This window comes from Pseudomonas sp. NPDC086566 (assembly GCF_050280885.1).
Taxonomy (GTDB): Bacteria; Pseudomonadota; Gammaproteobacteria; order Pseudomonadales; family Pseudomonadaceae; genus Aquipseudomonas; species Aquipseudomonas vlassakiae.
Genome location: NZ_JBNNWD010000003.1, coordinates 111,262 through 341,947, shown reverse-complemented (window position 1 = coordinate 341,947; position 230,686 = coordinate 111,262). Strand labels below are relative to the sequence as shown.

At 62.2% G+C, this 230,686-nt stretch carries 204 protein-coding genes, 2 tRNA genes, 3 pseudogenes and 1 riboswitch (1 of these 210 cut by a window edge); of the genes and pseudogenes, 94 read left to right on the top strand and 115 right to left on the bottom strand.

Annotation, left to right across the window (positions count from 1 at the left end; all coding sequences use genetic code 11):
* Window positions 1-167 precede the first annotated feature (167 nt).
* From ACQKPS_RS08795 to ACQKPS_RS08780, 4 genes are all read left to right on the top strand, one after another.
* On the top strand, window positions 168-977 hold the full coding sequence (locus ACQKPS_RS08795; RefSeq protein ID WP_427603668.1) for a helix-turn-helix domain-containing protein: 810 nt from the start codon (window positions 168-170) through the stop codon (window positions 975-977).
* Between the two features lie 64 nt (window positions 978-1,041).
* Window positions 1,042-2,448 carry an NAD(P)/FAD-dependent oxidoreductase gene (locus ACQKPS_RS08790; protein WP_427603666.1) on the top strand — a complete coding sequence of 469 codons (1,407 nt, stop codon included), beginning with the start codon at window positions 1,042-1,044 and terminating at the stop codon, window positions 2,446-2,448.
* Window positions 2,449-2,480: 32 nt separating this feature from the next.
* Window positions 2,481-2,822 carry a cupin domain-containing protein gene (locus ACQKPS_RS08785; protein ID WP_254483342.1) on the top strand — a complete coding sequence of 114 codons (342 nt, stop codon included), beginning with the start codon at window positions 2,481-2,483 and terminating at the stop codon, window positions 2,820-2,822.
* Window positions 2,823-2,873: 51 nt separating this feature from the next.
* Entirely contained in the window at window positions 2,874-3,953 is a 1,080-nt protein-coding gene (locus tag ACQKPS_RS08780) for a polyamine ABC transporter substrate-binding protein (protein WP_427603664.1), read from the top strand.
* Between the two features lie 32 nt (window positions 3,954-3,985).
* On the opposite strand, the gene ACQKPS_RS08775 is transcribed toward ACQKPS_RS08780, so the two are convergent.
* The 3 genes from ACQKPS_RS08775 to ACQKPS_RS08765 form a co-directional block, all read right to left on the bottom strand.
* Window positions 3,986-5,569 carry a peptide chain release factor 3 gene (locus tag ACQKPS_RS08775; RefSeq protein ID WP_427603662.1) on the bottom strand — a complete coding sequence of 528 codons (1,584 nt, stop codon included), beginning with the start codon at window positions 5,567-5,569 and terminating at the stop codon, window positions 3,986-3,988.
* A gap of 97 nt (window positions 5,570-5,666) precedes the next feature.
* Window positions 5,667-5,996, bottom strand: a complete 330-nt coding sequence (locus ACQKPS_RS08770) for a transcriptional regulator (RefSeq protein ID WP_427603660.1) — start codon at window positions 5,994-5,996, stop codon at window positions 5,667-5,669.
* Entirely contained in the window at window positions 5,997-6,311 is a 315-nt protein-coding gene (locus tag ACQKPS_RS08765) for a type II toxin-antitoxin system RelE/ParE family toxin (protein WP_427603658.1), read from the bottom strand. It abuts the gene before it with no gap.
* A gap of 431 nt (window positions 6,312-6,742) precedes the next feature.
* On the opposite strand from ACQKPS_RS08765, the gene ACQKPS_RS08760 reads away from it, so the two are divergent.
* Genes ACQKPS_RS08760 through ACQKPS_RS08745 form a run of 4 tightly spaced genes read left to right on the top strand, consistent with a single transcriptional unit; the run spans window position 6,743 to window position 10,188 of the window.
* Window positions 6,743-7,456, top strand: a complete 714-nt coding sequence (locus tag ACQKPS_RS08760; RefSeq protein ID WP_054887588.1) for an ABC transporter permease — start codon at window positions 6,743-6,745, stop codon at window positions 7,454-7,456.
* 13 nt (window positions 7,457-7,469) lie between these two features.
* Window positions 7,470-8,384 carry a glycine betaine ABC transporter substrate-binding protein gene (locus ACQKPS_RS08755; RefSeq protein WP_427603656.1) on the top strand — a complete coding sequence of 305 codons (915 nt, stop codon included), beginning with the start codon at window positions 7,470-7,472 and terminating at the stop codon, window positions 8,382-8,384.
* Complete coding sequence (locus tag ACQKPS_RS08750) at window positions 8,381-9,034, top strand: ABC transporter permease (RefSeq protein WP_054901077.1); 654 nt, start codon at window positions 8,381-8,383, stop codon at window positions 9,032-9,034. The genes ACQKPS_RS08755 and ACQKPS_RS08750 overlap by 4 nt, the downstream gene beginning before the upstream one ends.
* On the top strand, window positions 9,031-10,188 hold the full coding sequence (locus tag ACQKPS_RS08745; protein WP_254483335.1) for a betaine/proline/choline family ABC transporter ATP-binding protein: 1,158 nt from the start codon (window positions 9,031-9,033) through the stop codon (window positions 10,186-10,188). The genes ACQKPS_RS08750 and ACQKPS_RS08745 overlap by 4 nt, the downstream gene beginning before the upstream one ends.
* A 118-nt stretch (window positions 10,189-10,306) precedes the next feature.
* Here the strand turns inward: ACQKPS_RS08745 and ACQKPS_RS08740 are convergent, their stop codons facing one another.
* The 3 genes from ACQKPS_RS08740 to ACQKPS_RS08730 all read right to left on the bottom strand — a co-directional run bounded on the left by ACQKPS_RS08740 (window position 10,307) and on the right by ACQKPS_RS08730 (window position 14,303).
* The gene (locus ACQKPS_RS08740; RefSeq protein WP_427603653.1) at window positions 10,307-12,727 is read right to left on the bottom strand and encodes a TonB-dependent siderophore receptor; all 2,421 of its coding nucleotides are present in this window, start codon (window positions 12,725-12,727) and stop codon (window positions 10,307-10,309) included.
* A 107-nt stretch (window positions 12,728-12,834) separates the two neighbouring features.
* Window positions 12,835-13,797: a FecR family protein gene (locus ACQKPS_RS08735; RefSeq protein ID WP_427603651.1), complete on the bottom strand. Its 963-nt coding sequence runs from the start codon at window positions 13,795-13,797 to the stop codon at window positions 12,835-12,837.
* 17 nt (window positions 13,798-13,814) lie between these two features.
* Window positions 13,815-14,303, bottom strand: coding sequence for a sigma-70 family RNA polymerase sigma factor (locus ACQKPS_RS08730; RefSeq protein ID WP_254483332.1), 489 nt, complete (start codon window positions 14,301-14,303; stop codon window positions 13,815-13,817).
* Between the two features lie 506 nt (window positions 14,304-14,809).
* Here ACQKPS_RS08730 and ACQKPS_RS08725 point away from each other — a divergent pair.
* Window positions 14,810-15,973 (top strand): type III PLP-dependent enzyme, encoded by a 1,164-nt coding sequence (locus ACQKPS_RS08725; protein ID WP_054887581.1) that lies wholly within the window; start codon window positions 14,810-14,812, stop codon window positions 15,971-15,973.
* A gap of 53 nt (window positions 15,974-16,026) precedes the next feature.
* Here the strand turns inward: ACQKPS_RS08725 and ACQKPS_RS08720 are convergent, their stop codons facing one another.
* The 3 genes from ACQKPS_RS08720 to ACQKPS_RS08710 all read right to left on the bottom strand — a co-directional run bounded on the left by ACQKPS_RS08720 (window position 16,027) and on the right by ACQKPS_RS08710 (window position 18,102).
* Window positions 16,027-16,542 (bottom strand): hypothetical protein, encoded by a 516-nt coding sequence (locus tag ACQKPS_RS08720; protein WP_254483331.1) that lies wholly within the window; start codon window positions 16,540-16,542, stop codon window positions 16,027-16,029.
* Window positions 16,543-16,668: 126 nt separating this feature from the next.
* On the bottom strand, window positions 16,669-17,418 hold the full coding sequence (locus tag ACQKPS_RS08715; RefSeq protein ID WP_254483330.1) for a tetratricopeptide repeat protein: 750 nt from the start codon (window positions 17,416-17,418) through the stop codon (window positions 16,669-16,671).
* Between the two features lie 3 nt (window positions 17,419-17,421).
* The gene (locus tag ACQKPS_RS08710) at window positions 17,422-18,102 is read right to left on the bottom strand and encodes a Fe2+-dependent dioxygenase (protein WP_427603648.1); all 681 of its coding nucleotides are present in this window, start codon (window positions 18,100-18,102) and stop codon (window positions 17,422-17,424) included.
* A 219-nt stretch (window positions 18,103-18,321) separates the two neighbouring features.
* Between ACQKPS_RS08710 and ACQKPS_RS08705 the strand changes: the two genes are divergently transcribed.
* Both ACQKPS_RS08705 and ACQKPS_RS08700 read left to right on the top strand, forming a co-directional pair.
* Complete coding sequence (locus ACQKPS_RS08705) at window positions 18,322-20,631, top strand: TonB-dependent receptor (RefSeq protein ID WP_427603646.1); 2,310 nt, start codon at window positions 18,322-18,324, stop codon at window positions 20,629-20,631.
* 102 nt (window positions 20,632-20,733) lie between these two features.
* On the top strand, window positions 20,734-23,289 hold the full coding sequence (locus ACQKPS_RS08700; RefSeq protein ID WP_427603644.1) for a PepSY domain-containing protein: 2,556 nt from the start codon (window positions 20,734-20,736) through the stop codon (window positions 23,287-23,289).
* Between the two features lie 67 nt (window positions 23,290-23,356).
* Here the strand turns inward: ACQKPS_RS08700 and ACQKPS_RS08695 are convergent, their stop codons facing one another.
* The 21 genes from ACQKPS_RS08695 to trmJ all read right to left on the bottom strand — a co-directional run bounded on the left by ACQKPS_RS08695 (window position 23,357) and on the right by trmJ (window position 42,028).
* Window positions 23,357-24,148, bottom strand: a complete 792-nt coding sequence (locus ACQKPS_RS08695) for an amidohydrolase (protein WP_254483326.1) — start codon at window positions 24,146-24,148, stop codon at window positions 23,357-23,359.
* Window positions 24,136-25,284, bottom strand: coding sequence for a pyridoxal phosphate-dependent aminotransferase (locus ACQKPS_RS08690; protein WP_427603642.1), 1,149 nt, complete (start codon window positions 25,282-25,284; stop codon window positions 24,136-24,138). Before ACQKPS_RS08690 ends, ACQKPS_RS08695 begins: the two co-directional genes overlap by 13 nt.
* Window positions 25,285-25,434: 150 nt before the next feature.
* Window positions 25,435-26,898 (bottom strand): ribosome biogenesis GTPase Der, encoded by a 1,464-nt coding sequence (gene der, locus ACQKPS_RS08685; RefSeq protein ID WP_054887575.1) that lies wholly within the window; start codon window positions 26,896-26,898, stop codon window positions 25,435-25,437.
* Between the two features lie 117 nt (window positions 26,899-27,015).
* Entirely contained in the window at window positions 27,016-28,158 is a 1,143-nt protein-coding gene (gene bamB, locus ACQKPS_RS08680) for an outer membrane protein assembly factor BamB (protein WP_427603640.1), read from the bottom strand.
* Window positions 28,159-28,797, bottom strand: coding sequence for a tetratricopeptide repeat protein (locus tag ACQKPS_RS08675; RefSeq protein ID WP_085673696.1), 639 nt, complete (start codon window positions 28,795-28,797; stop codon window positions 28,159-28,161).
* A 39-nt stretch (window positions 28,798-28,836) separates the two neighbouring features.
* A complete protein-coding gene (gene hisS, locus ACQKPS_RS08670) occupies window positions 28,837-30,126 on the bottom strand; it encodes a histidine--tRNA ligase (RefSeq protein ID WP_085673698.1) in 1,290 nt (429 codons plus the stop codon).
* 24 nt (window positions 30,127-30,150) lie between these two features.
* On the bottom strand, window positions 30,151-31,260 hold the full coding sequence (ispG, locus tag ACQKPS_RS08665) for a flavodoxin-dependent (E)-4-hydroxy-3-methylbut-2-enyl-diphosphate synthase (RefSeq protein WP_027920273.1): 1,110 nt from the start codon (window positions 31,258-31,260) through the stop codon (window positions 30,151-30,153).
* 3 nt (window positions 31,261-31,263) lie between these two features.
* The gene (locus ACQKPS_RS08660; protein ID WP_427603638.1) at window positions 31,264-32,289 is read right to left on the bottom strand and encodes a RodZ domain-containing protein; all 1,026 of its coding nucleotides are present in this window, start codon (window positions 32,287-32,289) and stop codon (window positions 31,264-31,266) included.
* On the bottom strand, window positions 32,286-33,047 hold the full coding sequence (gene pilW / locus ACQKPS_RS08655) for a type IV pilus biogenesis/stability protein PilW (protein WP_427603637.1): 762 nt from the start codon (window positions 33,045-33,047) through the stop codon (window positions 32,286-32,288). The genes ACQKPS_RS08660 and pilW overlap by 4 nt, the downstream gene beginning before the upstream one ends.
* A 13-nt stretch (window positions 33,048-33,060) precedes the next feature.
* Window positions 33,061-34,206 carry a 23S rRNA (adenine(2503)-C(2))-methyltransferase RlmN gene (gene rlmN / locus ACQKPS_RS08650; protein ID WP_054887568.1) on the bottom strand — a complete coding sequence of 382 codons (1,146 nt, stop codon included), beginning with the start codon at window positions 34,204-34,206 and terminating at the stop codon, window positions 33,061-33,063.
* Between the two features lie 28 nt (window positions 34,207-34,234).
* Window positions 34,235-34,660 (bottom strand): nucleoside-diphosphate kinase, encoded by a 426-nt coding sequence (gene ndk, locus ACQKPS_RS08645; RefSeq protein WP_054887567.1) that lies wholly within the window; start codon window positions 34,658-34,660, stop codon window positions 34,235-34,237.
* Between the two features lie 90 nt (window positions 34,661-34,750).
* Window positions 34,751-34,951, bottom strand: coding sequence for a Fe-S cluster assembly protein IscX (gene iscX, locus ACQKPS_RS08640; RefSeq protein WP_023382209.1), 201 nt, complete (start codon window positions 34,949-34,951; stop codon window positions 34,751-34,753).
* A gap of 10 nt (window positions 34,952-34,961) precedes the next feature.
* Window positions 34,962-35,303 (bottom strand): ISC system 2Fe-2S type ferredoxin, encoded by a 342-nt coding sequence (gene fdx, locus ACQKPS_RS08635; RefSeq protein ID WP_054887566.1) that lies wholly within the window; start codon window positions 35,301-35,303, stop codon window positions 34,962-34,964.
* A gap of 3 nt (window positions 35,304-35,306) precedes the next feature.
* Complete coding sequence (gene hscA / locus ACQKPS_RS08630) at window positions 35,307-37,169, bottom strand: Fe-S protein assembly chaperone HscA (RefSeq protein ID WP_427603634.1); 1,863 nt, start codon at window positions 37,167-37,169, stop codon at window positions 35,307-35,309.
* Window positions 37,170-37,211: 42 nt separating this feature from the next.
* Entirely contained in the window at window positions 37,212-37,733 is a 522-nt protein-coding gene (gene hscB / locus ACQKPS_RS08625) for a co-chaperone HscB (protein WP_176510063.1), read from the bottom strand.
* A gap of 8 nt (window positions 37,734-37,741) precedes the next feature.
* Complete coding sequence (iscA, locus tag ACQKPS_RS08620) at window positions 37,742-38,065, bottom strand: iron-sulfur cluster assembly protein IscA (RefSeq protein ID WP_023630636.1); 324 nt, start codon at window positions 38,063-38,065, stop codon at window positions 37,742-37,744.
* 35 nt (window positions 38,066-38,100) lie between these two features.
* Window positions 38,101-38,487, bottom strand: a complete 387-nt coding sequence (iscU, locus tag ACQKPS_RS08615; RefSeq protein WP_007929523.1) for a Fe-S cluster assembly scaffold IscU — start codon at window positions 38,485-38,487, stop codon at window positions 38,101-38,103.
* 46 nt (window positions 38,488-38,533) lie between these two features.
* A complete protein-coding gene (locus tag ACQKPS_RS08610) occupies window positions 38,534-39,748 on the bottom strand; it encodes an IscS subfamily cysteine desulfurase (protein ID WP_027920282.1) in 1,215 nt (404 codons plus the stop codon).
* Window positions 39,749-39,794: 46 nt separating this feature from the next.
* Window positions 39,795-40,286, bottom strand: coding sequence for a Fe-S cluster assembly transcriptional regulator IscR (gene iscR / locus ACQKPS_RS08605; protein ID WP_008092572.1), 492 nt, complete (start codon window positions 40,284-40,286; stop codon window positions 39,795-39,797).
* A gap of 179 nt (window positions 40,287-40,465) precedes the next feature.
* A complete protein-coding gene (cysE, locus tag ACQKPS_RS08600; protein WP_427603631.1) occupies window positions 40,466-41,254 on the bottom strand; it encodes a serine O-acetyltransferase in 789 nt (262 codons plus the stop codon).
* A 3-nt stretch (window positions 41,255-41,257) separates the two neighbouring features.
* Window positions 41,258-42,028, bottom strand: a complete 771-nt coding sequence (gene trmJ, locus ACQKPS_RS08595) for a tRNA (cytosine(32)/uridine(32)-2'-O)-methyltransferase TrmJ (protein ID WP_176510064.1) — start codon at window positions 42,026-42,028, stop codon at window positions 41,258-41,260.
* 151 nt (window positions 42,029-42,179) lie between these two features.
* Here trmJ and suhB point away from each other — a divergent pair, with 151 nt between their 5' ends.
* The gene (gene suhB, locus ACQKPS_RS08590) at window positions 42,180-42,998 is read left to right on the top strand and encodes an inositol-phosphate phosphatase (protein WP_016393981.1); all 819 of its coding nucleotides are present in this window, start codon (window positions 42,180-42,182) and stop codon (window positions 42,996-42,998) included.
* Between the two features lie 58 nt (window positions 42,999-43,056).
* Here suhB and ACQKPS_RS08585 read toward each other — a convergent pair whose 3' ends face one another.
* From ACQKPS_RS08585 to queA, 6 genes are all read right to left on the bottom strand, one after another.
* Complete coding sequence (locus ACQKPS_RS08585; RefSeq protein ID WP_313203118.1) at window positions 43,057-43,599, bottom strand: glycine zipper 2TM domain-containing protein; 543 nt, start codon at window positions 43,597-43,599, stop codon at window positions 43,057-43,059.
* Between the two features lie 120 nt (window positions 43,600-43,719).
* Window positions 43,720-44,628 carry a protein translocase subunit SecF gene (gene secF / locus ACQKPS_RS08580; protein ID WP_054887557.1) on the bottom strand — a complete coding sequence of 303 codons (909 nt, stop codon included), beginning with the start codon at window positions 44,626-44,628 and terminating at the stop codon, window positions 43,720-43,722.
* Between the two features lie 10 nt (window positions 44,629-44,638).
* On the bottom strand, window positions 44,639-46,501 hold the full coding sequence (secD, locus tag ACQKPS_RS08575; RefSeq protein ID WP_254483313.1) for a protein translocase subunit SecD: 1,863 nt from the start codon (window positions 46,499-46,501) through the stop codon (window positions 44,639-44,641).
* 64 nt (window positions 46,502-46,565) lie between these two features.
* Complete coding sequence (gene yajC / locus ACQKPS_RS08570) at window positions 46,566-46,901, bottom strand: preprotein translocase subunit YajC (protein ID WP_008092587.1); 336 nt, start codon at window positions 46,899-46,901, stop codon at window positions 46,566-46,568.
* 42 nt (window positions 46,902-46,943) lie between these two features.
* A complete protein-coding gene (gene tgt, locus ACQKPS_RS08565; protein WP_176510082.1) occupies window positions 46,944-48,059 on the bottom strand; it encodes a tRNA guanosine(34) transglycosylase Tgt in 1,116 nt (371 codons plus the stop codon).
* A gap of 14 nt (window positions 48,060-48,073) precedes the next feature.
* The gene (gene queA, locus ACQKPS_RS08560) at window positions 48,074-49,123 is read right to left on the bottom strand and encodes a tRNA preQ1(34) S-adenosylmethionine ribosyltransferase-isomerase QueA (protein ID WP_313203119.1); all 1,050 of its coding nucleotides are present in this window, start codon (window positions 49,121-49,123) and stop codon (window positions 48,074-48,076) included.
* A 108-nt stretch (window positions 49,124-49,231) separates the two neighbouring features.
* Between queA and ACQKPS_RS08555 the strand changes: the two genes are divergently transcribed.
* From ACQKPS_RS08555 to ACQKPS_RS08540, 4 genes are all read left to right on the top strand, one after another.
* Window positions 49,232-49,316, top strand: a tRNA-Leu gene (locus ACQKPS_RS08555).
* Window positions 49,317-49,690: 374 nt separating this feature from the next.
* Window positions 49,691-50,338 (top strand): trypsin-like peptidase domain-containing protein, encoded by a 648-nt coding sequence (locus tag ACQKPS_RS08550; protein ID WP_254485524.1) that lies wholly within the window; start codon window positions 49,691-49,693, stop codon window positions 50,336-50,338.
* A gap of 79 nt (window positions 50,339-50,417) precedes the next feature.
* Window positions 50,418-50,897, top strand: a complete 480-nt coding sequence (locus tag ACQKPS_RS08545; RefSeq protein WP_427603626.1) for an N-acetyltransferase family protein — start codon at window positions 50,418-50,420, stop codon at window positions 50,895-50,897.
* 254 nt (window positions 50,898-51,151) lie between these two features.
* Complete coding sequence (locus tag ACQKPS_RS08540; protein ID WP_427603624.1) at window positions 51,152-52,042, top strand: bestrophin family protein; 891 nt, start codon at window positions 51,152-51,154, stop codon at window positions 52,040-52,042.
* 30 nt (window positions 52,043-52,072) lie between these two features.
* On the opposite strand, the gene phnE is transcribed toward ACQKPS_RS08540, so the two are convergent.
* From phnE to ACQKPS_RS08520, 4 genes are read right to left on the bottom strand one after another with little or no spacing between them, the layout of a single operon-like run.
* A complete protein-coding gene (gene phnE, locus ACQKPS_RS08535; protein WP_427603622.1) occupies window positions 52,073-52,840 on the bottom strand; it encodes a phosphonate ABC transporter, permease protein PhnE in 768 nt (255 codons plus the stop codon).
* Complete coding sequence (locus tag ACQKPS_RS08530) at window positions 52,837-53,664, bottom strand: PhnE/PtxC family ABC transporter permease (RefSeq protein ID WP_254483284.1); 828 nt, start codon at window positions 53,662-53,664, stop codon at window positions 52,837-52,839. The genes phnE and ACQKPS_RS08530 overlap by 4 nt, the downstream gene beginning before the upstream one ends.
* Window positions 53,658-54,455, bottom strand: a complete 798-nt coding sequence (locus ACQKPS_RS08525) for a phosphonate ABC transporter ATP-binding protein (protein WP_427603619.1) — start codon at window positions 54,453-54,455, stop codon at window positions 53,658-53,660. The genes ACQKPS_RS08530 and ACQKPS_RS08525 overlap by 7 nt, the downstream gene beginning before the upstream one ends.
* Window positions 54,452-55,306: a putative selenate ABC transporter substrate-binding protein gene (locus tag ACQKPS_RS08520; RefSeq protein WP_186604289.1), complete on the bottom strand. Its 855-nt coding sequence runs from the start codon at window positions 55,304-55,306 to the stop codon at window positions 54,452-54,454. The genes ACQKPS_RS08525 and ACQKPS_RS08520 overlap by 4 nt, the downstream gene beginning before the upstream one ends.
* Window positions 55,307-55,432: 126 nt before the next feature.
* Between ACQKPS_RS08520 and selD the strand changes: the two genes are divergently transcribed.
* Both selD and mnmH read left to right on the top strand, forming a co-directional pair.
* On the top strand, window positions 55,433-56,467 hold the full coding sequence (gene selD, locus ACQKPS_RS08515) for a selenide, water dikinase SelD (RefSeq protein WP_427603617.1): 1,035 nt from the start codon (window positions 55,433-55,435) through the stop codon (window positions 56,465-56,467).
* Window positions 56,467-57,579 (top strand): tRNA 2-selenouridine(34) synthase MnmH, encoded by a 1,113-nt coding sequence (gene mnmH, locus ACQKPS_RS08510; RefSeq protein ID WP_427603615.1) that lies wholly within the window; start codon window positions 56,467-56,469, stop codon window positions 57,577-57,579. Before selD ends, mnmH begins: the two co-directional genes overlap by 1 nt.
* 52 nt (window positions 57,580-57,631) lie before the next feature.
* Here the strand turns inward: mnmH and ACQKPS_RS08505 are convergent, their stop codons facing one another.
* The 14 genes from ACQKPS_RS08505 to hmpA all read right to left on the bottom strand — a co-directional run bounded on the left by ACQKPS_RS08505 (window position 57,632) and on the right by hmpA (window position 69,620).
* On the bottom strand, window positions 57,632-58,012 hold the full coding sequence (locus ACQKPS_RS08505; RefSeq protein WP_254483279.1) for a lysozyme inhibitor LprI family protein: 381 nt from the start codon (window positions 58,010-58,012) through the stop codon (window positions 57,632-57,634).
* An 11-nt stretch (window positions 58,013-58,023) separates the two neighbouring features.
* The gene (locus tag ACQKPS_RS08500; RefSeq protein WP_254483277.1) at window positions 58,024-58,581 is read right to left on the bottom strand and encodes a hypothetical protein; all 558 of its coding nucleotides are present in this window, start codon (window positions 58,579-58,581) and stop codon (window positions 58,024-58,026) included.
* Window positions 58,578-59,141 (bottom strand): GNAT family N-acetyltransferase, encoded by a 564-nt coding sequence (locus ACQKPS_RS08495; RefSeq protein WP_254483275.1) that lies wholly within the window; start codon window positions 59,139-59,141, stop codon window positions 58,578-58,580. The genes ACQKPS_RS08500 and ACQKPS_RS08495 overlap by 4 nt, the downstream gene beginning before the upstream one ends.
* A 155-nt stretch (window positions 59,142-59,296) precedes the next feature.
* A complete protein-coding gene (locus tag ACQKPS_RS08490) occupies window positions 59,297-59,548 on the bottom strand; it encodes a DUF3077 domain-containing protein (protein WP_254483274.1) in 252 nt (83 codons plus the stop codon).
* Window positions 59,541-59,795, bottom strand: coding sequence for a hypothetical protein (locus ACQKPS_RS08485; protein WP_427603611.1), 255 nt, complete (start codon window positions 59,793-59,795; stop codon window positions 59,541-59,543). Before ACQKPS_RS08485 ends, ACQKPS_RS08490 begins: the two co-directional genes overlap by 8 nt.
* 322 nt (window positions 59,796-60,117) lie before the next feature.
* A complete protein-coding gene (locus ACQKPS_RS08480) occupies window positions 60,118-60,501 on the bottom strand; it encodes a YkgJ family cysteine cluster protein (RefSeq protein WP_254483272.1) in 384 nt (127 codons plus the stop codon).
* Window positions 60,502-60,652: 151 nt separating this feature from the next.
* Window positions 60,653-61,861, bottom strand: coding sequence for an alanine transaminase (alaC, locus tag ACQKPS_RS08475; RefSeq protein ID WP_054887540.1), 1,209 nt, complete (start codon window positions 61,859-61,861; stop codon window positions 60,653-60,655).
* A gap of 333 nt (window positions 61,862-62,194) precedes the next feature.
* Window positions 62,195-63,082: a heme o synthase gene (cyoE, locus tag ACQKPS_RS08470; protein ID WP_313203132.1), complete on the bottom strand. Its 888-nt coding sequence runs from the start codon at window positions 63,080-63,082 to the stop codon at window positions 62,195-62,197.
* A gap of 11 nt (window positions 63,083-63,093) precedes the next feature.
* Window positions 63,094-63,426, bottom strand: a complete 333-nt coding sequence (gene cyoD, locus ACQKPS_RS08465; RefSeq protein WP_054887538.1) for a cytochrome o ubiquinol oxidase subunit IV — start codon at window positions 63,424-63,426, stop codon at window positions 63,094-63,096.
* Complete coding sequence (gene cyoC, locus ACQKPS_RS08460) at window positions 63,426-64,049, bottom strand: cytochrome o ubiquinol oxidase subunit III (protein ID WP_027920308.1); 624 nt, start codon at window positions 64,047-64,049, stop codon at window positions 63,426-63,428. Before cyoC ends, cyoD begins: the two co-directional genes overlap by 1 nt.
* A gap of 3 nt (window positions 64,050-64,052) precedes the next feature.
* Window positions 64,053-66,071, bottom strand: a complete 2,019-nt coding sequence (cyoB, locus tag ACQKPS_RS08455) for a cytochrome o ubiquinol oxidase subunit I (protein ID WP_054887537.1) — start codon at window positions 66,069-66,071, stop codon at window positions 64,053-64,055.
* Between the two features lie 3 nt (window positions 66,072-66,074).
* The gene (gene cyoA / locus ACQKPS_RS08450) at window positions 66,075-67,019 is read right to left on the bottom strand and encodes a ubiquinol oxidase subunit II (RefSeq protein WP_054887536.1); all 945 of its coding nucleotides are present in this window, start codon (window positions 67,017-67,019) and stop codon (window positions 66,075-66,077) included.
* A gap of 558 nt (window positions 67,020-67,577) precedes the next feature.
* Window positions 67,578-68,084 (bottom strand): disulfide bond formation protein B, encoded by a 507-nt coding sequence (locus ACQKPS_RS08445; RefSeq protein ID WP_254483270.1) that lies wholly within the window; start codon window positions 68,082-68,084, stop codon window positions 67,578-67,580.
* A gap of 357 nt (window positions 68,085-68,441) precedes the next feature.
* Window positions 68,442-69,620: an NO-inducible flavohemoprotein gene (gene hmpA, locus ACQKPS_RS08440; RefSeq protein WP_427603607.1), complete on the bottom strand. Its 1,179-nt coding sequence runs from the start codon at window positions 69,618-69,620 to the stop codon at window positions 68,442-68,444.
* A gap of 154 nt (window positions 69,621-69,774) precedes the next feature.
* On the opposite strand from hmpA, the gene norR reads away from it, so the two are divergent.
* The 15 genes from norR to ACQKPS_RS08365 all read left to right on the top strand — a co-directional run bounded on the left by norR (window position 69,775) and on the right by ACQKPS_RS08365 (window position 101,946).
* Window positions 69,775-71,328: a nitric oxide reductase transcriptional regulator NorR gene (gene norR / locus ACQKPS_RS08435; protein ID WP_427603605.1), complete on the top strand. Its 1,554-nt coding sequence runs from the start codon at window positions 69,775-69,777 to the stop codon at window positions 71,326-71,328.
* A gap of 162 nt (window positions 71,329-71,490) precedes the next feature.
* Entirely contained in the window at window positions 71,491-84,552 is a 13,062-nt protein-coding gene (locus ACQKPS_RS08430) for a BapA/Bap/LapF family large adhesin (protein WP_427603603.1), read from the top strand.
* Window positions 84,553-84,615: 63 nt separating this feature from the next.
* On the top strand, window positions 84,616-86,049 hold the full coding sequence (locus tag ACQKPS_RS08425; protein WP_427603600.1) for a TolC family outer membrane protein: 1,434 nt from the start codon (window positions 84,616-84,618) through the stop codon (window positions 86,047-86,049).
* Entirely contained in the window at window positions 86,046-88,214 is a 2,169-nt protein-coding gene (locus ACQKPS_RS08420; RefSeq protein WP_283723991.1) for a type I secretion system permease/ATPase, read from the top strand. Before ACQKPS_RS08425 ends, ACQKPS_RS08420 begins: the two co-directional genes overlap by 4 nt.
* Window positions 88,211-89,395, top strand: a complete 1,185-nt coding sequence (locus tag ACQKPS_RS08415; protein ID WP_176509541.1) for an HlyD family type I secretion periplasmic adaptor subunit — start codon at window positions 88,211-88,213, stop codon at window positions 89,393-89,395. Before ACQKPS_RS08420 ends, ACQKPS_RS08415 begins: the two co-directional genes overlap by 4 nt.
* A 129-nt stretch (window positions 89,396-89,524) precedes the next feature.
* Window positions 89,525-90,424, top strand: a complete 900-nt coding sequence (locus ACQKPS_RS08410) for a chemotaxis protein (protein WP_313203137.1) — start codon at window positions 89,525-89,527, stop codon at window positions 90,422-90,424.
* Window positions 90,425-90,523: 99 nt separating this feature from the next.
* Window positions 90,524-90,835 carry a hypothetical protein gene (locus ACQKPS_RS08405; protein ID WP_283723989.1) on the top strand — a complete coding sequence of 104 codons (312 nt, stop codon included), beginning with the start codon at window positions 90,524-90,526 and terminating at the stop codon, window positions 90,833-90,835.
* Window positions 90,832-91,566 carry a YkgJ family cysteine cluster protein gene (locus tag ACQKPS_RS08400; protein ID WP_427603597.1) on the top strand — a complete coding sequence of 245 codons (735 nt, stop codon included), beginning with the start codon at window positions 90,832-90,834 and terminating at the stop codon, window positions 91,564-91,566. The genes ACQKPS_RS08405 and ACQKPS_RS08400 overlap by 4 nt, the downstream gene beginning before the upstream one ends.
* A 455-nt stretch (window positions 91,567-92,021) precedes the next feature.
* Window positions 92,022-93,185, top strand: coding sequence for an efflux RND transporter periplasmic adaptor subunit (locus tag ACQKPS_RS08395; RefSeq protein WP_427603595.1), 1,164 nt, complete (start codon window positions 92,022-92,024; stop codon window positions 93,183-93,185).
* Window positions 93,182-96,274, top strand: a complete 3,093-nt coding sequence (locus tag ACQKPS_RS08390) for a multidrug efflux RND transporter permease subunit (RefSeq protein WP_427603593.1) — start codon at window positions 93,182-93,184, stop codon at window positions 96,272-96,274. Before ACQKPS_RS08395 ends, ACQKPS_RS08390 begins: the two co-directional genes overlap by 4 nt.
* Before the next feature lie 9 nt (window positions 96,275-96,283).
* Window positions 96,284-96,958 carry a heavy metal response regulator transcription factor gene (locus ACQKPS_RS08385; RefSeq protein ID WP_099814267.1) on the top strand — a complete coding sequence of 225 codons (675 nt, stop codon included), beginning with the start codon at window positions 96,284-96,286 and terminating at the stop codon, window positions 96,956-96,958.
* Entirely contained in the window at window positions 96,933-98,345 is a 1,413-nt protein-coding gene (locus ACQKPS_RS08380; protein WP_427603591.1) for a heavy metal sensor histidine kinase, read from the top strand. The genes ACQKPS_RS08385 and ACQKPS_RS08380 overlap by 26 nt, the downstream gene beginning before the upstream one ends.
* 131 nt (window positions 98,346-98,476) lie before the next feature.
* A complete protein-coding gene (locus tag ACQKPS_RS08375; RefSeq protein WP_254483254.1) occupies window positions 98,477-98,698 on the top strand; it encodes a hypothetical protein in 222 nt (73 codons plus the stop codon).
* 205 nt (window positions 98,699-98,903) lie between these two features.
* Window positions 98,904-100,238, top strand: coding sequence for an OprD family porin (locus ACQKPS_RS08370; RefSeq protein WP_283723984.1), 1,335 nt, complete (start codon window positions 98,904-98,906; stop codon window positions 100,236-100,238).
* Between the two features lie 211 nt (window positions 100,239-100,449).
* A complete protein-coding gene (locus ACQKPS_RS08365; protein WP_283723983.1) occupies window positions 100,450-101,946 on the top strand; it encodes a GGDEF domain-containing protein in 1,497 nt (498 codons plus the stop codon).
* Here the strand turns inward: ACQKPS_RS08365 and ACQKPS_RS08360 are convergent.
* Entirely contained in the window at window positions 101,943-102,419 is a 477-nt protein-coding gene (locus ACQKPS_RS08360; protein ID WP_176506826.1) for a ferritin-like domain-containing protein, read from the bottom strand. The two genes, ACQKPS_RS08365 and ACQKPS_RS08360, sit on opposite strands and share 4 nt — an antisense overlap.
* A 201-nt stretch (window positions 102,420-102,620) precedes the next feature.
* Here ACQKPS_RS08360 and ACQKPS_RS08355 point away from each other — a divergent pair, with 201 nt between their 5' ends.
* Window positions 102,621-102,842 carry a DUF3820 family protein gene (locus tag ACQKPS_RS08355; RefSeq protein WP_132846455.1) on the top strand — a complete coding sequence of 74 codons (222 nt, stop codon included), beginning with the start codon at window positions 102,621-102,623 and terminating at the stop codon, window positions 102,840-102,842.
* A gap of 104 nt (window positions 102,843-102,946) precedes the next feature.
* Here ACQKPS_RS08355 and ACQKPS_RS08350 read toward each other — a convergent pair whose 3' ends face one another.
* Genes ACQKPS_RS08350 through ptsP form a run of 3 tightly spaced genes read right to left on the bottom strand, consistent with a single transcriptional unit; the run spans window position 102,947 to window position 108,473 of the window.
* Window positions 102,947-104,677 (bottom strand): PTS fructose-like transporter subunit IIB, encoded by a 1,731-nt coding sequence (locus tag ACQKPS_RS08350; protein ID WP_427603587.1) that lies wholly within the window; start codon window positions 104,675-104,677, stop codon window positions 102,947-102,949.
* A complete protein-coding gene (gene pfkB, locus ACQKPS_RS08345) occupies window positions 104,674-105,621 on the bottom strand; it encodes a 1-phosphofructokinase (protein ID WP_427603585.1) in 948 nt (315 codons plus the stop codon). Before pfkB ends, ACQKPS_RS08350 begins: the two co-directional genes overlap by 4 nt.
* Window positions 105,621-108,473, bottom strand: a complete 2,853-nt coding sequence (gene ptsP, locus ACQKPS_RS08340) for a phosphoenolpyruvate--protein phosphotransferase (RefSeq protein WP_427603584.1) — start codon at window positions 108,471-108,473, stop codon at window positions 105,621-105,623. The genes pfkB and ptsP overlap by 1 nt, the downstream gene beginning before the upstream one ends.
* 296 nt (window positions 108,474-108,769) lie before the next feature.
* Here ptsP and cra point away from each other — a divergent pair, with 296 nt between their 5' ends.
* Together cra and ACQKPS_RS08330 are read left to right on the top strand one after the other, a co-directional pair.
* Window positions 108,770-109,765 (top strand): catabolite repressor/activator, encoded by a 996-nt coding sequence (cra, locus tag ACQKPS_RS08335; protein WP_254483246.1) that lies wholly within the window; start codon window positions 108,770-108,772, stop codon window positions 109,763-109,765.
* Between the two features lie 2 nt (window positions 109,766-109,767).
* On the top strand, window positions 109,768-110,544 hold the full coding sequence (locus tag ACQKPS_RS08330) for a TatD family hydrolase (protein ID WP_427603583.1): 777 nt from the start codon (window positions 109,768-109,770) through the stop codon (window positions 110,542-110,544).
* 40 nt (window positions 110,545-110,584) lie between these two features.
* Here the strand turns inward: ACQKPS_RS08330 and ACQKPS_RS08325 are convergent, their stop codons facing one another.
* From ACQKPS_RS08325 to ACQKPS_RS08310, 4 genes are all read right to left on the bottom strand, one after another.
* Complete coding sequence (locus ACQKPS_RS08325) at window positions 110,585-111,289, bottom strand: methyl-accepting chemotaxis protein (RefSeq protein ID WP_427603843.1); 705 nt, start codon at window positions 111,287-111,289, stop codon at window positions 110,585-110,587.
* Window positions 111,290-112,710: 1,421 nt separating this feature from the next.
* Complete coding sequence (gene ampE, locus ACQKPS_RS08320; RefSeq protein WP_254483243.1) at window positions 112,711-113,553, bottom strand: regulatory signaling modulator protein AmpE; 843 nt, start codon at window positions 113,551-113,553, stop codon at window positions 112,711-112,713.
* Window positions 113,550-114,122, bottom strand: a complete 573-nt coding sequence (ampD, locus tag ACQKPS_RS08315; protein WP_254483241.1) for a 1,6-anhydro-N-acetylmuramyl-L-alanine amidase AmpD — start codon at window positions 114,120-114,122, stop codon at window positions 113,550-113,552. Before ampD ends, ampE begins: the two co-directional genes overlap by 4 nt.
* An 89-nt stretch (window positions 114,123-114,211) precedes the next feature.
* Window positions 114,212-116,356 carry a DUF1631 domain-containing protein gene (locus ACQKPS_RS08310; RefSeq protein WP_427603581.1) on the bottom strand — a complete coding sequence of 715 codons (2,145 nt, stop codon included), beginning with the start codon at window positions 116,354-116,356 and terminating at the stop codon, window positions 114,212-114,214.
* Window positions 116,357-116,600: 244 nt separating this feature from the next.
* Here ACQKPS_RS08310 and nadC point away from each other — a divergent pair, with 244 nt between their 5' ends.
* Window positions 116,601-117,449 carry a carboxylating nicotinate-nucleotide diphosphorylase gene (nadC, locus tag ACQKPS_RS08305; protein ID WP_427603579.1) on the top strand — a complete coding sequence of 283 codons (849 nt, stop codon included), beginning with the start codon at window positions 116,601-116,603 and terminating at the stop codon, window positions 117,447-117,449.
* Between the two features lie 54 nt (window positions 117,450-117,503).
* Here nadC and trxB read toward each other — a convergent pair whose 3' ends face one another.
* Window positions 117,504-118,466 carry a thioredoxin-disulfide reductase gene (trxB, locus tag ACQKPS_RS08300; RefSeq protein WP_054887507.1) on the bottom strand — a complete coding sequence of 321 codons (963 nt, stop codon included), beginning with the start codon at window positions 118,464-118,466 and terminating at the stop codon, window positions 117,504-117,506.
* 311 nt (window positions 118,467-118,777) lie between these two features.
* Between trxB and cysZ the strand changes: the two genes are divergently transcribed.
* A complete protein-coding gene (cysZ, locus tag ACQKPS_RS08295) occupies window positions 118,778-119,506 on the top strand; it encodes a sulfate transporter CysZ (protein ID WP_254483238.1) in 729 nt (242 codons plus the stop codon).
* 49 nt (window positions 119,507-119,555) lie between these two features.
* Here the strand turns inward: cysZ and ACQKPS_RS08290 are convergent.
* Together ACQKPS_RS08290 and ACQKPS_RS08285 are read right to left on the bottom strand one after the other, a co-directional pair.
* A pseudogene (locus ACQKPS_RS08290) lies at window positions 119,556-119,984 on the bottom strand (methyl-accepting chemotaxis protein); the annotation flags it as partial.
* 165 nt (window positions 119,985-120,149) lie between these two features.
* Window positions 120,150-120,782: pseudogene (locus ACQKPS_RS08285) on the bottom strand (PAS domain-containing protein); the annotation flags it as partial.
* A gap of 269 nt (window positions 120,783-121,051) precedes the next feature.
* Here ACQKPS_RS08285 and ACQKPS_RS08280 point away from each other — a divergent pair.
* Window positions 121,052-122,266: a glycosyltransferase family 4 protein gene (locus tag ACQKPS_RS08280; RefSeq protein ID WP_254483236.1), complete on the top strand. Its 1,215-nt coding sequence runs from the start codon at window positions 121,052-121,054 to the stop codon at window positions 122,264-122,266.
* Here the strand turns inward: ACQKPS_RS08280 and ACQKPS_RS08275 are convergent.
* From ACQKPS_RS08275 to ACQKPS_RS08265, 3 genes are all read right to left on the bottom strand, one after another.
* Window positions 122,235-123,338: an NADH:flavin oxidoreductase gene (locus ACQKPS_RS08275; protein ID WP_283723969.1), complete on the bottom strand. Its 1,104-nt coding sequence runs from the start codon at window positions 123,336-123,338 to the stop codon at window positions 122,235-122,237. The two genes, ACQKPS_RS08280 and ACQKPS_RS08275, sit on opposite strands and share 32 nt — an antisense overlap.
* A gap of 169 nt (window positions 123,339-123,507) precedes the next feature.
* Window positions 123,508-123,990, bottom strand: coding sequence for a glutathione peroxidase (locus tag ACQKPS_RS08270; RefSeq protein WP_254483234.1), 483 nt, complete (start codon window positions 123,988-123,990; stop codon window positions 123,508-123,510).
* A gap of 144 nt (window positions 123,991-124,134) precedes the next feature.
* Window positions 124,135-124,620, bottom strand: coding sequence for an FKBP-type peptidyl-prolyl cis-trans isomerase (locus tag ACQKPS_RS08265; RefSeq protein ID WP_054887500.1), 486 nt, complete (start codon window positions 124,618-124,620; stop codon window positions 124,135-124,137).
* On the opposite strand from ACQKPS_RS08265, the gene ACQKPS_RS08260 reads away from it, so the two are divergent.
* A complete protein-coding gene (locus ACQKPS_RS08260; protein ID WP_427603575.1) occupies window positions 124,619-124,921 on the top strand; it encodes a DUF3565 domain-containing protein in 303 nt (100 codons plus the stop codon). The two genes, ACQKPS_RS08265 and ACQKPS_RS08260, sit on opposite strands and share 2 nt — an antisense overlap.
* Before the next feature lie 31 nt (window positions 124,922-124,952).
* Window positions 124,953-127,040 carry a phosphate acetyltransferase gene (gene pta, locus ACQKPS_RS08255; RefSeq protein ID WP_254483230.1) on the top strand — a complete coding sequence of 696 codons (2,088 nt, stop codon included), beginning with the start codon at window positions 124,953-124,955 and terminating at the stop codon, window positions 127,038-127,040.
* A gap of 59 nt (window positions 127,041-127,099) precedes the next feature.
* On the opposite strand, the gene ACQKPS_RS08250 is transcribed toward pta, so the two are convergent.
* Window positions 127,100-127,825 carry an OmpA family protein gene (locus tag ACQKPS_RS08250; protein ID WP_254483229.1) on the bottom strand — a complete coding sequence of 242 codons (726 nt, stop codon included), beginning with the start codon at window positions 127,823-127,825 and terminating at the stop codon, window positions 127,100-127,102.
* 115 nt (window positions 127,826-127,940) lie between these two features.
* Complete coding sequence (locus ACQKPS_RS08245) at window positions 127,941-128,519, bottom strand: MBL fold metallo-hydrolase (protein WP_427603841.1); 579 nt, start codon at window positions 128,517-128,519, stop codon at window positions 127,941-127,943.
* 140 nt (window positions 128,520-128,659) lie between these two features.
* Between ACQKPS_RS08245 and ACQKPS_RS08240 the strand changes: the two genes are divergently transcribed.
* The 8 genes from ACQKPS_RS08240 to ACQKPS_RS08205 all read left to right on the top strand — a co-directional run bounded on the left by ACQKPS_RS08240 (window position 128,660) and on the right by ACQKPS_RS08205 (window position 138,946).
* Complete coding sequence (locus ACQKPS_RS08240; RefSeq protein WP_427603572.1) at window positions 128,660-130,051, top strand: tyrosine-type recombinase/integrase; 1,392 nt, start codon at window positions 128,660-128,662, stop codon at window positions 130,049-130,051.
* A complete protein-coding gene (locus ACQKPS_RS08235) occupies window positions 130,048-132,018 on the top strand; it encodes a hypothetical protein (protein WP_427603570.1) in 1,971 nt (656 codons plus the stop codon). The genes ACQKPS_RS08240 and ACQKPS_RS08235 overlap by 4 nt, the downstream gene beginning before the upstream one ends.
* Window positions 132,015-134,036, top strand: coding sequence for a hypothetical protein (locus ACQKPS_RS08230; RefSeq protein WP_427603568.1), 2,022 nt, complete (start codon window positions 132,015-132,017; stop codon window positions 134,034-134,036). Before ACQKPS_RS08235 ends, ACQKPS_RS08230 begins: the two co-directional genes overlap by 4 nt.
* Window positions 134,033-134,464, top strand: coding sequence for a hypothetical protein (locus tag ACQKPS_RS08225; protein WP_427603566.1), 432 nt, complete (start codon window positions 134,033-134,035; stop codon window positions 134,462-134,464). The genes ACQKPS_RS08230 and ACQKPS_RS08225 overlap by 4 nt, the downstream gene beginning before the upstream one ends.
* Before the next feature lie 1,755 nt (window positions 134,465-136,219).
* Window positions 136,220-136,540 (top strand): IS66-like element accessory protein TnpA, encoded by a 321-nt coding sequence (gene tnpA, locus ACQKPS_RS08220; protein ID WP_427603564.1) that lies wholly within the window; start codon window positions 136,220-136,222, stop codon window positions 136,538-136,540.
* Window positions 136,537-136,872 carry an IS66 family insertion sequence element accessory protein TnpB gene (gene tnpB / locus ACQKPS_RS08215; protein WP_427603562.1) on the top strand — a complete coding sequence of 112 codons (336 nt, stop codon included), beginning with the start codon at window positions 136,537-136,539 and terminating at the stop codon, window positions 136,870-136,872. Before tnpA ends, tnpB begins: the two co-directional genes overlap by 4 nt.
* Before the next feature lie 63 nt (window positions 136,873-136,935).
* Window positions 136,936-138,489 (top strand): IS66 family transposase, encoded by a 1,554-nt coding sequence (gene tnpC / locus ACQKPS_RS08210; protein ID WP_427603560.1) that lies wholly within the window; start codon window positions 136,936-136,938, stop codon window positions 138,487-138,489.
* Window positions 138,490-138,499: 10 nt separating this feature from the next.
* On the top strand, window positions 138,500-138,946 hold the full coding sequence (locus ACQKPS_RS08205; RefSeq protein WP_427603558.1) for a GNAT family N-acetyltransferase: 447 nt from the start codon (window positions 138,500-138,502) through the stop codon (window positions 138,944-138,946).
* Window positions 138,947-139,351: 405 nt separating this feature from the next.
* Here the strand turns inward: ACQKPS_RS08205 and ACQKPS_RS08200 are convergent, their stop codons facing one another.
* The 8 genes from ACQKPS_RS08200 to ACQKPS_RS08165 form a co-directional block, all read right to left on the bottom strand.
* The gene (locus ACQKPS_RS08200) at window positions 139,352-139,717 is read right to left on the bottom strand and encodes a winged helix-turn-helix domain-containing protein (RefSeq protein WP_427603839.1); all 366 of its coding nucleotides are present in this window, start codon (window positions 139,715-139,717) and stop codon (window positions 139,352-139,354) included.
* Window positions 139,718-139,922: 205 nt separating this feature from the next.
* A complete protein-coding gene (grxB, locus tag ACQKPS_RS08195) occupies window positions 139,923-140,552 on the bottom strand; it encodes a glutaredoxin 2 (RefSeq protein ID WP_427603557.1) in 630 nt (209 codons plus the stop codon).
* A gap of 39 nt (window positions 140,553-140,591) precedes the next feature.
* Complete coding sequence (locus ACQKPS_RS08190; protein WP_427603555.1) at window positions 140,592-141,344, bottom strand: SDR family NAD(P)-dependent oxidoreductase; 753 nt, start codon at window positions 141,342-141,344, stop codon at window positions 140,592-140,594.
* A gap of 58 nt (window positions 141,345-141,402) precedes the next feature.
* Window positions 141,403-143,433, bottom strand: a complete 2,031-nt coding sequence (locus tag ACQKPS_RS08185; RefSeq protein ID WP_427603554.1) for a pyrroloquinoline quinone-dependent dehydrogenase — start codon at window positions 143,431-143,433, stop codon at window positions 141,403-141,405.
* 11 nt (window positions 143,434-143,444) lie between these two features.
* Entirely contained in the window at window positions 143,445-143,843 is a 399-nt protein-coding gene (locus tag ACQKPS_RS08180; protein ID WP_427603552.1) for a glucose dehydrogenase, read from the bottom strand.
* A 30-nt stretch (window positions 143,844-143,873) separates the two neighbouring features.
* Window positions 143,874-145,154 carry an MFS transporter gene (locus ACQKPS_RS08175; RefSeq protein WP_427603550.1) on the bottom strand — a complete coding sequence of 427 codons (1,281 nt, stop codon included), beginning with the start codon at window positions 145,152-145,154 and terminating at the stop codon, window positions 143,874-143,876.
* A gap of 149 nt (window positions 145,155-145,303) precedes the next feature.
* Complete coding sequence (locus ACQKPS_RS08170) at window positions 145,304-146,305, bottom strand: transketolase family protein (RefSeq protein ID WP_427603548.1); 1,002 nt, start codon at window positions 146,303-146,305, stop codon at window positions 145,304-145,306.
* On the bottom strand, window positions 146,302-147,159 hold the full coding sequence (locus tag ACQKPS_RS08165) for a transketolase (protein ID WP_427603837.1): 858 nt from the start codon (window positions 147,157-147,159) through the stop codon (window positions 146,302-146,304). The genes ACQKPS_RS08170 and ACQKPS_RS08165 overlap by 4 nt, the downstream gene beginning before the upstream one ends.
* Before the next feature lie 149 nt (window positions 147,160-147,308).
* On the opposite strand from ACQKPS_RS08165, the gene ACQKPS_RS08160 reads away from it, so the two are divergent.
* Complete coding sequence (locus ACQKPS_RS08160) at window positions 147,309-148,193, top strand: LysR substrate-binding domain-containing protein (protein WP_427603546.1); 885 nt, start codon at window positions 147,309-147,311, stop codon at window positions 148,191-148,193.
* A gap of 126 nt (window positions 148,194-148,319) precedes the next feature.
* On the opposite strand, the gene ACQKPS_RS08155 is transcribed toward ACQKPS_RS08160, so the two are convergent.
* From ACQKPS_RS08155 to ACQKPS_RS08145, 3 genes are all read right to left on the bottom strand, one after another.
* Window positions 148,320-149,756, bottom strand: a complete 1,437-nt coding sequence (locus ACQKPS_RS08155) for an alanine/glycine:cation symporter family protein (protein WP_427603544.1) — start codon at window positions 149,754-149,756, stop codon at window positions 148,320-148,322.
* A gap of 80 nt (window positions 149,757-149,836) precedes the next feature.
* The gene (locus ACQKPS_RS08150; protein WP_427603542.1) at window positions 149,837-150,646 is read right to left on the bottom strand and encodes an alpha/beta fold hydrolase; all 810 of its coding nucleotides are present in this window, start codon (window positions 150,644-150,646) and stop codon (window positions 149,837-149,839) included.
* An 89-nt stretch (window positions 150,647-150,735) separates the two neighbouring features.
* The gene (locus tag ACQKPS_RS08145; RefSeq protein ID WP_427603540.1) at window positions 150,736-151,635 is read right to left on the bottom strand and encodes a LysR family transcriptional regulator; all 900 of its coding nucleotides are present in this window, start codon (window positions 151,633-151,635) and stop codon (window positions 150,736-150,738) included.
* Between the two features lie 107 nt (window positions 151,636-151,742).
* Between ACQKPS_RS08145 and ACQKPS_RS08140 the strand changes: the two genes are divergently transcribed.
* The 4 genes from ACQKPS_RS08140 to ACQKPS_RS08125 are packed head-to-tail and all read left to right on the top strand — an operon-like array spanning window position 151,743 to window position 154,903.
* Entirely contained in the window at window positions 151,743-152,405 is a 663-nt protein-coding gene (locus tag ACQKPS_RS08140; RefSeq protein ID WP_427603538.1) for an RraA family protein, read from the top strand.
* 1 nt (window position 152,406) lies between these two features.
* Window positions 152,407-153,072, top strand: a complete 666-nt coding sequence (locus ACQKPS_RS08135) for an RraA family protein (RefSeq protein WP_427603536.1) — start codon at window positions 152,407-152,409, stop codon at window positions 153,070-153,072.
* Window positions 153,069-153,698: an RraA family protein gene (locus tag ACQKPS_RS08130; RefSeq protein WP_427603534.1), complete on the top strand. Its 630-nt coding sequence runs from the start codon at window positions 153,069-153,071 to the stop codon at window positions 153,696-153,698. Before ACQKPS_RS08135 ends, ACQKPS_RS08130 begins: the two co-directional genes overlap by 4 nt.
* Entirely contained in the window at window positions 153,695-154,903 is a 1,209-nt protein-coding gene (locus ACQKPS_RS08125) for a pyridoxal phosphate-dependent aminotransferase (protein ID WP_427603532.1), read from the top strand. Before ACQKPS_RS08130 ends, ACQKPS_RS08125 begins: the two co-directional genes overlap by 4 nt.
* A 245-nt stretch (window positions 154,904-155,148) precedes the next feature.
* Here the strand turns inward: ACQKPS_RS08125 and ACQKPS_RS08120 are convergent, their stop codons facing one another.
* Complete coding sequence (locus ACQKPS_RS08120) at window positions 155,149-156,714, bottom strand: IclR family transcriptional regulator domain-containing protein (RefSeq protein WP_045154599.1); 1,566 nt, start codon at window positions 156,712-156,714, stop codon at window positions 155,149-155,151.
* Window positions 156,715-156,887: 173 nt separating this feature from the next.
* Here ACQKPS_RS08120 and ACQKPS_RS08115 point away from each other — a divergent pair, with 173 nt between their 5' ends.
* From ACQKPS_RS08115 to ACQKPS_RS08070, 10 genes and pseudogenes are all read left to right on the top strand, one after another.
* Entirely contained in the window at window positions 156,888-157,694 is an 807-nt protein-coding gene (locus ACQKPS_RS08115; RefSeq protein WP_427603529.1) for a ribonuclease activity regulator RraA, read from the top strand.
* 3 nt (window positions 157,695-157,697) lie between these two features.
* The gene (locus tag ACQKPS_RS08110; RefSeq protein WP_045154601.1) at window positions 157,698-158,144 is read left to right on the top strand and encodes a nuclear transport factor 2 family protein; all 447 of its coding nucleotides are present in this window, start codon (window positions 157,698-157,700) and stop codon (window positions 158,142-158,144) included.
* A 54-nt stretch (window positions 158,145-158,198) separates the two neighbouring features.
* Window positions 158,199-159,611: pseudogene (locus ACQKPS_RS08105) on the top strand (aldehyde dehydrogenase (NADP(+))); the annotation flags it as partial.
* Between the two features lie 13 nt (window positions 159,612-159,624).
* A complete protein-coding gene (locus ACQKPS_RS08100) occupies window positions 159,625-159,918 on the top strand; it encodes a Dabb family protein (protein ID WP_427603527.1) in 294 nt (97 codons plus the stop codon).
* Window positions 159,919-160,002: 84 nt separating this feature from the next.
* Window positions 160,003-161,292: an MFS transporter gene (locus ACQKPS_RS08095; protein WP_427603525.1), complete on the top strand. Its 1,290-nt coding sequence runs from the start codon at window positions 160,003-160,005 to the stop codon at window positions 161,290-161,292.
* Between the two features lie 33 nt (window positions 161,293-161,325).
* Window positions 161,326-162,135 (top strand): NAD-dependent epimerase/dehydratase family protein, encoded by an 810-nt coding sequence (locus ACQKPS_RS08090; protein WP_427603523.1) that lies wholly within the window; start codon window positions 161,326-161,328, stop codon window positions 162,133-162,135.
* The gene (locus tag ACQKPS_RS08085) at window positions 162,132-163,220 is read left to right on the top strand and encodes a mandelate racemase/muconate lactonizing enzyme family protein (protein WP_427603521.1); all 1,089 of its coding nucleotides are present in this window, start codon (window positions 162,132-162,134) and stop codon (window positions 163,218-163,220) included. Before ACQKPS_RS08090 ends, ACQKPS_RS08085 begins: the two co-directional genes overlap by 4 nt.
* Window positions 163,221-163,301: 81 nt before the next feature.
* Window positions 163,302-164,171 (top strand): aldose 1-epimerase, encoded by an 870-nt coding sequence (locus ACQKPS_RS08080; protein WP_427603520.1) that lies wholly within the window; start codon window positions 163,302-163,304, stop codon window positions 164,169-164,171.
* An 87-nt stretch (window positions 164,172-164,258) separates the two neighbouring features.
* A complete protein-coding gene (locus tag ACQKPS_RS08075; protein ID WP_427603518.1) occupies window positions 164,259-165,491 on the top strand; it encodes an OprD family porin in 1,233 nt (410 codons plus the stop codon).
* Window positions 165,492-165,582: 91 nt separating this feature from the next.
* Window positions 165,583-166,509, top strand: coding sequence for an alpha/beta hydrolase (locus tag ACQKPS_RS08070; RefSeq protein ID WP_427603516.1), 927 nt, complete (start codon window positions 165,583-165,585; stop codon window positions 166,507-166,509).
* A 15-nt stretch (window positions 166,510-166,524) separates the two neighbouring features.
* Here the strand turns inward: ACQKPS_RS08070 and ACQKPS_RS08065 are convergent, their stop codons facing one another.
* A complete protein-coding gene (locus tag ACQKPS_RS08065) occupies window positions 166,525-167,553 on the bottom strand; it encodes a LacI family DNA-binding transcriptional regulator (RefSeq protein ID WP_427603514.1) in 1,029 nt (342 codons plus the stop codon).
* 282 nt (window positions 167,554-167,835) lie between these two features.
* Here ACQKPS_RS08065 and ACQKPS_RS08060 point away from each other — a divergent pair, with 282 nt between their 5' ends.
* The 4 genes from ACQKPS_RS08060 (at window position 167,836) to ACQKPS_RS08045 (ending at window position 173,428) form a co-directional block, all read left to right on the top strand.
* Window positions 167,836-169,221, top strand: coding sequence for an MFS transporter (locus ACQKPS_RS08060; RefSeq protein ID WP_427603512.1), 1,386 nt, complete (start codon window positions 167,836-167,838; stop codon window positions 169,219-169,221).
* 16 nt (window positions 169,222-169,237) lie between these two features.
* Window positions 169,238-170,425: an L-talarate/galactarate dehydratase gene (locus ACQKPS_RS08055; protein WP_427603510.1), complete on the top strand. Its 1,188-nt coding sequence runs from the start codon at window positions 169,238-169,240 to the stop codon at window positions 170,423-170,425.
* A 64-nt stretch (window positions 170,426-170,489) separates the two neighbouring features.
* Complete coding sequence (locus tag ACQKPS_RS08050) at window positions 170,490-172,022, top strand: UxaA family hydrolase (RefSeq protein WP_427603508.1); 1,533 nt, start codon at window positions 170,490-170,492, stop codon at window positions 172,020-172,022.
* Window positions 172,023-172,183: 161 nt separating this feature from the next.
* Window positions 172,184-173,428 (top strand): OprD family porin, encoded by a 1,245-nt coding sequence (locus ACQKPS_RS08045; RefSeq protein WP_427603506.1) that lies wholly within the window; start codon window positions 172,184-172,186, stop codon window positions 173,426-173,428.
* 214 nt (window positions 173,429-173,642) lie between these two features.
* On the opposite strand, the gene ACQKPS_RS08040 is transcribed toward ACQKPS_RS08045, so the two are convergent.
* Window positions 173,643-174,071, bottom strand: coding sequence for a hypothetical protein (locus tag ACQKPS_RS08040; protein ID WP_427603504.1), 429 nt, complete (start codon window positions 174,069-174,071; stop codon window positions 173,643-173,645).
* A gap of 83 nt (window positions 174,072-174,154) precedes the next feature.
* Between ACQKPS_RS08040 and ACQKPS_RS08035 the strand changes: the two genes are divergently transcribed.
* The 3 genes from ACQKPS_RS08035 to ACQKPS_RS08025 all read left to right on the top strand — a co-directional run bounded on the left by ACQKPS_RS08035 (window position 174,155) and on the right by ACQKPS_RS08025 (window position 178,292).
* Window positions 174,155-174,436 carry a helix-turn-helix domain-containing protein gene (locus ACQKPS_RS08035; protein WP_427603502.1) on the top strand — a complete coding sequence of 94 codons (282 nt, stop codon included), beginning with the start codon at window positions 174,155-174,157 and terminating at the stop codon, window positions 174,434-174,436.
* Between the two features lie 293 nt (window positions 174,437-174,729).
* The gene (locus ACQKPS_RS08030; protein WP_427603500.1) at window positions 174,730-175,752 is read left to right on the top strand and encodes an AAA family ATPase; all 1,023 of its coding nucleotides are present in this window, start codon (window positions 174,730-174,732) and stop codon (window positions 175,750-175,752) included.
* A 44-nt stretch (window positions 175,753-175,796) separates the two neighbouring features.
* Complete coding sequence (locus ACQKPS_RS08025; protein WP_427603498.1) at window positions 175,797-178,292, top strand: S8 family peptidase; 2,496 nt, start codon at window positions 175,797-175,799, stop codon at window positions 178,290-178,292.
* Window positions 178,293-178,766: 474 nt separating this feature from the next.
* Here the strand turns inward: ACQKPS_RS08025 and ACQKPS_RS08020 are convergent, their stop codons facing one another.
* The 8 genes from ACQKPS_RS08020 to ACQKPS_RS07985 form a co-directional block, all read right to left on the bottom strand.
* A complete protein-coding gene (locus ACQKPS_RS08020) occupies window positions 178,767-179,114 on the bottom strand; it encodes a type II toxin-antitoxin system ChpB family toxin (protein ID WP_427603496.1) in 348 nt (115 codons plus the stop codon).
* Window positions 179,111-179,389, bottom strand: coding sequence for an AbrB/MazE/SpoVT family DNA-binding domain-containing protein (locus ACQKPS_RS08015; RefSeq protein WP_254483226.1), 279 nt, complete (start codon window positions 179,387-179,389; stop codon window positions 179,111-179,113). The genes ACQKPS_RS08020 and ACQKPS_RS08015 overlap by 4 nt, the downstream gene beginning before the upstream one ends.
* Window positions 179,390-179,557: 168 nt before the next feature.
* Window positions 179,558-180,250 (bottom strand): sensor histidine kinase, encoded by a 693-nt coding sequence (locus tag ACQKPS_RS08010; RefSeq protein WP_254483225.1) that lies wholly within the window; start codon window positions 180,248-180,250, stop codon window positions 179,558-179,560.
* Window positions 180,247-181,854: a tetratricopeptide repeat-containing response regulator gene (locus ACQKPS_RS08005; RefSeq protein WP_254483224.1), complete on the bottom strand. Its 1,608-nt coding sequence runs from the start codon at window positions 181,852-181,854 to the stop codon at window positions 180,247-180,249. Before ACQKPS_RS08005 ends, ACQKPS_RS08010 begins: the two co-directional genes overlap by 4 nt.
* Window positions 181,855-182,030: 176 nt before the next feature.
* Complete coding sequence (locus ACQKPS_RS08000) at window positions 182,031-184,748, bottom strand: LuxR C-terminal-related transcriptional regulator (protein ID WP_427603493.1); 2,718 nt, start codon at window positions 184,746-184,748, stop codon at window positions 182,031-182,033.
* Window positions 184,749-184,993: 245 nt separating this feature from the next.
* Window positions 184,994-186,358: a DUF1329 domain-containing protein gene (locus ACQKPS_RS07995; protein WP_254483221.1), complete on the bottom strand. Its 1,365-nt coding sequence runs from the start codon at window positions 186,356-186,358 to the stop codon at window positions 184,994-184,996.
* Window positions 186,359-186,383: 25 nt separating this feature from the next.
* Window positions 186,384-188,270 (bottom strand): DUF1302 domain-containing protein, encoded by a 1,887-nt coding sequence (locus ACQKPS_RS07990; protein WP_283723962.1) that lies wholly within the window; start codon window positions 188,268-188,270, stop codon window positions 186,384-186,386.
* 328 nt (window positions 188,271-188,598) lie between these two features.
* Entirely contained in the window at window positions 188,599-190,281 is a 1,683-nt protein-coding gene (locus ACQKPS_RS07985; RefSeq protein WP_254483217.1) for a fatty acid--CoA ligase, read from the bottom strand.
* A gap of 163 nt (window positions 190,282-190,444) precedes the next feature.
* Here ACQKPS_RS07985 and ACQKPS_RS07980 point away from each other — a divergent pair, with 163 nt between their 5' ends.
* The 3 genes from ACQKPS_RS07980 to ACQKPS_RS07970 all read left to right on the top strand — a co-directional run bounded on the left by ACQKPS_RS07980 (window position 190,445) and on the right by ACQKPS_RS07970 (window position 193,305).
* Window positions 190,445-191,410, top strand: coding sequence for a 2-hydroxyacid dehydrogenase (locus ACQKPS_RS07980; protein WP_427603490.1), 966 nt, complete (start codon window positions 190,445-190,447; stop codon window positions 191,408-191,410).
* 63 nt (window positions 191,411-191,473) lie between these two features.
* A complete protein-coding gene (locus ACQKPS_RS07975) occupies window positions 191,474-192,472 on the top strand; it encodes a methyltransferase (protein WP_427603488.1) in 999 nt (332 codons plus the stop codon).
* Window positions 192,473-192,511: 39 nt separating this feature from the next.
* Window positions 192,512-192,701, top strand: a riboswitch (yybP-ykoY riboswitch).
* 22 nt (window positions 192,702-192,723) lie between these two features.
* A complete protein-coding gene (locus ACQKPS_RS07970) occupies window positions 192,724-193,305 on the top strand; it encodes a TMEM165/GDT1 family protein (RefSeq protein WP_254485522.1) in 582 nt (193 codons plus the stop codon).
* Between the two features lie 38 nt (window positions 193,306-193,343).
* Here ACQKPS_RS07970 and ACQKPS_RS07965 read toward each other — a convergent pair whose 3' ends face one another.
* The 4 genes from ACQKPS_RS07965 to ACQKPS_RS07950 form a co-directional block, all read right to left on the bottom strand.
* Window positions 193,344-194,159 carry a M48 family metallopeptidase gene (locus tag ACQKPS_RS07965; protein WP_254483212.1) on the bottom strand — a complete coding sequence of 272 codons (816 nt, stop codon included), beginning with the start codon at window positions 194,157-194,159 and terminating at the stop codon, window positions 193,344-193,346.
* Window positions 194,160-194,237: 78 nt separating this feature from the next.
* Window positions 194,238-194,858 carry an SOS response-associated peptidase gene (locus ACQKPS_RS07960; RefSeq protein ID WP_176506854.1) on the bottom strand — a complete coding sequence of 207 codons (621 nt, stop codon included), beginning with the start codon at window positions 194,856-194,858 and terminating at the stop codon, window positions 194,238-194,240.
* A gap of 15 nt (window positions 194,859-194,873) precedes the next feature.
* Window positions 194,874-195,134 carry a putative signal transducing protein gene (locus ACQKPS_RS07955; protein WP_283723958.1) on the bottom strand — a complete coding sequence of 87 codons (261 nt, stop codon included), beginning with the start codon at window positions 195,132-195,134 and terminating at the stop codon, window positions 194,874-194,876.
* Window positions 195,134-195,316: a CPXCG motif-containing cysteine-rich protein gene (locus tag ACQKPS_RS07950; RefSeq protein ID WP_008096588.1), complete on the bottom strand. Its 183-nt coding sequence runs from the start codon at window positions 195,314-195,316 to the stop codon at window positions 195,134-195,136. The genes ACQKPS_RS07955 and ACQKPS_RS07950 overlap by 1 nt, the downstream gene beginning before the upstream one ends.
* A gap of 124 nt (window positions 195,317-195,440) precedes the next feature.
* On the opposite strand from ACQKPS_RS07950, the gene ACQKPS_RS07945 reads away from it, so the two are divergent.
* The gene (locus ACQKPS_RS07945) at window positions 195,441-196,610 is read left to right on the top strand and encodes a 1-acyl-sn-glycerol-3-phosphate acyltransferase (protein ID WP_254483209.1); all 1,170 of its coding nucleotides are present in this window, start codon (window positions 195,441-195,443) and stop codon (window positions 196,608-196,610) included.
* A 33-nt stretch (window positions 196,611-196,643) separates the two neighbouring features.
* Here the strand turns inward: ACQKPS_RS07945 and ACQKPS_RS07940 are convergent, their stop codons facing one another.
* Window positions 196,644-196,904: a hypothetical protein gene (locus ACQKPS_RS07940; protein ID WP_254483207.1), complete on the bottom strand. Its 261-nt coding sequence runs from the start codon at window positions 196,902-196,904 to the stop codon at window positions 196,644-196,646.
* 161 nt (window positions 196,905-197,065) lie between these two features.
* Between ACQKPS_RS07940 and ACQKPS_RS07935 the strand changes: the two genes are divergently transcribed.
* A complete protein-coding gene (locus ACQKPS_RS07935; protein WP_254483206.1) occupies window positions 197,066-197,272 on the top strand; it encodes a hypothetical protein in 207 nt (68 codons plus the stop codon).
* A gap of 89 nt (window positions 197,273-197,361) precedes the next feature.
* Here the strand turns inward: ACQKPS_RS07935 and ACQKPS_RS07930 are convergent, their stop codons facing one another.
* Window positions 197,362-197,946, bottom strand: a complete 585-nt coding sequence (locus tag ACQKPS_RS07930) for a YajG family lipoprotein (RefSeq protein WP_054887481.1) — start codon at window positions 197,944-197,946, stop codon at window positions 197,362-197,364.
* Between the two features lie 145 nt (window positions 197,947-198,091).
* Between ACQKPS_RS07930 and ACQKPS_RS07925 the strand changes: the two genes are divergently transcribed.
* A complete protein-coding gene (locus ACQKPS_RS07925) occupies window positions 198,092-198,325 on the top strand; it encodes a hypothetical protein (protein WP_254483205.1) in 234 nt (77 codons plus the stop codon).
* Window positions 198,326-198,930: 605 nt separating this feature from the next.
* Window positions 198,931-200,436, top strand: a complete 1,506-nt coding sequence (gene mqo, locus ACQKPS_RS07920) for a malate dehydrogenase (quinone) (RefSeq protein WP_427603483.1) — start codon at window positions 198,931-198,933, stop codon at window positions 200,434-200,436.
* A gap of 57 nt (window positions 200,437-200,493) precedes the next feature.
* Here mqo and ACQKPS_RS07915 read toward each other — a convergent pair whose 3' ends face one another.
* From ACQKPS_RS07915 to ACQKPS_RS07900, 4 genes are all read right to left on the bottom strand, one after another.
* Window positions 200,494-200,784, bottom strand: a complete 291-nt coding sequence (locus ACQKPS_RS07915) for a PA4642 family protein (protein WP_427603481.1) — start codon at window positions 200,782-200,784, stop codon at window positions 200,494-200,496.
* 67 nt (window positions 200,785-200,851) lie between these two features.
* Window positions 200,852-201,322 (bottom strand): hypothetical protein, encoded by a 471-nt coding sequence (locus ACQKPS_RS07910; RefSeq protein ID WP_254483203.1) that lies wholly within the window; start codon window positions 201,320-201,322, stop codon window positions 200,852-200,854.
* Between the two features lie 52 nt (window positions 201,323-201,374).
* Window positions 201,375-201,848 (bottom strand): WbuC family cupin fold metalloprotein, encoded by a 474-nt coding sequence (locus ACQKPS_RS07905; RefSeq protein WP_254483201.1) that lies wholly within the window; start codon window positions 201,846-201,848, stop codon window positions 201,375-201,377.
* Window positions 201,849-201,850: 2 nt separating this feature from the next.
* Window positions 201,851-202,408 carry a hypoxanthine-guanine phosphoribosyltransferase gene (locus ACQKPS_RS07900; protein ID WP_254483200.1) on the bottom strand — a complete coding sequence of 186 codons (558 nt, stop codon included), beginning with the start codon at window positions 202,406-202,408 and terminating at the stop codon, window positions 201,851-201,853.
* Window positions 202,409-202,569: 161 nt separating this feature from the next.
* On the opposite strand from ACQKPS_RS07900, the gene upp reads away from it, so the two are divergent.
* Both upp and ACQKPS_RS07890 read left to right on the top strand, forming a co-directional pair.
* On the top strand, window positions 202,570-203,208 hold the full coding sequence (gene upp / locus ACQKPS_RS07895) for a uracil phosphoribosyltransferase (protein WP_176506862.1): 639 nt from the start codon (window positions 202,570-202,572) through the stop codon (window positions 203,206-203,208).
* Window positions 203,209-203,210: 2 nt separating this feature from the next.
* Window positions 203,211-204,485 (top strand): uracil-xanthine permease family protein, encoded by a 1,275-nt coding sequence (locus tag ACQKPS_RS07890; protein ID WP_254483198.1) that lies wholly within the window; start codon window positions 203,211-203,213, stop codon window positions 204,483-204,485.
* Between the two features lie 71 nt (window positions 204,486-204,556).
* On the opposite strand, the gene hemH is transcribed toward ACQKPS_RS07890, so the two are convergent.
* A complete protein-coding gene (gene hemH, locus ACQKPS_RS07885; RefSeq protein ID WP_427603477.1) occupies window positions 204,557-205,570 on the bottom strand; it encodes a ferrochelatase in 1,014 nt (337 codons plus the stop codon).
* Window positions 205,571-205,583: 13 nt separating this feature from the next.
* Entirely contained in the window at window positions 205,584-206,489 is a 906-nt protein-coding gene (locus ACQKPS_RS07880) for a TIGR01777 family oxidoreductase (RefSeq protein WP_313201999.1), read from the bottom strand.
* Window positions 206,490-206,676: 187 nt separating this feature from the next.
* Between ACQKPS_RS07880 and ACQKPS_RS07875 the strand changes: the two genes are divergently transcribed.
* The 5 genes from ACQKPS_RS07875 (at window position 206,677) to ACQKPS_RS07855 (ending at window position 211,756) form a co-directional block, all read left to right on the top strand.
* Window positions 206,677-207,663, top strand: coding sequence for an NAD(P)/FAD-dependent oxidoreductase (locus ACQKPS_RS07875; protein WP_254483192.1), 987 nt, complete (start codon window positions 206,677-206,679; stop codon window positions 207,661-207,663).
* A 107-nt stretch (window positions 207,664-207,770) separates the two neighbouring features.
* Window positions 207,771-208,739: a DUF523 and DUF1722 domain-containing protein gene (locus ACQKPS_RS07870; protein WP_283723951.1), complete on the top strand. Its 969-nt coding sequence runs from the start codon at window positions 207,771-207,773 to the stop codon at window positions 208,737-208,739.
* Window positions 208,729-209,628, top strand: a complete 900-nt coding sequence (locus ACQKPS_RS07865; RefSeq protein ID WP_283723950.1) for a MerR family transcriptional regulator — start codon at window positions 208,729-208,731, stop codon at window positions 209,626-209,628. The genes ACQKPS_RS07870 and ACQKPS_RS07865 overlap by 11 nt, the downstream gene beginning before the upstream one ends.
* On the top strand, window positions 209,619-211,061 hold the full coding sequence (phrB, locus tag ACQKPS_RS07860; RefSeq protein ID WP_427603474.1) for a deoxyribodipyrimidine photo-lyase: 1,443 nt from the start codon (window positions 209,619-209,621) through the stop codon (window positions 211,059-211,061). Before ACQKPS_RS07865 ends, phrB begins: the two co-directional genes overlap by 10 nt.
* On the top strand, window positions 211,058-211,756 hold the full coding sequence (locus tag ACQKPS_RS07855; protein ID WP_427603472.1) for an SDR family oxidoreductase: 699 nt from the start codon (window positions 211,058-211,060) through the stop codon (window positions 211,754-211,756). The genes phrB and ACQKPS_RS07855 overlap by 4 nt, the downstream gene beginning before the upstream one ends.
* Before the next feature lie 65 nt (window positions 211,757-211,821).
* On the opposite strand, the gene ACQKPS_RS07850 is transcribed toward ACQKPS_RS07855, so the two are convergent.
* The 6 genes from ACQKPS_RS07850 to hemA form a co-directional block, all read right to left on the bottom strand.
* Window positions 211,822-212,340, bottom strand: a complete 519-nt coding sequence (locus ACQKPS_RS07850) for an acyloxyacyl hydrolase (protein WP_254483185.1) — start codon at window positions 212,338-212,340, stop codon at window positions 211,822-211,824.
* Window positions 212,341-212,443: 103 nt separating this feature from the next.
* Window positions 212,444-213,241: a glutamate racemase gene (murI, locus tag ACQKPS_RS07845; RefSeq protein WP_427603470.1), complete on the bottom strand. Its 798-nt coding sequence runs from the start codon at window positions 213,239-213,241 to the stop codon at window positions 212,444-212,446.
* The gene (locus tag ACQKPS_RS07840) at window positions 213,234-213,989 is read right to left on the bottom strand and encodes a molybdopterin-synthase adenylyltransferase MoeB (RefSeq protein ID WP_254483181.1); all 756 of its coding nucleotides are present in this window, start codon (window positions 213,987-213,989) and stop codon (window positions 213,234-213,236) included. Before ACQKPS_RS07840 ends, murI begins: the two co-directional genes overlap by 8 nt.
* Window positions 213,983-214,813: a peptide chain release factor N(5)-glutamine methyltransferase gene (gene prmC, locus ACQKPS_RS07835; protein ID WP_254483180.1), complete on the bottom strand. Its 831-nt coding sequence runs from the start codon at window positions 214,811-214,813 to the stop codon at window positions 213,983-213,985. Before prmC ends, ACQKPS_RS07840 begins: the two co-directional genes overlap by 7 nt.
* Window positions 214,813-215,895, bottom strand: coding sequence for a peptide chain release factor 1 (gene prfA, locus ACQKPS_RS07830; protein ID WP_283723945.1), 1,083 nt, complete (start codon window positions 215,893-215,895; stop codon window positions 214,813-214,815). Before prfA ends, prmC begins: the two co-directional genes overlap by 1 nt.
* Entirely contained in the window at window positions 215,892-217,169 is a 1,278-nt protein-coding gene (hemA, locus tag ACQKPS_RS07825; RefSeq protein ID WP_054887461.1) for a glutamyl-tRNA reductase, read from the bottom strand. The genes prfA and hemA overlap by 4 nt, the downstream gene beginning before the upstream one ends.
* A 219-nt stretch (window positions 217,170-217,388) precedes the next feature.
* Here hemA and ACQKPS_RS07820 point away from each other — a divergent pair, with 219 nt between their 5' ends.
* From ACQKPS_RS07820 to ychF, 8 genes are all read left to right on the top strand, one after another.
* Window positions 217,389-219,101, top strand: a complete 1,713-nt coding sequence (locus ACQKPS_RS07820) for a tetratricopeptide repeat protein (protein ID WP_427603467.1) — start codon at window positions 217,389-217,391, stop codon at window positions 219,099-219,101.
* Window positions 219,102-219,105: 4 nt separating this feature from the next.
* A complete protein-coding gene (gene lolB, locus ACQKPS_RS07815; RefSeq protein ID WP_254483176.1) occupies window positions 219,106-219,723 on the top strand; it encodes a lipoprotein insertase outer membrane protein LolB in 618 nt (205 codons plus the stop codon).
* Window positions 219,724-219,726: 3 nt separating this feature from the next.
* Window positions 219,727-220,587, top strand: coding sequence for a 4-(cytidine 5'-diphospho)-2-C-methyl-D-erythritol kinase (gene ispE / locus ACQKPS_RS07810; RefSeq protein WP_254483175.1), 861 nt, complete (start codon window positions 219,727-219,729; stop codon window positions 220,585-220,587).
* Between the two features lie 20 nt (window positions 220,588-220,607).
* A tRNA-Gln gene (locus tag ACQKPS_RS07805) sits at window positions 220,608-220,682 on the top strand.
* A 48-nt stretch (window positions 220,683-220,730) separates the two neighbouring features.
* Window positions 220,731-221,672, top strand: coding sequence for a ribose-phosphate pyrophosphokinase (locus tag ACQKPS_RS07800; RefSeq protein WP_003247410.1), 942 nt, complete (start codon window positions 220,731-220,733; stop codon window positions 221,670-221,672).
* Window positions 221,673-221,791: 119 nt separating this feature from the next.
* Window positions 221,792-222,391 (top strand): 50S ribosomal protein L25/general stress protein Ctc, encoded by a 600-nt coding sequence (locus ACQKPS_RS07795; RefSeq protein WP_099815031.1) that lies wholly within the window; start codon window positions 221,792-221,794, stop codon window positions 222,389-222,391.
* 81 nt (window positions 222,392-222,472) lie between these two features.
* A complete protein-coding gene (pth, locus tag ACQKPS_RS07790; protein ID WP_254483174.1) occupies window positions 222,473-223,057 on the top strand; it encodes an aminoacyl-tRNA hydrolase in 585 nt (194 codons plus the stop codon).
* Between the two features lie 22 nt (window positions 223,058-223,079).
* Window positions 223,080-224,180, top strand: a complete 1,101-nt coding sequence (ychF, locus tag ACQKPS_RS07785) for a redox-regulated ATPase YchF (RefSeq protein WP_254483172.1) — start codon at window positions 223,080-223,082, stop codon at window positions 224,178-224,180.
* A gap of 59 nt (window positions 224,181-224,239) precedes the next feature.
* Here ychF and ACQKPS_RS07780 read toward each other — a convergent pair whose 3' ends face one another.
* Together ACQKPS_RS07780 and ACQKPS_RS07775 are read right to left on the bottom strand one after the other, a co-directional pair.
* Window positions 224,240-225,298, bottom strand: coding sequence for a PDDEXK nuclease domain-containing protein (locus ACQKPS_RS07780; RefSeq protein ID WP_254483170.1), 1,059 nt, complete (start codon window positions 225,296-225,298; stop codon window positions 224,240-224,242).
* Window positions 225,299-225,433: 135 nt separating this feature from the next.
* Window positions 225,434-225,700 (bottom strand): hypothetical protein, encoded by a 267-nt coding sequence (locus ACQKPS_RS07775; protein ID WP_254483168.1) that lies wholly within the window; start codon window positions 225,698-225,700, stop codon window positions 225,434-225,436.
* Window positions 225,701-226,128: 428 nt separating this feature from the next.
* Here ACQKPS_RS07775 and ACQKPS_RS07770 point away from each other — a divergent pair, with 428 nt between their 5' ends.
* On the top strand, window positions 226,129-227,850 hold the full coding sequence (locus tag ACQKPS_RS07770) for a SulP family inorganic anion transporter (protein ID WP_254483167.1): 1,722 nt from the start codon (window positions 226,129-226,131) through the stop codon (window positions 227,848-227,850).
* Window positions 227,851-227,886: 36 nt separating this feature from the next.
* Here ACQKPS_RS07770 and ACQKPS_RS07765 read toward each other — a convergent pair whose 3' ends face one another.
* The 3 genes in view from ACQKPS_RS07765 to ACQKPS_RS07755 are tightly spaced (each overlapping or abutting the next) and all read right to left on the bottom strand, a layout consistent with a single transcriptional unit that may run on beyond the window.
* Window positions 227,887-228,897 (bottom strand): DUF2955 domain-containing protein, encoded by a 1,011-nt coding sequence (locus ACQKPS_RS07765; protein ID WP_427603462.1) that lies wholly within the window; start codon window positions 228,895-228,897, stop codon window positions 227,887-227,889.
* Window positions 228,887-229,978 (bottom strand): HlyD family secretion protein, encoded by a 1,092-nt coding sequence (locus tag ACQKPS_RS07760; protein ID WP_254483163.1) that lies wholly within the window; start codon window positions 229,976-229,978, stop codon window positions 228,887-228,889. The genes ACQKPS_RS07765 and ACQKPS_RS07760 overlap by 11 nt, the downstream gene beginning before the upstream one ends.
* Window positions 229,975-230,686, bottom strand: the 3' portion of a protein-coding gene (locus ACQKPS_RS07755; RefSeq protein ID WP_254483160.1) for a TolC family protein. Its footprint extends 803 nt past the window's final position; only the last 712 of its 1,515 coding nucleotides appear in the window; the start codon falls outside the window, past its right edge — the gene reads right to left on this strand; it ends in the stop codon at window positions 229,975-229,977. Before ACQKPS_RS07755 ends, ACQKPS_RS07760 begins: the two co-directional genes overlap by 4 nt.

Here is a 230,686-nt window from a genome sequence, read left to right as displayed (position 1 = left end):
CTCCTTGTTCGAGGGTGAACAAGACCGTGCACCTGCCATGCCACTCGTATCAAAAAATTACTTCATTTAAAAACAATGAGTTACGTGCGTAGCCGCTTGACGAAACCGTGCAAATTGCCAGATGACTCCCCTTGCACGTGGGTGTTCTGCAATGCACTATCGAACCCATGACCGCCATCACCTTCCCCGACGGCCCCGAGCAGGCCCCGCTCACCGCCGACACCGTGCTGCGCTACCACTTGTGCTGGAAACACCGTGACCTCGACGGTGTGATCGCGCTCTACCACCCCGACATCCAGTATCACGACTTTTTCCAGAACCGCGTGCTCGGCCATGCCGAGCTGCGCGACTACGTGCGCGCCTGCCTGCCCCATGAAGCCGGCGAGGACATCGTCCACAGTGACCGCATCCGCGTCGACGGCTGCACCGCGTTCATCCAGTACCAGGTCACGGTGCAAGGGGGTGACGGCCTGGTGGCGTTCCAGTCCAGCGAAGCGATCACCGTCAAGGACGGCTTGATCTGGCGGGTCAACGAGTACGCCACCCTGGTCAGACAGAACAGCGTCGCCCGGGCCAGCAGCGGCCCACGTCCGGCCACCAGCCGCCTGGGCCTGTCACCTCGGCAGCTGTCGACCATGGCCCAGGACCTGGAACACTACTTCCAGCGCCAGCGCCCCTACCTTGACCCGGAGCTGGACCTGCAGCAGGTGGCCGACGCCAGCGGCTACAGCCGCAACCAGATTTCCTACCTGCTCAACCAGGTGCTCGGGCAAAGCTTCTACCGCTACGTCAACCAGGCGCGCCTGCAACACCTGATGGCCAGCCTTGACGACGACAGCGTCGAGGCCTCGATCGATGACCTGGCGTTCAACGCCGGTTTCAATTCGCTGTCGGCGTTCTACAAGTGCTTCCGCGAGTACACCGGCCTCACCCCCAAGGCTTATCTCAAGCAAATTTCCCTGCGTGCACGCACGTAAGACAGGCACTGGCCGACACCACTAGCATCGCCCGCAGACCTTGATGGATGTGGAGCAAAACCCGATGCAATCCCTGCGCTCGCTCAGCCTGTGGATGGACCAGCTCGACGAGCCGCTGTGCGCGCGCCCTGCCCTGCGCCAGGACCTTGAAGTCGATGTGTGCATCATCGGCGCCGGCTACACCGGGCTGTGGACCGCCTATTACCTCAAGCGCCAGGCGCCACAACTGAACATTGCGCTGATCGAGGCCAACATCGCCGGCTTCGGCGCCTCGGGGCGCAACGGTGGCTGGCTGATGGGCAACCTGCTCGGCGAAGACCGCCTGCTGGCCACCCTGTCGCCGCAACAGCGACGCGCCAGCATCGACCTGCTGCATGGCATCCCCGATGAAGTGCACAGCGTGCTGCAGCGCGAAGGCATCGATTGTGATTACCGCAAAGGCGGCGTGCTGTATTGCGCTGCGCGTTACCCCGAGCAGGAACGCAGCCTGCGCGCCTATCTCGACGACCTCTATCGCCAGGGCATGACCGAGGACGACTACCGCTGGCTGCGCCCCGAGCAGCTGGACGCGCAATTGCGGGTCAGCAATGCCTATGGCGCGATCTACAGCCCGCACACCGCGACCATCCACCCGGCCAAGCTGGCCCGTGGCCTGGCCCGGGCGGTGGAAGCGCTGGGCGTGACCATCTACGAGAACACCCCGGCCATCGACTGGCAGCCCGGCGAAGTGCGCTCGCCCCTGGCGCGCATCCGCTGCCAGTGGATGGTGCCCGCGGTTGAAGGCTACGCCGCCAGCCTGCCGCCGCTGGGCAAACACCAGTTGCCGGTGCAGAGCCTGCTGGTGGCCACCGAGCCGCTGCCAGAATCGATCTGGGAGCAGATCGGCCTCAGCCAGGGCCAGGCCTTCAGCGAGAGCAGCCGCCAGGTCACCTACGGCCAGCGCACCGCCGACAACCGCCTGGTGTTCGGCGCCCGCGGCGGCTACCGCTTCGGCGGCCGGCTGCGCGAAGACTTCAGCCTTGACCAGCACGAGATCGAACTGCGTCGCTATCTGTTCAGCGAACTATTCCCGCAGCTCAGGCACGCACGCATCACCCACACCTGGGGCGGCAACCTGGGCATGGCGCGGCGCTTCCGCCCGCACATGCTCTGCGACCGCCAGCGCGGCATCGCCCTGGCCGGCGGCTACGGTGGCGAAGGGGTCGGCGCCACCAACCTCGGCGGGCGCACCCTGGCAGCACTGATCCTCAACCAGCACAACGAACTGACTGCGCAACCCTGGGTGCTCGACGACCGCCCAGTGACGAGCCTGGCCAGCTGGCCGCCCGAACCCTGCCGCTGGCTCGGTTACAACGCCATCATCCAAAGCTTCGTCCACGAGGACCGGACCCTCGCCAACCCCGCCAGCGCGCCCTGGAGGCGGCGCCTGGCCAGCTCGTTAGCGGACTTCATGGAAGGCTTCATGCACTGACTTCCCTTTCCCCGACACAGGATCCACCGGTCATGAGCATCACCCACTTCAAACACACAGGCACCGCCGTGCTCGACTGCTCCAACCCGGTCGCGGTGCCGCTTGGCGAACCCGTTGCAGTGGCTTCGGTTACCTGCGTGGAGCGCAATGATGGCGTCGAAACCGGCATCTGGGAGTGCACCCCCGGGCGCTGGCGCCGGCAGATCGTGCAGCAGGAGTTCTGCCATTTCATCAAGGGCCGCTGCACCTTCACCCCCGACGGTGGCGAAACCTTGCTCATAGAAGCCGGAGACGCCCTGATGCTACCGGCCAACAGCACCGGCACCTGGGATATCCAGGAGACCGTGCGCAAGACCTACGTTCTGATTTTCTGATCCGCTGATCGCCTGCCTTCGATAACAACAGACAAAGCAAGGTATCCCGATATGCGCATGTTCCTGTTCGCACCCCTGATGCTGGCGGCCAGCGTGGCCAGCGCCGCTGAAACGGTGAAGATCTACAACTGGTCCAGCTATGTGGCACCCGACACGCTGAAAAACTTCCAGCAAGCCAGCGGCATCGTCCCGACCTACGACGTGTACGACAGCAACGAAACCCTCGACGGCAAGCTGATGACCGGCAACTCCGGCTACGACGTGGTATTCCCGTCCAACCACTTCATGGCCCGGCAGATCCAGGGCAAGGCCCTGAAGCCACTGGACAAGTCGCAGCTGCCCAACTGGCACAACCTCAACCCGGTGCTGATGAAGGCGCTGGAAGTCAACGACCCGGGCAACCAGTACGGCTTCCCGTACCTGTGGGGCAGCACCGGCATCGGCTACAACATCGACAAGGTCAAGGCAGTACTCGGCGACAATGCGCCGGTGGACTCCTGGGACCTGATCTTCAAGCCGGAGTACATGAGCAAGCTGAAGAGCTGCGGCGTCGCAGTGCTGGACAACGGCCCCGAACTGCTGCCGATCGCCCTGAACTACCTGGGCCTGCCGCATCACAGCCAGAACCCGGCCGACTACGACAAGGCCAAGGCGCTGCTGATGCAGGTGCGGCCTTACATCAGCTACTTCCACTCGTCGAAGTACACCGGCGACCTGGCCAATGGCGATATCTGCGTGGTGGTGGGCTTCTCAGGGGATGTGCTGCAGGCGAAGAACCGCGCCGAAGAGGCGAAGAACGGAGTGAAGGTGGGGTATTCGATCCCCAAGGAAGGTGCGCCGATGTGGTTCGACATGGTGGCCATGCCTGCCGATGCACCGGATGAAAAGGCCGGGTATGCCTACATGAACTACCTGCTGCAGCCGGAGGTGATGGCCAACATCAGCAACCACGTGCAGTACGCCAACGGCAACCTCAAGGCGGACGGGCTGGTGGAGCCGGCGATGAAGGGTAATACGATGATTTACCCGAGCGAGGAGGTGATGGGCAAGCTGTATGCGCTGGAGGCGATGCCGGCCAAGATCGACCGCATCAGGACCCGGATCTGGACCAGTATCAAGGCAGGCAACTGAAATGGGGCCGCTTTGCGGCCCCAATTCGGCGATCAGTGGTGCTCGCGGGTAGCGCGGAACTTGATGTCCGGCCAGCGCTCTTCCATCAGCGCCAGGTTGACCCGGGTCGGCGCCAGGTAGGTCAGGTGACCGCCACCGTCGATGGCCAGGTTTTCCATGGCCTTGTTCTGGAATTCCTCGAGCTTCTTCTTGTCGTCGCAGCCGATCCAGCGGGCCGACCACACGGTGATCGGCTCGTAGGCGCACTCGACCTTGTACTCTTCCTTCAGGCGGCTGGCGACCACGTCGAACTGCAGCACACCCACCGCACCGAGGATGATGTCGTTGCTGCGCTCCGGGAAGAACACCTGGGTCGCACCTTCCTCGGCCAGCTGTTGCAGGCCCTGACGCAGCTGCTTGGATTTCAGCGGGTCCTTCAGGCGCACGCGGCGGAACAGCTCCGGGGCGAAGTGCGGGATACCGGTGAAGCCCAGCGCCTCGCCTTCGGTGAAGGTGTCGCCGATCTGGATGGTGCCGTGGTTATGCAGGCCGATGATGTCGCCGGCATAGGCCTCTTCCAGCTGCTCACGCTCGGAGGAGAAGAATGTCAGCGCGTCGCCGATGCGCAGGTCCTTGTTGATCCGCACATGGCGCATCTTCATGCCCTTCTCGTACTTGCCCGAGCAGATGCGCATGAAGGCGATACGGTCGCGGTGTTTCGGGTCCATGTTCGCCTGGATCTTGAACACGAAGCCGGTGAATTTCTCCTCCACAGGCTCGACGGTGCGCTCGTTGGCCACACGGCCCAGCGGGCGCGGTGCCCAATCGACGACGGCGTCGAGCACGTGGTCGACACCGAAGTTGCCAAGCGCAGTACCGAAGAACACCGGAGTCAGCTGACCGTTGATGAACTCTTCCTGGTTGAACTCGTGGCAGGCGCCCTGCACCAGCTCCAGTTGTTCCACGAACGAGTCGTACTGGTCGCCCAGGTGCGCGCGGGCCTCGTCGGAGTCCAGCTTCTGGATGATCTTGGCTTCGGTGCGCTCGTGACCATGGCCCGGGGTGTAGACCACGATGTAGTCGCCGGTCAGGTGATACACGCCCTTGAAGTCACGGTAGCAACCGATCGGCCAGGTGATCGGCGCGGCCTTGATCTTAAGGACGGCTTCGATCTCGTCGAGCAGCTCGATCGGGTCACGGATGTCACGGTCGAGTTTGTTGATGAAGCTGACGATCGGCGTGTCACGCAGGCGGCACACGTCCATCAGGGCGATGGTCCGCGGCTCTACACCTTTACCGCCGTCCAGCACCATCAGCGCCGAGTCCACCGCGGTCAGGGTGCGGTAGGTGTCTTCCGAGAAATCTTCGTGGCCGGGGGTGTCGAGCAGGTTGATCATGTGCTCGCGGTACGGGAACTGCATCACCGAAGTGGTGATGGAGATGCCGCGCTGCTTCTCCATTTCCATCCAGTCGGAGGTGGCGTGGCGGTCGGACTTGCGCGACTTCACGGTACCGGCGACGGCAATGGCCTTGCCCATCAGCAGCAGCTTCTCGGTGATGGTGGTCTTACCGGCGTCGGGGTGGGAAATGATTGCGAAAGTGCGGCGCTTCGCGACTTCGGCGGCCTGGTTGGTCATGGGAAATCGCCTGACTGGGGGATTTGAAAGGGGCGATATCATACCTGAAGTTGGGCGGGGACCAAAATTTGATCCCCCAACCGGTCCATTACAGGAATTAAGCGCGTTGCTCCTGATCTTCAAGGAAACCGTCAAGCGTGACGGGTGGGCGCCCTGGAATATGCGCAACCAGCTCCAAAGTCCCGCCCAGAGCCTCCACATAGCTGCGCAAGGTGGAAATCAACATGTCACTCCGCTTCTCCACTTTCGAAACATTGCCCTGACGGATATCCAGACGCTCCGCCATCCCTTCCTGGGTGACTGCCAGTTGCCTGCGCAATGCTTGCAAGGTCATTTCTTCACGGATCAGTTCACGACCGCGGGCTTCAACCCTGGCTCTACGCTCAGGCGAAAGCTCGTTCATAACCTCATCGAGTGTTTTCATCATTCAATCTCTATACAGATGCCGTTCGAAACGCGCGTCAGCACGACCGATCAGGCTGCGGTAAAACCTACGCTCACTAATGCCTGCCTTATCGCCGGCTACCAACAGCAGCGCACAGCGTGATGGATCAAAGGCGAACGCTACCCGCCACACGCCATCGCCGACACTGAATCGCAACTCTTTCATGTTCGAATGCCTTGAGCCTTTCAAGGAATCCACACGGGGTCGCCCCAGAGCCGGGCCGCGGCAGGCAAGCAGATGGAGTTGAGCCAGCAGCTCATCCTGAACCTCCAGTGCCAACGCCTTGAATTCGATCATGAATTCCGGGCACATCCTTATAGACCACACCACAAAATACCCTCTGAGGAATATTCTCTCAAGTGAATATCGAGAGAATTTCAAAGCAGATATTGCTCGGCGGGACAAACGGCTGGATAGCAGGTAATTCAACGCCTTGATGTAGGAAAGGCGCTTATTTTTCGCGTGAAATTTCCAAGACGCCAGTGATTAACGCTGGCCAAATGCCGCCTCAGATGGGAACCTTTACGCCCACGGAGACGTCCATTCCCCTGCAACCCGCTTCGCTCGGGGACTGGTTTCATCAGCATTTTCGGGCCCGACGGGGTTCGGCTCATGGCCTGAGCGCAGCCTTCGGCTGCCTCACGCTGCTACTCGCGAACACACCACCCGCCGCCAGCACTGGCCGGCCACCAAGAAGTGTGCTCGCCGACAACACAAGGAGTCCGCCTGTGGCTACACGCTACGGAAAAGGGCTGTTGGGATGGGCCGCCGTGCTCGTCATCCTGGCCCTGCTGATCCACTGGATCGGCATCGACACGATCGCGCGTTATCGCGACGATCTTGGGTTCTACCTGCAAGCGCACCTGGTACTGGTGCTGGCTTCGATGGCGGCGGCGCTGGCCGTGGGCATCCCCGCTGGCATTGCGCTGAGTCGACCGCACCGGGTCGACAAAGCCGAGCGCTTCATGCAGTTCTTCAACGTTGGCAACACCATCCCCCCCCTGGCCGTTCTGGCCATCGCCCTGAGTATCCTGGGCATCGGCGCCGGGCCTGCGATCTTCGCGCTGTTCCTCGCCTCCCTCCTGCCCATCGTGCGCAACACCTACGAGGGCCTGAAAAACGTCCCCGCCTCGCTCAAGGAAGCCGCCACCGGCATCGGCATGACCCCACGCCAGCAACTCTGGCAGGTGGAACTGCCCAACGCCGTGCCGATCATCGTCGGTGGCGTGCGTGTGGCCTTGGCGCTGAACGTCGGCACGGCGCCACTGGCATTCCTGATCGGTGCCAACAGCCTGGGCAGCCTGATCTTCCCCGGCATCGCCCTGAACAACCAGCCACAACTGCTGCTCGGCGCCGCCTGCACCGCCCTGCTGGCGCTTGTGCTGGACGCTGCGGTGAGTTTCTCCAGCAAGCGCTGGCTGGAACGTGGCCTGGCTGGATAACACGAGGGAACCCATGAACAAGAGAATCGCCTTGCTGCTCGGCGCGGCCCTGCTGTTTGCAGGATTTGCCCAGGCAGCGGAAAAACCACTGATCCGCATCGGTGCGCGGGTGTTCACCGAACAGACCGTGCTTGCCGAAATCACCGCACAGTACCTGCGCGCCAACGGCTTCGATGTGCGTGTCACCTCTGGCCTGGGCAGCAGCATCGCACGCCAGGCCCAGGAAACCGGCCAGCTCGACCTGATGTGGGAATACACCGGTGTGTCGCTGGTCTCGTACAACCACATCGACGAGCGCATGCCCAGTGCCGAGGCCACCTACGCCAAGGTCAAGGAACTGGACGCGAAGAAAGACCTCATCTGGCTGACCCCATCGAAGTTCAGCAACACCTACGCCCTGGGCTTGCCCAAGCAGGTGGCCGAGGCTTATCCACAGGTCAACACGATCAGCGACCTCAACCAGGTGCTGCGTGACGAAAGCCAGCGCAAGCATCTGGTGGCACTGGACACCGAGTTCGCCAACCGTCCGGACGGGCTGGTCGGGCTCAAGGAGATGTACGACTTGCATGTGGGCCGCGCCAACATCCGCCAGATGGATGCCGGGCTGGTCTACACCGCCATGCACAACAACCAGGTGTTCGCGGGCCTTGTGTACACCACCGACGGCCGCCTGAGCGCGTTCAACCTCAAGCTGCTGGAAGACGACAAGCACTACTTCCCCGACTACACCGCCGCCCCGGTGGTGCGCAAACAGGTGCTCGACGCCAACCCGAAACTGGCCGGCCTGCTCAAGCCGCTGGCCGAGCAGCTGGATGACGAAACCATGCGCCAGCTCAATGCCAAAGTCGACGTCGAGCACCAGAGCCCGACCACGGTGGCCGCCGCCTTCCTGCGTGAGCACCCACTGCAAAGCGAGGTACAGCCATGAGCCTGCTCGACACATTCGCCCACCTCGATTGGGCTCAGGTGCTGCAGCTGACCTGGCAGCACATCATGCTGGTCGGCGTCGCCGTGGGCCTGGCGATCATCGTCGGCGTACCGCTGGGTATCCTGATGACGCGCTTCCCGGCCGTCGCCGGCCCGCTGCAAGCCAGTGCCACGGTGCTGCTGACCATCCCTTCGATCGCCCTGTTCGGCCTGCTGCTGCCGTTCTATTCCAAGTTCGGCCAAGGCCTCGGGCCGCTGCCGGCGATCACGGCGGTATTCCTCTATTCGCTGCTGCCGATCCTGCGCAACACCTACCTGGCGCTGACCAACGTCGAGCCCGGCATCCGTGAAGCCGCACGGGGCATCGGCATGACCTTCGGCCAGCGCCTGCGCATGGTCGAACTGCCGATTGCGGTGCCGGTAATCCTTGCCGGGGTGCGCACCGCCGTGGTGATGAACATCGGCGTCATGACCATCGCCGCGACCATCGGCGCTGGCGGCCTGGGCGTGCTCATCCTCACCTCCATCAGCCGCAGCGACATGTCGATGCTGCTGGTCGGCGCCGTTTTGGTCAGCCTGCTGGCGATCATCGCCGACCTGCTCCTGCAAACCCTGCAACGTGCCCTGACTCCAGAAGGACTGCGCTCATGATCGAACTCAAGAACCTCAGCAAAACCTTCAACGTCAACGGCAAGGACGTCAAAGCCGTCGACGCGGTCAGCCTTACCGTCAACGAAGGCGAAATCTGCGTTTTCCTCGGCCCTTCAGGCTGCGGCAAGAGCACCACGCTGAAGATGATCAACCGCCTGATCACGCCCACCTCCGGCCAGGTGTTCATCAATGGCGAAGACACCAGCGCGCTGGACGAAGTCACCCTGCGCCGGCACATCGGCTACGTGATCCAGCAGATCGGCCTGTTCCCCAACATGACCATCGAAGAGAACATCACCGTGGTCCCGCGCCTGCTCGGCTGGGACAAGCAGAAATGCCACGAGCGCGCCCGCGAGCTGATGCACATGATCAAGCTCGAACCCAAGCAGTACCTGCAGCGCTACCCCCGCGAGCTGTCCGGTGGCCAGCAGCAGCGTATCGGCGTGATCCGTGCGCTGGCGGCAGAAGCGCCGGTGCTGCTGATGGACGAGCCGTTCGGCGCGGTCGACCCGATCAACCGTGAGATGATCCAGAACGAGTTCTTCGAGATGCAGCGGGCGCTGAACAAGACCGTGATCATGGTCAGCCATGACATCGACGAGGCGATCAAGCTGGGTGACAAGATCGCCATCTTCCGCGCTGGCAAGCTGCTGCAGCTGGACCACCCGGATACCCTGCTGGCGCACCCGGTGGATGACTTCGTGAGCAACTTCGTCGGCCAGGACAGCACGCTCAAGCGCCTGTTGCTGGTACGTGCCGAGGATGCGGCGGACAACGCGCCCTCGGTAAGCCCGCAGACGCCGGTGAGCGATGCGCTGGAGCTGCTCGATGAGCACGACCGCCGCTACGTGGTGGTGACCGACGGGCAGAACAAGGCGCTGGGGTATGTGCGCCGGCGTGACATGCACCGCCAGCAAGGCACCTGTGGCGACTTCCTGCGGCCGTTCAATGCCACGGCGTCGCATGACGAGCACCTGCGCATCCTGTTGTCGCGGATGTACGAGTTCAACCGGGCCTGGTTGCCGGTGCTGGATGCCGAACAGGTGTTCCTGGGTGAGGTGACTCAGGAATCCATTGCGGCTTACCTGAGCTCGGGGCGCTCGCGGGGGGCGAAGACCAGCATTGTCTCGCCAGCTGAGGCGGTGGTCTCTTAATCGCTGAGGGCGCTTTGCGCCCCATCGCGACCTCTGGTCGCTCCTACGGGGGATCGCGTTTCCCTGTAGGAGCGACCAGAGGTCGCGATGGGCCGCAAAGCGGCCCCAGTATCTGGGATCAGAACCCTACACTGGCCTGCACATAGAAGGTCCGCGGCTCCCCCACATAGATGCCGGCATTGTTGTCGCTGGAGCGGGTGAAGTACTGCTTGTCGAACAGGTTCTTCACTCCCGCCGCCAGCTTCAGGTTGGACATGTCCGCCCCGAACTCATACCCGCCACGGGCATGCCAGGTCACATACCCTGGAATATCGCCATACTGCCCATCGGCACTCGGCTCGGTGATGTAGTCACCGTTGAAGCTGCCATCGGCATTGATCCCGGTCCCTGGCGCACGCTGCCTGGACTGGGCGTAGGCATCCAGATTCCAGGTCCAGCGGTTGATCGCATAGCGCACCCCGGCAGTGGCCACCTGACGCGAATAGAACGGCAGGTCACGCCCTTTGAAGCCGGGAATATCCCCTTCATAGGTCGCGCGGGTATAGGTGTAGCCACCGCTCACCGACAGCCCCTCCAGGCGTGAATCCAGCCCGGCCAGGTCATAACGTGCGGATGCCTCGATGCCCTGGTGCTTGGTCGCGCCGAGGTTGGTCCAGCCCACGTCGTTGCTGATGTACTGCAGCTCGTCATCGAAGTCGATGTAGAACGCCGTCAGCTCACCGGCGAAGCCACCGTTGTCATAACGGGTACCGAGCTCGTAGGTCTTGGCCTTTTCCGGCTCCAGACCGTTGGCCGTGCTGTTGCCGGTGCCGCCCTGGCCCAGCTGGAAGTACTGCAGGCTGCCGAACGAGGTCTCGTAGTTGGCGAACACTTTCCACGCATCGGAAATGTGGTACATCACGCTCAGCGCTGGCAATGGCTCGTTGCTGGTGATGCTGCGCTTCTTCTCCGGCACCGGCTGGCCGTTGGCGCCGAGCACCGGGCGGTCGCGCCAGTCGGTATTGATGTGTTCGAAGCGGATGCCCGGGGTGATGGTCCAGTTGCCGACATCGATCTTGTCATCGATATAGTAGGCACTGGCTTCGGTACCACCGCTGCGGTCCTGGAACACGTGGCCGTCGGAGGTCGGCGTGGGCGTCGGCACATTGTCGATCAGCGCCAGGCGGGTCGACTGCTCGCGCATGGCTTCTTTCAGGTAGCGATAACCGACACTGACTTCCTGAGTGGTAGGGCCGGCGAAGAAGATCCGCGACACCCGTGGCTCAATGGCGAAAGTGTGGTAGTTGCGCGGGTAAGACGACAGGGTCTTCATGTCACGGGCGGCGATGGCGCTGCCACGGAAGCTGTCGGTGTAGTAAGTCAGCACTTCGAACTGAGTGGCATCGTCGAGCTGGCGCTGCCACTTGAACGACACGTCCTTGCGCCGGCCGGCGAAGTAGTCGTAGTCGCGCAGCGACTGGTACGGGTTGCTGTCGTACTGAGCCTGGGTCAGGCCACCGGGCATGTCGGCACGGCCATCGTAGTAGTGGAAGTTGAGCCAGAACTCATCGACGTCGGTGGGCGCCCAGTGGGTCTTGAGGATGACGTCGTCGATGTCGTTGCCGTTGTTGCTTTCGCGATAGCCGTTGCCGTTCACACCGGTATAGAGCAAAGCCACACCCATGCCATTGTCGGCAGTGCCGCCAACGAATGCCGACTCGGTGTGCTTCCAGCCACCATGCCGGGAAGTTTCCAGCGTGGTGGACAGTTCAGCCGACGGCTTTTCGGGAATCGCCCGGGTCACGAAGTTGATCACCCCGCCGACGTTCTGCGGGCCATAACGAACAGAGCCCGCACCGCGTACCACGTCGATGCTGTCGAGGTTGCCCGAGGAGATCGGTGCCATCGACAGCTGCGGCTGGCCGTAGGGCGCAAAGGCTGCCGGAATGCCGTCGATCAGCACGGTCGAGCGCGGCGACAGGCGCGAGGTCAGGCCACGCACACCCACGTTCAGCGACAGGTCACTGCCACCGGTGCCGTTGCTGTCCTGCACCTGCACCCCCGGGATGCCGCGCAGCACGTCACGCACGTTCATCGCGCCCTTCTCTTCCATCGCCTCGCGGCGAACCACGGTACGCGCGCCAGGGTGGTTCTGCACCACGGCCTGGTCGGCATCACCCAGCCAGTCACCGACCACCTTCACATCGGTAGGCGCCAGTTCCAGGCTGCCGGTGGTAAGCGTGCCGGCAGCCTGGGCCGGTTTCACCACTACCGTGTCTTCGGTTTTCTCGTAGGTCAGGCCGCTACCCTGCAACAGTTGCTGCAGGGCTTGCTCCGGCGCCAGGTTGCCGGACACCGCCGGGGCCTGCTTGCCGGCCACCAGTTCGGGGCTGAAGAACAGCTGCAGGTCAGTCTGCTGGCCCAACTGGCTCAGCGCCGAGGCCAGCGGCTGCGCCTGGATCTGGATTGGGCTGTCGGCCTGGGCTTTCACGGTCACGGCACTGACCGCCAAGGCCAGCGCCAAAGCGCTCAGGCGTGGAAACGTCTTGTTGTTGTTCACGTCGTCGAAACATCCGGAAGAGGGAATAAACGCCAACCGCATGCAAATGGAAATGCTTGGCAGTTGCAGCTGACGGGGAAGACGAACGAGCGGAAAAAAACCTGAATCTATTTCGCGATTATTTCGCGGGAACCGTCTTCATGGGCCTTGATCGCCACCGGCAGGATGCTCGGCAAGGCGCGCAGCAGTGCGTCCGTGTCATCGGTGCTGAAGGTACTGGAGAGGCGCAGTTGGGCAACCTTGCCAGGCGCCACGCGCAAAGGCTGGGTGCGGTAGCGCGACACTTCGGCTACCACGTCGGCGAGGGTGGCGTTGTCGAATACCAGCTTGCCCTGGCGCCAGGCGGTCAGCTTGGCGGGGTCCACTGCATGGGGCGCGGCGACTCGCCCATGGGCATCGATAGAGGAACCCTGACCTGCACCCAGTTGCGCCAGCGAAGTGTCGCGGCCCTGCACGCGCACCGAGCCCTGTTCGACCGCCACCCGGGTAGCTGCGGGATCCAGGCGCACATCGAAACGGGTACCGGTGACGGTCACGCTGCCTTGGGCGGTGTCGACCACGAACGGGCGGCTGCGGTCAGGGGCGACGATGAACATCGCCTCACCTGCGTTCAGTTGAACATGACGACGACCTGGGCTGAAATCGACATGCAGCTCGGTTGCGCTGTTGAGTTCAAGGCGCGAACCATCCGGCAGCTCGACCTGCCGTCGCTCGCCAAAGGCGGTCTGCAGCTGATCCTGGTGATTGAGCTGTTGCTGCTGCCAGGCCGTCCAGCCCAGCCCCAGCGCCACCACCGCCACACTGGCCGCCAGTGCCTGGCGCAGCAGGCGCCGTTGCGGCAGCTGGGGGATCGGGTCCGGCTCGCACAGCGCTTCGAGGCGCTGGCGGGGGATCAGCTGCGCCGCGCTCCAGACCGTGGCCAGGGCATCGTATTCGGCACGATGGCTGGGGTCGGCGGCCAGCCAGGCACGCAGCTGCTTTTGCAGCGCGGCATCGCGCGGCGCGTCCTGTATGCGGACGAACCATGCGGCCGCCTGCTCACGGACCGTCTCGGAACCGTGCTGTTTCATGGGAATGGTCTCCTGACTCATCGTGCTGACACATCCAAGTGCTCACGCAGATGTCGGAGCGTGCGAATCATATACTTTTCGACCATGTTCCTGCTCAAACCCATGCGCTCGGCGATCTCGGCCTGGCTCAAGCCCTCGAGCTTCTGCCAGATGAACACCCGGCGGCAATTGAGCGGCAACTCGGCCAGCGCCCGCTCGACGCTGTCGGCCAGTTCCAGGGCATGGACGTAGGCTTCCGGATCGTCGCTGGTGGCCACGCCTTCATCGAAGGCCTCCAGCGCCAGGCTCTGGCGCCGGTCTTCGCGACGAAAGCCGTCCACGGCGATGTTGCGGGCGGTCTGATGCAGGTAGGCACGGGGCTGCTCGACCTGTTCGCGCGGGTTTTCCAGCACCCGGACGAAGGCATCGTGCGTGAGGTCCTCGGCCTGCTGACGACTGCGCAACTTGCGCGTCCAGGTGCCGATCAGCTCATGGTAGTGGTCGAGGAAGCCTTTGTGTACGGACACGTTCAGGGTCGTCAGGGAGGCGGATCAGGGTGCGAATAGTAATGTTTCTCATCCATAACGGCAAATCTGCCCGACGGTAACAAAAAATTTATGGCGTTTTTCATGCACGGCAGTGCCAGGGAAATGTGGCCATAAATATGAACACCACAGGCCCCTTCGCGGGTAAGCCCGCCCCCATACGAATTGCGAAAACCCTGTAGGAGCGGGTTTAGCCGCAAAGGGGTCAATGCGGTCTATTCCACAATTTTTTACGCCTGAAACACCCGCGGGAACATCAGCGGGTCACGTGTGTCGGCTATTCAACGGCCAGGGCGTCGATCCACGACGATCGGCCCCGGATTGCCTGTTGATTCTGCATTCTTCACGCCCTAAAGTGCGCGCCGAACGTCCATGCTGGAAACGATCCATCCGGCTCAAGTACTGAGTAGGCGAACCAAAGTGGGGATACGGAGGACGTTCAGTTTGCAGCCACTTAATCATTCAGTTTGCCCATGGAGTCCCTGAGCATGTCGATCCAGGTCGAAGACTATTTCGCGCGTGACACCTTTCAGAAAATGAAGGCGTTCGCCGACAAGCAGGAAACCCCGTTCGTACTCATCGACACCCAGATGATCAGCCAGGCCTATGACGACCTGCGCGCTGGTTTCGAATTCGCCAAGGTGTACTACGCGGTCAAGGCCAACCCGGCCGTCGAAATCATCGACCTGCTCAAGGAGAAAGGCTCGAGCTTCGACATCGCCTCGATCTACGAGCTGGACAAGGTCATGGGCCGTGGTGTCAGCGCCGACCGCATCAGCTACGGCAACACCATCAAGAAGTCCAAGGACATCCGCTACTTCTACGAGAAGGGCGTGCGCCTGTATGCCACCGACTCGGAAGCCGACCTGCGCAACATCGCCAAGGCCGCACCGGGTTCGAAGGTCTACGTGCGTATCCTCACCGAAGGCTCGACCACGGCCGACTGGCCACTGTCGCGCAAATTCGGCTGCCAGACCGACATGGCCATGGACCTGCTGATCCTCGCCCGTGACCTGGGCCTCGTGCCTTACGGCATCTCCTTCCATGTCGGTTCGCAACAGCGCGACATCAGCGTGTGGGATGCGGCCATCGCCAAGGTCAAGGTGATCTTCGAGCGCCTGAAGGAAGAAGACGGCATCGAGCTGAAGCTGATCAACATGGGTGGCGGCTTCCCGGCCAACTACATCACCCGTACCAACAGCCTCGAGACCTACGCCGAGGAGATCATCCGCTTCCTCAAGGAAGACTTCGGTGACGACCTGCCGGAAATCATCCTCGAGCCAGGCCGTTCGCTGATCGCCAACGCCGGTATCCTGGTCAGCGAAGTGGTGCTGGTCGCACGCAAGTCGCGCACCGCCGTCGAGCGCTGGATCTACACCGACGTGGGCAAGTTCTCCGGCCTGATCGAAACCATGGACGAAGCCATCAAGTTCCCGATCTGGACCGAAAAGAAAGGCGAAGCCGAAGAAGTGGTCATCGCCGGCCCGACCTGCGACAGCGCCGACATCATGTACGAAAACTACAAGTACGGCCTGCCGTTGAACCTGGCCATCGGTGATCGCCTGTACTGGCTGTCGACCGGTGCCTACACCACCAGCTACAGCGCAGTGGAATTCAACGGCTTCCCGCCGCTGAAGGCTTACTACCTGTAAGCATCTGTAGAGCATGTGCCATCGAGCGCCGCCCTGGCGGCGCTCGATTGGTGTCAGATCGGCTGATAGTCAGCCAAGGTAAACTGCTGGGCGTTCATCTTCGAATCCGATGCCGCCAGATAAGTCACCTTACCCTGAACCAAGCTGCTGTCCGTCAGTGAGCCAACTGCCCGCCCCCTGTGATCACTCAGGGTGAACACCGGCGCCCCGCCGCTCGCGGAACGGTCGACCACATCGATTTTCCAGAACACGTCACTCGCCACCGAACCGTAGAAGCCCAGGTAACCCTTGCTGCTGCAGTCCAGATGCCGCTTGAAATAATGCGAGTTCCTAGTCGCGCAACTGACCCGGTAATGGCCGCTGTCGCCATGCTGGCCAAGGAAGTCGAAGCGTAGCGTGGCTGGCAGGAAATTCAGCGAAAGGGTATCGTCAGGCGGCAGACAGAGCCATCCGGAACTGTCCACCTCGAGCAATTGCCGCTCGATCAGCAAGATCGGCACTCTCTGTTTACTGCCATCCTGCCCCTCCAGCCTCGCTGTAAATGATTGCTGCAGATTGATTGTCGTCATGGTGACCTCCCGGAGATGAATAGCAAGGCAATCGCAGCCGTTTGGCTTGCGCGGTGCCGTGCGACTCTGCTCCGTCGTCACCCCGGGGAGAACCTGGAACGGCTCCCATGAAGGCCAGGCCCCTGATTACTCCCCGCGCCGCTCGATCTCTTCGGCATATTGCTGCGCAAACGCCGTCATCACAGGCCCTGCTCCCTGCAAGGTCACCAAGGCAGTGCGCAAAAAGTTCAGGTTACCCTCAACCCGTGCGCGCTCCAGCCAAGCCCCGGCCTCTGCCATGTCTCCCCGCTCGGCCAGCACCATCGCCAGACTGAACATGCCGCGGAAATCCCCTGCTTCGGCCGAGCGCCGATACCAGCGCACCGCCCGCACCGGGCTCGGCGCGGTGGCAATGCCATGCTCCAGGTAGCGCCCGTACAGGTTCATCGACTTGGCATGGCCCATCTGCGCGGCCTTCTCGTAGCAGTGCAGCGCCTGGGCCTGGTTGGCTGGCAACCCACGCCCGGTGGCCAGCAGGTTACCAAGGTTGTACAGCCCCCAATCCAGCCCGGCATCGGCGGCACGGGCATAGTGGATGGCCGACTGCGGCAGGTTCACCTCGCCCCCCCAGCCATGCTCCAGGCAGCGACCGAGCATGTTGTGCGCCATGGCACTGCCGCCCTGGGCGGCAATGCCGAACCAGCGCCGGGCGACACCAGCATCCTGCGCGATACCACGGCCGTCGAGCAGAATCTGCCCGAGCAGCAACTGTGCCTCGACCATGCCCTCCCCCGCCGCCGCCAGGATCGCCTGGGCTGCCTTGCCGGGGCTGTGTTCGAGCATCGCCTGCAGGCCGGCAGCATCCACCACTTCTTCACGACGCAGCTGATAGGACACGGCTCAGACCTCGGCCCAGCGGCGCAGCAGGTTGTGGTAGGCGCCGGTCAGCTGCAGCAAGGACGGGTGGTCCGGCACATCGGCGGTCAGTTGCTGGATGGCATTGTCCATCTCGAACAGCAGCGCACGCTGGCTGTCCTCGCGCACCAGGCTCTGGGTCCAGAAGAACGCCGCGTAGCGCACCCCACGGGTTACCGGGTTGACCTTGTGCAGGCTGGTGCCCGGGTAGAGCACCAGGTCACCGGCCGCCAGCTTGACCTGCTGCTCACCGTAGGTGTCCTGAATCACCAGTTCGCCGCCGTCGTAACTGTCCGGTTCGCTGAGGAACAGGGTCGAGGACAGGTCGGTGCGCACCCTCTCCGGGCTGCCCTTGGGCTGGCGCAGGGCGTTGTCGATGTGGAACCCAAAGTTGCCGCCTTCTCGGTAGCAGTTGATCAGCGGCGGGAACACCTTGTGCGGCAAGGCCGCCGACATGAAACGCGGGGTCTGCCACAAGCGATCGATCAGGGCACTGCCGATTTCCTTGGCCAGCGGGTGCCCTTCCGGCAGTTGCAGGTTGTGCTTGGCTTTGGCGGACTGGTAGCCGGCCGTGACCTTGCCATCGGCCCAGTCGGTCTGCGCCAGCGCCTCGCGGATACGCGCCAGCTCATCGGCGTCGAACAACCCTGGGATATGAAGCAGCATGGCGGCGGCACCGTTAAGATCAGTAATGCGCCAATGATATTGATTCCCTTTTGCGATGCAAAGCCCTTGGCATGCCTTAGACGATTCAGCGTCCATAAACCGTAAAGAGAATATGTAAAGATTGTAAATTTATGGCGAATGGTAACGAGTCTCAATTGTTCCTTACAAATCCTTACATTAACATCCGCGGCCTTCACACCTTGGGGAAGGCCTACAACAATGCGTCACGTACCATCTGCAGTGAGCTCACCACGCCTGATCGTCACAGCCATCGGTGTCGCCTTCAGCGCTTCCGGCGCCTATGCCGCCGATCCAGCCGCCAGCAACGCCATCACCCTCGACGCCACCAGTGTCAATGGCAAGGCTGAGCAGGCCAGCACCGATTACAAGGTGGAAAAGGCCTCCTCGCAGAAGTACACCGCCCCGCTGGTAGACACCCCGCGCTCGGTCACCGTGATCCCACAGCAAGTGATCAAGGACACCAACGCCCTGACCCTGCAGGACGCGCTGCGCACCGTGCCCGGCATCACCTTCGGTGCCGGCGAAGGCGGCAACCCGCAAGGCGACCGCCCGTTCATCCGCGGCTTCGACGCCCAGGGTGACACCTACCTGGACGGCGTGCGTGACACGGGCGCCCAGACCCGCGAAATCTTTGCCATCGAATCGGTCGAAGTGGCCAAGGGCCCGAACTCGGCCATTGGCGGCCGCGGCGCCGCCGGCGGCACCATCAACCTGGTGAGCAAGCGCGCACACCTGGGCAACTCGCTCGACGGCGCCTGGACCTGGGGCAGCGACCAGACCCAGCGTTACACCTTCGATGGCAACTACCAGTTCAGCGATACCGTTGCCGGCCGCCTGAACCTGATGACCCACGAAAGCAACGTCGCCGGCCGTGACAAGGTTAATTACGACCGCTGGGGTATCGCCCCGTCGCTGGCCTTCGGCCTGGGCACCGCGACTCGCGTCAACCTCGATTACTACCACCTGGAAAGCGACGACCTGCCGGACTCGGGTATTCCGTACAGCATTCCGACCGCTGGCAGCGCCGCGCGTACTTCTGCTCACCCGAGCAAGCCGAACGATGGTGGCGACAGCGACAACTTCTATGGCCTGACCGATCGTGACTTCCGCAAGAGCCGTGTCGATATCGCCACCTTTGCCATCGAGCACGACCTGACCGATGCGCTGACCATCAAGAACACCTTCCGTCACGGCAACAGCATGCAGGATTACATCCTGACCCAACCCGACGACAGCAAGGGCAACGTCAACAATGGCAGCGTCTGGCGCCGCGCCAACACCCGTGTCGGCAACACCTCCACCACCACCAACCAGACCGACCTGTTTGGTGAGTTCTACCTGGGCGGCCTGAAGAACAGCTTCTCCACCGGTATCGAGCTGAGCCGTGAAGAAAGCGAGCGTGAAACCTACAACGTTGACACTGACACCGTCCCAGGTGGCGCCGCAAACACTAACTGCACCCCGGGCATGATCGGCGCTACCAGCGGCTACAACTGCACCTCGCTGGGCAACCCGAACCCGGGTGACCCGTGGAACGGTGCAATCTCGCGCAACTACGCCGGCACCAACACCAAGAGCAACACCCGGGCCATCTATGTGTTCGATACCCTCGAACTGTCGCCACAGTGGCTGCTGAACATGGGCCTGCGCTACGACCACTTCGACACCCAGTACCGTGGCTACAACGCCGACGGCAGTACTGTAGTGAACAGCAAGGGCATCGCCTCCAAGGGCAAGGACACCAGCGAGTTCGTCACCGGCCAGCTGGGCCTGGTGTGGAAGCCGGCCGACAACGGCAGTATCTACGTGTCCTACGCCACCTCCGCCACGCCACCCGGTGCGATGCTCGGCGAAGGCATGGAAGGCAACCCGCTGGGCAACACCACCGATCGCAGCGGCAACCTGCTGAGCAGCGACATGGAGCCGGAAGAAACCACCAACTACGAAATCGGCACCAAGTGGGACCTGCTCGACGAGCGCCTGTCCCTGGCCGCGGCACTGTTCCGCACCGAGAAAGAAAACGCGCGCGTGCAGGTCAACACCACCACCTACGAGAACGTCGGCGAAACCCGTGTGCAGGGTATCGAACTGTCGGCCAGCGGCAAGATCACCGACAAGTGGCAAGTATTCGCCGGCTACACCTACATGGAGGCACGCCAGATCGACGGCGGCCCGCTGGGCGCGGCCAACGACGGCAACCAGCTGCCGAACACGCCGAACAACAGCGCCAGCCTGTGGACAACCTACTCGATCACGCCGAAGCTGACCGTCGGTGGCGGCGCCTTCTATGTGGATGACGTGTACGGCAGCGTGGCCAACACCACCATGGTCGACAGCTATGTCCGCTACGACGCCATGGCCGCTTACAAGTTGACCAAGAACGTCGACCTGCAGTTGAACGTGCAGAACCTGACCAACGAGGTGTACTACGACAAGGCCTTCTCCACCCACTTCGCCAACCAGGCGGCCGGGCGGACTGCATTGTTGACCACCAGCGTCCACTTCTGACGAAACACCGCCGAGCCCCGTTCATACCTGTGAGCGGGGCTTTTGCGTATCAAGGCATAATGCTCGCCCTGCGGTCCGCGGCAGCAACACAAGGTGATGTATGTGGTGAAGAAGACGCTGTTCCAACTGCACTGGCTGTTTGGCATCACCGCCGGGCTGGTGCTGGCATTGATGGGCATTACCGGAGCGCTGTACTCGTTCCAGGAAGAGCTGTTGCGCGCCTTCAACGCCGATGTGCTCAAGGTCGAGGTACGCGCCGAGGGCGTGCTGCCGATGGGCGAACTGGTGCGCCGGGTCGAGGCCGAGCAAGGCGACAAGGTGTCGATGCTGTGGGTCGACGTGCGCGAAGGCAACGCCGCGCGGGTGTTTTTCACTCCGCCACCGGGCGAGCGCCGCGGCGCCCTGCGCTATGCCGACCCGTATACCGGCGAACTCAAGGGTGACGCGGCCGGGCAAGGCTTCTTCAACCTGATGCTGACCCTGCACCGCTTCCTCGCAATGGGCGACACTGGCCGGCAGATCACCGGGGCCTGTACCCTGATGCTGGTGTTCTTCTGCCTGTCCGGGCTGTACCTGCGCTGGCCGCGCAAGGCGCTGAACTGGCGCACCTGGCTTACCCTGGACTGGGCCAAGAAAGGCCGCGCCTTCAACTGGGACCTGCACGCCGTGGCCGGTACCTGGTGCCTGCTGTTCTACCTCCTGTTCGCGCTGACCGGGCTGTTCTGGTCCTACGAATGGTACCGCTCGGGCCTGAACAAACTGCTGGCTGACCAACCCGCTGCCGGGCAGCAACAAAAGCGTGGCGAAGGCCGTGGCCGCCATGGGCCGCCCAAGGTCGACAAGAACGCGCCGCCGCTGGTGGTCGACTACGACGCCATCTGGGCCAACCTGAAGGACGCCGCCGGCCCGGGCCTGGCCATGTACAACCTGCGCCTGCCGCCGGCCGGTGGCCAGCCGGCCAACCTGTTCTACCTGCTCGAAGGCGCCCCCCACCCGCGCGCCTTCAACACCTTGGTGCTCGACCCGGCCACTGGCCTGGTGAAAAGCCAGGACCGCTACAGCGACAAGTCCTTCAAGGCCCAGTTGCTGCAGAGCGTCTACGCCCTGCACGTTGGCGAATACTTCGGCCTGCCGGGTCGCGTCATCGTCACCCTGGTCAGCCTGACCATGCCGCTGTTCTTCGTCACCGGCTGGCTGCTGTACCTCGACCGCCGCCGCAAGAAGCGCCAGGTACGTGCCGCTCGCGGTACCGTAGACAGCAGCCAGGCCAGCGGCGACAGCTGGCTGATCGGCTTCGCCAGTCAGAGCGGCTTTGCCGAGCAACTGGCCTGGCAGAGCGCCGGGCAACTGCAGCACGCCGGCTTGCCGGTACAGGTGCGTGCCTTGGCCGATGTGGGTGAACACGACCTGCGTCAGGCCCGCCGCGCCCTGTTCGTGGTCAGCACCTTCGGTGACGGCGAAGCGCCCGACAGCGCCCGCGGCTTCGAACGCAAAGTCCTTGGCCAACCCTGGGCACTGAACCACCTCAACTATGCCTTGCTCGCCTTGGGCGACCGCCAGTATCCGCACTTCTGTGGCTTCGCCCGGCGCCTGCAGGCGTGGCTTGGCGAACGCGGCGCCAGCAGCGCATTCAGCCCGGTGGAAGTGGACAACGCCGACCGGGCCGCCTTGCAGCAGTGGCAACAGGAACTGGCGCAACTGACCGGTGCCCAGCCTGTCAGCGCCTGGCAGCCACCGAGTTTCGGCAACTGGACGCTGGTGCAACGCGCGCTGCTCAACCCTGACAGCCAAGGCCAACCGGTCTACCTGCTGGGGCTGCGCCCCGAACAACCCGCGAGCTGGGAAGCCGGTGACCTGGTGGAGATCCTGCCGCTCAATGGCCAGCCACGGATCGATGCGTTTCTCGACGGCATGGCACTGGATGCCGAGGCCATCGTGCACGTCAATGGCCTTCAGCAAACGTTGAAGCAGGCGCTGGCTGGCCGCCAGTTGCCCAGCCGTCGCGATCACCTGCTCGGTCTGCACCCACAGGCGCTGATCGATGCATTGGTACCGATCGGCAGCCGCGAGTACTCGATCGCCTCCATCGCCAGCGATGGCGTGCTGGAGCTGATCGTGCGCCAGGAGCGCCATGCCGACGGCAGCCTCGGCCTGGGTTCCGGCTGGCTGACCGAGTACTTGCCGCAGGGCGGCAGCTTGAGCCTGCGCCTGCGCCGCAACAGTGGTTTCCACCTGCCGGAAACGCCCGCACCGATGATCCTGATCGGCAACGGCACCGGCCTGGCCGGCTTGCGCAGCCTGATGCGGGCGCGGATCAATGCTGGCGAGCAACGCAACTGGCTGCTGTTCGGCGAGCGCAACCGCGCGCATGACCTGTTGTGTGGCGCAGAGCTGCAGGCCTGGCTCGACAACGGCGACCTGGCGCGGCTGGACCTGGCGTTCTCGCGGGATCAGGCAGAGAAGGTCTACGTGCAGGATGTACTGCTGCAGCACGCCGAGGAATTCAAGCGCTGGGTGGCTGACGGGGCTTGTGTGTATGTCTGCGGCAGCCTGCAAGGCATGGCTGCGGGGGTGGATGCAGCGCTCAACGGTATCCTCGGGGAAGAGGCGATACAGCAGCTGATCGAGGATGGGCGGTATCGCCGGGATGTTTACTGATTAGATATTGATGTAACCAGCACCGGCCTCTTCGCGGGTAAACCCGCGAAGAGGCCGGTACAGGCTATCAATGCAGTTCGAAGGTATCGGCATCGAGGTTGGCGGGGAACTTGGTCCGATACGCCGCTAGCTCAGCCGCGCTCAACACCGCAGTGAACACACCGTCCGCCTCCCCGGCACTGAGCAGGCTCTCACCCTGGAAGTCCAGCACCTGGCTGTCACCGGAATAGGCAAAGCCCTTGCCGTCCGTGCCCACCCGGTTCACCGCCGCCACGTAGCACAGGTTCTCGATGCCCCGCGCCGGCAGCAGGCGGTTCCAGTGCTGGCGCCGCGCTGCCGGCCAGTTGGCGGTATACAGCAGCAGGTCAGTGTCCTGGGCATCACAGCTCCACACCGGGAAGCGCAGGTCATAGCAGATAAGCGGGCGCACCCGCCAACCCTTGACCTCGAACTGCACCTGGCGCTCACCCGGCGTGTAGTGCTTGTGCTCGCCGGCCATGCGGAACAGGTGACGCTTGTCGTAATGCAGGATCTCGCCGTCCGGCCGCGCCCACAGCAAGCGGTTGCGGTGGCTGCCGTCGGCGGCCTGGATGATCACGCTGCCGGTGATCACCGCGTCGATGCGCTTGGCCTGGGCCTTGAGCCATTTGTAGGTCGGGCCGTTCTCAGGCTCGCACAGGGTTTGCGACTGCATGGAAAAACCCGTGGTGAACATCTCGGGCAGGACCACCAGGTCGCTGCCGTGGGCCTGGTCCAGCAGCACCTCGAAATGCGCATGGTTGGCCTCACGGTCATGCCAGGCCAGCGTGGTCTGGACCAAGGCGACTTTCAGGTTGGGCAGTGCACTCAGATCGCGCATAGTTTTTCCGCTGCCTGACGCAGCGTCTCCTCACGTTTGGCAAAGCACAGGCGCACCAGGCGTTGCTCGGGGATGGGTTGCTGGTAGAACACCGACACCGGGATCGTCGCCACGCCGTGCTCACGGGTGAGCCACAGGGCCATATCGACATCGTTCAGGTCCGGGCGGATCTGCGAATAGTCCACCAGCTGGAAATAGGTGCCCGCGGTGCGGGTAAAGCTGAAACGCGAGCCCTCTAGCAGGTCGCAGAACAGGTCGCGCTTGGCCTGGTAGAACGCCGGCAGCTCGTCTATGTGCTCAGGGTGCTCGGCCATGAAGTCGGCCAGTGCACATTGCAGCGGTGTCACGCCGCAGAAATTGACGTATTGATGCACCTTGCGCAGCTCGGCGCTCAAGGCCGGCGGCGCAATCACGTAGCCGGTCTTCCAACCGGTGACGTGGTAGGTCTTGCCAAACGAGCTGACGACGAACGCCCGTGGGTACAGCTGCTCATGAGCCAGTACGCTGGCATGGCGCACGCCATCGTAGACCAGGTGCTCGTAGACTTCGTCACTGACCAGGTAGATGTCGCGATCGGCGATCAGACTGGCCAGTTGGTCAAGGTCTTCGCGGCTGATCAGCGCGCCACTGGGGTTGTGCGGCGAATTGAGAATGACCATGCGCGTGCGCGGGCTCAGGGCATCGCTGAACTTCTGCCAGTCGATGCGAAAGTCGCCGTCGCTCAGTTGCACATGCACGCAGCGACCGCCCGCCAGTTCCACCGACGGCTCGTAGCTGTCGTAGCAAGGGTCGAAGACGATCACCTCGTCACCGGCGTGGATCACGGCCTGGATGGCGCAGAAAATTGCCTCGGTGGCGCCCGGGGTGATGGTCACCTCCTGATCGGCATCCACTTGCGTGCCATACAGCCGCGCGACCTTGGCCGCTACCTGCTGGCGCAGGGCCGGCAGGCCGGTCATCGGCGAATACTGGTTATGCCCCGCGGCGACATGGCGGCCGACGGCATCGAGCAGCGCCTGCGGGCCATTGAAGTCGGGGAAGCCTTGGGACAGGTTGAGCGCGCCGGTCTGCACGGCGAGCTGGGACATGGTGGTGAAGATGGTCGTGCCGACATTCGGCAGTTTGCTGCGGATCATGGAGCCCTCTTTCCTGGGGTGTATCCGGCACGGGGTGGAGTCCGAGCATAGCGGATCGAGCGGTCAGGAAAAAGGTTGAAACAATGAGGGTATTGCGCTGGATCAACGGGCCTCTTCGCGGCGGTTCGACGCGAAGAGGCAGACGCGGAATCAGCGCTTGTCGCGGCGCTTCTTCTCGGCCTTCTTGTGGTGCGACATCAGGCGGCGCTTCTTGTTGACCTGGCGATCGGTGAGGGTGTTCTTCTTGCCCTCGTAGGGGTTCTCACCGCCCTTGTACTCGATGCGGATCGGCGTACCGACCAGCTTCAGCACGCGGCGGTAGGTGTTTTCCAGGTAACGCGAGTACGACTTTGGAATCTTGTCGGTCTGGTTGCCGTGGATCACGATCAGCGGCGGGTTGGCACCACCGAGGTGGGCATAGCGCAGCTTGATGCGGCGGCCATTGACCAGCGGTGGCTGGTGCTCGCTCACGGCATCTTCGAGGATCTGCGTCAGGCGGCTGGTCGGCCAGCGGGTGACCGCTGACTTGAACGCGGCTTGTACCGACTTGTACAGGTGGCCGACGCCGGTGCCGTGCAGGGCCGAGATGAAGTGGATATCGGCGAAATCGACGAAGAACAGCCGGCGCTCCAGCTCGGTCTTCACGTAGTCGCGCTCGCCCGACTCCATGCCATCCCACTTGTTCAGGGCGATGACGATGGCGCGGCCGGCTTCCAGGGCGAAGCCCAGCAGGTTGAGATCATGGTCGACCACACCTTCGCGGGCGTCCATGACAAAGATCACCACGTTGGCGTCCTTGATCGCCTGCAGGGTCTTCACCACCGAGAACTTTTCGACTTCCTCGTGGATCTTGCCGCGCTTGCGCACGCCGGCGGTGTCGATGAAGGTGTACTTCTCGTCATCACGCTCGAACGGGATGTAGATACTGTCGCGGGTGGTGCCCGGCTGGTCGTAGACCACCACGCGCTCTTCGCCGAGCATGCGGTTGACCAGGGTCGACTTGCCCACGTTCGGGCGGCCGATGATGGCGATCTTGATGCCATCCTTCTCGCTCGGGCCTGGAATGCGGACTGCTTCCTCGCCTTCGGCGACCTCGGCGTCCAGCGCTTCCTCGACCTGGTCACGCGGGATGTGGCCGAGTACCGCCTCCATCAGCGCGTTGATGCCACGACCCTGGGAGCCGGCTACCGGAATGGCATTGCCCATGCCCAGCGGCGAGAACTCGGCGCGGGCGACGTCGGCGTCGATGTTGTCGATCTTGTTGGCGACCAGGATGGCCGACTTGTTGCGCTTGCGCAGGTGCTCGGCAATCATCTGGTCGGCGGCGGTCATGCCGGCGCGGGCGTCGACCAGGAACAGCACGTAGTCGGCTTCCTCGATGGCCATCAGCGACTGCTCGGCCATCTTCTCGTCCATGCCCACTTCGTCACCGGTGATACCGCCGGTGTCGATTAGGATGAAGGAACGACCCTGCCAGGTGGCATCACCGTACTGGCGATCACGGGTCAGGCCCGACAAGTCACCGACGATGGCATCGCGGGTCTTGGTCAGGCGGTTGAACATGGTGGATTTGCCGACGTTCGGGCGGCCCACCAGGGCGATTACGGGAACCATGCGGCTCTCCACTCTTGAATTCTTGAAAATGCAAAGGCCGCTGCAAGGCAGCGGCCGGAGTTCGGGCGGCGTTTCCTACGCCGCAGCCTGAAGCCCGCCAGGGCTTCAAGCATAGCTTCAGCGGATGGTCAGTGCCTCGAGCTTGCCACTGTTGCCGAAGACATAGATGGTGTCGCCGACCACAAGTGGGCGGGCGCGCAGGCCATCGCTGTCGATACGCTCACGGCCGACAAAGCGGCCATCGACCTGGCTCAGCAGGTGCAGGTAACCCTCGAAGTCCCCCACAGCCACATAGCTGGAGAACACTTCAGGTGCGGTCAACTGGCGGCGAGCCATGGAATCGTTGGTCCACAGCGCGCTGGAAGAACGCTCGTCGACACTTTCAACGGTACCGCTGGCTTCGCTGACATAGACGTTGCCGTACCCCTGGGCGACACCCACGTAGCTGGAGGCATCGCGCTGCCACAGCACACGGCCGCTTTCCAGGTCCAGGCCAGCAACGCGGCCCTGGTAGGTGCTGACGTACAGGGTACCACCGGACAGCAGCAGGCCGCCGTCGATATCGACCACGCGATCCAGCTCGGAACGGCCCTGCGGGATGGCCACACGGCTCTCCCAAACCGGCACGCCGTTGTTGATGTCCACCGCCACCACCTTGCCGGTGGACAGGCCGACGACGGCCAGACGGTTGGTGGCGATCGGCGCGCCGGTACCACGCAGGGTCAGTACGGCCGGTGTGTTCTCGTAGATCCAGCGGCGGTCGCCAGTAGCGGCATCCAGGCCAATCAGGCGGTCGTCCTGGGTCTGCACCACCACAACGTCGCCGTTGTTGGCAGGCGGGGCCAGCACTTCACTGGTGACACGGGAGCGCCAGCGCTCTTCACCGGTGCTGGAATCCAGGGCGATGACTTCACCCTTGAGGGTGCCGAGCATCACCAGGCCGTAGCCCACGCCGACAGCGCCGGAAACCGGCAGCTCGAGGTCCTTCTTCCACACCACGTCACCGGTGATGCGGTCGAGGGCGAAGACTTCGCCGTTGACGTCGGAGGCGTAGATGCGGTCGTTCTCGATCGCCGGAACCAGGGTATTGTAGGTTTCACCCTGGCCGTCACCGATCGAACGGCTCCACTGCTTCTTCAGCACCACTTCCTCGGTGAACTTGGTCAGCTCGGCCGGAGGCAGTTCCTTCTTGCTGTTGCTGCTGCAACCTGCGGCCAGCACGGCCAGGGTCAGCACTGCTGCTTGTTTCCAACCGATCACTTACGCGTCCCCTTTGGCCAGGTCATCCAGCTTCAGTTGCAGGCCACCGACTGCTGCTTCATCAGACAGCGCGGCCTTGGCTTTCTCGTAGGCACTGTGGGCATCGTCGCCACGACCCAACTGCACCAGCAGGTCACCTTTCAGTTCCTCGCGGCTGGCCAGGAATGCCTTGTCGGCATCACCGTCGAGCAGCTTGAGGGCTTCTTCGGCCTTGTTCTGGGCGGCAAGCACGCGAGCCAGGCGCTGGCGCGAGATTTCGCCCAGGGTGACATCGGCCGGCTTGTCCAGCACGCTTTTCAGCTCGGCAGCCGCGTCGTCGAGCTTGCCGCTTTCGACCGCGACCTTGGCCACGAACAGGCTGCCGTACTGGGCGTACGCGGTACCACCGAACTCGCTCTTGAGCTTGCCGGCCAGCTCCGCAACCTTGGTTGCGTCTGGCTGGCCATTCGGCGTCAGGCTGGTCTCAAGCAGGGCCTGATACAGCTGCGAGGCACCTTGCGACTGGTTGTTCTGGTACTTGTGCCAGGTATTCCAACCCAACACCACCACGCCAGCCAGCAGGGCACCGGTCAGCAGCGGCTTGCCGTTGCGGTTCCACCAGTCCTTGACCCCTGCCAGTTCATCATCGGTACTCGACACCCCAATACTCCTTTTCGCCTATTCGCTTGTTGAACCGCGTTACGCCTGAGCGATCGCGGTCTCCAGGTGCTCAGCCAGAGCATCCCAGGCAATGTTCTGTTGTTCGCCCTGCCCACGCAGGGGCTTCAAGCCGATTTCTTGCTTGGCCAATTCATCGTCGCCGAGGATCAGGGCGAACAGTGCGCCGCTCTTGTCGGCTTTCTTGAACTGGCTCTTGAAGCTGCCCCCGCCGGCGTTGACCGCCAGGCGCAGGCCCGGCAGGCGATCGCGCAGGCCTTCGGACAGGCGCAGGCCGGCCAGCTCCGCCTGCTCGCCGAAGGCGCACAGGTAGACGTCGATGGTGCGGTTGATCGACTCGGGGACCTTGCCAAGGGTTTCCAGCAGCAGGATCAGGCGCTCGATGCCCATGGCGAAACCAACGCCAGTGGTCGGCTTGCCGCCCATCTGCTCGACCAGGCCGTCGTAACGGCCACCGGCGCAGACGGTGCCCTGGGCGCCGAGCTTGTCGGTGACCCACTCGAACACGGTCTTGCTGTAGTAGTCCAGGCCACGGACCAGCTTGGTGTTGATCACGAACGGGATGCCAGCGGCGTCGAGGCGTGCCTTGAGGCCCTCGAAGTGCACGCGGGAATCTTCGTCCAGATAATCTTCCAGCTTCGGCGCGCCGACCAGCACTGCCTGAGTGCCCTGGTCCTTGCTGTCGAGGATGCGCAGCGGGTTGCTCTTGAGGCGACGCTGGCTGTCTTCGTCGAGCTGCTCCAGGCGCGCCGAGAGGAACTCGACCAGCGCGTCGCGGTAGCGGGCCCGGGCTTCGCTGGTGCCCAGGCTGTTGAGTTCGAGCTTGACCGCATCCTGGATGCCCAGCAGGCCCCACAGGCGCCAGGTCAGCATGATCAGTTCGGCGTCGATGTCCGGACCGTCCAGGTTGAACACTTCCACACCGATCTGGTGGAACTGCCGATAGCGGCCCTTCTGAGGACGCTCGTGACGGAACATCTGGCCGATGTACCAGAGCTTCTGCACCTGGCCGTTGCCGGTGATGCCATGCTCCAGCACAGCCCGCACGCAGGCGGCGGTGCCTTCAGGGCGCAGGGTGAGCGAATCGCCGTTGCGGTCCTCGAAGGTGTACATCTCTTTTTCGACGATGTCGGTGACTTCACCAATGGAGCGCTTGAACAGCTCGGTGAACTCGACGATCGGTGTGCGGATCTGGCTGTACCCATAGGTGTCCAGCAGGCCGGCGACGGTGCCTTCGAAGTAGCGCCAGAGTGGCGACTGCTCTGGCAGGATGTCGTTCATGCCACGGATGGCTTGCAGCGATTTGCTCACGAAAAGTCCTTACGAATCTGTGTGTCAGCTGCGGGCGATCAGCGCCGCGTCAGCCTCGACCTTTTCGGCCGCTTTCTGGCGGATGAGCTTTTCCAGCTCATCGACCAGGTTGTCATTGGTCAGCTTCTGCGCCGGCTTGCCGTCGATGTAGACCAGGTTCGGCGTACCACCTGTCAACCCCACGTGCGACTCCTTGGCTTCGCCAGGGCCGTTGACCACGCAACCGATCACCGCCACGTCCAGCGGCACGAGCAAGTCTTCCAGGCGCCCTTCGAGCTCGTTCATGGTCTTGACCACGTCGAAGTTCTGCCGCGAGCAGCTCGGGCAGGCGATGAAGTTGATGCCCCGCGAACGAAGGTGCAGCGACTTGAGGATGTCGTAGCCGACCTTCACTTCCTCGACCGGGTCGGCCGCCAGCGAGATACGGATGGTATCGCCAATGCCTTCGGCCAGCAGCATACCGAGGCCGACGGCAGATTTCACTGTCCCCGAGCGCAGGCCACCGGCTTCGGTGATCCCCAGGTGCAGCGGCTGGATGATCTGCTTGGCCAACAGACGATAGGCTTCGACGGCCATGAACACGTCGGAGGCCTTGACGCTGACCTTGAAATCCTGGAAATCCAGACGATCGAGGTGCTCGACGTGACGCAGGGCCGACTCGACCAGCGCGGCTGGGGTCGGCTCGCCGTACTTCTTCTGCAGGTCCTTTTCCAACGAACCGGCGTTGACGCCAATGCGGATCGGGATACCCCGGTCGCGAGCAGCGTCGACCACCGCGCGCACGCGGTCTTCACGGCCGATGTTGCCCGGGTTGATGCGCAGGCAATCGACGCCAAGCTCGGCCACGCGCAGGGCGATCTTGTAGTCGAAATGGATATCGGCAACCAGCGGCACACTGACCAGCTGTTTGATCTTGCCGAAGGCCTCGGCGGCGTCCATGTCGGGGACCGAGACGCGGACGATGTCGACGCCGGCATCGACCAGGCGCTGGATCTGCGCCACGGTGGCCATCACATCGTTGGTGTCGGTGTTGGTCATGCTCTGCACCGCGATGGGGGCATCACCACCCACCGGCACATTGCCGACCCAGATTTTGCGGGATTCGCGACGTTTGATCGGAGATTCGCCGTGCATGACTTACTGTCCCAACTTCAGGCGAGCGGTCTCGCCACTGGTGAATGGGGCCACATCGACGGCCTGGCCGTTGTAGCTGACCTGGGCGCCACGGGCAAAGCCCAGGCGGACCGCGAACGGCGGCTTGCCGGTCAGCTCGAGGTTATCCCCCTTGCGCTTGATCGCGCTGAACAGCACCTTGCCGTTGCCATCGGACACCTGGGTCCAGCAATCGGCGGTGAACTGGATTGCTACCTTGGCGCTGCCGGCGGCCACGGCCGCTGCGGGCTCAGCGGCGGTGGCCGGCACGCTGGCGACCGGGGCGGCCGGCGTTAACGGAGCCACAGGCGCCGCAGGGGCCGGGGTGGACGCGACAGCATGGGCCGGTGCCTGCTGCACCTGAGCAGGCGCAGGAGCTGGTGCTGGCGTTGTCGCGGCTGGGGCGGCCTCACTGGTGGCTTCGTCGGCCCCCTCGGCGGGTGCCTGTTCCAGCGCCAGCGGTGCGCTTTCCGGCTGCTGGACCGCAGTCACTGCCTGGTCTTCAGGTTCGTCCAGCGGGTGAATCTGGGTGGTGCCGTCGGCACTTTCGACTTCCACGTGCTCCAGCGCAATCTTGGCCAGGTCCTTGCCTTTCAAGCTGCCCTGATCCTGCCACCAGATGAAGCTGCCGCCGACCACTGCAACCAGCAGCAGCAAGGTGACGCCGCGCATGATGTTGTGCGACAGCCGCACTGGCTCTTCGATACGGCCCAGGGAGTGCACTTCACTGCCCTTGGCATGGGTACCGGTGTATTGGTCGAAGGCCTCGACCAGCGGCGCCTGGTCCAGGTCCATCAATTTGGCGTAGGCGCGAATGTAACCACGCGCAAACGTATGCCCTGGCAGCTTGTCGAAGGCGCCGGTTTCCACGTGGTTCAGCGAACTTACGGTGAGGTTGAGCTTGCGGGCCACCTCGGCTTGCGACCACTCCCGTTTCTCGCGGGCCTGGCGCAACAGCTCACCGGGGTTCTGGCCAGTCGCTGCTGCTACTTCGGGATGCGCGGCTTTCATCGTTGCTCCGACAGGTATTGCTGATATTCCGGCGTACCGGGATAAAGTCGTTGTAATTGCTGGCCCAGATCGGCCAGGGTGCCCTGCTCGCCAAATACCCGGGCAAGGCGGCTGCCCAGCAAGAGGCTACGGGCGTTGTGATCGCTCAATTGGCTGAAACGATCGTAGTAATCCCGGGCCGGCACATAATGCCTGTTTTCGAAGGACAACTCAGCCATTTCCAGCAACGCTCTGGGCTGGCGTCGGTTGAGTTGCAGGGCCTTGGTCAGATACGCCTGTGCCTGGTCGCGATCGTCGAGCTCCAGGGCCGTCAGACCAAGGTTCTCGTACACCCGCGAACGCTCAGGATACAGGGTATCGGCACTGGCCAGGCGAAACATATGCTCGGCTTCGGTGAAACGTTGCTGAGCATATAGGAAACTGCCGTAGTTGTTGCGAATTCGCGTATCGCCCGGGCGGGCTGCAAGCGCTTTTTCAAAGTGCACCTGGGCAAGCGCTGGCTCGCCTTCTGCCTGGAACACCAGGGCCATGGCGGCGTGAGCGTCGGCATCCGCAGCATCCAGCGCCAGGGCCTTGGCCAAGGGGGCCTTGGCCTGCTGGGTCAAACCTTGTTGCAAATAACCCAGGCCAAGCTGCGTGTAGGCACGCCCTGCGTCTGCCCGCCCCTGGCGGTTGGCCAGGGGATCGCTCGCGCCGCCCGACACGCAGCCGGCGAGCAGCAAAAGCGCAAGGATCGACAGCGCGGCGCGCAGGCTCATGGCAAGGCCGGACTCAGTGACGCACGGCGCTGTCTTGCAGCTCGGCGTCAGCGGACAGCTGGCGGACGGCGATGTAGCGCTCGCTGCGGCGGGTGCGGTCGTTGACCTGGCCGACCAGCTGACCACAGGCGGCGTCGATATCGTCGCCACGGGTGGTACGGGTGGTAACGTTGAAACCACCGTGGTGCAGCAGGTCCTGGAAGCGGCGGATGGCGTTGTTGCTCGGCCGCTCGTAACCCGAATGCGGGAACGGGTTGAATGGGATCAGGTTGATCTTGCACGGTACGTCGCGCAGCAGCTCGATCATCTGCGCAGCATGCTCGGGCTGGTCGTTGACGTCCTTGAGCAGGGTGTACTCGATGGTCAGCACGCGCTTGCCGCCCAGGGTCGACATGTAGCCCATGCACGACTCCAGCAGCATCTTCAGCGGGTACTTCTTGTTGATCGGCACCAGCTGGTTGCGCAGCTCGTCGTTCGGCGCATGCAGCGACAGCGCCAGGGACACGTCGATGTGCTTGGCCAGTTCGTCGATCATCGGCACTACGCCCGAGGTGGACAGGGTGACGCGACGCTTGGAAATGCCATAGCCCAGGTCATCCATCATGATGTGCATGGCGGCGATGACGTTGTCGAAGTTCAGCAAGGGCTCGCCCATGCCCATCATGACCACGTTGGTAATCGCGCGGTCGATCTTGGCCGGGACGGTCCCGAAGGATTTGTTCGCAAGCCACACCTGGCCGATCACTTCGGCGGCGGTGAGGTTGCTGTTGAAGCCTTGCTTGCCGGTGGAGCAGAAACTGCAGTCCAGGGCGCAGCCGGCTTGCGACGAGACGCAGAGGGTACCGCGGTCGTCGGTGGGGATGTAGACGGTTTCGACGCAGCTGCCGGAGGCAACGCGGATCACCCACTTACGGGTGCCGTCGGCGGAAATGTCTTCACTGACCACTTCCGGGGGGCGAATCTCGGCAACGGCCTCGAGCTTTTCGCGCAAGACCTTGCCTACGTTGGTCATGGCCGCAAAGTCGGACACGCCAAAATGGTGAATCCATTTCATCACCTGGCCGGCACGGAAGCGCTTCTCCCCTATCGAGTCGAAGAACTTTTCCATTTCCGGCTGGGTCAGCCCCAACAGGTTGATTTTGCCAGTAGATGTCGTCATGGATTCACCCTCACCCGTAAGCTTTCGCTTAGCGAGTGGTTACCTCGGTAGCAGCGAAGAAGTAAGCGATTTCGCGAGCAGCAGCAGCTTCGGAGTCCGAACCGTGAACGGCGTTGGCGTCGATCGATTCGGCGAAGTCAGCACGGATGGTGCCTGGAGCAGCTTCTTTCGGGTTGGTAGCGCCCATCAGCTCACGGTTCAGAGCGATGGCGTTTTCGCCTTCCAGAACCTGAACAACGACCGGACCGGAAGTCATGAAGGCAACCAGGTCAGCGAAGAAGCCGCGCTCTTTGTGCTCGGCGTAGAAGCCTTCGGCTTCAGCTTTGGACAGTTGCTTGATTTTCGAGGCAACGATTTTCAGGCCGGCTTCTTCGAAGCGGGTAGTGATCTTGCCGATGACGTTCTTGGCAACGGCGTCAGGCTTGATGATCGAGAAAGTACGTTGAACAGCCATGGAAAACTCCAGAATATTGAGTGTTACGAAAAATTAAACCCGCGAATTATACGCGGGTTCCAGGGGATTGCCTAACCTGCAGCGTCACGCTTAGTCGGCTTCTTCGATCCAGGCCGCCTGGATGGCCTCGAGCACTTTCTCACCGCCACGTGACGGATCGTCGCTGAACTCTGGCAGGGCCAGCACCCAACGGTGCAGATCGACGAAATTCACATATCTAGGATCGACGTCCGGCTTGCTTTCCGCAAGCTGGATGGCGATCTCAAGTACATCAATCCATTTCAGGCTCATCGGGCAAACCTCAGTGCGGCGCTTCGGCAGCGTGGTTGAGCGAATACTTAGGAATTTCGATGGTGAGGTCATCCTCACCGACGATCACCTGGCAGGCCAGGCGCGACTGCGCCTCCAGGCCCCAGGCCTTGTCCAGCATATCCTCTTCCAGCTCGTCGGCTTCCTCGAGCGAGTCGAAGCCTTCGCGCACGATGCAGTGGCAGGTGGTGCAGGCGCACACACCGCCGCACGCGCTTTCCATCTCGATGTGGTGCTCGTGGGCCAGCTCCAGGATGTTGGTGCCTGGCTCCACCTCGACCACCAGCCCGTCCGGGCAGAACTTCTCGTGCGGCAGGAAAATCACCTGGGGCATCGGTTACTCCTCGATCTCATTCAGGTTGCGCCCGGCCAGTGCGGCTTTGACCGTCGAATCAAGGCGGCGGGCGGCAAAGGCATCGGTCACCTGCGACAGACGCTTGGTCTGCTGCTCGATGGCTGCGCCATCGGTGCCGCTGAGCAAATCACGCAATTCTTGCATCTGATACTCGATGGCGACCCGCTCGTCTTCGCTGAGCAGGCGCTCACCGTCGGCATCCAGGGCGCCCTGCACCGCTTCGAGCAAGCGTTCGCCGTCAACCTGGTGCTCACGCAGCTGGCGCGCCTGCTTGTCGGAACCGGCGTGCTCGAAGGAGTCCTTGAGCATGCGGGCGATCTCGCCGTCGGTCAGGCCGTAGGACGGCTTGACCTGAATGCTGGCCTCCACGCCCGAACCCAGTTCACGGGCGGCAACGCTGAGCAGGCCGTCGGCGTCGACCTGGAAGGTCACGCGAATCTTGGCGGCGCCAGCCACCATGGCCGGAATGCCGCGCAACTCGAAGCGCGCCAGGGAGCGGCAGTCGCTGATCAGCTCGCGCTCGCCCTGCAGGACATGGATCATCATGGCCGACTGGCCATCTTTGTAGGTGGTGAATTCCTGGGCACGGGCCACCGGAATGGTGGTGTTGCGCGGGATCACCTTCTCCATCAGCCCACCCATGGTCTCGAGCCCCAGGGACAGCGGGATGACATCGAGCAGCAGCAGTTCGCCACCTTCGCGGCGGTTGCCGGCCAAGGTATCAGCCTGGATGGCGGCGCCAATGGCCACTACCTGGTCGGGGTCGATCGAGGTCAGCGGGGTGCGACCAAACAGCGCGCCCACGGCTTCCCGAACACGCGGCACGCGGGTCGAACCACCGACCATCACCACTGCGCCCACCTCTTCCAGCTCGACGCCACTGTCGCGCACGGCGCGGCGGCAGGCCTTAAGGCTGCGGGCAACCAGGGGCTCGATCATCGCCTCGAAGGCGGCGCGGCTCAGCTCGCCCGCCCAGGCGCCATGGCTGACGCGGACGGAGTCGGCATCGGTCAAGGCTTCCTTGGCAGCGCAGGCGGCCTGCAGCAGCTGACGCTGGGTGGCCGGATCGAGATCGGCGGACAGGCCGGCCTGCTCGATGATCCAGCCAGCAATAGCGTGGTCGAAATCGTCGCCACCCAGCGCGGTATCGCCACCGGTGGCCAGCACTTCGAACACGCCGGCAGTCAGGCGCAGGATGGAAATATCGAAGGTGCCGCCACCCAGGTCATAGATGGCCACCAGGCCTTCGGCGTTCTGGTCCAGGCCATAGGCCACGGCCGCGGCGGTCGGCTCGTTGAGCAGGCGCAGCACGCTCAGGCCGGCCAGGCGCGCGGCATCCTTGGTAGCCTGGCGCTGGGCGTCGTCGAAATAGGCCGGCACGGTGATCACCGCGCCCACCAGCTCGCCACCCAGGGTGGCTTCGGCACGCTCGCGCAGCACTTTGAGGATGTCGGCGGACACTTCCACCGGGCTTTTCGGCCCCTGGATGGTGTCGATGAACGGCATGTGCGACTCGCCGCCGATGAAGCGGTACGGCAGCTGTTCGCCGAGCTGCTTGACGTCAGCCAGGCCACGCCCCATCAGGCGCTTGACCGACAGCACGGTGTTCAGCGGGTCGCTGGAAGCGGCTTCGCGCGCAGCCAGGCCGACTTCGCTGTGGTCGGCCAGGTAACGCACTGCCGACGGCAGAATGACGTTGCCCTGCGCATCAGGCAGGGGCTCGCTGCGACCGCTGCGCACGGCAGCGACCAGAGAATTGGTGGTACCCAGGTCGATCCCCACCGCCAGGCGGCGCTGGTGTGGCTGGGGGCTTTGACCGGGTTCGGCGATCTGCAGTAGGGCCATGCTTATCTGAATACCTTAGGCGTCATCACGGGCGACACCGGGTTAATCGTCGAGGCGCTCTTCCAGTTGGCGCACTTCTTGGGCGAGCTTGTCGAGGAACTGCATGCGGCGCATCAGGCGCTCGGCCTTGTCGCGCTCGGCAGGCACATCCCAGCAGGCGGCGAAATCCTCGTTAAGCGTGTCCTGGGCTACCTTCAGGCGCTTCTTGAACACGGCCACGCCGTCGAGGTCGGCTTCGTCCTGCAGCTCTTCGAGCTCTTCACGCCATTGCATCTGCTGCATCAGGAAATCAGGGTCATGGACCGTGACTTCCTGGGGCACTTCGTGGCCACCGATAGCCAGCAGGTAGCGGGCACGGCGCGGCGCACTGCGCAGGGTCTGGTAGGCGTCGTTGAGCGCAGCCGATTTTTCCAGCGCTACCCGCTGTTCGCGTTCGGAGGCGTCGGCGAAGCGGTCCGGATGGACCTCGCGGGCCAGCTCGCGGTAGCGAGTGGCCAGTTTGTCGAGGTCCAGGCGGAAGCAGGGCTGGAGGTCAAACAGAGCGAAATGACAAGGAGTACCCACGGCCAGCCTCAGACGTTGAAGCTTTCGCCGCAGCCACACTCACCGCGCACGTTGGGGTTGTTGAACTTGAAGCCTTCGTTCAACCCTTCCTTGACGAAGTCCAGCTCGGTGCCATCGAGGTAGACCAGGCTCTTGGGATCGATGATCACCTTGACGCCATGGTTCTCGAACACCTGGTCCTCTGCGGCCAGCTCGTCGACGAACTCCAGCACGTAGGCCAGGCCCGAGCAGCCGGTGGTGCGCACGCCCAGGCGAATGCCTTCACCCTTGCCGCGCCCGTCGAGGGAGCGGCGAATGTGGTTGGCGGCGGCTTCTGTCATGCTGATAGCCATCGGAACTCCTTGAGTCTTACCTTGCAACGGGCGGCTTAGATCAAGCCTTTCTTCTGCTTGTAGTCGCGAACGGCTGCCTTGATGGCATCTTCGGCGAGTACCGAGCAGTGGATCTTCACCGGCGGCAACGCCAGTTCTTCCGCCAGCTGGGTGTTCTTGATGGTTTCGGCTTCGTCCAGGGTCTTGCCCTTCATCCACTCGGTGGCGAGGGAGCTGGAAGCGATGGCCGAACCGCAACCGTAAGTCTTGAACTTGGCGTCTTCGATGATGCCTTGCTCATTGACCTTGATCTGCAGACGCATCACGTCACCGCACGCAGGGGCGCCGACCATGCCGGTGCCGACATCCGGGTCCTCGGCGTTCATCTTGCCGACGTTGCGTGGGTTTTCGTAGTGGTCGATGACCTTTTCACTGTATGCCATGGTGCAATTCCTTCCTCATCAGGGAGCCGCTCTTGCCGGCGACTGCTTAGTGGGCGGCCCACTCGATCTTGGAGATGTCAACGCCGTCTTTGTACATGTCCCACAGCGGCGACAATTCACGCAGTTTGTTGACGGCCATGCAGACTTGCTGCGCGGCGTAGTCGACTTCTTCTTCGGTGGTGAAGCGGCCGAAGGAGAAGCGGATCGAGCTGTGCGCCAGCTCGTCGTTGCGGCCCAGAGCGCGCAGTACATACGACGGCTCGAGCGAAGCGGAGGTACAGGCCGAACCGGACGATACGGCGATGTCCTTCAGCGACATCAGCAGCGACTCGCCTTCGACGTAGTTGAAGCTCAGGTTCAGGTTGTGCGGCACGCGGGCAGTCTTGCTGCCGTTGACGTACAGCTCTTCGAGGTCCGAGACCTGCTTGAAGAAGCGGTCGCTCAGGGCCTTGATGCGCACGTTCTCGGCGGCCATTTCCTGCTTGGCGATGGCGAAGGCCTCGCCCATGCCGACGATCTGGTGGGTCGGCAGGGTACCCGAACGCATGCCGCGCTCATGGCCACCGCCGTGGATGATGGCTTCCAGACGCACGCGCGGCTTGCGGCTGACGTACAGCGCGCCGATGCCTTTAGGGCCGTAGACCTTGTGCGCCGAGAACGACATCAGGTCGACCTTCAGCTTCTGCAGGTCGATTTCCACCTTGCCGGCGGACTGGGCGGCGTCGACATGGAACAGCACGCCGCGTGAACGGGTCAGCTCACCGATGGCGGCGATGTCGTTGATCGAGCCGACTTCGTTGTTCACATGCATCAGCGAGACCAGGATGGTGTCGTCGCGCAGGGCGGCTTCGACCATGGCCGGGGTGACGATGCCGTCTTCGCCCGGTTCCAGGTAGGTGACTTCGAAACCTTCACGCTCGAGCTGGCGAGCGGTATCCAGGACCGCCTTGTGCTCGATCTTGGAGGTGATGATGTGCTTGCCCTTGGTCTGATAGAAGTGCGCCACGCCTTTCAGGGCGAGGTTGTCGGACTCGGTGGCACCGCTGGTCCAGACGATTTCGCGCGGGTCGGCGTTGATCAGCTCGGCAACCTGGCGGCGGCCGTTCTCGACCGCTTCCTCGGCCTTCCAGCCGAACACGTGGGAACGCGAGGCCGGGTTACCGAAGTTGCCGTCGACCAGCAGGCAGTCGGCCATCTTCTGGGCGACACGTGGGTCGACCGGCGTGGTAGCGGAGTAATCGAGGTAGATCGGCAACTTCATGGGTATCTCCTATCAGGCGGTGGCGTCGCTCGTCACTGTTAAGCGGTCAGTCGACGGCGGACGTCTCAATCTTGTCCAGCTGGGCGGTACGGCCTGCGACACGCCGCAGGTCCTGGCGCTGGGCGACTTCCTGCACCTCACGGCGCATGACAAGGTCAGCCAGGCTGATGCCACTGAGGAATTCGTGAATCTGCTGGCTGAGGTCGCACCACAGGTGGTGGGTCAGGCAGGTGTCACCGGCATGGCAATCCCCGAGGCCCTGGCAACGGGTGGCATCGACCGACTCGTTGACCGCGTCGATGACCTGGGCCACCTGGATGGTTTCCATGCCGCGCGACAGTTGGTAGCCACCGCCCGGACCGCGCACACTGGAAACCAGGCTGCTGCGGCGCAGCTTGGCGAACAGCTGTTCCAGATAAGAGAGGGAAATGCCCTGGCGCTCGGAAATGTCGGCCAAAGACACCGGCCCATGCTGCGCGTGCAATGCCAGGTCGAGCATGGCAGTGACGGCGTATCGGCCTTTGGTAGTCAGTCGCATGGCTAATGGGTACCACGGGAGTTACGGGATGTGTGCGAGTATGCGATTCCCGAGCATTTAAGTCAACTATTAGACCTACTGCTTTAGTCGGGTTTGCATCAGGGAGGCGGGCGCGAGTGTAGCAGCAATGGGGCGTGAGCACACGCCCCATATGTCAGAGTGACTTCACTGCGGCGCAATCAATGCGACTGAGTGTCGCGCTGGGCCGCCTGGGTTTCGATCACGAAGTCATCTTCCGGCAGCTTCGGCAGTTCCTTGGCACAATAGTCACTGCCCATCTTGGTCAACGCGCCACACATACCCTCCAGACGCTCGTCGACCGCCTGCAGATGATCGAGCATCTGACCGATGGCACGGGCTACCGGGTCTGGCATGTCACCGCTGACACCGTAGGCATCGAAGCCGATCTTCTCGGCCATGGCCTTGCGCCTGGCCTCGAGTTCGGTGTCCTCGCTGTTCCTGACGATGATCCGCCCCGGGATGCCAACCGCAGTGGCGCCGGCCGGCACTGCCTTGGTCACCACGGCATTGGAGCCGATCTTGGCCCCCGCACCGACGGTGAACGGGCCGAGCACCTTGGCACCCGCCCCTACCACCACACCGTTCTCCAGGGTCGGGTGGCGCTTGCCTTTGTTCCAGCTGGTGCCGCCCAGGGTCACACCTTGATAAAGGGTGACATCGTCGCCGATCTCGGCGGTTTCACCGATGACGATGCCCATGCCGTGGTCGATGAAGAAGCGCCGACCGATGGTCGCGCCAGGGTGAATCTCGATACCGGTCATCCAGCGGCCGAAGTTCGACACCAGCCGCGCCAGCCACTTGAAGTCACGTTTCCACAAGGCGCTGCCCAGGCGGTGCAGCCAGATGGCGTGCATGCCCGGGTAGCAGGTCAGCACCTCGAAGGCATTGCGCGCCGCCGGGTCACGATGGAATACGCTCTGGATATCTTCACGCAGACGTTCGAACATCTGTCAGTCCTTCCGTTTATGCGGCTCACCCCGGGCGACCTTCTGGGTCTCGGTGAGGATGCCGCGCAAAATGCTCATTTCCGAACGATTGACCGAGCTGCGCCCGTACAGCCGGCGCAGGCGCGGCATCAGGTGCTTGGGCTTCTCGGGGTCGAGGAAGCCGATGTCCACCAGGGTTTTCTCCAGGTGTTCGTAGAACAGCTCCATTTCGTCCATGGTCGCCAGCTCGTTGCTGCGCAGCGAGTTGGCGTCGAACTTCTCGACCTTGGTCGGCGCGCCTTCGGCTGCCAGCCAGGCCATGCGCACCTCATAGGAGAGCACCTGGACTGCGGCGGCAAGGTTCAGCGAGCTGAAGTCGGGGTTCGAGGGAATGTGCACGTGGAAGTGACATCGCTGCAGTTCTTCGTTGGTCAGGCCGGCGTGCTCGCGCCCGAACACCAGGGCGATCTCTTCACCACCGTTGGCGTGCTCCACGGCCTTGGCCCCGCATTCGCGCGGGTCGATCAACGGCCAGGGGATGCTGCGCTCACGAGCACTGGTGCCCATGACCAGATTGCACCCGACCAACGCGTCTTCAAGGCTGTCGACCACCTGGGCATTGGCCAGGATATCGTCGGCGCCCGAAGCCCGCGCGGTGGCGTCGCCGGACGGGAACTCTTTTGGCTGCACCAGCACCAGACGCGACAAGCCCATGTTTTTCATGGCACGCGCAGCGCCGCCGATGTTGCCGGGGTGGCTGGTATTGACCAGAACAACACGAATATTTTGCAGCAAGGTGTTGTGCTCTCAGATGCAGGTTTGGGGGAAAACGATCTTACAGAACCGACCAGCGTAACGCCACGAAAGCAAATGTGACACTTCTGCCGCCAGACTTTTCTGTTAGAATGTCCGGCTTTCTTCTTTAACATCTCCAGGTGACCCGCCCATGCAGCCTATGCTGAATATCGCCCTGCGCGCCGCTCGCAGCGCCAGTGAACTGATTTTCCGCTCCATCGAACGCCTGGATAGCATCAAGGTCGACGAGAAAGAGGCCAAGGACTACGTCTCCGAAGTGGATCGTGCCGCCGAGCAGAGCATCGTCAACGCCCTGCGCAAGGCCTACCCGAACCACTCCATTCAAGGTGAAGAAACCGGCCTGCACGCCGGCACCGGCGAAGAAGGCAAGGACTACCTGTGGATCATCGATCCGCTGGACGGCACCACCAACTTCCTGCGTGGCATCCCGCACTTCGCTGTCAGCATCGCCTGCAAATACCGCGGCCGCCTTGAGCATGCCGTGATCGTCGACCCGGTTCGCCAGGAAGAATTCACCGCCAGCCGCGGCCGCGGCGCCCAGCTCAATGGCCGTCGCCTGCGCGTCAGCTCGCGCACCAGCCTGGACGGCGCCCTGCTGGGCACCGGCTTCCCGTTCCGTGACAACCAGATGGCCGACATGGACAACTACCTGGGCATGTTCCGCGCCCTGACTGGCCAGACCGCCGGCATCCGCCGCGCCGGCTCCGCCAGCCTGGACCTGGCTTATGTGGCTGCCGGCCGTTTCGACGCCTTCTGGGAGTCGGGCCTGTCCGAGTGGGACATGGCGGCCGGCGTGCTGCTGATCCAGGAAGCCGGTGGCCTGGTGAGCGACTTCAACGGTGGCCATGACTTCCTCGACAAGGGCCACATCGTTGCAGGCAACATCAAGTGCTTCAAGGCCGTACTGACCGCTATCCAGCCACACCTGCCAGAGCACATGAAGCGCTAAGCGCGGATTGCAGGCACAAAAAAAGCACCTATTGAGGTGCTTTTTTTGTGCCTGCCGCTTACTGACCCGCTTCGCTCAGGATCAGCTTGCCATTCTTGTCCAGCGGAATGGTCGAACCCGGCTCGCGGTCCATCTTCACCTGGCCGACCTGGTCGCCAATGGTGTACTTGACGTTGTAGCCCACCACCTTCTCGCTGATGTCGTTGACCGTGTTGCAGCGGGTTTGCGTGGTCGTGTAGGTGTCACGCTCCTGCATGCCTTCCTGCACCTTGTTACCGGCATAACCACCACCGACCGCACCGGCCACGGTGGCGATCTTCTTGCCAGTACCGCCGCCGATCTGGTTACCCAGCAGGCCGCCGGCCAGGGCACCGACCACGGTACCGGCGATCTGGTGCTGGTCCTTGACCGGCGCCTGACGCGTAACGGTGACGTCCTTGCAGACCTCGCGCGGGGTCTTGACCTGTTGCTTGATCGGTTGCACGTCGGTGACCTGGGCGTACTCAGGCCCCTTGTTCACCAAGCTGTAGGTTGCGACAGCACCTCCGGCAGTCACACCGACAGCACCCAGTACAGCACCTACCAGCATTGATTTGTTCACATGAACCTCCTGATCCTGCCCGCGGGAGCCTTCCCGCCTTCTCCCAGCCTTGGAGCGAAAAAAAAGGCGCGAGTTCAACACTCGCGCCTTTTTGGTCGCCGAACGGCGTAGGACTAATCCTTAAGGACGGTCATCCACACCTTCGTTTTTCGCAGGCGGAATCAGGTCTTCGCTGTTCAGGTTCAGCCAGATCAGTACCACGTTGGCGATGTAGATCGACGAGTAGGTACCGGCCATGACACCGATGAACAGTGCCAGCGAGAAGCCGAACAGGTTGTCACCACCAAAGAACAGCAATGCGGCAATTGCCAGCAAGGTCGACACCGAGGTGGCGATGGTGCGCAGCAGGGTCTGGGTGGTCGAGACGTTGATGTTCTCGATCAGCGAGGCCTTGCGCATCACCCGGAAGTTCTCACGTACACGGTCGAAGACGACGATGGTGTCGTTCAGCGAGTAGCCGATGATTGCCAGTACCGCCGCCAGCACCGTCAGGTCGAAGGTGATCTGGAAGAACGACAGGATACCCAGGGTCACCACCACGTCGTGGATCAGCGAGACGATCGCGCCCACGGCGAACTTCCACTGGAAGCGGAAAGCCAGGTAGATGAGGATGCCACCCAGTGCCAGGAGCATGCCGAGGCCGCCCTGGTCGCGCAGCTCTTCACCCACCTGCGGCCCGACGAACTCGACGCGCTTGATGGTAGCGGGGTTGTCGCCACCGACCTTCTGCAGCGCAGCAGCAACCTTGTTGCCCAGTTGCGGATCATCGCCCGGCATGCGCACCAGCAGGTCGGTGGTGGCGCCAAAGCTCTGCACCACGGCCTCGTGGAAGCCGGAATCGACCAGCTCGGCACGGACCGCCTTGAGGTCGGCCGGGCGCTCGTAGGTCAGCTCGATCAGCGTACCGCCGGTGAAGTCCAGGCCAAAGTTCAGACCCTTCTGCCACCAGCTGAACAGTGCCAGCACGGTGAGGAGCACGGTGACGGCGAACGCGACATTGCGCACGCCCATGAAGTTGATGGTTTTCATCGCAGCTCCCTCAAACCCACAGCTTCTTGATGTCACGCCCGCCGCAGGTCAGGTTGACCATTGCACGGGTCACCATGACGGCGGTGAACATCGAGGTGAAAATCCCGAGGGACATGGTGACCGCGAAGCCCTTGACCGGGCCGGTACCCATGGCGAACAGGATGCCGCCGACCAGCAGGCTGGTCAGGTTGGCGTCGATGATCGCGGTATAGGCGCGGTTGAAACCTTCGTGGATGGCGCGCTGCACCGACATACCGGCATTCAGCTCCTCACGGATACGCGAGAAGATCAGTACGTTGGCGTCCACCGCCATACCCATGGTCAACACGATACCGGCGATACCTGGCAGGGTCAGGGTCGCGCCCAGCAACGACATCAGCGCCAGCAGCAGGACCATGTTGCCCGCCAGGGCAATGGTGGCGATCACGCCGAAGCCGCGGTAGATGGCGATGATGAACAGCGAGACGAACAGCATGCCCCACAGCGACGCATCGATACCCTTGGTGATGTTGTCGGCACCCAGGCTTGGACCAATGGTACGTTCTTCGGCGAAGTACATCGGCGCAGCCAGACCACCGGCGCGCAGCAGCAGGGCCAGCTCCGACGACTCACCCTGGCCGTTCAGGCCGGTGATACGGAACTGGCTGCCCAGTGGCGACTGGATGGTCGCCAGGCTGATGATCTTCTTCTCTTCCTGGAAGCTCTGTACGGCAACGTCTTTCTCGACGCCATCGACAGTCTGCTTGACGTAGCGAGTGACCGGCTTCTGCTCGATGAAGATCACCGCCATGCTACGGCCAACGTTGCTGCGGGTGGCGCGGCTCATCAGCTCGCCACCGTGGCCATCCAGGCGAATGTTCACCTGCGGCCGGCCATGCTCGTCGAAGCTGGCCTGGGCATCGGTCACCTGGTCACCGGTAATGATCAGGCCGCGCTCGACGGCAGCGGAACGGTTGCCTTCACGGAATTCGAAGACCTCGGTAGTGGCCTTGGAAGCGCCCGGCTCGGCACCGAAGCGGAACTCCAGGTTGGCGGTCTTGCCGAGGATACGCTTGGCTTCGGCGGTGTCCTGCACGCCCGGCAGCTCGACCACGATGCGGTTGGCGCCCTGGCGCTGGACCAGCGGCTCGGCCACGCCCAGTTCGTTCACACGGTTGCGGACGGTGGTCAGGTTCTGCTTGATCGAGTACTCGCGGATCTCGGCGACTTTCGCCTGGGTCAGCGCCAGACGCAGCACGGCGAGCTCGTTGCGCTCGGTGGTGGTCAGGTCGAAGTCATTGAAATTCTTGCGGATCAGGGCGCGTGCCTGTTCGCGGGTAGCATCGTCAGCGAAGCCCAGCATCACGCCGCCATCCTGCTGCGGCAGGCTGCGGTAGCGGATGCGCTCTTTGCGCAGCAAGGACTTGACCTCGCCTTCGTAGACTTTCATGCGGGCGCTCATCGCCTTGTCCATGTCCACTTCCAGCAGGAAGTGCACACCACCGGACAGGTCCAGGCCCAGCTTCATCGGGCTTGCACCCAGGTTGCGCAGCCATTGCGGGGTCGTCTGGGCCAGGTTCAGGGCCACGACATAATCATCGCCCAGTGCCTTGCGCACGACATCCTTGGCTGGCAGCTGATCTTCCTGGTTGGTCAGGCGAATCAGCCCACTGCCCTTCTCACCCAGGCTCGCGCCCTTGACGGTGATACCGGCATCGACCAGCGCCTTGCTGACGCGATCGAGGTCGGCCTGGTTGACCTGCAGCGCCGAGCTGGCACCGCTGATCTGCACCGCCGGATCATCCGGGTAGAGGTTGGGAGCGGAATAAATGAAACCGATCGCCAGTACCACCAGGATCAGTGCGTATTTCCACAGAGGGTATTTGTTCAGCATCACGCCGCCCGTTCAAGACGCGGGGCGCTTTGCGCGCCCCGACTGGAAAAATGAAACCGGTAACTCAGATAGCCTTGAGCGTACCTTTTGGCAGGGTGGCCGCGATGGCACCCTTCTGGAACTTCAGTTCGACGGTGTCGGAAACTTCCAGGACCACGAAGTCATCGGAAACCTTGACGATCTTGCCAGCGATACCGCCGTTGGTGACAACTTCGTCACCTTTCTGCAAGTTGCTCAGCAGGTTCTTCTGTTCCTTGGCGCGCTTGGCCTGCGGGCGCCAGATCATCAGGTAGAAGATGACCAGGAAACCGACCAGGAAAATCCACTCGAAACCGGTACCGGCTGGGCCAGCGGCGGGTGCTGCAGCGTCCGCGTAAGCGGCGGGGATCAAGAAGCTCATTGGGCACTCCTAATGTAATGTTCTAATAATGGATGCGAACAGTCAGTCCAAAGGCGGCACAGGCAGCCCGCGTTTGGCGTAGAAGGCGTCGACAAAGGCGGCCAATTTACCCTGTTGAATAGCCTCGCGTAAACCGGCCATCAAGCGCTGGTAATGGCGCAAGTTGTGGATGGTATTCAGCATGCTGCTCAGCATTTCGCCACACTTGTCCAGATGATGCAGATAAGCGCGGGAGAAGTTGGTGCAGGTGTAGCAATCACAGGTCGGATCCAGCGGCGAATCATCATGGCGATGGAACGCGTTGCGGATCTTGATCACCCCTGTATCGACGAACAGGTGGCCGTTGCGCGCGTTGCGCGTGGGCATCACGCAGTCGAACATGTCGACGCCGCGGCGCACACCCTCAACCAGATCTTCCGGTTTGCCTACCCCCATAAGGTAACGAGGTTTGTCAGCCGGCATCTGGCCCGGCAGGTAGTCGAGCACCTTGATCATTTCGTGCTTCGGCTCGCCAACCGACAGGCCACCAATGGCCAGGCCGTCGAAGCCGATGTTTTCCAGGGCTTCCAGCGAGCGCATGCGCAGGTCCTGGTACATGCCACCCTGGACGATACCGAACAGTGCCGCCGTGTTGTCGGCGTGGGCATTCTTCGAGCGTTGGGCCCAGCGCAGCGACAGTTCCATGGACGTGCGCGCCACGTCGTGCTCGGCCGGGTACGGCGTGCACTCGTCGAAGATCATGACGATGTCCGAGCCCAGGTCGCGCTGCACCTGCATGGATTCTTCCGGGCCCATGAACACCTTGGAGCCGTCGACGGGCGAGGCGAAGGTCACCCCCTCCTCCTTGATCTTGCGCATGGCGCCCAGGCTGAACACCTGGAAGCCACCGGAATCGGTAAGGATAGGGCCTTTCCACTGCATGAAGTCATGCAGGCCATTGTGCTTCTTGATCACCTCGGTACCCGGGCGCAGCCACAGGTGGAAGGTGTTGCCGAGGATGATTTCGGCGCCGATGGCCTCGATGTCACGCGGCAGCATGCCCTTGACCGTGCCATAGGTGCCCACCGGCATGAACGCCGGGGTCTCGACCGTGCCACGGGGGAAGGTCAGCCGGCCACGACGGGCCTTGCCGTCGGTGGCCAGCAGTTCGAACGACATTCGACAGGTGCGACTCATGCTTGATCCTCTGGGCCGCGTGGCGCCGGATTGCGGGTGATGAACATGGCATCACCGTAACTGAAGAAGCGGTACCCGTTGGTGACCGCCGCCGCATAGGCAGCCATGGTCTCGGGGTAACCGGCGAAGGCCGAGACCAGCATCAGCAGCGTGGACTCCGGCAGGTGGAAGTTGGTGACCAGGCAATCGACCACATGGAAGGGCCGGCCCGGGTAGATGAAGATGTCGGTATCACCGCTGAAGGCCTTGAGCACGCCATCGCGCGCTGCGCTCTCCAGCGAGCGCACGCTGGTGGTACCGACTGCGATCACCCGGCCGCCACGGGCGCGGCAGGCCTCGATGGCATCGACCACGTCCTGGCTCACTTCGAGCCACTCTTTGTGCATGTGGTGGTCTTCGATCTTGTCGACCCGCACTGGCTGGAAAGTGCCAGCCCCCACGTGCAAGGTGACGAAGGCACGCTCGACGCCCTTGGCGGCGATCTGCTCCAGCAGCGCTTCGTCGAAGTGCAGGCCGGCAGTCGGCGCGGCTACAGCACCGGCGCGTTCGGCGTACACGGTCTGGTAGCGCTCACGGTCGGCGCCCTCGTCGGGGCGGTCGATGTACGGCGGCAACGGCATGTGGCCGACGCGATCGAGCAATGGCAGCACCTCTTCGGTGAAGCGCAGTTCGAACAGGGTGTCGTGGCGGGCGACCATTTCAGCCTCGCCACCGCCATCGATAAGGATCACTGCGCCTTCTTTCGGCGCCTTGCTGGCACGCACATGGGCCAGCACCCGGTGGCTGTCGAGCACGCGCTCGACCAGGACTTCCAGCTTGCCACCGGAAGCTTTCTGGCCAAACAACCGCGCCGGAATCACCCGGGTGTTGTTGAACACCATCAGGTCACCCGGCCGCAGATAGTCGAGCAGATCGGGGAATTGCTTGTGCGCCAACGCCCCGCTCGGCCCATCGAGGACCAGCAGACGGCTGCCATGGCGCTCGGCCAGCGGGTGGCGGGCGATCAGGGAATCGGGGAGTTCGAAGGAAAAATCGGCGACGCGCATGATGATGTTCGGGTTCGACAGGGCCGGGAAGTTTAGCCCAATGTGTGAAAATTGACCATGAAAGCCGATTGACCGACCTCGAGCACCTCTCTATACTGCGCGCCACAAGCCCTGATGGCGGAATTGGTAGACGCGGCGGATTCAAAATCCGTTTTCGAAAGGAGTGGGAGTTCGAGTCTCCCTCGGGGCACCAAGATCCGGAAAAAACCGACCTTATGGTCGGTTTTTTTATGCCTGCCATTAAGCGTTCAGTGCCTCCAGTGACAGCGGTTTGCCCCCAAAGACGCCAAATGAGCTATCCAGCTCAATGCAGCTCAATTGAGCTCAACCCAGCTCATTCATCCCGATAAGCCAACCCCGCCTTTTGACGCCACCCCAACGACCACGTGCCCTCCAGTCATCCAGCAAATCTATTGGCCACGACTCCAGTACTGGCCATAAGCTGTCATTCGTCGGTTATATGCCAAAAGTATTGATGCCGTGATGGCTCTTCGCCATAGTTGCGCCCCCTCATCCATTAACACTGCGTGACCCATGAACAAAACCGCGCCCTGTCTGGCAGCAATGATGCTGCTGAGCGGGTGCAATGGAATGCCAACCGCTTACGTTTCAGACCCAGTCTACGACCAGGCTTTTGTCGTTACTTCCGGTGCCCCCCTCCCGATGTTGCTGATGGCCAGCGCCATCCAGTGGAACGAAGACTACGCCGTCACCGCCAAGCACACCCCGTTCCTGCGCAACGTGGTGCATGAAGGGCTGGGTGATGTGGTGTTTTTCAAGCACAAGGCCAGCAAGGTGCCGCAGTGGCGCCAGTTCGTGCCTGGCGAGTCGGTGACGGCGGTCGGCTTCAACAGCTTGATGATGCCGGTGCAGGGCAAAGGCCATACGCTCGACTCGCTGGTACGGCTCGAAGGTACGCCAGGCAGTGTCTTCTACTCGGTGCATGACGGCCCTATCACCAAAGGCATGTCCGGAGGCCCGGTGTTCGCCGATGACGGCAAGGTAGTCGGGATGAACGTCGCCTTCATCGCAAAAGACGGGATCGATGCCCGCAGCCGCCCCGATTTGGCGGACAAGGCACGGGTCAGTGTGTTCATGTCGTACAGCGAAATCGACAAGGAATGGCGACGCTTCCAGTATCTGGCGCACAAGGGCAAGCCACACAGCGCACCTGCTGCGGTCAAGGGTTATGTGGCGGTTGCCAGCAAGCCCTGATCCACGGTTGCGAACCAACATGATACGGTTGCGGTCGGCCTGATGATGTGGCCGGTACATTCATGCAAAAGGACCTGCCATGCATCTTGCCCACCGCCCCGTTCAGCCCGCTGACATCCCCGCCATCTGCTGCTTCCCGCAAGGCCCGGATGAGCTGTTCTACATGTTTCCCAAAGCCACCTACCCGCTCACCCCTGCGCAACTGAGCGACGCCATCGCCCAACGCAGCGGTTCGACCGTGGTCGAGGGCAACGGCCTGGTGCTCGGTTTCGCCAACTTCTACAAGGCCGAGCACGGCGGTATCTGCGCCCTCGGCAACGTGGTGGTCGCCCCCGCCGCTCGCGGACAGGGCGTGGCGCGTTACCTGGTGCAATGCATGATTGACCTGGCCCGCGGACAGTTCGCGGCGCGGGAGGTCTGGGTGTCGTGCTTCAACCACAACACCGCGGGTTTGCTGCTTTATCCACAGCTTGGCTTTGTACCGTTTGGCATCGAGGAGCGGCAGGCTCAGGATGGCAAGCGGGTGGCGTTGGTGCAGATGAAACAGCAACTGGGTTGATCACGGCATTGCGCGTCCGGGCTCTGTCGATGTGAAGCCGCGCCCGGGCAAGCTCGACAGAGTCGCCATCGCTCATCACCTGCATCAGGTACTCCTCGATTGCTTCTTCGCATAGTCAGCTGCTTCCGAAAGCCATGTAGTCCGCTTCCCGCTTATAAAGAACACGTTCAGTAACACCCCTGGACGAACAGCAACGAACCATACCCGCCCCTCGACGTCCCATCCTGCATACCCGGCTTTTCGAGGCAGCTCGTGTGAAAGACGTCATCGCCCGCAAATACCGCCTGATCGTCAAAACCTTCGGCTACATCGGCTGGTCGCTACTGTGGCTGCTGCTCTGGGACGTGCTGGTCACCATCGACTTCATGCTGTTCTTCAACAGCAAGTTCACCCTGCCGCTGATCCCGCTGACCTTGCTGGGTTCGGCGCTGGTGGTGCTGGTGAGCTTTCGCAACAGCAGCGCCTACAACCGCTGGTGGGAAGCACGGACCTTGTGGGGGGCACTGGTGAACAATTCGCGCAGCTTCGCCCGGCAGACGCTCACGCTGATCGATGACAGCGAAGAGGGACCGAACCCGGTCAAGGCGACCTTGCTGCGCCGGCATATCGCCTATGTGAACTGCCTGGCGGCGCACCTGAAGGGCGAGGCCTGCCCGGACGAGCTGATGGCGTTCATTCCGCCTGGCGAGTTCGAGCGGCGTAACCGTTCGAACAACTTCGCCAACGATATTCTCAGCGGTTCGGCGGCGTTGCTGGCACGCGAATATCAGGCTGAGCGGCTGGACAGCATTCGCCTGGCGCGGCTTGAGTCGACGCTGGTGGACCTGTCCAACGCCCAAGGTGGCATGGAGCGGATCGCCAATACCCCACTGCCCTACCCTTACGTGTACTTTCCACGGCTGTTCATCACCCTGTTCTGCCTGATCGTGCCGGTGGGGCTGGTGGAGTCGCTGGGCTGGTTCACACCGCTGGCGTCGACGGTGGTCGGGTTCATGCTGCTGGCGATCGAGCGGATAGGGACTGATCTTCAGAGCCCCTTCCGCTTCAGTGAGCATCAGATCCAGATGGATGCGATTTGCGAGACCATCGAGCGGAATCTGGAGTCGATGCAGCGTGAAGCCCAGTGCGCCGAGTTGGTGTCGTGAATGGGGCCGCAGAGCGGCCCTGGCTATCTGTCAGGCCCGCACATAGCGCTGGCGCAGCAGATCACTGAAGGCATCCACCAGCAACACCAATACCAGCATCGCCATGATGACCGTACTGGCCTGAGCCTCCTGGAACAGGCTCAGGGTGGTATAGAGCATCTGCCCAAGCCCGCCTGCCCCGACGAAGCCCAGCACACTGGCCATGCGAATGTTGTTCTCCCAGCGGTACAGGCTGTAAGCGAGCAACTGCGGCCACAGGTTCGGCAAAGTGCCGAAACAGAACGCTGCCACCTGCCCACCGCCCTGCAGGCGAATGGCCGCAGCGGGCTCTGCCGGCGCATTCTCCAGCGCCTCGGCGAACAGCCGCCCCAATACGCCCGAAGTGTGCAGCGCCAAGGCCAAGGTGCCAGCATTGGGCCCCAGGCCCGCCGCCAGTACCGTCAACGCAGCCCACACCAACTCCGGAATGGCCCGCAAGGCATTGAGCAGCAAGCGCGCCAGTGATTGCAGCGGCCAGCCGAAGCGCCCCGCCGCCGGCAATGCCAGCAGCATACCGAGGGCCATCGCCAGCAAGGTACCCAGCCCAGACATGGCCAGGGTCTCCATGGCACCCCGCCCTACCGCCTGCAGGTGCTCGACGGACAAGTCCGGATGCAGGAAGCGGGCGGCATACTCGCCCATCTGCCCCAGGCCGCCGTCGCCCACCAAGGCATGCAGGTCCAGCTGCAGATAACCGAACGACGCCACCCCCGCCGCGACGATGGCAACGATCACCAGCAGGTTGATCACCCGGTTCATGCCAGCCTCCCGCGCAGGAAGCGGCTGAGCAGGTCAGCCAGCAGCACCAGGCCAAGAAACGCCAGCAGCATGCTCGCCACCTCGCCTCCGGCGAACATGCGCATCGACAGATCGATCTGCTGCCCCAGCCCGCCAGCACCGACAAAGCCCATCACCACCGAGGCACGCACGGCACACTCCCAGCGGTACACGGTATATGACACCACCTCCGCCGACGCGCTGGGCAGGATGCCGTAGAAGAATGCCGTCAACCGGCCACTGCCAGCCTGCAGCAAGGCATGTGCCGGGCGCTGGTCGACCGATTCGAAAATTTCCGCATAGACCTTGCCGAGCATGCCGCTATAGGTGATCGCGATGGCCAGCACCCCGGCCGTCGGCCCCAGGCCCACGGCCCGCACGAACAGCAGCGCCCAGACGATCTCCGGCACGCTACGCAGGAATATCAGCAAACCGCGTACAGGCAAGCGCAACAGGCGCGACCACGGCCCTGCCCGGCCTCCCCGTGAGGCCGCGCGCAGTGACAGCGCACGGCTGGCCAGCAGGCTGGTCGGGACCGCCAGCAACAGTGCCAAGGCCATGCCGGCTGTCGCCACGGCCAAGGTTTGCAAAGTGGAGTCGTACAGCAATTCGAGAAAATCGGCACTGTGGGCCGGCGGCCAAAAAGCGCTGGTGAAACTGGCGATCTGCTGCCGGTTCTCCGCCTGCAGCAAAACGCCAGGGTTCAGTTCGCTCAATTGCAGCCCGGGCCACAGCACGGCCAACGCCAGCAAGGTCAGCAACAGACGCGGCAACGCAGCCGGGTCGCGAGCGTCGGCCTTCAGCATCGTGGAATCTGCACGGTCAGGGTCGGTCCCTGGGCTTGCGCTGGAGAGCCCAGTTGCTCGTTGGCGTACAGCGCATCCAGCAATTGTTTGGTCACCGCTTCGGCCGGGCAGTCGAACGCCACCTGCCCATCACGAATACCGATCACCCGCGGAAAGTGTGCCAGCGCCAGGTCTACCGCATGCAGGCTGGCCACCAGCGTCACGCCATTGGCCACGGCATGGCGATTGAGCAGTGCCAGGCTGTGATCGGCCAGCACCGGGTCCATGGCCGAGACCGGCTCGTCGGCCAACAGCACTTCCGGGCGCTGATACACCGCCCGGGCGATGCCGACCCGTTGCAACTGCCCGCCGGACAACTGCCCGCACTGGACGAACAGTTTGTCGGCCAGGCCCAGCTCGGCCAAGGCCTGGCGCGCGCCCGGCACATCGGTCGGGTACACCAGGTTGAGCAGGCCACGCAGCAGGCCCCACTGCCCCAGTCGCCCTGCCAGCACGGCCGTCACCACGCGCTGGCGTGGCGGCAGTGGCGGTGCCTGGTGCACCAGGCCAATCCGTGCACGCAGGCGCTGCCGCGCCCTGGCAGACAGCGCCCAGGGCTGCTCACCGAACACTTCCAGCTGCCCGCTGCTGGGCTGCACGGCGGTGGCCATCAAGTGCAGCAGGCTGGACTTGCCGGCCCCCGAAGGGCCGATGATTGCCACCCGCTCACCCATGGCGATGCTCAGGCTGACGGCATCGAGCGCGCGGACCTGGCCATGGCGCAGGCCGGCGCCGTGTACATGAATAGTCACTTGAGCAGGCCGGCCTCACGTGCGGCTTGCTCTGTGCCTGCGTAGTTCTCAGGCTTGGTCTCGATGAAGCGGCTGGCCGCCTGCAGGTCGAGGATCGCCTTGTGCTCCGGGTTGGCCGGGTCGAGGTCGAGGAACGCCTGCTTGATCTTCTCTTTCAGCGCCGGGTCCATGTTGCCGCGCACGGTCCAGTTGTAGTCGTAGTAGGCCGGCGTGGTGGCAAACACCTTGACCTTGCTGGTATCGACCTTGCCGGCATCGACCAGTTTCTGCCAGACGCTGGCGTTGAGCACGCCGCCGTCGACCTTGCCAGCCTGCACCCAGGCCACAGTCGCGTCGTGGGCACCGGAATAGGCCACACGGCTGAAGTAGCTCTCAGGCTTGATGTTGTCTTCCTTGAGCATGAAGTAGCGCGGCATCAGGCTGCCCGAGGTGGACGAGATCGAACCGAAGGCGAACGACTTGCCCTTGAGGTCGGCCAGGCTCTTCACAGCCGGGTTGGCGGTGATGAACTTGGAAGTGAACTGTGCGTCCTGCTCACGCTGCACCAGCGGTGTGGCGGTCGGGTCTTTCAGGTGCACCTGGACGAACGTGAAACCACCCAGCCAGGCCATATCCAGGCGGTTGCTGGCCAGCGACTCGACCACCGCCGGGTAGTCTGCCACCGGCACGAACTTCACCTCCATACCCAGCTGCTTGGACAGGTACTTGCCCAGTGGCTCGAACTTGCGCAGCAGTTCGGTCGGCGCTTCGTCGGGAATGGCACTGACCCGCAGGGTATCAGCGGCCTGGGCGACTACGGCACAGCAGGACAGCACGAGGCCGGCGGCGAGCGCCAGGGGGCGTTTGAGCATGGGAGTTCTCCGGTTCAATAGCGGGGAAAGAGCCGGCAACGCGCCGACGTTGGGAATTATAAGAGGCACAGGCGCAAAGGCCAGCTTTGCTACAATCGCGCAACAAATTGATCCCCTGAGGTGCATATGAGCGAGCCGATTCGCCTGACCCAGTACAGCCACGGTGCCGGCTGTGGCTGCAAGATCTCCCCCAAGGTGCTGGATGTGATCCTCGCCGAAAGCGGTGCCCAGGCCCTGGACCCGAAGTTGTGGGTTGGCAATGCCTCGCGTGACGACGCCGCCGTGTATGCCCTGGACGATGAGCGCGGGGTGGTATCGACCACCGACTTCTTCATGCCGATCGTCGACGACCCGTACGACTTCGGCCGCATCGCCGCGACCAACGCGATCAGCGATATCTATGCCATGGGCGGTGACCCGCTGATGGCCATCGCCATCCTCGGCTGGCCGGTCAATGTACTGCCCCCGGAAGTCGCCCGCGAAGTGATCCGCGGCGGCCGCGCCGTGTGCGCCGAAGCCGGCATCCCGCTGGCCGGCGGCCACTCCATCGACGCGCCTGAGCCGATCTTCGGCCTGGCGGTGACCGGCGTGGTCAGCAAGCGCCACCTCAAGCGCAACGACACCGCCACCGCCGGCTGCCGCCTGTACCTGACCAAGCCCCTGGGCATCGGCATCCTCACCACCGCCGAGAAGAAGGCCAAGCTGCGCGAGCAGGACCAGGGCCTGGCGCGCGACTGGATGTGCACGCTGAACACCCCGGGCAGCCGCTTCGGCAAGCTCGACGGGGTCAAGGCGATGACCGATGTCACCGGCTTCGGCCTGCTTGGCCATTTGGTGGAGCTGGCCGAAGGCAGCAGCCTGACTGCGCAGCTGAATTACGCCGCCGTGCCGCGCCTGCCGAGCGTCGACCATTACCTCGCCGAAGGCTGCATTCCTGGCGGCACCCTGCGCAATTACGACAGCTACGGGCACAAGCTCGGCGCGCTGACCGACGAGCAGAAGCACCTGCTGTGCGACCCGCAGACCAGCGGTGGCCTGCTGGTTGCGGTAACCCCTGAAGGCGAAGCCGAGTTCCTGGCAGTGGCCGGCGAACTGGGCCTGAACCTTTCGCCGATCGGCCTGCTGGTCGAGCGACAGCGCCACGCAGTCGAGGTGAACTGATGCGCCCCGACTGCACCGACTTCCGCCAGCTGTTCCTCGACGACGCGCCGATGATGGACATGCGCGCGCCGATCGAATTCGTCAAAGGTGCCTTCCCCGGCACCGTCAACCTGCCGCTGATGACTGACCAGGAGCGACAGAAGGTCGGCACCTGCTACAAGCAGCAGGGCCAGGCCGCCGCCATCACCCTCGGCCACCAGTTGGTCAGCGGCGCGACCAAGCGCGAGCGCCTGCATGCCTGGGCCAGCTTCGCCAAGGCCCACCCTGACGGTTACCTGTACTGCGCCCGCGGCGGCCTGCGCTCGCTGATCGTGCAGCAGTGGCTGCGTGACGAGGCCGGTATTGACTACCCACGTATCAAGGGTGGCTACAAGGCCATGCGCACCTTCCTGCTGGAAACCACCCAGCAGGCCGTGGAGCAATGCGACTTCGTGCTGGTCGGCGGCCTCACCGGCACCGGCAAGACCGATGTGCTGCAGCAGCTGAACAACGTGCTCGACCTTGAAGGCCATGCCAACCACCGTGGCTCCAGCTTCGGCAAGCGCGCCACCGCCCAGCCGGCGCAGATCGACTTCGAGAACAAGCTGGCCATCGACGTGCTGAAAAAGCGCGCCCGTGGCATCGAACAGTTCGTGCTGGAAGATGAAGGCCGCATCGTCGGCAGTTGTTCGGTGCCGCTGGAGCTGTACCAGGGCATGCAGCGCTACCCGATGGTGTGGCTGGAGGACAGTTTCGACAATCGCGTGGAGCGCATCCTGCGCGATTACGTGATCAACCTGTGCGCCGAGTTCGTCGACGTGCATGGCGAGGAAGACGGCCGCCTGAAGTTCGCCGGGCGGATGACGCAAAGCATGAGCAACATCCACAAGCGTCTTGGCGGCGAGCGCTTCCAACGCTTGTCAGCGATCTTGAGCGAGGCGCTGGACGAGCAGCTGCGCAGTGGCGCGGTGGACCTGCACCGGGGCTGGATCGAAGGGTTGCTCAAGGAATACTACGATCCGATGTACGCCTACCAGCGCGAAGCCAAGGCCGAGCGGATCGAGTTTGCCGGGGATGGGGTGGAAGTGCGTGAGTACCTCAAGGCACGGGCGCTGCGTAAACACCGGAAGTAAATCGGTCTCTGTGGGAGCGGGCTTGCCCGCGAATGGGCCAGCCCAGGCGACCTCACTGCCCGGGGCTGAGCACCCGCTCCAGCTCCGCCGCCCGCTCGCGGGTCATGTCCAGCACACACATGCCGCCTTCCAGCTGCGCCATGGTTCCGCCACTGGCTTGCACATGGAACTTGCAGTTGGCGTCTCGATAGGCGATCCACTGGCGCTGCACATCGCGCAGGCTCTTCTGCTGCCCGGCGCCAAGCTTGGTCGCGAGTTGCTTGTAGACCCGGTTCAGGCGCTGGTCCTGAAGTTGGGTTTCAGCCTGAATGCAACTGCTCATGGCCACTGTGCTGGAAGCCTTGTCCATGCATTGGCTGTAGGCCGGCGAGTTGTCGTCGGCCTGCGCCAACGGCGCGAAAAAGGCCATGAGCAGCAGGTATCGCTTGTTCATCGCAAATCCCCTCAAAGCGTTTGCACCGGTTCAGGCGGCATCAACACCTTGCCCGGCTCGAATTGCAGCGCTGGCATCTGAGTCGCCGAATAGGCGGTCACGGCCAGCGCCGCGATCAGGGCGACATCCAGCCAGTTCCAGCCCGGCACATCGGCACTGCTGCGCGCGGCCCAGCACTGCCATGCCTGGCCCACGCAGAACACCGCAATTGCCGCCAGCCACAGGTAGTAGCCTGCGCCGAAGCCAGTGCGGTGGGTGAATTCATAGCTGATGTTGTCCGGCAGGCGTTCGATGCCAAAGCTGCTGGCCGCCAGGTACAACGCACCCAGCCCAAGCAGCAGCGCCAGCCGGCGAAAACGTCGATGGCAAAGGATGGCCACCGCCAGCAGCGGGTTGGCGAACCATTGGAACATCCCGAAGGGTATCCCCCAGGGGCCGTACAGGAACATCTGCAGCGCCGGCATGTGCCGGCCGGCGCTCATCAGGGCGCCGTCGAAGGCCAGGCTGAGCAGGTACAGGGCAAGGCTCAGGGTCAGGTAGAAGGCCGGTAAACGGGCGCCAAGGGTCATGCGACTGGCGGCTCCAGCAGCAGGCCATAGATGCCCGAGTCGGTCAGCTCGCCGGCCACGCACCAACGCGCCCGCAACGTGCCTTCGAGCACGAAGCCCTGGCGTTCGAGGGTACGGGCCGAGCCCTGGTTGCGTGGGTCGATCTCGCCTTCGAGGCGGCGCATGTGCAGGGTATGGGCGATGTAGTCGATGAAACAGGTCAGTGCTTCGTCCATGTAGCCCCTGCCCTGCACGGCGCTGGCCAGGCAGTAGCCGATCTCGCCACGGCGCGAGACATCGTCGATGTTGAACAGCTGGACCATGCCGATCAGTTCGCCATTGTCGCGGCGGTACATGCCCAGCTTGAGCTGGTCGCCATTGGTATAGGCTTCGCGGTCGGCGGCCAGGGCGCTTTCGGCTTCGGCCAGGTCTTGCCAGGGGGCATGGTGCCAGTAACGCATGACCTCGGGGTCGGCCATGATCTTCAGCCACTGCGCGGCGTCGGCGTGGCGCATCGGGCGCAGCTGCAGGCGCGGGCTGTCGAGGCAGAGGTCAGTCGGGAAACTGCGGGGTGGGGTCACGCCGGATCTCCTGTCCATTGCTGGGGAGATGACAGTTTAACGTTATGTGTGGGGCTGCGGGTGTATGTCTTGGGATGTGTGGTGGGGCAGAAACCGAGCGCCGCGCGGGCGGCGCTCGATCTCAAGAGCGCTGCAACTCTATCGGCGAATCCCCTTCAGGCGCCGCGGTTCAGGCCCATTTCCATGTCATTGATCAGCGCCTTGGCCATGGCACTGAGAATCCGCGTGGCACTGCCCGCAATCAGGTTGCTCTCCATTTCGGCCTCTTCGCTCAGATGCCGAATACACCCCAGCAACACCGACAGTTCATCAAAGGCATGATCAAGCGGGATGCCGGGCTGGATGGCGTACAGGTCAAGAAAGGTCTCCTTGCCCGCCGTGGTTCGCGATTTCAGTTCGTCAGCCATGGGCCACCTCGAGATTCGCCATGTGGGTGGATAGCGCCCGGAGCAGTTCGGTGATGATGGCGATGTTTTCGAGCACGGTTTGGCGCTGTTCAGCGTCTTGTGTGACCAGGCAAAGCTGAATGGTGTTGGAAAGGGCGTCCATGAGCGCGGCGGCGTGGGGCTTGGCGTCTTCAATGGACAGGTCGGCGATTATCGTGATGTAGGGAATGGGAAATGAAGGCGGTGGATCAGGTACCAACTTTTTCATGGTTGTCTCCAATGGCTTGAATGGAAGCAACCGCCTCAATCCTTCTCACAGATTAGGGTGGCAGCCGTGCGCGAGGTGAGAAGCCCGTGTTGGAGACATCACGGTCAGACCGAAGCCTGCACGCGCACAGCTGCCATAAAATGGCCGTCTACCAACAACGAGTTCTCACACTCGCTCGCCAATGTGGGCGAGCCATGAAGTTATCGCTGAAGCAGTTCCCTGACTATCAGACGGCATCCGACAGAGGCCGTAGGATAAATCGCCACCCCCACCCTGCTGAAGCATTTGGTTTCAGATTCAGACATTTCTTACATCTGCTAGCTCAGGCTACCTCGGCCCCATCATCCGGCCAATGCGGCTCGTTGGCCCCCGGCGGGGTCAACGGCGGCAGCCCATAGGCCGCCCGCGCATCGTCACAGCTGGGGTTATGCACACCATCCACCCACGACGCCTCGAACTCGCGGCACGGGCTGGAACGGTTGGCGTAGATGGTGCACGCCACCTCGGTACCAATCTCACCCTGCAGGCTCACGCAGCGGCAAGGCTTGGCGTCGGTGCCGATCATCGCAACACGGGTAGGGTTGATCTGTACGACCAGGTCATCCGGCACAACACCGCCGGCAGACTGGCATTCGCCCCAGAAGAAGGACACACGGAAGTACCCGCAGCAGGCGCCGCAGTCAAGGCAAGGGTTGTATTCGGACATGATGGCACGGAAGGAAGGTTGTTGTTATCGGGGCTGGGCCCGCGCGCCATTTGTAATCGAAGCCAGGTCGGCTGAGAAGAGGGGCAATGCAAAAATAGTTTGCCGTTGATCCGGCAGGCCCGGGCCCGCCGAAGCGGGCCCGGGTGACGCGTTACTTCTGGGTCAATCCGTCAGCTCGGAACATCTGACGGATGCCGCGGATCGCCTGGCGGATGCGGTCCTGGTTCTCGATCAGGGCGAAGCGCACATGGTCGTCGCCGTAGTCACCAAAACCGATACCCGGCGACACGCAGACCTTGGCCTCGGCCAGCAGCTTCTTGGCAAACTCCAGCGAGCCCAGGTGCGCATACTGCTCTGGAATCTTCGCCCACACGTACATCGACGCCTTGGGGTTCTCGACCATCCAGCCCAGTTCGTGCAGGCCCTTGACCAGCAGGTTGCGGCGCTGGCGGTATTGCTCGGCGATGTCACGCACACACTGTTGGTCACCTTCCAGGGCGGCGATGGCCGCCACCTGCAGCGGGGTGAAGGTGCCGTAGTCGTGGTAGCTCTTGATGCGCGCCAAAGCGCTGACCAGCTCGGGGTTGCCGACCATGAAACCGATCCGCCAGCCGGCCATGTTGTAGCTCTTGGACAGCGTGAAGAACTCCACCGCGATGTCCTTGGCGCCCGGCACCTGCATGATCGACGGGGCTTTCCAGCCGTCATAGACGATGTCGGCGTAGGCCAGGTCGTGCACCACCAGCACGTCGTACTGCTTGGCCAGGGCCACCACGCGCTCGAAGAAGTCCAGCTCCACGCACTGGGCAGTGGGGTTGGACGGGAAGCCGAGGATCATCATCTTCGGCTTGGGGATCGACTCGCGAATCGCCCGCTCCAGCTCGTTGAAGAAATCCACCCCCGGCACCAGTGGCACCGAGCGCACCTGGGCACCTGCGATCACGGCGCCATAGATGTGGATCGGGTAGCTCGGGTTGGGCACCAGCACGGTGTCGCCGTGGTCGAGGGTGCCAAGCATCAGGTGCGCCAGGCCCTCTTTCGAGCCGATGGTGACGATGGCTTCGCTTTCCGGGTCGATATCGACCTCATAGCGCTCCTTGTACCAGTTGGAGATAGCCCGGCGCAGGCGCGGGATGCCGCGGGAGGTGGAATAACCATGGGTGTCATCACGCTGGGCGACCTGCACCAGCTTCTCGACGATGTGCGGCGGGGTCGCGCCATCGGGGTTGCCCATGCTCAGGTCGATGATGTCCTCGCCACGGCGGCGGGCTGCCATCTTGAGTTCGGCAGTGATGTTGAAAACGTAAGGGGGGAGACGATCGATGCGCGCGAAACGGCGCGGCGAACCTGGATTGGCCATGGTTTCCTCTGGAGACGTAAGCGCCCGGAACCGTCCGAGCGACGCTGGCCGCTGCGGCGGCCTGACTCAGAAGATAGTGCCGAAACAGGATGCCTGTAAAGGATAATTTCCTGTTTTATTAGAATTTTTCAGATGTATTTTTTGAAAATCATAGATTTATGTTTTAGCCCGGCCTGTTCGCGGGGCAAGCCCGCTCCTAAGGGACCGCGTCACATTAGAAGCTGACACTGTACCTGTGGGAGCGGGCTTGTCCCGCGAAAGGGTCGGCACAGGAAAACAGGCATAAAAAAACCCGGCACAGTGGCCGGGTTTCTAGTGAAGCACTCGCCTCGATCAGCGCGCGTAGGTCATCAGTACGTCCGCAGCGGTCTGGCTGTCCACACCCATCATCACGCTCAGGGCAGTAACGGTGAGGATGGAGAAACCGAACACCTTGCGGGCCCACTTGCTGTCGTCCTCGGCCTTGTAGCCACCCCAGGCCATGTACAGCCAGTACAGGCCCATGGCTGCAGCCACGGCCAGGTAGCCGAGGCCGGCGTAACCGCCAAGGGTGAGCATCAAGGTGGCAAGCAGGAAAGCCAGCACGTACAGCACGATCTGCTTCTTCGCCGCGAGGACGCCGCGCGCCACCGGCAGGACCGGGATATTGGCAGCGCTGTAATCCTTGAAGCGGAAGATCGCGATGGCAAAGCTGTGTGGCATCTGCCACAGACTGAACATCACCAGCAAGGTCACTGCAGCCAGGTCGAAGCTGTTGCTAACGGCGCAATAGCCGATCACCGGAGGCATGGCACCGGAAAGGCTGCCGACCAAGGTGCCGTGCACCGATTTGCGCTTCAGCCAGAGGCTGTAGAAACCGACGTAGACGACGAAGCCAATCAGCGCGCAGAACGCCGACAGCGGGTTGGCCTGCACGTACAGCAGGCTGAAACCCGCCACCCCCAGGAGGGTGGCGTAGGCCAGCGCGAGGGTCAGCGACATGCCGCCCTGCACCATGACGCGGTTCTTGGTCCGCTCCATCTTGTGGTCGATGTCACGGTCGATGCAGTTGTTGAACACGCATCCGGACGCAACCACCAGCGAAGTACCGATCACCACCGCCAGGAACAGGGCGAAGTCCACATGGCCCTTCGAGGCAAGGAAGAAACCGCCTGCCACGGAAAGCACGTTACCGAAAATGATCCCCGGTTTGGTGATTTGGATAAAGTGCTTAACGGACATGCAGTCTTACCTCACTTGGCCATCATTTCGAAGTGGATGCTGAACATGATCCACAGCGACAGGCCGACCAGCAGAGCGATTACCAGGGTGGTGAACAGGAACGTCGACACGTTGGAACGCTGCTCTTTCGAGCGGTCCATGTGCAGGAAGTACACCAGGTGTACCACTACCTGAATCACAGCCATGGCCACGATGATCAGAACGGTCAGGTTCTTCGGCAGGCTTGGCGACATGGCCAGGCCAAACGGGATCGCGGTCAGGATGATCGACAGGATGAAGCCGATCATGTACGACTTGACGCTGCCGTGGTTACCTTCGTGATGAGTGTCGTGTGCGTTAGCCATTACAGAACTCCCAGCAGGTAGACGACGGTGAATACGCAGATCCAGACCACGTCCAGGAAGTGCCAGAACAGGCTCAGGCAGCTCATGCGGGTCTTGGCGGTCGGCGTGATGCCGTGCTTGTTGATCTGGTACATCATGATTGCCATCCAGATCAGGCCGGCGGTCACGTGCAGACCGTGGGTGCCTACCAGGGCGAAGAAGCCCGACAGGAAGCCACTGCGGGTCGGGCCGAAGCCCTCGCCGATCAGGTGATGGAATTCATAGATTTCCATCGCGATGAAGCCTGCACCGAACAGGAAGGTCACAGCCAACCAGCCCAGTACGCCAGCTTTCTTGCCGTCGAACATCTTCAGCATGGCGAAGCCGAAGGTGATCGAGGACAGCAGCAGGAACAGCGTTTCTACAGCTACGAAGTCGAGCTGGAAGATGTCGTGACCCGACGGGCCGCCGGCAAAACTGCCGGACAGCACCGCGTAGGTGGCGAAGAGCGACGCAAACAGGATGCAGTCGGTCATCAGGTACAGCCAGAAACCGAGGACGGTCATCTGGCCCGAGTCGTGGTGGTGGTCATCATGAGCATGGTCATGACCATGCGCGCCACCGTGGATTACTTGACTGGACATTGATTACACCCGTTCAAACGATTCGACACGTGCGCCGGCAGGCAGAGCACCTGCTTTGGCCAGCGCTTTGAGACGCTCGCCTTCGATGCGCGCCACTTCTTCGGCCGGAACCATGTAGCCCTGGTCGTCACGCGCAGCGTGGCGAACGAAGACCGCGATGGTTGCCAGCAGGCTCGCGCCAACCAGCCACCAGATGTGCCAGATGAAAGCGAAGCCGAAGACAGTCAGGAACAGACCCATGAACAGACCGGTAGCGGTGTTGTTCGGCATGTGGATCGCTTCGTACTTGCCTGGCACCTTGTAGGCGACACCGGCTTCCTTGGCTTCGTTCCAGCAGTCCAGGCCAACTTTCTCTGGCATGTGGGCGAAGTTGTAGAACGGAGGTGGCGACGAAGTCGACCATTCCAGGGTACGGCCGCCCCATGGGTCGCCGGTCACGTCCAGGTTCTGCTCGCGATCGCGGATCGAAACGACGATCTGGATCAGCTGGCAGGCGATACCGAACAGGATCAGCACGGCGCCGACAACGGCTACGTACAGGTAGGGTTCCCACAGTGGGTTGTCGGAGTGGTTCAGACGACGGGTCATGCCCATGAAGCCCAGGGCGTACAGCGGCATGAACGCAACGTAGAAACCGGAGATCCAGAACCAGAATGCAGCCTTGCCCCACTTCTCGTTCAGCTTGAAGCCGAACGCTTTTGGCCACCAGTAGGCGAAGCCGGCGATGTAGCCGAATACCGCACCACCAATGATCACGTTGTGGAAGTGAGCGATTACGAACAGGCTGTTGTGCAGCACGAAGTCAGCACCTGGAACAGCCAGCAGAACGCCAGTCATGCCACCGATCGAGAAGGTGATCATGAAGCCCAGGGTCCACAGCATCGGTGCGGTGAAGCGCACACGGCCCTGGTACATGGTGAACAGCCAGTTGAACAGCTTCACACCGGTCGGAATGGAGATCAGCATCGTCGCCAGGCCGAAGAAGGTGTTGACGCTGGCGCCGGCACCCATGGTGAAGAAGTGGTGCAGCCATACAGCGAAGCCCAGCACGGCGATGGCGCCCGATGCGTAGATCATCGAGTGGTGGCCGAACAGACGCTTGCCGGAGAAGGTCGAAGTCACTTCCGAGAACACGCCGAAGGCCGGCAGGATCAGGATGTAAACCTCAGGGTGACCCCACGCCCAGAACAGGTTGACGTACATCATCGGGTTCCCACCAAGCTCGTTGGTGAAAATGTGGAAGTCCAGATAACGGTCAACAGTCAGCAGAGCGAGTGCAGCGGTCAGGATCGGGAACGAAGCCACGATCAGCACGTTGGCCCAGGTGCAGGTCCAGGTGAAGATCGGCATGTCCATCAGCTTCATGCCAGGTGCGCGCATCTTCATCACGGTGACGAGGAAGTTCACGCCGGTCAGTGTCGTACCCAGGCCTGAGAGCTGTAGCGCCCAGATGTAGTAGTCGACACCCACCCCAGGGCTGTACTGAATGCCCGCGAGCGGCGGATAGGCAACCCAGCCGGTCTTGGCGAATTCACCAACGCCCAGCGAGATGTTGACCAGCAGCACGCCTGCCAGCAGCAGGTAGAAGCTCAGGGAGTTCAGGAACGGGAAGGCAACGTCACGTGCACCGATCTGCAGCGGAACCGCCAGGTTCATCAGGCCGGTGAAGAACGGCATCGCCATGAAGATGATCATGATCACACCGTGGGCGGTGAAGATCTGGTCATAGTGTTCAGGCGGCAGGTAGCCTTCGGAGCCACCGGTAGCGGCAGCCAGCTGGGTACGCATCATGATGGCGTCGGCAAAGCCGCGCAGCAGCATGACCATCGCGACGACGATGTACATCACCCCGATTTTCTTGTGGTCGACGGTGGTCAACCACTCGGTCCACAAGTAGGTCCACTTGCGGAAATAGGTGATAGCACCAACGACAGCAATACCCCCGAGCGCGATCATGGCAAGCGTCACCATGACTATCGGCTCGTGGAAGGGTATCGCCTCCAGGGTTAATTTACCGAACATCTCTTACTCCTCTGCACCGGCAGCTGGTTGCATACTCGATTCCACACCCTTGGTTGTGGCCAGATCTTTGCTGCCTGCTTCTTCGTGGCTCGGACGACCGCGGTTCATGCCTTCGTACTTGTCGACGATGATCTGGAACTGGTCAGGCGAGGCCTCGCTGTACAGCGCGACCGGGTTGTTTTCGCTTGGTTTGGCCAAGGCGTCGTATTCGGCCTTGTCCAGCTTCTTCGGCGACTGCTTGACCTCGGCGACCCACTTGTCGAAGTCCTCCTGGGAGGTGGCAGTGGCCTTGAATTTCATGCCGGTGAAGCCAGCACCGCTGTAGTTCGCGCTGATACCGTCGAACTCGCCGTTTTCGTTGGCGATCAGGTGCAGCTTGGTGGTCATGCCGGCCATGGCGTAGATCTGGCCGCCCAGGCCCGGGATGAAGAACGAGTTCATCACGGCGTCGGAGGTGACGCGGAAGTTGACCGGGGTGTTAGCCGGGAAGACGATCTTGTTGACCGTGGCGATGCCCTGTTCCGGGTAGATGAACAGCCATTTCCAGTCCAGCGCGACCACGTCGATCTGAATCGGCTTCACGTCCGAGTCAAGCGGACGGTAAGGGTCCAGCTTGTGGGTCGACTTGTAGGTGACGTAACCCAGGGCGATGATGATGATGATCGGGATGATCCACACCGCGGCTTCGATCTTGGTCGAGTGCGACCAGTCGGGGGTGTAGGTGGCGGCCTTGTTGGAAGCACGATACTTCCAGGCGAATGCCACGGTCATGATGATGACCGGAATCACCACCAGCAGCATCAGGCCGGTTGCGATCAGGATCAGGTTCTTTTGCTCAATGCCGACCTGACCTTTCGGGTCGAGCAGGGTCCAGTTGCACCCACTGAGTAAAAGCATGCCTAAAAAGGGCAATATGCCAAACAGTCTGGGGTAACGCTTTTTACTCATCTCACGACCTCTAGATCAGCTTGCTTCAATGCAATTTGTGTTTTGGTAGCCAACACTTCGTCCTGCCAAGTGCGGCATTGCGCGCCCGTACTCGCTCCTGCCCGGGTCCGACTGCAGGACCTTGGCGCAAAGCGGGTTAGCGGTGCTTATGGTTTCGTAGGCAACAGGCCTGTACTTCAGACCAAGTCCATTTGGTGCGGGAAAACGCGGAGGGGGGTCCGCCCGGTATCGCCGTTGGGCGAAACTTGACGAAGTCAGCAAAAAGGAGCGCTGGGGCTTCCTTCAATCCTGCGACTCGCAAGCAGTGCCGAACGGAAATTGGGGGCGATTGTAGATAGGTCGCCAACCCTTGACTATGACTTATTGAGCAACAGTCCTTTACAGAATCTGCAACAATCCAGCCCGATAAATCAACTTCGCGACAGTTTGTCGCACCCCGCTTGATAGCCCTCAAACCCGCATTCCGCAAGGCTTTGAGGTTGATCTGGATCAAGCGGGAGAGAACATTTCGTTGTTCTCATCCGGTGCAAAAGACCACACCGAAATCGTGACTTATGTCTAAGACTGACGCCGGTTGCGGTAGATACCGAACGGGACCAGGACGGCGGTCAGGACGAATGCCACCAGCGCCCACTGCGCCAGCGACAAACCGAGGATCGGCGGGTACGGCGTGCTGCAGAAGCCATCGACCTGGAATGCCAGCGGCCAGAGCTTGGCCAGGGGCAGGTCGTCGACGATGGGCTGCAGGGTATCGATGCCGCAACTGACCATCGGGTTGGCGAGTATATACACATGGTTGCCAGCCGCAACGATTCCGCCAATGGCACTGAGCACCACCAGGCCCTCGAACAGGGTCAGGCTGCGGCGCCCGGGCATGGCGGCGGCAATGAACGCGAAGATGGCGATAAACAGCAAGGCATAGCGTTGCAGAATGCACAGCGGGCATGGGGCCTCGCCCAGCACCACCTGCATGTACAGCGCACCGCCGATCAGGGCGAGGCAGATCACCCCCAGCAGTACCAGAAAGCGCCGTTCGCGGTTCAGGCGCGATGTTTGTTCGTTCATTGCCGATTCCTTCGATGGATAGGGGGCAGCGTGGTCCGCCCGCCTGGCGCAATTCTACACGCAGGCAGGGCCTTTAGCGTGTCGAGGAGGCGGCGAGACAGCACTGCGCAGGGCTATCCGGAGATGCTGAGACCGGTTGCAGCAAGGTCGGTTCAACGCTGGCCGGTAAAAAAGCGGCTGCCGGGTGCCGCGCAGGGGGAAGCCCCTCGACACCCGGGAGTGAAGGATACAGTGATTAAAGGAGGATTAAAGGTGAAAGGTGCCGAGGCACCGTTCATCTTTCCTTATATATAGGCAGGAAGTATTGATCGGCGCTTTCGCGGGCGTGCCCGCGAAGAGGCCGGTACAGTCAGTACATCACTCCAGGGCCGACGCCGGCCCGAAGAACTCGTAGCGGCTTTGCTGCTCCGGTACCCCCAGGCTCTTGAGCTGGCGCCTGACTGCCGCCATGAAGCCCTTGGGCCCGAGGAAATACGCATCCACATCACGCCCGTGCGGCAGCCACTCGGCCAGCAGGTCCTCGCTCAGCAAGCCCACGGCATCGGCAGCAGCGCCGCCTTCCGGTTCGGCATAGCAGTAGAAGCGTTTGAGCTGCGGGTGACGCTCGGCCAGGCCGTCAACCCAGTCGCGAAAAGCATGCACGGCACCGTTGCGCGCGCAGTGGATGAAATGCACCTCACGCGGTGTCTTCAGCGCCGCCTCAAGCATCGCCAACGTCGGTGTGATGCCCACCCCACCGCTGATCAACACCAGCGGCTTGGCGCTGGCCGCCAGGGTGAAATCCCCTGCTGGCGGGAACAGCTGCAAGGTGTCGCCCACCGCCAGTACATCATGCAGATGGTTGGAGACCTTGCCGCCCTCCTCGCGCTTGACGCTGATGCGGTATTGCTGGCCGTCGCACAGGGCAGACAACGAATAATTGCGCCGCTGCTCGACACCGTCGATGAACAGTTGCAGGCCAATGTACTGGCCGGGTTCTGCCTTCAGTACCGGCTTGCCATCTACCGGGGCGAGGTAGAACGAGGTGATTTCGCTGCTTTCCTGCTCACGACGGACCAGGCGGAATTCGCGGCTGCCGCGCCAGCCACCGGCAGCCTCTTCCTTCTGTTTGTAGAGGCTTTCCTCGGCGCCCATCAGGATGTCGGCCAGCTGGCCGTAGGCAGCAGCCCAGGCCGCGATCACCTCAGGCGTGGCGATGTCCTTGCCCAGCACTTCTTCGATGGCGCGCAGCAGGCAGCTGCCGACAATCGGGTAGTGCTCCGGCAGGATCTGCAGGGCAACGTGTTTGTTGATGATCTGGCCAACCAGGCCCCCGAGCTGTTCCAGCTGGTCGATGTGACGGGCATACATCAGTACGCCATTGGCCAGGGCGCGCGGCTGGTCGCCGCTGGCCTGGTGGGCCTGGTTGAACAGCGGGCGCACCTCTGGGTACTCGCTGAGCATCATCTTGTAGAAGTGGGTGGTCAGCGCTTCACCACCGGTTTCCAGCAGAGGGACAGTGGCTTTGATGATTGCACGGTGTTCGGCATTGAGCATTGCGACAACTCCTGAGCCTGAGGCTTCACATGGTTGCCGTTGCTGTTACAGCAATCGTGCCAACCTTTTTTGCCAATGAAATCAGGGTATTGGAAAGTGACATGTCAAAATGACTCATCATCACGTATAGTCAAATTGACCTACAGGAGTCCATATGACTACGAAGCCTTTGCTCACCGCCTTGCTGCCCCTGGTCAGTGACCTGTCCCGCGACTTGCCCGACCAGGAGCGCTACCGGCGCCTGCTGCAGGCCATGCGCGGGCTGTTGCCCTGCGATGCCGCCGCGCTGTTACGCCTGGACGGCGAGTGGCTGGTGCCGCTGGCGGTCGATGGGCTGTCGCCTGATACCTTGGGCCGTCGCTTCAAGGTCAGTGAGCACCCGCGTTTTCAGATCCTGCTCAGCCGGTCGGAACCGACACGCTTTGCCAGCGACTCCGAGTTGCCCGACCCTTACGACGGCCTGGTCAACGCACCTGAGGCCGACCTTGAAGTGCACGACTGTATGGGCTGCCCGCTGATGGTCGACGAACGCCCGTGGGGCCTGGTGACCCTCGACGCGCTCACGCCCGGCCAGTTCCAGAGCCTGGAACTCGACGCCCTGCAGGCGTTCGCCAGCCTGGCCGCTGCCACGGTGACCGTGGCCGAACGCATCGAACAGCTGGCCCTGCGCGCCGAAGACGAGCACCATCGCGCCGAGATCTACCGCCAGGCCAGCGGCCAGGACAAGGAACTGATTGGTCAGAGCCCGGCGCACAAGCGCCTGCTGGAAGAAATCCGTCTGGTGGCAGGCAGCGAACTGACCGTGCTGATCACCGGCGAAACCGGTGTGGGCAAGGAGTTGGTCGCCATGGCCTTGCACCAGGCCAGCAACCGCGCCGACAAACCCTTGGTTAGCCTCAACTGTGCAGCCCTTCCTGACACGCTGGTGGAAAGCGAACTGTTCGGCCATGTGCGCGGTGCCTTCACCGGCGCCCACGGCGAGCGACGCGGCAAGTTCGAACTGGCCAACGGCGGGACACTGTTTCTCGATGAAGTGGGCGAGTTGCCGCTGACCGTGCAAGCCAAGCTGCTCCGCGTGCTGCAGAGCGGCCAACTGCAACGCCTGGGCTCGGACCGTGAACACCGCGTCGACGTACGCCTGATCGCTGCGACCAACCGCGACCTGGCCGCGGAGGTGCGCGCAGGCAACTACCGCGCCGACTTCTACCATCGCCTCAGCGTCTACCCGCTACAAGTGCCGCCATTACGTGAACGCGGGCGCGATGTGTTGCTTCTTGCCGGCTACTTCCTCGAACAGAACCGATCACGCCTGGGTTTGAACAGCCTGCGCCTGAGCAGCGAAGCGCAAGCAGCGCTGCTGGCGTATGACTGGCCGGGCAACGTGCGCGAACTTGAACACCTGATCGGCCGCTCGGCCCTGAAGGCCATGGGCCAACACCCGAAGCGCCCGCGCATTCTCACGCTCGAGGCCGGCGACCTCGACCTGCGCACAGCCCAGCCGGCCACGGTCGGCACCCTTCCCCACGCCACGCCCACTGCCCTGCCCCTACCCGTCGGTGGCCTGCGCGAAGCCCTCGATGATCACCAGCGCCAGCTCATCCAGGCCTGCCTGCTACGGCATCAGGACAACTGGGCCGCTGCAGCCCGCGAGCTTGGCCTGGACCGTGCCAACCTGAGCCGCCTGGCCCGTCGGCTGGGGCTTCGCTGAGCCAACACTCACTAAAGGACTATCCGCAAAGCCATCTGGTGGCAATCCGCTGGGCTGCTATATCTCCCTAATCGCCGGTTACGCGGCCGCTTTTCGGCCAGGTTGTGCCAACCAAGGATCGCGAAGACGGTCCTGCGTACCGAAAACCAGCAGGGAGCACTCATGGACAACATCGTCGTCGCCGACAAGCAATCTGCCGTCGCCACCCAGAATGCCTGGGGCAATATCACCCTCAACAACCCAGGCGTCGTGCAGATGCCCGTTGCTCCCGACCAGGTGGCGACCGTCACCCGGCGTGGCCAGGACCTGATCGTCACGCTCAAGAATGGAGAAAAGGTCACCATCGGCAACTTCTTCGCCGTGGACCAGGCAGGGGTTGGCAGTGACATGGTGTTCGTCGGCGAAGACGGCACCCTGTGGCACGCCAACTATGACGCGACAGCGTTCACCGGCTTCACGTTCGATGAGGTGAACTCGCTCGATGAACTGGTGGCCGGCATCGGCACCGCGGGTAACGAAACCTCGACCTTTGCCATCGCCGGACTCAGCCTGCTAGGCGTCGGCGGGGTGGCAGCCGCCGCGAATGGCGGGGGTGGCGGCGGAGGGGGCGGCGGCAACGCGCCGGGCGACACCACTGCCCCGGCCACGCCCATCGACCTGCTGGTTTCGCCCGATGGCCTGCGCCTGAGCGGGCGTGGTGAAGCGGGCGCCACGGTGAATGTATTCGATGCTGCCGGCAACCTGATTGGCAGCGGTACGGTGAATGCCGATGGCAGTTTCGATATTGCCCTGAACACCCCGCAGGCCAACGGCGAAAACCTGGCTGTTTCGCAGACCGATGCCGCAGGCAACACCTCGCAGGCTGGTACGGTGACAGCCCCGGACACCACCCCGCCTTCTGCACCGACGCAACTGACGATAGACCCGCAGGGCAATACCATCACCGGCCGCGCCGAGCCAGGTTCGACCGTTCAGGTACGCGGTGCCGACGGCTCTGTGCTGGGAACTGCCGTGGCCGGCGCCGACGGCCAGTTCAGCGTCACCTTGCAACCGCCGCAGACCGATGGCCAGCCTCTGCAAGTGACGGTCACCGACCCTGCCGGCAATGTCTCCAGCGGCACCACCATCACCGCACCGAACGACGGCGTCGGCAACCCGCCCGATACCACGCCGCCTGATGCCCCGACGGCACTGGTGATAAACGCACAAGGCAACACGCTCACCGGCCGTGCCGAACCGGGCTCGACCGTGCGGGTACTGGGTGCCGACGGCACCGTCCTGGGCAGCACCGTGGCCGGTGCCGACGGCGTGTTCAGCGTCACCTTGCAGCCGCCGCAGACCGACGGCCAGGCCTTGCAAGTCACGGCCACCGACGCTGCCGGCAATGTTTCCAGCGCCACCGCCATCACCGCACCGGACGATGGCATCGGCAACCCGCCTGATACCACGCCCCCTGATGCCCCGACCCAGCTGGTCATTGGCCTGGCCGGCCAACAGCTCAGCGGCCGCGGCGAAGCGGGCGCCAGCGTGCAGGTGCGCGACGCCGGCGGCAACCTGATCGCCAGCGGCACCGTGGGTGCCGACGGCAACTTCCAGATCACCCTCGCCCCGCCGGTGAAGGACGGCAGCAGCTTGCAGGTGACCCTCACTGACGCGGCCGGCAACGTCTCGCAACCCGGCACGGTGTCCTCGACCGACCTGCAGGCCCCGGCACAACCCACCGATCTGGCCCTGGCCGCTGGCGTGACCCTCACCGGCCGAGGCGAGCCGGGCGCCGCCATCGAAGTGCGCGACGCCAACGGTGCCGTCATCGGTACCGGCCAGGTCGGCCCGGACGGCAGCTTCACCCTGACCCTCGCCCCGGCCCAGGCCAATGGCGAGCTGCTGGACGTGCGCCTGACCGACGCTGCCGGCAACACCTCCACACCATTGGCATTCGCTGCCCCCGACATCACCCCGCCTGCCGAAGTCAGCAACATCGTGGTCGGCAACGGCGGCCTGGCCCTGAGCGGCCGCGGCGAGGCCGGTGCCACGGTGGAAGTGCGCGATGCCAGTGGCAACCTGATCGGCAGCGCTACGGTCAGTGCCAATGGCACCTTCCTGGTCGATCTGGCGCCCGCCGCGCAGCCCGGCGAACGCCTTACCCTGGTGCAGACCGACGCGGCGGGCAACGCGTCCGAAACACTGCAATTCGACGTACCACTGACCCAGACACCGGATAGCCCGAGCGGCCTGACCATCGCCACCGATGGCACCAGCATCAGCGGCAGTGCGCCCGTCGGCAGCCGCGTGGAGGTGCGTGACGCCAATGGCACGCTGATCGGCAGCGTGACCGTCGGTGCCGAAGGCACCTTCACCGTGGTATTGAACCCGGCGCAGGCCAACGGTGAACTGCTCGACGTAAGCGCCGTCGATGGCTCGGGTGCCTCGTCACTGCCCGTACAGGTCACCGCGCCCGACATCACCGCCCCGATTCCGCCAAGCGATCTTGCCGTGAGTGCCGACGGCACTGTCGTCACTGGCCGCGCCGAGCCCGGCAGCACCGTGCGCGTACTGGCCGCCGATGGCACCACGGTGCTGGGCACTGCCGTGGCACAAGCCAACGGCACGTTCAGCGTAACCCTCGACCCACCGCAGATCGATGGCGAACAGCTGCAGGTCACCGCTACCGATGCGGCAGGCAACCCTTCCACGCCGGGCAGCGTCACTGCGCCAGATGTAGACGGTGGCGGTGACACCACGCCGCCGCAACCGGCGACTGACCTGATCATCAGCGCCGACGGGCGCACGGTCTCGGGCCGTGGCGAAATAGGCGCCACCGTCCAGGTACTTGACGACCAAGGCCAGGTCATCGGCAGCGGAACCGTGCAAGCGGATGGCAGTTTCACCCTGCAGCTGAATGCGCCGGTGGTCGATGGCTCATCGCTGCAAGTCACACTCACCGATGCCGCTGGCAACGTCTCGACGCCAAGCCCGCTGACCGCGCCGGACCTGGTGCCGCCAGCACAACCCAGCGGCCTCAGCCTGGCCAACGGCGTGACCCTGAGCGGCAGCGCCGAAGCGGGCGCCCGCGTGGAAGTGCGCGATGCTGACGGCAACCTGATCGGCAGCGGCATCGCCCAGCCGGACGGCAGCTTCAGCCTCACCCTCGACCCGGCCCAGGCCAATGGCGAACACTTGGCCATCACCGTCACCGATGCCGCGGGCAACAGCTCCGCGCCGCTTGATTACGCCGCACCTGACATCACCCCACCGGCAATCATCAGTAACGTCATAGTCGGTGCTGGCAGCCTGGTCATCAGTGGCCGCGGCGAGCCGGGTGCAACGGTGGAAGTGCGTGATGCCAATGGCGTGGTCATCGGCACCGGTGTAGTCGCAGCCAATGGCACCTTCCTGGTCGACCTCGACGGCCCGGTCAGCGCCGGTGATAACATCGTGCTGCAGCAGACCGACGCCGCCGGCAACCCTTCGGTCTCGCTCACCGTCATCGTCCCTGCCATCGCAGTGCCTGAGAGCCCTGCCGGGCTGGTATTGGCCGCCGACGGCTCGTCGATCAGCGGCACCGCCCCGGTGGGCAGCCAGGTGGAAGTGCGTGATGCCAACGGCACGGTGATCGGCAGCGCGCAGGTGGGTAACGATGGCACCTTCACCATTACCCTCGACCCTGCCCAGGCCAATGGTGAATTGCTCGACGTGGTGGCCATCGACGCCGACGGCAACAGCTCGTTGCCGAGCCAGATCAATGCCCCGGACATCACTCCACCGAATACAGCCAGCGACCTGCAGCTCAGCGCCGACGGCGTGACCCTGACCGGCCGCGGCGAAGCAGGTGCCACGGTACAAATCAGCAATGCCCAGGGCACCGTGCTGGGCACTGCGGTGGTCGCTGCCAATGGCACCTTCACCGTGACCCTGAGCCCGGCCCAGACCGACGGCCAGGTACTCGATGTGGTGCTGCGAGATGGCGCAGGCAACAGCTCCACCGCCACCCTCACTGCGCCTGACCTGGACGGCCCGCTGCAACCTTCTGGCCTGGCCATCGACAGCAATGGCCTGCATCTTACCGGGCAAGGCCAGGCAGGCTCGATCGTCACCGTGCGCGACGCCAACGGAAACGTCCTGGGCAGCATCACGGTCGGTGCCGACGGCCGCTTCGACGTCACCCTCGGCCAGCCGCAGCGCAACGGTGAAAGCCTGACTGTAGAGGCCACCGACAGCCAGGGCAACAGCGCCGGGCCGGTGAGCTTCACCGCACCCGACAGCACCCCACCGCAAACCGTCAGCACGCCGACCATCGATGGCAACGGCACCACGGTCAGCGGCACTGGCGAACCTGGCGCCACCGTCACCGTGCGCGGCCCCGATGGCAGCGTCCTGGGTACCGCATTGGTCGGTGGCAATGGCAACTTCGAAGTCACGCTCGATACACCTCAGACCAATGGCCAGGCGCTCACCGTCGAGCAGCGCGACCCTGCTGGCAACGTTTCCGCCGCCGTCGATCTGCCTGCACCCGATACCACACCGCCGGCCATTACTTCCGGCCTGGCGCTGTCCGGCAACGGTACGCAACTCACCGGTAATGGTGAGCCCGGCGCGCTGGTGCAGGTTACCGGTGCTGGCGGCGCAGTCCTGGGTACTGCCACGGTTCAAGCCGATGGCAGCTTCAGCGTGAGCATCGCCCCACCGCAACTCAACGGCCAGACCCTGACCGTCATCCAGACCGACGGCGGGGGCAACCCCTCGCCTGCCAACACCGTAACCGCCAGCGACCTCGAAGCACCCGCGCCTGCCCAAGGCCTCGGGCTCAGTGCCGATGGCCTCACCCTCACGGGCCGGGGCGAGGCCGGAGCCACCGTGCAAGTGCGCGACACCGCCGGGCAGTTGCTCGGCAGCGGCGTAGTCGAAGACGACGGCACCTTCAGCATCACCCTGACGCCAGCACAGACCAACAGCGAAACCGTGTCGGTGGTGCTCATCGACGCCGCTGGCAACACCTCGCCTTCGGCACCCTTCACCGCTGACGATACCAGCGGCCCGGCAGCACCGGGCGGCGTGCAAGTGAGCGCCGACGGTACCCTGGTGCTAGGCACCGGCGAAGCCGGAGCGACCGTGCAGGTACGCAACGCTGCGGGCGACTTGCTGGGATCGGTGGTGGTGCCAGCCAGCGGCAGTTTCAGCGTGACGTTGAACCCACCGCAACTGGACGGTCAGACCCTCGACATCACCCAGACCGACCCGCAGGGAATCATCTCCGGCGCCGCGCAAGCCACCGCACCGGACCTGACCCCACCCGAGCTTCCCACCGGCCTGGCGATCAGCGCCGATGGCCTTGCATTGACCGGTAACGCCCCTGGCGCGGCTTCCGTCACCGTGATCAGTTCGACCGGTATAGAAACCACGGTCTCGGTCAACCCCGACGGCAGCTTCAGCGTTCCCCTGTCCCCTGCCCTGATCAACGGCGAGACCGTGACCGTGGTGGTCGCCGATGCCACCGGCAACAGCACTGCACCAACCAGCGTTACTGCAGCTGACACTTCGCCACCTGCACCGGCAACCGACATCGCGGTCAGCCCCGACGGCGGCACCATCAGCGGTACTGCCGAACCGGGGACCACCGTAATCGTGCGCGACGGCAGCACCGAGCTGGGCACGGCCACGGTCGGCCCGGACGGTACCTTCGTGGTCCAGGTCAACCCACCACTGGCCGCTGGCGACAGCGTGCAACTGGTAGTGCATGACGCCGGTAACAACGAAACCGGCATCACCGTGAACGGCCCGAATGGCAGTGAGATCGCCGCACCGACAAACCTTGCCATCAGTGCAGACGGCTTCCTGCTGACCGGTCAAGGTACCGTCGGCTCTTTGATAACCGTCACCTCCGGCGGCACCACGCTGGGCACCGGCACGGTCGGCAGCGACGGCTTCTTCCGCATCTTCTTCGCCAACGCTCAGCTCAACGCCCAAACCTTGAGCGTCAGTGCTCGCGCTTCGGCCGGCGGCAATCCGTCGGTGCCTGCCACCATCGTGGCAACGGACACCACCGCCCCCGACGCGCCCACCCAGGTTGCCATCAACCGCAGCGGCAGCACGCTCAGCGGCCATGGCGAAGTCGGTGCGACCGTAAGCGTGACCAACGCCAGCGGCACGGTCGTAGGTAGCGGCATCGTGGGCAGCAACGGCCTGTTCAGCATCAGCCTGGTGCCAGCGCAGACAAACGCGCAGAACCTCACCATCACCCAGGCCGACGCCGCCGGCAACGTCTCGCTGGCCGCCACCTTGCAGGCACCTGACCTGCAAGCCCCGGATATCGCCACCGGCCTCAGCCTGAACAGCGCAGCCACCGTGGTCAGCGGCCAGGGCGAAGCCGGTGCACTGGTGACCGTGCGCGACGCCAGCGGCGCCGTGCTCGCCACCGGTACGGTGAACCAGAGCGGGCAGTTCCAGATCACCCTGCCCAGCGCACAGACCACCGGCAGCTCACTGCAGGTCACCCTCAGCGATGCCGCTGGCAACGTGTCCGGCCCGGCCAGCCTGGCGACCCCAGACCGCACGCCACCGTCGGCCGTTACCAACGCAACGCTCAGCAACGATGGCCGGCAGCTGTCCGGCAGCGGTGAAGTGGGCGCCACGGTACAGGTACGCGATGCCAGCGGTGCCGTGCTGGGCACTGCCACCGTGGGCGCCGACGGGCGCTTCACCGTTACCTTCGCCACCTCGCAGGCCACCGGCCAGGCACTCGGCGTGACCCAGCTGGATGCTGCAGGCAACACTTCGCCAGCGGTCACTGTCGTCACTACCGACCTGAGTGCCCCGGCGGCGTTGACCAACGTGGTGCTCAACAACAACGGCCTGACCCTCACCGGCCTGGGTGAAGCTGGCGCCTCAGTGACCGTGCGTGGCCCGGACGGTACCATCATCGGCACCGGTGTGGTGGCCGCCAACGGCAGCTTTACCCTCACCCTCACCAGCGCGCAGCTCAACGCCGAGCGCCTGAGCGTGACCCAGACCGACGCTGGCAACAATACCTCTGCCGCCGTCACGCTGACGGCCCCCGACCATACTCCGCCTGCGGCGCCCACCGCCCTTGCCTTGGCCGGCAGCGGCCTGCAACTGAGCGGCAGTGCCGAATCCGGCAGCACGGTCACCGTGCGCGATGCGGCGGGCAATGTGCTGGGCACCACGGTGGCCGCCGCCAACGGCACCTTCCAGGTCACCCTGAACAGCCCGCAGACCAACGGGCAGGTCTTGCAGGTGACCGCTACCGATGCCGCCGGCAACGTCTCGCCCGTGGCCGCCTACACCGCAGCCGACACAACGCCTCCAGCCGCTGTCGCTCATCTGGCCGTCTCTACCGATGGCGCCACCCTGACCGGCACCGGCGAGGCCGGCGCGACGGTCACCGTGCGCGCACCGGACGGCACCGCGCTGGGCACGGCCCTGGTCGGCAGCGACGGCCGCTTCTCGGTTACCCTCGCCCCGGCGGCAACGGTGGGTGAGAACCTCGAAGTGGTGCAGGTTGACGCCGCCAACAACACCTCGCCGGTACAAAACGTCACCGCGCCGGGCAACACCGCACCCGATGTTCCCGGCAGCCTGGTGCTCTCCGCGGACGGCCTGGTGGTCACCGGCATCGCCACACCGGGCAGCACGGTCAGCGTGGTGGGCCCCAACGGTGTGCTGCTGGGCAGCGCCCCGGTCAACAACGACGGCACCTTCAGCGTCACCCTCGGCAGCGCCCAGGCTAACGGCGAAATCCTCCAGGTCAGTGCTACCGGCACGGACGGCAGCACGTCGCTGCCGGCCGAGCTGCAGGCGCCGGACACCACCGCGCCGCAACCGCTGAGCAACCTGGCGCTGTCCAACGACGGCCTGGTGCTGACCGGCCACGGTGAGCCAGGTGCCACCGTGACCGTGCTCGGTATCGGCGGGGTCGACCTGGGCACCGCCGTAGTGGGCGCCAACGGCAACTTCAGCGTCAACCTTGCCGCCGCCCAGCTAAACGGCGAACAACTCAGCGTCGCGCAGACTGACGTTGCCGGCAACGAGTCCAACAGCGTCAGCCTCACCGCACCGGACATCACTGCGCCGGATGCGCCGGCCAATCTGGCATTCGCCGGTGGTGGCAGCCTGCTCAACGGTACCGGTGAAGCCAATGCCACGGTGAAAGTCATCGCCGCCGACGGCACCGTGCTGGGCACCGCCACGGTGATGAGCAATGGCAGCTTCCAGGTCACCCTCAACCCGCCACAGGCCAACGGCCAGGCGGTGCAAGTGGTGCTGACCGATGCCGCCGGCAACCAGTCCAGCGCCAGCCCCATCACCGCGCCAGATACCACACCGCCGACTGCGCCTGGCGAACTGGCCATCTCCAGCGATGGTGTGACCATCACCGGGCGTGGCGAAGCCGGGGCCACGGTGATCGTCACCAACCCGGCCGGCCAGCAGATCGGCACGGCCCTGGTCGACGCCAGCGGCCACTTCACCCTGACCCTCAACCCGGCCCTGGGCAACGCCGAGGTGCTGAGCTTCACCCAGACCGACAGTGCCGGTAACCTCTCGCCGGTCGCCACCCTGCAGACCCCGGACTTCACGCCGCCGGACGTGCTGACCAATGTGGTCATCAATGCCGACGGCAGTGTGGTCACTGGCCGCGGTGAGCCCGGCGCGACGGTCACCGTGAACAACGCAGCCGGCGTGCTGCTGGGCACTACCACGGTGCTCGCCGATGGCAGCTTCCGGGTCGAACTCAGCCCTGCACAGATCAACCAGCAGGTGCTGTCGGTGCAGCAGGCCGACCCACCCGGCAACATCAGCGAGCCAGTCACGCTCAACGCCCCGGACCTGACGCCGCCAGCCGCAGCGCTCGACCTGCGGCTCAACGCCGCTGGCAACCAGCTCGGCGGTACCGGTGAAGCGGGCAGCACAGTACGCGTTTATGCCGGGACCACCGAAATCGGCACCGCCACGGTCAGTGCCAACGGCACCTTCGTGGTCAACCTCAGCGCGCCCCAGCTCAACGGCCAGCTCCTGCACGTTACCCTCGCAGACGCCAGCGGCAACGTCTCGCCGATCAGCACCGTGATTGCGCTCGATAGCACGCCACCGGCCACCGTGGTGGCGAGCCTCAACGGCAGCGGCACCCAGCTGGTTGGTACCGGTGAGGCCGGGGCACGGGTCAGCGTGATGGACAGCCAGGGCAATATGCTCGGCCAGGGCACCATCGACCCCGACGGCACCTTCGTGCTCAACCTGACGTCAGCGCAAATCAACGGCCAAGTGCTCAGCGTCATTGCACAGGATGCCACCGGCAATCCTTCCGCACCGCTGCAACTGACCGCGCCCGACCTGACCCCACCAGCTCAGCCCGCCAACCTCACCCTGACCGGCAACGGCACGTTGCTCAGCGGCACCGGTGAGGTGGGCAGCATCATCAGCGTGCGCGACCCGTCCGGCACCGTGGTCGGTACCGTCACCGTGCCGTCGGGCGGTAACTTCACCGTGACCCTGAACTCGGCGCAGAACAACGGCCAGCTGCTGACAGTGATCGCAACCGACAGCGCCGGCAACACGTCGACGCCCGCCCAGTACCAGACCGCCGACACCTCACCGCCTGCGGTCGTGACCAACCTCGCCATCAGCAATAACTACGACATCCTTACCGGGCGTGGCGAAGCCGGCGCCCGCGTGAGTGTCAGCTTTGGTGGCGTGGTCATTGGTACCGGCCTGGTCGACGCCGGCGGCAACTTCTCGATCAACCTGCAACCGGCACCGGGTTCGGTAGCTTCCCTGGCCGTCACCCAGACCGACGCAGCCAACAACACTTCGGCCGTGGCGACCTTCGTGACACCGTTGGTGCCACCACCGGAGCCACCCGTCAGCGCGACACTGGCCGCCGACGGCCTGACCCTCACCGGGACGGCCGCCACCGGCACCTCCATCCGTGTCTACGACGCCGCCGGCAACCTGATCGGCAGCGGCCTGGCCAATATCGGCAGCGGTGGTTTCTCCATCACCCTGAGCGCCGCCCAGCTCAACGGGCAGCATTTGTCGGTGACATCGGTATCGCTGCTGGGGGGTGAGTCGCAACCGGTGTTCGTCACCGCAGCCGACATCACCGCGCCGGCCAACCCAGTGGTCAGCGCGCTGTCGGCCAACGGGCTGGTGCTGACCGGTACCGGTGAAGCCGGTGCCACAGTGACGGTGCGCGATGCTGCCGGCAACGTGCTCGGCAGCGGCTTGGTCAACGGCGCGGGCGCGTTCAGCATCAACCTCAGCAGCGCCCAGCTCAACGGCCAGGTACTGAGCCTGACCCAGGCTGACGCCGCGCTGAACATCTCCGGCGCTACCAGCTACACCGCGCCGGATACCCAGGCGCCGCTGGCACCCACCAACCTGGCGATCAATGGCGCAGGTACCGTGCTCACCGGTAACGGCGAGCCGGGCGCGACCGTGACCGTGCAAGGCCCAAGTGGCACGGTCGGTAGCGCCGTCGTGCAGGGCGACGGCACCTTCAGCGTCACCCTGACCAGCACCCAGAACAACGGCCAGGCCCTGGTCGTGCGCCAGACGGACGCCGGCAACAACGTATCCGGCAGCACCGCCATCACCGCGCCCGACACCACTGCGCCGACCGCCCCAGTGGCGGCCATCAACGCCAACGGCACCTCGGTCAGCGGCTCCGGCGAAATCGGCAGCACAGTCACCGTGCGCAACAGCGCCGGTACCGTGCTCGGTACCGCCACGGTGGGCAGCAACGGCCTGTACGTGGTCAGCCTGAACACCGCGCAGGTCAACTTCCAGGCGCTCAGCGTCACCCTCACCGATGCCGCGGGCAACACCTCCACCGCCACAGCGGTGACCGCCCCGGACCTGACCCCACCGGCCAACGCCAGCAACCTGGTGATCAGCGCCGACGGCACCACCCTCACCGGCACCGGCGAGGTCGGCGCCACGGTCACCGTGCGCAGCGCCAGCGGGACCGTACTGCAAACCGCCGTGGTGCAAGCCAATGGCACCTTCACCGTGACCCTGAGCCCAGCCCAGGACAACGGCCAGGTGCTGTCGGTAACCTTGACCGACCCACGCAGCAACGTCTCCGGCAACGTCAACATCACCGCACCGGACGTCGATGCCAACGCCCCGGTCATCGCCAGCAACAACCTGGCCACCGCCACCGTCAACCTGGCGCCGGTCACCGCCACCACCACCTACACCGACAGCTTCACCACCTTGCTGTCGGGCTTCAGCAAGACCTACACCTGGACAGTGGCGGCTGGCACCACGGCCGATCCGACCCTGACGCTGACCACCAACAGCGTGCTGGCGCTGCTCAACAACTCCACGTTCACGCTGCAGGTGAAGAACGCCAGCGGCGCCTGGGTGACCATCGCCACCGGCAACACCCAGGGGCTGCTCGACCTGATCGTGCTGCCGCTGGGGCTGCAGGTCGACATCGGCAAGCTGCAGGCCGGCGACTACCGCCTGACCGTGGCCAGCGGCGGCATCGGCCTGGTGACCCAGGTCACCACCAGCCTGGATATCGACGCCACCAGCCTGACCCAGTTCACCGGCACCGGCACCGCCGCCTCGGGCAATGTCATCACCGACCCGGGCACCAATGGCGCGGTCGACTCGCTCGGCCCGGACAGCGGCGCCGTGCTGAAGATACTGGTCAACGGCACCTACGTGACCGCAGCCAGTGGCGCGGGCACCACAGTGCAGGGCCAGTACGGCACCCTGGTGATCCATGCCGACGGCAGCTACACCTACACCCCCAGCGGCAGCCCGGCGAGCGTCGGCAAGGTGGACGTGTTCAGCTACGAGCTGGTGCATCCGAACGGGCTGACCTCCGCGGCCAACCTCTACGTGCGCATCGACAGCCCGCAGGCCACGGAAACCTGGAATGACAGCAACCTCAGCGCGCCGGCCACGGTGGTGGATGCAGTCAATGACATCGACAGCAGCAACATCACACTGGCCAACCGGGTCGACAGCAGCAGTGCCACCCTTGGCTCGCTGACCCTGCCGCTGGTCGGCACGCGCTCGGCCACCTACACCACCACAGTGGCCGCCGACACCACGGCCAACCTGCAGGTGGTGGTCAACTCCGCCAACCTGTTGAGCCTGCTCAACGGCACCACCATCCAACTGCTCAAGCTCAACACCACCACCGGCCAGTATGCGGTGGTGCAGACGGTCGGCGGCAGTTCGCTGGTCAGCCTGCTGGGGGGTGGCGCCGGCTATACCTTCCAGAACCAGGGTTCTGGCGCCTACCGCATCGTGGTCAGCGCCGGTGGCATCGGCCTGGCCAGTTCGATCACCACCAGCCTCAACACCACTACAACCTACCTCACCGAGTTCGTGGTCAGCAGCGCCACGGTGGCCAGCGGCAACCTGATCACCGACCCGGCCGGTACCGACAACCTGGGTTCGGCATTGACCGTGCTGAGTGTGCTGACGGCCGCAGGCACCTATGCCATCCCCGGCTACAACGGTGTCAGCGTGGCCGGTACCTACGGCACGCTGCTGGTGCATGCAGACGGCAGCTACACCTACACCCTCAACAGCGGGCTGACCTCGGCAGTGATCGGCCAGCACGACACCTTCACGTATGAGCTGACCCACCCTAACGGCACCACCGACACCGCCACCCTGACCGTCAACCTGGACAACGCTGCCAGCGTCAGCACCTTCTCTGCACTGGTGGCCGACACCGGCGACAGCAGCGCCGCCGTGGCCAGCGTTGCGGCCGCTGCATCCAGCGAAGTGCTCGCTGGCACCGATGGCAACGACCACCTGGTCGGCAGCCAGGGCGGGCACATCAGCCTGGAGGGCGGCGCAGGCAACGACACCCTCGAAGTGGTCGACCAGAACTTCGCCAGCGTCGATGGCGGCAGCGGTACCGACACCCTGCTGTGGGGAGGCGGCGATGCCAGCATCGACCTCGGCAACCTGGCCAGCCGTATCCACAACATCGAGGTGATCGACCTCAACGACACCAGTGCAGTGGCGCTGACCCTCAACCTGGCGGACGTGGTGGCGATCACCGAAGCCGGTAACAACACGCTGATCATCAAGGGGGATGACAAGGATTCGGTGCACATGACGGACAACTGGACCCTGGTCGGGAACCAGACCGCCGACGGCATCGACTATAACCAATACACGGCCCAGGAAGATCCGAGCCATCACCTGTGGGTGCAGAACAGCATCCATGTCGTTTGAGGCCGCTGCAATCCGCCGGGCACATCGCCCGGCGGCAAGGACGAACAGCAGTAAGGGAATTTCGTGAAGCGACGCAGTCCGCTGTCACCGTTGTGGCTGGGGGCCTTCGGGCTCCTGGCGTTGAACCTGAACCCGGTTGCCCAGGCAGCCGACGACATAGACCCCAGACTGCGCACCATCGGGCCGTCATTGATGCGCGACGCACCCGATGCCATCCCGGCCCGGCCACCTTCCGGCCAGGCCACCAGCAACGGCGACCGCCTGGGGCTGGCGGAAGCCGTGCTGACCGCGGCGCAGTGGCACCCGAGCATCGCCGAAGCGGTCGGTAACCTGTACAAGCAGGGCGAAGGTATCAACGTCGCCCGTGCCGGCTACTACCCGCAGATCTCCGGCGGTCTGCGCACCGGCTATGACACTGGCTACGGCGGCGACCGCAACAGCCAGGCTTTGAACCTGTCGTTGAAGCAGATGCTTTATGACTTCGGCAAGGTCGACAATGCCGTCAGCGCCGCCCAGGCCGCCGCCACGCGGGCCCAGGCCAATATCCTGCTGGTGGTCGACGACCTCGCCCGCGACACCGCCTACGCCTGGATCGAAACCCGCCGCTACGAACAATTGATGGCCATCGCCCGTGACCAGATCCGCGGCGTCGGCGACATCGCCGGCATGGCCCGCCAGCGCAGCGACATGGGCGCCAGCACCCGCTCTGATGTGGTCCAGGCCGAGTCACGGGTCGAGGGCGCCCGCGCCACCCTCGAAGAATACCAGTCGCAGTACGAACGCTGGCGTTCGACCCTGGCCGAACTGCTCGGCCGCGTAGCACCACCGGCCTTGGCCGAGGAAACGCCACCGGAGCTGAACCAGGCGTGCAAGCGTTCTTCAGGCAGCAGTGATCGGCTGCCAGCCGTTCTGATGGCCCTGGCCTTGCGCGCCCAGTCCCAGGCCGAACTGGCCCAGGCCAAGGCCGAAGCCTACCCCACGCTGTCGCTGCAACCGCAGGTCAACCACTACCTAGACAACGACTACAACCGCGACAACCGAAGCCTCGACCGCACCCAGGCGGGCATCTACCTGAACGTCGAGGTGCCCATCTACCAGGGGGGCGCGATCAGCGCCCGCAGCCGCGCCGCCGGCCATGCCCTGAGCGCCGCCGACTCCGCCGAAGACGCGGCGCGCCTGCAGGCCCGCCGCGGCCTGGCCGAAGCCATGGCGCAGACCTCCGGCCTGAGCCGGCGCCTGACTTCGCTGGAGGCGCGCCAGGCCAGCATCCAGGAAGCCCGCCAATTGTATGGCAGGCAGTACCTGGACCTGGGCACCCGCCCCTTGCTCGACCTGCTCAACGCCGAGCAGGAGATCTACCAGTCACGCTTCGAACTCGCCGGCACCCGCTCCGACCTGCTGCGCCTGGATGTCGACTGCCTGTACAACTCCGGCGCCCTGCGTACCGCCTTCGGGCTGGAAGGGCGCAACCTGCAAGGGGTGGAAATCGAGCCATGAACGACACCGTCAAGCTGACCCAGGCCGGTCCGGCGCAGCCCGCGCAACCGGCTGCGCCGCATCGCCCCGATCTCGGCCCCTGGCTGGAAGTGATGCTGCAGGTGGCTCATCACTATCGGCTGGACGTCTCGCCCCAGCGCATCCGCCTGGCGGCGGCCGAGGATGCGCGCCCGCTGGATGAAATCCTCCGGCACATGGCACGCCAGGCCGGGCTGACCTTGCGCTTCGTGCGCTACGACGCCAAGGCCCTGCGCCAGTGGCGCACGCCACTGGTGCTGGAGCTGGACGATGGCCAGTTGGCCACGGTCGAGGCAGTGACCGAGGAAAACGAGCTGGCGGTGGTCTTTGCCGGCGACCAGCGCCTGACCTCGCGCCTGCCCCGGGAAGCGCTCGACGGGCGCATCAACCGCGTGGCCTTGATGCGCCCGGCACGGCCGCTGCGCGATGTGCGCACCGACGACTACACCGCGCCCTACGACCGCCACTGGTTCACCCGCATCGTGCTGCGCGACTTGCGCCCCTATGGCCAGGTGATGGTCGCCTCGCTGGTGGCCAACGTGCTGGCCCTGGCCGGGGTGCTGTTTTCGATGCAAGTGTACGACCGGGTGATCCCCGCCGAGTCCCTGCCAACCCTGTACGTGCTGTTCGGCGGCGTGGTGCTGGCGTTGGTGTTCGACTTCAGCATGCGCCTGCTGCGGCTGAAGGTCACCGACCTGCTGGGCAAGCGTGCCGACCTGCGGGTTTCAGACCTGGTCTACGGCCATGCGCTGCGCCTGCGCAATTCGGCACGGCCGAAATCCACCGGCTCGTTCATCTCGCAGCTGCGCGAGCTGGAGTCGATCCGCGACCTGATCACGTCGAGCACCGCCACGGCCTTGGCCGATCTGCCGTTCTTCCTACTGTTCCTGCTGGTGTTCTGGTTGATCGGCGGGGTACTGGTGTTCATCCCGCTGGTGGCATTGCTGGCCATGGTCATCCCGGGCCTGCTGGCGCAGCGGCGGCTGGCCGCGCTGGCCAATGCCTCGATGCGCGAGTCGTCGCTGCGCAACGCCATGCTGGTGGAAAGCATCCAGGGCCTGGACGAAATCAAGGCGCTACAGGCCGAGGCACGCTTCGAGCGCCAGTGGAACCAGTACAACGCCGCCTGCGCGCATACCAGCCTGCACCTGCGCACCCTGACCAACGGCCTGGTCACCTGGACCCAGAACGTCCAGGGCGCGGTGTTTGCCGTGGTCATCGTGATCGGAGCACCGATGGTGATCGCCGGCGACCTCACCACCGGTAGCCTGGTGGCCGCCTCGATGCTGTCGTCACGGATGATGGCGCCGCTGGCGCAGCTGACCCACGTGCTGACCCGCTGGCAACAGGCCAAGGTGGCCCTGCAGGGCCTGGACAAGCTGATGCAGTCGCCGGTCGACCACCCGGAAGGCGAGGCCCGCGTGCACCTGCCGGCGATCCGTGGCGAATATGTGCTGCGCCAGGCCACCTTCCGCTACAGCCCGGAAGCCCCACCGGTGCTGAGCATCGGCCAGCTCGAGATCCAGCCTGGCGAACGCATTGCCGTGCTCGGGCGCAACGGCGCCGGCAAATCGACATTGTTGCAGGCGCTGGGTGGCGCCATGGACCTGAGCCAAGGCGAAGTCAGCCTCGATGGCATCGCCATGGCGCACCTCGACCCGGCCGACCTGCGCCGTGACGTCGGCCTGCTGGCCCAGTACGCCCGGCTGTTCCACGGCACCCTGCGGGAAAACCTCACCCTCGGCGCCGGCCAGGCCAGCGACCAGGAGTTGGTCGCCGCGCTGGCGGCCACCGGTGCGCTGGAGTTCGTCCGCCACCTGCCCAAAGGCCTCGACCACCTCATCCTCGAAGGCGGCCAAGGCCTGTCCGGCGGGCAGCGCCAAGCCCTGGTGCTGGCGCGCTTGCTGGTTCGCCAACCGCAGGTACTGCTGCTCGACGAGCCCACCGCTTCGCTCGACGACGTCACCGAACGCAAGCTGCTGGATAACCTCGACCGCTTCTGCCAGGGCCGCACCCTGGTGATCGCCACCCACCGCCTCAGCGTGCTGCAGCGTGTGGAGCGCATCATCGTGCTCGACAGCGGGCGCATCGTCATCGACGACAAACGCGACGCCGCCCTGGCCAAGCTACAAGGAGCGCAGGCATGAGCAACCACCCACTCCCCGCCTCGTATCTGGACGGCCAGGACGACCAGGCGGTGCTGCGCGCCGGGCGCATCATCACGATCTGCGCGCTTATGCTCGCTGCGTTCCTCGCCTGGGCGGCCTGGTTCGAGGTGACCGAAGTTTCCACCGGCACCGGCAAGGTGATCCCCAGTTCACGCGAACAGGTGATCCAGTCGTTCGAAGGCGGCATCGTCGCCGAGATGAACGTGGCCGAGGGTGACCTGGTGGAGCGCGGCCAGGTGCTCGCCCAGCTCGACCCGACCAAGACCGCCTCCAGTGTTGGCGAGAGCGAAGCCAAGTACCGTGCGGCCAAGGCCAGCGTGGCGCGCTTGCGTGCCGAGGTCACCGGCAAGCCGCTGAGCTTCCCGGAAAGCCTGCGCGATTCGCCCGAGCTGATCGACGCCGAGACGGCGCTGTACGAAACCCGCCGCCGTGGCCTGGAGCAGACCCTGGCCGGCATCGAGGATTCGCTGCGGCTGGTGCGTGCGGAGCTGAAGATCACCGAGAACCTGGCCAAGATGGGCGCCTCCAGCCGGGTCGAAGTGATCCGCCTGAACCGCCAGCGCTCGGAACTGGAACTCAAGGCCAACGAGGCCCGCTCCGAGTACCTGGTGCGCGCCCGTGAGGAACTGGCCAAGGCCAGTGCCGAGGCCGACAGCCTGTCGGAAGTGATCCGCGGACGCAGCGATTCGCTGACGCGCCTGACCCTGCGTTCGCCAGTGCGCGGCATCGTCAAGGATATCGAGGTCAACACCTTGGGCGGCGTGGTGCAACCTGGCGGGCAGGTGATGAAGATCGTGCCGATGGATGAGCGCCTGCTGATCGAAACCCGCATCGCCCCACGGGACATCGCCTTCATCCACCCCGACCAGGCGGCCAAGGTCAAGATCAGTGCCTACGACTACTCGGTGTATGGCGGGCTGGACGGCAAGGTCGTGGGGATATCGCCGGATACCCTGCAGGACGAGGTGAAACCGGAAATCTATTACTATCGGGTGTTCATCCGCACCGAACAGGACAGCCTGACCAACAAGGCCGGCAAGCACTTCGCTATCGTGCCGGGGATGATCGCCACGGTGGATATCCGCACTGGCGAGAAAACCATCCTTGATTACCTGATCAAACCGCTGAACCGCGCACGCGAAGCTCTGCGCGAACGCTGATTGAAGCCTTTACACTCACCCTGTGGGAGCGGGTTCATCGACCTGCAGATCGGTGCACTGACCAAAGGGCTAAAGAGCCGCCAGATCAGGCCGATAACCCGGCATCCCCCGTTTCCCACGAAGGTCACCATGGCCACGCACAATGCCCGGGCAGACTCGCTGTCGCTGCTGCTGTTCACCCTGCGCAGCGGCAAGCTGATGGCAATCAACCTGCTCAAGGTCAGCGAGATCATTCCCTGCCCGCCCCTGACCAAGCTGCCCGAGTCGCACCCGCACGTGAAGGGCGTTGCGACCCTGCGCGGCAATCCGTTGTCGGTGATCGACCTGTCCCGAGCCATCGGCGAACGCCCGCTGGCTGACCCGGACGGCGGCTGCCTGATCGTCACCGAGATCAGCCGCTCGCGCCAAGGGCTGCACGTGCAAGCCGTAAGCCGCATCGTCCATTGCCTGAGCACCGACATCAAACCGCCCCCGTTTGGCTCGGGCAACCGCTCATTCATCACGGGCGTGACCCGGGTCGACAACACCTTGGTGCAGGTGCTGGACATCGAGAAAGTCATCCACGGCATCGCCCCGCCCGAGCCGGAGCCACAGCCGGGCGAGCTGAGCGAGGAAGACGCCAGCCTGCTGGCCGCCGCCAATATCCTGGTGGTCGACGACAGCCAGGTGGCGCTGCAGCAGTCGCTGCACACCTTGCGCAACCTCGGCATCGACTGCCACACCGCGCGCAGTGCCAAGGATGCGATGAACGTGCTGCTGGAGCTGCAGGGCACTGCGCAAGAGATCAACATCATCGTCTCGGACATCGAAATGTCCGAGATGGACGGCTACGCCTTCACCCGCACCCTGCGCGAGACCCCGGACTTCCAGCACCTCTACATCCTGCTGCACACCTCGCTGGACAGCGCCATGAGCAGCGAGAAAGCCAAGTTGGCCGGGGCCAATGCCATCCTCACCAAGTTCTCCTCGCCCGACCTGACCGACTGCCTGGTGACGGCGGCGCGGACCGTGGTGTTTGCCGAGCGCTGAAGCTCATGTTGTTATATTCAGCGACAAACTCCCTGGCTTGCCGCCAGGGATGACTCGGGCATAATTCGCCCCCCTCGGACCCATTGCCGGAACCGCGTAATGAAGTTTTTCAACTCTCTTCTGATCGCCTGCGCCCTGTTCAGCGGTGTCGCCCAGGCCTCCAGCAGCCAGGCCTGGAACGAGCAGCGCCAGCAGATGCTCAAGGCCTGCCTTAAAGCCAGCCAGTTCAAGGATGCCCACGCCCGCGGCAAACCGGCCGAGTTCGATGATCAGGTCGGCTTCAGCGCCCTGCTGATCGAAGGGGTTTACCCACAGAAGCACATGCAGCAACAGACGGGCACCGAGCTGTGCCTGTACGACCGCAAGCAGCAACAGGCCTTCATCAGCGAATGGAACCCGGACGCCAAGTGAACGACAGCCTGCGGTTTGCCTGTACCGGTTGTGGCAAGTGCTGTACCGGCCACCATGTGCCGTTGACACTGGCCGAGGCCCGTCAATGGGCGGCAGGCGGTGGCCAGGTGATTGTCTTGATCGAGGGCTTCGTCACCGATGGGCCGGGCATGCCGGCGGACCAGCGCGAGCATGTGCTGCGTCGCTCGTATCCGGTGGCTTGCGGCGGCAGTGAAGTGCGCGTTTCGGTGACCTTTGCCGCGTTCAACCCTGGGCGCTGTCGCAACCTCGACGACAACGACCTGTGCACCATCTATGAAAGCCGACCGCTGGTCTGCCGCATCTACCCGGTGGAGATCAATCCGCATATTCCGCTGCGCCCAGAGAACAAGGACTGCCCGCCCGAAGCCTGGGAGCAAGGGCCCGAGCTGATTCATGGTTCGCTGCCGGTGGACCCGGCGCTGCTGGCGCTGGTGCAGGCTTCGCGGCAGGCGGATCGGGATGATATTGCGGCCAAGGTGGCCATTTGTGAGGCGCTGGGGATGACCACCAGCGCGCTCAAGGGCAATGGGTTTACCGCTTATTTGCCTGAGATGACGGCGTTTGCCGGGGCGCTGGCTCAGGCGTCATCCGTGACCGGAGCTGAGTGGATGCTGCATGTGGAGCAGCCTGAGCGGGTGAATGAGTTGCGGGCTCGGGGGTTGCGGACCGCTGCTGAAGCGCCTGTCTACTATGCCTTCATTGGGTTCTAGGTAAGCAGGTCTGGCCTCTTCGCGGGTAAACCCGCGAATAGGCCGCAAAGCGGCCCCAATAACTGGCCACAACATCTTCAGCGCCCATGAGATCGAGCGCCGCCCGCGCGGCGCATCGCGAGCTGCGCTCGCTCCTACGTTTGTTTCGGGCCAATTATTCCTGGGGGATTTGCGCGCGGACGCCTTGGAGCATGGCACGATATCGCGTCGTGCAAACAAGGCGGTCGCGCGCATCTGCCACAGGCGTTAATGGCCCGAAACAAACGTAGGAGCGAGCGCAGCTCGCGATGCGCCGCGCGGGCGGCGCTCGATATCCGCACCACCACAAAGCTCAAGGCAGGCCCCCCAACCTGTCACCGCTGTCAGCCAGCGGTCACGCTGCCGACCCGGTCACAGCGCTATAAACTCCAATACACACCTCCGTTCCCCACCCCTTGGCCAAGGTGCCCGCGCCGATGCGACGTCCTTCCCGTTCCATGCTTCTCGCCGCGTTGGCGCTGCTCGCCGTGGTGGCCGTGAGTACCTGGTATGGCCAGCGCCAGCCAACCACCCCACCTCGTGTGCAAGCGGCGATCCCAGTACGCGTGGTCAGCGTTGCCCAGCAGGACGTGCCGCGCTACGCCAGCGCCATCGGCTCGGTGCTGTCGCTGCACAGCGTCGAAGTACGGCCACAGGTCGAAGGCGTGCTGACCCAAGTGCTGGTCAAAGAAGGCCAGTGGGTGAAGGAAGGCGACCTGCTTGCCACCCTCGATGACCGGGCGATCCGCGCCAGCCTCGACCAGGCCCGCGCCCAGCTCGGGCAGAGCCAGGCGCAGATCCAGGTGGCCGGCGTCGACCTCAAGCGCTACCGCCTGCTCAGCACCGACGATGGCGTGTCCAAGCAGACCCTCGACCAGCAACAGGCACTGGTCAACCAGCTGCAGGCCACGGTCAGGGGCAACCAGGCGGCCATCGCCAATGCCGAAGTACAACTGTCGTACACGCAGATCCGCTCACCCGTGACCGGGCGCGTCGGCATCCGCAATGTCGACCCCGGCAACCTGGTGCGCACCACGGATACCCAGGGCCTGTTCAGCGTCACCCAGATCGACCCGATCGCCGTCGAGTTCGCCTTGCCGCAACAGATGCTGCCAACCCTGCAGGCTTTGCTCAAGGCGCCAACCCCGGCGCTGGTGCAGGCCTACATGGACGCCGATGGCGAACGCAACCTGCTCGGCGAAGGCCACCTGGCACTGATCGACAACCAGATCTCGGCCAACACCGGCACGGTGCGGGTCAAGGCTGAGTTCGACAACAAGGACGGCCACCTGTGGCCAGGGCAACTGGTCACCATCCGCCTGCGTACCGCAGTCGATGAAAACGCGCTGGTGGTGCCGCCGCCAGTGGTGCAGCGCGGCGTCGACGGGCACTTCGTCTACCGCCTGGACGGTGACAAGGTTACCGCCGTGCCGGTCAAGGTGGTGTACCAGGACAGCGGTCTCAACATCATCGCCGGGGTCAAGCCGGGCGAGCGCCTGGTGCTCGACGGCCAGTCACGGCTCAAGCCCGGTTCGCGGGTCGAGGTCACCCCGGACGCACCGCCACCGGCGGAAATGGCTGACCGCAGGAGCCAGCCATGAATACCCGCAACGGTGTTTCCGCCTGGTGCATCGACCACCCGGTCGCCACCCTGCTGCTGACCTTCGCCCTGGTGCTGCTTGGCGCCATCGCGTTCCCGAGGCTGCCGGTTGCACCGCTGCCCGAGGCGGACTTCCCGACCATTCAGGTCACCACTCAGCTGCCCGGTGCCAGCCCGGAAACCATGGCGTCGTCGGTGGCCACGCCACTGGAGGTGCAGTTCAGCGCGATCCCCGGCATGACCCAGATGACCAGCAGCAGTGCGCTGGGCTCGACCACGCTGATCCTGCAATTCACCCTCGACAAGAACATCGACACCGCCGCTCAGGAAGTGCAGGCGGCGATCAACACCGCCACCGCACGACTGCCCCAGGACCTGCCCAACCCACCGACCTGGCGCAAGGTCAACCCCGCCGACAGCCCGGTGCTGGTGCTCACTGTCAGCTCCGCGCAGATGCCCGGCAATGACCTCAGCGACTACGCCGAAACCCTGCTGGCGCGCCAGCTCAGCCAGATCGAAGGGGTCGGCCTGATCAACATCACCGGCCAATTGCGCCCGGCCATCCGGGTACAGGCCCAGCCGGAAAAACTCGCCGCCATCGGCCTGACCTTGGCCGATGTGCGCCAGGCCATCCAGCAGACCAGCCTGAACCTGGCCAAGGGCGCGCTGTACGGCGAGCACAGCGTCTCGACCCTCGCCGCCAACGACCAGCTGTTCCACCCCGAGGACTATGCCCAGCTGATCGTCTCGTACCGCGATGGCGCGCCGGTGCACCTCAAGGACGTGGCCAAGGTCATCAACGGCGCCGAGAACGCCTATGTCAAAGCCTGGTCCGGCGACCAACCGGGGCTCAACCTGGTGGTGTTCCGCCAGCCCGGGGCGAATATCGTCGACACCGTCGACCGGGTGCTGGCGGCGTTGCCCAAGCTGCAGGAAATGCTCCCGGCCTCCATCGAAGTGTCGGTGCTGCAGGACCGCACCCAGACCATCCGCGCCTCGTTGCACGAGGTGGAGCTGACCCTGATGACCGCCGTGGCCCTGGTGATCGGGGTGATGGCGCTGTTCCTGCGCGAATGGTCGGCAACCCTGGTGGTGTCCAGCGTGCTCGGCGTGTCACTGATCGCCAGTTGCGCACTGATGTATGTGCTGGGTTTCAGCCTCAACAACCTCACCCTGGTGGCCATCGTCATCTCGGTGGGCTTCGTGGTGGACGACGCCATCGTCGTGGTGGAGAACATCCACCGACACCTGGAGGCCGGTGACGACAGCCGCACGGCTGCGCTCAAGGGCGCGGGGGAAATCGGTTTCACCGTGGTGTCGATCAGCTTCTCGCTGATCGCCGCGTTCATCCCGCTGCTGTTCATGGGCGGCGTGGTCGGCCGGCTGTTCAAGGAGTTCGCCCTGACGGCCACCTCGACCATCCTGATTTCGGTGATGGTGTCGCTGACCCTGGCGCCGACCTTGTGCGCGCTGTTCATGCGCCGCCCGCCCGGCGAGCACCACGGTGGCGTCGGCGAGCGCCTGGTGAAGTGGTACGAAAAGGGCCTGAACCGTGCCCTCGCCCACCAGCGCCTGACCCTTGGCGTGTTCGGCGTGACCCTGGCCCTGGCGGTGGTCGGTTATGTCGCTATCCCCAAGGGTTTCTTCCCGCTGCAAGACACCGGTTTCATCCTTGGCACCACCGAGGCGGCGGCGGACGTGTCGTACCCATCGATGGTCGAGAAACACCTGGCACTGGCGAAGATCATCGGCGACGACCCGGCGGTGCAGGCATACTCGCATTCGGTGGGCGTCACCGGTAGCAACCAGACTATCGCCAACGGCCGTTTCTGGATCGCCCTCAAGCCACGCGGTGAGCGCGACGTGTCGGCCAGCGAGTTGATCGACCGCCTGCGGCCGAAACTGGCCCAGGTACCGGGCATCGTCCTGTACATGCGTGCCGGCCAGGACATCAACCTCAGTTCCGGCCCGTCGCGCACCCAGTACCAATACGTGCTCAAGAGCAACGACGGCGTGGCCCTGAACCTGTGGACCCAGCGCCTGACCGACCGCCTGCGGGAAAACCCGGTGTTCCGCGACCTGTCCAACGACTTGCAACTGGGCGCCAGCGTCACCCGCATCGACATCGACCGCCAGGCCGCGGCGCGTTTCGGCCTGACCACCACGGATGTCGACCAGGCCCTGTACGATGCCTTCGGTCAGCGGCAGATCAGCGAATTCCAGACCGAGACCAACCAGTACAAAGTGATCCTTGAACTGGACGCAAAGCAGCGCGGCAAAGCCGAGAGCCTGAACTTCTTCTACCTGCGCTCGCCGCTGACCAACGAGATGGTGCCGTTGTCGGCCCTGGCGCATGTAGAGCCACCCAGTACCGGCCCGCTGTCGATCAGCCACGACGGCCTGTTCCCGGCGGCCAACCTGTCGTTCAACCTGGCCCCCGGCGTGGCCTTGGGCGATGCGGTGACGATCCTCGACCGCACCCAGCGCGAACTGGGCATGCCCGACTCGATCAGTGGCAACTTCCAGGGGGCGGCCCAGGCCTTCCAGAGTTCGCTGGCAAGCCAACCCTGGCTGATTCTCGCCGCGCTGGTGGCGGTCTACATCATCCTCGGCGTGCTCTACGAGAGCTTCGTTCATCCCCTGACCATCATCTCCACCTTGCCCTCGGCCGGGCTCGGGGCCTTGATACTGCTCTGGGCCCTGGGCCAGGACTTCAGCATCATGGGCCTGATCGGCGTGGTGCTGCTGATCGGTATCGTCAAGAAGAACGGCATCCTGCTCATCGACTTCGCCCTCGAAGCCCAGCGCCACCAGGGCATGACACCCGAGCAGGCGATTCACCAGGCGTGCCTGACGCGCTTCCGGCCGATCATCATGACCACCCTCGCCGCCCTGCTCGGCGCGGTGCCGCTGATGTTCGGCTTTGGCGCCGGCGCCGAGCTGCGCCAGCCACTGGGCATCGCAGTGGTCGGCGGTTTGCTGGTGAGCCAGGCGCTGACACTGTTTACCACCCCGGTCATATACTTGGCCCTGGAGCGCCTGTTCCATCGCCGCCAGGCCGCCCGTGCGGCGGCGACAAGTGCCAGTTAGGACAAGACCATGCGTGTGCTGATCATCGAAGACGAAGAAAAAACCGCCGACTACCTGCACCGCGGCCTGACCGAGCAGGGCTTTACCGTCGACCTTGCGCGCGATGGCATCGACGGCTTGCATCTGGCCCTGGAAGGCGACTACGCAGTGATCGTGCTGGACGTGATGCTGCCGGGCCTGGACGGCTACGGCGTGCTGCGCGCACTGCGGGCGCGCAAGCAGACGCCGGTAATCATGCTCACCGCCCGCGAGCGCGTCGAAGACCGCATCCACGGCCTGCGTGAAGGCGCCGACGATTACCTGGGCAAGCCGTTCTCGTTCCTCGAGCTGGTCGCCCGGCTGCAGGCTTTGACACGCCGCAGCAGCACCCACGAACCGTTGCAGATCCAGGTCGGCGACCTGTGGATCGACCTCATGGCGCGCAAGGCCAGCCGCGCCGGCCAGCGCCTGGAACTCACCGCCAAGGAATTCTCGCTGCTCAGCGTGCTGGCCCGGCGCCAGGGCGAAATCCTTTCCAAGACCGCTATCGCCGAGCTGGTCTGGGACATCAACTTCGACAGCGACGCCAATGTCGTCGAGGTGGCGATCAAGCGCCTGCGCGCCAAGCTCGACGGGCCGTTCGACAACAAGCTGCTGCACACCATCCGAGGCATGGGCTATGTCCTGGAAAACCGCGCCGCTTAACTCCATCGCCCTGCGCCTGTCGGCGCTGTTCATCCTGGTGGCGCTCGGGGTGTTCGTGCTGATCGGCTCGGCGCTGTACCGCCAGGTCGACCGCAGCCTCGACCTGCTGCCGGCGGCCGAACTGGATGCGCGATTCAGCGTGCTCGAGTCCACCCTCAACCGCTTCGGCACACCTGAGCACTGGGCCAAGATCAACAACAAGCTCAACCTGCTCAGCGAGGAAGACAAGCGCATCCGCTTCTGGGTGGTCAGCAGCAACCCGGCCTACGAATATGGCCGCCCCAGCGAACTGGTCCGTGCCTTTGCCGAAGGCCCGCCCGGCATGCGCGACCTGCACCTGCCCGACCACCTCTACCCGTACAAGGTGCTGGTCAGCGAACTGCCGGCCCTGGGCGAGCGCCCGCCGCTGCGTTTTCTGATCGGCATCGACACCGAAACCTTCTGGCAGGCCCAGCACAGCCTGCTGGTGGCCATTGTCGGCCTGGCGGTGCTCGGCGTGCTGCTGGCTTCGGTGCTGGGTTACTGGGTGGCTCGCATCGGCCTGCGACCGCTACGGGCGCTGTCCAATGAAGTCCAGGCGTTGGCGCCGCCGCGTCTGGACGGTCGCTTGCAGACGCAGGACCTGGCACCGGAACTGGCGCAGTTCGCCGGTGCCTTCAATGCCGCGCTGGACCGGGTCAGCCAGGCCTATTCGCGGCTTGAAGCCTTCAACGCCGACGTTGCCCACGAGCTGCGCTCGCCGCTGACCAACCTGATCGGCCAGACCCAGGTCGCCCTCACCCGCGGGCGCAGTGCGGAGCATTACTTCGAAGTGCTGCAATCGAACCTGGAAGAGCTGGAGCGCCTGCGCAGCATCATCAACGACATGCTGTTCCTCGCCAGCGCCGACCAGGGCAGCAAGGCCACCGCCCTGACCCAGGCCTCGCTGGCCGAGGAAGTGGCCACCACCCTCGATTACCTCGACTACATCCTCGAAGATGCTCAGGTCAGCGTCACCGTCAGCGGCGACGCCTATGCGCCCATCGAAAAGGCCCAGCTGCGCCGGGCGTTGATCAACTTGCTGAACAACGCCGTGCAGCACACGGCGCCGCACCAGGCCATTCATGTTCATATCGAGGCAAGCCCTGAACAGGTCAGCATCGCCGTGAGCAACCCCGGGCCGGCCATCGATGATGCGCACCTGCCGCTGCTGTTCGAGCGGTTCTATCGGGTGGATGCGGCGCGCAGCAACAGTGGCGGCGGCAACCACGGGTTGGGGTTGGCAATCGTCAAGGCGATCGCGTTGATGCATGGCGGGGAGGTTTTCGTGCGTAGCGCTGCCGGTGCCAACACCTTTGGCATTCGCTTGCCAAGTGGTCAAGGACGCGGGTTTCCGGCCAAAGTCTAATTGCTTGAGTAGCGATAATTACTTTTTGCGCAACAGTGCTTATCGCCAAAGACGCTGTTTCCAAGGCATTGAACGGACTAACTTTACCCCCGTCCTCATAGCACTTGCACCGCAAGAAGGTAGTTTTAAACATGTCCAACAGTATGGGTATTGCCAGCGTTTTCGTTCTGTCGTCCCTGTTGTTGTCGCCCCTGGCCATGGCCGAAGAATCCCCGGCTTTCGTTGCTCGCACTGCAGAACTTGCCGCTGTTCACCAAGACGCCCGCGAAGCCGTTGCAAACAAGGCCGACGTCGGCAAAGACGCAGAACAGACAGCCTCAAAAATTTCCAGCGACGCCAATGCCGACAGCTGATCGCGGGTCGTACCCGCTCCCGTTTTCCCTTGGCTACGCCATGGGCACCGTCGGTGCCGATATGTTAGCCTTTTGAAGCCGCTGCCGATCAGCGGCTTTTTTTATGTGCGCCAACTCTCAGCCCCCGCCGTAACGTACCCCTATAACAAGACGCACATTCAAAAATAAAAACTGCCCCACCGCCAGACCAAAGGAGCTAGTACCGGTGCCTTCCGCGTTTCGTTTTACCCCGCTGTTCATTGCGTTGACTGCAACGATCCCCGTCGCCGCCCAGGCAGATGAAGACAAGGCTGATGGCTTCATCGAAGGTTCGTCCTTCAACCTGCATTTTCGTAACGCCTACTTCAACCGCGACAATCACAACGCCGGGGTGCGCGACACCCGCGAGTGGGGCCAGGGCGCGGTAGCGCGTTTCGAGTCCGGTTACACCCCGGGCGTGGTCGGCTTCGGCCTCGACGCCCATGCCATGCTGGGCCTGAAGCTCGACGGCGGTGGCGGCCATGCCGGTACCAGCATCCTGCCCGAGCACATCAAGGACAACGGTGAACTGGGCGCTGCCCCGCACTCGTTCTCCACCGCCGGTGCAGCCGTCAAGCTCAAGGCGTTCGACACCGAGTTGAAAGCCGGTGACCTGTTCATCACCAACCCGGTGATCGCCGGCGGCGAGACCCGCATGCTGCCGCAGACCTTCCGCGGCGTGAGCCTGACCAACCACAGCGTCGACGGCCTGCTGCTCGAAGGCGGCCAGGTCAGCTTCACCCACCCGTACAACCAGAGCGGCCACCGTCGCATCGACACCTACTACGGCTCCCTGGACGAACACGACAAAAGCAAGCACCTGAACTGGGCGGGCGCGTCGTGGAGCGGTACCGAGAACATCACCACCAACCTGTACGCGGCCGAGCTGAAGGACATCTGGAACCAGTACTACGCCGACTTCGACTACACCTACGTAGTCAACGACCTGGTCAGCCTCAACCCAGGCGTGCATTTCTATCACACCCAGGACACCGGCCAGGCGCTGCTGGGCAAGATCGACAACAACACCTACAGCCTGCACTTCACGGTCAACGCCGGTTACCACAGCGTCACTGCCGCCTACCAGCGGGTCAACGGCAACACGCCGTTCGACTACATCAACCTGGGCGACAGCGTGTACCTGGACAACTCGCGCATGTATTCGGACTTCAACGCCCCTAACGAGCGGTCGTGGAAGCTGCAATACGACTACAACTTCGCCGGTATCGGCATCCCGGGCCTGAGCACCTCGCTGTCGTACTCGCGCGGTGAGGCGGACCTGACCAAGGCCACCCAGGACACCAGCCACTACGACTACTACCGCGCCGATGGCAAGAACGCCATGCACTGGGAGCGGGACCTGGATGTGAAGTATGTGTTCCAGGAAGGCGACCTGAAGGATCTGGCGGTGCAGCTGCGCTACGCCACCCACCGTGGCAGCCAGGGCTATGCCTCGATCGACAGCAACAGCGACAACGATGAAGTGCGGGTGATCGTCGATTACCCACTGAACATCTTCTGATCTGAAATCGCAGTCCTCTGTGGGAGCGGGCTTGCCCCGCGAAGCAGGCAACGCGTTGCATGGCACCGGCTCTGCCGGTGTTCGCGGGGCAAGCCCGCTCCCACAGTACAACTCACCGCCACACGATTCCGTCGGACAAATCTTGTTCGACAATCCGCGCTTCCCTAGAATGTCGACCGCCGCAAATGGCCCTGCCCCAGCAGTAGCGCGCATGCCCACTCGATCTTCGCGTTTCGCACTCTACAGGTCGCACCCCGAGCTGATCCTCAACCTGGGCAGTTGCCTCGCCGTGCTCGCCATCGTGACGATCGTCAGCTACTTGCTGGCCCGCGAACGCGACAGCGTCGAGCAGTCGGCGATTCGCTCGTCGAATAACCTCGTGCAGTTGATCGAAAGCGACATCCTGCGCAATGTCGAACTCTACGACCAGTCGTTGAAGGGCCTGATCTGGGCTGTCAGCCGCAAGGACCTGCAGGAGATCTCCAGCCCCTTGCGCCAGCGTCTGCTATTCAATGAAGCCTTCGTCGACCGCAAGCGCGGCGATGTACTGTGGCTGGACAAGCAAGGCGATGTGGTCGGTGATTCCAACAACGCCGTGCCACGCAAGGCCAACCTGGCCGGCACCCGGGTGTTCCAGGCACACGTGCAGGATCCGAACCTTGGCCTGCTGGTAGGGCCGCCCTTCAAGGACCATTTGGGCGCAATGGGCTGGTGTATCAGCTTCAGCCGCCGTATCAATGGGCCGCAGGGCGAATTTGCCGGGCTCGCCATCGGCGCCCTGCGCCTTTCCTATTTCAGCGAGCTGTTCCGCCGCCTGGATATCGGCGAAGAGAGCAGCATCAACCTGTTCAATGTCGACGGACTCCTGCTCGCCCGCGAGCCTTCGCGGCCACTCGATCCGGATGTTAGTGCGAACTACCGGGATCGGCCGAATTTCAAGCGCATTCTCAGCGAGCACAGTGGCAGCTTCACCGCCCGTTCCGGCAGCACCCGTTCCGCCCGCATCTACACCTTCGCCAGGGTCGCCGACCTGCCGCTGATCGTGCTGGTGGTGCACTCTGCGGACGAGGTGTTCCAGTCATGGCGGCGTACTGCGATTCTGGTCAGCGTCGCGACCGGTGGGTTGTGTATCGGCATTCTCTGGCTGACCTTGCTGCTGGGGCGCGAATTGCGCCGTCGCCACGAGGCTGAACGAGGCCTGGCGACCCTTGCCGCCACGGACAGCCTGACCGGGCTGGCCAACCGTCGCCGGCTGGATCAAGTGCTGCGCCAGGAATGGTCACGTGCCTTGCGCAACCGCAAACCGTTGGCAGTGCTGATGGTGGATATCGATCATTTCAAGGCATTCAACCAGCGTCACGGCCACGCTGGTGGTGACCACGCGTTACGCGAGGTGGCCAACACGCTGCAACAGAGCATCCGCCGCCCTGCTGACCTGGCGGCACGCTATGGCGGAGAGGAATTCCAGGTAGTCTTGCCCGAAACCACACTGAATGGCGCATTGCTGCTGGCTGAAAGCATCCGCGCGCGCGTGGAAGGGTTGGCGCCATTCGGCGACGATACGCGCTCGGTCACCGTCAGCATCGGGGTTAGTGTCTTCACCCCAGGCACCCAGCAGGACCTGGCGCAGGTGCTGGGTGCTGCGGATGAAGCCCTCTACCGGGCCAAGGCCAATGGCCGTAACCGGGTAGAGGGGCCACTCGATTAGGAGCGTGCGCGGGCCGCATTGCGCAGCGCCTTCACCTGGTCATGGTTGCGCTGTACGCCCTGCAGTTGCTTTTCAACCAACGCGTAGCTCTGATCGCTGGCCTGGCGGCCCAGCTTGACCAGTTTCTCACGGGCTTCCTTGTAGGCCTTGAGGGCATGGTCTTCGCCGCGCTCGACTTCATTGAGCACCGCTTCCTCATCCTTGCCGGTGACCAACGACTTGAGATTGACCCAGCCGCGGTGCAGATCACCGCTGATGCTGGTGGAGGTTTCCGGGTCACCGCCCAGGCGGCGCACTTCACTCTGCAGCTCGGCTGCGGCATTGGCGCATTCACCGGCACGCTGGACGAAGAACGCCTTGAGTTCCGGGTTCTTCACATCATCGGCCGAGGCCTTGAAGCCCTTTTCGCCATCCTTGCTGTACTCGACCAGGTCGTTGAGCACGTCGATCACGTCTTTGTTGGGGTTGCTCATGGCACAAACTCCTTGGCAGGTGATAGTCCCCTTTACCAGAGCAGCCTTCATGCCAAGCCAAGCAATAGAATTAAATCCTTTTAAATCAGTGAGTTACAAAATAGCCCAGCGAAGAGCGAAACGGCGTTATGCATGATTGCCGCTTGGGTAGTCGTGCAGATTGCAGTATGGTCGCCGCTCATTCACTGCCAGGCTTCATCGATGAAACCGGAAATGCTTGAACTGCTGGTTACCCGCAGCATGCCTTTTGGCAAATACCAGGGACGGATCATTGCCGACCTGCCAGGGGACTACCTGGCCTGGTTCGCACGCAAAGGGTTTCCGGCGGGGGAGCTGGGTGGGTTACTGGCGTTGATGCACGAGATCGACCATAACGGCCTGGGCGATCTGCTGGTGCCGTTGCGGCAGAAGCATCGGCGCTAGCCTGTCATGGCCCTTCGCGGCTAAAGCCGCTCCTACAGGTATAACGCTAATCCCTGTAGGAGCGGCTTCAGCCGCGATAAGGCCGGCAATGCCAACAGAAGGCTCTAGCCTTCCACCGGCGCAACAGCCAACTCCACCTGCTCGCTCTTCTTGATCACTGCATACACCACGGCAGTCACCAGGCTCCCCGCCACAATCGCCAGCAGATACAACAATGCATGGTTGATCGCATTGGGGATCAGCAACACGAACAGCCCGCCATGCGGCGCCATCAGCTTGCAACCGAAGTACATCGACAGCGCGCCGGTCAATGCACCACCGGCAATGCTCGCCGGGATCACCCGCAACGGGTCCTTGGCCGCGAACGGAATCGCCCCTTCGGAGATGAAGCACAGCCCCAGCGCCAACGCCGCTTTGCCCGCCTCGCGCTCGCTCTGGGCGAACTTGCGCCGGGCGAGGAAGGTGGCGATGCCCAGGCCGATCGGCGGGACCATGCCGGCGGCCATGGTCGCCGCCATCGGCGCATAGCTCGAAGAGGCCAGCAGCCCCACCGAGAAGGCATAGGCGGCCTTGTTGATCGGCCCGCCGAGGTCCACGCACATCATCCCACCCAACAGCAACCCAAGCAGGATGGCGTTGGTGGTGCCCATGCTGTCGAGGAAATGCGTCAAGCCTTCGAGCATCGCCGCCACCGGCTGGCCGACCACATAGATCATCACCAGGCCAGTGAACAGGCTGGCCAGCAGCGGGATGATCAGGATCGGCTTGAGTGCCTCCAGGCTGCTCGGCAGGCGCGCCCAGCGGGCGATGGCCTTGGCGCTGTAGCCGGCGAGAAAACCGGCGACGATGCCGCCAATGAAACCGGCACCCAAGGTGCTGGCCAGCAGCCCGCCGATCATGCCCGGGGCAAGGCCCGGGCGGTCGGCGATGGACCAGGCGATGTATCCGGCCAGCAGCGGCACCATCAACTTGAACGCCGCCTCGCCACCGATCTGCATCAACGCGGCCGGCAGGGTGCCTGGCTGCTTGTAGGCCTCGATGCCGAACACGAACGACAGGGCAATCAGCAAGCCACCCGCCACCACCATCGGCAGCATGAACGAGACACCGGTGAGCAAGTGCTTGTAGACGCCGGTTTTCTCGCCCTTGGCCGGTGCCGCTGACGCCGCATCCCCGACATTTTCAACCTTGGCTTCGACCAGGGCCTTTTCCAGGGTCGCATGGGCCTGCTTCAGCGCGATACCGGTGCCGCAACGGTAGATGCGCTTGCCCGCAAAGCGTGCCGTCGGTACCTCGATGTCCGCCGCCAGCAGCACCACATCAGCCTCCGCGATGGCCTGGGCCGACAGCGGGTTGCGCGCACCGACCGAGCCCTGGGTCTCGACAGTGAGCTGGTAACCGCGTTGTTGCGCCGCCTGTTGCAAGGCTTCGGCAGCCATGAAGGTATGTGCCACACCGGTCGGGCAGGCGGTCACCGCGACAATCCGTACAGCCGCTGAAGGGGCGACGCTAACCGCTTGCGCGGACAGCACCTCGGCCTTGCCTGCCGCCTCCTCGAGAAAGCCCTCGCGGTCGGCCAGGGCCTGGGCCGGGGTACTCTGGTACACGCGCTTGCCGGTGAAACGCGCAAGCTCAACCGGGCCGGTACTGACCACCAGCACCCAATCGGCCTCGGCGATCTGCGCAGGCGTCAGTTGGCGTTCAGGATGTTCGGCATCCTGCACTTCGACACTGGTGCTCCAGCCGCGACGCTGGGCGGCAGCCGCCAGCAGGCGGGCACTGAGTACGCTGGACACCTGCCCGTTGGGGCAGGCGGTGACGATGGCGATGTTCATCGGCAACCCTCTTGTTGTTCTGTCAGTTGCACGGCGGCTTCAAGGTGCACCAGCTGCTCGCGGTCGCAGATGCCGAAGCCGACCTGGGTCACGGCCTGTGCGGCGATGGCAGTGGCGCGGCGCAGGGTCTGCTGCGGGCTTTCCGCCGCCAGCAGGCCATGGACCATGCCCGCGACCAGCGAATCTCCCGCGCCCACGGTACTGGCTACCCGCACCTGCGGCGGCCGCGCCTGCAGCGCTTGGCCAGCGGCGAACCAGCTCACGCCCTGCTCGCCCGCCGACACCACCACATGCTCCACCCCACGCGCCAGCAGTTGCTGGGCCGCGGCACGTTGCTCGGCGGTGGTTTGCACGGCCAGGCCGAGCACTTCGCCCAACTCTTCGGTATTGGGTTTGACCAGCCAGGGGGCAGTCTGCAGGCCAGCACGCAACGCCTCGCCACTGCTGTCGAGCGCCACCTTGAGCCCTTGCTGGCGCAGCTGTTCAAGCAGTTGGACGAACCACTCGGGGCTGATCCCGCGCGGCAGGCTGCCCGCGACCACCACCGCGTCGTGCCCGGGCGCTACCTGCTGCAAGCGGCTCAGCAGCTCGGCGCGGTCGGCATCGTCGACCTCCGGCCCCTGGCCGTTGATGTCGGTTACCCGGCCATCGGCCTCGACCAGCTTGAGGTTACTGCGGGTTTCACCGGCCACTCGCACGAAGCAGTCGGCAAACCCGCGCCGGGCGATCAGCGCTTCGAACGGTTGCAGGTTGTCGCGGCCCAGAAAGCCCCCCACGGTGACGCTGTGGCCCAGATCAGCCAGCACCTGGGCCACGTTCAGGCCTTTGCCTGCAGCGTGGCTTTGCTGGGCCTGAGCACGGTTGACGTGGCCTGGGCGCAAGGCGTCGAGGCTGACGGTGATGTCCAGCGCCGGGTTCAGGGTCAGGGTGAGAATCTTGGCCATCAATAACGCTCCACCAGCGCGCGAACCGCCGCGGCGCTGTCCTGTTGCAAGGCCTCGCGCGCCAGGGCGCGGGCCGTTTGGTGATCAGCCTGGCGCACCAGGGCTTTGACTTCGGCAATGCTGCGGGCAGCCACGCTCAGCTCGTCGACATCCAGGCCCAGCAGCACGGCAACCGCTTGCGGGTCGGCAGCCAGTTCACCGCATACACCTACCCACTTGCCCTCGGCGTGGGCGGCGCGCACGGTCATGTCGATCAGGCTCAGCACCGCCGGGTGCAGGCCGTCTGCCTGGGCAGAAAGGCTCGGATGGCCACGGTCGATGGCCAGGGTGTACTGGGTCAGGTCGTTGGTACCGATACTGAAAAAGTCCACTTCACGGGCCAGCTGTGGCGCCAGCAAGGCGGCGGAGGGCACCTCGACCATGATCCCGACCTGCAGGTCGGCGACCGGGATTTCCAGGCGCAGACGCTCGACCATCGCACGCGCTTCGCGCCATTCGTGGACCTGCCCGACCATGGGGAACATGATGCGCAAGGGGCGCTGATCGGCGGCGCGCAGCAAAGCGCGCAACTGGTCTTCCATGATCTGCGGGCGTTGCAGGGTCAGGCGCACGCCGCGCACGCCGAGGAACGGGTTTTCCTCGGCATCGATCGGCCAGTACGGCAATGGCTTGTCGCCGCCCACATCGAGCGTGCGCACGACCAGTGGCCGGCCGCCGAGGCCATCGAGCACGCGGCGGTACTCGGCTTCCTGGATAGCCACGTCGGGTGCCTGCGAGTGGGCCATGAAGATCAGCTCGGTACGCAGCAGGCCAACGCCTTCGGCGCCTTGGTCCACCACCTTGTCGATGCCACTGCTCTCGCCGATATTGGCGAACACTTCGACGGCATGACCATCACGGGTTACCGCCGGCTCATGGCGTTGGGCCCACGCGGCTTGCAGCCGTTGTTCGCGCAGGTCACGCTCGGCCAGGGCGCGCTGCAGCTGGTCGGCCGGCGGTGCGATGCTGACCCTGCCACGCTGGCCGTCGAGCAACAGCGGGGTGCCGGAAGCGAGCAGCAGGATCGCCGGGCCCGCGCCGACTACCGCCGGGATACCCAGGGCACGGGCCACGATCGCGCTGTGCGCGGTGGCGCCGCCGTAGGCGGTAACGATGCCGGCGACACGGGCCGGGTCCAGGCGGGCGACATCGGAGGGTCCTACCTCGCTCATCACCAGTACGTAGGGTTGTTCCGGTTCGGCCTGAGCCTGCACGCCGCACAACTGCGCCAGCACACGGCGGCCGATGTCGCGCAGGTCGGCAGCGCGCTCGGCCAACAGCGCATCGTGCAGCGCTTCCTGCTGGCGCGCCGCCGCTTCGATCACCGCCATCCAGGCGGCGGCCGCGCTCTCGCCCTGCGCCAGGCGGGCGTCGACATCGTCGCTCAGGGCCGGGTCGGCGAGCATTTCCTGGTGGGTGACGAATATCTCGCCAATCGACTTGTCGCTGCGCTGCACCAGCGTCTGCAATTCTCCGTTCACGGCATCCAGTGCATCGCGGAGTTTCAAACGCTCCTGAGCGGGCGACTCGCCACGCAGTGGGTAGTCGATATCGCGTTCAACGCAGACATGCGCCGGCCCGCTGGCAATACCGGGTGATGCACTGACGCCCTGGACCCAGCTGCCGGCAGCAGGCGCCTGAAGCGGTGCGGCCGCACTGGCAACGACTGCGCTGGCGCTTGGCACCAGCGGCTCAACCGCTTCGCCCAGGCCTTGCTCGATCGCTGCCAGCAGCACTGGCAAGGCATCGGCGGCTATCGACGATTCAGCGGTCAACTCAAGTTCCTGACCACGGCGGGCGCCGAGGCTGAGCAGTTTGCTCAGGCTCTTGACCGACACCGCCGGCTGCGCGCTGTCGAGCACGCGCAGACGGATATCGCCCTCAAAGCCCTTGGCCAGTTGCGCCAACACCTTCGCCGGGCGAGCGTGCAGCCCATGCGGGTTGGCCAGCACGATCCGCGCACTCGGCCAGTCAGCCGGTGCCTCGCCGCCCAGTACCTCCAGTACGGCGCGGCTGCTGGTGGCCTGGTAGAGGGTTTGCCCACGGCCTTCGATCAGCACTTCGCACAGGCGTTCAAGCAGCGCCTGATGGGCCGCGCCGAGGCTGGCCAGGCAGAACAGGCCATTGAGCGGCTGGTCACGATAACGCAGGGGCTGCTGCGGAGTGATGAAGGCAAGGCCCGGTTGACGCACCTGGCGCTCGCTGTGCAGCCACCACAAGCCCTCACCCAACGGCAGGGGGGCGGCCTGTTGCAGCACCGCAGCGAAGCCGCTGTCGACACAACCGGCGCGCTGCAGCAGACGCGCACCGCGCCAGGCCAGCTCGTCGAAATCTTCAGCCGGCAGGTTCAGGCCGACCAGCTGCGCATCCAGCGCCAGTTCCTGCGGCGCACCTTGCAGCAGCTTGAGCAACGCCTCGGCAGAGCTGGCCCGGCGCAACGCCTCGGCCAGGTCGGTTTCGCCGAGGGCACGGGTCAGCAGTTGCAGCAGGCGCAGATGTTCGTCGGAACGGGCGGCAATGCCGATGGCCAGGTAGACGATCTGGCCATCCCCCCAGTCGACACCTTCAGGGAACTGCAGCAGGCGCACGCCGGTGGCGAACACCAGCTCTCGCGTTTGCGGGGTGCCGTGGGGGATGGCGATGCCTTGGCCAAGAAACGTCGAGCCTTGCGCTTCGCGCGCCTGCAGGCCGTCGAGATAGCCTTCGGCAACCAGGCCGTCGGCAACCAGCTGCTCCGCCAGCAGGCGCAGCGCCGCTGACTTATCGGCGGCCTTCTGGCCCATGGCTATCTGCTCTTTGACGAGCTCGAGCATGACCTTCTCCTTTTGCAGCCCCGGCTTGGTTTGGCTGCCGGGTACTGAGGTATTGTTGTGATATTCACGGAATCAGCCAGTTCGACAGCCTTGCGAGGCCGACCGTCGAGGCAGAAAAATCAATAGCTGAAACGTTTAATCTGACCAAGCGGCCACGTTACTCGATAATCTTCAAGGGAAAAAGCCCCATCCTGTCGGACAATTGCGACAATGGTCGTCTGCGCGTGGCGGCCAACCCGGGTCAAACTACCCGGTCCTGGTCCGTAGCCAGTCCCGGTAATAACAAGGAAAATTCGGTGAAACTCAGCGATATCGCCCGTCTGGCCGGTGTGTCAGTGACCACTGCCAGTTATGTCATCAATGGCAAGGCCGAACAGCAGCGCATCAGCAACAGCACTGTCGAGCGGGTGCGTGCGGTGGTCGAGGCCCATGGCTTCACGCCCAACCCGCAAGCAGCCGGCCTGCGCAGCCGCCACACCCGTACCTTGGGCTTCATTCTCCCGGATCTGGAGAACCCCAGCTATGCCCGCATCGCCAAACAGCTGGAACAAGGCGCCCGCGCCCGTGGCTACCAGCTGCTGATCGCCAGCAGCGACGACCAGCCCGACAGTGAGCGCCAGCTGCAGCAGCTGTTCCGCGCCAGGCGTTGCGATGCCCTGTTCGTCGCCAGCTGCCTGCCGCCAGCGGACGACAGCTACCGTGAGCTGCAGGACAAAGGCCTGCCCGTGATCGCCATCGACCGGCGCCTGGACCCGGCGCACTTCTGCTCGGTGATCAGCGACGACCGCGATGCCAGCCGCCAACTGGCCGACAGCCTGCTGGCCACCGCGCCGAAAAGCATTGCACTGATCGGTGCCCGCCCGGAGCTGTCGGTCAGCCAGGCCCGCGCCGGTGGTTTCGACGAAGCCATGCAAGGTTTCGGTGGCGTGATCCGCCGCTATCAGGGCGAGAGCTTCAGCCGTGAATGCGGACAACGCCTGATGCAGCAGCTGATCGACGAGCAAGGTGGCCTTCCGGACGCCCTGGTGACGACTTCTTATGTGCTGCTGCAAGGGGTGTTCGACACCTTGCAGACGCGCCCGGCCGATTCGCGCCAGCTGCACCTGGGCACTTTCGGTGACAACCAGTTGCTCGACTTCCTGCCACTGCCGGTCAACGCCATGGCCCAGCAGCACGGCCTGATCGCCGCCACCGCACTGGAGCTGGCCCTGGCCGCCATCGAGCAAAAGCGCTACGAGCCAGGCGTGCACGCCATTGGCCGAACCTTCAAGCAACGCATCAGCGCGGCCTGACCATGCGCCTGATCGACACCCACACCCACCTGGACTTCCCCGACTTCGACGCGGACCGCTCCCGCCTGCTGGCCAACGCGGCGGCGCGCGGGGTGGAGCGCATGGTGGTGCTTGGGGTGTACCAGGCGAATTTCCAGCGAGTGTGGGACCTGGCCTGCGCCGAAGACGGAGTACATGCGGCCCTGGGGCTGCACCCGGTCTACCTTGAGCAGCACCGGCCGGAGGACCTGACGCAACTGCGCGAATGGCTGCAGCGCCTGCATGGCGACCCACGGCTGTGCGCGGTTGGCGAGTTCGGCCTGGACTACTACCTCGAAGCGCTGGACAAGCAACGCCAACAGGCGCTGTTCGAAGCCCAGCTGCAGATGGCCTGTGACTTCGCACTGCCTGCCCTGCTGCATGTGCGCCGCAGCCATGCCCAGGTGATTGCCACGCTCAAGCGCTACAAGCCGGCGCGTGCAGGGGTGATCCATGCCTTTGCCGGCAGTTACGAAGAGGCGCGCGAGTACATCAGGCTGGGCTTCCGGCTTGGCCTGGGCGGTGCAGCGACCTGGCCGCAAGCGTTGCGCCTGCACAGGACCCTGCCGCGCCTGCCGCTGGATAGCATCGTGCTGGAGACCGATTCGCCCGACATGGCCCCGGCGATGTTTGCCGGCCAGCGCAACAGCCCGGAGCATCTGCCCGAGATTGCCGAAGCGCTGGCCGAGCTGATGGGCCTCGAGGCTGAAGTACTGGCTGAGGCCAGCAGCCGGAATGCCTGTGAGCTTTTTGGCTGGTAGTGCCGGCCCTTTCGCGGGTAAAGAGTACAAAAGGCCGGCGTTAGACCCTGAACGCCCCGATCAGGCGCTTCAACTCCACCACCTGCGACGAAAGCACCCGGCTGGCATCCTCGGCCTGGCAAGCACCTTGGGTGGTATCCTGCGCCGCCCGGTTGATCGCGACGATGTTGCGGTCGATGTCATGGGCCACCGCCGTCTGCTGCTCCACCGCTGCGGCTATCTGCTGGTTCTGCTCGACGATACCCCCCACTGCCCCGAGGATGTTGCCCAGCGCCTGCTGCACCTGACGCGCTTCATCGACAGTGCCCGCCGCCATCTGATGGCTGCTGCCCATCGCCCGTACCGCCTGTTCCACGCCGTCGCGCAGGCGCTGGATCATCTGCGCGATCTGCGCGGTGGAGTCCTGGGTACGCCGGGCCAGGGTGCGTACTTCATCGGCCACCACGGCAAATCCCCGCCCCTGCTCACCGGCCCGCGCCGCTTCGATGGCGGCGTTCAACGCCAGCAGGTTGGTCTGCTCGGCAATGCTGCGAATCACCTCCAGCACCTGGCCAATGGCCTGGCTGTCATCGGCCAGCCGATTGATAGCCAGCACGGTCTGGTCGATTTCCTCGGCGAGGCGTCCGATGCTCTGCTGCTGGCTGGCCACCAAGGTACGGCCGCTGACGCTTTCCAGGTTGACCTGCTGCGCGCCGTTGGCCGCCAGCGCGGCACTGCGCGCCACCTCCTGCGCGGTGGCGCTCATCTGGTTCATCGCCGTGGCCACCTGCTCGATCTGTTCACGCTGGCCACTGACCGCCTGATTGCTCCGCGCCGACACCGCCAGCACCTGCCCGGCCTGCTCTTCGACCGCCACCACAGTGCGCCCGACCTGATCGATCAGGCTGCGGATACGCCGCACGGTCTCGCTGAAACCCTGGCCCAGTTCACCCAGTTCATCACGGCTGTGCGCCTGGAAGCTGACCGTCATGTCGCCTGCCGCCACTTTGTCCATGGCGCCTCCCAAGCGGCGCAAGGTTGCCCGGGTCGAGACATAGAAGCCGCCGTACAGATACAGGATCAACACGAAGACACCGGCCAGGACCGCACCCAGGGCAAGCATGCGCAAGCGTTGCTCGGCCAAGCGTTGCTCAAGCTGCGCCTGCAGATGCCCGAGTACGGCGTCGTTCAGGCGATACGTTTGTGTCATCAGTTCGCTGACCTGCTGATAGAACCCCGGCCATGGGGCATCGAGGGTCTGCGCCACGACCACTTGGTCTTCGAACAACGACGCGGCCTGCTTGAGCGTCGCCTGGCTGGCTTGCGCTGCGACCTTCAAAGCGGCTGTGGCGCCGGGGTCCGTGGCCAGGGCGTCCTCCAGGCGCAGGGCATAATCTGCCGCAAGACGCTCCAGGCGTTGCAGCACGTCTTCGAAACGGGCGCTGCCCGAGGAGTCGATAAAACCCCTTCCCAGCGCAATGGAGCCTAAGGCCCTGCCCTCTCCCAGCGTCTGGGTAACCTGCGCCGTGGCAACCCCGAGCAGTTCGCTCAACTGGCGTACCGAAGCCTGGCGGTCCTGGCTCAAGCCAGCCTGGCTGGCCACCTGCTTGCCCAGCAGCTGGCCCTGGGCCTGCAGCTTGTCGAACAGGGCGGCCTTGCTTTGCAACGAAGACTCCGACCGGGCGGCGACAAATGCCGCAGTCAACTCCTCGAGCTTGCCTGGCGGCACCGCCTCATCGCCTTGCAGCCTGTGCAGCTGTGCCTGGAGCTGGTCCTGCAACGCTGCGATCTGCGTTTCTACATCCCCGGCCTGGCCCGACTGGCCGAGCCCGGCATTGATCTGCAACAGGTTGCCCAGCGCTTCCAGGTCGGCGCGCAGGGTCAGGCTGTCCCCCAGCGGGGCAATGCCCTGCAACTCGACTCGGGTGGCATGGAACTGCTGGTAGGCATCGCGCACCAGATAAAAACTGGTGGCCAGCATGGGCAGGAAGAACAGGACGCTGATGAGGCTGAACTTCTGGCCGAAGCTCAGCCGATTCATCAATGCGATGGCCGGGTAGAGCAGACGCTTCACGGGGCACCTCCATGGATTCTTGTTGTTCTGCAGAGATAGCACTCGGCCACCTGTATAACGCAGATCGAATCGGAGGTTTGTAACTTAAGGTTAATCGCTGCCTGCCGAGGTACTCAGACCAGGACTGTCCACAGGGCAAACCCTGCATACCACAACACCGCGCAGCGCAGCAGCAACGCCCACAGGCTGTCCAGCCGCCCAAGGCCGCGTTGTGGGTCCTGTTCCTTGGGGATGTCGTCGGGAACGTCATCGGCGATGCGCCCGACCCTGGCCACCAGGTGCCCGGCGCTGATGTGCCAGTTGAGCAACTCGTGCAGCATCACCCGCATCACCGCAACAAAGTTGCCGACCAGCGCGAAGCTCAGGGTCAGCACGCGCACCGGCAGCCAGTCCATGATGTGCCGCAACTGTTCGGCACGGGCCTTGAGCGCAGGCTGGCGGCTATGCTCGCCCGTCAACGCCAGCAGGCGGTAGGCCAGGGCCGCGCCTGGGCCAAGCACGAAGTACCAGAAGATCACCGCGAAAAAGCTCTGGTAGGCCTGCCACAACAGGTAACCCTGCACACGGACCAGCAAGCTGTGCGGCTCGTCGGCCGCCAGGCCCAGGTCACGTTCGGCCACATGCAGCGCGGCCTGGTCGTCGCCACGCCTCCAGGCATCGCGAAACGGCCCCAGGGAACGCTTGGCATCGCCGCGCCCCAGGCTGTAGATCAGCACCAGCAGATGCACTGGCAAAGCCAGAAAACCGTAGGCCACCGGGTCCAGCACGTGCAGCAACAGCACCAGCAGCGCCACCGGTGCCAGCACCAGGACCGCCAGCGTCCACCCGGGATGCACCTTGCCGCTGCGCTCCAGGCGCACCAGCTCGCCCAGGAAGAAACCGTCCCGTTGTACCTGATGGCGCAGGGCAGAAAACTTCTCTACCCACAGCGCCAGTAACAGCACCAGAAAACTCATGCGTCGTCCTCGTTGTTCTTCAACGCCTTGCGGTAACGCGCCCAGTCGAACGCCGGGCCGGGGTCGGTCTTGCGCACCGGAGCGATGTCACAGTGGCCCTGGATACGCTCAAGGTCGATCACCGGCCAGGCGGCCTGGATCTGCCGGGTCAGGTGCCTCAACACCGCGTATTGGGCATCTGTATAGGGCAGGTCGTCGGTACCTTCCAGCTCGATACCGATGGAAAAGTCGTTGCAGCCCTCACGCCCGTCGAAACTCGATACACCGGCATGCCAGGCACGGTCGAGCAGCGACACGAACTGAGTCACCGCACCATCGCGTTCGACGAACAGGTGCGCCGACACCGTCAGGTGGCTGATGCTGGCAAAGTAAGGGTGTTCGTCAGGGTCCAGGCGGTTCTGGAAGAATTGCTGCACCTTGCCGGTACCGAAGCAGGCTGGCGGCAGGCTGATGTTGTGGATCACCAGCAGGGAAATCGCTTCACCCTGCGGGCGGGCGTTGAAGTTCGGCGAAGGGCAGTGAGTGATTCCGTTTCCGTGGAACCAGCCAGTGGCACGGTCCAATTGCATGGGGGCAGATCCTGAAAACACCGGTACAGAGCTGCAGTATGCCCTGCGCACGGGCCGCAGTGCATGTGAATGATTGTAATGCCGTCGGCTCAATTCAGCTGTTGCTGACGCAGGCCTTCGAGCACGGTTTCCAGGGCCCGCTCGAACAGCAGGCCATCATCCAGCAACCGCGCCTCGCCTCGGCGCAAGGCCTGCGCCAGGCCGACCGTGCTCCATTCGCGCACCTTCATCCCGGTGCGGTTGGCGAAGACCAGCCGGTCGCTGCTGTCGATGCGCGCCACCAGCTTGCAGCGCAGCGGCTCTTCGTCATCGAGCATTTCCACCCAGGTACCGATCCGCAGGCGCTGCACCAGGCGCAGCTCTGGCGCTTGCTCATCGCGTTGAAGCAGCGGTGCGCAGACGGACTCCTCGGCGATGGCCAGCACGATGTCCTCGGCCACCAGCACTTCAGCCAGTTCACCACTGCCGGCTGGCTGGTCGGCCCCCGCGCAGGCACGCAAGTGCAGTTGCTCCAGTTGCAGGAAGAACTCGCGGGTGGCAGCCGAGTCCAGCGCCACGCTGGCCAGGCCGTCACGCAGGGCCTTGAGCAGGCCAGGCACTTGTTGCAACAACACCTGCGGCTGTTGATGCGGGGCAATGCTGGCCAGCAAGGTATCCATGGTCCGCAGCCCCTGCTGCCAGGCTGGGGACGCTTCGCCCTGCTTGAGCCAGGCCATCAGCAGGACCTGGCTCCAGGCGTGCACCAGCATGTGCACCACCCCCTGCGGCAGGGTGCGCCCGCGCAGACGCTGGTTGAGCGCTTGCTGCACGTGCTGACGCGCTTGCAAGGCACGGGCGCGTCCTTCTTCAGCATCGCGTGTGCGCTGCTCAAGGAGCTCGTTGCGCCGGCGCTCGTCCTGGCTGAAGGCGAGGAAATCATGGAGTAGCTCGGCGAACAGCGTGGTGTCTTCAGTGAAATCGTTGAGCAAGCGCTGGACGATGCGCTCCACGCGCAGATGCAAGCTGTCGCGCATGCCTTCGCTGCCGGTTTCCCAGCCGATCGCAGCAGCGGCGATTTCGTTGAGCAGGCGCCGCGCCGGGTGGCTGGCGCGGCTGAACAGGCTTTTGTCCAGCAGCGCTACCTTTAGCAGCGGAATATGCAAGCGAACGATCAGTGCGCGCAGGCTCTGCGGCAGGTTGTCGTCGGCAGCGATGCAGGCGAACAGCAGCCCGACCAGGTTGATCGTGTCCTCGTCAGCGCAGGCGATGCGCCGGCGGGTGCCACTGCGCACGCTGACCCGCAGCAGCAGCTGTTCAAGCTGCTGCTCCAGGTCGAAATCGTCATCGTCGGTCGTCGCCGGCACGTAGTGCTGCAGGTGCGAAAGCAGGCGCAGCAGGTCGGCCGTACTGATCGGCTGGGCGGCGGCGGCGGCTTGCAGGCGCGGAGCGACCCGGCCTCTGCAGGGTGCCAGCAGGCCCTCCAGCGACTGCATGAAGGCCTGCCCGGCACTGTCCGCGCCCATCGCATCGGCCTCGAGGTTGGCCGACACGCGTCGCGTACCCAGGCGGCGGTCCTCGGCGCGCCGCCGTGGTGCCGCTTGCAGCTCCGGCATCACGCCCGCAGCGGCCAGCAACTGGTTGGCTTGCGCATAAAGCACGTCGACGTCACGCAGCACATAACGCTCGAACAGCTTCAGGAGAATCAGCTTGACCCGCAGGCCCACACCCAGATTGCGCCCGGCATCGAGGAAGTAACCACACAACGCAGCAGGCCCGAACGGGTTCTGCTGTTCGTCGAAGCTGCGCGAGAGCAGGCATTGCAAACGCTGGCCCAATTGCTCGAGGGCGACGCCATCGCGCGACAGTACGCGGGCAACCATGCCATCGACGGCAGCGGTACGCTCCTTTTGCGCTTTGTTTTTCGCCCCCATCTGGCCCAGCGGGTCGAACTGGCCGATCCGCGCGAAGGTGTCGTAGAAGATGTCGAGAAAGCCGCGTTCGATGTGCTTGCGCTTCAGGCGCAGGTCGCGCATGGCCTCGAAGTAGAGGTTCTGGTCGAACCGGTCCAGCGCCCGATCGGCCATTTCGAACAGCATATCGTCGGCATTGTCGAACAGCGCCTGCAGGCCCTGACGCAATTGCAGCGCGGCCTTGTCACGCACCTGCAGGAGCAACACCGGAAGGCAAGGCAAAGGCGTGCGAGCGCCCCGATCGATGGCGGCCGAAAGGGGCACCACCTTGCCTTCTTTTTGCATCCCGGACTCCTTGCTGGGTGACGTAATCGATACGGCGAGAAATCGTCAAAGCTATGACGCCAAATGTTGGGCGCCATTATCGATAAAAATGCCGATAGCTGCCAGCACTCTTCGCCGGCCGATTAATGACCGCGGTTTCAGGCAAATGCTCACGCGGCCTGACCAAAGGTCACCTGCACGGCAGCTGTACACGGCGCCGCCCCCCTGCCCTATAATCGCCGGCACCTAGCTTGTGGAGCCGACCATGCCGAACCTACGCCTTGCCGACCTGACTGCCGAGATCGAAGCCAATGTGCGCCGCGCACTGCTCGAAGACATCGGCAGTGGCGACATTACCGCGCAGCTGATCCCGGCCGAGCGCCTGGCCAAGGCCACCATCATCACCCGCGAAGACTGCGTGATCGCCGGCACCGCCTGGGTCGATGCCGTGTTCCGTCAGCTCGACCCGCGCGTGGCGGTGCACTGGCAGGTTGCCGATGGCGAGCGCGCCACCGCCAATCAGCCGCTGTTCCACCTCGAGGGCCCGGCCCGTTCGCTGCTCAGCGGTGAGCGCAGCGCGCTGAACTTCCTGCAGCTGCTGTCGGGCGTGGCCACTCGCGCCCGCTTGCTTGCCGACCTGGTCGAAGGCACCCAGGTGCAGCTGCTCGACACCCGCAAGACCCTGCCGGGCCTGCGCCTGGCCCAGAAGTACGCGGTCACCTGCGGCGGTTGCCACAACCATCGCATCGGCCTGTACGACGCCTTCCTGATCAAGGAAAACCACATTGCCGCCAGCGGTGGCGTGGCCGAAGCCGTGGCCGCAGCGCACCGCATCGCCCCCGGCAAGCCGGTGGAAATCGAAGTGGAAAGCCTTGACGAACTGCGCCAGGCGCTGAGTGCGGGCGCGGACATCATCATGCTCGACGAGCTGACCCTGGACGAGATGCGCGAAGCTGTGCGTATCACCGCAGGCAAGGCCAAGCTGGAAGCCAGTGGCGGGGTCAACGAAACCACCTTGCGCGTGATTGCCGAGACCGGTGTCGACTACATCTCGATTGGCGCCATGACCAAGGATGTGAAGGCCGTGGATTTGTCGATGCGCCTGAGCCTGTAAGCGAATCGCAGGCTAAAAAAAACCGGCCAATCGGCCGGTTTTTCTTTGCCTGAATCAGAACGAGGCGTTGGCCAGGCCGTCCAGGTAACGCTCGACGTCCAGTGCCGCCATGCAGCCAGCGCCAGCCGAGGTGATGGCCTGACGGTAAACGTGGTCGGCCACGTCGCCCGCAGCGAACACACCTTCGACGTTGGTGGCGGTGGCGTTGCCTTCACGGCCGCCGTTGACCACCAGGTAGCCGTCCTTGAGGGTCAGCTGGCCTTCGAACAGCGAGGTGTTCGGGGTGTGGCCAATGGCGATGAACACGCCGTCGACCTTGATTTCGTCGCTGCTGCCGTCGTTGTTCTTCAGGCGCGCACCGGTCACGCCCATGTTGTCACCCAGCACTTCGTCCAGGGTGGCGTTAAGCTTGAGTTCGATCTTGCCTTCAGCGACACGGGCGTTGAGCTTGTCGACCAGGATCTTCTCGGCGCGGAAGGTTTCACGGCGGTGCACCAAGGTCACCTTGCTGGCGATGTTGGCCAGGTACAGTGCTTCTTCCACGGCCGTGTTGCCGCCGCCGACCACGGCGACCGGCTTGTTGCGGTAGAAGAAACCGTCGCAGGTGGCGCAGGCCGAAACGCCCTTGCCCATGAACGCTTCTTCCGATGGCAGGCCCAGGTAACGGGCGCTGGCGCCGGTGGCGATGATCAGCGCGTCGCAGGTGTACTGGCCGCTGTCACCCACCAGGGTGAACGGTTTTTTGGCCAGGTCGACGGCATTGATGTGGTCGAAGACGATCTCGGTCTCGAAACGCTCGGCATGTTCCTGCATGCGCTGCATCAGGGCCGGGCCGGTCAGGCCGTGGGGGTCGCCCGGCCAGTTGTCGACTTCGGTGGTGGTGGTCAGCTGGCCACCCGCCTGCATGCCGGTGATCAGCAGTGGCTTGAGGTTGGCGCGGGCGGCGTAGACCGCAGCGCTGTAACCGGCAGGGCCGGAACCGAGGATGATGACGCGCGAATGACGTACTTCAGACATGTCGAACTCCTGTCGAGCGGGCCACAAGGGCCGCCAGCTGGAAATTAAAAGGGACCCACGCAGCACTTGGGGAAGGCTACAACGCGCAGGCCCGGAAAGCGGAAAGTTGAGCGCACTGTAGCGAGGTGGCAGAGAGTAAGGAAATATCCATCGACAATCCACCTCATAGGCATCCTCTATCTGGCAATTTCGCCTGGGCCAACGCTGCTGGCACATTTGTTACAGCCGGTTTCTTCATGTGTGCCTGCCTTTCGTCGGCGCGGCAAACTCGGTAAGGTCAGCGCGTTTTCCCTTCTCTGCGGAGTGTTCCGATGCAAGCCCCTGTCCTCTCCGGCCCCCAGTACCTGCGCGAAGGCCTGAAACTGGTGCTCAGCCCCAACCTGCGAATGTTCGTGCTGTTGCCGCTGGCAATCAACCTGCTGTTGTTCGGTGGCCTGATCTACTTCGCTGGCCATGAATTCAGCCTGTGGCTCGACGCGCTGATGCCGACCCTGCCCAGCTGGCTGAGCTTTCTTTCCTACATTCTCTGGCCGCTGTTCGTCGCTTTGCTGGTGCTGATGGTGTTCTTTACCTTCACCCTGGTGGCCAACGTCATCGCCGCGCCGTTCAACGGCTTTCTTGCGGAAAAGGTTGAAGTAGTGGTGCGCGGCCAAGACCCGTTCCCGGCGTTCAGCTGGGGCGAGCTGGTGGCCATGGTGCCACGGACCTTCGGCCGCGAGATGCGCAAGCTGGGTTACTTCCTGCCGCGGGCCATCGGCCTGTTCATCCTGTCGCTGATCCCGGTTGTCAACGTGGTCGCCGCACCGCTGTGGCTGATCTTCGGGGTGTGGATGATGGCCATCCAGTACATCGACTACCCGGCGGACAACAACAAGATGAGCTGGCAGGACATGCTCGCCTGGCTGCGCCAGAAGCGCTGGCAGTCGCTGGGGTTTGGCGGGATTACCTACCTGGCGCTGATGGTGCCGCTGGTGAACGTGCTGATGATGCCCGCGGCGGTGGCGGGGGCAACGCTGTTCTGGGTGCGCGAGCGCAACTGAGGCCGCTGACCAGGAACGATGAAAGCCGGGCCGCCAGGCGGCCCGTGCATCAGTGGCTCAACTGACTGGAAAACTGCCCCACTGCATCCACCACCTTCTTCGCCCCCTCCTGAATCTCGACCATCACCCCGCCGGTATCCGCCGCAAGCGCCAGGCCCTGTTCGGCCTGGCGCTTGCTGGTGTCGATGATGTCTACCGCCGCCTGGGCGAGCTGTTCGTTCTGCTGCACCACCTTGGCGATCTCTTCGGTCGCGCTGCTGGTACGCGACGCCAGCTGACGCACTTCGTCGGCAACTACAGCGAAGCCACGGCCCTGCTCGCCGGCGCGGGCGGCTTCGATGGCGGCGTTGAGCGCCAGCAGGTTGGTCTGCCCGGCGATGTCGCTGATAGTCTTGATGATGGCGCCAATCACCTTCGACTGCCTGTCCAGCGCCTGGATGCCGTCGGCAGCATCCTGCATGGAGCCTTCCAGCCCACGCATCACGTCGACGGTCTGAGTCACCACATCGGTGGCTTTGCGGGCGCTGCTGTCAGTTTCCAGGGAGGTGTTGTAGGCAATGTCGGCAGCCTGGGCTATCGCCAGCTCCTGATTGACCTGGTCGGTGATCACGGTGGCGAACTTGACCACCTTGTACAGCACGTCGTGGGCATCGAAGATCGGGTTGTAGGAAGCCTCCAGCCAGATGGTGCGCCCATGGGCGTCGATCCGCTTGAAGCGATCGGCCACGTACTCGCCCCGGCGTAGCCTGTCCCAGAACGCCTGGTAAGCCGTCGAATTGACTTCAGCCGGATCACAGAACATGCGGTGATGCTTGCCACGCACCTGTTCGAGGCTGTAGCCCACCGTCTGCAGGAAGCGGTCATTGGCGGTCAACACCTCGCCGTCGAGGTTGAATTCGATCACCGCGGTGGAACGCATCAGAGCCTTGATCAGGCTCTCGTGCTCACGCGAGGTCTCGATGGTGCGGGTCAGGTCGCTGGAGTGCATGGAAAAATGCCTGATCCGCCCGTCGACAGTCTTCACCGGCTGCAGGATGGAGCGCAGCCAGGCTTCTTCACCGTTGCCGCGCAGCAGGCGGAACGCGCCGTTGAGGTGCTCGCCACGGGTAATGGCGTTTTTCATGCGCTGGTAGAAGTCGAGCTTTTTCACGTGGGCCGGCACGATCTCTTCAATGTTGCGCCCAATCAGTTGCTCGGCACGGTAGAGCATCTCGCTCTCGAAATTGCCGTTGACCTGCTCGATGCGCCCCTGGGGGTCGAGCTGCAGCACCAGCATCTCGCTGTCGAGGCTGCTTTTGACCTGCTCGACGGCCATCAGCTCTTCGCGCAGTTGCTGGATTTCTTTCTTGAGCTTGCTGTTGAACATCACCGCACTCCCGGAGCGCATCAGACCGATTCGGATGCATCTTCATCGGCTGCGCCGCGGGCGGCTTGAGCGCCCTGCAAAGAAATATTCACACACGACAAACAGCCGAAAATCCGGCGTCACCTGGGCGTCACAAGGCTGTCATGTGAGCGCAACGCAGCAGGTGGACACTTTTTCTCATGAAAACACCTGCCCTACGCATTTGCCTTGTCAGCGAAACCTTCCCACCCGAAATAAACGGTGTGGCCAATACCCTTGGCCGCCTCAGCGAAGGTCTGCGACAGCGTGGCCACCAGGTAGAGATCGTGCGCCCACGGCAAGCCAACGAGGCACAGGCGGATGATGACCAAGGGCTGTTGCTCTGCCGAGGCTGGGCACTGCCCGGCTACCCCGGCCTGCAGTGGGGCGAAGTGTCGATGCACAAGCTGCTGCGCCGCTGGCGCCGGCAGCGCCCGGACGTGCTGTACATCGCTACCGAAGGGCCATTGGGCCTCAGCGCCCTGCGCGCCGCGCGGCGCCTGGGCGTTGCCGTGGTCAGCGGCTTTCACACCAATTTCCCACAGTACTCCGGACAATACGGCCTCGGCCTGCTGGCTCGCCTGCTGACCCATTACCTGCGCTGGTTCCACCGGCGCACCGCCGCCACCCTGGTGCCCAGTGTGAGCCAGCGCCTGGAACTGGAACGCCGTGGGTTCGAGCGCCTCGCCTTGATGGCCCGGGGTGTCGACGCCGGCCTGTTCAACCCGGCCAAGCGCAGCCAGGCGCTACGGGAAAACTGGGGGCTCGACGCGGACGACATCGCCGTGCTGCACGTCGGGCGCCTGGCAGCGGAAAAGAACCTGACACTGTTGCAGCCCTGCCTGCAAGCCTTGCAGAACACTCACCCACAGCGGCGCCTGCGCCTGGTGGTGGTGGGTGATGGCCCGCAGCGTGCGGCACTCGAGCAGCAAATGCCCGATGCCGTGTTCTGCGGCGCCCAGCGCGGCGAAGCGTTGGCTGAACATTACGCCAGCGGCGACCTGTTCCTGTTCCCGAGCCTGACCGAAACCTTCGGCAACGTGGTGCTCGAAGCCATGGCCTCGGGCTTGGCCGTGGTCGCCTACGATGAGGCCGCCGCAGCTCAGCACATCCGCCATGGCCACAGCGGCGCGCTGGCCATGCCTGGCGACCCGGGCGCATTCATCGATGCCGCCTGCTGGCTGCTGGAAGAAAACGAAACCCTGCGCCGGGTCCGCCTGAACGCCCGCCAGCACGCCAGCCGCCAAGGTTGGCCGGCGATCGTCGAGCAGTTTGAGTCGCACCTGTTCAATGCCTGTCACACGGCACCTGCCGGCAGCCAGCCGGCCGGCGCCGCGCTGGCGATCAAGCCAAGGTCGTCAACGCCTCGCGGCTGAACGGCAGCACATCCGCTTCACGCCCTTCGCGTACCTTCTGCGCCCATTCGGCATCCACCAGCAGGGCACGGCCAACCGCCACAAGGTCGAACTCTTCATCGCCCAGACGGCGCAGCAAGCCTTCCAGGCTGGCCGGTCTGGCCACCTTGTCGGTAGCGACCATGAACTGCAGGAACTCACCATCGAGCCCCACGCTGCCGACGGTGATGGTCGGTTTGCCCGTGAGCGTGCGGGTCCAGCCGGCCAGGTTCAGCTCGGAGCCTTCGAATTCTGGCTCCCAGAAGCGCCGGGTCGAGCAATGAAAGATATCCACACCGGCCGCCGACAGCGGCTCAAGGAACGCCGCCAGTGCTTGCGGGGTTTCCACCAGGCGTGCGCTGTAATCCTGCTGTTTCCACTGCGAGAAGCGGAAGATGATCGGGAAGTCCGGCCCCACGGCAGCGCGCACGGCCTGGATCAGCTCGATTGCGAAGCGCGAACGGCCGGCCAGGTCACCGCCATATTCGTCGCTGCGACGGTTACTGGCGTCCCAGAAGAACTGGTCGATCAGGTAGCCGTGGGCGCCATGAATCTCCACACCATCCATGCCGATGGCCTTGGCGTCGCGGGCAGCCTGGGCGAACGCGGCGATCACGTCGCGAATATCGTCATGGGTCATGCCATGCACCAGCACCTGGCCGTCCTTGACCTTCTCGCTCGGCCCGTACCCCGGCACGCTGGCGTCCGGCTCGGTGCCCAGGCGGCGTACCATGCCCACATGCCACAGCTGCGGCACGATACGCCCCCCTTCGGCATGTACGGCGTCGACCACCTGCTTCCAGCCTGCCAGGGCATCCTCACCGTGGAAGCGCGGCACATTGGGGTAACCGTTGGCTGCCTGGTGCCCGACCGTGGTGCCCTCGGTGATGATCAGCCCCACGCCTGCTGCGGCACGGCGGCGGTAGTACTCGACCACGCCCGCGTGCGGCACGCCACCGGGGCAGAAGGTACGGGTCATGGGCGCCATGACGACACGGCTGGGCAACTCGAGCGCGCCGAGGGTGAAGGGTTGGAACAAAGGGTTGCTGGACATGGGGCGCTTCCGTCTGAGGGAGGAAATGCACCTGAGGTTAGGGGCAGCGCGGGGCTGGGCCCAGCATTATTGATGTGAGTGATTCGCAGGTATCGAAGTGGAAGACCGTGGGAGCGGGTTTACCCGCGAATGCGTCGGTATGGCCGCTGCAGCATTCGCGGGTACGCAGTCAGTTCAGGGCTTTTTCGATGGCCTGCACCACCGCTGGGTCGTCCGGCGCGGTACGCGGGGCGAAGCGCGCCAGCACCCGGCCGTCCTTGCCCACCAGGAACTTCTCGAAGTTCCAGGTGATGTCACCCGGGAACTCCGCCCCCTCGCCCGCCAGCAAACGGTACAGCTGGTGGCGGTCGTGGCCATTGACCTCAAGCTTGGCACCCAGCGGGAAACTCACGCCATAGTTCAGCCTGCAGAACTCCTGGATTTCCTTTCCGCTGCCCGGCTCCTGGCCAGCGAACTGGTTGCAAGGGAGGCCCAGGACATTGAAGCCCCTGCCCTTGAACTGCTGCTGCAGCTTCTCCAGCGAGGCGTATTGCGGCGTCAGGCCGCACTTGGAGGCGACATTGACCACCAGCACTACCTGGCCCTTGAACGGCGCCAGGGGCAGGTCCTCGCCGTTCAGCGCCTTCAACGTCAGGTCGTGAAATGCACTCATGATGATCCCCTTCAGGTTGCCGGTTGCCGCAGAAGGCGAATTGCGCCCACTAAAAAGGCGCCCTTGCAAGCCGCGCACCTCCCGCCGGGGAGGCATGCCGGCTTGTCCGAGCGCCTGGCGACTTTCTGAGCTTAGCGCAGAAAATCAGTGGTGATGGCCACCTTCACCGTGGATGTGACGGTGAGCGATTTCTTCTTCGCTGGCGTCACGCACGTCGACAACCTTGACCTTGAAGTTCAGGCGCTGGCCAGCCAGTGGGTGGTTGCCGTCAACGGTGATGTCGTCGCCGTCGATGTCACGAATGGTGACGATCTGCATCTGGCCATCCGGCGCCGAAGCGTGGAACTGCATGCCGACTTCCAGTTGGTCGACACCTTCGAACAGGCTGCGGTTCAGGGTGCTCACCAGCTCGGCCAGGTATTCGCCGTAGGCGTCTTCAGGCTCGATGGCAACGTCCAGCTCGTCACCGGCTTGCTTGCCTTCCAGGGCTTTTTCCAGGCCTGGAATGATGTTGGCGGCACCGTGCAGGTAAACCAGCGGCGCACCGCCGGCGGAGCTGTCGATGGTCTCCCCGGCGTCGTTGGTCAGGGTATAGTCGATGGAGACAGCCTTGTTGGCGGCGATCAGCATGGGGCAAGACCTTTTGCAAAAGTATGTAGAGCGGACAAGTGTAACCAAGGCATCGCCCGATTGCGACCGCAGCGCAGTCGAGGGGCGACCCATCAGTCGGATCACCGGCTTCCACCAGGACGAAGAAGGCCACTGGGTGGTCGAGCTGTCCTGCGGTCATACCCAGCACCTGCGCCACCAGCCACCGTGGCAGGCGCGCCCGTGGGTGCTCGACGTCGGGCAGCGTGCCGAGCGCATCGGCCAGCCATTCGCTTGCGGCTGGTGCGCACAGGGGGTCGATAGCGCTACCCTTGGCCGTTGATTCCTTGCACCGCTTATTTCGAGAAGCACGCATGCAGACATTTTTCATTGCGCCGACCGACTTTGGTGTCGGCCTGACCTCGATCAGCCTGGGCCTGGTCCGCACCCTGGAGCGCGCCGGGCTCAAGGTCGGCTTCTTCAAGCCGATCGCCCAGCCCCACCCCGGCGACACGGGCCCGGAGCGCTCCACCGAACTGGTCGCCCGCACCCACGGCATCAAGCCTCCGGTGCCACTGAGCCTGGCCCATGTCGAGCGCATGCTCGGCGAGGGCCAGCTGGACGAGTTGCTCGAAGAAATCATCCGCCTGTATCAGCAGGCCTGCATTGGCAACGACGTCGTGGTAGTCGAGGGCATGGTGCCGACCCGCCATGCCAGCTATGCGGCGCGGGTCAACCTGCATCTGGCCAAGAGCCTCGATGCCGAAGTGATTCTGGTCTCGGCACCGGAAAACGAGGTACTCAGCGAATTGTCCGGGCGGGTCGAACTGCAGGCCCAACTGTTCGGCGGCCCACGCGACCCGAAAGTACTGGGGGTGATCCTCAACAAGGTGCGCACCGACGAAAGCATGGCCGACTTCGCCACCCGCCTGCGCGAGCATTCGCCGCTGCTGCGTGGCAACGACTTCCGCCTGCTCGGCTGCATCCCCTACCAGCCCGAGCTGAACGCCCCGCGCACCCGCGACGTGGCCGAACTGCTCGGCGCCCAGGTGCTCAATGCCGGCGATTATGAGCAGCGGCGGATGAACAAGATCATCATCTGCGCCCGCACCGTGGCCAATACCGTACCGCTGCTGACACCGGGTACCCTGGTGGTGACCCCGGGCGATCGCGATGACATCATCCTGGCGGTGAGCCTGGCCGCGATCAACGGCGTCCCCCTGGCCGGCCTGCTGCTGACCAGCGACAGCAAGCCCGATGCGCGCATCCTCGGTCTGTGCCGTGGCGCCCTGCAAGCCGGCTTGCCGATTCTGTCGGTCAGCACCGGTTCCTACGACACTGCCAACCTGCTCAACTCGCTGAACCGTGAAATCCCGGTGGACGACCGTGACCGGGCCGAATTCATCACCGACTTCGTTGCCAGCCACCTGGACGCCGCCTGGCTGCACCAGCGCTGCGGTACGCCACGGGAAATGCGCCTGTCGCCAGCGGTGTTCCGTTACCAGCTGATCCAGCGGGCGCAACAGGCCAACAAGCGCATCGTCCTGCCGGAGGGCGCCGAGCCGCTGCTGGTGCAGGCTGCGGCGATCTGCCAGGCGCGCGGTATTGCCCGTTGCGTGCTGCTGGCCAGGCCAGAGGCAGTCGAAGCCGTGGCCCGTGCCCAGGGCATCACCCTGCCACCGGACCTGGAGATACTCGACCCCGAGCTGATTCGCGGGCGCTATGTCGAGCCGATGGTCAACCTGCGCAAGAGCAAGAACCTCAATGCGCCCATGGCTGAGCAGCAGCTGGAAGACCCGGTGGTGATCGGCACCATGATGCTGGCTCTGGATGAGGTCGATGGCCTGGTCTCGGGCCTGGTGCACTCCACCGCCAATACCATTCGTCCTGCCCTGCAACTGATCAAGACCGCGCCCGGCGCCAGCCTGGTGTCGTCGGTGTTCTTCATGCTGTTCCCCGAGCAGGTGCTGGTGTACGGCGACTGCGTGATGAACCCGCACCCCAGCGCCAGCGAACTGGCCGAGATCGCCCGGCAGAGCGCCGAATCGGCACAGGCCTTCGGTATCGCACCACGGGTGGCGATGATCAGCTATTCCAGTGATTCGGCCAGTGACGAGGAAGTGGAGAAAGTGCGCGAAGCCACGCGCCTGGCACAGGCGGCGGAGCAAGGGCTGCTGATCGACGGGCCGCTGCAGTACGACGCCGCCGCCAATCCGCAAGTGGCTCGCCAGCTGGCCCCTCACAGCCAGGTGGCCGGGCGGGCCACGGTGTTCGTGTTCCCTGACCTGAACACCGGCAACACCACCCACAAGGCGGTGCAGCGCAGCACCGACGGGGTCAGCCTGGGGCCGATGCTGCAGGGGCTGCGCAAGCCGGTGAACGACTTGCCACGCGGGGCGCAGGTGGACGATATCGTGCATACCATCGCCCTGACGGCGATTCAGGCCAGCAGCATCCGCTGAAACGCAAAAGGGCAGCCCGTCACCGGCCTGCCCTTTTGTATTGCGCCGTACCGGACGGCTTATGGGTACTGCTGAACCTGGCCCTGCTGCTGGTCATACTGCTGACCCGGAATAGGCTTCAGGTTGACCTCCACACGGCGGTTCTGCGCACGGCCATTGGCGTCGGCGTTGCTGGCAATCGGCTGGTCCGGGCCCATGCCACGTACCGTTACCCGCGAAGCATCCACGCCCTGCGAGGTCAGGTAGGTGCTGACTGCCTGGGCGCGGCGCTGCGACAGATCCATGTTGTGCTGGCGGCTGCCGGTGCTGTCGGTGAAGCCCACCACTTCGATGGTGTTCTGGTTGAACGACTTGAACGAGTTGGCCAGGTTGTTCAGCGGGCTGTAGAAGCTCGGCGAAATGTTGGCCGAGTCGGTGGCGAAGGTAATGTTGCCCGGCATGATCAGCTTGATCTGGTCGCCCTGGCGCTGAACTTCGACGCCGGTGTTGGCCATTTTTGCGCGCAGCTCGGCTTCCTGTTTGTCGGCGTAGTAACCGTAACCGGCAGCGGCGGCACCGACGGCGGCGGCGCCGATCAGCGCGCCCTTGCCACGGTTGTTATGGTCGATGGCGGCACCGGCAATGGCACCGGCCAGCGCGCCCAGGCCGCCATACTTGGCGGTCTTGCTCATCCCCGTGGACTCGCCCTGAGCCTGGCCTTGGCTGTCATAAGGATTCTGCCCGGCGCAACCGGTCATCAGGGCTGCAGCGGTTGCGACGATAATCAGACGACGCATGGTGAACATGGACAAGCTCCTACAAAAATTCGTATGTGCGGCGGATCGCAGAGGGATCTGTGCCAGGCTTGGATCGCTAGGATACGGAAAAATTCCATGAAAGGCTTTTCATCCAGGTCCTCGCTCAAGCCCGTACGAACGGGTTCTCGCGCATTTCGTCGCCCAGACGTGTGTCCGGCCCGTGGCCTGTGACCACGATGGCATCTTCGTCCAGGCGATACAGCCGCTCCTGGATCGAACGCACGATGGCGCGCTGGTCGCCGCCCCACAGGTCGGTCCTGCCGATGCCACGGCGGAACAGGGTGTCACCGGCGATCAGCAGCTTGGCCTCGGCGAACCAGAAGCTCATCGAACCTGGGGTGTGCCCAGGAGTGTGCAGGGCCACGCCGCAACCGCAGGCGAGCTCCTCCTCATCGCCAAGCCAGCGGTCTGGCGATGGCACTGGGGTGTAAGGCACGCCGAACATCTGGCACTGCATTTCGAGGTTGTCCCACAGCGGCTGGTCCTGCTTGTGCAGGTGCAAGGTGGCGCCGGTGAGTTCCTTGAGCTTGCCCGAAGCGAGGAAATGGTCGAAGTGCGCGTGGGTGTGGATGATGCTCACCAGGGTCAGGCCATGGGCCTGCAGGCGGGCGAGGATCTTGTCCGGGTCACCACCCGGGTCGACGACGATGGCCTTCTTGCTGACCGGGTCGCCGATCACAATCTAGATGTAGCTATGCTTACTGCTATGTCCGAATGTAGATCGATGCGGACAGATACCCTCAGCAGGAGGCATCCATGTCGCGATTTAGAAGACCAAGCCACCCAGGTCGAAAACGCTACAGTTCAAACGCTCGGAGAGTCTTGATCTCTCAGTTTCGGTTGTTGACCCCCCAATATTCTCATTATGAGGATGGAGGGGCACTGGATCAGCAATCTAAACCTAACTACATATCTGCTAATGGCCAAGATGGCTATTACCCAAAGTTCCCCATGATAATTGAAGGTAATGGAGAGCCTTGGCGAATGGCCAATTTGTATCTGACAGCCAAGCTTCATCGTGAAAGCGGGTACGAGTCCAGAACCTTTCGAGGGATCGCTGACCATCTACTCGACTATCTACGCTTTTTGGAAGATGAAAACCTGGACTATCTGTATTTCCCAAGAAACACTAGATTGAGAGTAACTTTTCTCTATCATAAACATCTTGCTCACCTGTGCGCTTTGGGTGAGCTAGCGAAGAACACGGCAAGCGCGAGGATGAACACAGTTGTTAATTTTTACCGCAGCATCATGGACTGGAAGCTCATAAAACAACACGAAATAGAAAATTCACCATTCGAAAATATCAACAAAACAATCAACGTGGTTTCTGCAACCGGGACAGAGAGCACCGTCAAGGTCAAGTCCCACAACTTAGCATTCAAAGCACCACGCGCAGATATTCCTGCGGAATACATAAGGGATGGAGGCATATTACGCCCTCTATTATTAAACGAACAGATCTCAGTTCTGAAAGCCTTACTGATGTCCTCTCGTGAATACCAACTGATGTTTTACCTTGCATTATTCACCGGTGCCCGTGCGCAGACCGTAGGAACCATCAGACTTAAGAATTTGCTGGGACCTTTAGATGGAACCGGTTATCTGAGACTCCCCACAGGTTCAGGAACACTCATTGACACGAAACGAGGGAAGCAACTTACACTTTTAGTTCCGGGCTGGCTCGTAAAGGACATGATCACATACAGCCAAAGTGACGAAGCAATCAAACGGCGTGGACGTTCATACTATGGGGAGACAGGGGAAAACTATCTATTTTTGAGCAAGAATGGGGTACCTTATTACACAAGTAAAAGAGAGCTTTACGATCGGCGAGACTCAGCCATCAGCAGCAATACATCCTTGACAGATCGCGCCACCAATGCTTCGATTCAGGACGGTGCTGCAATCCGGCAACACATTAAAGAAATACTCCAACCTCGTATTCTTACCGAAAACCCAAACTTCCAGGAATTTACATTCCATGATCTGCGAGCAACCTTCGGTATGAATTTACTGGAAAGCCAAATGCAGCATCAAGGAGACAGGTCAATATCATCGGCGATAGATTATGTACAACAGCGCATGGGTCATAGTGACAAGCTCACAACCATGCAATACCTAAACTACAAGTCAAGACTAGAATGGAAGTTTCAAATTCAAAATAATTTTGAGGAATACCTCTTTTCCTACTTAAACATGGGTGCACAATGATTAAGCCCTCAGAATTCCACCGTCGTCCCATCTGCATTATCGAGCACCATGATAACTCCATTGACGTATTGCACCCTCAATACACCGCCATCTCAGGCGACAACATAGCCAATAACGGAAAACGCTATCTGGATTTTGGTGCATTCTGTTATCGCCATAGAAGAAAACGCTCACCAAATCACCATATTGATTATGAAGGGGTTTTGGTTGACCTTGCAACTTTCGACCCCAAACGAATTTACCCCGTCAGCAAATTAATAGAAGCCGGTCGCGCCTACTCATCCTTTGTATCGGCAACAGGGTTTTACACAACAATAAAAGGCTTCATTGATTGGATTGATTCACAAGACGAGATATACCACTTACATTTACACGAATCCATGAGCAAGGCTTATGTGGATTATACGATACACCTCCTTTCCAGGGTCTATTCTTCAGCTACAACTGGTAAAGCTCTGGCTGTCGGCTCGGCATCCGCACTTCAAACTGGTGCTCGGCAACTAATAGCACTTACCACAGGGAAGCACGAAAGCGAAACACTCGCGCTCGCAACGTTCATCAAGCAGCCAAATAGAACTAATCTTATTAACCTTAAACGACTGGGTGCAGACGCCCAAGCTAAAACGTTTTCAGCTCTTGTCAATTTTATTAGCGAGGCCCACCGTATATTAATCGACGGGGGGACTTTCCCAATGCGCCTCGAATCGCCCGACTGTGGCATTTATTATATGTACAGCATTTATCAAGAGTCCTCAAAAAGCAACAATGCAGCCGTGAGCCTTCTCAACCACCTAGGATCCTGTGCCGAATTCCCCACATGGAAGATGATACACCAGCACTTCGAACTTCCTGAGCAGGACTGGAAAAACAACCGCATCAAAACCAACTATGGCGCGCTCCACAAAAAACTTCTCGAAAACAATACAAATAGCCGTTCGAAACTTCGCTTTCAGATAGCAAACCATGCAATGACGGCTGGCATGTTATCTTTCATCGCGGCTACAGGCTGTAATCTAACCACAGTCCAAAGGCTCGGCACTGATTTTGAAATCATACCAAGCACCCAAGGCCGACGTCTTTTGGGTATAAAAAATAGAGCACATGGTAAAATTGTTTCACCCGAATTCGGGGCTCGCTTCACCCCTATATTTAAGAAAATACTGGCGATAAGAACGTGGCTACTTGATGGCCGCGAAAGTAATCGTTTGTTTTCGACATTACCAAGGGGAACAAACAAGGTAGGCTACGTAGGGAACGGCGCACTTCGAACTTTCAAGACATTAACTGGAAAATTTTACCCGAAGACATCCTGGGTTCCCGCCAATCAATGGCGCAAGAACGTGAGCTACCAATATATAAAACAAAGCGGAGGAGACACCGTATTAACTGCAGAAAAGCTAAACAATAGAGAAGCCACAATCAGAAGTAGTTATGCTAGACCTGCCCTGGATGAGTATGCGAGTGAAATATCAAAGCTTTTTGAAGAAATCCATTCTGCAGCTATATCTCGATCACGAAATGTCAGCCACATTCCAGTCCACGTAAATAAAGAAGGATCGTCAAGCGACGTTACAGCCGTAGGAAACTGCGTAAAGGATCCTGCTTCAGAACCCAAGTTAGCTTCAGGTTTCACATCGGAGGCTCCCAAACCAACTTGCCGCACCCCTGAGACTTGTTTGTTTTGCGATCACTACGCCGTTCATGCAGATGAGTTTGACATCCGTCGATTACTATCTCTTTCATTTATAATAACCATTATAAAAGAACGCCAAGACCATGAGTATTGGGAACAAAAATTTGGTCCTACCATTCATAGAATCGATGAAATCCTAGCCGCAATTCAAGATACGGACATCAAGCTGGCACCGACAGTCGCTCGTATCCGTGACGAAGTTGAATCTGGCTATCTCGACCCTTTCTGGGCCATTCACCTTGATACAATGGCATTTGTAGGAGCTGTCGTATGAAGCCCCGAAAAAAAACCAGAAAATCGGACCCGACCATCCACCTCCCCGATAGATACTCAGATTTGTCATCATATCTTACGCCAGACGATAATTTTGTCATATCACGCGGCGTCGACGGGGGTATTATTTCTCGTTTCGGAGACGATATCTGGAACGTACGTATTTACGACGCAAAGAATACATGCTTATATAACTTCACGTCTTGGTGCAAAACGGAAAGCCTGCTAAAAAAAACCATCACCAAAGAACTCAAGATAGTACAGCTAGCCAGACTATACCTCGCACGAAAACCTAGAAAAGTTAATTCATTAAGAGTAACGCACATCCGCAAGCTAGCTTTACTTTCCATAAATCACAATACAACCCTTGAAGAACTCTTAAACAACCCGCACTATTACCCATCTATCATTACTAGCTTCTCAGCCTTGCCTCCAGACTCAATGAGGCAAATACTTTCACTTTTGAGAGAGCTTTTCGACATACGAGGAAGGCATATCGCATTCTCCATTGCGCCACCAAACCATGACCTAATCAGCAGACTTGAAACACTATACAGACCATACGCGACATCCAGGGTGAAAACCTACCGCCAAACCAAACTAATTCCCTCCAGAATTTACGCCGAGATTATTTTTAATTTCGGTGCAATTCTTGACGAATTCAATAAACACCACAAAAAAATTCTCAGACTCAATCAGAATCGCTATATTAATTCCCGGTATGGCGTACCTGAAGGCCACCACACTAGAAGCAACAACACAACATCCTGGGCATACGAGACAAAGAAATTAAGACTTTCCCCGCTATTTAAAAAACATACTGTCGAAAACTGGGGGCACCTAACATCCTACCTAGGAAAAGTTCAAACAGCTGCAAAATACTGGATACATCTGTTCTCAGGCATGCGAGAGAATGAAGCAGCCTTTCTCCCATACGATACTTATGCATCAATCAACACCGGCGCAGCCTCATTTAAAATCCTCAAAGGATTTACATCGAAATTTTCTTCACAAAATCACACGCCAACATTCTGGATCACCCACGAGATTGTTGAGAAAGGAATTATTGCAGCTCAGGGTATCGGCAGTATCGCTGCAGTTAACTGTGGCTGGGACGATAGCAAAAAATCTCAATATCCTCTTTTTCCAGGTCGAGTATCCAGGCGTAGAAACTCCGGATCCGCTAAACGAAACACATGGCACTTTAAGGGTGCTCCCGCTGCTGGAGGTTTGTCCGAGAGAGCACAGGAAGCACTCTTAGAAAGTATACCAAGCTTATGCATCACAGAAGAGGATATACGTGAACTAGAGCTTTTTGATGGGTTTCGTAACTGGCGAGATGACCCTACTTTGGTAGTGGGAGCACCTTGGCCCCTCGGCACACATCAATGTCGCAGGTCACTTGCTGTATATGGAGCTCGATCAGGTCTACTTTCGCTCGGTTCGAGTGCTCTTCAATTCAAACAGCTCACAGAAGCGATGGCATCATACTATCGAAAGGACAGTATATTTGCCGTGAACTTCTTGCAGTCCGATAATGCTCAAAGCTTGATGAAAGAATTGGAGCGCGAGCACAGAGCTGCCCAATTTAGTCATTACGAAGACAATGTGATAAATAGTACAAGCCGACTTTGGGGTGGAGAAGGTTCCCGCATTCAACTGGCAATCGACAAAGGCCAACCTTTAATCATTACCACTGACAGGTCCATTACAGAAAAAAAATTCTTGAAAGGCGAAATGGTTTATAAACAAAGTCCGATCGGCGGATGCACCAATTTAGAACATTGCGATAAGATTTCATTCACAAGCATTCTAGCTTGCATCGACTGTGACAAGTCTATTCTCGATGAAAATCGCAGCTTGAGAAAAATTAAACGCGGGGTGCAGAATCTAGTCCGCGAACAAGTTTTTTATCGCAAAGACACTCCACAATACAATCAGCTTCAGTCGGAAATTGACGCTCTTTTTGAAAAACTTAGTAAGCGAGGATTACTTGAAAAGATGGAGGCATTAAAATGAGCGCTATTGAAGATTATCGCTCGGCATTGAACAGACTGAAAATTAACAAACCCCTTATTTTACCCAAGGGCTCGGCAATCAACAAAGATACAGTTGCACTCGAAGCTGGTCGCAAGCGAGGATCCATAAAGAAAAGCAGAGATGAACACAGTGATCTTATTGCCGAAATTGAGGCTGCAGCAGCCAACTCTGACGATGAAATGCGCCCCTCCGCTTCGCAGCTCATTGAAAAGCAGAAAACCCTAAAAAAAGCGGCACAAATCAAATTGACAGCATTACAGAAAGATTATGAATTGGCCTTAACAAAAATTGCCTCTCTTGAATTCGAAAACTTTACCCTCCGAGCAGCCCTTGACGAGGCTAGGCAAGATACTAAAGGCAAAAACAAGATCACAAAGTTAACAAAAAATCGAGAAACTCTTAAATAGCAAGCAGCTCCGTTGTGTCATCAGACTTACACGGGAGGCGGGAGGCGGGAGGCGACCGTGCTTCAGGGGAAATGGAACCAGCAGTCACACGGAGGGAAAAACTAACCCCCTGGTGCGCAGTCCAGGTTTTGGGCCTGTCCGAGGGGTGGGGGCTACTCTTAAATACTAAATTATCACAACGATGGGGAATACTAAATAGTAGGTAGTTCAATCCCAGTTTTGGGTGCGACTACGTCTCGGCGGGGCATTAGAAACGATGGGATAGAGGTCATGCCAGACCCACGCCCATCGCAGCGTGTAAACTACTTTTTTAATTGTTAACCTCTGTGGTTTACAGTTAAAAAAAGTAGTTTACAACCCCCACTGGCTGGGCGTTCCAGCGACCTGCTCTTCGTTTGCGCTCCATGATTTTGAGCATGCTGAATCGCCCCTGGTTTTGTAGACACCTCAGCACGCGGCTGAAATGGGGCGGCATCTGCTCTAAGAGTTGCGTACCCAGTTGGCTGCGGTTCCCAGCGTAGTTTCTGTGCGCGGCCACGGCCTGATAGTAGGTATCAGCCCCTGCACCACTTCGTCAATCGTCAGTCCATGACCGTCAGCCCATAGACCGGCCCGAATGCCGCGCAGGACAGCACGACGCTGGAGTTTCAACTGCTCGTTCCGGCCTAACTCGACATCAAGCTGCAGGCCTGCAAGGCCCTGCATGATCCGGTCGCCGCACGTGGCTCGCCGTGTGGGGATGATTGAACTATCCATGGTCACCCCTCAGAACCCGAACCGTGGTTTCCCTCAATAAAGACCGTATCTTCAATCAGTGACGGAGTGCAGGCTGCAGGGGCTGCTGACATTTTGCCAAGTTGTCATCCTCTGAGAAATCTAGAGTCCCAGCAAAAAGCACAGACAATAAACTCTGCAAACTGAGTTAACTATTTGATTGTAATAGAGTTTTTAAGTCTGAACCGTATTGGCACGCTCCGCCTCATGGATTGATCCCTTGCTGGAGGGACTGGAAGGGGTCGTCGGAACCTCATCAAGGATCTCAGGATGGGTTTCCAAATACTTCTGAAAAGGCCGCGCAGTGCGATAGCTATTGAAGGGCGACGAAACTAGGGCGGCTCCAATTATGAACATCACCTCTACCCCATACCCGCCAAGAAAGCTCCGAAGCTGCTCCCCTTCACCATGATAGTCAGTCCACTGACACAACCTATGATCAGAAAGAAGAATCCAATAAGGCGCGCAAACCATGCCCCTGTTGACTCGACTGCGGTGATCCGGAGTGTTAGCCGGGGCTGCTCTGGCGTGCCCCATAGATACCGAGCGATTTGACGGATTGCCAAACAGTCGTATCCTTTGATGCCGGGGTGTGAGTGTGAAAATCGATTTCCACCAGCGGGCGCCGGCGTACGGCCAAGCCTGACTCATATTCTCTCCTTGTTTGCCATCCTTACCGGCTTGTTACGCAATGGCGCTCGGGTCCATTCATAGGTGGCACTGTGCCAACAATATCGCTCAATCGCCCGATTCGGCTAGTGATCAACGGAGTTGAGCAAGATCACGAAACGAGTGAGTAATGTGAATTTCGCACGCGATAGCTAAATTGCGCACCGTGCACATCATTGGGTAGTTTGGTGGCAAAAAACTCTTCAGGAGGGTAAAGCGTTCGGCGAACTCACCTTCCGAACTCCAGCATTAAGGGCGATGGTGTCCGCGTATTTTTAAGCGGACGCGATCGCCCTTATCGCCAGGATTTCCATGCGCCAACGAAGCTCTTATCCAAAACCATTCAAAGCCCAGGTCGTTCAGGAATGCCTGCAACCTGGCGCATCCATTTCCAGTGTCGCCATCAGCCACGGCATCAATGCCAACGTCATCCGCAAATGGATGCCGCTCTATCGAGATCAGCCCGCAGTGGCTTCACTGCCGTCATTCGTCCCGCTAAAAGCCGCACCTAAACGGTCAGCCGAAGCACCAGTGATCATTGAGTTACCCATGGCCGGGCAAGTGATCACGGTGAAATGGCCAGCCTCGGATCCTGAGGGTTGCGCGCAGTTTATTCGGGCTGTCGCTCAATGATCCGCATCGATGCGATCTGGCTGGCCACCGAGCCGATGGACATGCGCGCCGGCACCGAAACGGCATTGGCCCGGGTGATCGCGGTGTTCGGTGCGGCGAAGCCGCACTGCGCTTATTTGTTCGCCAATCGCCGGGCTAACCGGATGAAAGTGCTGGTACACGACGGCGTGGGCGTCTGGCTCGCAGCGAGACGACTGAATCAAGGCAAGTTCCACTGGCCGGGCATTCGCCATGGCGACGAGGTCGAACTCGACAGCGAACAACTCCAGGCGTTGGTACTGGGCCTGCCGTGGCAAAGCGTTGGCGCAGGCGGTGTGATTACCGTGCTTTAACCGCCGGCCATTTGGCCGGTCTACTTGTCGTCGTCCCGCTTCTGCTCTGGCACAATCGGCGGCATGACTTTCTCGCCCAACCTCGACCAGATGACCCCGGAACAGCTTCGTGCCTTGGCGGCACAGGCGTTGCAGTTGCAGTCCCAGGTCGAGGTGATGAGCAGGAAGATCCAAAGCGATCAAACCGTCATTGAGCAACTCACTTACGAAATTGCCCTTCTCAAACGGCACAAGTTTGCCAAGCGCAGCGAGCAAATCAGCCCGGCGCAAAGCAGCTTGCTGGATGACCTGCTCGACACAGACCTTGAAGCTATCGAGGCCGAGCTAAAGCAGCTCCTCCCAGCTGCGCCACAGGCCGAACCACGGCAATCCCCGAAACGTGCGCCCTTGCCGCCGCAGTTTCCACGCACCGTCATTCGCCATGAACTCGAAAACACTCAGTGCGCCTGTGGTTGCCAGCTCCAACGCATCGGCGAAGACGTCAGCGAGGAGCTGGATTACACGCCGGGCGTGTTTACCGTCGAGCAACATGTGCGGGGCAAATGGGCCTGCCGTCAGTGCGAGACCCTGATACAGGCGCCAGTGCCGGCGCAGGTTATCGACAAAGGTATCCCGACCGCAGGCCTTCTGGCCCACGTGATGGTGGCCAAGTTTGCCGATCACTTGCCGCTGTACCGGCAGGAGAAAATCTTTGGCCGCGCCGGGCTGGCAATTGCTCGCTCGACCCTGGCGCAGTGGGTCGGACAAACCGGCGTGCGGCTTCAGCCACTGGTCGATGCACTGCGTGAAGCCGTGCTGAACCAGGGCGTGATCCACGCTGATGAAACACCGGTGCAAATGCTTGCGCCAGGCGAGAAGAAAACCCATCGGGCGTATGTCTGGGCGTACAGCACGACGCCGTTTTCAGGGCTCAAAGCGGTGGTTTACGACTTCAGCCCAAGCCGTGCCGGAGAACATGCACGCAACTTCCTGGGCGACTGGAACGGCAAGCTGGTTTGCGATGACTTCGCTGGCTACAAAGCCGGCTTTGAGCAAGGCATCACTGAAATCGGCTGCATGGCCCATGCTCGCCGCAAGTTCTTCGACCTGCATGTCGCGAACAAAAGTCAGCTGGCCGAACACGCGCTGCACTCGATTGGCGGTTTGTACGAGGTTGAACGCCAGGCTCGGGATATGAGCAACGAAGACCGTTGGCGAATACGTCAGGAAATGGCGGTACCGATCAGCAAAACACTGCATGACTGGATGTTGGCCCAGCGCGATCTGGTGCCCAATGGATCAGCCACGGCCAAAGCCCTCGATTACAGCCTGAAACGCTGGGTAGCGCTGACGCGCTACCTGGATGATGGGGCTGTGCCCATCGACAATAACCAGGTCGAAAACCAGATACGGCCATGGGCACTCGGGCGCTCGAACTGGTTATTTGCGGGATCCCTGCGCAGCGGTAAGCGGGCTGCGGCAATCATGAGTTTGATCCAGTCGGCGCGCATGAATGGGCATGATCCGTATGCCTATCTCAAAGATGTGCTAATGCGGCTGCCGACTCAGCGGGCCAGTGAAATTGAGCAACTGCTGCCGCATCAGTGGGCTGGAGCTTGGCAGTATAAAAGTTGTTAAGGAAAGCAATATGATCCGGCTAGCCGACGCAAGTGATGAGCCCGATATTAGAAATTGCGCTGAACAAGCCTACGCTCGTTATGTGCCATTAATCGGGCGCAAGCCAGCCCCAATGATCGCCGATTTCGTCGCGCAGATAGCGGCAGGAGTGGTCTATGTTGCGACGGACGGCCAGAACGGGTTTCAAGGCTTTATTGTGTTTTATGTCAAGGATGGGTATTTCCTGTTGGAAAATGTGGCAGTCCTTCCGAGCGCAGCCGGATGTGGGATTGGAAAGGGGCTCATTAGCTTTTGTGAAAATACCGCCCGACAGCGTGGTGTGAACTCCGTTTGTCTATATACCAATGCAAAGATGACAGACAACCTCTCGATATATCCCAAGCTTGGTTATGTGAAAGTAGCGGAGCGCACTGAGGATGGCTTCAATCGCGTTTACTTCGAAAAAGACCTTACATAACCGGACGCGGCCTCAACAGGCTGGCCCAAGATGACGATTCTGCATGAGGTGGATTGGCCGGACGCTTACTCAGGAGGAAGGCGGGAGGCTCAGATAAAGCAACATCCCGTGATCGGTTTAGAGCGCAGCAACTGAAGCAGGAAGCGGATTGAAAGCGGCGTCCTAGAGGTCCTCTGGTACGCCGAATGACCTTGAAATTCAAAACTGTAAATCCTCATTGCAGAGCATCCGCTTTGTCATGGCGCTTACTCCCGGCCATGTCACGTGCAAAGAGAATCTTACGTATGACCACCAAAACAAAAAAAGCAGCTCCACAGCGATTTCAGGCTAATGGTGTAGAGAATCAAATCTGTCGCAGCCAACAACGGCGCGGCATTGAGAGTCGTTTAGCGAGGGCCACATCGTTCATCCTATTGAGTGGGCCGCGTCTCCTACAAACGCACTGGGCAGAGACCAGCGCAAGTGCCGAGACCTGTGACCAGCGCTGACGTTGTTCAGCGAGCGTAGGCTAATCCCCCTGCCACGATGCGTTTTGATTTCGAACGGTGCATGCACGGCCGCAAGGGCTTTTCGCAAGTAGCAGATCTGGACGTCTATGATTTTGGTACCCGGGTTAAAATCATATCCCCAAACCTCCGTCAGTATGGTTTGGCGACTCACCACCTGTTCCCCGTACCGAATCAGAAGCGCCAGGAGCCGGCATGGCGTTGGCTTCAGCTGAAATTGGCGATCATGAAGATGCACCACGTTTTTCTGAATGTATAAAAACATCATTGTCCCGCAGGCGGCGGTCAACTCCAATTTCTCGATGGTATTGGTCGCAGTGCTTTGGCTGTAAGACATGGTGGGTAGACGCCTTCAACAGTGAGAATAGCAGCTGCCGCATATGCAAAACCCAATGCGCAGGCACATATCATCAGCGCGTCAGCATTGTGATTAGCCAACTGCAGGCTATGAAACCGCGGGATTGGTTCGATCAGCGGCTCTGCTCGAACAGCAAAGGCACACCGCATTCTTGGCTAAGGCGGTCCATGTAAGCACGCACCGCGTCAGGGAAAGTGACGGCACGAACGATGGACAGCGAGCGCAGCACCGGCCAAAGCGTGATGTCGTTGATCCCGATGACCTTCCTGGTCAACAACGGCACCAAAGCCTCCAGCATGGGCTCGATTTGCCCCACCAACATTGGAGTGATGTTACGCAATTCATCCAAATTTCCGAAGGCATGCTCCTCACGCAGCCGGTAGGCTTGTCGTGCAGCCGGCGTGGCAACTTCCGCGAAGTCACCTTCGACGAAGCGGGGGATGAAGAGCTTGAGCGCGGTCGGCCAGACTTCTTTTACCCAAGCGTCCAATGCCTCGCTTTGGGGAGCGACGAGTATCGGTATGCCGATGGCATCGACATAGCGCACGATGTCCAGGCTCTCGCCCATATGGGTTCCGTCATCCTTTTCCAGGATAGGCACCGCTTTCTTCCCGATCAGTCGGGTGGGTGTCTCGGCGTCACCCTCCATGATGACCCGTAGATCAACGGGAAGGCCTTTGAAGCCAAAGATCATCCGCGCCCGCGTGCAAAACGGGCAGTGTTCGTAGATATAGAGTTTCATCACGCTCCGCCACCTTGCATAGCATCGAGGCCGTTTGGCTCAGAATTGCACCGACCGTGTGAGACCACCGTCCACAAGCAGGTTCGTACCGGTTGTAAAGCTGGCGGCCGGGCTGGCGAGAAACACGACTGCCTTCGCGACCTCTTCTGGCGTAGCCATGCGACCCATTGGATTTTCGGCCAGGCACTTCGCGAAGGTTTCCGGCTGATCACGCTCGATGTCGCCCCACACGCCATCTGCGAAGTACACATTGCCAGGGGAAACGGAATTGACCCGGATCCCTTCGCTCGCATGTCGTGCCGACAAGGTTTTGCCGTAATGCAGCAAGGCAGCCTTCAGGATTCCGTAGGGCTCGGCGAACATATCGACTTCGCGCCCGGAGACGCTGGAGATCAGCACGACCGAAGCAGACGTCGATTGGCGCAATGCTGGCAGCGCGGCCTTGACCATTGCGGCACTGCCCAGCAGGTCGGTGTCGAATGCACGACGCCAGGTGCCTAGATCATCTCCGCCAGCTAATGCACTGACGTTCGGCACCACGATATCCAGCCCACCCATCTGCTCGGCAGCCGAGTTAACCCACGCCGCTACTTGCTCGGGCTGGGTGACATCCACGGCCATACCGAATGCTCGCGGGCCGAACAAAGCGGCAGCGCGTTCAACGCCTGCAGTACCGCGCGCGCAGAATGCTACTTGCGCACCTTCCTGAAGAAAAAGCTCAACAATCGCGCGTCCAATGCCTCGCGATGCGCCGCTGACCAGGACGCGTTTATCCTTCAAGCCCAAATCCATGGTTTATCTCCTCTGGCAGTTAGTGCTGCGACGGGGCACGGCGTGCCCCGTCGCTGGATTACTTGCGCAGCTTGTACGCAATGATTTCGTCGCTGGTTCCGGTTTCCATGAAGGCATGGCCGGAGGCCGACACGAGCACGTACTGTTCGCCGTTCACCTCGTAGGAAATCGGGTTGGCCTGAGCACCGACGTCCAGAACGTCCTCCCACAGCACCTCACCGGTGGCGGTGTCGATCGCTCGGAACAGGTTGTCAGTGGCCGCGCCGACGAAGGTCAAGCCGCCAGCGGTGACCACGGTGCCGCCGTTGTTAGGCAGGCCGATGTTGAGCGGGAGGTGCGAAGGAATGCCGAACGGGCCATTGCGACGCGCGGTGCCCAGCGGCTCATCCCAGACGGTCTTGCCGGTGTCCAGGCTTACTGCTCGAATGCCACCGTAAGGAGGGGCCGAGCACGGCACACCGGTACCCCAGTTCCGCCAACCCGCATTCACGCTGATTGCATAGGGAGCGTTGACCTGTGGATAGACAGAAGCGCCGCCTTCACCCTTGCCCGACTTGCTACCGGCCTTGTTGAGTGAAGTCTCGTCAGGCTTCGGCGCGTAGATTGGCTTGAGCCCCATCTGCTCAGCCTTATCCCGAGGGATCAGCTGGTTGAGGTTCGGGATATCGTTGTAGTTGGCGATGATCAGTCGGCGCACCGGGTCAATGGCGACCGAGCCCCAGTCCGAACCACCGTTGTAGCCGGGGTACTGAATCCACGGACGATCTACCGAAGGCGGTGTCAGGTACCCCTCGTAGTTGGCCTGGCGGAACTGGATGCGGCACATCAGCTGGTCCAGCGGCGAGAAACCCCACATGTCCGCTTCGGTCTTGGGCGCCTTGCGCAGGGTGTGCCACTCGGAGGTCGGCTGGGTGTCGGCCAGGTACTTGGGCTCGACCGAACCGCCCTTGGGCGCCTTGACCTCGCCAATCGGAGTCAGAGGCTCGCCCGTGGCGCGGTCGAGGATGTAGATATCACCCTGCTTGGTCGGCAACAGCACCGCCGGCACCGGCGCTCCGTCCTTGCCCGGGAAGTCGAGCAGGGTCGGCTGGCTGCCCAGGTCGTAATCCCAGACGTCGTGGCGAATGGCCTGGAAATGCCAGACGTCCTTGCCTGTCTTGACGTCGACCGCTACCAACGAGTCGGAGTATTTGTTTTCAGCTTCGCTGCGGTTGGAACCGTAGTAGTCGATCGAGGAGTTGCTGATCGGGAGATAGACGTAGCCGAGCTTGTCGTCACCCACAGCCGCCGTCCACATGTTCGGCGTACCACGGGTGTAGGTGCTACCTTCGGCAGGGCCATGGACATTGTCCTGATTACCCAAATCCCAGGCCCAAGCCATTTTGCCGGTGACCGCATCGTAGCCGCGAATCACTCCTGATGGGGCATCTTCGTCCTGGCCGTCGCGGATCTGCGCGCCGGTCACGACCACGCCATTGACGATCGCGGGCGGTGCTGTGACGGCATACCAGCCAGGGACCTTTTTGCCCAAGCCTTCCCAGAGGTCGACCGAACCGTTCTGACCGAAGTCCTTGCACGGCTCTCCGGTGTGCAGGTCAACGGCGACCAGTCTTGCATCCAGCGTGGCTTCCACTACGCGGCTGCGGCACTGGGCAGTTTCCGGCAGTTGTGGAGCGGTGTAGACCGCCACCCCACGACACGCCGCCGCATGAGGAATGGCCTGGTCCGCTACCCCAGGGTCATGTCGCCAATTTTCTTTACCGGTGGCAGCATCGATCGAGATCATGATGTTCTTGGCCGAGCACATCAGCAGATCGTTGCCCACCTTGATGGGCGTGGTTTCCGGTGAATAGCGGCTGCCAGGGTTCGGCAGGTCTCGGGTATGGTAGACGAATGCGCGTTCGAGCCGTGCGACGTTATCCGGCGTGATCTGCTTGAGCGGGCTGAAGCGCTGGGCGTTTTGATCGCCGCCGTAGAATGGCCAATCACTGCCAACCTGCGGCCCCTTCTCAGCCTGAGCGAATTGCACCTGCACGGCGCAAGAAATGGCGAGAGCAAGCGCGCCCCCACGTTTGACGGTAGTAAACATGACGAACCTCGTTACACAGCAGTGCGGGCGGCGCGGCGCAGCGCCGGCGACAGAGTCAGGATCAAAAGCAGGATCACAGTCATGGCCACCAGCCGAGGCACTAGCCCCCACCAATTAAGGCCGACTTCCCACAGGGCCCAGATCACTGTCAGCCCCCATATCACTGCGAACAGGTGGATGGCGCTGCGTCGCTGCCGCCAGAGCAAGGCGGCGGTCAGCACACAACCAGCACCTGCCAGGCCGTAGTACCAGCTACCGCCCAAGACCATCAGCCACACCCCACCGCCGAACAGATCCATGCCAAACAGGCCAAGGGTCAAGGCCAGGACGACTGTTGCCAACCGCCACTTCCCGCCCAGACCAGGCTGCGCCTGGTCGTTGTTGCGGGACACACCACTTCGTTGATTCATGACGCTACAGCTTCCTTCATTACAAGTAATTCAAGCCACCGCCTGGTTGCCTGGAGCGGCAAAGCCGATCGGTCGACGGGTACAGAACATCGAGAGCATCGCGCCGATCACCAACAAGGCACCGACCACGACGAACGCCAAGGCGAAACTGCCCGATCCCGCCACCACGTAGCCCGTCACGATGGGCGCCAACAGACCGAACAGGTTGCCGACCGCGGTGATGAAACCTGCCGCGGTACCGACATCGTCCTCAGAGCGCACCAGGTCGTTGACCAGCGAGAGGTTCAGGGAGATCGCCGAAGCGCAGGTGGCTAGCGACAGGGTGATCACGAAGAGAATCGCCCAGGTGCTGTCGATCGCGGGTACCAAGAAGATCACCGAGGACGCCAGCAGCACGCTGGCGACTACCATGCGGCGCTGGCCGGTTTCAGCTGCACCAGGGCGCATCGCCTTGTCGCTAAGGCGACCGATGACGATGGCGAGCACGGCCGCACCCAAATAGGGAATGGCGGTGTAGAAGCCACTCGACATAACGGTCAGGCCCTTCTCGGCCTGCAGGTAGCTCGGGAGCCAGGTGAGGAAAAAATAGGTGGCATATACCGCGCAGCCGTGCGACAGAGCAATTGCCCACATGCTGCTGGAGCGGGCCAGACCCTTGAGCCCGAGAGAAAATGGCTGCGCAGCGCTGCTGGTGGAAGTGACGCTGCCCTGAGCGATCTCTGCGCGCTCGGCATCGTCCAGCCAAGGGGCCTTGGCGGGGTGGTTGTACCACTTCAACCAGGCGGCCAACCAGATAAAGCCCAGAGCGCCAGCCACCACGAATGCGATTCGCCAGCCAAACGCACTGATCAGCCAGCCAAACCCAATGGCGCCGATGGCGGGTCCGACAAGGCTGCCGCTATGGAAGACTGCGGTGGCCATGCCGCGCTCTTTGAGCGGCATCCATTCCCGAATGACCCTGGCACCGGCGGGGTAAGTGGTGGCTTCGCCCATGCCCATGATGAGCCGACAGCTGAGCAACGAGATGAACCCTGTCGACAAGGCCGTGCAGGCGGTTGCCACCGACCAGACGCCGATCCCGTAGCCGTTGACCTTTTTCGGGCCAAAACGACCCACCAGGTAGCCCATGGGAATCAGGGCCAGGAAGTAGAGCCAGACGAACGATGAGAAAAGGTAGCCCATCGCGACCGGTGAGATATCGAACTCTTCCTTGAGCACTTTGGACGCCACCGAAAGAGACACTCGGTCAACGTAGTTGATCAACGTCAGGGTAAAGAGAAATGCGTAGATCCAAACGCGCTTCTTTTTCAACAGGGTGTCTTTATGCATCGCCATCACCTTGTATTTATTGGGACGATCCAGGGACGAGTGCTCGACGTTCCGGCAAAGAGGCTACTCACGATCCCCGGGCAGCGGGCACTCGATCGTGAGCAACCATCGCGCGGTTGCTGAGCGTTCGGTCAACCCAGCCAACGCTGGATATTCGCAACCATGACTTCTTTGGAAATCCCGTAGCGGTCGTGCAGGGTCGGCAGTGCGCCCGCGTCCAGGAATTGGTCAGGCAGTGCCACATGGCGCACTTCGGGCTGCACGCGGGCTTGCAGCAACGCCATGGCAATGGCTTCACCCAAACCGCCAATCTGGGTGTGGTTCTCCGCGATCACCACAAGCCGGCCGTCGCGTCGGCACTGCTCGACGATGGTCTGGACGTCCAGCGGCTTGATCGTGGGGACGTGTAGCACGGCCGTATCAATCGTGCTCTTGGCCAGTTCTTCAGCCACTTCCAGGGCACGCATGGTCATCAGGCCCGAGGCGATGATCAGCACGTCCTTGCCATCGCGCAGGAGCTTGGCCTTGCCCAGTTCGAACTTGTAGTCGTACTCGTCGAGAATCAGCGGAACACGTCCGCGCGGGAGGCGCATGTACACGGGGCCGTTGTGCTCGGCAATAGCCGCCACACACTGTTCGGTTTCCAGTGCATCGCAGGGGTCGATGACCATCATCTGGGGGATCGCCCGCATCATCGCGAGGTCTTCGGTCGCCTGGTGACTCGGACCATAACCGGTGGTCAAGCCCGGCAGCGCTGCGCAAATCTTCACGTTGAGGTTTTCTTCGGCGATCACTTGGTGAATGAAGTCATAGGCGCGTCGCGTGGCAAACACTGCATAGGTAGTGGCGAACGGCACGAAGCCTTCCTTCGCCATGCCCCCGGCCGCCGCCATGAGCAGCTGTTCAGCCATGCCCATCTGCAGGAAGCGCTCAGGGTAGCGTTGGGCGAAGATGTGCAGATCAGTGTATTTCGCGAGGTCTGCCGTCATGCCTACGATCCGGGGATCTTTCTGACCGGCTTTCACCAATGCGTGGCCAAACGGCGCAGATGTAGTGCGTTGCCCCTCGCTGGCAATGGAGGCGATCATGGACGACGTGGTGAGCTTCGGCTTTGCTTGGGAAGCGGCAGTCATTGGTGGCTCCTTGGCGCGTGGATCTCATCGAGGTCTGCAAGTGCTTGCTGCCATTCCTGGGGCTCGACCCGGATGAAATGGTTCTTGTCACGCTGCTCCAGGAACGGCACGCCTTTACCCATCAATGTGTCGAAGAGGATCACCCGCGGCTTGTCGCCAGGAACCGCCCGCGCGGTATCAAAGGCATTGATCACCTCCTGCAGGTTGTTGCCGTCGACGCGCTGTACGTGCCACCCGAAAGCAGCCCATTTATCGACCAGAGGCTCGAACTGCAGGATGTCGTGGGAAGGGCCGTCGGCCTGCTGGCGGTTGATGTCCACCAGGTTGATCAGGTTGCCCAACCGGTGGTGAGCTGCCGACATGGCAGCCTCCCACACCGCGCCTTCATCCAACTCGCCATCGGACATCGAGTTGTACACGAACGCCTTGTTGCCCTTTAGGCGCAATCCCAGCGCCTGACCCACCGCGATTGCCAGCCCCTGGCCCAGCGAGCCACCGGAGATTTCCATGCCGGGTGTATAGGTGGCCATGCCAGACATCGGCAGCCGACTATCGTCGGAGCCATAGGTTTCCAGCTCTTCTTCCGGAAGCACTCCCGCCTCCAGCAAAGCGGCGTACAAGGCTATGGCGTAGTGTCCGTGGGACAGCAAGAAGCGATCTCGCCCCTCCCATTCAGGTTGATCGGGACGAATGTTCATAGCGTGGCAGTAGGCAACAGCCAGGACGTCTGCCCAGCCCAGCGCCTGGCCGACGTAGCCTTGGCCCTGGACCTCACCCATGCGCAGCGCAAAGCGCCGGATCCGCCAGGCGTGCGCCGACATTCGGGCAAAGTGCTCATTGAGACCCTCGGTCATATTGTTCTCCATTGGTGACCAGCGATTCGGCGTCACTGATGTAGAGGATTCATCAGTAAACATCGAATTGAGTAACCCGCTGATGTTCATGTAAAACTAATGAGCCGACAAAAGGTTTTAATTCGTTAACAAATGAACTGGATTCATCAATGAAAGTGTTAAAACGGTTGCCTCTATCAGCCCTGAGGGTTTTCGAAGCGGCAGGCCGGACGTGCTCATTCGTGGAGGCTGCAAAAGAGCTCGACCTCTCGCCCAGTGCGGTGAGTCATGCGATCCGAAAACTGGAAGCCGCCGCCGAAATTACGCTGTTCGTCCGCAACACCAGGCACACGGCGTTGACTGCGGAAGGTGCAATGCTGCTTGATCACGTCCAACGCGGCTTCGAAGAGATGAGTCGGGGTTTGGCCATCGCGACCAACGAACCGGCGCTGCCCCTGCGCTTACATACCGCGCCTACCTTTGCCAGCCAGTGGCTAGTTCCGCGCCTGGCGGGCTTCTTGAGAGACCACCCAGGCATCGACCTGCGCATCTCCGCTAGCACGGATTATGCGCTGTTCGACAATGACGATTTCGACCTCGATATCGTTTATGGCGAGCCCAGGCCGTCCTCTCACGAAAAGACGCCGCTGCGCATCGAAGAGCTGACGCCACTTTGCAGCCCTGAGGTTGCCAAGTCCTTGCGCTCCGTACAGGACCTGTACTCTCATTTTTTGATCCAGAGCGATGGGCAGGCGGTGCAATGGAAAGGCTGGTTTGCAGCAAACGGTATGCAAGCGCCCCAATCCTATGGTCTGGCGTTCGACCGCAGCTCCATGGGGATTGCCGCAGCGGCAGGTGGCCTGGGAGTAGTCCTTGAATCAGATTTGGTAGCCGAACAAGAGCTGGCCAGTGGACGCCTGGTCCGTCCACTGCGTGAGGTGAGCCACAGCGTCCGGTACGTGGGCCATTACCTGGTGCATCCTCGCCGACCCACGCAACCTCACGCTGTAACTCAATTCAAAGAATGGCTGTTCAAGGAACTCGCTGTGAACTGATCGGCAATCGCGGACCGTAACTGGCAGTCGTGATGGACTCTCTAGCTCACTACTATATTGGGGCGCTCAGGCAACAAAAGACAGTTAGCTCATTGTCGCTGTCCTTTCGCCCCTCCAGGATAACTCTCAACGATGACCCGGCACTATCGCTGGATTCCCTACAGACGTAGTCGCTGATGCTGTCCAGATACTATTGTCGATATTGACGTCGTCGAACGCGCTTGGAGTCAGGACGGGCTCAGCTATGCCCGCCTTGCGTTGGTTGTCGTAATCAGCTAGCAACCGGAGCCCAACATTACACAGCAATGTGAGCGCGATCAGGTTCACCAACGCAGATAGCGTCATAGTGATGTCGGCGAAGGCGAACACGGTCGAAAGGTCCTCCACCGACCCCCATAGGATCAGCGCTAAAACAAGCGCACGATAGCCCAAGAGCATCTTGCGGTTATCTCCCAGGATAAACTTCAAGTTGTTCTCGCCGAGGTAGTAGTTGTAGAGAATCGAGGTAAATACAAACAAGGCCAATGCGGCGCTTATGAAAATGCGCCCCCAGTCGCCAACCACCGCCGCCAACGAGTTCTGAGTCAGTACCAGGCCGTCACCTGCAAACCCGGCGGTGTAAAAACCCGAGAGTAGGATCAGCAGTGCAGTGCAGGTGCAAATCACGAACGTGTCGAAAAACACACTGAATGCTTGCACTACGCCTTGAGAAACAGGGTGCTTGACCTCAGCAACAGCCGCGACATTGGGTGCGCTGCCCAAACCGGCCTCGTTGGCAAACACTCCCCGCTTGACGCCCATAACAATGGCGCTACCAATAAAGCCGCCAAAGGCCTGGTCCAACCCAAAGGCACTGTTGATGATGGTCATCAGCATTGTTGGCACGTGATCAAACTGCAGAATGATTACGTAGAGGGTTACCGCGATGTAGGCCAGCGTTTTGACTGGTACCAACAGATCCGCCACTTTGGCGATACGCTTGATGCCACCTACGAAGACCAGGCCCAGCACGACGGCCAGAACAATGCCTGAATAGGTGGGATTGACGCCAAAGGCATTCTGGAGGGAATGGGTCACGGCATGGGATTGCAGCCCATTGAAGGAAAAACCGAAGGTGACGATGAGTAGCGTGGCCATCAGCACGCCGAGCCAGCGCTTATTCAAACCGTGCTCTATATAGAAGGATGGGCCTCCGTAGAACTGGCCGCTAGCGTCTTTACGCTTGTATAACTGAGCCAGACTGCACTCCATCAGCGTTGTAGCCATACCCACCAAGGCAGTGACCCACATCCAGAAGACGGCACCAGGTCCGCCAAGGGTAACAGCCACACCGACGCCGGCAATGTTGCCCGCACCTACTCGTCCCGCCAGGCTAAGCATCAGGGCCTGGAATGAGCTGATTTGTGTCGAGCTGCTGGTGAGGCTGTCCTTAAATACCTTGAACATGTGCAGAAAATAGCGAAGCTGCACAAAGCGAGTCTTGATTGTGAAATAGGCGCCCAATCCAACGACCAGGACGATGAGCAGCTTTCCCGAAAGAAAACCGTTGATGGCTTCGAGCATGGCGCAACCTCATTGTTATTTTATTGGGTAGTGCGGAGCTTCACGCGGCCGGCAGAACCGCGTGAAATTTGTAGATCTGCCTAGGCGAGGTCTTGTAGAGCTTTGATCCGCTTCCACATAAGTACAGGGTTCGAATACATGGGGAAGTGACCGCAATCAGGAATGCACGCCAAGTGCACACCTTTTGCCGCAATGTCCTTGAGGTAGGAAAGGTGAGAGTTGGTTTCCCCATACATGTATTGGCGCGGGAAGGGCAGCGACAGAAATTTTTCCATCAACAGACCGTTGTCCGACAAATCCACCATTGACTCGAAAATGCCGCGGACCGCACCGGTACGTACTTTGTGCGCCAAACTAGCGGCATACAGCGCGCTCGCAGGGTCGGATGCCAATCGAGTGCGTTCGATAAAGTCGCGGAAGAATCGCGCATCATCGTCACGGCGGTGATGATGAATTTGACGGCTGAGGAAGCAGTCCTCAGGGGCGATGTTACCTTCGATGTCGACGAAACTCAGCACGCGCGAAGGATCCCCATGAGCCAAGATCAGACTGGTCAATCCGCCCATGGAGTGGCCTACCAAGTGGAAAGTATCGACCTCAAAATACTTGAGTACGGCCTGTGCGGTTTTTACAAGGAATGGAATATTGATGCGCGAGAGGTCGCTGCATTCGGTCTCACCGCAGCCTGGAGCATCGTAGGCAATGAAGGGATGTCCATCGAAAGCAGGCTGCAGCGTGATATCGGCGTAGTCCTCTTTGGAAGAGCCGAAACCGTGAAGGAACAGGATGGGTGCTTTAGGCCCACGGCGGTGAATCACCGCCAGTTCGAGCTGTACACCGTCGATGTTCAGCGGAATTTTTTCGTGGGTGAAGCGAGCTGGATGGGACACGAATGAGCTCCTGTGACAGACATCCTCAATGTTGAGCTCGCCAGATGATTTGTAAAATACGAAGCCACGAACCCTGTCATATGCCTAGCCTATGACAACAAGGTCTGCTTCGCTTGATCGATCATGGCATCCACGAGCGGATTCTTATGCTCGCTGTGCCACGCCATGGCAGTAGTCACCACTTTCACCTCCGGGAACAGAGGCCGAATGAGTACGTTTTTGGGCGCGAGCTTGCCCATCGAGGTGGGAACAATGGCAATGCCTTGGCCGCAGCTGACGAAGGCAACTTGTGACGAGACCGAGCGAACTTGATGCACGATCCGCGGGGCGAAGCCGCTGGCTTTGCACTGTCCGACCAGATAGTCGAAATAAACAGGGCTCACATCGCGTGAAGCCATGACCAAGGTTTCATCGGCGAGGGACTTGAGAGAGATGGAATCACCCGCGGACAAAGGGTGATCGTTAGGGAGCGCTACTGCCAGTCGATCCTCGGACAACGGTAGAGATTGCAAATGCCGACCGAGGTTGCCCTCAAGGCGTGCGAAGGCGATGTCGATATCGCCGGTCTCAAGAGCGGGGATAGCCTCCGCGCTATCGATCTCTCGAACCGATACCGTGATCAGTGGGTGGTCCTGCTTGAACCGCTCGATCAGCGGAGGCAGTACATCGATCATTGCCGAAGTAATTGCCCCAATGGTCACTACGCCAGCGTGGCCGGCCACGGCCTCATGCACCGCAAGCTCCAATCGCTCCAGCTGATCAGCAAACTTTCGTACGGCAGGGAGAATGGCGGCTCCCGCAGCGGTCAGTTGAGCGCCTCGGCGAGATCTAGTGAATAGTTGAACCCGTAAGGACTGCTCCAGCGCCTGTATCTGTTCGGTCAACGGTGGCTGCGACATGCCCAGTCGCTTGGCTGCGCGGCTGAAGTTCTGGTCCTCGGCAACTGCCAGGAATAGCCAGAGGTGGCGTATCAAGCGAAAGTTGATCACAGCGCTCTTCCATAGGTTTGGAGTATGACAAGCTTAGCTTCTTTGTAATATACGTATCAAATCTCGGCGCAGATACTCAAGCCTCACCTAAAAGAGGCCTGAAACCGATGAGCTTGAAAGCCCTGCTTGATCGCCTGGCTGCGCTCGATACCAACACGGTGTCGGACGCGCTGGACTTCCTCCAGCTGCCTGGTGCCACCAACGGCCTGATGCCGCTTTGGGACTGTCCGAAGATTGTTGGCCGAGCCAGCACTGTTCAGTTGGGGCCCAAGCAGGATGTGTCACCCACCGTTCACCTGATCACCCCAGTAGTGGAGCAGATCACCACCGATGACCGCGTGCTGGTAATCGCGGGCGGCGTCGATGGTATCTCCAGTTGGGGAGACATCCTGGCAAACGCCGCCCAGCGCAAAGGTATTCGGGGCTCGATCATCGACGGTTTCAGCCGTGACATCCGCGGCAGCGCGGACATCGGCTATCCAGTCTTCGGTCGCGGCGTGACCATGATCAGCGCCCGTAACCGGCTCATCCAGATCGACGCAGCAGTAAAAGTTCGCATGGCGGGCGTCGAGGTAGAGGAAGGCGACTACGTGATCGCCGATGAATGCGGAACCGTGTTTGTCCCGGCCAATGCTATCGAGAAGGTCCTTGATTTGGCCGAGCGTATCGATCGCCGCCAGGCCGGCATGGTGGACGCCGTGCGTGCAGGCCGCTCGGTCGAGGAGGTCATGCACGACACCCAATTCGAAGCTATCAAGGTAGAGCACTGATATGAGCCTTTCCGATAAAGACCTCGTTGCCTTGTTCGAAGGCCTGGATACGCCAGGCGTTTCCGACGCGATGGACAAGCTAGGCCTTCCAAGCCAAGCCTTTGGTATCGCACCGCTGGCCAACTACAGCCAGGTTGTGGTCGGCCCAGCCTTCACCGTTCAGTACGTAAGTGCGAGCACTCCGCCCGGCACTGTCGGCGACTTCATTGATGACGCAGCACCAGGTGACGTTGTGGTCATTGCCAACCAAGGCCGTACCGATTGCACGGTGTGGGGCGACATCATGACCCAGTACGCCTTGGCTCGCGGTATCGCCGGCACGGTCATCGACGGTGTCTGCCGCGATGTGAATAAAGCACTGGGCGAAGGGTATCCATTGTTCAGCAAAGGTCGCTTCATGCGTACCGGCAAAGACCGCGTTGAAGTCGTGGCCGTCAACCAGCCGGTGTCCGTTGGCCAAGCGCGGGTCTGTGCCCGCGACATCGTTGTCGCTGACGCCAATGGCGTCGTCATCGTCCCGCGCGGTCGTGCCCAGGAAGTCGCCGAAACGGCACGGCGCATCGAACACGTTGAAGCGCAGATCCGCGAACAAATCGCCACTGGCAAGAGCCTCAAAGAAGCCCGTGACGCCCTCGGTTACCACTCCCTGCAGAGCAAACAGCCATGAGCCTTCCACACGATTATCAGAACATTGCTAAGGTCCTCGGCAGCTCCACCCTGTACGAGGCCTCTGGGTTGCCGTGCGCCGTGGACCGCGAGATTCGCGCTGTCTGGAAAGGCGCTTTCATTGCTGCACCGGCGTACCCGCTGCAGTGCTCGCCAGGTGACAACCTGGGCCTGCACATAGCTGTGGCGAAAGCGCCGCGCGGTAGCGTCTTGGTCTGTGATACTGCCGACTTCGTTGCCGGCTACTGGGGTGAAGTGCTTACCGTGGCGGCCGAAGCCGCTGGCATCGTCGGCTTAGTAATCAATGGCGGCGTACGCGATATCGCCGCGCTTGAAGCGCATGGCTTTCCGGTTTTTGCTCGAGGCATCTCCGTCAAAGGTACCGTCAAGGCGACCACGCCCTCCGTTGGCAGACCTTTCTACTTTAGCGGGGCGCACGTTAGCGCCGGCGACCTTGTGGTTGCGGACGAGGATGGCGTGATCATCATTCCCGCCGATGCAGTTGAGTGCACGCTGCGCGAGGGCCAAAAACGCGCTGACAAAGAGGCGGAGTTTTTTGCAAAGTTGCGTGAAGGTCACACCACCCTGGACTTGATGGGTCTTTCCCTCCCGGAGGAACACGCGTGAGCTTGGAAACGCTGAACCGTCGCCTGGAGGCTGCCAAGCCTTCAGCGACTTACAAGATTATCGACCGCGTTGCTGCACGTCGTGCAGAAGGGGCGAAGATCATCTCTCTCTGTGCGGGCGAGCCTGACTTCGATACTCCAGAACACATCCGTGCCGCAGCCATCAGTGCGATCAATAATGGCCACACCCGCTACACCCAAGTCGCTGGCCTTCGCGCGCTGCGTGAAGCCATCGCCCGTAAGTACCGGCGCGAGAACGGCCTTGATGTAAACTGGCAAGACACGCTGGTCTGCAGTGGAGGAAAGCAGGTCATCTTTAACGCCTTGGCCGCGACCCTCAACGAAGGCGACGAGGTGGTGATCCCTGCTCCTTACTGGGTCAGCTATCCGGAAATGGTGGCGTTGTGCGGGGGCGAGTCACGGATCGTTACCTGTGGCGCCGAGTCGAGCTTTAAGCTCACACCAAAAGCATTGGCCGGAGCAATCGGGCCGAAGACTCGATGGCTCATTCTGAATTCGCCGTCCAACCCCACGGGAGCGGTGTATGATCACTACGAACTGAAAGCCTTGGCTGAGGTATTGCTCAATCATCCGCAAGTCCTGATTTTGGCGGACGACATCTATGAGCATTTGATCTTCGACGGTCGTGATTTCCTCACACTCGCCCAAGTTGAGCCCAGACTTTCTGAACGGACGCTGACCATGAACGGCGTATCGAAGGCCTACGCCATGACAGGCTGGCGGATCGGGTTTGCCTCTGGGCCTCGCTGGTTGCTCGATGCGATGGAAAAGTTGCAGGGTCAGCAGACCTCGGGGGCGTGTTCCATCTCGCAACATGCGGCAGTCGCTGCGCTGGACGGTCCGAAAGACTTCATTGCCCAAAGCCGCGAAGTGTTCCAACGGCGTCGAGATTTCATGGTCGAGCTGCTCAACCAGGCGCCGGGCATCAGTTGCGAAGTTCCAGGCGGAGCCTTCTACGCCTTTGCCGATTGTACCGGTCTGATCGGCAAGCGCTCGCCGGACGGCCGTGATCTCGTTGACGACGAGGCTGTCGCGTTGGCATTGCTTGAAGAGGCCAACGTTGCAGTCGTGCAAGGTAGTGCATTTGGACTTCCAGGCTACCTGCGTATTGCCTACGCTCTGGATGATGAATCGTTACGAACGGCGTGCCAGGCTATTCAGAAGTTCTGCGAGGACGCACTGTAAAGAACCCGTCTCGCTATGGCCGTCGTCTGGGAAGAGAGACTTCGGCCATTGTCGCCTACAGCTGATCGAATTGAACTTGCAACTAGCCAGTGTCAGCGACGCCGCCATGGTAACTCTAGATTCCAGCCCCCTAGCTTATGGAAGCGCGAATGAAGTACGTAGAACTAATCGGTGGTAAGCTCCACCGATAAACGTTCAAAAGAACAAAAAGTTAGAAGGGCCCTCAGTTCTGCAACCAACAGGAGCTATGTCTGCAATCTCAGCAGGCATCCCGAGGATGGAGCGCTGCTGAGCACCTCCAGCTTGAGCGCATGTCGAGCACTGGTGATGAACAGGGTACTGCCTTCCGGGCCCCCGAAGCACAGGTCAGTAGGCGCGGGTACTGGCAAACCGATCATTCGGTCCAGGTTTCCGTCGGCATCGAAGCGCGCCAAGCTCCAGCCGTCCATCTGGGTCGTCCAGACCCCACCGTCGGTGTCCAAGGCCAAACCGCCCAGGCTCCCCCCTCCTCTGGGCAGCGAAGCCAAGCGGCGTACCACCGTGCTGCCGCTATGCAAAAGCAGAATATCGCCAGCGTCCGGTGCCAGAGCATAGAGCGCGTCTCCGCTGGCATCCCAACGGAAAGCACTGATGGGCTCAGGCAGAGACCAGCCGTTTCGCAACTCACCTTCGGCACTGAGCTCCCCGATCACACAGCCATGGGTACTTCGGGCACACGCCCACAGCGCCCCGGATGGATGGGTCGCAAGGGCCAGTAGCCGACTTCCTAGCAGATCCTGCCGTGGGTGCTCATTTCCTTCCCAGTCGATCAGCGACCACCCCCCCGTCTGCGCGACGAGCAAACCCTCTGGATGCAATTCCATGGCCCGCACCGGCAGATCCAGACGGGTCAGCAAACGGCTGCTCTGTCCGTCCCAGCAGTGGATGGCAGGTGCCAAAGTGTCGGCCCAGTAGAGCATCTGCCGGCCGGCATGCCAGCGCGGGAATGCGCCATGGAAGGCCCAAGGCCCCGGCAGTACGCTGAGCTCCTCGGCATGATGCAGCGCAGTATCGGGACGTAGCTGCTCGCCTACCCGGCGGGCCGCATCGGCGAGCTCAGGGCCCAGTAAAGTCAGGCGCTCCAGGGTCAGCCTATAGGCCGGTCCGGCCACGCTCAGGGCGCCGCGGACGTTCCCCTGCTTGTCGATGATCGGCGCGGCCACACAGCGAATACCAAGGCGGATTTCCTCATCATCGAGGGCATAGCCACGGGCCTGGGTGATCTGCAGTTCGGCCAGCAACCTGCGGCGGTCGGTAATGGTCAGCGGCGTCAGCGGGGCCAGGACTAGACCTTTGAGAATTTCATCACGTGTAGCAGCCGGCAGCGCGGACAGAATAGCCTTGCCTTGTCCCGTGCAGTACACCGGCTTGCCCTGACCAAGGCTCGCTGCAGAGCGCTGGGTGTGGGCACCTTCACACCGCTCCAGCGAGAGCACCTGATTGCCGTCCAGCACGGCGAGGTACGAGGTTTCCCCCGTGAGGTCACGCAGTGCTCGCAGTTCCGCGCTGGCAGCAGCGACCAGATCTGGCTCGAGGTAAGCATTGCGCACCATTTCCAGGTAGTTGAAGCCGAGCCTGTACACCTTGCGGGTAGGGTCGCGACGGATCATGCCGCGCTCTACCAGGGTGGCGAGGATGCGGTACAGCGTTGTGCGAGGCAAAGGCACCAACTCGGCCAGTTGGGCCTGGTTGATGCCTGTAGCGCTGCTCCCAATGGCTTGGAGGACATCAAGCGCTTTTTCCAGTGCAGCCGTACCTTCACCCGTTTTCATTGTGTTTTCCCATCTATTGGAACTCGGATATCACCACCGAGATTTTGCCCATTTTTCAACCAATTTTCTGCCATAGAATCGGTCGCATCAGGACTACCAGCAGTTACAAATTCCACATATTGGGACTTGGTATGGACCTGTTACCGAATAAAAACGTGAGGAGATGTTGAAGCATGTCAGTCATCCACAATTACGCCGATGCCCATGAAAGCGTCTCCGGCAAACAGGTCGAAGTCAGCGATGAAGTGCTGGCCAAGCTCGCTACCTGCAGCAGCGGCTCGCTGACCACTCAGCTGTTCAAGCGCGGCTTTCGTCAGCCCGCACTGGTCGGCCTGCGTTGCATGACCCGTGACGTCAAGCCGTTTGCTGGACGCGCCTTCACCATGCGCTTCATCCCCGCACGTGAAGACATCGACACCTATTCCACCATGACCACCAAGCCTAACGACGACAACCTGCAGTGGGTCGGCGTTGAGCAGATCAAACCCGGTGATGTGCTGGTCATCGACAGCCGCAACGACCCGGCCGCCGCTTCGGCCGGCAACATTCTGGTAACTCGCCTGCTGGCTCGCGGCGCCAAGGGCATCGTTACCGACGGCGCCCTTCGTGACGGCAGCGAAATCGCCGCCATGAGCCTGCCGGCCTACGCTCGCGAAATCACTGCCACCACCCGCATCTCTTACCACCACGTGGCCGACCTGCAGGTTCCGGTCGGCTGTGCCGGCGTTGCTGTGTACCCAGGCGACATCATCGTTGGCGATGCCGATGGCCTGACCGTGGTGCCGGCGCACCTGGCCGAGGAATTGGCCGAAGTGTGCACCGTGCAGGACGACATTGAAGGCTACCTGGCCATGCGCATCGCCGCCGGCGAAGCACTGTGGGGCGTTTACCCACCGAGTCCGACATCGGTTTCCGACTACCACGCCTGGGTCGCCGCTGGCCGTCCGGCCATTCCCTCGATCATCGACAAGAAGGACTAAGCCATGGCTGAGCACAAACATGCGCAACTGATCCGCCGCTACTTCGACGCCTGCAACGAAGGCGACTACGACAAGCTGGTGTCGTGCTTCACCCCGGACGCGGTGCACTACTTTCCTGCCGGGCTGCCGGAAGTGCCATGGCGCACTGCTGACACCATCGCCCGCAAATGGGTGTGGTGCGTAGAGAACCTGGGCTCGCAGTGGACTATCGAGAAGATCCTGGTCAGCCATGACAGCAACGAAGCGGTCATCGAGTGGACCCACTGGAAGAGCAAGCTTGGCACCGCCCTGCGCGGGGACGAGTGGTACGTGTTTGACGAGAAGTCCGGGCTGATTAAAGAGATTCGCGCCTACTACGCGTCGCCGGCAGACAAGGAAGTGGTGATTAACGAGCTGGTGGACTTTGACTACCAAGGCCGCGGCTACCACCTGGAACCGAGAGCACGCTGAAGCTGCCGGCCCTGTACGGATCAACCCGCACAGAGCCACAGCGCATTTCGAGGAGTAAGCATGACCACTCAACAAGATCCCACCCTGAACGCGCTTAATGCAGTCGTGGCCAAAGCGGCTGCAGCTGCCGACTTCTGGGCTGACTCCAGCGCAGAACAACGCGCCAAGCTGCTGCGCGGCCTGGCCGAGGCATTGGAAAGCCAACAGGCGGAATTGGTCGCCATCGCCGACCGTGAAAGCGGCTTGGGTGAGGTGCGCCTGAACGGTGAAGTCGCGCGTACTGCCTTCCAGCTGCGCGGCTTCGCCAGCGAAGTGGAAGCCGGTGTGCCGTACCGCCAAGTGGACGATCAAGCCGTCGCGGGTGCTCCGCCTGCTGGTCGCCCGCGTCTGACCCGCACTCAACGCCCACTGGGCCCAGTGGCGATGTTCTCGGCAAGCAACTTCCCGTTCGCCTTCTCGGTACTCGGTGGTGATACCGCTTCCGCGCTGGCGGCTGGCTGCCCGGTTGTGATCAAACCGCATTCCGGCCACCCGGAGCTTTCCCGCGCGGTATTCACCCTGGCCGCTGGTGTAGTGCGTTCGCAAGGCTTGCCAGAGGGTCTGTTGACCCTGGCTGAAGCGCCCAACCGCTCGGCCGGCAAGTACCTGGTACAACACCCATCAATCGCCGCCGTGGCATTCACTGGCTCGTATCAGGGCGGCAAAGCCCTGTGGCAGGCGGCCAATGAGCGCGAGCGCCCGGTACCGTTCTTCGGTGAGCTGGGTTCGATCAACCCACTCGTGGCATTGCCATCGGCACTGGAGAAAGACAGCGCGAACCTGGCCAAGGTACTGGCTGGCTCCATCACCCTGGGTTGCGGCCAGTTCTGCACCAGCCCTGGGGTAATCGTGCTGCTGGACTCGCCTCACAGCCAACGTTTCATCGGTGAACTGGCCGAAGCCATTGCGCCGATTGCCACCCACCGTATGCTGACTCCAGGTATGCAGCAGGGCTTCGAAGCGGCCGCTACCACCGTGGCTGCCAATGCCTCTGCGGTCTTCGCGCCCCATGCCGATGGCGCCGGTCCGGCACCACGCCTGTTTGCCACTGACGCTGCGTCTTTCATCGCCAACGCCCACCTGCGCGAGGAAATGTTCGGCCCGGCGGCACTGATCGTCACCGCGCAATCCGTGGCTCAGGCAGCAGATGTGCTCGACGCCGTGGGCGGCACGCTGACCACCACCCTGTGGGGCCTGGAGGCTGACACCCAAGACAATCGCCAACTGCTGAACGCCGCCAAGCGTGTTTCCGGGCGTGTCCTGTTCGCCGGCGTACCAACTGGTGTCGCCGTATGCCATGCCCAGCAGCACGGTGGCCCGTGGCCTGCGTCCACCGCACCACAAACCACCTCGGTTGGCTTCGCCGCCATCGAACGTTTCCTGCGTCCGGTCGCGTTGCAGGACGCGCCGAGCTGGGTCCTGGGCTGAGGAGAACATAGTGATGATGCGACATATCGTGATGTTCCGCCGCCTGCCCGGTGTCGACGCGCAACCTGAACGGGAAGCAGACCTGGTAGGCCGGATGCGAGACCTCACCCAGGAAATCGACTTCATCCGCGACTGGCGCGTCGCCGCCAACGAACTGGATCGACCGATCTGCTGGGACTACATCCTCGAATCCAGCTTCGACGATGCCGACGCGGTTCAGCGGTACCTGCCACACCCTGCGCACCAGGCTCTGGTCGCCGATCTCAAGCAGTACTTCGAATGGGTGGCAGTGGATTACAGCGTCTAAGCAGTACCAATAGCCTGGCCACCTGAAGGGCCAGGCGTCATAACAAAAAAGATCCGGCATCACAGGTGCTGGACGGAGTCATACATGAACAAGAAAAAGAACTACCGCTGGACGATCCTGACCATGCTGTTCCTGGCCATGATCATCAACTATGTCGATCGCGCTGCCCTCTCGATCGCCATGCCGTTCATTACGCAGGAATACCACCTCACGCCCGCAGAAAAGGGCATGATCTTCAGTAGTTTCTTCTTCGGCTATGCGCTGTTCTGTTTCGTCGGCGGCTACCTGGCCGACCGCTTCGGCCCCAAGAAGGTACTGACCTGGTCGATGAGCTTCTGGTCTGTGCTCTGCGGTTCCACCGCCCTGGCCTTCAACTTCTGGTCGCTGCTGATCGTGCGTGCGCTCTTCGGTGTCGGCGAAGGACCTGTATCCACCACCGCGAACAAGACCGTCAACAGCTGGTTCCCGATCAAGGAGCGCGCTCGCGCCATTGGCATCAACCAGGCGGGTGGCCCGCTGGGCGGCGCCCTGGCAGGCCCGATCGTCGGCTTCCTCGCCCTTTGGCTGGGTTGGCGTGTGGCCTTTGTGGTGATAGCCGCAGTCGGTGTGCTCTGGGCTATTGCCTGGTATCGCATGGCAGCCTCCACACCTAAAGAGCACCCGCTGGTCACTCCAGAAGAGCTGGAACTGATCAACGAGGGCCGTGAAGCGCCGGTTACCGCCGTCGCAGACGCACCCCGCACGCCGGTTCTGCAGATTATTCTGCAGCGTTCGGTCCTGGTCACCGGCGTTTCGCTGTTCTGCTACAACTACATCCTCTATTTCTTCATGACCTGGTTCCCCAGTTACCTGATCGACGCCAAAGGTATTGATCTCAAATCCATGAGCATCGTCACCGCACTGCCTTGGCTGGTAGGTACTGTCGGCTTCGTTTGCGGCGGGCTGCTGATCGACTGGGTGTTCAAGCGCACTGGCAAGCAGCTGTTCTCGCGCAAAGTGGTACTGGTCAGTTGCCTGCTGGTGGCGGCCGTGTGCATCGGCCTGACCGGCCAGGTTGAGAGCGTGACCAGCACCGTTGCAGTCATGACCGTGGCCATTGGCTTCCTAATGCTCACCGCGCCGGCCTACTGGTCGCTGATCCAGGATGCCGTGCCGGACCATCAGGTCGGTACCGCCGGTGGCTTCATGCACGGTCTGGCCAACCTATCGGGCATCGTCGCACCAACCGTGACCGGCTTCATCATCGAGTCGACCGGGACCTACAGCAGCGGCTTCGGCCTTGCAGCAGGATTGGGGGTCGTCGGTGCACTGATCGTGGCTGTGTTCGTTGGCCAGAGACCAGCCAAGCAGCCCAGCGCTATCGCAACAGCCTGAATCAAACGCTCCTACGTTTTCCGGGAATACACCATGCCTACTCTTCTTGTCACCGGCGCTGCCGGTATCGTCGGAACCGCGTTGCGCCCCTACCTGCGCGAGCGCTTCAGCCTCCGACTGCTGGACCGCCGGCCGGTCAGCGACTTGGCCACCAATGAAACCGAGTTGGTGGGTGACCTGACCGACCCAGCCTTTGTCCGTCAGGCTTGCGAGGGTGTTGACGCGGTGCTGCACCTGGCGTGTGCCCACGGCACCGATATCCAGTTCCAGTCCACGGTCGAGCCGAACTACCACGCAACCCTGTACCTGCTCGAAGCCGCTCAGCGCGCAGGTGCCAAGCGCTTCGTGTTCGCCAGCAGCCACCATGTGCTGGGTCAGTACCACAGCCAAGCCGCCGAACACTTCGATGACCACCCTGTGGCACCGGACAGCTACTATGCGCTGAGCAAGGTATTCGGGGAAGCAGCCTGCGCCACGTTCTCCCAACGCAGCGAGTTGGCCACCTTCGTCGTGCGTATAGGCAACGCCGATGCCAAGGTCAGCGACGCTCGCCGCCTGCGCCTGTGGACCAGTGCCCGCGACCTGGCGCAACTGGTGCTGATCGGCCTGGAACACCCTGAGGTACGCCACGAGATCGTCTATGGAGTGTCCGAATGCCCACAGGCGTTCTTCCACAACCAGCGTGCCCGTGCCTTGGGTTACCGGCCACAGGACAATGCAGCCGAGCACCTAGCTGACAACTTCCTCGCCTATGACGCTATGGCACCGGTTGGTTCGGGCCGTGACCACGTCGGTGGGGCCTATGCCGGTGTTGCCCTGGCCAGCGTCCTGGAGCAAGCATGAAGATCGTCCGGATCGATACTCAGATCGTCGAGATTCCGTTCCATGACGGCGGTCGCGGCGTGGGCGGCACGCCTTCAGCTTGGCGCACGCTGGAGAACGTGTTGGTGCGGGTCGAGGACGAGCAAGGCAATGTGGGCTGGGGGGAGGCCTTCGGCTACTTCGTCGCCGATGCCACCAAAGCCCTTATCGATCGGCTGGTAGCCCCCCAGGTGCTGGGGCGGGAGATCACCGACATTCCGGCACTGAACCTTGAGCTGCAGCAGCGTCTGCATTTGTTCGGCCGCTATGGCGTGACGATGTTCGCTATCTCCGGTATCGACATCGCCCTGTGGGACCTGGCGGCCCGCCGCCAGCGCCTGCCGTTGCACCGGCTGCTCGGTCAGGCTCACCGCGAACAGGTACCGGCCTATGCCAGCCTGGTGCGCTACGGCGACGACAAGGTGGCGCCGGCCACCTGTGAAAAAGCACTGGAACTGGGCTTCAGCGACATCAAGCTGCACGAGGCCACCCTGCATGACATCGGCGCTTGCAGGCGTGCGGTTGGTGATGGTGTGCCGCTGTCCACCGACGTCAACTGTTCATGGACCGTGCAGGGCACCCACGACTGGCTGCCGGCGCTGGCAGAACTGAAACTCGCCTGGCTGGAAGAGCCGATCTTCCCGCCAGAGGACTTCACTGCACTGGGCAACCTGCGCGGGCAGGGCGTGGACATTTCAGCCGGGGAAAACTGGTGCACCGCCGTGCAGTTCAAGCAGGCTCTGGTGACGGGCGCGGTGGACTCCATACAACCCAGTGTGACCAAGGTAGGCGGCATTTCCGAGTGCCTGCGCATTGATCGCCTGGCCGAACAGCATGAGGCGGTGATACTGCCGCACTGCCCGTACTTCGGCCCAGGCCTGATCGCCACATTGCACCTGGCTGCCGTGCAAAAACGTGTACCGCAGGTGGAATACCTGTTCGTGGAGCCGGCCGCGTGGCTCTATCCGGTGGAGCAGCTGCGCCAGGGCAATCAGCTGCAGATTCCTCAAGGACCGGGGCTGGGTCTGGACATTGACCTGCAAGTAGCCGAGCGCTACCGCCGCTAACAACCCTTTACATCCCCCACCGCCGTGCGTTGGCACGGTGGCTGGGCTCTGCATGCCCGAAAAAGGGTATTGGAGGTCACAATGCACACTGTGGTCCTGAGCAACGCTACCTGGTCGCTGAGCGTTTTACCGGATTGGGGTGGGCGTATCGCTCACCTGACCGCCGATGGCCTCGACATCCTGCTGCCAATTACAACCAACCAGTTCGACCCGCTGGACTGGCCACGCGCAGGCGCCTACCCACTGATGCCGTACTCCAACCGCATCCGCAATGCGCGCCTGCAGTTCGCTGGCAATGAGCACCAACTTCCTGCTCACCCGGCCGCCATTCCTCACACCCTGCACGGCGTGACCCACACTCAACCCTGGCAAGTCGTGACGGCCGAAAAGGATCTGCTGGTGATCACCTGTGATTACCAAGGCGAACACTGGCCGTGGGCGTTTCGCGCCGAACAGCATTTCGTTCTCGAAGGCAACCGCCTGCGCATGGCTTTGGTGCTGACCAACTTGGGTGACACGCCAATGCCCGGAGGTCTTGGGTTGCACCCTTACTTCAAGCGCCACCCCGGCATGCGGGCGCACTACCGCGTTGGGCGCGAATGGCAGATCGACGGGCAGTACCTGGCCACTGGCGAGTACCAAGATCACGCCAATGCTTGGTCCATCGAAGCGGATAGCCGCGACGCCCTCGCACATTACCAGTCGCGCTGGGATGGCCTGCTGGAACTTGAGTACCTCAACGCTCGGCTTGAGCTGCAAGCCTCGCAACCGTTGAGCCACTTCGTCGCCTTTGCACCGGCCGACAGCGCCTACCTGTGCCTGGAGCCGGTGTCGCACCTGGCTGACGCCTTCAACCAGCCGCGCGACAGCTGGACCGAAACCGGCACCCATGAACTCGCCCCCTCCCAGCGAATGGAGGCGACCCTCGATTTCACCTGGCAACACCGCTGACGCAACAACCGACAGACCTATAAGAAGAGAACAACAACAATGAAATACTCCTCGACTGGAGCGGGCTTCGCTCGCGCTGCAAAACCCTTGTCCCTGCTGATCGGGCTCGGTCCACTCTGTGCTCAGGCGGCGTTTCTGGAAGACAGCAAGGCCAACCTGACCTTCCGCAACTTCTACTACAACCACGACCTGCGCGACTCGACCAAGCCGGCCCAGTCGAAGCTGGAGGAATGGGCCCAAGGCTTCATCATCAAAGGCGAATCGGGCTACACCGACACGACTATCGGGGTGGGTGTGGATGTCTACGCAGGCCTGGGCCTGAAGCTCGACTCGTCGCCTTCGCGCAGCGGCTCCGGGCTGCTGCCGGGCGCTTACAACCGCGCAGGCGGGCCTCGCAATGCCGACCCACGCTCAGTGGACGATTACTCCGAGGCCACGGCGGCGGTCAAACTCAAATACTCGAAGTCAGAGCTCAAGATCGGCGGGCTATTCCCCAAGATTCCGCTGGTCAGTTCGGGGGATGGTCGACTGCTGCCTCAGTTCTTCGAGGGCGCCATGCTCGATTTTCGCGAGCTCGACAACCTCGACATCGGCCTGGGCCAGATGCGCCGGGTCAACCAGCGCGAGTTTGCAGGCGCTCGCGATATTCAGGTGGGCAACTACTACAGCGTGTTCAGCGATCGCTTCGACTACCTTGGTGGTACCTGGCGCGCGACACCGCAGACGTCCCTGGGCCTGTGGAAAGGCCGTCTTGCTGACGTCTATCAGCAGACCCTCTACACCGGTACCCACACGATCAAGGCCGGAGACTGGAACCTGGCGGGGACTCTCAACTACCTCGACACCGGCGAGTCCGGAAGTGAAAAGGCCGGCCAACTCGATAGCCGTATGTCATCGGCCATGCTGAGCGCGAATCTCAAGGCCCAGACATTCCGCATCGGCTACCAGTACAACGCCGGTGACAGTGCCTTGCCGTTCATCCACGACAGCGACTTGCCGGGAGTACCCAACGCTGTGCAGGTGTTGCGATTCGACCGCGCTCAGGAGCGCTCCTGGCAAGCCCGTTACGACCTCGACTTCGCCGCCCTCGGCGTGCCCGGTCTGACTGCGTTTGCTCGCTACGTGAAGGGGGACAACTTCAAGGTGGCCGGTGAAGACGCCAGCGAATGGGAACGCAACCTGGACATCTCCTACGTAATCCAGAGCGGGCCGCTGAAAAACGTCGCGTTCCGGTGGCGCAACGTCCAGTTGCAAGGTGACGCCACCGGCCGCCGCGATGAGAACCGCGTGATCATCGCCTACACCCTGCCGCTGTTCTGATCCTTGCTTTACCAGGCACCGGCTCTGCCGGTGCCATTCACCGTGAAGCCCTGCAGGGGCGCTCTACTAAACACAATCGGAGAAAGCACCTGTGCACCAATCACTTGATCCTGCGATGCAGGCCTACATCAACGACAGCAAGCGCTTTACCCCCATAGACAGCACCTTGCAGGCCAGGCGCGCAGCGTTCTTGCAGGCCTGCCGCCATTGCACGCCTCCTGCGCCGAAGGGCTGGCGTATCACTGATATCGAGATTGAGGGCCTGCGCCTGCGCTGCTACCAGCCTGATGCCGAGCCCCCAGAGGGCGGCTGGCCGACACTGCTGTACTTGCATGGCGGTGGCTGGGACTTGGGCGACCTCGACACCCACGACTGGTTCGCCCATGCCCTTGCGGGTCGAATCCACTTAGCCATCGTCGCAGTTGAGTATCGGCTGGCCCCTGAGCATCCCTATCCAGCACCACTATACGATTGCCAGAAAGCCTGGGCGGCGCTGCGCAACGGATCAGTCGACGCCCGCCTTAGCCGTACCCGACTGATGATTGCCGGTGACAGCGCCGGCGGCACCTTGGCGGCAGGGCTGTGCCGGGCGCTCCACCGCAAGGGTCAGCCTCAGCCCCTCGGCCAGTTACTGGTGTACCCGGTGCTCACCGCTCGCCAACACCTGCCGTCAATGCAGGTGCATGCCGAGGCGCCAATGATGACCGTGGCCGGGCTGAAGCAATCGTTGCATGGCTTCTTGCCCAACGAGGCCGACCGTAACGACCCGTGCGCGATGCCACTGGAAACCGATGATTTTGCTGAGCTGGCACCTGCGCTGGTGCTAACGGCGCGAATAGACCCACTCTGCGACCACGGCATCGCCTATGCCGCTGCGCTTACCGCCCACGGTGTACCGGCCGAGGTGTGGATAGGAGAAGGAATGGTGCATTCCAGCTTACGCGCATTCGGCGTAGCGGAAGTCGAGCGGGCTTGGGACCGCATGGCAGGACAACTGCGCCTGTGGGCGGGCATCTGAAGGCGCGCCACGGACTCAGGTGCTTTCCCGCACGACCAGGCTGAAGCCGACGTCTTCCACCTGCTCACCGCGAGCCAAGCTGCCATCCATGCGTTGCAGCAACAGCTCGGCGGTGCGCAAGCCGATGCGCCCGCCATCGATGTTCACTGTGCTCAACCTCGGATGGGTATGAGCGGCGAACTCCAAATCACCGAAGCCCATCACTGCCAAATCTTGAGGGATGCGCAGGCCCTGAGCAACGGCTTCGGCCATGGCGCCCTGGGCCAGCAAGTCGATACTGCAGATCACCGCGTCCAACGACACCTTCGCCTCGAGCAGACGGGCCATGGCCTGGCGGCCGTGCCCCATGTTCACCGGCGCGGCCTCTACCTCACAGGCGACAATCTCAACCCCGGCCTGCTCGAGCGTGGAGATGCAGGCCTGACGGCGGCGCGCAGCGCGATCGTCGTCGCTCCACAGCAGACCGACCCGGCGGTAACCACGCTCGACGACATGTGAGGCCATAGCCTGGCCAACGGCTTCGTGTGAAAAGCCCACAACCGTGTCGATGGGTGCTGATGTCAGCTCCCACGTCTCCACCACCGGGGTACCCCGTGCAATCAGCTTCGCGCGCGCGGCTTCGCTTCGCAGTCGTCGGGTCAGCACGATTCCGTCGGGGCGACGGGCGAGGATGGCATCGATCAGCTCCGATTCATGGTTCTCGCCCAGATCCGACTGGCTCAGCAGCAGTTGGTAGCGCGCGGCTGCCAGGCGCTTGCCCAGCTCGGTAACGGTGTCGACGAATGCCCTGTTGGCGATGTTCGGCACGACCACGATGACCAATCGGCTGCGCTGGGACACCAGGGCCCCGGCGAGCAAGTTGGGGACGTAGCCGGTCTTGCGAATGGCGTTGCGCACTTTCTTCTGGGTTTTTTCCGACACCAGCTCAGGTCGATTGATCACCCGCGAAACGGTGATCGGCGAAACCTTGGCCATCTTCGCCACATCATCGAGGGTGGCAGTGACCGGTTTCAGACCGGTGGTGACAACGGGTGTTTCCAGCATGTGAAGCCTCAAGCCAGGCGGGTTGACCATGTTCGCCGATTCTACCGGAACGGCACGGTTTTTCCTGCCCCACCCCCACATTCCCAGATCATGGGAATTTAGCCGAAACAGCGATTTGCAACCCGCGCAGAATCGGGCCTAGGATAAATGACAGCGCTGTCATTTGATAACGCTGTCATTAGTCGAAACAGCTCTCCAGCAGGGCTGCGAGCTGCCAGAATTCGAAGCAGGTGCCGGTGCAAGGCCCTGCACGACGCCAATAAAAACAATGAGGCAACCGCGATGCACAACCACGACACCTACGCCGCCGGGCCTGCCCCCGGCGCCGTGGCCGCGTCCAGCACGGCCACCCGCTACCGCTACCTGATCCTGGCCCTGATTACCATGGTCCTGGCGCTGAGCAGCGGCGACCGCGCCGCCCTGTCGGTGGCCGGCTCCGACATGGGTAAGGAGCTCGGTATCACCTCGGTAGAAATGGGCTACCTGTTTTCCATCTTCAGCTGGGCCTACGTGATCTTCCTGATCCCGTCCGGCTGGCTGGCCGACCGCTTCGGTTCGAAGAAAACCATGGCCCTGGCCATCTGCATCTGGTCGGTGTTCACGGTGGGCATGGGGCTGGTTCACTACACCGCATTGATCGTCCCGTTGCTGCTGGCTCTGCGCTTCCTGCTGGGGGTGGCCGAGGCGCCTGTAGGCCCAGCTTCCACCCGTGTTATCGCAGCGTGGTTTCCATCGACTGAACGGGGCATGGCAGGCGCCATTTTCAACAGCGCCCAGTACATCTCACTGGCCTTCTTCACCCCGTTCATGGGCTGGCTCTGCTACGCCTTCGGTTGGCAGTACGTGTTCATCGTCATGGGCTTTGCCGGATTCGGTGTCGCGGCAATCTGGTGGAAGAACTACTACTTGCCGGTCAAGCATCCCAAGATGAATGCCGAGGAGCTCGACTACCTGCGCAAAGGCGAAGCCCTGGTCGACCTCGAAGGGCAAGCGGCTCAGCCGAAAGACAAGCGCAGCAGCTCTCTGGCCAACATTGGTGTGCTGTTCAAAAGCCGCATGCTGGTAGGCATGTTCATCAGCCAGTACTGCGTCAGTGCCGTCACCTGGTTCTACGTCACCTGGTTCCCGATCTACCTGGTCAAGGAGCGTGGCTTCGACATCCTGCAGGCCGGCCTGGTGGCGTCGATACCGGCGCTGTGTGGGCTGATCGGTGCGGTGTCGTCGGGCTTCTTCTCCGACTACCTGTTGCGCCGCACCAAGTCCCTGAGCATCGCCCGCAAAACCCCAATCATCACCGGCGTGCTGCTGAGCTCGACCATGATGCTGTGCAACTATGTCGACGCCCAGTGGCTGGTGATCGCGGTGATGAGCCTGGCGTTCTTCGGCAAGGGCTTTGGCAACCTCGGTTTCAGCGTCGTGGCCGACACCGCCCCCCGCGAAATGATCGGCATGACCGGCGGCGTGTTCAACGCCCTGGGCAACACCGCTGGCATCGTCACTCCGGTGGTGATCGGCTACCTGCTGCATTCCAGCGGCTCGTTCAACAGCGCACTCATCTATGTCGGCGCCCACGGCCTGCTGGCGGCGTTCTCCTACCTGGTGATCGTCGGCCGCATCCAGCGCCTGCAACTGTCCGACTTGACCGGCAAACCTTCCCACGCTCAGTGATTCAGAGGACGACTCCATGATCGAAAGCAACGTCTACATCGACCCGAAAATCGCCGCGCTGCAACCTGGACCAGCCACCACCGACAGCATTGCCTGGATCAAGCTGTCGTACACCGTGCTGCCCTTGGGCGCGCCGATCAGCGACGCCAAGGTGCTGACCGGGCGGCAGAAGCCGCTGACCGAAATCGCCTTCATTTTTGCCGAGATCCGCACCCGCGAAGGGCACGAAGGCATCGGTTTCGGCTACTCCAAGCGCGCCGGGGGCCCAGGCATGTACGCCCATGCCCAGGAAATCGCCTCTACTTTGATGGGCGAAGACCCCAACGACATCGCCAAGCTCTACAGCAAGCTGCTGTGGGCCGGCGCCTCGATGGGCCGCAGCGGGCTGACCACCCAAGCCATCGCCCCGTTCGACATCGCCCTGTGGGACCTGAAAGCCAAGCGCGCCGGCCTGCCGCTGGCCAAACTACTTGGCGCCCACCGGGACTCGGTGCAGTGCTACAACACCTCTGGCGGATACCTGTCGACGCCGTTGGAGAAGGTGCTGGAAAACGTGCAGACCTCTCGTGGCAACGGCATCGGTGGGATCAAGATCAAGGTGGGCCAGCCAGACACCAGCATCGACTTCAAGCGTGTGCAAGCGGTGCGTGAACAACTGGGCGAGGGCTTCCCGCTGATGGTCGACGCCAACCAGCAATGGGACCGCGTCACTGCCCATCGCTTCTGCCGCAAGCTCGAACAGTGCGACCTGACCTGGATCGAAGAGCCGCTGGACAGTGCCGATGTCGAGGGCCATGCCGCTCTAACTGCGTCGCTGGACACCGCCATCGCCACCGGCGAGATGCTCACTAGCTTCAACGAGCATGCCGAGCTGATCACCGCCAACGCCTGCGACTTCGTCCAGCCCGATGCGCCACGTGTGGGCGGCATCACGCCGTTCCTGCAGATCATGAACCTAGCCAGCTTCAAGGGCCTGAAGCTCGCGCCACATTTCGCCATGGAGATCCACCTGCACCTGGCCGCTGCCTACCCCGAAGAGCCGTGGCTGGAACACTTCGAATGGCTCGAGCCGATGTTCAACGAGCGCCTGGAGCTGCGCGACGGCCGCATGTGGGTGCCAAACCGCCCAGGGCTGGGCTTCTCCCTCAGTGAACAGGCCCTGGCCTGGACCCAGCACAGCATCGAGTTCGGCAAACGCCCCTGAGCAAGCCACGGCGGTGGTGCTTCTGCCGCCACCGCCGTGTATGACATACCCATAGGAAAACACCATGATTCACCGTGAAGTGAGCCCCGTCATTCGCCTCGATGCCGCTGACAACGTCGTTGTCGCGCGCGTTGAAATCCCCGCCGGCACCGCCATCCCCAGTGAGGGCGTGACTACTCAGCAGCCCGTGCCGCTGGGGCACAAGATAGCCGCTCAACTGATCGCCAAGGGCGAGCCGGTACTCAAGTACAACACGGTGATCGGCTATGCCGCGGAGGATTTGCCGCCGGGCACCTGGATGCACAGCCACAACATCGCCTTCGGTGAAACCGACCGCGACTATCGCTACGGCCTGGACTACGTGCCCACCGACATGCTCCCGCCAGAGCAGCGGGCCACGTTCCAAGGCATTGTGCGGGAAGACGGTCGAGTGGCCACCCGTAACTACCTGGGCGTCTTCGTGGTCGGCAACTGCGGCGCCACTGTGGCGCGCAAAATCGCCAACCACTTCGACGAGCGCCGCCTGGCCGGCTTTCCGCACATCGACGGCGTGGTGCCTTATGTGCACGAAATCGGCTGCGGCATGGAAATGACCGGTGAGCCGATGGACCTGCTGCGCCGCACCATCGGCGGCTACATCAAGCACCCCAACACCGTTGGTGCGGTGGTGATCGCTCTGGGCTGCGAGCGCAACAACATCCATGGCTTCTTCGAGCAGGAAGGTCTGGTGGAAGGCGACATGCTGAAAAAACTGGTGATCCAGGACGTCGGCGGGGTGAAGAGCGCTACCGACCACGGCATCGCTCTGATCGAAGGTATGCTGCCCAAGGCCGACGCGGCCAGGCGTCAGCCGGTGTCGGCCGAGCATCTGATGATCGGCATGCAGTGCGGTGGCTCGGATGGTTTCTCCGGTCTTTCGGCAAACCCAGCGTTGGGCGCAGCGGTGGATATTCTGGTGCGCCATGGCGGTACCGCGATCCTTTCGGAAACCTCCGAGATCTTCGGTGTTGAACACACCCTGACGGCACGCGCCGCGACACCTGAAGTGGGTCGCAAGCTGATTGAGCGCATCGAGTGGTGGCTGGAATACAACCGCGGGCGCGACACCCAGATTAACGGCCGGGTCAGCCCCGGCAACAACGCCGGTGGTTTGGCCAACGTACTCGAGAAGTCGCTGGGTGGCGCCAAGAAAGGCGGCAATGCCCCGCTGATGGATGTCTACGAGTACGCGCACCTAGTGAAGACCCACGGCTTGGTGTTCATGGACACACCCGGCTACGACCCAGTCTCGGCCACGGGCCAAATCGCGGGCGGCGCGAACATGATCGCCTTCACCACCGGCCGCGGCTCTTGCTTCGGTTCGGTGCCGGCACCGACTTTCAAGCTGGCCAGCAACTCGCCCATGTATCAGCGCATGAGCGACGACATGGACATCAACTGCGGTCAGATCATCGATGGTGACAAAACCATCTCTGAGATGGGGCAGGAAATCTTCGAACGGCTGCTAGCCCACGCTTCCGGCGAGCCCACCAAGAGCGAGCTTAACGGTCTGGGCGAAGATGAGTTCTGCCCATGGCAGATTGGCGTGCTCGCCTGAGCCCGCCCCTGAATTTCAGCGTCGACTCGCTGCTGCTCTACATGGAATCCCAAACCCACCGACGTCTTGGGCAGCGGGTGCTGTAGCGCAGTCTGCTGAGTAGTTGAAGGCTCCACAAACAAAGAAACGGCCCGCCGAGAGGCTGGCCGAACGGACAAGTCATGCACAAAAACAACAAAATTTTGCCTGCCGTTTCCCTGCTGTTTTTCACCCTCCCAGCCCAGGCTGAAGGGTTCCTCGAGGACAGCCAAGCCACCGTTAAGGCACAGAATTCCTACCTCAACCGCGATTTTCGGGAGGATTCAGGTATCTCCAAGCGCGAGGAATGGGCACAGGGTTTCATCCTCGATTTTCGCTCCGGCTATACGCCGGGCACTCTCGGCTTCGGTGTAGATGCCCTGGGCATGCTTGGCCTCAAGCTCGACTCCTCACCCGGCCGCAGCGGCACCGGCCTGCTGCCGGTCGGCGACGATGGCCGCGCACCGGACCAGTACAGCAAGTTCGGCCTGACCGCCAAAGCCCGCCTTTCCAAAACCGAGCTGAAGATCGGCACCCAGCTACTCAAATACCCGACCATCGCCTCCAGCACCGGGAGGATTCTGCCGCAAACCTTCCAGGGCGGCGTGCTGACCTGGAAGGAATTGGATGCACTGACCATCACGTACGCACAGATCGACCGCACCACCCGGCGTGACTACTCGCATAGCGAAGCCATGAGCCTGGTCAATAAGAACCGGCGCTTCAGCGGCACGCCCGAGGCCGATGAATTTCGCATGGGTGGGGTGGATTACGTGGTTAACCCCAACCTGAGCCTGAGCTACCAGTACGGAGAGCTGGACGACATATACGGTCAGCACTACTTCGGCCTGCTCGGAAGCACGGCAGTGGGGCCAGGTAAACTGGCCTTGGACGCGCGGTACTTCATCAGCGACGACAAGGGTGATGCGCTGGCGGGCCGGGTAGATAACCGTACGCTGAATGTGCTGTTCACCTACAGTCAAACTGGCCACACGATTGGCGTTGCCTACCAAGGGCTCTCAGGCTCAACGGCCATGCCCTACTTGATCGGCACCGACGCCTACCTCACCAACTACATGATGGCCGCCGACTTCATGGAAACGGGTGAGCGGACCTGGCAACTGCGCTATGCCTATGACTTTGCCGCCTTGGGCGTACCCGGCCTGAGCTTCTCGGCACGATACAACCATGCCGATCACGCCAGTCCGGCTACCTTCGCTGGCGAGGGGCGTGAATGGGAGCGAGACACTGATCTGGGATACACCATCCAGTCAGGCCCTCTGAAGAACGTCAACGTGCTGTGGCGCAACGCCGCGCTGCGCTCGAACTACCAACGCGACATCGACGAGAACAGGATGATCATCAGCTACACGCTGCCTCTGTTCTGATCCCCAAGTCATGTATGAGGAGTAACCGCCGATTATTGGCGGTGTGGCTGGCAACGCAGGTTGCCGGCCTTTTTTTTGGTTCTTCACGGAATCCCGGGGGAAGACAGAAACAAGAATGCCGGTTAGATGGATGGTCACCAGAATTAAATCGAGAAATCTGGATTGAAGAGCATCAGCAAAGAACGATGTCGCTGTCTCCTGCTAACAGCTCCGTTTATTGACGCGATGCCAACCGGTAAATCAGCTTCGCATAGTCCCCCTCAAGCTGAGGAGCGGGGTCCGGGTAATAGAGAAATGCGCCATCCCTGAGGGTGAAGCGTATGGCCCCCCCTTTCAGGCATTGTGCTATCTCTGAAAGGTCGTCCATCTGCCAGGTTTGGCTCCCATTCAACCAAGCAGGGGATACCAGTTGGAGGGACTCCATCCGATTTTCGCCCTGCTCTATCTCCATCCAGCTGATGAGGGAATGCACGGAGTCGATGAACACCATAGTACGAGTTTCAAACCCGTTCTCGATGACAATCAGCGAGGCATGAAACCAGGGTGATACCTGGGGCTTCAGGATGACGTGCCACCCACGCTGGCCAGGTTCAAGAAGCGCAGCCAGGCCTTTGACTTCAGCCCTGCTGTCAGACACGAACATAAGAATGCCTCGAAATGAACAGTATACTGTGTAGCGATATACTATTCAAAACGGCTTCATCGTTCCTTTTGCGGATTGAGCAAATGGAACTGAAAAAGGCATTTGGGAAGGTGTTCCGCTGGTGCCGGACCAAGCAGGGCCTTAGCCAGGAGGATTTTTCTGACGTGAGCGGCCGCACCTATATCAGCACCTTGGAACGCGGGATTCATTCACCAACCATCGAGAGACTAGAAACCCTAGCGCCCATTTTGAATATCCATCCCATCACCTTACTGGTGTGCACGTACGCGGAGCGAGACGGTGTGTCTGCAGAGGCTTTGCTACAGAGAGTCCGCGAAGAGATCGACCTCATGGGTACTCCATGAAGGCGAATAGCCGCACGGCATGCTCATGGTCGGTGAGCTCTGCTATCGATGGGTGCTACAGATTTGTAGCCGCGGGCCAGTGTGCCTAAAATTGCGCGGCCATCAGCGGCTTGAGACATAGCGACGGAGGCATCTGAAGATGCTTGGCCAGTTTGGCCATGGGGTGGACCACTGAAAGGTGGTGCCTCCATTTCAGGGTGGAATCAGATGGCCGTAGGTAGGCCTGACTAGGCGAATAGACTAGAATGCCATCAAACGCAGTGGCCCGCTGATAGGACAGGGAAATCGCTCAAATGGCTACGGCCCAACAAATCATTGCTCTGCTGAGCAGCCATAATCAGGGAGATGAGGAGCAATTCCTCTCAATCGCCTTGCAGGTTGCAGCCGCTGAAGCGAGACGCGGTCGGAGTGATGTTGCGGCCGAGCTGAAAACGCTGGTTGATACTGCTCGTAAACGTGGGCAGAGCAAATCGCGTCAGGTGCCTAGCCATGAGCAGGTTGCCATTCCAATCTCTAAACCTCGTGGCGAGCTGGAAAACCTTCTCTCTGTAGCCTACCCCAAATCTCAGCTCCAAGATTTGATCCTGGATGACTCAAAGAGTAGCCGACTGAGAAGACTAATCCACCAACAGCGCCAGCGAGATAAGCTTAGAGCTCATGGCATGCCCCCTAGTTCGCGGCTACTTCTGGTGGGTCCTCCTGGCGCCGGCAAGACGTTGACTGCCTCCGTTTTAGCCGGGGAGCTCCAGCTGCCTTTATTCACCATTCGCCTCGAAACACTGATAACCCGTTACATGGGCGAAACTGCATCCAAGTTACGTTTGATTTTTGACCACCTCAATACAGTTCGTGCGGTATACCTCTTCGATGAGTTTGATGCGATTGGCGGACGGCGTAACGCTGATAACGATGTAGGCGAAATGCGCCGAGTCTTAAACTCCTTCCTTCAGTTTTTGGAAGAGCCTAATAGCACTGACAGCCTAGTGGTGGCGACCACGAATCATCCCGAGCTGCTTGATAAAGCTCTTTTCCGACGATTTGATGAAGTAATCGAGTACGCTCTACCGGATGCTAAGGGCGTAAAAGCGGTTATCGAAATGTGTATGAGCGCTTATCTTCCCAAAAGAATGTCATGGGCCAAGATCGGCACTGTAGCTTCAGGCCTCAGTCAAGCTGAGATCAGCCGCGCAGCGTCTGAAGTCATAAAAGACTTGATTCTCCACGATGCTAAGCAGGCATCTGCAGAGCAGATTGTAACCGCGCTTCAGCAAAGGCACGCACTCAAAGATACTCTTTCAGGATTAAGCCCTAACTAATAGCTTAAGCGTCTTGGGCTTTGGATTTATGGAAAAATTCCAACATGGCGTCGTACGAGCTCCCGCACTGCAGATTTGAAAAATTTAAATCCGGTCAGCCTTATAAAAAACGGCAGATGGATATGAGTTCTGCCTCAAACGAGCGAGAGGCGGGTCATGGGAGTCGACTCCGTGAGAGATTTGATCTTTCCATAACAGCTCATGCGGGGCAAAATGGTTACTTCAGCAATGAGATTAGCGAAACTCCACCCGCCCTTTACCTTGATGTAGAGATTGAAGCAGGCGCTCCCCCACCCGATCTTAATTGGAAAACACAAAATATTCGGTTATCGGCTCTGAGGGTGCAAGAGGACGGAGTAACTATCGGTGCACTGTACTTACCTGAAAGCTCAATATCTTTTTTTGATCAAAAACTAGCTGAGTATGCCGAGCAGAGAACTCCAGGAGGCAAACCGAAGAATGATTCGAAGTTCTCTTCCCTAAACCATTTCTCACTTGGATCCATCCAGAGCCTCTGGACAGATTCTCGCCCCTTCCCAACGAGCACGAATAATCTTTGGTGGGAGTGCTGGTGCGGATCATCTCAAGTCAACCTCATCAGGCGAATAGCGGAAAAGCTCAATCTCAGAATTAATGAGAACTCGCTAATTTTTCCCGACACCGAGGTTCTTCTAGTTTATGCGAATGCGGTCGAAATATCGATACTGGTGGATAACTCCTGTGGTATCCAGGAGCTGCGAAAAGCATCCGACAGCCCGTACTTCTTTACTAGGTTAGCGCCTCGTGAGCAACAAGACTGGGGTAATAATTTACTAGGACGAATCCGGGTTACCGGCAATGACGGACCCGCAGTTTGTATCTTGGACAACGGCGTGAGCTCGGCACACCCATTATTACACCCAGCTTTAGATCCAGAAGATTGCCAAGCAATAAATAGCGACTGGGGAAGCGATGACCATAATGGGCATGGCACCAACATGGCGGGAGCCGCATTGTTTGGTGATATGACCTATGCGTTGGCAGACCAGAGAGATTTGGAGCTGACCTACAAGCTAGAGTCGGTAAAATTCTTACCACCCTCTGGTTGGGCACGTAACGCTCCGGAAAGTTATGGAATTATTACTCAGACAGCCGTTAGCTTAGCGGAGACGAGGGCTCCAACAAGGAGCCGAGTATTCTGCATGGCCGTGTCGAATGAGCATGTCTCCGGAGAGCGGCCAACAACATGGAGCTCTTCGATCGATCAGTTGTGTTCCGGCACCATGATTGGTGACTTTGACGATGAAGGTAATTCTGGTCCACGACGTCTATTTATACTTTCGGCAGGTAATATTCCGGACTCAACAAATCCAGAAGATGTAGCCGATCTTTACGAGTATCCGATCGAGGATCCTGCTCAATCCTGGAATGCAATAGCCGTAGGCGGCTTTACCAATAAAACTGATTTGGATGGGCAGCCTGGCTATGAAGGCTGGGGGACATTCGCCGAGGCAGGAGACCACAGTCCCTATAGTAGGTCATCGGTTGATTGGGAGCATAGTCGATGCCCGATCAAGCCTGAGGTTGTCTTCGAAGCAGGTAACAAGGCCTTAAGCCCTGATGGCCAGCAATTCTATTCAGGAGTTCCTGCGCTATCGATTTTGACAACTGGTAGAAACTTTACACGGAACCCAATTGAAGAGTTTTGGGCTACTAGCTCCGCAACGGCCCAAGCTGCGGGTATGGCTGCCGCAATCATGGCTGAGCACCCAGATTTCTGGCCAGAAACAGTTCGAGCGCTTATGATCCATAGTGCGCAGTGGACACCTGCCATGCTCGAAAAATTACGAAGAAAGAACAAGAAGGAACGCATCCTGCTCGCTCGGCACTTTGGATATGGAGTGCCACAGTTAGCTCGCGCCCTCGCGTCCGCTGAGCACGACTTAGCTTTGATAGCTGAAACTCACATTCAGCCGTTTAAGAAAGATCTCGACCCCCGAGGAAGAGAGAGCGGTGAGCCTCACTTTAATGAAGTCCACTACTATGATCTTCCCTGGCCAAAAGCGGAGCTAGAGCGGCTTGAGAACCGTATTGTTCAGCTTAAAATAACTTTATCGTACTTCATAGAGCCGAGCCCTAGCGAGTTAGCACAGGTTATTCCCGCAAGATATCAGTCATTTGGACTTCGATTCGACTTAAAGCGAAAATCAGAAACTGAACCAGCATTCCGCCACCGGATAAATAAGCTAGAATCACTTGAGCAAAAACCGCCAAAAACAGAGAGCGACAATAACTGGACGTTTGGCTCAAAGCACATTTCCGCCGGCTCAATACATAGTGATGTCTGGGTAGGTCCAGCAATCGACTTGGCAGCAAGAGATAAAATTGCAATATCACCGGTTTCCGGATGGTGGCGATATCGCCCCCATTTGGGAAAATACAATAGCCAAGCTCGATATAGCCTTATAGTATCCATTTCATCTGAGGGTGAGGATGTTAGGCTCTATACGGAAATTTCAAATTTGATTGCAGCTTCGGTCGAACCAGAAATTCTTGTATAACCCAACAAGGGTACGCACTCTCTGCCTTGAAAGCACTTTTCAACGCAGAAGACCATGATATTTAATTGGGTTTAGCTTGCTGGTATAGCGACTGCTCAGCCAAAGCTTGGTAGTCGCTCACTTAGCCGTCGTAGACAAACCCCACAGAAAGGAAAGGGTAGGCGCACTCAGTGCAGCGCTGTAGAGCCGCCACCGAGATCTGACTCTAAGTCCCAAAAGATGGTACTACCTGATCGAGGATTGGTACCATTTGACGTATGGACAGAAATCAGAGATCTGTCCACATTTACACACGTCCATATGGACAACCCTGCAGAGGGGCTAAACCCTTGCTGCAGCGATCTTATCAGTGTGTCCGTACGAAGCTACATGACGACTAGCTTGAGGGTGCAGTTGCACTGCAGGGGGCCAACGGGGAAGGTTTGGCGAATCAGCGCGATTGATGTTTTTTCCATGAGTGAATACAGCAACCAGTTATTCGAACAGGGTTTGAACTCGTGCCAATGCATCGAGAATTACAACGTCAGGAACCGACTCGACACGCTTGGCACCTCTGGCTTCGAGGTCCACCGTGCGTATCTGGTTGCAGAGCATTACACCTTGCGTCAGCGTCCCTGCCCCACTGAGGGTTACTGCAAAACCCGCATGCCTGGCAAAGTCACCGCCTTGGGAAATTGGAACGATCACTGCCAGACCTGACGCATTGAAGGCAGCGGGTGTGAGCACAAGGGCTGGACGCCCGGCACCTTGCTGTTCTCGTCCAACTGTAGGGTCAAGGTTGACTCGAACAATATCGCCCCTGGCGAACTTGACCCGCTTCACACCTCACGCCCCACTGGGCGCATTGCGTTCCACTCAGCCATATCCTCAGGTTCTGGCGCGTTCAAATCACATTGCGCCATCAATTCTTCAAGGGTGTACTTCGGCTTGGACCTTACGGGCTTGAGGACCAGAGTCTCTCCTGCCGCATCCAGGCTGAGTGTAGAGCCAACGCCAAGGTGCATCTGCTTAAGCACAGCCGCTGGCAAACGGATAGCCGCACTGTTGCCCCATTGTTGAATCTTGATCTGCATGAGTATCTCCCAAGGTAGATACATAGTAGAAACCCTCCTGACGATTGCAAGTGAAATGTAGAGACGTCGTATCTACACTGCCACTCAACGGCCATCGAAAATAGAGCTGATGGCACGACTAGGAATTCTCTTACAAGACCTTGAGAAACAACCCTCAAACTGGAACTGTACTGAACACTCGAACAAAGGCGTTCACGGTAAGTACAACCTGAACAACCCACCCCCAAGCGCCCCGCCATTGGCAATTTCGATCCGCCCGCGCACACCGTTACGCTCATGCAACGCCGCGATCCGCGCCGCGAAATACAGCCCAAGCCCGGTGCTGCCGCTCTGCGAGTCGATACCCTGCACATAATCCTGCTGTCGCTCGAGCATTCGCGCCGGGTAGCCCGGGCCGTCGTCGTTGACGCTGATGACCAGTTGCTCGCTTTCCTCGCCGATGCTGATCAACAGTGCATGGCCGGCATAGCGGGTGGCGTTGGTGACCACGTTGGCGATCACCGAAGCCACCAGCTCGCGGTCGAAGAAACCCAGCGGGTTGTCGGTTTCGACACGCCAGGTGGCGAGGATGTCGTTGTGCTGCAGCACTTCCTGGTGGGCGGCCAGCTGGGCCTCGATGAAATCATCCAGCTCATGGTAGTCCGGGCATACCGGCAGCTGGTTCACCCCCAGTTTGTAAAGCCCCAGCAACTGCACGAGCATGCCGTTAAGGTGCCGGAACTCATGCTCGATCACGCCCTGCTCGGTACCGCTGCGCCATTCTTCAGGCAGCCGTGCCATCCACTGGTCATGGGACTGTATCAGCGCCGACAGCGAGTTTTTCAGGTCATGCACGGTGGAGGCGATCACCGTGGAGAAATCCAGCCCCTGGTTATCCTGGCTCATGCACCGAAGACCTTGATGTGCAGTTTGCGGTAGCGGTCGTAGCGACTGTCGCTGGTCGGGATGCCGGCCACCCGGGTCAGGCAGTCGCGGCATTCCTGCTGGATCGCCGGCGGTGTCACCTCGCCACCGATGCGCAGCAGGGCCTGCGCAGTGTTGAGCGCGATGCTGATGTTCTTCGGCTGCAGCGAAAGCGCCTTGCGGAACATCTGCAAGGCTTCGTTGAGTTGCCCGGCCTGGTAGCTGCGCACGCCCTGGCGGTTGAGGTCGACCGCTTCGGTGACCGCGCCCAGTACGGCCGGGTCGTCGGTCAGCTTGGCCACGCTTTGCATGACCTTGGGGTCGTCGCCGTAGGTTTCCACGCAACCTTTGAGGATGCTCCCGCCGGCGGCTTCCTGGCCGAGTGCCTGCAGTTGCCGGGCCACGGTCAAGGCCGCCTCGACCGAGAAGAACTGGTCCATCTTCTCCAGCCGCTGCATGGCTTGTTCGGTGAGCTTGGCCGCTGTCTCAGGGTCGCCCGCCTGCTGCAGGCTGGCGGCCTTCATCAGCCGGGCACGCACCTGCAAGCCCTGGTCTTCGAGGTTGTCCTTGGCCACTTCACTGAGCACAGTGTTGATCTCGACCCGGGCACGCGCATCCAGGCCGAAGCCGGCGTTCTTGCTCATCAACGCCTGGACCAGCCCAAGGTTGCTTTCGGCATCCTTGTAGCGCGAACTCTGGCCCTGATTCACCGCATGACGGAACGCCTTCGAGGCGCTTTCGAAATCTTCGTTGTCCAGCGCCAACTTGCCCAGCGCAGCCTGCCGGCGCACCGCCAGGGGCGAGAGGCGGACCGCTTCTTCGAGCATGCTCTGGGCGCGCTTGGTTTCGCCCTGGGCGACCAGCACTTCGGCCATGCCATCGTACAGCCCGGGCATGATCGGGAATGCCTTGAGCGCCTGTTCGTAGACGCCCTGGGCCTGGGCATTCTGCCCTCGCTTGTGCATCAGGCTGCCGAGTGCCGCATACACCCAAGGTTGCGGGCGGCTGGCGAGGATGCTCTTGAGAAACTTCTCCAGTTCATCGAAGCGGTTGAGGTCGCGCAACGCGTCGGCCCGATAACGCAGGCACAACGGGGCAAAACGCGGGTCCTTCTTGCACAGCTCGGCACACGCCGCCAGCACTTCGCCCGGGCGACCACGGTCGAGGGCTTGCAGAATCGGCTTGAGCAGCGTCTTGCGTTGGGTCAGCTTGTCCAGGCGCTGGGCCAGGCCCACGCGGTTGAACGGCTTGGTCAGGTAGGCATCAGGCTCGTGCTCCAGGGCACTGAGCACGATGGCCTGGCTGCTCTCGGCCGTGACCATGATGAAGACGCATTCATGGCTGATCAGCTTGTCGAGTATCAGGTCCTCGAGGACCTGCTGGCCGTTCTTCTTGCCGTCACCGAGGTGGAAGTCCTGAAGGATATAGTCGTAGCGCTTCTGCCCGCACATGCGCAGGGCCTGCTCACCGCTGTCAGCGGTATCCACATCGCGCACGCCCAGTTCGCGCAGCATGGAACGGGTCGACGTGCGAAAGTCAGTGAAGTCGTCGACGATCAGAAAGCTCTTTTGCCCGTACTGCAGCATCAACACGACCTGTATTGGGAAGATGGGTGGATGGCGCGAAGCGATGCATACCGCCGAAACCTGTATCGGCAGCCAGCCAGGAAAGATGAGGGTGGAGAACGCAGCGGACGCACGCCATCACGAGATAATGGCCTAGCGCCATTATTTTACTGCACCGCGCCGCCTTGTGGCCAGCTTCAGGCCAGCAAGCCCAACGCTTTGGCCCGGGCCACGGCTTGGGTACGACGCTCTACACCCAGCTTGCTATTGATATGACTGGCGTGGGTCTTGACGGTATGCAGGGAAATGAACAGCCGCTCACTGATCTGCTGGTTGGAACAACCTTGGGCGATCAGTTCGAGCACCGCCAGCTCGCGCCCACTCAAGGCCTCAGCGGCGCTGCCTGTGGGCACCGCAGGTTCGGGCAGGCGCCCCAGCAATTCGGCCTGGACCTGGCAGGCTGGCTGTGCAAGGAGTTGCTCACGCAACCAGCCGGGGTGCAATTCGAGCAGTCGCTGGAAGGGCTGTACCACTCCTCCCCGAGCGGCGCCCAACGCCATGGGCAGCAGCCGCACTGCCTGTGCTTCACGCCCCTCGCTCAGCAACAGGTCGATCCACTGGCAAAGGGCATGCAGGGTGAGCATCATCCCGCCGCTGGACTGCCCGCGTTCGACCAGGGCGCACAGCCGCGCCACGGCATCTTCGCTGCGCTGCTGCACCCGCTCGAGCAAAGCCTGCTGCAGTTCGATATGCAGCGGCAGCAAGGGGTGGAATTCGGGCGCAGCCGCAGGGTGCTCGCCGCCATAGGTCTGCCCCAGGCGCAGCAACCACGACTCGGCCAAATCGATACGCCCCTGCGCGAGCCACAGTTCACACTTCACCAGGGTGATCATCGCCAGGTAGAAAATCGGCGGCACATCCCAGATGTGCATCAGCCGCTCTGCCTCGGCCAGTTCGGCGAAGGCCTCGGCATACTGGCCCTCACGGCCATCCAGCGAGGCGATCACGCAATGGCCGATCAGCACGCTGATGTCACGGCAAGCGCGCGCCTCGCCAAGCCCTGCACGCAAGCGCGCGCGCCCTTGCGCAGGATGCAGGCGCGCCACCAGCAGGTAGCCCTCGTAGAGGGTCAGCCGCGCCCGCACTGCATACAACCGTTGTGCCGACAGCCCCTGCAGGCGCTGCAAACCCTGGCGCACTTCATCGAGCGCCCGCAACACCTCGCCGCGGGCATGCAGCACCCGGGCTCGATCGTAATGCGCCAGCGCCTCGAACAACGGGTTGCCCACCCGCTGCGCCAACTCCAGCGCTTCGCGGTTCCAGCCGCGCGCACGCCAGAAGTCGCCGTCGGCAATGGCCAGGTTGGACAGCGTCGACAGGCATACCAGGCGTTGCCCATAGCGCTTGCACGGCAGGCTCTGCAGCGCCTCGCCGCAATAGGCCAAGGTCCGCTCGCGGTCACCCCGACCACGGGCGATGATTCCGCTCAGGGCCAGCCACTGCGCAAGCATGGACTTCTGTGCAGTGGCAGAAGGCGCGGGCAGGAAGCGGCTGAGGTAACTTGCCAGCTCTTGCGCTGCATCGAGCTGGCAGGCCAGGCCAAGCGCCCAGCTGTACAGCACGATCAACCGCGGCGTGCTGATCAGCAGGCTGTCGGGGAGGTCCATCTTCCAGCGCAACAGCATGCCCACGTTCTGCTCGGCCAGCAGTTGCTCTTCGGACAGGCTCTGCACCAGGTCAGCCGCAACGTCGAGGTGGCCGGCGCGTAAGGCCTGTTCCACCGCCTCGTCGAGCAACCCCTGGGCCTGGAACCAGCGGCAGGCGCGCAGGTGCAGACGCGCCTGCGGTTCGCTGGACTGGCGACTGCGCAGCAAGTCAGAGAACAGGTGATGGTACCGATACCAATGGCCATGCTCGTCCAGCGGCACCAGGAAGACCTGGTGCGCTTGCAGATAACGCAGTATCGCGTCGCTGTCGTGGCGCTCGCGCAGCGCATCGCACAGCGCTGCGCAGAAGCGCTCCTGGCAGGCCGTGTCGAACAGGAACGCCTGCACGTCCGCCGGCAGCATCTCGATGACCTCTTCCAGCAGGTAGTCACGAATCAAGCCTTCACCACCATGCAGGGCCTGGGGCAAGGCATGCTCGTCACCGGCCTCGCTGGCGGCCAACTGCCAGAAGCGCAGCCCCGCCACCCAGCCATCGCTGCGTTGAATCAGGTTATCCAGTGCCTGACCGCGCAGCCCGGTGGGTTGGCGGCCAATCACTGCCAGTGATTCATCCGGCGTCAGGCGCAGATCCTGTTCGCCAAGCTCGACCAGCTGCCGTGACAGGCGCAGCCGCGCCAGGTGCCAATCCGGGCGCTGGCGGCTGGTCACCAGCAGTACCAGGCCGGCAGGCAAGTGATTGAGGAAGAACTGCAGGCAGCGATCGAGGACCGGCCCCTGGGCCAGGTGGTAGTCGTCCAGTACCAGCAGCAAAGGCGTATCGGCCTGTAGGTAGAGCGCCAACTCGTCCAGCAAGCTGTCGATCCACTCTTCGAAGGCAAAGGGTTGATGGCGCTGACGCATCTTCAGCAGGCCCATGGCCTGCCCGCCCAGTGCCGGGCAGTACTGCTGCAAGCCTTCGAGCAGGCGCTCGAGGAAACGGCCAGGGTCGGCGTCCCGTTGGCTCAGGCCGAGCCAGAGGCTGCGCCAATGGCTGGGCAGCGACTCGCAGAACTCGATGGCCAGGGAGCTTTTGCCAAAGCCTGCGGGGGCGTTAACCAGTAACAGGCGCCCGCCAAGGCCACCCTGCAAGCGCTGGCACAGACGTGCACGCGGCACATGGCCGTCCGGCTGCGGCGGCCGGAAGAAACGCCCGTCCAGCAGGCCCAAGGCCTGACTGGCGAATCCATGCGTACGGGACAGATCTGTCATGGCCGGCTCGTTCTGGTGGGAAAACTACGGCGGTACGGATGTTTGCGAGACTAGCCGGTAATACAACGCATTTGAAGATGATGGGCGCCATTTACCTGAAAAGACTGCGACAAAAAGCAACATGGCTGACAGACAGTGGCTGGGACGGGGCTTTGGCGAGGTATTCACTGGTTTTATCGGCCACACAGAAACGCCCCGGCAAGCCGGGGCGTTCTGGGGGATCACACGGCGTTGCGGTTTTCAGCTCAACGAATACCCGACTGACGCAAGGCCGCTGGCTGGAAATCGGCTTTGCTGGCAGTGAAGCCGAAGTCGTACGCTTTCTTCTCTTCGTTTTTCATGCCCAGCGCCAGATAGCGGCCCGATTGCAGGTCGTAGATGGCTTCCAGGGTGTACCAAGGTACCTGGTTGTTGTAGTACGGCTGGGCATGCGCCTCGGAGATGCGCCACAACTGACCGCGACCGTCGTATTGGTCGATCACCGCTGCTTGCCAGGTATCCTCGTCGATATAGAAGTCACGCTTGGCGTAGATGTGCCGCTGGCCAGGCTTGAGCGTCGCGACCACATGCCAGACCCGGCGCAGCTCGTAGCGGGTCAGGTCCTGGTTGATGTGCCCGGCCTTGAGGATATCGGCGTACTTGAGCTTAGGGTCATCCAGCTTGAAGGCGTTGGAGGCAATGTACATCTCCTTCTTGCCTTCGAGCTTCCAGTCGTAGCGGTCTGGCGCGCCGTTGTACATGTCCAGGTTGTCCGAGGTACGCAGGCCGTCAGCGGCGGTACCCGGGCCGTCGTATGACACCTGCGGCGCCTGGCGCACCCGGCGCTGGCCGGCGTTGTAGATCCAGGCCTTGCGCGGTTCCTTGACCTGGTCGAGGGTCTCGTGCACCAGCAGCACGGTGCCGGCCAGGCGCGCCGGAGCCGTCACCTCCTGCTTGAAGTAAAACAGGATGTTGCCTGGGTTGTTCGGGTCGTAGTCCTTCATCTTGTCGCGGAAGACGAACTGGTCGGCGAAATACACCAGGCTGTAGGAGCCGTTCTGCTGCGGGGTTGCCTGGGTCACCAGGCGGCTGACGCTGCCGCCGCGGTAGCGGGTGATATGGTTCCAGATCACTTCCAGGCCGCTTTTCGGGATCGGGAAAGGCACGGCGGTCTGGAAGTTGTTCAGGCCGTTGCCGCCTTCGACCAGCGTGGTCGCGGTGGCGTTCTTCTTGATGGCGGCGAAGACATCCTCAGGCACCGTGGCACCACGGTGGGTCTTGAACACCGGGATCTTGAAGGTATCCGGGTAGCGCTTGAGCATCGCCAGCTGGCCCGGCGAAAGCTTGTCCTTGTACTGCTCGGCATTCTGCGCGGTGATGGTGAACAGCGGCTTGTCACTGCCGTACGGGTCAGACAGGAAACCCTTGCCATCGACGCTGCCTGCGGACTTCGACAGCGGCTCCCATGGGCCGATCGAACCGTCGGCATTACCGGCTTTTTCCGCGCCCATCGGGGTCAGGGTGCTACCCAGCTTTGCCGCTTCGTCGGCGGATACCGCAGCCATTACGCTGGTCGCCAGCAGGGACAGGCCCAGTACACCGGCTTGCAACAGACTTCTGGTCTTGTTCATCTCGTGTCGTCCTGGATCAGTATTCTTAGAAGTTCACGCCGAAGCTGAGGGCGACGAAGTCGCGATCATCCACAGTGCTGTACTTGCCGTCGAAGAAGTTGGTGTATGACAGGCTGGCGGTGTAGGTATTCTGGTACTCGGCATCCAGGCCCAGGCTGACCGCCTTGCGTCCTTCCTCGAAGTTGGCACCAGGGCCAGGCGAATAACCGGAAACGTCATGGGACCAGGCCACGTTAGGCTTGAGGTTGACCCCGGCAAACACGTCGTTGTAGTCCCAGATGACCCGGGCGCGGTAACCCCAGGAAGTGCTGGTGGTGTAGCCGTCGTTCTCGCACTTGCGGTTGAGGTTGGCCGTCGAGGCACCGGCGCCGGCGCCGGCTATGGTGCTGGCATTGAGCGCCTGGCAGGTGTCGGCACCGCCGGTAGCGGGCAGCGGGCCAGGGCCGAACACGGGGTCACGGCCGTAGCGAGTATCGTGGGCACTCTCCAGGCCACCCACATGGGTTACACCAAGCTCACCGACCACGGTCATGCGGCTGGCGCCCATCACTTGGTCGAAGAAGTGGGTCAGGGTGGTCTGGAACTGGGTGACTTCCTTGCGGCGGTAGCCGTGCAGGTCCTGGCCCGGGGTGCCGGTGAGCAGCGAAGCGTTGCTCAGCGCGCCCCCCAGTGGCCGTACACCGGCAAACAGGATGTCTGTGGTGTTCAGCTGCACCGGCGCGTTGGGCCGGTAGCTGACTTCACCGCTCCACGCGGTACCGGTAGGCAGGGTGGTGGAGAAGCTCAGGCCGTACAGGCGGATGTCCTCGGGGTACTCGACGAAGTATTTCGAGTTGCCCGCAACGATCAGCGGCGCCAGTGCGCGCAGCTGCGCCGGCAGCCCGGCAATGCCCTGGAACACCGACGGCGAAGCGCCGGTGGCGCTGAATATCGGCGCACGGCTGTGGTAGTTCATGAAGTAGGCACCGAACTCGGTGTCCAGAGGCTCGAACATGTAGCGCATGGCCACCCCGAACTGGCCGCTGTCACGGGCATCGCGGTCGGCGCCACGGGCCACCATCACGCCCTCCTGGTTGATGTTCACGCCACGGGTGGCCAGGAACTGCTGGGCGGCCGCCGGTACCGTGCGGCTGCTGTTGAGCACACGCAGGTTGTCGGTACAGCCGTCGGCGATGATGTCAGGTTGGGAGAAGAAGGTGCCGCAGTTGTCGACGACGGTCTGGTCCCACTCGATCTGGTAGAAGGCTTCGGCCGACAGATTGTCGGTCAGGCTCTGCGAGATGTAGAACATGTTGACCGGAATCAGGCCTTCCTTGATTTCGGCACCTGGACGACGGAAGGCCGCCACGTCGATCGGGTTGATCGAGTTGATACCGCCACCGATGAAGGTGCTCTCACCCCAGCTCACCACCTGCTTGCCTAAACGTACCGAGCCCGGCTGATCGCCGATCGAGTAGTTGTGGTAGACGAAGGCATCGAGCAGCTGCGTACCCGACGACTTGGCGCCTTCCTTGCGGCCCGAGTCGCTGATGTCCTTGAACTCGCGGCTTTCGTCCTTCAGCTCGAAGTCGTACCAGTACTTGCCACGCACGAACACGCCGGTGTCGCCGTACTTGAGTTCGAGGTCATGGATGCCTTTGAAGATCTTCGAGAAGGTCTCGCCCTTCTTGAAGTTCAAATGGCCGTCGTCGGAGGTCTGCGACAGGCCCTTGCCACCGTTGTTGACCCCGATCAGGTTCTTGTTGGGGTTGGCGGTGGACCAGCTGGCGCCGACGGAGAGCGAGGAGTCGAACTGGCCTTCGATTTCACCAATGTTGAAACTGACAGCGAAAGCAGGACTTGCGAGCGTGGAAGCAAGGCTGACGGCCAAGGGCAGCTTGGCCCGGCGCCAGAACGGATTTGCAGATTTCATCGACGCTACTCCATGTACTTTATTGTTATGGCAGTGAGTCCTTTCAGAAACGGCCCGAGCGACCGGTGAGCAGGTTCCCCTGCAGCGGCACGTCTTGCGCGTGCCGCCCTCCCCCATTCCTGAAAATCCCCTGGCCCCGACTATAGCCAGCAGGCTCAGGTGCTTGATCCCTCTAAAGTGTGATTTGCGCACCTGCTGCCAAATCGCCCCGGCGTTTCCCGGGCAGCGCATCGGCCATGCCGAAGCATGGCCGAAATTTTACGTTTGGCAAGGGCTGAGCCTCTCTAGCATGCGGGTCGCGCACCGGGATGCGCGACCCGGGGCACGCTTACAAGGTAGACAGGAAGGCGCTGTTACTGGCCTGCCACTGGACGATGTCCTGGCGGATACGCTTCTTGTCGAGCTTGCCGACACTGGTCTTGGGAATTTCAGTAACAACAGCGATCTGGCTGGGAATCGCCCACTTGTTGATGTGCCCTTCCTCGACGAAAGGCTTCAGATGTTCCTTCAGCGTTTTGGCGTCGATCGCCTTGTCCTCACGCACCACCAGCAGGGCAAACGGGCGCTCGCCCCATTGCGGGTCGGCTACCCCTACCACCGCCACTTCGCGCACGGCCGGATGGCGGCTGATCAAGTCCTCCAGGTCGAGTGAAGAGATCCATTCGCCGCCGGTCTTGATCACATCCTTGATGCGGTCGCGGATATCGATGTAACCCATGCCGTCGAGGGTGGCGACGTCACCGGTGTGCAGCCAGCCGCCCTGCCACAGTTCCTCGCTCTTTTCCGGCTCCTTGAAATAGCCCATGGTCAGCCACGGCGCACGCAGCACCAGTTCGCCCTGGGTCTCGCCATCGGCCGGCAGGAAATTGCCCTCGCCATCGACAATCGCCGCTTCCACCAACGGCACCGGTACACCGGCCTTGATGCGGTAGGTGACGCGTTCATCCTCGCTGCCGGCCTGCAACTCGTCATTCAGGTGCGCGGCAGAAATCAGCGGGCAGGTTTCGGACATGCCGTAGGCGGCAGTCAACTGGATGCCGCGGGCCAGCGCGGCCTTGTACAGCGAACTGTTCAGGGCGCTGCCGCCGATGATGATCTTCCAGCCGCCGAAATCCTGGCCCTGGGCGTTCGGGCAGTTGAGCAGCATCTGCAGGATGGTCGGCACACAGTGCGAGAAGGTGACCTTCTCTTCGCGCCACAGCTTGACCAGCATGTCCGGCTCGTAACGGCCCGGATAGACCTGCTTCATGCCGAGCATGGTAGCCGCGTAGGGGATGCCCCAGGCGTGCACATGGAACATCGGCGTGATGGGCATGTACACGTCGTTGCTGCCGAGCAGGCGCACACTGTCGATACTGCCGGTCACCGCCGCTTCGGCCAGGGTATGCAACACCAGCTGGCGGTGCGTGAAGTACACGCCCTTGGGGTTGCCCGTGGTGCCGGTGGTGTAGAAGGTGGTGGCCACCGAGTTCTCGTCGAAGTCCGGGAAGTCGTAGCGCGGGCTGGCGGCCGCGAGCAGCTGCTCGTATTCGCCGACCAGGTTCGGCAAGTCGGCGGTCTTGTCCGGGCCATCGGTGATCAGCACGGTCTTGTCGACCGTGGTCAGTTGCCCGGCGATGGTCTGATAGAGGCCGACGAAATCGCTGTTGACCAGCACGAAACGGTCTTCGGCGTGGTTCATGGTGTAGAGGATCTGCTCAGGCGAGAGGCGCACGTTGATGGTGTGTACCACTGCACCGATCATCGGGATGGCGAACATGCATTCCAGGTATCGGTGGCTGTCCCAGTCCATCACCGCCACGGTGTCACCGGCCTTGACCCCGGCCTCGGTCAGCACATTGGCGAGGCGGGCGATGCGGTCGTTGAGCTGCGGATAAGTCAGGCGCATCTGGTCGCGATAGACGATCTCGCGGGTCTTCTCGTAGCGGCTGCCGGACATCAGCAGGCGCTTGATCAACAGAGGGAAGCTATAGGCGCCCTCGGCGGGCTTGATGATGCGGGTCTGCAACATGGTGATCCCTTTTTCTGAAAAGCATGCCGAACAAGTCTGGATCTACTGTAGTTGCTCAATGTGACGGTCAAATCAGCCGAAGGAATGATTTGGCGGCGCCAGGTATGAGTGGCATTGTGCGCAGTGATGGATCAACCCCTGCCCTGCCACCGGAGCTCCTGTGATGCCCAGCTTGCGCCGCGCCGTGTTTCTCGATCACCAATCCCTGGACCTTGGCGACCTCGACCTGTCGCCGTTGCAGCAACAGTTCGACGAGTTCGAACTGTTCGCCGCCACCCGCCCGGAGCAGGTCGTCGAACGCCTGCGGGGCGCTGTCGCGGTGGTCAGCAACAAGGTCATGCTCGATGCCGCCACGCTGGCCGCCAACCCGCAGTTGAAGCTGATCCTGGTGGCCGCGACCGGGACCAACAATGTCGACCTCGCAGCTGCCCGCGCCCAGGGCATCACCGTCTGCAACTGCCAAGGCTATGGCACCCCCTCCGTGGCCCAGCACACCATCGCCCTGCTGCTGGCCCTGGCCACGCGCCTGTGCGACTACAACCAGGCGGTGGCCGACGGCGAGTGGGCCAAGGCCAGTCAGTTTTGCCTGCTGGATTTCCCGATCATCGAACTGCAAGGCAAGACCCTTGGCCTGCTTGGCCATGGCGAACTGGGTGGCGCGGTGGCACGACTGGCCGAAGCCTTCGGCATGCGCGTGCTGAGCGGGCAGATCCCTGGCCGCCCGGCCCGTGACGATCGCCTGGCGCTGGACGAACTGCTGCCGCAGGTCGACGCGCTGACCCTGCACTGCCCGCTGAACGAGCACACCCGGCACATGATCGGTGCCCGTGAACTGGCGCTGCTGAAAAAAGGCGCCTTGGTGGTCAACACCGCCCGCGGTGGCCTGATCGACGAACAGGCCCTGGCCGACGCCTTGCGCAGCGGCCACCTCGGCGGCGCGGCCACCGATGTGCTGAGCGTCGAGCCGCCGGTCAATGGCAACCCACTGCTGGAAAAGGGCATCCCGCGCCTGCTGATCACCCCGCACAGCGCCTGGGGCGCGGTGGAGTCACGCCAGCGCATCGTCGGCCAGCTCAGCGAAAACGCCAAGGCCTATTTCGAAGGCCAGCCGCGCCGCGTGGTCAGCTGAGCACCAGCTCAGTCCAGCACCCGGCTCTGTTACACTGCGCCATTTTTTCAGGAGGCGTCGTCCATGGACCCGCGCAGTGAAGTATTGCTCCGCCAGGCAGAGCTGTTCCAAGGCCCGCTGCTGCTCGCCGGCGCCCCTGCCGACGGCTTGCTCGGGCAGCTGCCCCAGGCCCATGGCTGGACCTGGCATGCCGGCGACCAGGCCATGCTCGACAGCCGCTTCGCGGGGCGCAGCCACTACGGCGTCGATGTGCCGTCGGTAGCCTTCGAGACGGCGGTGCTGTTCCTGCCCAAGTCCCGCGAGCTGGCGGCCTACCTGCTCAATGCCCTGGCCGCGCGCCTGGCAGGCGGTGAGCTGTACCTGGTGGGTGAAAAACGCGGAGGCATCGAAGGCGCGGCCAAACAACTGCAGGCGTTCGGCAAGCCGCGCAAGCTGGACAGCGCGCGGCACTGCCAGCTGTGGCAGGTGACCGTGGAGAACGCGCCGCAAGCCAAACCGCTGCAAAGCCTGGCCGAGCGCTTCACCCTCGATCTCGAAGACGGCCCACTGCAGGTGGTGAGCCTGCCGGGGGTATTCAGCCACGGCCGTCTCGACCGCGGCACTGCCCTGCTACTGAAGTATCTGGACAATCTTCCCGTCGGTCATGTGCTCGACTTTGGCTGCGGCGCTGGCGTGCTCGGCGCCACGGTCAAACGGCGTTATCCACAGAGCCGCGTCACCCTGCTGGATGTCGATGCCTTCGCCGTCGCTGCAAGCCGCCTGACCCTGGCGGCCAACAACCTTGAAGGTGATGTCATCAGCGGCGATGGCATCGATGCCGCGCCTGGCGACCTGAGCCTGATCCTGAGCAACCCGCCGTTCCACACCGGGGTGCATACGAATTACCAAGCCTCGGAAAACCTGCTGAAAAAATCCGGCCAACATCTGCGAAAAGGTGGCGAAATGCGCCTTGTGGCGAACAGCTTCCTGCGCTATCAGTCGCTCATCGAAGGGGCATTGGGCAACTGCCAGACCTGCGCCGAGGCCGATGGCTTCCGCATCTATCGGGCAACACGCAGTTAAAAACAGGGCTTGCCGAAACGGTTTCGGCTAGGCAGAATCCGCACCGTCCTAGGGGAGTAGTCTCCCGCGAGCGCCCTGCTCGCCCGGTACGCGTCAACATACTTGGCCCACAGGCCATGGCGCGTGCGACCCAGCGGCCTGCACAGACAGGTCCTCGGTTTGACAAGACCTATGACACGCACACCTTACCCGGGGCGGGGAGGCTGTACGTGTCATAGCCGTGTCGACCCGCCCCCGTAGGAATCCTGATGCTGGAATCTCTGCTGGTCCCCACCGCAATCGTTGCCTTGGCCGAAATCGGCGACAAGACCCAATTGCTCGCGCTCATCCTTGCCGCACGCTTCCGCAAGCCTTGGCCGATCATTGCCGGCATCATCGCGGCTACCCTGGCCAACCATGCCGCGGCTGGCGCCGTAGGGGCCTGGGTCGGCAGCTTCTTCAGCGAGTCGGTGCTGCACTGGATTCTTGCCGCGAGCTTCACTGCCACCGCGCTGTGGACCCTGGTGCCGGACAAGATGGACGATGACGAGAACCCGGCCCGCCGCTTCGGCCCGTTCCTGACCACACTGATCGCGTTCTTCCTGGCCGAAATCGGTGACAAGACCCAAGTGGCCACGGTGATGCTGGCTGCGCAGTATCCGCACCTGATCATGGTCATCGTCGGGACGACCTTGGGCATGCTGATCGCCAACGTGCCGGTGGTGCTGGCGGGTAATTTCGCTGCGGAGAAACTGCCCCTGACACTGATTCGTCGCCTGGCGGCTACCGCGTTCTTCGTGCTGGCCATCGTTGCCGTGTACTCGGCGATGAAGACCAGTGGCTGGGTGGGCTGATCTGAAAAGCAAGGGCCGCTTTGCGGCCCCTTGCGGTTTTACTTCTTGGCGGCTTCGTACAACGGCATCACTTTCGGGATCGCCGCTTGCAACGAGGCGATGCGACTGCTCGAGGCCGGGTGAGTGCTCATGAACTCTGGCGGCGCCCCTTCCGAAGCCTTGCTCATCTTGTTCCACAAGGTGATCGCGGCATTCGGGTCGTAACCGGCACGCGCCGACAACTCCAGGCCGATCAGGTCGGCCTCGTTCTCGTTGGCACGGCTGTTCGGCAGGGTCATGGAGTAGTTCACCACGGCGTCGGCCAACGCCATGCTGTCCTGGCCAAGGCCAAGCAATGCGCCCGCCCCCTGACGCGCCATCTGCACGCCGTAGGCCTTGGACATCGCTTCGCGACTATGCTCGCGCAAGGCATGGGCGATTTCGTGGCCGACCACGGCGGCGATTTCCGCATCGGTGAGCTTGAGCTGATCGATCAGCCCGGTGTAGACGATGATCTTGCCGCCCGGCCCGCAGTTGGCATTGAGCTCGTCACTCTTGATCACGTTGACTTCCCAGTTCCACTGAGCCGCATCCGGGCGGAACTTGGGCGCCTGGGCAATCAGACGGCTGGCGATGGCCTGCACGCGCTTGGCATCGGTGCTGGACTTGTCCAGCACACCCTTGCTCGACGCCTCGCCGAGGGTCTGCTGGTACGACTGGGCGTACATCTGGTTGACCTCATCGGTCGAAAGCATGCTGAACATGTACTGCTGGCGGTCGACGCCGACAGCACCGCCACTGGTGGTGTTCACCGCCTGGCAGCCGGCCAGCAGGATGCCAGCACTCAATAGGCTGACGACAAAAGACTTACGCATGAAAACACTCCCTTTTTACATGCGCCGTATCCTAGGCTGAGTCGCTTGTACCTGCCATAGCCGCAGGGAAGATTTTACCTAAGCGGGTGTCAGGCACTCAGGCGCGTCCAGTTTCGGGTCGTTGACGAAGTTCGCCAGGGCCCGCTCGCGCAGCATCGCCGGTGGGCTGGCGAGCAGTTCGTGCAAGCGGGGCAACGGTGTGTCCGGGTCCAGCCAGGCAGCCTGGCCAGCCTGGTCGAGAATCAGCGGCCGGCGCTGGTTCATGGCGGCCTGGGTCACCACCGCGCAACTCAACCACACCTGATCCTGTACCGGGTAGGCCTCCCAGACGGCAGCGAAATACAGCGATGCGCCCTCCCCTGGCGTCAGCCAGTAAGGCCGTTTGCGCACCGTACCGCGCCACTCATAGAAACCGTTGGCGGGCATCAGGCAACGGCGCTGGCGAAAGGCTTCGCGGAACATAGGCTGCTCGGCCAAGGTCTCGGCCCTGGCATGAGCGGGGGTACGCGAGAGGTCGGTGAGCCAGGCAGGGGTCAGCCCCCAGCGAGCCTTGGCCAACTGCTGTTGGCCGTCGAGCAGGCGCTGGATCAACACCGAAGCGCCAGGCGCGATATTCCATTGGGCCGGCTGGCCGGCCGGGAAACCCGGCAGGCTGGCCAGCGCCTGGGGCCAGCGAAACAGGGCGTAACGTCCACACATGGGCGATTTCAGAACCTAGCAGATCAAGGTACCGGGATGACTCTCCGGCTCGTCGCCGGCAAGCGGCTCGGCACCATTGTACGCATCGATCAGTTGCCGTGCGTATTCGGCCTGTTCGTCGGGCACCGCAAGCCCGAGCAGCCCCTGCAACGGCAACTCGCCAGCGCCGCCCATCAGGTCGCGACCGGCAAGGTGCGCGTCGATGCCCTCGCTGGCGAGCATGCACACCAGCATTTCAGCTTCCATCAGGTTTTCCGGTTCGTAGATCCGCCGCATCAGTCGTTCTCACCGTAGACGTCCAGCATCCATTCCTCGCCATGAACCTGCAGCACGAAGCGTATAGGCTTGCAGCACACCTGGCAGTCCTCGATGTACTCCTGGTCGCCCCCGGACAGGTCCACTGTCGTTTCGACTTCTTCACCACAATAAGGACAATCGTAGAACGCTTGTTCGAGCATCGCGGCCTCCGGGGTGACTTGTGCGTATAATTGTCGGTCTGTTTACAGGGCTTGCGTGTGCCCGAGCCGTTTTTTCGGGCCCCACCCCTTACCTTATTACCCTAGCCGTTTCCAACAAGAGAGCATGATGGGCGAATTCGATGCCATCCGACCGTACGACGATGCTGAGGTCCCTGCCGTTCTGGCACGCCTGCTCAGCGACCCGGCATTCCTCGATATCCTCACCCACTTCAAATTCCCGCGCGCAGCCGGCGCCCTCGGCTGGCTGCTCAAGCCGCTGATCGCCCGCCGCTTGCGCAAGGAGTTCGCCGGCGTCACCTGCGTATCGACCTTGCAGGACAAAGTCGAGTACTACGTCGACCAGACCATCGAACGCGCCACCGACGGCGTCACCTACTCCGGCGTCGAACAGCTCAAGTCGGGCACGGCCTATCTGTTCCTGGCCAACCACCGCGACATCGTCATGGACCCGGCCTTCGTCAACTACGCGGTGTACCACGCCGGCCTGCCGACGCCGCGCATCGCCATCGGTGACAACCTGCTGCAAAAGCCGTTCGTCAGCGACATGATGCGCCTGAACAAGAGCTTCATCGTGCACCGCTCGATCAGTGGCCGCCGCGAAAAGCTCGCGGCCTACCAGTTGCTTTCGGCCTACATCAACCATTCGATTCGCAATGACGGCACGTCGATCTGGATCGCCCAGGCCGAAGGCCGCGCCAAGGACGGTGACGACCGGACCGATTCGGCAATTCTCAAGATGTTCCACATGAGCCGCAAGGACGAGCCGTTCGGTGCGGTGATCCAGAGCCTGAACCTGATTCCGGTGTCGATCAGCTACGAATACGACCCCTGCGACCAGGCCAAGGCCCGCGAGCTGTACATTCGCGCCACCACCGGCACGTACAAGAAGGCACCCGGCGAAGACGACAACAGCATCGCCAAGGGCATCACCGGTTACAAAGGCCGGGTGCACATCAACTTCGCCCCGCCAGTGACCGAGTACTACGAGGACACCAAGCAGCTGGCACAGGAAACCGACCGGCAGATCCTCGGCGGCTACCGCCTGTTCCCGGTGCACTACCTGGCCTATGCGATGTGGAGCGAGAAGGACGAGGCACTGCAGGTGCCGAGCGCCGAGAAGGTGTTCCCGGCCGACGAGCTGGCCAAGGCCAGGGAAGAATGGCAACGCCGGCTGGATGCCTGCCCCGAGGAACAGCGGCCTTACCTGGTATTGCAGTATGCGACGCCAGTGCGCAACCAGTATCAGGTCAAGCAGCAGGCGCCTGTGGCCTGACCCGAGCGGGGCCGCTTGGCGGCCCCGGTACGTTCACAGCCAGGTGCTGAACCAGGACAGCAGCAGCGCCATGGCGAGGCAGGAAAAACCCAGGATGTAGTAATAGCGTGGCACGCGCTGGGCGAACATATCCGCCGGCCCCTCCTCCACCGCCAGACGGTCGCGGGTGATCGCCTCCCGCCGCCGTGCACTCTGCAGCAGCAACCCGCCTGGGCAGGTCAACAACAGCGCCAGCAGATTGATCAGCTTGGTAGGGTGGGCGGAAAGAAAGCCCCAGAGCACTTGCAACGACATCACGCTACCTCGGTCATAGCCACAGCGAAGCCCGGCATTCTACCGAAGTCCGACCCGGCCGCCCGTTCTTGGCGACAAAGTGTCACTTGATTTCATCCTGTCACATGCTCGTCATCAGCACAGGCCACGCTATCGGCCTTTTCCCGTACCGGAGCTTGTTGATGCTGCACGCTGAAAACCAGGATCGTCTCTATCAGGTGACACAGAGCGATGAGCAGCAGGCGTTGATCGATGGTTTCGCCATCAATGTCCAGGACCGCCAGTGGCTGATCTACTGCGCGCTGGGTGGGCATGTGCACGAGGACCTGCCCGAGGTGGATGCGAGCACCGGCATCAGCTTGCTGGATTTCCACATAGCAGCCGCTTGAACCTGTTCTGGCCTTTTCGCGGGCACAGGCAACAAAAAACCCGCTACCTGGCACTCAGGTAGCGGGTTTTCAGGTTTGCAGCGTAAGGCTTATTCGCCCAGCACCTGACCGATGGTCGGGTCCTTGAACAGGCGGGTCAGCGCATCGCTCAGCACATCGCCCACCAGCTGGGTGTTGGTGTCCTGGTTCGGCGCCATGCCGAAACGCTGGTCCAGCGAAGCACCGTAACGGCCGCTGTAGCGGCGACTGGCATTCTGGACGTCAGCACGGAAGGTGGCGCCGATGGTGGCTTCGGTCACGTACAGGTTGTCTTTAGGGGACTGATACTTCAGTTCGGCCAGGGTCACGGTCAGCTGAGGTGCGTTGTAGGCATTCGGCGTCGGGGTGAAGCCGAGCAAGCGCACGGCGGCTTCGGCCTGGGCCTGCAGCTTGGGCACGACATCATTGCCACTGACGCTGATGGTGCTGGTTTCGGGGTACATGCCACCGCGAGTGCCCAGGGACTGCGAAGCACGCCCATCGACCACCTTGACCACCACCGGCTGGCCGTGGCCGACCGGTGCGAGCTGAGCCTTGAGCGTGGGTTGCGGGCTGAGTTGTTGCGGGCTGTGGGCACAACCGACCAGGCTGAGGCTGGCTACGGCAATCAAACCGAACAACAGACGTTGCAACATGCGTGTTTCTCCAGAAAATGCGGCGAAGGCCCACAGTATACCCAGCCAGGCACAGGCCAGTCATCGGTCCGGCCCGCTTGTCACAATCGTTTCATGGCCGCGCCCTTATCCTTGCGCCAAGCCCAAACGAACAGGACGTACCGCCATGGCCTCGCTCTGGACTCTGCTCTGTCAACGCCCGCGTCACAACGCCTATGCTCGCCTGGACGGCGAAGGCAAATGCCTGGCCTTCAAGCAATGCAGCCAGGCACCGAGCGGTAGCGGATGGGTGCAGATCAGCGAAATCCAGCTCGCCTGGCTGGGCCGTGAATTGCCCGCCGAAGCCCGGGCTTGCGCCCGCGCAAGGCGCCGTTGGCACCAGCGCATCCTCGCAGCCTGACAAACGCTGCAATAAAAACCACGAATTACGACCTTTCTGCCCGCGACATCGTTATAATCTCCCCCCGATTATAAGGACGTCTCCTGATCGGGCCCCGCATTTGTCGATTGACCTCGGCACCTACACCCGCTTCGCCCACAGAGAGCCTTCCACTCAGGTCTTGCATCGGCTGTCGTGCCTGCTTTTCCGGCCCTTCGCACTGCATGAACCTGTGGGTTGCCATCGCGCAGTCCCCTTTTGAGGTTCACGTCTCCAAAAGAGCGTGAAAAAACGGTTTTTCACAACTTCACGAGAGTGTGGCGAGCAAATGAACAGTCTGGCATGTGCAAAAGCGGCAGATGTGTCCCGAACAGCCCTGAACAGGCGGCAAAAGTGCTCATCCCGGATGAGTGTCTGAAGTCGTTCCCTAGCGCACGCACGACACCTTGACCATAAGTCGAATTGCCGCACCCGTGGCAGACGGCGTTCAATGGCTGAACCCGAAGACTGGTTGGCGGTGTCCGCGGAAGTTGCAAGAACTGCGAAGAGTCGGACATGGCGATCCTGGCAACCCCAGTGGTCCTATGCTGTCAATTAGGTAGCTGTAGATTGTGGAGACGCGTTAAATGGCGCAGAACGAATCGGTTGATGTGGTATTGGTAGGCGCGGGCATCATGAGTGCCACCCTGGCCGTACTGCTCAAGGAGCTTGACCCGACCCTGAAGCTTGAGGTCGTCGAGGCAATGGACTCCGGAGCCGCGGAAAGCTCCAACCCCTGGAACAACGCAGGTACCGGCCACGCCGGCCTGTGCGAGCTGAACTACACGCCTCAGGCTGCCGATGGCAGCATCGACATCAAGAAGGCCGTGCACATCAACGCCCAGTTCGAGGTCTCACGCCAGTTCTGGGCTTACCTGAGCAAGAAGGGCACCTTCGGCTCGGCACGTGCATTCATCAACCCGGTCCCGCACCTGAGCTACGTCGAAGGTGACAAGGGTGTGGCCTTCCTCAAGAAGCGCTTCGAGCTGCTCAAGCAGCACCACGCCTTCGCCGAGATGCAATACACCGAAGACAAGGCTGTGATGAAGGAATGGATGCCGCTGATGATGCCAGGCCGCCCGGCCGACCAGCACATCGCCGCAACCCGCGTTGCCAAAGGCACCGACGTCAACTTCGGGGCACTGACCAACAAGCTGCTCAAGATTCTGGGTGACAGCGCCGACGCGCAGGTCAAGTACAGCAAGAAAGTCGTCGGCCTGCGCCGTAACGGCAGCGGCTGGACTGTAAGCATCAAGGACGTTAACAGCGGCGGCGCCCGCGAAGTCGACGCCCGCTTCGTGTTCCTCGGCGCTGGCGGCGCGGCCCTGCCGCTGCTGCAGATGTCCGGCATCCCGGAAAGCAAAGGTTTCGGCGGCTTCCCGGTCAGCGGCCAGTGGCTGCGCTGCGACAACCCGGAAATCGTCAAGCAGCACCAGGCCAAGGTGTACAGCCAGGCTGCGGTCGGCGCACCACCGATGTCGGTGCCACACCTGGACACCCGCGTGGTGGACGGCAAGACTTCGCTGCTGTTCGGCCCTTACGCCGGCTTCACCACCAAGTTCCTCAAACACGGCTCGCTCATGGACCTGCCTCTGTCGGTGCGCATGGGCAACATCGGCCCGATGCTGGCCGTAGCCCGTGACAACATGGACCTGACCAAGTACCTGGTCAGCGAAGTGATGCAGTCGATGGAACAGCGCCTGGAATCCCTGCGCCGCTTCTACCCGGAGGCCAAAGCCGAAGACTGGCGCCTGGAAGTGGCTGGCCAGCGCGTGCAGATCATCAAGAAGGACCCGAAGAAAGGCGGCATCCTGCAGTTCGGTACCGAGCTGGTCTCGGCACAGGACGGCAGCCTGGCTGCCCTGCTCGGCGCCTCGCCAGGTGCTTCGGTAACCGTGTCGATCATGCTCGAGCTGATCGAGCGCTGCTTCCCCGAGCAGGCCAAAGGTGCCTGGGCTGCCAAGCTCAAGGAGATCTTCCCGGCTCGCGAGAAGGCACTGGCCACCGATGCCGCGGTGTACCGCAAGATCAGCGCCGACAACGATGTGGCATTGGAACTGGTGGAAGACAGCCCGGCCAAGCACTACGCCTGAGCCGGCCTGAAACGAAAAAACGCCCCTCGGGGCGTTTTTTTGTGCCTGGGATCGCTATCAGCCGCGGGCCTTGGCGATGATCTCCACGTACTCCGGCGCATTGCGCTGGTCGGCGATCACTTCGACGAAGGTCTTGCCGTGCTCGTCCTTGCCATTCAGGTCCAGGCCAGCCTCGACGAAGAAGCCCACGAAGCGCTCGAAGTCATCGACACGCAGGCCGCGGTAGCCTTTGATCAGCTTGTGGTGCGAAGGCGAGGTTACGCCATCGGCCGGCTCAAACTGTAGGAACGACTTGATGTAGTCGTCGCTGATTTCGTCACCAATCACCTGCTTCTTGTCTTTGCGCATTGCCGGCTCCAACTGACCATCAAGGAATTTCGAAGGCCGGCAGTTTACCCCCCACAGCCAGCACGCCTCAACGCGAACGTACGGTACCGGTGTGCAGGTCCGCCCAGATGTGGCCATTGGCATAGGTCAGGAACTGCACATAGACGGTCTCGTTGCGCAGCAGGTCCATGACCACCCGGTAATCGCTGACCGGGTAATTCAGGCTCAAGGTTCGCGACTTTTCGTCGAACACTGGCTTCTTCAGGCTTTTGCCTGCCTCGCCATCGAAGTTGAGCAACACCTGGCTGATGGTCGCGCCCTTGCTCAGCGGTTTGCCCTTCAGGCGTATCTGCAGCGAAGCCGTGATCGGAATCGGCTGCTGGTCGGACTGGCGCTGTGCCCCCACCACCACCGAGTAATCGGTTACTTGTAGCAACTGCTGGCCGGTCGGCGCTTCCTGGCGCAGGGACTGGTCATCGGGCGGGAGGAACTGGCTGTGCAGCGGCGCTGCGGCGAGAGGCAAGCTCACCGCCAGCAGCAGGGGAAGAATCGCACGCATGTGAGGCTCCTTGGCATGAAGGCGCACTCTATCACGCAGGCAACAGCACGACTCAATCGAACTGCGCGAGCATCCAGGCTTGGTATTCAGCCGCGCCGGGTTCACCTTCACGTGGCGCCCAGGCGGCATGCTCACCCTCGACCAACTGGCGGTAAGGGCCGGCCTTGCATTCAAACATGATGGTGTTTGGGTCGAGCGCCACCAGACCATGGTAGACGCCTGGCGGCAGGTCTACCCCCATGCACTCGCCGCCCGCTTCGAGGATGCGGGTGCCGGTCAGCGCGCCCTGTTCATCGAACAGCAACAGACCGAGGCGGCCTTTGAGCACCAGCAGGGTTTCAGCCTTGTCGTCGCTCAGGTGCCGGTGCGGCGCGATGTAGGTCGAGGGCTGCAAGCCGACCGCCAGGCGATGGCAAGGGTCCGCCATCTCATGGAAGTTGTGATGGTGCCGCAGGCGCGGCGCATCGGCGGCTTTTTGCGCCAGCCCGGTAAACAACGTTTGGTCGATGAATGCAGGCTGGCTCATGGTTAAAGTCCCTTGACCGCGAAAATGCCGTTTGCGTTACGCCAGTAGCCTTTATAGTCCATCCCGTAACCAAAGATATAGCGATCAATGCACGGCAGGCCGGCATAACTCGCCTTCAAGCCAGGGCTGGCCTTGCGGTCGTGGTCCTTGTCGATCAGCACAGCGGTGTGCACCGCGCGCGCGCCGGCATGCTTGCAGAATTCAATGATGGCGCTGAGGGTGTGGCCTTCATCGAGGATGTCGTCGACGATCAGCACGTCACGGTCGATGAACGACACTTCCGGCTTGGCCTTCCAGAACAACTCGCCACCGCTGGTCTGGTTACGGTAACGGGTGGCATGGATGTACGAAACCTCCAGCGGGAACTGCAGGTGGGTCAACAGTTTGCCAGCAAAGATCAGGCCGCCGTTCATCACGCAGAACACCACTGGGTTGGTGTCGCGCAGGTCCTTGCAGATCTGCTCGCCGACCTTGGCGATGGCCGCTTCGACTTCGGCTTCGTTGTAAAGGCAGTCTGCCTCGCGCATGACTTGACGGATGTGCTCGAGATCGGCGGACATGGCGCTCTCCAGGAGGGGCATTTTGGAAAAGCGGGCAAAGGTACGCATCCGCTCGTCACAGATCAAGCATTTATGGACTAACGTGCAAAAGGACTACACGACAGCAAAGGCTGAATAGATTAATCTAGCGCGGTTTTTTTGCCCGCCTTTCGGAGCCCCCTATGCCTACTCGTGAGATCCGCCATCCGCTGATCCGCCACAAGCTCGGCCTGATGCGCCGTGCCGACATCAGCACCAAGAATTTTCGCGAACTCGCCCAGGAAGTCGGCGCCCTCCTGACCTACGAAGCCACCCAGGACCTGCCCCTCGAAAGCTACGAGATCGAGGGCTGGTGCGGCAAGGTACAAGTTGAAAAAATCGCCGGCAAGAAGATCACCGTGGTACCGATCCTGCGTGCCGGCATCGGCATGCTCGACGGCGTGCTCAGCCTGATCCCGGGCGCCAAAGTCAGCGCCGTGGGTGTTGCCCGCAACGAAGAAACCCTCGAAGCGCACACCTACCTGGAAAAGCTCGCACCAGACATCAACCAGCGCCTGGCCCTGATCATCGACCCGATGCTCGCGACCGGTGGTTCGATGGTGGCCACCATCGACCTGCTGAAAAAGGCCGGTTGCAAGGAGATCCGCGCCATGGTGCTGGTCGCCGCGCCAGAAGGCATCGAAGTGGTGGAGAAAGCCCACCCGGACGTCCAGATCTACACCGCTTCGATCGACCAGCGCCTGAACGAGCATGGTTACATCGTCCCAGGCCTGGGCGATGCCGGTGACAAGATCTTCGGCACCAAGCAGAAGGACGCCTGACCATGCAGGACGGCTTCAACGACCCGCTCTGGCGCCAGGTCGTCTCGGGCGCGCAGATGCTCTTCGTGGCATTCGGCGCGCTGGTGCTGATGCCGCTGATCACCGGCCTCGACCCGAACGTGGCATTGTTCACCGCCGGCATCGGCACCCTGCTGTTCCAACTGGTCACCGGCCGTCAGGTGCCGGTATTCCTGGCGTCGAGCTTTGCCTTCATCACCCCGATCATCCTCGCCAAGGGCCAGTTCGGCCTGGCCGAGACCATGGGCGGCGTGATGGCCGCAGGCTTCGTGTACACCTTCATGGGCTTGATGGTGAAGATCAAGGGCACCGGTTTCATCGACCGCATGCTGCCACCGGTCGTCATCGGCCCGGTGATCATTTCCATCGGCCTGGCCATGGCGCCGATCGCCGCCAACATGGCGATGGGCAAGGCCGGTGACGGCAGCGTGCTGCTGCCGTACAAGACCGCGATGCTGATCTCCATGCCTGCGCTGCTGACGACCCTGATCGTCGCCGTATTCGGCAAGGGCATCTTCCGCCTGGTACCAATCATTGCCGGCGTGCTGGTGGGTTTTGCCCTGTCGTTCGCCTTCGGCGTGGTCGACACCGCCAGGATCGCCGCCGCGCCGTGGCTGGAAATCCCCAACTTCACCGCGCCGGCCTTCAACTGGCAGGCCATTCTGTTCATCGTGCCAGTCGCCCTGGCGCCGGCGATCGAGCACATTGGCGGGGTGATTGCAGTCGGCAGTGTGACCGGCCGCGACTACCTGAAGAAGCCCGGCCTGCACCGCACCCTGTTGGGTGACGGCCTGGCCACCACCGCAGCCGGCCTGTTCGGCGGCCCGCCCAACACCACCTACGCCGAAGTGACCGGTGCGGTGATGCTGACCAAGAACTACAACCCGAAGATCATGACCTGGGCGGCAGTCTTTGCCATCACCCTGGCTTTCATCGGCAAGTTCGGCGCGCTGCTGCAGAGCATCCCGGTGCCGGTCATGGGCGGTATTCTGTGCCTGCTGTTCGGCTCGATCGCGGCGGTGGGCATGAACACCATGATCCGTCACAAGATCGACCTGGCCGAAGCACGCAACCTGGTGATCGTTTCAGTGACCTTGGTGTTCGGTATCGGCGGCGTGCTGATCGGCAGCGGCGACGGCCCGGATGACTGGGGCCTGAAAGGTATTGCCCTGTGCGCCCTCGTGGCAATCGCCCTGAACCTGATCTTGCCGGGCAATGACGGCTGGAAGCACAAGAAGCTGGATGATCAACTGCCTTGATCCGGCGTTAACCTGACCTGGCCTCTTCGCGGGACAAGCCCGCGAAGAGGCCGGAACAGGCTTACCAACAATCAGGCTTTTTCACACATCCGGGCCAACACCCTCACCCACTCCGGGTGATCATTCAGGCACGGCACCAGCATCAACTCTTCGCCGCCCGCTTCGACAAACTGCTCGCTGCCGCGCATGCCGATCTCTTCCAGCGTCTCGATGCAATCGGCAACGAATGCCGGGCACATCACCAGCAGCTTCTTCACCCCGGCTTTGGCCAGCTCGTCCAGGCGCGTCTCGGTGTAGGGCTCGATCCACTTGTCACGCCCCAACCGCGACTGGAACGACACCGACCACTTGCCTTCCGGGATGCCCATCTGCGCCGCAAAGGCCTTGGCCGTAGCCAGGCACTGCCCGCGGTAACACACGGCACGCACTTCGGCGCTGGCATCGCGGCAGCAGTCGGCTGAACGCAGATCGTGCTTGCCGGTCGGGTACAGCTTCTTCAGGTGCCGCTCCGGCAAGCCATGGAAACTCAGCAACAGATGGTCGAAGTCCTGCTCGAGGTAAGGCCGGGCACTGGCGACCAACGCGTCGATGTACTCAGGATGGTCATAGAACGGCTTCAGCACGCGCAACTGCAACGGCAACTGGCGCTCGGCCAACGTCTGCCTTGCCTGTTCCACCACCGTGGTGACCGTGCTGTCGGCGAACTGCGGATAAAGCGGCGCCAGGGTCACCTTGCGCACACCTTGTGCGGCCAGACGCGCCAGCACCTCAGGCAACGCTGGCTCACCGTAGCGCATGGCGATTTCCACCGGCCCGTGTGGCCAGTGCTCAACCATCGCCGCTTGCAGGCGACGGGTCAGGACTACCAGTGGTGAGCCTTCATCCCACCAGATCGAGGCGTAGGCGTGCGCCGACTGCTCCGGTCGCTTGATCAGGATCAGTGACACCAGCAGGCGTCGCACCGGCCAGGGCAAGTCGATCACGTAGGGGTCCATGAGGAACTGGTTGAGGTAGCGGCGCACATCGGCCACCGAGGTGGAGGCCGGCGAACCCAGGTTAACCAGCAGTAGAGCGTGATCGGTCATGCAGCGTCCTTTGTCAGAGGCGGCTGGACAAGTTGCCCAGGGCCGATTGCAGATCGTTGAAGCGGAATGTGAAGCCTGCCGCCAGCAGGCGCACCGGGCGCGCTCGCTGGCCGCCGAGCAGCAAGGTCGACAGCTCGCCGAGACCGGCCTTGAGCAGCAAGCCGGGCATCGGCAAGAATGCAGGCCGATGCAGCGCACGCCCCAGCGCCTTGGCGAAATCGCGGTTGCGGACCGGCTCTGGCGCGCAGGCATTATAGGGACCGCTGGCGTCCTTGTGCTGCAAGAGAAAATCTATCAGGGCGATCTGGTCGTCGATATGCACCCATGGCATCCACTGCCGGCCATCCCCCAACGGCCCACCCAGCCCGAGCTTGAACGGCAGGCGCAGGCGCGACAGGAAACCACCGTCGCTGGCCAGTACCAGCCCGGTGCGCACCAGCACCACGCGAATGCCAAGGTGCTGCGCGCGTTGTGCGGTTTCTTCCCAGGCGATGCACAGCTGGCTGGCGAAATCTTCGCGAACCGGCGGCGAGGCCTCGGTCAGTTCGCGTTCGCCGCCATCGCCGTACCAGCCCACGGCGGAACCGGAAACCAGCACCTCCGGGCGCTGTTCACGGTTGCCCAGCCAGGCCAGCAGCTGCTCGGTGAGGGTGATGCGGCTGGCCCACAGCAGGTTGCGGCGAGCGGCCGACCAGGGCCGATCGGCGATCGGCGCACCGGCCAGATTGACCACCGCATCCAGCTGCTCATCAGGCCCCAGATCTTCCAGCCGGCCAATCCCGCGCACCCCGCTGCCACACAATCGCGACACGTTTTCAGGGCGTCGACTCCACACGGTCAGGCGATGCCCCTTGCCCAGCCAGTATTGGCAAAGGTGCTGGCCGATCAACCCGGTACCACCTGTCAGCAATATATGCATGGCTGTGTCCTCGCAGCGTGCGGCCATGGTCTATTTTTAAGAACAAGGCACTTTTCCAGACCTATCGCTCTCGGATAACCATAGGCCATGTTGCCTATGAAGCGGAATAACCTTATACAAAGATTGTGCATTGTACAGGTTTGCCTGACAGCGTAGTCTGCCTACAGCAAGGTTCGAAGAGGCCATCATGACAGTACCTATTGCCATCATCGGTGCCGGTATCGCCGGCCTGTCCGCCGCCCAGGCCCTGCAGAAGGCCGGGCAGTCCGTTCACTTGTTCGATAAAGGCCATGGCAGCGGCGGGCGCATGGCCAGCAAGCGCAGCGAAGCCGGCGCACTGGACCTGGGTGCGCAGTATTTCACTGCCCGTGACCGGCGCTTCGTCGAGCAGGTGCAGCAGTGGGTGGCTGCCGGCTGGGCCGCGCAGTGGAAGCCGCAGCTGTACAACTACCGGGACGGTGAACTGACCCCCTCTCCCGACGAACAGACCCGCTGGGTAGGCGTGCCGCGCATGAGTGCCATCACCCGTGGCCTGCTCAAGGACGTCACGGTGAACTTCGGCTGCCGTATCGCCGAAGTGTTCCGCGGCAAGCAATTCTGGCACCTGCAGGACACCGAAGGTTGCAGCCATGGCCCGTTCAGCCGCGTGGTGATTGCCGTACCCGCGCCCCAGGCCACTCAATTGCTGGCCGCCACGCCAAAGCTCGCGGCCGTGGCTGCCGGGGTGCAGATGGAACCGACCTGGGCCGTCGCCCTGGCGTTTCAGGCACCGCTGGATACGCCGATGCAAGGCTGCTTCGTGCAAGGCAGCGCGCTCGACTGGCTGGCCCGCAACCGCAGCAAACCCGGCCGCGATGAACACCTCGATACCTGGGTGCTGCACGCCACATCCGACTGGAGCAGGCAGCACATCGACCTGGCCAAGGAAGAAGTGATCGAGCACCTGTGGGGGGAATTCGCCGAGCTGATCGGCTGCGTGGTCCCGGCGCCGAGCTTCGCCCTGGCCCACCGCTGGCTTTATGCGCGGCCAAGCAGCAACCACGAATGGGGTGCGCTGGCCGATGCCGACCAGGGCCTCTATGCCTGTGGCGACTGGTGCCTGTCTGGCCGTGTCGAAGGCGCCTGGCTCAGTGGCCAGGAAGCTGCGCGGCGGCTGTTGGAGCACCTGGATTAACGTCACGCGGCAGCGCTATACAAAAATACTAGTTTGCATAACTTTCTGGCTGTGCTGGAATTAACTTGTACGTGATAGATTCCTTGTACAAGTTTTCGGAGACAGCCATGCCAGAACCTGCACCCGCACATAAGCCCCGTATCGCCATCAGCGCCTGCCTGACCGGCCATAGCGTGCGCTACAACGGCGGGCACAAGGCTTCCGACCTGTGCCGTGAACAACTGCAAGCGCACTTCGATTGGCTGCCGGTGTGCCCTGAAGTCGCCATCGGCCTGGGCGTGCCCCGCGACCCGATCCGCCTGGTCGGCGACCCCTCGCGACCCGCCGTGGTCGGAACGCGCAACCCGGACACCGACCTGACTGTCCCCTTGCGCAACTATGGCGAACAGATGGCCGATGAGCTCGATGACATCTGTGGCTACATCTTCATGCAGAAATCCCCCTCCTGCGGCCTGGAGCGGGTCAAGGTCTACCAGGAAAACGGTTATCCTGCGCCGCAAGGCGGCATGGGGGCCTATGCCGCTGCCTTCTGCGCCCGTCGCCCGGACCTGCCGGTCGAGGAGGAAGGACGCCTGCACGATCCGGTGCTGCGGGAAAATTTCATCAGCCGCGTCTACGCCTACGCCGACTGGCAGCAATTGCTGGCGCAAGGGTTGAGCCGTGGCGCCCTGGTGCGTTTCCATTCACGCTACAAGTACCTGCTGATGGCCAACAACCCCCAGGCCTATCGTCAGCTCGGCCGCCTGCTGGGCAGCATGAGTCGGGAGGATGACCCCGAACAGATCGGGCCTCGCTACTTCAGCCAGCTGATGCAAGCGCTGCGGCGTTGCGCCAGCCGGGGTACCCACGGCAATGTCCTGCAGCACCTGAGCGGCTACTTCAAGGATTCGCTGACGCAGCAGGACAAAGCTGAGCTGCAGCACCTCATCGGCCAGTACCAGCAAGGTGTAGTACCGCTGGTGGTGCCACTGACACTGCTCAAGCATCACTTGCGCAAACACCCCGATCCTTACCTGCAACAACAGACGTACCTGCAGCCGCACCCTGACAGCCTGGGACTGCGCAATGCTGTCTGAAACCCTCGTGCCGATTGGCGAGCTGGCCCGGCGCACCGGCGTCAACCCGGTCACCTTGCGCGCCTGGGAGCGTCGCTATGGCTTGCTGAAGCCGCAACGCACCGCCAAAGGGCATCGTTTGTACGGGCAAGACCAGCTCGAACGGGTTCAGGCGATACTCGGCTGGCTTGAACGGGGTGCTTCGGTCGGTCAGGTTCGCGAGCTGCTCGACCAACCGGTAGAGCGTACACCGATGGGCGACTGGCAGCCGCGCCAGCTGCAGCTGGTCGAAGCCATTGCCCACCTCTCCCAACGCAGTCTCGACCAGCAACTGAACCAGGTGATGGCGTTGTACCCAGCCGTGACGCTGTGCGAACAGTTGCTGCTGCCGCTGCTGGCATCCCTCGCGGTGCGCTGGCGCAGCCACTTCAACGCGCGGCTTGAACAGGTGTTTTTCCATACCTGGCTACGCAGCAAGCTAGGGGCTCGGGTGTATCACGACAATCAATCGTTGCAGGGGCCGGCCGTGCTGCTATGCGAAGACAGCGAGCGCCCGTTCGACCCAAGCCTGTGGCTGTGCGCCTGGCTGCTAAGTAGCAACGGCATCCCCGTAGAGGTGTTTGAACAACCGGTGGGCGGCGCGCAGCTACAACGTGCCGTGACCACCCTGCAGCCTCGGGCCGTGCTGCTGCACCTTGGCCCGCGAATCGATGCCAGCACCTTGCAGCGGACCTTGCAAGGTATCGACGTGACCAAGCTGCTGGGCGGCGCCACCCTCGCCCTGCACCAAGCCGAGCTGCACGCTTTCGATCTGCCCGACCTTTTCCTGTTCGATACCCCGCAGGCGGCATTGCGTGTGCTGCAAGGCAATGTGCGCCTGCCTGTAGAGACGAGTGCCCCATGCAACTGATCTGGCTGCGCAGCGACCTGCGCATCGACGACAACTCCGCCCTCAGCGTTGCCTGCGAGCGCGGCCCGACCGTGGCCTTGTGGCTGGCCAGCCCCGGTCAATGGCAGGCCCACGATGACGCTGCCTGCAAGGTCGACTTCTGGCTGCGCAACCTGCGCCAGCTGCGCCAGGCACTGCAAGAACTGAACATCCCGCTGCTGGTGCGCACGATCGACACTTGGGACCAGGCCCCGGCGACCCTGCTCGACGTGTGCCGGCGGCACAACATCGAAGCGGTGCACTGGAACGACGAATACGGCATCAACGAGGAGCGGCGCGATGCAGCCACGCGCAAGCTGCTGGAGGATTCTGGCGTGCGCGCCCACAGCTACCTGGACCAGCTGTTCTTCCGCCCGGGCACCATCGTGACTCGCAGCGGTGACTACTTCCAGGTCTTCTCCCAGTTCAAGAAAGTCTGCCTGGAACACCTGCACCGCAGCCTGCCGACACTGGCCCGCCGAGTAAATCGCCAGCAGCCACTGGGTATCGCCAGCGACCCGATCCCGCAGCACATCGATGGCTTCGACAAACCCGCCGTTGCGCTGAGCGATTACTGGCCAGCCGGTGAAGCCGAAGCGCAGGCGCGGCTTGCCCGCTTTGTCGATGAAACGGTCGAAGACTATGCGCACCTGCGCGACCTCCCGGCCAAACCTGGCACCAGCCAACTTTCTGCCTACCTGGCGGCTGGCGTGATCTCGCCCCGCCAATGCCTGCATGCTGCCCTGGCCAGCAACCGCGGCGAGTTCGACAGTGGCAACAGCGGCGTGCAGACGTGGATCAACGAATTACTCTGGCGCGAGTTCTACAAGCACATCCTGACGGGTTACCCGCAGGTCTCCAGGCATCGTGCCTTCCGCACTCAGACCGAAGCCCTGCCCTGGCGCGATGCGCCAGACGATTTCAAGGCCTGGCAGGAGGGGCGTACCGGTTTCCCGATCATCGACGCGGCCATGCGCCAGTTGCTGCACACCGGCTGGATGCACAACCGCCTGCGCATGATCGTCGCGATGTTTCTGAGCAAGAACCTGCTGATCGACTGGCGCCTGGGCGAACGGCACTTCATGCGCCATCTGATAGACGGTGATCTGGCCGCGAATAATGGTGGCTGGCAGTGGAGTGCCTCCACCGGCACCGACGCAGTGCCCTATTTCCGCATCTTCAACCCGGTTTCCCAGTCGCAGCGGTTCGACCCCGAAGGCCGCTTCATTCGCCACTGGCTACCGGAATTGCGTGGACTGGACGAAAAAACCATCCATCAGCCAGTGAAGTCAGCCGATCTTTTTGCTAATAATTCCTATCACAGTCCGATTGTCGATCTCGGCAGCAGTCGCCAGCGTGCACTGGAGGCTTTCAAGGGCCTACCACGCCGGCAGGATCAGAGGGCAGCATCTTGAATAACTCGCGTAGTTTCTGGGTTACGGGGGCCAGCAACGGACTGGGTCTGGCCTTGGTGGAGCGGTTGCTCGAGCAAGGGCACCGGGTTGCCGCAAGTGGCAAAGCAAGCGAAGCACTGGACGCTCTGGCCATGCGCCATGGTAGCCGGCTGTTGCGCCTGCCGTGGCAATTGCATGAAGAAGGCACGGCCGCCAGGGCGGCAGAACAGATATGCCACGCCTGGTGCTCGCTGGACGTCTTGCTCATCAACGGTGGGGCCAGTGATTACCTGGCCGATGACGTGGCGGACAGCGATGTGTTCGAGGCCATCGTCAATGACAACCAGCTGGCTGGCGAGCATTGCCTGGCCAGTGCGCTCCCCTTGCTGGCGAAGGGGCATCAGCCGCAGGTCATGGCGATTTTCAATCGTTATTCGGCCTTGCAGCTGTACTCGCCGACCCAGGTTTCGGCGGGCTGGAACAATCTGCCGCAGTGGTCGCGTGAACAGCGCCAGTTATTGAAGGATCATGGGATTGACCTGACCGTGGTGGCACCGCAGTCGCTGAAGACGCCGGTGACTTCCGTGCAGGCCGTTCCGGATGCCTGGACGCCGCAGAGTGCGGCGGATGAACTGATCGCTCGCCTGGCATTGCGTGAACCGGAACTGGTGCTGGAGGTGCTGGATATCAGCAGCCTGTGGCCGCTATCCCGTTGAGTTCTGAGTTTTCAAGCCCGGCCTCTTCGCGGCGGTTCGGCGCGAAGAGGCCGGCACAGGAAAACTCAGAGGGCCATGCGATAGTGCAGGCTGTAACTCTCGACACCGTCGTTAGGGGTCTGGATCCCCGCATTGGAATAGTGGATCGCTCTCACCCCGATTTCATGCCCACCGGCAAAACGCAAGCCGAAGCCAATTCTGTCTTCGAACTGGAAAGACGAACCTAACTTGTTGCTCTCGAGTTCGGTATGGGCGAAAGCCGCCACGCCAATCCCCGCTTCGATATACGGCTTCACCGAATTACCGGCGAACTCGTAAACGAACACGGGCGCAAACGAAAGGCTGTGGTTGCTGGAGGTCTCGTCACCGTCCCAGTAGGTGTAGGCGCCATCCCAATAGCCAGTCAGCCGGCCAACGCTGGTCTGCCACCAGCTTGCATCCCAGTTGGACTGCAGACCCAGTCGATAAACCATGGTGGAATCACCGGTCTGTCCTACCGAAAACGATACATCGGCTGCTTGCGCTGCCACCACATGCCCCAGGGTAAACGCGGCAGCGGCCGCCAAACCGATCAGCTTCCTCATGAAAAACATCCTTTCCTGATGCTGTTATTAGTGTTCGCCTTGTGTCAGGCAAATCGGTAGAAATCGGCAAGGCAACGTTAGTTCAGCGGTTTTCACATTTTTTTTACAACTGAAAGCGTTGCACTACGTCCGACTTATGCCACAGCACTGGCAGGATATTTCTCAGCGCCTGCGGTTCGCCGCTGGTCCAGAATGCCGCATCACGCGCCGGCCCCGCCGCCAGCAGATCGCGTGCGGCCAGCAGGCGCTGCAATTGGCGCGCCACGGCGGCACCGGTATCGATGATGGCCACATCGGCGGGCACCATCTGCGCCAGCAGCGAACGCAGGAACGGGTAGTGGGTGCAACCGAGGATCAACGTATCGCAGCCAGCAGCCAGCAGTGGCTGCACATACCCCAGCAGCAACTGGCACAACTGCGGGCTGCCGAGATCACCGGTTTCGATGAGCTCGACCAGCCCTGGGCAGGGCTGGGTGATCACCTGCACGTCATTGGCGAAACGGTCGAGCAAGGCGGCAAACTTGGCGCTCTGCAAGGTGCCGGTGGTGGCCAGCACGCCGACCACACCCGAGCGGGTGGCGGCGGCGGCAGGCTTGACCGCCGGCTCCATGCCGACCAAAGGCCAGTCGGGATACAACTCGCGCAGGTCGCCGACCGCAGCCACGGTCGCGGTGTTGCAGGCCAGGACCATTGCCTTGGCACCTTGCGCCTGGAAGAACTCGGCGATGCGCCGGCAGCGCTGGCGGATGTAGTCCGCAGACTTTTCGCCATAAGGAATATGTCCGCAATCGCCCACATAGAGCAGCGACTCGTTGGGCAACAGGCGCTGGATTTCGGCAAGCACCGACAAACCGCCGACCCCCGAGTCCATCACGCCGACCGGCGCCGAGCGCTCAGCCATCGCGCTTGCCACACACGGCACACGCCGGGTCACGCTTGACGCGCAATTCACGCAGGCGCGTGCCGAGGGCGTCGATCAACAGCAGGCGGCCTATCAGCGGCTCACCGAAGCCGGCCAGCAGTTTCATCGCTTCCAGCGCCTGCAGGCTACCGACCAGCCCCACCAGCGGGCCGATCACACCGGCTTCGCTGCAGGTCAGCTCATCTTCGCTGCCATGGCCGTACAGGCAGTGGTAGCAAGGGCTGTAGTCACGACGCGGGTCGAACACCGACAACTGGCCTTCCAGCCGGATCGCCGCGCCACTCACCAGGGGCTTCCCCGCTGCGAAGCAGGCCGCATTGACCGCCTCGCGGGTGCCGAAGTTGTCGGAGCAATCAAGCACCAGGTCGACCGCAGCCACCGCAGCGGCCAAGGAGTCTTCGTCCAGTGCCTGGCGGTGGGCAACCAGCGCGATCTCCGGGTTGATCGCCTGCAGCCGCTGCAGCGCCGAATCCACTTTGCTCATGCCAACGCTGTCGCTGTCATGGATGACCTGGCGTTGCAGGTTGGTCAGGTCGACGGTGTCGAAGTCGGCCAGGTGCAGCTCACCCACGCCCGCCGCCGCCAGGTACAGCGCCACTGGCGAGCCGAGGCCACCGAGGCCGACGATCAATGCCTTGCTGCGCTTGAGCCGCAGTTGGCCGTCGATGTCCACCTGGGCCAGCAAAATCTGCCGGCTGTAACGCAACAGTTCCTGATCGCTCAGCATGGCAGGCGCCCCAGTGAAATACGCTCATGGCCGCCCAGGTCCTTGCGGCTGACCACTTCGGTGAAGCCTTGCGCGCTCAACAGGGCGCGCACGTCCGCCGCCTGGTCGTAACCGTGCTCGAGCAGCAGCCAGCCACCCGGCACCAGGTGCTCAGGCGCCTGGGCGATGATCACCCGCAGGTCATCCAGGCCATCGGTACCGGCCACCAGCGCACTGCTGGGCTCGAAACGCACGTCGCCCTCGACCAGGTGCGGGTCTTCAGCGCGGATGTATGGCGGATTGCTGAGGATCAGGTCGAAACGTTGCCCGGCGAGGCTGCCAAACCAGTGGCTGGCCAGCACCCGGACGTTATCCAGGCCCAGGCGTTGGCGATTACGCTCGGCCAAGGCCACGGCCTCTTCGACGCGGTCCACCGCCGTAACCTGCCAGGCCGGGCGGTCGCTGGCCAGGGCCAGGGCGATGGCGCCGGTCCCGGTGCCCAGGTCGAGGACCGTGGCAGGCGATGCGGGCTGCAGCTCCAGCGCGGTTTCGACCAGCAGCTCGGTATCCGGGCGTGGAATCAGCGTATGCGGCGCTACTTCCAGGTCGAGCTTCCAGAAGCCCTGCTGCCCGAGGATGTAGGCCACCGGCTCACCGGCCCGGCGGCGTTGCAGGTAGCTGGCGTAGGTCTCGGCATCTTCGCTGCTGACGATGCGCTCGGGCCAGGTGTGCAGGAAGCTGCGCGACTTGCCGATGGCAGCGGCGAGCAGCAGTTCGGCGTCCAGGCGCTCGCTGGGCGAGTCCGGCAGCTGCGCGTTGCGCAGGAGGCTGGCAATGATGGTCATCAGTCCCCCAGGGCAGCCAGTTGGTCGGCCTGGTATTCAGCCAACAGCGGTTCGATGACGGCCTCCACGCCACCGGCAAGGATGTCGTCGAGGGAGTACAGGGTCAGGTTGATGCGGTGATCGGTTACCCGCCCCTGTGGGTAATTGTAGGTACGGATGCGTTCGGAGCGGTCACCGGAGCCAACCAGCAGCTTGCGCTCGCTGGCGATGGCGTTCTGCGCGGCACTGGTCTGCATGTCATTGAGCTTGGCCGACAGCCAGGACATGGCGCGGGCGCGGTTCTTGTGTTGCGAACGCTCTTCCTGGCACTCGACCACGATGCCGGTAGGCAAGTGGGTGATGCGGATCGCCGAGTCGGTCTTGTTCACGTGCTGACCACCGGCACCCGAGGCACGGTAGGTGTCGACACGCAGGTCGGCCGGGTTGATCTCGATTGCCGCTTGCTCGTCGGGCTCGGGCAGCACGGCCACGGTGCAGGCCGAGGTGTGGATACGGCCCTGGGATTCGGTTTCCGGCACCCGCTGAACACGGTGCGCGCCAGACTCGAACTTGAGCTTGCCGTACACGTTTTCGCCTTCGACACGGGCAATGATCTCTTTGTAACCGCCGTGCTCGCCTTCGTTCTCGGAGAGGATCTCCAGGCGCCAGCCGCGCTTCTCGGCGTAGCGCGAGTACATGCGGAACAGGTCGCCGGAGAAGATCGCCGCTTCGTCACCGCCAGTGCCGGCACGGATCTCGAGGAATACGTTGCGGCCATCGTTGGGGTCCTTGGGCAGCAGCATGCGCTGCAGGTTGGACTCCAGTTCGACCAGTTGCTCCTTGGCTTCGCGCACTTCTTCGACGGCCATTTCGCGCAGGTCGGGGTCAGCGTCCTTGAGCAGCGCCTGGGCGCCTTCAAGGTCGTCCTGCACCTTGCGCCATTCCTTGTAGGCGGCATGAACCGGCTCGACTTCGGCATATTCACGGGAATAGGCGCGGAAGCGGGTCTGGTCGGAAATGACTTCGGCATCACCGAGCAGCGCGGTGAGTTCCTCGAAGCGGTCCTGGAGAATCTCCAGTTTGTTCAGCAGCGACGCTTTCATTGCGGGGATTTGTCCGTCGAGCCCTCGTTGAGGGCAAAGAGTTCCTGGGCCATGGCCAGCGCATCGAGGCGGCCCTCGGCCGAGAGCTTTTTCAACTGCACGCTGGGGGCATGCAGGAGTTTGTTGGTCAGGCCCCGGGCCAGTTGCGCCAATACTTCTTCGGGGTTGCCGCCATTGGCCAGCAGGCGCTGGGCCTTTTGCAGTTCTTCGTCGCGCAGGCGCTCGCTTTGCTGGCGGTAGGCACGCAGCACATCGACCGCGGCCAGTTCGCGCAGGCGCAGCATGAAATCTTCGGCGCCCACCGAAACCAGCTCTTCGGCGGCCTGGGCCGCACCCTGGCGGCTCTTGAGGTTTTCCGCGACCACTTCGTGCAGGTCATCGACGGTGTACAGGTAGACGTCGTCGAGTTCGCCCACTTGCGGCTCGATGTCACGCGGGACGGCGATATCGACCATGAAGATCGGTTTGTGCCGGCGCTGCTTCAGCGCGCTTTCCACCGCGCCCTTGCCGAGGATCGGCAACTGGCTGGCAGTGGAGCTGATGACGATATCGCTGTTGGCCAGCTCCTGCGGAATGTCGGCCAGCAGCACGGCATGGGCACCGAACTGCTCGGCGAGGATGCTCGCCCGCTCCAGGGTGCGGTTGGCCACGACGATGCGGCGCACACCTTGTTCATGCAGGTGGCGAGCGACCAGGGTGATGGTTTCGCCGGCACCGATCAGCAGGGCCTGGCTGCGGCCCAGGTCGCTGAAGATCTGCTTGGCCAGGCTGACCGCAGCGAATGCCACGGAAACCGGGTTTTCGCCGATCGCGGTGTCGGTGCGCACCTGCTTGGCGGCGCTGAAGGTGGCCTGGAACAGGCGCCCGAGCAACGGGCCGATGGTGCCGGCCTCACGCGCCACCGCATAGGCGGACTTCATCTGGCCGAGGATCTGCGGTTCGCCGAGCACCAGCGAATCGAGCCCGGAGGCGACCCGCATCATGTGCTTCACCGCATCGTGTTCTTCATGGACGTAGGCGCTGGCACGCAGTTCGTCCAGGCTCAGCCGGTGGTACTCGGCCAGCCATTGCAGAACGGCGTCGGCGGACAGGTGGTCCTGCTCTATATAAAGCTCGCTACGGTTGCAGGTCGACAGGATCGCCGCCTCACGGCTGGCGGTCAGTCGGCAGAGCTGCTGCAGGGCGTCTACCAGCTGCTCCGGGGTAAACGCCACGCGCTCGCGTACGTCTACCGAGGCAGTCTTATGGTTGATACCAAGTGCAAGAAAGGCCATGCAAGGTCGCTGGTTGTGACGAGAAGCCGATAATTGTCCTCTTTCGCAGGTTTTAGAACAACCACCGTTCGCTATTGTGCTGATAGCCCTGCCCCCGCTGCTCAGGGAACCGGCGCGCTTGTGCGAAGGTCGCACGTATCCAGGCACGGCGCAGGTGGGTTTGCCCTCGCGCTTGTGTCATCATGCTCCGACCGCCGGTTAGTCTTTTTAAGCCTCTCTATGAACAGACCCTACGCACTGCTGCTTGCCTTCGCCCTGCTCCAGGGCTGCCAGAGCCTGGCCCCGCAAAAGGCCGAGCCTCCCGCCGCCGAGGCGGAGGCGAAGAAGCCCGTGGTGTATGGGTCGTTCACGCAGGACACTCTTTATAGCCTGTTGGTGGCCGAGCTGGCCGGCCAGCGCAACCGCTTCGACATCGCCCTGGCCAATTACACCGACCAGGCCGAGAAGACCCAGGACCCGGGCGTCTCCGAACGCGCCTACCGGATTGCCGAATATCTCGGTGCCGACGAGCCGGCCCTGGACAGCGCCCTGATCTGGGCCAAGAACGACCCGGAGAACCTCGACGCCCAGCGCGCCGCCGCCATTCAGCTGGCCCGCGCCGGCCGCTACGACGACTCCATGACGTACATGGAGAAGGTGCTGCAAGGCCAGGGTGATACCCACTTCGACTTCCTTGCCCTGTCCGCCGCCGAAACCGACCAGAGCACCCGTGACGGCCTGATGCAGAGCTTCGACCGCCTGCTGGTCAAATACCCCGACAACAGCCAGTTGGTGTTCGGCAAGGCGCTGCTGCTGAACCAGGACGGCAAGGCCCAGCAAGCCCTCGACCTGCTCGAAGCGCACCCGGCGCAGAATGGCGAAATCGCCCCGATCCTGTTGCGCGCCCGCCTGCTCCAGGCTCTGGACCGTGGGCCGGAAGCGCTGCCGTTGCTGCGCGGGGCAATCCGTGACAACCCGGATGACAAGCGCCTGCGCCTGACTTACGCGCGTACGCTGGTCGAACAGGACCGCATGGCCGACGCCAAGGCCGAATTCCTCAGCCTGGTCCAGCAGTACCCGGATGATGACGAATCGCGTTACTCCCTGGCCTTGGTATGCCTGGAGATGAAGGACTGGGACGAAGCCGAGGTCTACCTGCGCGAGCTGATCGAGCGCGACAGCAACGTCGATGCCGCCCGCCTCAACCTCGGCCGCATCGCCGAAGAGCGCCATGACCCGGCCGGCGCCCTGCGCGAATATGCCCTGGTCGGCAATGGCCCGGACTACCTGCCGGCGCAACTGCGCCAGGCCGACATCCTGATCGCCAACGGCCGCGGCACCGAGGCTTCGCGCCTGCTCGCCGAGGCCCGCGAGGCGCAGCCGGATTACGCCGTGCAGCTGTACCTGATCGAATCGGAAAGCTACAGCAACAACAACAAGGATGCCCAGGCCGACCAGGTGCTGCAGCAGGCCCTCAAGCGCTACCCGGACGACCTCAACCTCCTTTATACCCGCGCCATGCTCGCCGAAAAGCGCAATGACCTGCCGCTGATGGAAAAGGACCTGCGCGCCATCATCGCCCGCGAGCCGGATAACGCGATGGCCCTGAACGCCCTCGGCTACACCCTGGCCGACCGCACCACCCGCTACGACGAAGCGAAGGCACTGATCGACAAAGCCCACCAGCTGACCCCGGACGACCCGGCCGTGCTCGACAGCATGGGCTGGATCAACTACCGCCTGGGCCACCTCGAAGAGGCTGAAAACTACCTGCGCCAAGCCTTTGCCCGCTTCCCCGACCACGAAGTGGCCGCTCACCTGGGCGAAGTCCTGTGGGCCAACGGCAAGCGCCGCGAAGCCCGCCAGGTCTGGGCCAAGGGCTTCGAAGCCCAGGCCGACAGCCCCATCCTGCGCAAGACCCTCCTGCGCCTGACCGGATCCGAGACCCTTTAACGCCATGTTTCTGCGCCATTGCATCACCTTCACCCTGATCGCCCTCCTGGCCGGCTGTGCCGGCTTCGCCAGCCGCGAGGCCTTGCAGGGCCACGGCGACCCACAGCAGTGGCGCGCCCATAAAGAGCAGCTGAGCAGCCTCGACGGCTGGCAGATCAACGGCAAGGTCGGCATCCGCGCCCCGCGCGACTCCGGCAGCGGCACGCTGTTCTGGCTGCAACGCCAGGATTATTACGACATCCGCCTGGCCGGCCCGCTCGGCCGCGGCGCGGCTCGTCTGACTGGCCGCCCGGGTGGCGTGGTGCTGGAAGTGGCCAACCAGGGCCGCTATGAAGCCGCCAGCCCCGAAGCCCTGCTGGAAGAACAGCTCGGCTGGCAACTGCCTGTCTCGCACTTGGTCTGGTGGGTACGCGGCCTGCCCGCCCCCGACAGCAAGAGCAAGCTGACCCTGGATGGCGACAGCCGCCTGGCCAGCCTCGACCAGGATGGCTGGCAGGTTCAGTACCTGAGCTATACCGAGCAGAACGGCTACTGGTTGCCGGAACGCATGAAGCTGCATGGCAAAGACCTCGACGTGACCCTGGTGGTCAAGGACTGGCAACCGCGCCAGCTCGGGCACTGATTCATGCACACGCTCACCCTGCCCGCCCCGGCCAAGCTCAACCTGTGGCTGCACATCATCGGTCGCCGCCCCGACGGCTACCACGAGCTGGAAACCGTGTTCCAGTTTCTCGACCATGGCGACGAGCTGAGCTTCGCCGTGCGCGAAGATGGCGTGATCCGCCTGCACACTGAAATCGACGCAGTGCCCCACGACAGCAACCTGATCGTGCGCGCCGCGCGTAAATTGCAAGAACAGTCCGGCACCCGGCTGGGTGCCGATATCTGGCTGACCAAGGTACTGCCCATGGGCGGCGGCATCGGCGGCGGCAGCTCGGATGCGGCAACCACGCTGCTGGCGCTGGCCCATCTGTGGCAGCTGGACTGGGACGAAGACCGCCTGGCCACGCTGGGCTTGAGCCTGGGCGCCGACGTGCCGGTGTTCGTCCGTGGCCATGCCGCCTTTGCCCAGGGCGTGGGTGAGCAACTGACCCCGGTCGACCCGGAAGAGCCGTGGTATGTCGTCCTGGTGCCGCAAGTGTCTGTCAGCACAGTAGAAATTTTTTCACATCCACAGTTGACACGTGATTCCCTCCCCCTTAAGATGCGCCCCGTTCCCAAGGGAAACAGTCGAAATGACTGCCAACCGGTGGTAGAGCAGAATTATCCGGAAGTTCGCAACGCGCTGAATTCACTGGGTAAATTCACAGAGGCTCGACTAACCGGCACTGGAAGTTGCGTGTTTGGGGCCTTCCCAAGCAAAGCCGAAGCTGATAAAGTTCTGGCCCTTCTTTCAGCGACCCAAACAGGGTTTGTGGCGAAAGGAAGCAATATTTCGATGTTGCATCGCAAGCTGCAAAGTCTGGTCAAGAAGTCGAGCGCATAAGCGTTCGCAGCAACAGATACAGGGGCGTCGCCAAGCGGTAAGGCAGCAGGTTTTGATCCTGCCATGCGTTGGTTCGAATCCAGCCGCCCCTGCCATTTTCCTTATACTCATCCAGGTATACCCTCAGCCTTCAGGTACTGCGCGTGTCCAAGATGATGGTCTTTACGGGGAACGCTAACCCCGATCTGGCTCGGCGTGTCGTACGTCAGCTGCATATCCCTCTCGGTGACGTCTCTGTCGGTAAATTCTCCGACGGTGAGATCAGTACTGAGATCAATGAAAATGTCCGCGGTAAAGATGTCTTCATTATTCAGCCGACCTGCGCCCCGACCAACGATAACCTGATGGAACTGGTAGTGATGGCCGACGCCTTCCGCCGCTCCTCAGCATCCCGAATCACCGCCGTGATTCCCTACTTCGGATATGCCCGCCAGGACCGCCGTCCGCGTTCGGCACGTGTAGCCATCAGCGCCAAAGTCGTTGCTGACATGCTCACTGTCGTGGGTATCGACCGTGTTCTCACCGTCGACCTGCACGCTGACCAGATCCAAGGCTTCTTCGATATCCCGGTCGACAACATCTACGGCTCGCCCGTACTGGTCGACGACATCGAAGACCAGCGTTTCGAGAACCTGATGATCGTTTCCCCGGACATCGGTGGCGTTGTGCGCGCACGCGCCGTTGCCAAGTCCCTGGGCGTCGACCTCGGTATCATCGACAAACGCCGCGAAAAGGCTAACCACTCCGAGGTCATGCACATCATCGGCGACGTCGAAGGGCGCACCTGCATCCTGGTAGACGACATGGTCGACACCGCCGGCACCCTGTGCCACGCGGCCAAAGCCCTGAAAGAACACGGCGCTGCCAAGGTTTACGCCTACTGCACGCACCCTGTCCTGTCGGGCCGCGCGATCGAGAACATCGAGAAGTCGGTACTGGACGAGCTGGTGGTGACCAACACCGTTCCGCTGTCTGCCGCTGCTCAAGCCTGTGACCGTATCCGTCAGCTGGATATCGCACCGGTTGTCGCTGAAGCGGTCCGCCGCATCAGCAACGAAGAATCGATCAGCGCGATGTTCCGCTAAGCGGAACACGTGTTGATATGAAGCGCCCCGCCCCAGCATTTGTTGGGGCGGGGCTTTTTTGCCATCCCGTCTGGCGCTGGTCGCAAACGCCTTTCGGGAGGCTATTTTGGAGAAGCAAAATGACTGATTTCATCCTGAACGCCCAAGCGCGTACTGACCTGGGGAAAGGTGCGAGCCGCCGCCTGCGTCACTCCGCCAGCATCCCTGCCGTTGTATACGGTGGCGATAAAGAAGCTCAATCCCTGACCATCGTGGCCAAGGAAATCGCCAAGCTGTTCGAAAACGAAGCTGCCTTCAGCCACGTTATCGAACTGAACGTCGACGGCGCCAAGCAGAACGTCATCGTCAAGGCCATGCAGCGCCACCCAGCCAAAGGCTTCATCATGCACGCCGACTTCGTTCGCGTCGTTGCTGGCCAGAAGCTGACCGCTGTTGTTCCAGTGCACTTCATCAACGAAGAAGCACCGGTCAAGAAAGGCGGCGAGATCTCGCACGTTGAATCGCAGATCGAAGTTTCCTGCGAAGCCAAAGACCTGCCAGAGTTCATCGAAGTCGACCTGGCTAACGCCGAAATCGGCACCATCATCCACCTGTCGGACCTGAAAGCTCCGAAAGGCGTAGAGTTCGTCGCTCTGGCCCACGGTGATGACAAAGCTGTTGCCAACGTTCACGCTCCGCGCGTTTCCGCCGAAGCTGCTGAAGAAGGCGCTGCCGAGTAATCCACTCGCGCGCCGGTGTTGATCGGGTTACAGTGCGCCCCGCGCCCTGTAACCCACCAACTCCAAGGAAGAGCCCCTGACGTGAACGCCATCCAGTTGATCGTTGGCCTGGGTAACCCCGGCCCCGAATACGAACAGACCCGGCATAACGCAGGGGCTCTTTTCGTTGAACGCATTGCCAGCGCCCAGCGTGTATCGCTGACCGCTGACAAAAAGTATTTCGGCCTGACGGCTAAATTCAGCCATCAAGGCAACGACGTTCGTTTGTTGATCCCCACCACCTACATGAACCGCAGCGGCCAGGCCGTGGCGGCATTGGCCAATTTCTTCCGCATCAAGCCGGAAGCGATCCTGGTGGCACACGACGAACTCGACCTGCCTCCGGGCGTTGCCAAGCTCAAGCGCGGCGGCGGCCATGGGGGGCACAACGGCCTGCGCGACATCATCGCGCAGCTCGGCAACCAGAACGACTTCCACCGCCTGCGGCTTGGCATTGGCCACCCGGGCGACGCCAAACTGGTCTCCAACTTCGTCCTGGGCCGCGCGCCGCGCGCCGAGCAGGAGAAGCTCGACGCCAGCATCGATTTTGCCCTCGGCGTGCTGCCGGACGTGCTGGCTGGCGACTTCGCCAAGGCCATGCGCGAGCTGCACAGCCAGAAGGCCTGATTTCCTAGAGAGGGGAATACCCATGGGTTTCAATTGCGGCATCGTCGGCCTGCCCAACGTCGGCAAGTCCACCCTGTTCAACGCCCTGACCAAGTCTGGCATCGCGGCGGAGAACTTCCCTTTCTGCACCATCGAGCCGAACAGCGGCATCGTGCCGATGCCCGATGCGCGCCTGGCGGCGCTGGCGGAAATCGTCAAGCCTAACCGCATCCTGCCGACCACCATGGAGTTCGTCGACATCGCAGGCCTCGTGGCCGGTGCGTCGAAAGGTGAAGGCCTGGGCAACAAGTTCCTCGCCAACATCCGCGAGACCGACGCCATCGCCCACGTGGTGCGCTGCTTCGAAGACGAGAACGTGATCCACGTTTCCAACAGCGTCGACCCCAAGCGCGACATCGAGATCATTGACCTCGAACTGATCTTCGCCGACCTCGACAGCTGCGAGAAGCAACTGCAGAAGGTCGCCCGCAACGCCAAGGGTGGCGACAAGGACGCGCTGGCGCAAAAGGCGATCCTGGAGAAGCTGATCCCGCACTTCACCGAAGGCAAGCCAGCGCGCAGCCTGATGAAGAACATGGCTGACGACGAGAAGGCCATGATCCGTGGCTTCCACCTGCTGACCAGCAAGCCGGTGATGTACATCGCCAACGTCGCCGAAGACGGCTTCGAGAACAACCCGCACCTGGACGTGGTCAAGGCCATTGCCGAAGAAGAAGGCGCGGTCGTGGTGCCGGTGTGCAACAAGATCGAAGCGGAAATCGCCGAGCTTGAAGACGGTGAAGAGAAAGACATGTTCCTCGAGGCCCTGGGCCTGGAAGAGCCTGGCCTGAACCGCGTGATCCGCGCCGGTTACGAGCTGCTCAACCTGCAGACCTACTTCACTGCCGGCGTGCAGGAAGTGCGCGCCTGGACCGTACGCGTCGGCGCCACCGCCCCGCAGGCCGCTGGCGTGATCCACACCGACTTCGAAAAAGGCTTCATCCGCGCCGAAGTGGTGGCCTATGACGACTTCATCCAGTTCAAGGGTGAAAGCGGTGCCAAGGAAGCCGGTAAATGGCGCCTGGAAGGCAAGGACTACATCGTCAAGGACGGTGACGTGATGCACTTCCGCTTCAACGTCTAAGCGGCTTTCTGCAGTACCGACGGACCCCTTGAAGCTTAGGTTTCAAGGGGTTTTGCGTTTCAGGAGCTACTTTGTCCATGTTTGCGCTGCTCAAGCAAAAAATCGCGCTCGCGATCCAGCTCAGCCCTTAATTCTTCTTCGGTCGGAAGCACAAGCTTGTACTTACTCGCGAACAATTGCTCGCTACCATTGAGCACCGAATAGCGCACAATCGATGCGTCCTTTTGAGAGCAAAGGATGATCCCCACGGTCGGGTTATCGTCTGGGCTACGTTTAAGGTCATCGTACAAACGCACGTACATATCCATCTGACCGATATCCTGATGCGTCAACTCACCTCGTTTCAGGTCAAAAATGACAAAGCATTTGAGCAGGTAGTTGTAAAAAACCAGGTCCACATAAAAGTCTTTGCTCTCAGTACTGATCCGCTGCTGCCGCGCTACAAAGGCAAAGCCTTTCCCAAGCTCTAGCAGAAAGCCCTGCAATTGCTCTATCAGCGCCTGCTCAAGATCGCTTTCCAGCAGTGCACCTGCCTTCGGCAGTCCAAGAAACTCGAGCATGATGGGGTCACGAACGAATTCGCGTGGATCGTTGGAAAAAGCCTGCAGATTGCTTGAAGCTTCCTGCTCAACTGCCACACGGTCCTGACTAGCCAGGAGTCGCTCGTAATACAGTGTACCGATCTGCCGATCCAATGCGCGGCTGCTCCAGTTCTGGGTAGCCGCCTCGTTCATGTACCACTGCCGCGCGCTGTCACAATCTACTTTGAGCAGGGTACGGTAGTGGGTCCAGCTCAATTCGTGACGCAGTGCGTCACAAATTGGGAACGCCTTATAAAACAACCGCATGTATCGCAGGTTAGAGGCATCAAAACCCTTCCCGAATTCCTTCGCCAGCACCTTGGCCAAGGTAGGAAGCAGCTTCTTCCCATACTCGGCTCGCGCAGCGCCACCTTGTTCAAACTCGACGATATGCCGGCCGATTTCCCAGCAGGTCTGAACCTGTATGACGTCGACCGCCCGCAGAGCATTGCGCCGTGCGAGACGAATCAGTTCGGCGATGTGTCCGAGCAACGGTTGCAGCGAAGAGTCTGCATCAAAAGAAGGGGCCGGTGTCATGCATCCTCCGAGATCGGCTTCTGTACCTATACACGCGTTATCAATTTTGAACCTTAACTATCATGGCTGGCTTGAGCCAACCATGACCCTTCAAGAACCGCGAGAGCCGTTTACAAGCCCTCGCAGTGCCAAGCCTCAAGGCCAGGTGATGTCCCCTGCCTCCCGGGTCAGTACCAACTCAGCCAACGCCCTCCCCATCTGCACGTTGTGCACGCTGTTGACCAGCATGCCGATACCCGGCTCGCCGGCATTGCCGCAGATGTATTCGTCGAGGGTGTCTTCAATTCCGCGTAGTAACTGAATGACATAGAGCAATGCCTCGGGTGAGGGCATGTCTTTGTTGATGGTGTAGAACGGCTGGGAAAGCACTTTGGCGGGTGGATCAGGAACAAGTTTCTTCATGATTTCTCTCTCGTTTGTTTGCATTGGCTAACTTCCCATTCCCTCTCACAGGATTAGGCGGCAGCTGTACGCGGGGTGAGAGACCGGCCAAACAAGAGCGAAAACCGGCCAGGCACGGGGCCTGCCCGCGCACAGCTACCATGACGGCAATCTCTTGGTTGTAAGCGGGCTCTCACACCCGGTCGTCAAACCGCGACGACCCGGGGAAATTAGCCCTGATGCTCTACATCCACAACAGAGAAACGGCAGCGGCGTGCGTAGGATAATTCCCAATCTATCTTGAACTGAAGCATTTGGTTTCAAGTTCGGAATTGTCTTACTTCTGAGGGATTGCCGGGGCCGCACAGCGGCCCCAGATTTCTGCATCTAACCTGAGTTTCAGAAGGGCACCCAAGCGGTTCATGCGCCCTCCTCCAGGAGCCTCTACCATGCATGAAACCCCACCCTATCGCCGCTTCGACTGGCAACGCTGGCTACCCGGCCTTTCCACCCTGCTGCACTATCAGCCCGCCTGGCTGCCCAAGGACATCGCGGCCGGCCTGGTGCTCACCACCATGCTGGTGCCGGTCGGCATCGCCTATGCCGAAGCCTCCGGAGTACCCGGCATCTACGGCCTGTACGCCACCATCATCCCCCTGCTGGCTTACGCCCTGTTCGGCCCCAGCCGCATTCTGGTGCTTGGCCCGGACTCGGCACTGGCCGCGCCGATCCTGGCAGTGGTCGTGCAGTACGCCGCCAGCGACCCGCAGCGCGCCATCGCCATCGCCAGCATGATGGCTTTGGTGGCCGGCGCCTTCTGCGTGATCGCCGGGCTGCTGCGCCTGGGCTTCATCACCGAGCTGCTGTCCAAGCCGATCCGCTATGGCTACATGAACGGTATCGCCCTCACCGTGCTGATCAGCCAGTTGCCCAAGCTGTTCGGCATCAAAGTCGACAGCCAGGGGCCGCTGCGTGACGTCTGGAATCTGATCCAGGCGCTCCTGGCTGGCCATGGGCACTGGCCAAGCTTCATCGTCGGGGCCGGCAGCTTGGTGCTGATCCTGCTGCTCAAGCCCTTCAAGCGCATCCCGGGCATCCTGATCGCCGTGGTGCTGGCAACCCTGGCGGTGAGCCTGTTCAGCCTTGATCAGATGGGCGTCAAGGTGCTCGGCCAGTTACCCCAGGGCCTGCCCAGCTTCGTGTTCCCGTGGGTGAGCGACATTGACTTGGTCGAAGTGGTGCTGGGCGGGATTGCCGTGGCCCTGGTGTCGTTCGCCGACACCAGCGTGCTGTCGCGCTCCTATGCCGCACGGCTGAAGACCCCGGTCAACCCGAACCAGGAAATGTTCGGCCTGGGCGTGGCCAACCTGGCCTCCGGGCTGTTCCAGGGCATCCCGATCAGCAGCAGCTCTTCGCGCACACCAGTGGCCGAGGCGGCCGGCTCGAAAACCCAACTGACCGGCATCATCGGCGCGCTGGCGGTGACCTTGCTGCTGCTGGTTGCCCCCAACCTGATGCAGCACCTGCCCAACAGCGCCTTGGCTGCGGTGGTGATCGCGGCAGCCTTGGGGCTGTTCGAGTTCGCCGACCTCAAGCGCATCTTCCACATGCAGCAATGGGAGTTCTGGCTGTCGTTCACCTGCTTCGTCGGCGTCGCGGTGTTCGGCGCCATCCCAGGTATCTGCATCGCCGTGGCAATATCGGTGATCGAATTCCTGTGGGACGGCTGGCGGCCGCATTACGCGGTGCTCGGGCGGGTCGATGGCACTCGCGGCTACCATGACGTGACGCGTTATCCACAGGCGCGGCGAATACCGGGGCTGGTACTGCTGCGCTGGGATGCGCCGCTGTTCTTCGCCAATGCCGAGCAGTTCCAGGGCACAGTGCTGGCGGCGGTGGATGAATCACCGACCCCGGTGCAGCGGCTGGTGATTGCGGCGGAGCCGGTGACCAGTATCGATATCACCTCGGCGGACATGCTCGCCGAGCTGGATCGGGCGCTGGAGGCTCGGGGAGTGGAACTGCAGTTTGCCGAGATGAAAGACCCGGTGAAGGACAAGATGAAGCGCTTCGAGTTGTTCGAGCATATGGGCGAGAAGGCGTTTCACCCGACGGTCGGGGCGGCGGTGGATGCCTATCTGGCCGATACCGGGATTGACTGGAAGCCTTGAGTTGCCGGGGCCCGCGAAGAGGCCAGTACAGGAAGATCAGGCAGCCCGAACCCGACGCCGGTCGATCCAGATCAGCATGGCGCTGGCATACAACGACACCGCCACGAACAGCGCCATGCGCACGGCAAAGGCCTTGTACACATCCTGCCCGCCGGCACTGTCCTGCACCGACTGCCCGAGCAGGATCAGCATCGTGGTCAGGCAACTCACCCAATACGCCGGGCTCTGCTGCGTATCCACAGCGCGGTAGAGCCTGCGCGCCTGCCAGAGCACAAACAGCAGCACCCACAGGGAGAACATCCACAGGTGCACGAACAGGCTCAACGCCCCCCACACCAGCATCGCCAGCACACCCGCGAGCAAGGTCGAACCAATCAACTCGCGGCTGGCATGCCGCGCCCGCGTCTCCCCTGCCTGCTGCCCCAGGCTCACCGCCTTCATGATCAGCGGCATGAACTGGTCCGGGGCGATCAGCGTCAGCAGGAATGCCGGCATCACGATGAGCGTGGCACGCAGGGCCACCCAGCTGACATCCGCGCTGTCGAGCAAGGGCGGCGAAGGCTGCACCGGCGCACCGGCCGGCTCGGGAAACAGCACATGGGCCAACGCGCTCCCCAGCACCGCCACCAGCATGCCCTTGGACAAGGCCTCGACCACCGACAGCGCCAGGGTGAAATCGCTGGTGCCGGCCGCCGCGATCATGGTCAGGCCGATCACCAGCAGGTTGGCCAACAGGCCATTGCCGCCCTTGAGCGCATAGCGCAAGACCAGGAACACGCCCACGCCGACCAGCAGCACTCCGCTCACCGGGGCATGGCGCAGCAGCGGAATCAGCAAAAGGCCGCTGCCGCAACTGAGCAATACCAGGATCGCCAGTGCCGGCGCCGCCTTGATCGGCAGCGGCTCGCTGCGCATGGCCAGCAACAGCACCGCGAACACCGGCGCCAGGATCGGCACCGGCAGGCCCAGGCCGAAACTGCCCGCCAGGCACAGCGCCACGCCCCAGGCCAGGCGCAGGGCGCGCAAGCGACGCAGCTCAATAGGCATACGACAACCAGCTCATCAGCCACATGAACATGCGGCCCAACAGGTTCAAAGGGTTGCCTTCACTGGGCAGCACCATGACTTCGGCCTGGCCGCCCACACGCAATCCGGACTTGTCTGCCAGTTGATCCCGGTCGAGTTCGACGATCACCGGGAAGCGCTGTGCCGAACGCAGCCAGTCGCGGCTGTTCTGCACGGTTGGCAAGGTCCCCGGGGGCGCAGGCTGGCCGACGCTCACGCCATAGCCGATGCTGCGGATCTGCCCCTTCAGCACCGTGCCGGGCAAGGCATCGAGCACCACCAGCACCGGCGCGCCGGGGCGCAGGCGGCCGAGGTTGTTCTCGGTCATGTCGGCACTTATCCACACGTCGTGGATGGCGATCAAGGTCATCATCGGGCTGCCGGCGCCCACATAATGGCCCACATCGGTGCGCAGGTCAGTGATCAATCCGTTGGCGTCGGCGCGCACCACGGTGCGGGCCAGGTCCAGGCGAGCCTTTTCCACGTTGGCCGCGGCGCTGCGCAGTTGGGCGTTATCGGCGTCGGCCCCGCCCTGCTGCTCACGGGCCCGTTCGACCTCGGCGCGGGCGGCCGCCACCTGGCTGATGGCCTGGTCACGAGTGGCCTGCGCCCCTTCCAGACGGCGCACTGATACCGTGCCCGGGTCTTCGTCGATCAAACGCTTGAGCCGATCGGCATCCTGGCGCGCCTTGCGTTCGTTGGCCTGGGCCGCCACGAGCGCGGCCTGGGCGGAGTCGATGCCGGCGGTACTGGCCCCGATCTGCCGGCGCACGGTGTCCAGGTCGGCTTCGGCGCGAGCCAGGGCGATGCGGTACTGCTCCTGGTCGAGCTCGAACAGTACATCGCCCTGGCGCACTTCCTGGTTGTTGCCCACCGCCACGCGCTTGATCTGCCCGGCCACTTCAGCGGCCACCGGTACCACGTAGGCCTGCAGCCGGGCTTGTTGGGTGTAGGGCGTGAACCGGTCGGCCAGCAGGTACCAGACCAGGCTGACGACGATCAGTATCAGCACCCAGCGCATGCCGCGATCGGGGGCTGGCGGCTTCTGCGCAGCATCACTCATTTCGGCTCACCTTGTGCGGGGTCGGCGGGCGCCGGCTCGTCGAGCAGGTCGCCCCAATCGGTACGGTTTTGCATCTTCTGGCGGGTGGTGGGGTCGATCGGTTTGCGATTGTTGTCCCAGCCGCCGCCCAGCGCCTTGTACAAGCTCACCAGGCTGCTCACCGCATTGCCACGGCTGACCAGGTAGCCGTCCTGCTGCTGCAACAGCAGCTGCTGGGCGTCAAGCACGCGCTGAAAGTCGGCAAAGCCTTCCTGGTACTGCGAACTGGCCAGGGTCAGCGAACGCTGGGCAGCCAGCGAGGCATCCCGGCGAATCGTGGCGCTCTGCAGCGAACGCACCAGCCCGCTGGCGGCATCGTCGGCCTCGTGCGCGGCTTCGCGCACGCTCTGGTGATAAAGCTCGATCAATTGCTGCAGGCGGGCGTCCTCGACCCGCATGGCGTTCTTGCGCCGGCCGTAGTCGAACGGGTTCCAGATCAGGCTCGGTCCCGCCGCCAGGTCGAAGGTGTTGGGCAGGTGGTTGGCCGACAGGAAGGTCCAGCCAATGCTGCCCAGCAGGCTCAGCTGTGGATAAAGGTCTGCCTCGGCCACGCCCACCAACGCCGATTGCGCCGCCACCGCCTGTTCGGCGGCGCGGATGTCCGGGCGCCGTTGCAGCAGGCTGGCCGGCACGTCCTGCAGCACCGCGCGGTCTGGCAGCGGCAACTGC

Coding starts and splice junctions, on each gene's coding strand:
- ACQKPS_RS08795 (WP_427603668.1), top strand. CDS start 168: ATGACCGCCATCACCTTCCCCGACGGCCCCGAGCAGGCCCCGCTCACC.
- ACQKPS_RS08790 (WP_427603666.1), top strand. CDS start 1,042: ATGCAATCCCTGCGCTCGCTCAGCCTGTGGATGGACCAGCTCGACGAG.
- ACQKPS_RS08785 (WP_254483342.1), top strand. CDS start 2,481: ATGAGCATCACCCACTTCAAACACACAGGCACCGCCGTGCTCGACTGC.
- ACQKPS_RS08780 (WP_427603664.1), top strand. CDS start 2,874: ATGCGCATGTTCCTGTTCGCACCCCTGATGCTGGCGGCCAGCGTGGCC.
- ACQKPS_RS08775 (WP_427603662.1), bottom strand. CDS start 5,569: ATGACCAACCAGGCCGCCGAAGTCGCGAAGCGCCGCACTTTCGCAATC.
- ACQKPS_RS08770 (WP_427603660.1), bottom strand. CDS start 5,996: ATGATGAAAACACTCGATGAGGTTATGAACGAGCTTTCGCCTGAGCGT.
- ACQKPS_RS08765 (WP_427603658.1), bottom strand. CDS start 6,311: ATGATCGAATTCAAGGCGTTGGCACTGGAGGTTCAGGATGAGCTGCTG.
- ACQKPS_RS08755 (WP_427603656.1), top strand. CDS start 7,470: ATGAACAAGAGAATCGCCTTGCTGCTCGGCGCGGCCCTGCTGTTTGCA.
- ACQKPS_RS08750 (WP_054901077.1), top strand. CDS start 8,381: ATGAGCCTGCTCGACACATTCGCCCACCTCGATTGGGCTCAGGTGCTG.
- ACQKPS_RS08745 (WP_254483335.1), top strand. CDS start 9,031: ATGATCGAACTCAAGAACCTCAGCAAAACCTTCAACGTCAACGGCAAG.
- ACQKPS_RS08735 (WP_427603651.1), bottom strand. CDS start 13,797: ATGAAACAGCACGGTTCCGAGACGGTCCGTGAGCAGGCGGCCGCATGG.
- ACQKPS_RS08725 (WP_054887581.1), top strand. CDS start 14,810: ATGTCGATCCAGGTCGAAGACTATTTCGCGCGTGACACCTTTCAGAAA.
- ACQKPS_RS08720 (WP_254483331.1), bottom strand. CDS start 16,542: ATGACGACAATCAATCTGCAGCAATCATTTACAGCGAGGCTGGAGGGG.
- ACQKPS_RS08710 (WP_427603648.1), bottom strand. CDS start 18,102: ATGCTGCTTCATATCCCAGGGTTGTTCGACGCCGATGAGCTGGCGCGT.
- ACQKPS_RS08705 (WP_427603646.1), top strand. CDS start 18,322: ATGCGTCACGTACCATCTGCAGTGAGCTCACCACGCCTGATCGTCACA.
- ACQKPS_RS08695 (WP_254483326.1), bottom strand. CDS start 24,148: ATGCGCGATCTGAGTGCACTGCCCAACCTGAAAGTCGCCTTGGTCCAG.
- ACQKPS_RS08690 (WP_427603642.1), bottom strand. CDS start 25,284: ATGATCCGCAGCAAACTGCCGAATGTCGGCACGACCATCTTCACCACC.
- der (WP_054887575.1), bottom strand. CDS start 26,898: ATGGTTCCCGTAATCGCCCTGGTGGGCCGCCCGAACGTCGGCAAATCC.
- ispG (WP_027920273.1), bottom strand. CDS start 31,260: ATGCACGGCGAATCTCCGATCAAACGTCGCGAATCCCGCAAAATCTGG.
- ACQKPS_RS08660 (WP_427603638.1), bottom strand. CDS start 32,289: ATGAAAGCCGCGCATCCCGAAGTAGCAGCAGCGACTGGCCAGAACCCC.
- pilW (WP_427603637.1), bottom strand. CDS start 33,047: ATGAGCCTGCGCGCCGCGCTGTCGATCCTTGCGCTTTTGCTGCTCGCC.
- rlmN (WP_054887568.1), bottom strand. CDS start 34,206: ATGACGACATCTACTGGCAAAATCAACCTGTTGGGGCTGACCCAGCCG.
- ndk (WP_054887567.1), bottom strand. CDS start 34,660: ATGGCTGTTCAACGTACTTTCTCGATCATCAAGCCTGACGCCGTTGCC.
- iscX (WP_023382209.1), bottom strand. CDS start 34,951: ATGAGCCTGAAATGGATTGATGTACTTGAGATCGCCATCCAGCTTGCG.
- fdx (WP_054887566.1), bottom strand. CDS start 35,303: ATGCCCCAGGTGATTTTCCTGCCGCACGAGAAGTTCTGCCCGGACGGG.
- hscA (WP_427603634.1), bottom strand. CDS start 37,169: ATGGCCCTACTGCAGATCGCCGAACCCGGTCAAAGCCCCCAGCCACAC.
- iscA (WP_023630636.1), bottom strand. CDS start 38,065: ATGGCTATCAGCATGACAGAAGCCGCCGCCAACCACATTCGCCGCTCC.
- iscU (WP_007929523.1), bottom strand. CDS start 38,487: ATGGCATACAGTGAAAAGGTCATCGACCACTACGAAAACCCACGCAAC.
- ACQKPS_RS08610 (WP_027920282.1), bottom strand. CDS start 39,748: ATGAAGTTGCCGATCTACCTCGATTACTCCGCTACCACGCCGGTCGAC.
- iscR (WP_008092572.1), bottom strand. CDS start 40,286: ATGCGACTGACTACCAAAGGCCGATACGCCGTCACTGCCATGCTCGAC.
- cysE (WP_427603631.1), bottom strand. CDS start 41,254: ATGTTCGAACGTCTGCGTGAAGATATCCAGAGCGTATTCCATCGTGAC.
- suhB (WP_016393981.1), top strand. CDS start 42,180: ATGCAGCCTATGCTGAATATCGCCCTGCGCGCCGCTCGCAGCGCCAGT.
- secF (WP_054887557.1), bottom strand. CDS start 44,628: ATGAAAACCATCAACTTCATGGGCGTGCGCAATGTCGCGTTCGCCGTC.
- secD (WP_254483313.1), bottom strand. CDS start 46,501: ATGCTGAACAAATACCCTCTGTGGAAATACGCACTGATCCTGGTGGTA.
- yajC (WP_008092587.1), bottom strand. CDS start 46,901: ATGAGCTTCTTGATCCCCGCCGCTTACGCGGACGCTGCAGCACCCGCC.
- tgt (WP_176510082.1), bottom strand. CDS start 48,059: ATGTCGTTCGAACTGCTGGCCACCGACGGCAAGGCCCGTCGTGGCCGG.
- queA (WP_313203119.1), bottom strand. CDS start 49,123: ATGCGCGTCGCCGATTTTTCCTTCGAACTCCCCGATTCCCTGATCGCC.
- ACQKPS_RS08550 (WP_254485524.1), top strand. CDS start 49,691: ATGCTGCTGAGCGGGTGCAATGGAATGCCAACCGCTTACGTTTCAGAC.
- ACQKPS_RS08545 (WP_427603626.1), top strand. CDS start 50,418: ATGCATCTTGCCCACCGCCCCGTTCAGCCCGCTGACATCCCCGCCATC.
- phnE (WP_427603622.1), bottom strand. CDS start 52,840: ATGAACCGGGTGATCAACCTGCTGGTGATCGTTGCCATCGTCGCGGCG.
- ACQKPS_RS08530 (WP_254483284.1), bottom strand. CDS start 53,664: ATGCTGAAGGCCGACGCTCGCGACCCGGCTGCGTTGCCGCGTCTGTTG.
- ACQKPS_RS08520 (WP_186604289.1), bottom strand. CDS start 55,306: ATGCTCAAACGCCCCCTGGCGCTCGCCGCCGGCCTCGTGCTGTCCTGC.
- selD (WP_427603617.1), top strand. CDS start 55,433: ATGAGCGAGCCGATTCGCCTGACCCAGTACAGCCACGGTGCCGGCTGT.
- mnmH (WP_427603615.1), top strand. CDS start 56,467: ATGCGCCCCGACTGCACCGACTTCCGCCAGCTGTTCCTCGACGACGCG.
- ACQKPS_RS08505 (WP_254483279.1), bottom strand. CDS start 58,012: ATGAACAAGCGATACCTGCTGCTCATGGCCTTTTTCGCGCCGTTGGCG.
- ACQKPS_RS08500 (WP_254483277.1), bottom strand. CDS start 58,581: ATGACCCTTGGCGCCCGTTTACCGGCCTTCTACCTGACCCTGAGCCTT.
- ACQKPS_RS08490 (WP_254483274.1), bottom strand. CDS start 59,548: ATGGCTGACGAACTGAAATCGCGAACCACGGCGGGCAAGGAGACCTTT.
- ACQKPS_RS08485 (WP_427603611.1), bottom strand. CDS start 59,795: ATGAAAAAGTTGGTACCTGATCCACCGCCTTCATTTCCCATTCCCTAC.
- ACQKPS_RS08480 (WP_254483272.1), bottom strand. CDS start 60,501: ATGTCCGAATACAACCCTTGCCTTGACTGCGGCGCCTGCTGCGGGTAC.
- alaC (WP_054887540.1), bottom strand. CDS start 61,861: ATGGCCAATCCAGGTTCGCCGCGCCGTTTCGCGCGCATCGATCGTCTC.
- cyoE (WP_313203132.1), bottom strand. CDS start 63,082: ATGTCCGTTAAGCACTTTATCCAAATCACCAAACCGGGGATCATTTTC.
- cyoD (WP_054887538.1), bottom strand. CDS start 63,426: ATGGCTAACGCACACGACACTCATCACGAAGGTAACCACGGCAGCGTC.
- cyoC (WP_027920308.1), bottom strand. CDS start 64,049: ATGTCCAGTCAAGTAATCCACGGTGGCGCGCATGGTCATGACCATGCT.
- cyoB (WP_054887537.1), bottom strand. CDS start 66,071: ATGTTCGGTAAATTAACCCTGGAGGCGATACCCTTCCACGAGCCGATA.
- cyoA (WP_054887536.1), bottom strand. CDS start 67,019: ATGAGTAAAAAGCGTTACCCCAGACTGTTTGGCATATTGCCCTTTTTA.
- ACQKPS_RS08445 (WP_254483270.1), bottom strand. CDS start 68,084: ATGAACGAACAAACATCGCGCCTGAACCGCGAACGGCGCTTTCTGGTA.
- hmpA (WP_427603607.1), bottom strand. CDS start 69,620: ATGCTCAATGCCGAACACCGTGCAATCATCAAAGCCACTGTCCCTCTG.
- norR (WP_427603605.1), top strand. CDS start 69,775: ATGACTACGAAGCCTTTGCTCACCGCCTTGCTGCCCCTGGTCAGTGAC.
- ACQKPS_RS08430 (WP_427603603.1), top strand. CDS start 71,491: ATGGACAACATCGTCGTCGCCGACAAGCAATCTGCCGTCGCCACCCAG.
- ACQKPS_RS08420 (WP_283723991.1), top strand. CDS start 86,046: ATGAACGACACCGTCAAGCTGACCCAGGCCGGTCCGGCGCAGCCCGCG.
- ACQKPS_RS08415 (WP_176509541.1), top strand. CDS start 88,211: ATGAGCAACCACCCACTCCCCGCCTCGTATCTGGACGGCCAGGACGAC.
- ACQKPS_RS08410 (WP_313203137.1), top strand. CDS start 89,525: ATGGCCACGCACAATGCCCGGGCAGACTCGCTGTCGCTGCTGCTGTTC.
- ACQKPS_RS08405 (WP_283723989.1), top strand. CDS start 90,524: ATGAAGTTTTTCAACTCTCTTCTGATCGCCTGCGCCCTGTTCAGCGGT.
- ACQKPS_RS08395 (WP_427603595.1), top strand. CDS start 92,022: ATGCGACGTCCTTCCCGTTCCATGCTTCTCGCCGCGTTGGCGCTGCTC.
- ACQKPS_RS08390 (WP_427603593.1), top strand. CDS start 93,182: ATGAATACCCGCAACGGTGTTTCCGCCTGGTGCATCGACCACCCGGTC.
- ACQKPS_RS08385 (WP_099814267.1), top strand. CDS start 96,284: ATGCGTGTGCTGATCATCGAAGACGAAGAAAAAACCGCCGACTACCTG.
- ACQKPS_RS08380 (WP_427603591.1), top strand. CDS start 96,933: ATGTCCTGGAAAACCGCGCCGCTTAACTCCATCGCCCTGCGCCTGTCG.
- ACQKPS_RS08375 (WP_254483254.1), top strand. CDS start 98,477: ATGTCCAACAGTATGGGTATTGCCAGCGTTTTCGTTCTGTCGTCCCTG.
- ACQKPS_RS08365 (WP_283723983.1), top strand. CDS start 100,450: ATGCCCACTCGATCTTCGCGTTTCGCACTCTACAGGTCGCACCCCGAG.
- ACQKPS_RS08360 (WP_176506826.1), bottom strand. CDS start 102,419: ATGAGCAACCCCAACAAAGACGTGATCGACGTGCTCAACGACCTGGTC.
- ACQKPS_RS08355 (WP_132846455.1), top strand. CDS start 102,621: ATGAAACCGGAAATGCTTGAACTGCTGGTTACCCGCAGCATGCCTTTT.
- ACQKPS_RS08350 (WP_427603587.1), bottom strand. CDS start 104,677: ATGAACATCGCCATCGTCACCGCCTGCCCCAACGGGCAGGTGTCCAGC.
- pfkB (WP_427603585.1), bottom strand. CDS start 105,621: ATGGCCAAGATTCTCACCCTGACCCTGAACCCGGCGCTGGACATCACC.
- ptsP (WP_427603584.1), bottom strand. CDS start 108,473: ATGCTCGAGCTCGTCAAAGAGCAGATAGCCATGGGCCAGAAGGCCGCC.
- ACQKPS_RS08330 (WP_427603583.1), top strand. CDS start 109,768: ATGCGCCTGATCGACACCCACACCCACCTGGACTTCCCCGACTTCGAC.
- ACQKPS_RS08325 (WP_427603843.1), bottom strand. CDS start 111,289: ATGAGCGCCACCGCGCAGGAGGTGGCGCGCAGTGCCGCGCTGGCGGCC.
- ampE (WP_254483243.1), bottom strand. CDS start 113,553: ATGAGTTTTCTGGTGCTGTTACTGGCGCTGTGGGTAGAGAAGTTTTCT.
- ampD (WP_254483241.1), bottom strand. CDS start 114,122: ATGCAATTGGACCGTGCCACTGGCTGGTTCCACGGAAACGGAATCACT.
- ACQKPS_RS08310 (WP_427603581.1), bottom strand. CDS start 116,356: ATGCAAAAAGAAGGCAAGGTGGTGCCCCTTTCGGCCGCCATCGATCGG.
- nadC (WP_427603579.1), top strand. CDS start 116,601: ATGCCGAACCTACGCCTTGCCGACCTGACTGCCGAGATCGAAGCCAAT.
- trxB (WP_054887507.1), bottom strand. CDS start 118,466: ATGTCTGAAGTACGTCATTCGCGCGTCATCATCCTCGGTTCCGGCCCT.
- cysZ (WP_254483238.1), top strand. CDS start 118,778: ATGCAAGCCCCTGTCCTCTCCGGCCCCCAGTACCTGCGCGAAGGCCTG.
- ACQKPS_RS08280 (WP_254483236.1), top strand. CDS start 121,052: ATGAAAACACCTGCCCTACGCATTTGCCTTGTCAGCGAAACCTTCCCA.
- ACQKPS_RS08275 (WP_283723969.1), bottom strand. CDS start 123,338: ATGTCCAGCAACCCTTTGTTCCAACCCTTCACCCTCGGCGCGCTCGAG.
- ACQKPS_RS08270 (WP_254483234.1), bottom strand. CDS start 123,990: ATGAGTGCATTTCACGACCTGACGTTGAAGGCGCTGAACGGCGAGGAC.
- ACQKPS_RS08260 (WP_427603575.1), top strand. CDS start 124,619: ATGGGGCAAGACCTTTTGCAAAAGTATGTAGAGCGGACAAGTGTAACC.
- ACQKPS_RS08265 (WP_054887500.1), bottom strand. CDS start 124,620: ATGCTGATCGCCGCCAACAAGGCTGTCTCCATCGACTATACCCTGACC.
- pta (WP_254483230.1), top strand. CDS start 124,953: ATGCAGACATTTTTCATTGCGCCGACCGACTTTGGTGTCGGCCTGACC.
- ACQKPS_RS08250 (WP_254483229.1), bottom strand. CDS start 127,825: ATGTTCACCATGCGTCGTCTGATTATCGTCGCAACCGCTGCAGCCCTG.
- ACQKPS_RS08235 (WP_427603570.1), top strand. CDS start 130,048: ATGATTAAGCCCTCAGAATTCCACCGTCGTCCCATCTGCATTATCGAG.
- ACQKPS_RS08230 (WP_427603568.1), top strand. CDS start 132,015: ATGAAGCCCCGAAAAAAAACCAGAAAATCGGACCCGACCATCCACCTC.
- ACQKPS_RS08225 (WP_427603566.1), top strand. CDS start 134,033: ATGAGCGCTATTGAAGATTATCGCTCGGCATTGAACAGACTGAAAATT.
- tnpA (WP_427603564.1), top strand. CDS start 136,220: ATGCGCCAACGAAGCTCTTATCCAAAACCATTCAAAGCCCAGGTCGTT.
- tnpB (WP_427603562.1), top strand. CDS start 136,537: ATGATCCGCATCGATGCGATCTGGCTGGCCACCGAGCCGATGGACATG.
- tnpC (WP_427603560.1), top strand. CDS start 136,936: ATGACTTTCTCGCCCAACCTCGACCAGATGACCCCGGAACAGCTTCGT.
- ACQKPS_RS08205 (WP_427603558.1), top strand. CDS start 138,500: ATGATCCGGCTAGCCGACGCAAGTGATGAGCCCGATATTAGAAATTGC.
- ACQKPS_RS08200 (WP_427603839.1), bottom strand. CDS start 139,717: ATGTTTTTATACATTCAGAAAAACGTGGTGCATCTTCATGATCGCCAA.
- grxB (WP_427603557.1), bottom strand. CDS start 140,552: ATGAAACTCTATATCTACGAACACTGCCCGTTTTGCACGCGGGCGCGG.
- ACQKPS_RS08190 (WP_427603555.1), bottom strand. CDS start 141,344: ATGGATTTGGGCTTGAAGGATAAACGCGTCCTGGTCAGCGGCGCATCG.
- ACQKPS_RS08185 (WP_427603554.1), bottom strand. CDS start 143,433: ATGTTTACTACCGTCAAACGTGGGGGCGCGCTTGCTCTCGCCATTTCT.
- ACQKPS_RS08180 (WP_427603552.1), bottom strand. CDS start 143,843: ATGAATCAACGAAGTGGTGTGTCCCGCAACAACGACCAGGCGCAGCCT.
- ACQKPS_RS08170 (WP_427603548.1), bottom strand. CDS start 146,305: ATGACTGCCGCTTCCCAAGCAAAGCCGAAGCTCACCACGTCGTCCATG.
- ACQKPS_RS08165 (WP_427603837.1), bottom strand. CDS start 147,159: ATGACCGAGGGTCTCAATGAGCACTTTGCCCGAATGTCGGCGCACGCC.
- ACQKPS_RS08160 (WP_427603546.1), top strand. CDS start 147,309: ATGAAAGTGTTAAAACGGTTGCCTCTATCAGCCCTGAGGGTTTTCGAA.
- ACQKPS_RS08155 (WP_427603544.1), bottom strand. CDS start 149,756: ATGCTCGAAGCCATCAACGGTTTTCTTTCGGGAAAGCTGCTCATCGTC.
- ACQKPS_RS08140 (WP_427603538.1), top strand. CDS start 151,743: ATGAGCTTGAAAGCCCTGCTTGATCGCCTGGCTGCGCTCGATACCAAC.
- ACQKPS_RS08135 (WP_427603536.1), top strand. CDS start 152,407: ATGAGCCTTTCCGATAAAGACCTCGTTGCCTTGTTCGAAGGCCTGGAT.
- ACQKPS_RS08130 (WP_427603534.1), top strand. CDS start 153,069: ATGAGCCTTCCACACGATTATCAGAACATTGCTAAGGTCCTCGGCAGC.
- ACQKPS_RS08120 (WP_045154599.1), bottom strand. CDS start 156,714: ATGAAAACGGGTGAAGGTACGGCTGCACTGGAAAAAGCGCTTGATGTC.
- ACQKPS_RS08115 (WP_427603529.1), top strand. CDS start 156,888: ATGTCAGTCATCCACAATTACGCCGATGCCCATGAAAGCGTCTCCGGC.
- ACQKPS_RS08110 (WP_045154601.1), top strand. CDS start 157,698: ATGGCTGAGCACAAACATGCGCAACTGATCCGCCGCTACTTCGACGCC.
- ACQKPS_RS08100 (WP_427603527.1), top strand. CDS start 159,625: ATGATGCGACATATCGTGATGTTCCGCCGCCTGCCCGGTGTCGACGCG.
- ACQKPS_RS08095 (WP_427603525.1), top strand. CDS start 160,003: ATGAACAAGAAAAAGAACTACCGCTGGACGATCCTGACCATGCTGTTC.
- ACQKPS_RS08090 (WP_427603523.1), top strand. CDS start 161,326: ATGCCTACTCTTCTTGTCACCGGCGCTGCCGGTATCGTCGGAACCGCG.
- ACQKPS_RS08085 (WP_427603521.1), top strand. CDS start 162,132: ATGAAGATCGTCCGGATCGATACTCAGATCGTCGAGATTCCGTTCCAT.
- ACQKPS_RS08080 (WP_427603520.1), top strand. CDS start 163,302: ATGCACACTGTGGTCCTGAGCAACGCTACCTGGTCGCTGAGCGTTTTA.
- ACQKPS_RS08065 (WP_427603514.1), bottom strand. CDS start 167,553: ATGCTGGAAACACCCGTTGTCACCACCGGTCTGAAACCGGTCACTGCC.
- ACQKPS_RS08060 (WP_427603512.1), top strand. CDS start 167,836: ATGCACAACCACGACACCTACGCCGCCGGGCCTGCCCCCGGCGCCGTG.
- ACQKPS_RS08055 (WP_427603510.1), top strand. CDS start 169,238: ATGATCGAAAGCAACGTCTACATCGACCCGAAAATCGCCGCGCTGCAA.
- ACQKPS_RS08050 (WP_427603508.1), top strand. CDS start 170,490: ATGATTCACCGTGAAGTGAGCCCCGTCATTCGCCTCGATGCCGCTGAC.
- ACQKPS_RS08045 (WP_427603506.1), top strand. CDS start 172,184: ATGCACAAAAACAACAAAATTTTGCCTGCCGTTTCCCTGCTGTTTTTC.
- ACQKPS_RS08040 (WP_427603504.1), bottom strand. CDS start 174,071: ATGTTCGTGTCTGACAGCAGGGCTGAAGTCAAAGGCCTGGCTGCGCTT.
- ACQKPS_RS08035 (WP_427603502.1), top strand. CDS start 174,155: ATGGAACTGAAAAAGGCATTTGGGAAGGTGTTCCGCTGGTGCCGGACC.
- ACQKPS_RS08030 (WP_427603500.1), top strand. CDS start 174,730: ATGGCTACGGCCCAACAAATCATTGCTCTGCTGAGCAGCCATAATCAG.
- ACQKPS_RS08025 (WP_427603498.1), top strand. CDS start 175,797: ATGGCGTCGTACGAGCTCCCGCACTGCAGATTTGAAAAATTTAAATCC.
- ACQKPS_RS08015 (WP_254483226.1), bottom strand. CDS start 179,389: ATGTATCTACCTTGGGAGATACTCATGCAGATCAAGATTCAACAATGG.
- ACQKPS_RS08010 (WP_254483225.1), bottom strand. CDS start 180,250: ATGAGCCAGGATAACCAGGGGCTGGATTTCTCCACGGTGATCGCCTCC.
- ACQKPS_RS08005 (WP_254483224.1), bottom strand. CDS start 181,854: ATGCTGCAGTACGGGCAAAAGAGCTTTCTGATCGTCGACGACTTCACT.
- ACQKPS_RS08000 (WP_427603493.1), bottom strand. CDS start 184,748: ATGACAGATCTGTCCCGTACGCATGGATTCGCCAGTCAGGCCTTGGGC.
- ACQKPS_RS07995 (WP_254483221.1), bottom strand. CDS start 186,358: ATGAACAAGACCAGAAGTCTGTTGCAAGCCGGTGTACTGGGCCTGTCC.
- ACQKPS_RS07990 (WP_283723962.1), bottom strand. CDS start 188,270: ATGAAATCTGCAAATCCGTTCTGGCGCCGGGCCAAGCTGCCCTTGGCC.
- ACQKPS_RS07985 (WP_254483217.1), bottom strand. CDS start 190,281: ATGTTGCAGACCCGCATCATCAAGCCCGCCGAGGGCGCCTATAGCTTC.
- ACQKPS_RS07980 (WP_427603490.1), top strand. CDS start 190,445: ATGCCCAGCTTGCGCCGCGCCGTGTTTCTCGATCACCAATCCCTGGAC.
- ACQKPS_RS07975 (WP_427603488.1), top strand. CDS start 191,474: ATGGACCCGCGCAGTGAAGTATTGCTCCGCCAGGCAGAGCTGTTCCAA.
- ACQKPS_RS07965 (WP_254483212.1), bottom strand. CDS start 194,159: ATGCGTAAGTCTTTTGTCGTCAGCCTATTGAGTGCTGGCATCCTGCTG.
- ACQKPS_RS07960 (WP_176506854.1), bottom strand. CDS start 194,858: ATGTGTGGACGTTACGCCCTGTTTCGCTGGCCCCAGGCGCTGGCCAGC.
- ACQKPS_RS07955 (WP_283723958.1), bottom strand. CDS start 195,134: ATGCGGCGGATCTACGAACCGGAAAACCTGATGGAAGCTGAAATGCTG.
- ACQKPS_RS07950 (WP_008096588.1), bottom strand. CDS start 195,316: ATGCTCGAACAAGCGTTCTACGATTGTCCTTATTGTGGTGAAGAAGTC.
- ACQKPS_RS07945 (WP_254483209.1), top strand. CDS start 195,441: ATGATGGGCGAATTCGATGCCATCCGACCGTACGACGATGCTGAGGTC.
- ACQKPS_RS07940 (WP_254483207.1), bottom strand. CDS start 196,904: ATGTCGTTGCAAGTGCTCTGGGGCTTTCTTTCCGCCCACCCTACCAAG.
- ACQKPS_RS07935 (WP_254483206.1), top strand. CDS start 197,066: ATGCTGCACGCTGAAAACCAGGATCGTCTCTATCAGGTGACACAGAGC.
- ACQKPS_RS07930 (WP_054887481.1), bottom strand. CDS start 197,946: ATGTTGCAACGTCTGTTGTTCGGTTTGATTGCCGTAGCCAGCCTCAGC.
- ACQKPS_RS07925 (WP_254483205.1), top strand. CDS start 198,092: ATGGCCTCGCTCTGGACTCTGCTCTGTCAACGCCCGCGTCACAACGCC.
- mqo (WP_427603483.1), top strand. CDS start 198,931: ATGGCGCAGAACGAATCGGTTGATGTGGTATTGGTAGGCGCGGGCATC.
- ACQKPS_RS07915 (WP_427603481.1), bottom strand. CDS start 200,784: ATGCGCAAAGACAAGAAGCAGGTGATTGGTGACGAAATCAGCGACGAC.
- ACQKPS_RS07910 (WP_254483203.1), bottom strand. CDS start 201,322: ATGCGTGCGATTCTTCCCCTGCTGCTGGCGGTGAGCTTGCCTCTCGCC.
- ACQKPS_RS07905 (WP_254483201.1), bottom strand. CDS start 201,848: ATGAGCCAGCCTGCATTCATCGACCAAACGTTGTTTACCGGGCTGGCG.
- ACQKPS_RS07900 (WP_254483200.1), bottom strand. CDS start 202,408: ATGTCCGCCGATCTCGAGCACATCCGTCAAGTCATGCGCGAGGCAGAC.
- upp (WP_176506862.1), top strand. CDS start 202,570: ATGCCTACTCGTGAGATCCGCCATCCGCTGATCCGCCACAAGCTCGGC.
- ACQKPS_RS07890 (WP_254483198.1), top strand. CDS start 203,211: ATGCAGGACGGCTTCAACGACCCGCTCTGGCGCCAGGTCGTCTCGGGC.
- hemH (WP_427603477.1), bottom strand. CDS start 205,570: ATGACCGATCACGCTCTACTGCTGGTTAACCTGGGTTCGCCGGCCTCC.
- ACQKPS_RS07880 (WP_313201999.1), bottom strand. CDS start 206,489: ATGCATATATTGCTGACAGGTGGTACCGGGTTGATCGGCCAGCACCTT.
- ACQKPS_RS07875 (WP_254483192.1), top strand. CDS start 206,677: ATGACAGTACCTATTGCCATCATCGGTGCCGGTATCGCCGGCCTGTCC.
- ACQKPS_RS07870 (WP_283723951.1), top strand. CDS start 207,771: ATGCCAGAACCTGCACCCGCACATAAGCCCCGTATCGCCATCAGCGCC.
- ACQKPS_RS07865 (WP_283723950.1), top strand. CDS start 208,729: ATGCTGTCTGAAACCCTCGTGCCGATTGGCGAGCTGGCCCGGCGCACC.
- phrB (WP_427603474.1), top strand. CDS start 209,619: ATGCAACTGATCTGGCTGCGCAGCGACCTGCGCATCGACGACAACTCC.
- ACQKPS_RS07850 (WP_254483185.1), bottom strand. CDS start 212,340: ATGAGGAAGCTGATCGGTTTGGCGGCCGCTGCCGCGTTTACCCTGGGG.
- murI (WP_427603470.1), bottom strand. CDS start 213,241: ATGGCTGAGCGCTCGGCGCCGGTCGGCGTGATGGACTCGGGGGTCGGC.
- ACQKPS_RS07840 (WP_254483181.1), bottom strand. CDS start 213,989: ATGCTGAGCGATCAGGAACTGTTGCGTTACAGCCGGCAGATTTTGCTG.
- prmC (WP_254483180.1), bottom strand. CDS start 214,813: ATGACCATCATTGCCAGCCTCCTGCGCAACGCGCAGCTGCCGGACTCG.
- prfA (WP_283723945.1), bottom strand. CDS start 215,895: ATGAAAGCGTCGCTGCTGAACAAACTGGAGATTCTCCAGGACCGCTTC.
- hemA (WP_054887461.1), bottom strand. CDS start 217,169: ATGGCCTTTCTTGCACTTGGTATCAACCATAAGACTGCCTCGGTAGAC.
- ACQKPS_RS07820 (WP_427603467.1), top strand. CDS start 217,389: ATGAACAGACCCTACGCACTGCTGCTTGCCTTCGCCCTGCTCCAGGGC.
- lolB (WP_254483176.1), top strand. CDS start 219,106: ATGTTTCTGCGCCATTGCATCACCTTCACCCTGATCGCCCTCCTGGCC.
- ispE (WP_254483175.1), top strand. CDS start 219,727: ATGCACACGCTCACCCTGCCCGCCCCGGCCAAGCTCAACCTGTGGCTG.
- ACQKPS_RS07795 (WP_099815031.1), top strand. CDS start 221,792: ATGACTGATTTCATCCTGAACGCCCAAGCGCGTACTGACCTGGGGAAA.
- ychF (WP_254483172.1), top strand. CDS start 223,080: ATGGGTTTCAATTGCGGCATCGTCGGCCTGCCCAACGTCGGCAAGTCC.
- ACQKPS_RS07780 (WP_254483170.1), bottom strand. CDS start 225,298: ATGACACCGGCCCCTTCTTTTGATGCAGACTCTTCGCTGCAACCGTTG.
- ACQKPS_RS07775 (WP_254483168.1), bottom strand. CDS start 225,700: ATGAAGAAACTTGTTCCTGATCCACCCGCCAAAGTGCTTTCCCAGCCG.
- ACQKPS_RS07770 (WP_254483167.1), top strand. CDS start 226,129: ATGCATGAAACCCCACCCTATCGCCGCTTCGACTGGCAACGCTGGCTA.
- ACQKPS_RS07765 (WP_427603462.1), bottom strand. CDS start 228,897: ATGCCTATTGAGCTGCGTCGCTTGCGCGCCCTGCGCCTGGCCTGGGGC.
- ACQKPS_RS07760 (WP_254483163.1), bottom strand. CDS start 229,978: ATGAGTGATGCTGCGCAGAAGCCGCCAGCCCCCGATCGCGGCATGCGC.